186 protein-coding genes, 5 tRNA genes, 3 rRNA genes, 1 other RNA gene, 3 pseudogenes and 2 other annotated features (2 of these 200 cut by a window edge) are annotated in these 230,686 nt (G+C 45.9%); of the genes and pseudogenes, 71 read left to right on the plus strand and 127 right to left on the minus strand.

Translation table 11 applies throughout. The features are described from left to right. Together ppk1 and ppx are read left to right on the plus strand one after the other, a co-directional pair. Positions 1-1,806, plus strand: the 3' portion of a protein-coding gene (gene ppk1, locus KJB05_RS15155; protein WP_187992494.1) for a polyphosphate kinase 1. It extends 285 nt beyond the left edge of the window; 1,806 of the gene's 2,091 nt are visible here — the last part of the coding sequence; the start codon falls outside the window, past its left edge; the stop codon is at positions 1,804-1,806. Beyond that, positions 1,790-3,295, plus strand: a complete 1,506-nt coding sequence (gene ppx, locus KJB05_RS15160; RefSeq protein WP_208445722.1) for an exopolyphosphatase — start codon at positions 1,790-1,792, stop codon at positions 3,293-3,295. Before ppk1 ends, ppx begins: the two co-directional genes overlap by 17 nt. 34 nt (positions 3,296-3,329) lie before the next feature. Here the strand turns inward: ppx and KJB05_RS15165 are convergent, their stop codons facing one another. From KJB05_RS15165 to phoB, 3 genes are read right to left on the minus strand one after another with little or no spacing between them, the layout of a single operon-like run. Further along, positions 3,330-4,295 carry a phosphate ABC transporter substrate-binding protein PstS family protein gene (locus KJB05_RS15165; RefSeq protein ID WP_005445283.1) on the minus strand — a complete coding sequence of 322 codons (966 nt, stop codon included), beginning with the start codon at positions 4,293-4,295 and terminating at the stop codon, positions 3,330-3,332. Further along, positions 4,295-5,593, minus strand: coding sequence for a phosphate regulon sensor histidine kinase PhoR (gene phoR / locus KJB05_RS15170; RefSeq protein WP_005445279.1), 1,299 nt, complete (start codon positions 5,591-5,593; stop codon positions 4,295-4,297). Before phoR ends, KJB05_RS15165 begins: the two co-directional genes overlap by 1 nt. A 40-nt stretch (positions 5,594-5,633) precedes the next feature. After that, positions 5,634-6,323, minus strand: a complete 690-nt coding sequence (gene phoB, locus KJB05_RS15175) for a phosphate regulon transcriptional regulator PhoB (protein WP_005424836.1) — start codon at positions 6,321-6,323, stop codon at positions 5,634-5,636. A 224-nt stretch (positions 6,324-6,547) separates the two neighbouring features. Here phoB and rdgC point away from each other — a divergent pair, with 224 nt between their 5' ends. From rdgC to KJB05_RS15190, 3 genes are all read left to right on the plus strand, one after another. Next, positions 6,548-7,462 carry a recombination-associated protein RdgC gene (gene rdgC / locus KJB05_RS15180; RefSeq protein WP_061065593.1) on the plus strand — a complete coding sequence of 305 codons (915 nt, stop codon included), beginning with the start codon at positions 6,548-6,550 and terminating at the stop codon, positions 7,460-7,462. A gap of 166 nt (positions 7,463-7,628) precedes the next feature. Continuing rightward, positions 7,629-9,029, plus strand: coding sequence for a tRNA 5-hydroxyuridine modification protein YegQ (gene yegQ, locus KJB05_RS15185; RefSeq protein ID WP_005424818.1), 1,401 nt, complete (start codon positions 7,629-7,631; stop codon positions 9,027-9,029). A gap of 2 nt (positions 9,030-9,031) precedes the next feature. Beyond that, entirely contained in the window at positions 9,032-9,286 is a 255-nt protein-coding gene (locus KJB05_RS15190; protein WP_038896025.1) for a YfhL family 4Fe-4S dicluster ferredoxin, read from the plus strand. A 41-nt stretch (positions 9,287-9,327) separates the two neighbouring features. Here KJB05_RS15190 and KJB05_RS15195 read toward each other — a convergent pair whose 3' ends face one another. The 14 genes from KJB05_RS15195 to rluD form a co-directional block, all read right to left on the minus strand. Continuing rightward, positions 9,328-9,636: a hypothetical protein gene (locus KJB05_RS15195; RefSeq protein ID WP_005424765.1), complete on the minus strand. Its 309-nt coding sequence runs from the start codon at positions 9,634-9,636 to the stop codon at positions 9,328-9,330. 337 nt (positions 9,637-9,973) lie between these two features. Continuing rightward, positions 9,974-10,813 carry a penicillin-insensitive murein endopeptidase gene (gene mepA / locus KJB05_RS15200; protein ID WP_208445723.1) on the minus strand — a complete coding sequence of 280 codons (840 nt, stop codon included), beginning with the start codon at positions 10,811-10,813 and terminating at the stop codon, positions 9,974-9,976. A 12-nt stretch (positions 10,814-10,825) separates the two neighbouring features. Further along, on the minus strand, positions 10,826-11,158 hold the full coding sequence (locus KJB05_RS15205) for a DUF1904 domain-containing protein (protein ID WP_208445724.1): 333 nt from the start codon (positions 11,156-11,158) through the stop codon (positions 10,826-10,828). Between the two features lie 454 nt (positions 11,159-11,612). Continuing rightward, a complete protein-coding gene (locus KJB05_RS15210; RefSeq protein ID WP_213053086.1) occupies positions 11,613-12,626 on the minus strand; it encodes an IS110 family transposase in 1,014 nt (337 codons plus the stop codon). A 263-nt stretch (positions 12,627-12,889) separates the two neighbouring features. After that, positions 12,890-12,966, minus strand: a tRNA-Trp gene (locus KJB05_RS15215). 35 nt (positions 12,967-13,001) lie between these two features. Continuing rightward, positions 13,002-13,078: transfer RNA gene (locus KJB05_RS15220), tRNA-Asp, on the minus strand. Between the two features lie 32 nt (positions 13,079-13,110). Further along, a 5S ribosomal RNA gene (rrf, locus tag KJB05_RS15225) occupies positions 13,111-13,227 on the minus strand. Between the two features lie 89 nt (positions 13,228-13,316). Further along, a 23S ribosomal RNA gene (locus KJB05_RS15230) occupies positions 13,317-16,206 on the minus strand. Positions 16,207-16,500: 294 nt separating this feature from the next. Next, positions 16,501-16,576: transfer RNA gene (locus KJB05_RS15235), tRNA-Glu, on the minus strand. Positions 16,577-16,617: 41 nt separating this feature from the next. After that, a tRNA-Ala gene (locus tag KJB05_RS15240) sits at positions 16,618-16,693 on the minus strand. A gap of 134 nt (positions 16,694-16,827) precedes the next feature. After that, positions 16,828-18,380: ribosomal RNA gene (locus KJB05_RS15245) — 16S ribosomal RNA — on the minus strand. Together the 16S, 23S and 5S rRNA genes with 4 tRNA genes alongside form the textbook arrangement of a ribosomal RNA operon. Before the next feature lie 506 nt (positions 18,381-18,886). Then, positions 18,887-21,460 (minus strand): ATP-dependent chaperone ClpB, encoded by a 2,574-nt coding sequence (clpB, locus tag KJB05_RS15250; protein WP_041057786.1) that lies wholly within the window; start codon positions 21,458-21,460, stop codon positions 18,887-18,889. Between the two features lie 146 nt (positions 21,461-21,606). Continuing rightward, the gene (pgeF, locus tag KJB05_RS15255; protein ID WP_122068167.1) at positions 21,607-22,335 is read right to left on the minus strand and encodes a peptidoglycan editing factor PgeF; all 729 of its coding nucleotides are present in this window, start codon (positions 22,333-22,335) and stop codon (positions 21,607-21,609) included. A 1-nt stretch (position 22,336) separates the two neighbouring features. Beyond that, entirely contained in the window at positions 22,337-23,314 is a 978-nt protein-coding gene (gene rluD, locus KJB05_RS15260) for a 23S rRNA pseudouridine(1911/1915/1917) synthase RluD (RefSeq protein ID WP_005440614.1), read from the minus strand. Positions 23,315-23,450: 136 nt separating this feature from the next. On the opposite strand from rluD, the gene KJB05_RS15265 reads away from it, so the two are divergent. The 5 genes from KJB05_RS15265 (at position 23,451) to yjjX (ending at position 28,494) form a co-directional block, all read left to right on the plus strand. Beyond that, a complete protein-coding gene (locus tag KJB05_RS15265; RefSeq protein WP_009707676.1) occupies positions 23,451-24,179 on the plus strand; it encodes an outer membrane protein assembly factor BamD in 729 nt (242 codons plus the stop codon). A gap of 143 nt (positions 24,180-24,322) precedes the next feature. Beyond that, on the plus strand, positions 24,323-25,792 hold the full coding sequence (locus KJB05_RS15270; RefSeq protein ID WP_208445586.1) for a lytic transglycosylase F: 1,470 nt from the start codon (positions 24,323-24,325) through the stop codon (positions 25,790-25,792). A gap of 377 nt (positions 25,793-26,169) precedes the next feature. After that, on the plus strand, positions 26,170-26,496 hold the full coding sequence (raiA, locus tag KJB05_RS15275) for a ribosome-associated translation inhibitor RaiA (RefSeq protein WP_005447957.1): 327 nt from the start codon (positions 26,170-26,172) through the stop codon (positions 26,494-26,496). A gap of 108 nt (positions 26,497-26,604) precedes the next feature. Continuing rightward, positions 26,605-26,726: a sequence feature (Phe leader region), on the plus strand. 13 nt (positions 26,727-26,739) lie between these two features. Continuing rightward, positions 26,740-27,918, plus strand: coding sequence for a prephenate dehydratase (gene pheA, locus KJB05_RS15280; protein WP_009707679.1), 1,179 nt, complete (start codon positions 26,740-26,742; stop codon positions 27,916-27,918). Between the two features lie 42 nt (positions 27,919-27,960). Then, on the plus strand, positions 27,961-28,494 hold the full coding sequence (gene yjjX / locus KJB05_RS15285) for an inosine/xanthosine triphosphatase (RefSeq protein ID WP_009707680.1): 534 nt from the start codon (positions 27,961-27,963) through the stop codon (positions 28,492-28,494). 113 nt (positions 28,495-28,607) lie between these two features. On the opposite strand, the gene trpR is transcribed toward yjjX, so the two are convergent. Both trpR and KJB05_RS15295 read right to left on the minus strand, forming a co-directional pair. Further along, positions 28,608-28,910 (minus strand): trp operon repressor, encoded by a 303-nt coding sequence (gene trpR / locus KJB05_RS15290; RefSeq protein ID WP_005440603.1) that lies wholly within the window; start codon positions 28,908-28,910, stop codon positions 28,608-28,610. A 13-nt stretch (positions 28,911-28,923) separates the two neighbouring features. Continuing rightward, positions 28,924-30,870, minus strand: a complete 1,947-nt coding sequence (locus KJB05_RS15295) for a transglycosylase SLT domain-containing protein (protein WP_208445587.1) — start codon at positions 30,868-30,870, stop codon at positions 28,924-28,926. A 375-nt stretch (positions 30,871-31,245) separates the two neighbouring features. Here KJB05_RS15295 and ettA point away from each other — a divergent pair, with 375 nt between their 5' ends. The 3 genes from ettA (at position 31,246) to KJB05_RS15310 (ending at position 34,564) form a co-directional block, all read left to right on the plus strand. Next, complete coding sequence (gene ettA / locus KJB05_RS15300) at positions 31,246-32,913, plus strand: energy-dependent translational throttle protein EttA (protein WP_005425335.1); 1,668 nt, start codon at positions 31,246-31,248, stop codon at positions 32,911-32,913. A 257-nt stretch (positions 32,914-33,170) separates the two neighbouring features. Continuing rightward, on the plus strand, positions 33,171-33,539 hold the full coding sequence (locus KJB05_RS15305; protein ID WP_009707682.1) for a PilZ domain-containing protein: 369 nt from the start codon (positions 33,171-33,173) through the stop codon (positions 33,537-33,539). Positions 33,540-33,568: 29 nt separating this feature from the next. Then, positions 33,569-34,564 carry a M23 family metallopeptidase gene (locus KJB05_RS15310; RefSeq protein ID WP_009707683.1) on the plus strand — a complete coding sequence of 332 codons (996 nt, stop codon included), beginning with the start codon at positions 33,569-33,571 and terminating at the stop codon, positions 34,562-34,564. 68 nt (positions 34,565-34,632) lie between these two features. Here the strand turns inward: KJB05_RS15310 and tyrA are convergent, their stop codons facing one another. The 3 genes from tyrA to nagZ form a co-directional block, all read right to left on the minus strand. After that, positions 34,633-35,760, minus strand: coding sequence for a bifunctional chorismate mutase/prephenate dehydrogenase (tyrA, locus tag KJB05_RS15315; RefSeq protein ID WP_045482341.1), 1,128 nt, complete (start codon positions 35,758-35,760; stop codon positions 34,633-34,635). 24 nt (positions 35,761-35,784) lie between these two features. Continuing rightward, positions 35,785-36,858 (minus strand): 3-deoxy-7-phosphoheptulonate synthase, encoded by a 1,074-nt coding sequence (locus KJB05_RS15320; RefSeq protein WP_208445588.1) that lies wholly within the window; start codon positions 36,856-36,858, stop codon positions 35,785-35,787. A gap of 239 nt (positions 36,859-37,097) precedes the next feature. Beyond that, a complete protein-coding gene (nagZ, locus tag KJB05_RS15325) occupies positions 37,098-38,081 on the minus strand; it encodes a beta-N-acetylhexosaminidase (RefSeq protein WP_009707685.1) in 984 nt (327 codons plus the stop codon). A 100-nt stretch (positions 38,082-38,181) separates the two neighbouring features. Between nagZ and KJB05_RS15330 the strand changes: the two genes are divergently transcribed. Both KJB05_RS15330 and murQ read left to right on the plus strand, forming a co-directional pair. After that, a complete protein-coding gene (locus tag KJB05_RS15330; RefSeq protein WP_208445589.1) occupies positions 38,182-39,294 on the plus strand; it encodes an anhydro-N-acetylmuramic acid kinase in 1,113 nt (370 codons plus the stop codon). A gap of 64 nt (positions 39,295-39,358) precedes the next feature. Then, on the plus strand, positions 39,359-40,285 hold the full coding sequence (murQ, locus tag KJB05_RS15335; protein WP_208445590.1) for an N-acetylmuramic acid 6-phosphate etherase: 927 nt from the start codon (positions 39,359-39,361) through the stop codon (positions 40,283-40,285). An 87-nt stretch (positions 40,286-40,372) separates the two neighbouring features. On the opposite strand, the gene KJB05_RS15340 is transcribed toward murQ, so the two are convergent. Both KJB05_RS15340 and KJB05_RS15345 read right to left on the minus strand, forming a co-directional pair. Beyond that, on the minus strand, positions 40,373-40,702 hold the full coding sequence (locus tag KJB05_RS15340) for a hypothetical protein (protein ID WP_005440588.1): 330 nt from the start codon (positions 40,700-40,702) through the stop codon (positions 40,373-40,375). Between the two features lie 110 nt (positions 40,703-40,812). Further along, on the minus strand, positions 40,813-41,154 hold the full coding sequence (locus tag KJB05_RS15345) for a DUF2799 domain-containing protein (protein WP_208445591.1): 342 nt from the start codon (positions 41,152-41,154) through the stop codon (positions 40,813-40,815). A gap of 316 nt (positions 41,155-41,470) precedes the next feature. On the opposite strand from KJB05_RS15345, the gene KJB05_RS15350 reads away from it, so the two are divergent. From KJB05_RS15350 to btsR, 3 genes are all read left to right on the plus strand, one after another. Further along, entirely contained in the window at positions 41,471-42,955 is a 1,485-nt protein-coding gene (locus KJB05_RS15350) for a carbon starvation protein A (RefSeq protein ID WP_005425329.1), read from the plus strand. Between the two features lie 138 nt (positions 42,956-43,093). Further along, positions 43,094-44,764, plus strand: a complete 1,671-nt coding sequence (locus KJB05_RS15355) for a sensor histidine kinase (RefSeq protein ID WP_005425302.1) — start codon at positions 43,094-43,096, stop codon at positions 44,762-44,764. A gap of 31 nt (positions 44,765-44,795) precedes the next feature. Continuing rightward, positions 44,796-45,524 (plus strand): two-component system response regulator BtsR, encoded by a 729-nt coding sequence (gene btsR, locus KJB05_RS15360; RefSeq protein ID WP_208445592.1) that lies wholly within the window; start codon positions 44,796-44,798, stop codon positions 45,522-45,524. Positions 45,525-45,605: 81 nt separating this feature from the next. Here the strand turns inward: btsR and ispH are convergent, their stop codons facing one another. The 6 genes from ispH to murJ all read right to left on the minus strand — a co-directional run bounded on the left by ispH (position 45,606) and on the right by murJ (position 53,229). Next, a complete protein-coding gene (gene ispH, locus KJB05_RS15365; RefSeq protein WP_208445593.1) occupies positions 45,606-46,571 on the minus strand; it encodes a 4-hydroxy-3-methylbut-2-enyl diphosphate reductase in 966 nt (321 codons plus the stop codon). A gap of 24 nt (positions 46,572-46,595) precedes the next feature. Next, positions 46,596-47,027 (minus strand): FKBP-type peptidyl-prolyl cis-trans isomerase, encoded by a 432-nt coding sequence (gene fkpB, locus KJB05_RS15370; RefSeq protein WP_208445594.1) that lies wholly within the window; start codon positions 47,025-47,027, stop codon positions 46,596-46,598. Between the two features lie 160 nt (positions 47,028-47,187). After that, positions 47,188-47,694, minus strand: coding sequence for a signal peptidase II (lspA, locus tag KJB05_RS15375; RefSeq protein ID WP_005440576.1), 507 nt, complete (start codon positions 47,692-47,694; stop codon positions 47,188-47,190). A 73-nt stretch (positions 47,695-47,767) separates the two neighbouring features. Beyond that, positions 47,768-50,596, minus strand: a complete 2,829-nt coding sequence (gene ileS / locus KJB05_RS15380; protein WP_208445595.1) for an isoleucine--tRNA ligase — start codon at positions 50,594-50,596, stop codon at positions 47,768-47,770. 64 nt (positions 50,597-50,660) lie between these two features. Then, positions 50,661-51,596, minus strand: coding sequence for a bifunctional riboflavin kinase/FAD synthetase (ribF, locus tag KJB05_RS15385; RefSeq protein ID WP_208445596.1), 936 nt, complete (start codon positions 51,594-51,596; stop codon positions 50,661-50,663). Between the two features lie 70 nt (positions 51,597-51,666). Beyond that, positions 51,667-53,229 carry a murein biosynthesis integral membrane protein MurJ gene (murJ, locus tag KJB05_RS15390; protein ID WP_009707694.1) on the minus strand — a complete coding sequence of 521 codons (1,563 nt, stop codon included), beginning with the start codon at positions 53,227-53,229 and terminating at the stop codon, positions 51,667-51,669. Between the two features lie 294 nt (positions 53,230-53,523). On the opposite strand from murJ, the gene rpsT reads away from it, so the two are divergent. Next, complete coding sequence (rpsT, locus tag KJB05_RS15395; RefSeq protein WP_005440571.1) at positions 53,524-53,784, plus strand: 30S ribosomal protein S20; 261 nt, start codon at positions 53,524-53,526, stop codon at positions 53,782-53,784. A 129-nt stretch (positions 53,785-53,913) separates the two neighbouring features. Here rpsT and KJB05_RS15400 read toward each other — a convergent pair whose 3' ends face one another. Further along, a complete protein-coding gene (locus KJB05_RS15400) occupies positions 53,914-54,216 on the minus strand; it encodes a metalloregulator ArsR/SmtB family transcription factor (RefSeq protein ID WP_005440568.1) in 303 nt (100 codons plus the stop codon). Between the two features lie 126 nt (positions 54,217-54,342). Further along, entirely contained in the window at positions 54,343-55,233 is an 891-nt protein-coding gene (nhaR, locus tag KJB05_RS15405; RefSeq protein ID WP_010646590.1) for a transcriptional activator NhaR, read from the minus strand. Positions 55,234-55,616: 383 nt separating this feature from the next. Here nhaR and KJB05_RS15410 point away from each other — a divergent pair, with 383 nt between their 5' ends. Further along, positions 55,617-56,765 (plus strand): Na/Pi symporter, encoded by a 1,149-nt coding sequence (locus tag KJB05_RS15410; RefSeq protein ID WP_005533254.1) that lies wholly within the window; start codon positions 55,617-55,619, stop codon positions 56,763-56,765. A gap of 581 nt (positions 56,766-57,346) precedes the next feature. Here the strand turns inward: KJB05_RS15410 and KJB05_RS15415 are convergent. Genes KJB05_RS15415 through rppH form a run of 5 tightly spaced genes read right to left on the minus strand, consistent with a single transcriptional unit; the run spans position 57,347 to position 62,641 of the window. Then, on the minus strand, positions 57,347-58,198 hold the full coding sequence (locus KJB05_RS15415; RefSeq protein ID WP_005434888.1) for a thymidylate synthase: 852 nt from the start codon (positions 58,196-58,198) through the stop codon (positions 57,347-57,349). A 9-nt stretch (positions 58,199-58,207) separates the two neighbouring features. Then, on the minus strand, positions 58,208-59,029 hold the full coding sequence (gene lgt / locus KJB05_RS15420; protein WP_005434890.1) for a prolipoprotein diacylglyceryl transferase: 822 nt from the start codon (positions 59,027-59,029) through the stop codon (positions 58,208-58,210). A 39-nt stretch (positions 59,030-59,068) separates the two neighbouring features. Then, positions 59,069-59,860, minus strand: coding sequence for a sulfite exporter TauE/SafE family protein (locus tag KJB05_RS15425; protein WP_208445597.1), 792 nt, complete (start codon positions 59,858-59,860; stop codon positions 59,069-59,071). A gap of 6 nt (positions 59,861-59,866) precedes the next feature. After that, positions 59,867-62,113: a phosphoenolpyruvate--protein phosphotransferase gene (ptsP, locus tag KJB05_RS15430; RefSeq protein ID WP_027726738.1), complete on the minus strand. Its 2,247-nt coding sequence runs from the start codon at positions 62,111-62,113 to the stop codon at positions 59,867-59,869. A gap of 9 nt (positions 62,114-62,122) precedes the next feature. Further along, the gene (gene rppH, locus KJB05_RS15435) at positions 62,123-62,641 is read right to left on the minus strand and encodes an RNA pyrophosphohydrolase (RefSeq protein ID WP_005434895.1); all 519 of its coding nucleotides are present in this window, start codon (positions 62,639-62,641) and stop codon (positions 62,123-62,125) included. A 618-nt stretch (positions 62,642-63,259) separates the two neighbouring features. On the opposite strand from rppH, the gene mutH reads away from it, so the two are divergent. After that, positions 63,260-63,940: a DNA mismatch repair endonuclease MutH gene (gene mutH, locus KJB05_RS15440; RefSeq protein WP_208445598.1), complete on the plus strand. Its 681-nt coding sequence runs from the start codon at positions 63,260-63,262 to the stop codon at positions 63,938-63,940. Here the strand turns inward: mutH and KJB05_RS15445 are convergent, their stop codons facing one another. Continuing rightward, positions 63,941-64,252 (minus strand): DUF6482 family protein, encoded by a 312-nt coding sequence (locus KJB05_RS15445; RefSeq protein ID WP_005434899.1) that lies wholly within the window; start codon positions 64,250-64,252, stop codon positions 63,941-63,943. Between the two features lie 154 nt (positions 64,253-64,406). On the opposite strand from KJB05_RS15445, the gene KJB05_RS15450 reads away from it, so the two are divergent. Further along, positions 64,407-65,441, plus strand: coding sequence for an NADP(H)-dependent aldo-keto reductase (locus tag KJB05_RS15450; RefSeq protein WP_208445599.1), 1,035 nt, complete (start codon positions 64,407-64,409; stop codon positions 65,439-65,441). A gap of 98 nt (positions 65,442-65,539) precedes the next feature. Here KJB05_RS15450 and tnpA (KJB05_RS15455) read toward each other — a convergent pair whose 3' ends face one another. The 8 genes from tnpA (KJB05_RS15455) to xerD all read right to left on the minus strand — a co-directional run bounded on the left by tnpA (KJB05_RS15455) (position 65,540) and on the right by xerD (position 74,911). Further along, the gene (gene tnpA / locus KJB05_RS15455) at positions 65,540-65,974 is read right to left on the minus strand and encodes an IS200/IS605 family transposase (RefSeq protein WP_033007908.1); all 435 of its coding nucleotides are present in this window, start codon (positions 65,972-65,974) and stop codon (positions 65,540-65,542) included. 206 nt (positions 65,975-66,180) lie between these two features. After that, positions 66,181-66,432: a hypothetical protein gene (locus tag KJB05_RS15460; RefSeq protein ID WP_005434903.1), complete on the minus strand. Its 252-nt coding sequence runs from the start codon at positions 66,430-66,432 to the stop codon at positions 66,181-66,183. A gap of 504 nt (positions 66,433-66,936) precedes the next feature. After that, positions 66,937-68,271 (minus strand): sigma-54 dependent transcriptional regulator, encoded by a 1,335-nt coding sequence (vpsR, locus tag KJB05_RS15465; protein WP_208446325.1) that lies wholly within the window; start codon positions 68,269-68,271, stop codon positions 66,937-66,939. Positions 68,272-68,517: 246 nt separating this feature from the next. Further along, on the minus strand, positions 68,518-70,050 hold the full coding sequence (lysS, locus tag KJB05_RS15470; RefSeq protein ID WP_005434906.1) for a lysine--tRNA ligase: 1,533 nt from the start codon (positions 70,048-70,050) through the stop codon (positions 68,518-68,520). Between the two features lie 35 nt (positions 70,051-70,085). Next, positions 70,086-71,184, minus strand: a protein-coding gene (gene prfB, locus KJB05_RS15475; RefSeq protein ID WP_096030938.1) for a peptide chain release factor 2 whose coding sequence is annotated in 2 segments (ribosomal slippage) — positions 70,086-71,108 and positions 71,110-71,184 — 1,098 coding nt in all. Because the reading frame shifts where the segments join, the coding sequence is not laid out codon by codon here. A 173-nt stretch (positions 71,185-71,357) separates the two neighbouring features. Then, positions 71,358-73,097: a single-stranded-DNA-specific exonuclease RecJ gene (recJ, locus tag KJB05_RS15480; protein ID WP_005434908.1), complete on the minus strand. Its 1,740-nt coding sequence runs from the start codon at positions 73,095-73,097 to the stop codon at positions 71,358-71,360. A gap of 46 nt (positions 73,098-73,143) precedes the next feature. After that, positions 73,144-73,932 (minus strand): bifunctional protein-disulfide isomerase/oxidoreductase DsbC, encoded by a 789-nt coding sequence (gene dsbC / locus KJB05_RS15485; protein ID WP_009707701.1) that lies wholly within the window; start codon positions 73,930-73,932, stop codon positions 73,144-73,146. A 61-nt stretch (positions 73,933-73,993) separates the two neighbouring features. After that, positions 73,994-74,911, minus strand: a complete 918-nt coding sequence (gene xerD / locus KJB05_RS15490; RefSeq protein WP_005434910.1) for a site-specific tyrosine recombinase XerD — start codon at positions 74,909-74,911, stop codon at positions 73,994-73,996. A 158-nt stretch (positions 74,912-75,069) separates the two neighbouring features. Here xerD and fldB point away from each other — a divergent pair, with 158 nt between their 5' ends. Beyond that, the gene (gene fldB, locus KJB05_RS15495; RefSeq protein WP_033004989.1) at positions 75,070-75,588 is read left to right on the plus strand and encodes a flavodoxin FldB; all 519 of its coding nucleotides are present in this window, start codon (positions 75,070-75,072) and stop codon (positions 75,586-75,588) included. 85 nt (positions 75,589-75,673) lie between these two features. On the opposite strand, the gene brnQ is transcribed toward fldB, so the two are convergent. Continuing rightward, positions 75,674-76,987, minus strand: a complete 1,314-nt coding sequence (gene brnQ, locus KJB05_RS15500) for a branched-chain amino acid transport system II carrier protein (RefSeq protein ID WP_132698643.1) — start codon at positions 76,985-76,987, stop codon at positions 75,674-75,676. A 328-nt stretch (positions 76,988-77,315) separates the two neighbouring features. Here brnQ and KJB05_RS15505 point away from each other — a divergent pair, with 328 nt between their 5' ends. Together KJB05_RS15505 and srmB are read left to right on the plus strand one after the other, a co-directional pair. After that, positions 77,316-78,035 (plus strand): tRNA1(Val) (adenine(37)-N6)-methyltransferase, encoded by a 720-nt coding sequence (locus KJB05_RS15505; RefSeq protein ID WP_208446326.1) that lies wholly within the window; start codon positions 77,316-77,318, stop codon positions 78,033-78,035. Positions 78,036-78,142: 107 nt separating this feature from the next. Next, complete coding sequence (gene srmB / locus KJB05_RS15510; RefSeq protein ID WP_005434916.1) at positions 78,143-79,366, plus strand: ATP-dependent RNA helicase SrmB; 1,224 nt, start codon at positions 78,143-78,145, stop codon at positions 79,364-79,366. Positions 79,367-79,426: 60 nt separating this feature from the next. Here srmB and KJB05_RS15515 read toward each other — a convergent pair. Next, positions 79,427-80,032, minus strand: a pseudogene (locus KJB05_RS15515) (alternative oxidase); the annotation flags it as partial. 68 nt (positions 80,033-80,100) lie between these two features. Between KJB05_RS15515 and KJB05_RS15520 the strand changes: the two are divergent. Then, positions 80,101-81,114 (plus strand): IS110 family transposase, encoded by a 1,014-nt coding sequence (locus KJB05_RS15520; RefSeq protein ID WP_102778931.1) that lies wholly within the window; start codon positions 80,101-80,103, stop codon positions 81,112-81,114. A gap of 468 nt (positions 81,115-81,582) precedes the next feature. Here the strand turns inward: KJB05_RS15520 and yaaA are convergent, their stop codons facing one another. Further along, entirely contained in the window at positions 81,583-82,359 is a 777-nt protein-coding gene (gene yaaA / locus KJB05_RS15525) for a peroxide stress protein YaaA (RefSeq protein WP_009707704.1), read from the minus strand. Positions 82,360-82,469: 110 nt separating this feature from the next. Beyond that, positions 82,470-83,906 (minus strand): annotated as a pseudogene (locus KJB05_RS15530) (sodium:alanine symporter family protein). A 722-nt stretch (positions 83,907-84,628) separates the two neighbouring features. On the opposite strand from KJB05_RS15530, the gene KJB05_RS15535 reads away from it, so the two are divergent. Beyond that, entirely contained in the window at positions 84,629-84,814 is a 186-nt protein-coding gene (locus KJB05_RS15535; protein ID WP_208444636.1) for a DUF3545 family protein, read from the plus strand. A 229-nt stretch (positions 84,815-85,043) separates the two neighbouring features. Here the strand turns inward: KJB05_RS15535 and KJB05_RS15540 are convergent, their stop codons facing one another. From KJB05_RS15540 to nfo, 3 genes are all read right to left on the minus strand, one after another. Further along, on the minus strand, positions 85,044-85,595 hold the full coding sequence (locus KJB05_RS15540) for a hemerythrin domain-containing protein (protein ID WP_009707707.1): 552 nt from the start codon (positions 85,593-85,595) through the stop codon (positions 85,044-85,046). A 143-nt stretch (positions 85,596-85,738) separates the two neighbouring features. Continuing rightward, positions 85,739-86,419, minus strand: coding sequence for a uracil-DNA glycosylase (ung, locus tag KJB05_RS15545; protein ID WP_009707708.1), 681 nt, complete (start codon positions 86,417-86,419; stop codon positions 85,739-85,741). Between the two features lie 404 nt (positions 86,420-86,823). Next, positions 86,824-87,711, minus strand: a complete 888-nt coding sequence (gene nfo / locus KJB05_RS15550; RefSeq protein ID WP_208444635.1) for a deoxyribonuclease IV — start codon at positions 87,709-87,711, stop codon at positions 86,824-86,826. Positions 87,712-88,037: 326 nt separating this feature from the next. Here nfo and grcA point away from each other — a divergent pair, with 326 nt between their 5' ends. Beyond that, entirely contained in the window at positions 88,038-88,415 is a 378-nt protein-coding gene (gene grcA / locus KJB05_RS15555) for an autonomous glycyl radical cofactor GrcA (RefSeq protein WP_005434930.1), read from the plus strand. A 111-nt stretch (positions 88,416-88,526) separates the two neighbouring features. Here the strand turns inward: grcA and KJB05_RS15560 are convergent, their stop codons facing one another. The 4 genes from KJB05_RS15560 to thrA form a co-directional block, all read right to left on the minus strand. Then, positions 88,527-89,186 (minus strand): NAD(P)H-dependent oxidoreductase, encoded by a 660-nt coding sequence (locus KJB05_RS15560; RefSeq protein ID WP_208444634.1) that lies wholly within the window; start codon positions 89,184-89,186, stop codon positions 88,527-88,529. Between the two features lie 140 nt (positions 89,187-89,326). After that, the gene (thrC, locus tag KJB05_RS15565) at positions 89,327-90,607 is read right to left on the minus strand and encodes a threonine synthase (protein WP_208444633.1); all 1,281 of its coding nucleotides are present in this window, start codon (positions 90,605-90,607) and stop codon (positions 89,327-89,329) included. Further along, a complete protein-coding gene (gene thrB / locus KJB05_RS15570) occupies positions 90,604-91,560 on the minus strand; it encodes a homoserine kinase (RefSeq protein WP_038866340.1) in 957 nt (318 codons plus the stop codon). Before thrB ends, thrC begins: the two co-directional genes overlap by 4 nt. A gap of 20 nt (positions 91,561-91,580) precedes the next feature. Further along, on the minus strand, positions 91,581-94,040 hold the full coding sequence (thrA, locus tag KJB05_RS15575; protein WP_005434938.1) for a bifunctional aspartate kinase/homoserine dehydrogenase I: 2,460 nt from the start codon (positions 94,038-94,040) through the stop codon (positions 91,581-91,583). Between the two features lie 53 nt (positions 94,041-94,093). Continuing rightward, positions 94,094-94,210, minus strand: a sequence feature (Thr leader region). A 442-nt stretch (positions 94,211-94,652) separates the two neighbouring features. Here thrA and KJB05_RS15580 point away from each other — a divergent pair. Beyond that, positions 94,653-95,123 carry a ribonuclease regulator gene (locus tag KJB05_RS15580; protein WP_208444632.1) on the plus strand — a complete coding sequence of 157 codons (471 nt, stop codon included), beginning with the start codon at positions 94,653-94,655 and terminating at the stop codon, positions 95,121-95,123. On the opposite strand, the gene KJB05_RS15585 is transcribed toward KJB05_RS15580, so the two are convergent. Then, complete coding sequence (locus KJB05_RS15585) at positions 95,120-95,602, minus strand: putative 4-hydroxy-4-methyl-2-oxoglutarate aldolase (RefSeq protein ID WP_005436195.1); 483 nt, start codon at positions 95,600-95,602, stop codon at positions 95,120-95,122. The genes KJB05_RS15580 and KJB05_RS15585 overlap by 4 nt on opposite strands. 54 nt (positions 95,603-95,656) lie before the next feature. Further along, a complete protein-coding gene (locus KJB05_RS15590) occupies positions 95,657-96,064 on the minus strand; it encodes a DUF3293 domain-containing protein (RefSeq protein WP_208444631.1) in 408 nt (135 codons plus the stop codon). A 361-nt stretch (positions 96,065-96,425) separates the two neighbouring features. Here KJB05_RS15590 and arcA point away from each other — a divergent pair, with 361 nt between their 5' ends. Then, positions 96,426-97,142, plus strand: a complete 717-nt coding sequence (gene arcA, locus KJB05_RS15595) for a two-component system response regulator ArcA (RefSeq protein WP_005436194.1) — start codon at positions 96,426-96,428, stop codon at positions 97,140-97,142. 70 nt (positions 97,143-97,212) lie between these two features. Here arcA and KJB05_RS15600 read toward each other — a convergent pair whose 3' ends face one another. From KJB05_RS15600 to KJB05_RS15615, 4 genes are all read right to left on the minus strand, one after another. Then, the gene (locus KJB05_RS15600; protein ID WP_009707716.1) at positions 97,213-97,662 is read right to left on the minus strand and encodes a hypothetical protein; all 450 of its coding nucleotides are present in this window, start codon (positions 97,660-97,662) and stop codon (positions 97,213-97,215) included. Between the two features lies 1 nt (position 97,663). After that, positions 97,664-100,024 (minus strand): aerobic respiration two-component sensor histidine kinase ArcB, encoded by a 2,361-nt coding sequence (gene arcB / locus KJB05_RS15605; RefSeq protein ID WP_208444630.1) that lies wholly within the window; start codon positions 100,022-100,024, stop codon positions 97,664-97,666. Between the two features lie 221 nt (positions 100,025-100,245). Further along, on the minus strand, positions 100,246-101,991 hold the full coding sequence (locus KJB05_RS15610; RefSeq protein ID WP_208444629.1) for a diguanylate cyclase: 1,746 nt from the start codon (positions 101,989-101,991) through the stop codon (positions 100,246-100,248). Between the two features lie 50 nt (positions 101,992-102,041). Continuing rightward, the gene (locus KJB05_RS15615; protein WP_208444628.1) at positions 102,042-102,986 is read right to left on the minus strand and encodes a TIGR01212 family radical SAM protein; all 945 of its coding nucleotides are present in this window, start codon (positions 102,984-102,986) and stop codon (positions 102,042-102,044) included. Positions 102,987-103,540: 554 nt separating this feature from the next. On the opposite strand from KJB05_RS15615, the gene gltB (KJB05_RS15620) reads away from it, so the two are divergent. The 10 genes from gltB (KJB05_RS15620) to KJB05_RS15665 all read left to right on the plus strand — a co-directional run bounded on the left by gltB (KJB05_RS15620) (position 103,541) and on the right by KJB05_RS15665 (position 120,671). After that, positions 103,541-108,091, plus strand: coding sequence for a glutamate synthase large subunit (gene gltB / locus KJB05_RS15620; protein ID WP_208444627.1), 4,551 nt, complete (start codon positions 103,541-103,543; stop codon positions 108,089-108,091). Continuing rightward, the gene (locus tag KJB05_RS15625; RefSeq protein ID WP_208444626.1) at positions 108,091-109,560 is read left to right on the plus strand and encodes a glutamate synthase subunit beta; all 1,470 of its coding nucleotides are present in this window, start codon (positions 108,091-108,093) and stop codon (positions 109,558-109,560) included. Before gltB (KJB05_RS15620) ends, KJB05_RS15625 begins: the two co-directional genes overlap by 1 nt. Positions 109,561-110,012: 452 nt before the next feature. After that, a complete protein-coding gene (gltB, locus tag KJB05_RS15630; protein ID WP_208444625.1) occupies positions 110,013-114,476 on the plus strand; it encodes a glutamate synthase large subunit in 4,464 nt (1,487 codons plus the stop codon). A 20-nt stretch (positions 114,477-114,496) separates the two neighbouring features. Beyond that, positions 114,497-115,909 (plus strand): FAD-dependent oxidoreductase, encoded by a 1,413-nt coding sequence (locus tag KJB05_RS15635; RefSeq protein WP_208444624.1) that lies wholly within the window; start codon positions 114,497-114,499, stop codon positions 115,907-115,909. 91 nt (positions 115,910-116,000) lie between these two features. Beyond that, positions 116,001-116,429 (plus strand): DUF1499 domain-containing protein, encoded by a 429-nt coding sequence (locus tag KJB05_RS15640; protein WP_208444623.1) that lies wholly within the window; start codon positions 116,001-116,003, stop codon positions 116,427-116,429. Between the two features lie 65 nt (positions 116,430-116,494). Next, positions 116,495-117,190, plus strand: coding sequence for a 5'-methylthioadenosine/S-adenosylhomocysteine nucleosidase (gene mtnN, locus KJB05_RS15645; protein WP_005436177.1), 696 nt, complete (start codon positions 116,495-116,497; stop codon positions 117,188-117,190). Positions 117,191-117,204: 14 nt separating this feature from the next. Further along, entirely contained in the window at positions 117,205-118,158 is a 954-nt protein-coding gene (locus KJB05_RS15650) for a cobalamin biosynthesis family protein (protein ID WP_208444622.1), read from the plus strand. Beyond that, positions 118,158-118,982 carry a vitamin B12 ABC transporter substrate-binding protein BtuF gene (gene btuF, locus KJB05_RS15655; RefSeq protein WP_208444638.1) on the plus strand — a complete coding sequence of 275 codons (825 nt, stop codon included), beginning with the start codon at positions 118,158-118,160 and terminating at the stop codon, positions 118,980-118,982. The genes KJB05_RS15650 and btuF overlap by 1 nt, the downstream gene beginning before the upstream one ends. Before the next feature lie 77 nt (positions 118,983-119,059). Continuing rightward, positions 119,060-119,680 (plus strand): TRIC cation channel family protein, encoded by a 621-nt coding sequence (locus KJB05_RS15660; RefSeq protein WP_005436171.1) that lies wholly within the window; start codon positions 119,060-119,062, stop codon positions 119,678-119,680. A gap of 130 nt (positions 119,681-119,810) precedes the next feature. Next, the gene (locus tag KJB05_RS15665; protein WP_005436169.1) at positions 119,811-120,671 is read left to right on the plus strand and encodes a LysR family transcriptional regulator; all 861 of its coding nucleotides are present in this window, start codon (positions 119,811-119,813) and stop codon (positions 120,669-120,671) included. On the opposite strand, the gene KJB05_RS15670 is transcribed toward KJB05_RS15665, so the two are convergent. Next, positions 120,607-121,386, minus strand: a complete 780-nt coding sequence (locus tag KJB05_RS15670) for a TSUP family transporter (protein WP_005436167.1) — start codon at positions 121,384-121,386, stop codon at positions 120,607-120,609. The genes KJB05_RS15665 and KJB05_RS15670 overlap by 65 nt on opposite strands. A 270-nt stretch (positions 121,387-121,656) precedes the next feature. On the opposite strand from KJB05_RS15670, the gene KJB05_RS15675 reads away from it, so the two are divergent. The 3 genes from KJB05_RS15675 (at position 121,657) to KJB05_RS15685 (ending at position 123,477) form a co-directional block, all read left to right on the plus strand. Continuing rightward, complete coding sequence (locus KJB05_RS15675) at positions 121,657-122,535, plus strand: hypothetical protein (protein WP_244142903.1); 879 nt, start codon at positions 121,657-121,659, stop codon at positions 122,533-122,535. Then, complete coding sequence (locus tag KJB05_RS15680) at positions 122,535-122,960, plus strand: hypothetical protein (RefSeq protein ID WP_208444621.1); 426 nt, start codon at positions 122,535-122,537, stop codon at positions 122,958-122,960. Before KJB05_RS15675 ends, KJB05_RS15680 begins: the two co-directional genes overlap by 1 nt. Positions 122,961-123,084: 124 nt before the next feature. After that, on the plus strand, positions 123,085-123,477 hold the full coding sequence (locus KJB05_RS15685; RefSeq protein WP_208444620.1) for a hypothetical protein: 393 nt from the start codon (positions 123,085-123,087) through the stop codon (positions 123,475-123,477). Between the two features lie 81 nt (positions 123,478-123,558). Here KJB05_RS15685 and carB read toward each other — a convergent pair whose 3' ends face one another. From carB to secA, 5 genes are all read right to left on the minus strand, one after another. Beyond that, positions 123,559-126,792, minus strand: coding sequence for a carbamoyl-phosphate synthase large subunit (gene carB / locus KJB05_RS15690; protein WP_005436162.1), 3,234 nt, complete (start codon positions 126,790-126,792; stop codon positions 123,559-123,561). A gap of 16 nt (positions 126,793-126,808) precedes the next feature. Then, positions 126,809-127,948, minus strand: coding sequence for a glutamine-hydrolyzing carbamoyl-phosphate synthase small subunit (gene carA, locus KJB05_RS15695; RefSeq protein WP_009707730.1), 1,140 nt, complete (start codon positions 127,946-127,948; stop codon positions 126,809-126,811). 481 nt (positions 127,949-128,429) lie between these two features. Continuing rightward, the gene (dapB, locus tag KJB05_RS15700) at positions 128,430-129,239 is read right to left on the minus strand and encodes a 4-hydroxy-tetrahydrodipicolinate reductase (RefSeq protein WP_208444619.1); all 810 of its coding nucleotides are present in this window, start codon (positions 129,237-129,239) and stop codon (positions 128,430-128,432) included. 113 nt (positions 129,240-129,352) lie between these two features. Next, positions 129,353-129,751, minus strand: a complete 399-nt coding sequence (gene mutT / locus KJB05_RS15705; RefSeq protein WP_208444618.1) for an 8-oxo-dGTP diphosphatase MutT — start codon at positions 129,749-129,751, stop codon at positions 129,353-129,355. Positions 129,752-129,824: 73 nt separating this feature from the next. Further along, positions 129,825-132,554: a preprotein translocase subunit SecA gene (gene secA / locus KJB05_RS15710; RefSeq protein WP_208444617.1), complete on the minus strand. Its 2,730-nt coding sequence runs from the start codon at positions 132,552-132,554 to the stop codon at positions 129,825-129,827. Positions 132,555-132,974: 420 nt separating this feature from the next. Between secA and KJB05_RS15715 the strand changes: the two genes are divergently transcribed. Then, on the plus strand, positions 132,975-133,433 hold the full coding sequence (locus KJB05_RS15715; RefSeq protein ID WP_045482257.1) for a DciA family protein: 459 nt from the start codon (positions 132,975-132,977) through the stop codon (positions 133,431-133,433). A gap of 69 nt (positions 133,434-133,502) precedes the next feature. Here the strand turns inward: KJB05_RS15715 and lpxC are convergent, their stop codons facing one another. The 16 genes from lpxC to rsmI all read right to left on the minus strand — a co-directional run bounded on the left by lpxC (position 133,503) and on the right by rsmI (position 152,016). Next, positions 133,503-134,420: a UDP-3-O-acyl-N-acetylglucosamine deacetylase gene (lpxC, locus tag KJB05_RS15720; RefSeq protein ID WP_005436150.1), complete on the minus strand. Its 918-nt coding sequence runs from the start codon at positions 134,418-134,420 to the stop codon at positions 133,503-133,505. A 101-nt stretch (positions 134,421-134,521) separates the two neighbouring features. Beyond that, positions 134,522-135,766, minus strand: a complete 1,245-nt coding sequence (ftsZ, locus tag KJB05_RS15725; protein ID WP_041057687.1) for a cell division protein FtsZ — start codon at positions 135,764-135,766, stop codon at positions 134,522-134,524. A 30-nt stretch (positions 135,767-135,796) separates the two neighbouring features. Next, positions 135,797-137,059: a cell division protein FtsA gene (ftsA, locus tag KJB05_RS15730; protein WP_005436133.1), complete on the minus strand. Its 1,263-nt coding sequence runs from the start codon at positions 137,057-137,059 to the stop codon at positions 135,797-135,799. Further along, complete coding sequence (locus tag KJB05_RS15735) at positions 137,052-137,837, minus strand: cell division protein FtsQ/DivIB (RefSeq protein ID WP_005436132.1); 786 nt, start codon at positions 137,835-137,837, stop codon at positions 137,052-137,054. Before KJB05_RS15735 ends, ftsA begins: the two co-directional genes overlap by 8 nt. 191 nt (positions 137,838-138,028) lie before the next feature. Next, positions 138,029-139,486 carry a UDP-N-acetylmuramate--L-alanine ligase gene (gene murC, locus KJB05_RS15740; RefSeq protein ID WP_038893967.1) on the minus strand — a complete coding sequence of 486 codons (1,458 nt, stop codon included), beginning with the start codon at positions 139,484-139,486 and terminating at the stop codon, positions 138,029-138,031. A 22-nt stretch (positions 139,487-139,508) separates the two neighbouring features. Continuing rightward, complete coding sequence (gene murG / locus KJB05_RS15745) at positions 139,509-140,576, minus strand: undecaprenyldiphospho-muramoylpentapeptide beta-N-acetylglucosaminyltransferase (RefSeq protein WP_208444616.1); 1,068 nt, start codon at positions 140,574-140,576, stop codon at positions 139,509-139,511. Then, complete coding sequence (gene ftsW, locus KJB05_RS15750; RefSeq protein WP_208444615.1) at positions 140,563-141,759, minus strand: cell division protein FtsW; 1,197 nt, start codon at positions 141,757-141,759, stop codon at positions 140,563-140,565. The genes murG and ftsW overlap by 14 nt, the downstream gene beginning before the upstream one ends. 18 nt (positions 141,760-141,777) lie before the next feature. Then, positions 141,778-143,091, minus strand: coding sequence for a UDP-N-acetylmuramoyl-L-alanine--D-glutamate ligase (murD, locus tag KJB05_RS15755; protein ID WP_078607848.1), 1,314 nt, complete (start codon positions 143,089-143,091; stop codon positions 141,778-141,780). Positions 143,092-143,130: 39 nt separating this feature from the next. Further along, complete coding sequence (gene mraY, locus KJB05_RS15760) at positions 143,131-144,213, minus strand: phospho-N-acetylmuramoyl-pentapeptide-transferase (RefSeq protein ID WP_005428568.1); 1,083 nt, start codon at positions 144,211-144,213, stop codon at positions 143,131-143,133. Further along, positions 144,213-145,577: a UDP-N-acetylmuramoyl-tripeptide--D-alanyl-D-alanine ligase gene (murF, locus tag KJB05_RS15765; protein ID WP_208444614.1), complete on the minus strand. Its 1,365-nt coding sequence runs from the start codon at positions 145,575-145,577 to the stop codon at positions 144,213-144,215. The genes mraY and murF overlap by 1 nt, the downstream gene beginning before the upstream one ends. Next, positions 145,574-147,055, minus strand: a complete 1,482-nt coding sequence (gene murE, locus KJB05_RS15770; RefSeq protein WP_208444613.1) for a UDP-N-acetylmuramoyl-L-alanyl-D-glutamate--2,6-diaminopimelate ligase — start codon at positions 147,053-147,055, stop codon at positions 145,574-145,576. Before murE ends, murF begins: the two co-directional genes overlap by 4 nt. 60 nt (positions 147,056-147,115) lie before the next feature. Beyond that, positions 147,116-148,921 (minus strand): penicillin-binding transpeptidase domain-containing protein, encoded by a 1,806-nt coding sequence (locus tag KJB05_RS15775; RefSeq protein ID WP_208444612.1) that lies wholly within the window; start codon positions 148,919-148,921, stop codon positions 147,116-147,118. Then, a complete protein-coding gene (gene ftsL / locus KJB05_RS15780) occupies positions 148,918-149,235 on the minus strand; it encodes a cell division protein FtsL (RefSeq protein WP_005428577.1) in 318 nt (105 codons plus the stop codon). Before ftsL ends, KJB05_RS15775 begins: the two co-directional genes overlap by 4 nt. A gap of 5 nt (positions 149,236-149,240) precedes the next feature. After that, positions 149,241-150,191, minus strand: coding sequence for a 16S rRNA (cytosine(1402)-N(4))-methyltransferase RsmH (gene rsmH / locus KJB05_RS15785; protein WP_005447784.1), 951 nt, complete (start codon positions 150,189-150,191; stop codon positions 149,241-149,243). Positions 150,192-150,367: 176 nt separating this feature from the next. Then, an RNA gene (gene rnpB, locus KJB05_RS15790) (RNase P RNA component class A) lies at positions 150,368-150,796 on the minus strand. A gap of 356 nt (positions 150,797-151,152) precedes the next feature. Continuing rightward, positions 151,153-152,016 carry a 16S rRNA (cytidine(1402)-2'-O)-methyltransferase gene (gene rsmI / locus KJB05_RS15795; protein WP_208444611.1) on the minus strand — a complete coding sequence of 288 codons (864 nt, stop codon included), beginning with the start codon at positions 152,014-152,016 and terminating at the stop codon, positions 151,153-151,155. A 68-nt stretch (positions 152,017-152,084) separates the two neighbouring features. Between rsmI and KJB05_RS15800 the strand changes: the two genes are divergently transcribed. The 4 genes from KJB05_RS15800 to KJB05_RS15815 are packed head-to-tail and all read left to right on the plus strand — an operon-like array spanning position 152,085 to position 155,508. Then, the gene (locus tag KJB05_RS15800) at positions 152,085-153,896 is read left to right on the plus strand and encodes a penicillin-binding protein activator (RefSeq protein ID WP_009697603.1); all 1,812 of its coding nucleotides are present in this window, start codon (positions 152,085-152,087) and stop codon (positions 153,894-153,896) included. After that, on the plus strand, positions 153,883-154,251 hold the full coding sequence (locus tag KJB05_RS15805; RefSeq protein WP_208444610.1) for a YraN family protein: 369 nt from the start codon (positions 153,883-153,885) through the stop codon (positions 154,249-154,251). Before KJB05_RS15800 ends, KJB05_RS15805 begins: the two co-directional genes overlap by 14 nt. 3 nt (positions 154,252-154,254) lie before the next feature. Further along, positions 154,255-154,845 carry a phosphoheptose isomerase gene (locus tag KJB05_RS15810; protein WP_005436112.1) on the plus strand — a complete coding sequence of 197 codons (591 nt, stop codon included), beginning with the start codon at positions 154,255-154,257 and terminating at the stop codon, positions 154,843-154,845. Positions 154,846-154,866: 21 nt separating this feature from the next. Next, entirely contained in the window at positions 154,867-155,508 is a 642-nt protein-coding gene (locus KJB05_RS15815) for a BON domain-containing protein (RefSeq protein ID WP_208444609.1), read from the plus strand. A 61-nt stretch (positions 155,509-155,569) separates the two neighbouring features. Here the strand turns inward: KJB05_RS15815 and sspB are convergent, their stop codons facing one another. From sspB to zapE, 8 genes are all read right to left on the minus strand, one after another. Then, positions 155,570-156,049: a ClpXP protease specificity-enhancing factor gene (gene sspB / locus KJB05_RS15820; RefSeq protein WP_039842398.1), complete on the minus strand. Its 480-nt coding sequence runs from the start codon at positions 156,047-156,049 to the stop codon at positions 155,570-155,572. A gap of 19 nt (positions 156,050-156,068) precedes the next feature. After that, positions 156,069-156,704, minus strand: coding sequence for a stringent starvation protein SspA (gene sspA / locus KJB05_RS15825; protein ID WP_005436105.1), 636 nt, complete (start codon positions 156,702-156,704; stop codon positions 156,069-156,071). A gap of 96 nt (positions 156,705-156,800) precedes the next feature. Then, positions 156,801-157,538 carry a cytochrome c1 gene (locus tag KJB05_RS15830; protein ID WP_005436103.1) on the minus strand — a complete coding sequence of 246 codons (738 nt, stop codon included), beginning with the start codon at positions 157,536-157,538 and terminating at the stop codon, positions 156,801-156,803. After that, positions 157,535-158,800: a cytochrome bc complex cytochrome b subunit gene (locus KJB05_RS15835; protein ID WP_005436097.1), complete on the minus strand. Its 1,266-nt coding sequence runs from the start codon at positions 158,798-158,800 to the stop codon at positions 157,535-157,537. The genes KJB05_RS15830 and KJB05_RS15835 overlap by 4 nt, the downstream gene beginning before the upstream one ends. Next, positions 158,800-159,390 carry a ubiquinol-cytochrome c reductase iron-sulfur subunit gene (petA, locus tag KJB05_RS15840; RefSeq protein WP_005436095.1) on the minus strand — a complete coding sequence of 197 codons (591 nt, stop codon included), beginning with the start codon at positions 159,388-159,390 and terminating at the stop codon, positions 158,800-158,802. Before petA ends, KJB05_RS15835 begins: the two co-directional genes overlap by 1 nt. 548 nt (positions 159,391-159,938) lie before the next feature. Next, on the minus strand, positions 159,939-160,331 hold the full coding sequence (rpsI, locus tag KJB05_RS15845; protein WP_005436094.1) for a 30S ribosomal protein S9: 393 nt from the start codon (positions 160,329-160,331) through the stop codon (positions 159,939-159,941). Between the two features lie 15 nt (positions 160,332-160,346). After that, positions 160,347-160,775 (minus strand): 50S ribosomal protein L13, encoded by a 429-nt coding sequence (gene rplM, locus KJB05_RS15850; protein WP_005436093.1) that lies wholly within the window; start codon positions 160,773-160,775, stop codon positions 160,347-160,349. A 254-nt stretch (positions 160,776-161,029) separates the two neighbouring features. Continuing rightward, positions 161,030-162,133, minus strand: coding sequence for a cell division protein ZapE (zapE, locus tag KJB05_RS15855; protein WP_208444608.1), 1,104 nt, complete (start codon positions 162,131-162,133; stop codon positions 161,030-161,032). Between the two features lie 196 nt (positions 162,134-162,329). Between zapE and zapG the strand changes: the two genes are divergently transcribed. The 3 genes from zapG to degS all read left to right on the plus strand — a co-directional run bounded on the left by zapG (position 162,330) and on the right by degS (position 165,632). Then, complete coding sequence (zapG, locus tag KJB05_RS15860; protein ID WP_039984585.1) at positions 162,330-162,773, plus strand: Z-ring associated protein ZapG; 444 nt, start codon at positions 162,330-162,332, stop codon at positions 162,771-162,773. 220 nt (positions 162,774-162,993) lie between these two features. Continuing rightward, complete coding sequence (locus tag KJB05_RS15865; RefSeq protein WP_009707746.1) at positions 162,994-164,361, plus strand: Do family serine endopeptidase; 1,368 nt, start codon at positions 162,994-162,996, stop codon at positions 164,359-164,361. Between the two features lie 203 nt (positions 164,362-164,564). Next, positions 164,565-165,632, plus strand: a complete 1,068-nt coding sequence (gene degS, locus KJB05_RS15870; protein ID WP_005436089.1) for an outer membrane-stress sensor serine endopeptidase DegS — start codon at positions 164,565-164,567, stop codon at positions 165,630-165,632. Positions 165,633-165,670: 38 nt separating this feature from the next. Here the strand turns inward: degS and parC are convergent, their stop codons facing one another. The 6 genes from parC to nudF all read right to left on the minus strand — a co-directional run bounded on the left by parC (position 165,671) and on the right by nudF (position 172,695). Further along, positions 165,671-167,959, minus strand: coding sequence for a DNA topoisomerase IV subunit A (gene parC, locus KJB05_RS15875; protein ID WP_208444607.1), 2,289 nt, complete (start codon positions 167,957-167,959; stop codon positions 165,671-165,673). Positions 167,960-167,962: 3 nt separating this feature from the next. Beyond that, a complete protein-coding gene (gene parE, locus KJB05_RS15880) occupies positions 167,963-169,843 on the minus strand; it encodes a DNA topoisomerase IV subunit B (RefSeq protein ID WP_005436086.1) in 1,881 nt (626 codons plus the stop codon). Positions 169,844-170,093: 250 nt separating this feature from the next. Beyond that, positions 170,094-170,678 carry an esterase YqiA gene (gene yqiA, locus KJB05_RS15885; protein WP_033005255.1) on the minus strand — a complete coding sequence of 195 codons (585 nt, stop codon included), beginning with the start codon at positions 170,676-170,678 and terminating at the stop codon, positions 170,094-170,096. Positions 170,679-170,733: 55 nt separating this feature from the next. Further along, a complete protein-coding gene (cpdA, locus tag KJB05_RS15890; protein ID WP_005436082.1) occupies positions 170,734-171,540 on the minus strand; it encodes a 3',5'-cyclic-AMP phosphodiesterase in 807 nt (268 codons plus the stop codon). Between the two features lie 61 nt (positions 171,541-171,601). Further along, complete coding sequence (locus KJB05_RS15895) at positions 171,602-172,045, minus strand: DUF1249 family protein (RefSeq protein ID WP_009707750.1); 444 nt, start codon at positions 172,043-172,045, stop codon at positions 171,602-171,604. A 2-nt stretch (positions 172,046-172,047) separates the two neighbouring features. Next, entirely contained in the window at positions 172,048-172,695 is a 648-nt protein-coding gene (gene nudF / locus KJB05_RS15900; protein ID WP_005436080.1) for an ADP-ribose diphosphatase, read from the minus strand. A gap of 229 nt (positions 172,696-172,924) precedes the next feature. On the opposite strand from nudF, the gene tolC reads away from it, so the two are divergent. Then, entirely contained in the window at positions 172,925-174,259 is a 1,335-nt protein-coding gene (gene tolC / locus KJB05_RS15905) for an outer membrane channel protein TolC (protein ID WP_005436079.1), read from the plus strand. 280 nt (positions 174,260-174,539) lie between these two features. Here tolC and KJB05_RS15910 read toward each other — a convergent pair whose 3' ends face one another. From KJB05_RS15910 to KJB05_RS15925, 4 genes are all read right to left on the minus strand, one after another. Then, positions 174,540-175,919 (minus strand): IS4 family transposase, encoded by a 1,380-nt coding sequence (locus KJB05_RS15910; protein ID WP_213053078.1) that lies wholly within the window; start codon positions 175,917-175,919, stop codon positions 174,540-174,542. A 163-nt stretch (positions 175,920-176,082) separates the two neighbouring features. Then, positions 176,083-177,513 carry a bifunctional D-glycero-beta-D-manno-heptose-7-phosphate kinase/D-glycero-beta-D-manno-heptose 1-phosphate adenylyltransferase HldE gene (gene hldE, locus KJB05_RS15915; RefSeq protein WP_005436078.1) on the minus strand — a complete coding sequence of 477 codons (1,431 nt, stop codon included), beginning with the start codon at positions 177,511-177,513 and terminating at the stop codon, positions 176,083-176,085. Positions 177,514-177,590: 77 nt separating this feature from the next. Further along, entirely contained in the window at positions 177,591-180,434 is a 2,844-nt protein-coding gene (gene glnE, locus KJB05_RS15920) for a bifunctional [glutamate--ammonia ligase]-adenylyl-L-tyrosine phosphorylase/[glutamate--ammonia-ligase] adenylyltransferase (protein ID WP_208446101.1), read from the minus strand. A gap of 120 nt (positions 180,435-180,554) precedes the next feature. Next, the gene (locus tag KJB05_RS15925; protein ID WP_009707755.1) at positions 180,555-181,811 is read right to left on the minus strand and encodes a methyl-accepting chemotaxis protein; all 1,257 of its coding nucleotides are present in this window, start codon (positions 181,809-181,811) and stop codon (positions 180,555-180,557) included. Positions 181,812-181,859: 48 nt separating this feature from the next. Here KJB05_RS15925 and KJB05_RS15930 point away from each other — a divergent pair, with 48 nt between their 5' ends. Further along, positions 181,860-182,678 carry a potassium channel family protein gene (locus KJB05_RS15930; protein ID WP_041057661.1) on the plus strand — a complete coding sequence of 273 codons (819 nt, stop codon included), beginning with the start codon at positions 181,860-181,862 and terminating at the stop codon, positions 182,676-182,678. Between the two features lie 31 nt (positions 182,679-182,709). Here the strand turns inward: KJB05_RS15930 and KJB05_RS15935 are convergent, their stop codons facing one another. Further along, positions 182,710-184,242, minus strand: a complete 1,533-nt coding sequence (locus tag KJB05_RS15935; protein ID WP_009707757.1) for an inorganic triphosphatase — start codon at positions 184,240-184,242, stop codon at positions 182,710-182,712. A 205-nt stretch (positions 184,243-184,447) separates the two neighbouring features. Between KJB05_RS15935 and KJB05_RS15940 the strand changes: the two genes are divergently transcribed. The 3 genes from KJB05_RS15940 to KJB05_RS15950 all read left to right on the plus strand — a co-directional run bounded on the left by KJB05_RS15940 (position 184,448) and on the right by KJB05_RS15950 (position 187,308). Next, a complete protein-coding gene (locus tag KJB05_RS15940; RefSeq protein ID WP_005431974.1) occupies positions 184,448-185,128 on the plus strand; it encodes a TIGR00153 family protein in 681 nt (226 codons plus the stop codon). Positions 185,129-185,258: 130 nt separating this feature from the next. Continuing rightward, positions 185,259-186,518: an inorganic phosphate transporter gene (locus KJB05_RS15945; RefSeq protein ID WP_208446102.1), complete on the plus strand. Its 1,260-nt coding sequence runs from the start codon at positions 185,259-185,261 to the stop codon at positions 186,516-186,518. A 178-nt stretch (positions 186,519-186,696) separates the two neighbouring features. After that, the gene (locus KJB05_RS15950; RefSeq protein WP_005436055.1) at positions 186,697-187,308 is read left to right on the plus strand and encodes a TIGR04211 family SH3 domain-containing protein; all 612 of its coding nucleotides are present in this window, start codon (positions 186,697-186,699) and stop codon (positions 187,306-187,308) included. A 79-nt stretch (positions 187,309-187,387) separates the two neighbouring features. Here the strand turns inward: KJB05_RS15950 and ggt are convergent, their stop codons facing one another. From ggt to KJB05_RS15965, 3 genes are all read right to left on the minus strand, one after another. Beyond that, entirely contained in the window at positions 187,388-189,118 is a 1,731-nt protein-coding gene (gene ggt / locus KJB05_RS15955) for a gamma-glutamyltransferase (protein WP_208446103.1), read from the minus strand. A gap of 308 nt (positions 189,119-189,426) precedes the next feature. Further along, positions 189,427-190,149 (minus strand): general secretion pathway protein GspB, encoded by a 723-nt coding sequence (locus tag KJB05_RS15960; RefSeq protein ID WP_199482542.1) that lies wholly within the window; start codon positions 190,147-190,149, stop codon positions 189,427-189,429. Continuing rightward, on the minus strand, positions 190,149-191,774 hold the full coding sequence (locus KJB05_RS15965; protein ID WP_199453186.1) for an ExeA family protein: 1,626 nt from the start codon (positions 191,772-191,774) through the stop codon (positions 190,149-190,151). Before KJB05_RS15965 ends, KJB05_RS15960 begins: the two co-directional genes overlap by 1 nt. Before the next feature lie 148 nt (positions 191,775-191,922). On the opposite strand from KJB05_RS15965, the gene KJB05_RS15970 reads away from it, so the two are divergent. Next, entirely contained in the window at positions 191,923-193,143 is a 1,221-nt protein-coding gene (locus KJB05_RS15970) for a multifunctional CCA addition/repair protein (RefSeq protein ID WP_208446104.1), read from the plus strand. 66 nt (positions 193,144-193,209) lie between these two features. On the opposite strand, the gene KJB05_RS15975 is transcribed toward KJB05_RS15970, so the two are convergent. The 3 genes from KJB05_RS15975 to folB are packed head-to-tail and all read right to left on the minus strand — an operon-like array spanning position 193,210 to position 194,866. Further along, positions 193,210-194,013: an undecaprenyl-diphosphate phosphatase gene (locus KJB05_RS15975; RefSeq protein WP_005436046.1), complete on the minus strand. Its 804-nt coding sequence runs from the start codon at positions 194,011-194,013 to the stop codon at positions 193,210-193,212. A gap of 14 nt (positions 194,014-194,027) precedes the next feature. Next, positions 194,028-194,510, minus strand: a complete 483-nt coding sequence (folK, locus tag KJB05_RS15980) for a 2-amino-4-hydroxy-6-hydroxymethyldihydropteridine diphosphokinase (protein WP_208446105.1) — start codon at positions 194,508-194,510, stop codon at positions 194,028-194,030. Then, a complete protein-coding gene (folB, locus tag KJB05_RS15985; protein WP_005436044.1) occupies positions 194,507-194,866 on the minus strand; it encodes a bifunctional dihydroneopterin aldolase/7,8-dihydroneopterin epimerase in 360 nt (119 codons plus the stop codon). Before folB ends, folK begins: the two co-directional genes overlap by 4 nt. 266 nt (positions 194,867-195,132) lie before the next feature. Between folB and plsY the strand changes: the two genes are divergently transcribed. Then, positions 195,133-195,744 (plus strand): glycerol-3-phosphate 1-O-acyltransferase PlsY, encoded by a 612-nt coding sequence (plsY, locus tag KJB05_RS15990; protein WP_009707765.1) that lies wholly within the window; start codon positions 195,133-195,135, stop codon positions 195,742-195,744. A gap of 39 nt (positions 195,745-195,783) precedes the next feature. Here the strand turns inward: plsY and KJB05_RS15995 are convergent, their stop codons facing one another. Further along, a complete protein-coding gene (locus tag KJB05_RS15995; protein ID WP_054823017.1) occupies positions 195,784-196,599 on the minus strand; it encodes an alpha/beta fold hydrolase in 816 nt (271 codons plus the stop codon). A 186-nt stretch (positions 196,600-196,785) separates the two neighbouring features. Continuing rightward, positions 196,786-197,802: a tRNA (adenosine(37)-N6)-threonylcarbamoyltransferase complex transferase subunit TsaD gene (gene tsaD / locus KJB05_RS16000; RefSeq protein WP_208446106.1), complete on the minus strand. Its 1,017-nt coding sequence runs from the start codon at positions 197,800-197,802 to the stop codon at positions 196,786-196,788. 230 nt (positions 197,803-198,032) lie between these two features. Here tsaD and rpsU point away from each other — a divergent pair, with 230 nt between their 5' ends. The 4 genes from rpsU (at position 198,033) to rpoD (ending at position 202,591) form a co-directional block, all read left to right on the plus strand. Then, on the plus strand, positions 198,033-198,248 hold the full coding sequence (rpsU, locus tag KJB05_RS16005) for a 30S ribosomal protein S21 (protein ID WP_001145625.1): 216 nt from the start codon (positions 198,033-198,035) through the stop codon (positions 198,246-198,248). Between the two features lie 28 nt (positions 198,249-198,276). Beyond that, complete coding sequence (locus tag KJB05_RS16010; RefSeq protein ID WP_005436031.1) at positions 198,277-198,720, plus strand: GatB/YqeY domain-containing protein; 444 nt, start codon at positions 198,277-198,279, stop codon at positions 198,718-198,720. Between the two features lie 148 nt (positions 198,721-198,868). Beyond that, entirely contained in the window at positions 198,869-200,629 is a 1,761-nt protein-coding gene (dnaG, locus tag KJB05_RS16015; RefSeq protein ID WP_208446107.1) for a DNA primase, read from the plus strand. A gap of 99 nt (positions 200,630-200,728) precedes the next feature. Further along, positions 200,729-202,591: an RNA polymerase sigma factor RpoD gene (rpoD, locus tag KJB05_RS16020; RefSeq protein WP_208446108.1), complete on the plus strand. Its 1,863-nt coding sequence runs from the start codon at positions 200,729-200,731 to the stop codon at positions 202,589-202,591. A gap of 84 nt (positions 202,592-202,675) precedes the next feature. Here rpoD and KJB05_RS16025 read toward each other — a convergent pair. Both KJB05_RS16025 and tnpA (KJB05_RS16030) read right to left on the minus strand, forming a co-directional pair. After that, positions 202,676-204,054 (minus strand): annotated as a pseudogene (locus tag KJB05_RS16025) (IS4 family transposase). Between the two features lie 123 nt (positions 204,055-204,177). Then, positions 204,178-204,612: an IS200/IS605 family transposase gene (gene tnpA, locus KJB05_RS16030; protein WP_033007908.1), complete on the minus strand. Its 435-nt coding sequence runs from the start codon at positions 204,610-204,612 to the stop codon at positions 204,178-204,180. Between the two features lie 248 nt (positions 204,613-204,860). Here tnpA (KJB05_RS16030) and KJB05_RS16035 point away from each other — a divergent pair. Beyond that, positions 204,861-204,936, plus strand: a tRNA-Ile gene (locus KJB05_RS16035). Between the two features lie 123 nt (positions 204,937-205,059). Here KJB05_RS16035 and KJB05_RS16040 read toward each other — a convergent pair. Next, complete coding sequence (locus KJB05_RS16040; RefSeq protein WP_005436028.1) at positions 205,060-205,332, minus strand: hypothetical protein; 273 nt, start codon at positions 205,330-205,332, stop codon at positions 205,060-205,062. Between the two features lie 229 nt (positions 205,333-205,561). Beyond that, complete coding sequence (locus tag KJB05_RS16045) at positions 205,562-206,281, minus strand: SIMPL domain-containing protein (protein WP_009707771.1); 720 nt, start codon at positions 206,279-206,281, stop codon at positions 205,562-205,564. Between the two features lie 164 nt (positions 206,282-206,445). Between KJB05_RS16045 and KJB05_RS16050 the strand changes: the two genes are divergently transcribed. The 6 genes from KJB05_RS16050 to KJB05_RS16075 all read left to right on the plus strand — a co-directional run bounded on the left by KJB05_RS16050 (position 206,446) and on the right by KJB05_RS16075 (position 213,814). After that, positions 206,446-206,736, plus strand: a complete 291-nt coding sequence (locus KJB05_RS16050; RefSeq protein ID WP_054823020.1) for a hypothetical protein — start codon at positions 206,446-206,448, stop codon at positions 206,734-206,736. 141 nt (positions 206,737-206,877) lie between these two features. Beyond that, complete coding sequence (locus KJB05_RS16055) at positions 206,878-208,641, plus strand: GNAT family N-acyltransferase (RefSeq protein ID WP_208444318.1); 1,764 nt, start codon at positions 206,878-206,880, stop codon at positions 208,639-208,641. 590 nt (positions 208,642-209,231) lie between these two features. After that, positions 209,232-211,184 (plus strand): PTS mannitol transporter subunit IICBA, encoded by a 1,953-nt coding sequence (locus KJB05_RS16060; RefSeq protein ID WP_038893931.1) that lies wholly within the window; start codon positions 209,232-209,234, stop codon positions 211,182-211,184. A gap of 113 nt (positions 211,185-211,297) precedes the next feature. Further along, entirely contained in the window at positions 211,298-212,446 is a 1,149-nt protein-coding gene (locus tag KJB05_RS16065) for a mannitol-1-phosphate 5-dehydrogenase (protein WP_208444319.1), read from the plus strand. A gap of 84 nt (positions 212,447-212,530) precedes the next feature. After that, entirely contained in the window at positions 212,531-213,061 is a 531-nt protein-coding gene (locus KJB05_RS16070; RefSeq protein WP_005437418.1) for an MltR family transcriptional regulator, read from the plus strand. Between the two features lie 108 nt (positions 213,062-213,169). Beyond that, the gene (locus KJB05_RS16075) at positions 213,170-213,814 is read left to right on the plus strand and encodes an HAD family phosphatase (protein WP_208444320.1); all 645 of its coding nucleotides are present in this window, start codon (positions 213,170-213,172) and stop codon (positions 213,812-213,814) included. Here KJB05_RS16075 and KJB05_RS16080 read toward each other — a convergent pair. The 6 genes from KJB05_RS16080 to KJB05_RS16105 form a co-directional block, all read right to left on the minus strand. Further along, on the minus strand, positions 213,768-215,162 hold the full coding sequence (locus tag KJB05_RS16080; RefSeq protein WP_208444321.1) for a heavy metal sensor histidine kinase: 1,395 nt from the start codon (positions 215,160-215,162) through the stop codon (positions 213,768-213,770). The two genes, KJB05_RS16075 and KJB05_RS16080, sit on opposite strands and share 47 nt — an antisense overlap. Then, entirely contained in the window at positions 215,155-215,844 is a 690-nt protein-coding gene (locus tag KJB05_RS16085; RefSeq protein ID WP_054823025.1) for a heavy metal response regulator transcription factor, read from the minus strand. The genes KJB05_RS16080 and KJB05_RS16085 overlap by 8 nt, the downstream gene beginning before the upstream one ends. Positions 215,845-215,938: 94 nt before the next feature. Then, positions 215,939-216,316, minus strand: a complete 378-nt coding sequence (locus KJB05_RS16090; RefSeq protein ID WP_009707777.1) for a DUF3316 domain-containing protein — start codon at positions 216,314-216,316, stop codon at positions 215,939-215,941. Between the two features lie 131 nt (positions 216,317-216,447). Next, positions 216,448-217,563 carry a DUF481 domain-containing protein gene (locus KJB05_RS16095; RefSeq protein ID WP_208444322.1) on the minus strand — a complete coding sequence of 372 codons (1,116 nt, stop codon included), beginning with the start codon at positions 217,561-217,563 and terminating at the stop codon, positions 216,448-216,450. A 222-nt stretch (positions 217,564-217,785) separates the two neighbouring features. Next, complete coding sequence (glmS, locus tag KJB05_RS16100; RefSeq protein ID WP_208444323.1) at positions 217,786-219,618, minus strand: glutamine--fructose-6-phosphate transaminase (isomerizing); 1,833 nt, start codon at positions 219,616-219,618, stop codon at positions 217,786-217,788. Between the two features lie 115 nt (positions 219,619-219,733). Next, positions 219,734-220,495, minus strand: coding sequence for a DeoR family transcriptional regulator (locus tag KJB05_RS16105; RefSeq protein ID WP_208444324.1), 762 nt, complete (start codon positions 220,493-220,495; stop codon positions 219,734-219,736). Between the two features lie 432 nt (positions 220,496-220,927). Between KJB05_RS16105 and pykF the strand changes: the two genes are divergently transcribed. Continuing rightward, positions 220,928-222,340, plus strand: coding sequence for a pyruvate kinase PykF (pykF, locus tag KJB05_RS16110; protein ID WP_033005533.1), 1,413 nt, complete (start codon positions 220,928-220,930; stop codon positions 222,338-222,340). A gap of 151 nt (positions 222,341-222,491) precedes the next feature. Further along, positions 222,492-223,169 carry a GntR family transcriptional regulator gene (locus KJB05_RS16115; RefSeq protein ID WP_027726531.1) on the plus strand — a complete coding sequence of 226 codons (678 nt, stop codon included), beginning with the start codon at positions 222,492-222,494 and terminating at the stop codon, positions 223,167-223,169. A gap of 92 nt (positions 223,170-223,261) precedes the next feature. Here KJB05_RS16115 and KJB05_RS16120 read toward each other — a convergent pair whose 3' ends face one another. The 5 genes from KJB05_RS16120 to calR form a co-directional block, all read right to left on the minus strand. Next, positions 223,262-225,142, minus strand: a complete 1,881-nt coding sequence (locus KJB05_RS16120) for a diguanylate cyclase (RefSeq protein ID WP_208444325.1) — start codon at positions 225,140-225,142, stop codon at positions 223,262-223,264. 112 nt (positions 225,143-225,254) lie between these two features. After that, entirely contained in the window at positions 225,255-225,749 is a 495-nt protein-coding gene (ilvN, locus tag KJB05_RS16125) for an acetolactate synthase small subunit (RefSeq protein ID WP_009707783.1), read from the minus strand. Between the two features lies 1 nt (position 225,750). Beyond that, positions 225,751-227,475 (minus strand): acetolactate synthase 3 large subunit, encoded by a 1,725-nt coding sequence (locus tag KJB05_RS16130; protein WP_005437398.1) that lies wholly within the window; start codon positions 227,473-227,475, stop codon positions 225,751-225,753. 448 nt (positions 227,476-227,923) lie between these two features. Further along, positions 227,924-229,732, minus strand: coding sequence for a long-chain fatty acid--CoA ligase (locus KJB05_RS16135; protein ID WP_005437397.1), 1,809 nt, complete (start codon positions 229,730-229,732; stop codon positions 227,924-227,926). Between the two features lie 299 nt (positions 229,733-230,031). Then, positions 230,032-230,686: the 3' portion of a LysR family transcriptional regulator CalR gene (gene calR, locus KJB05_RS16140; protein ID WP_005437396.1), read on the minus strand. Its footprint extends 305 nt past the window's final position; 655 of the gene's 960 nt are visible here — the last part of the coding sequence; the start codon falls outside the window, past its right edge; its stop codon occupies positions 230,032-230,034.

A 230,686-nucleotide genomic window follows, 5' to 3' on the forward strand; every position in this document is an offset into this window, starting at 1 on the left:
GGTGATTTGATCCGAGAAATGGCACGACGCCGCATTTTCTTGGTTAACGAAAACCAACTGGACGACACACAAAAACGCTGGATCACCAAGTACTTTCGCAAAGAAGTCATGCCACACATCACTCCGCTTTTGATTAAAGATGACATCGATGTGTTGCAGTTTCTTAAAGACGAATACGCCTACATTACCGTCGATCTGCGCAAAGACGATCATTCCCAATACGCTTTACTCGAAATCCCAACTGACCACCTACCCCGCTTCGTTATGGTTCCGGAGCAAAAAGGCAAACGTCGCAAGACCATCATTCTGCTCGACAACATCATCCGTTACTGTCTGGATGAGCTGTTTAAAGGCTTCTTCGATTATGACGAGCTAAATGGCTACGCGATGAAGATGACCCGCGATGCCGAATACGATTTACGCCTAGAGATCGAATACAGCTTGCTTGAACAGATGTCTGAAGGGGTGAACCAACGCTTGACTGCCATGCCAGTGCGCTTTGTTTACGAGCGTGAAATGCCGCAAGAGATGCTCGATTTCTTGTGCAGCAAACTGCAAATCTCCAACTACGACAGTTTGATTCCCGGTGGTCGTTACCACAACTTTAAAGACTTCATTGGCTTCCCAAATGTTGGTCGTGAGTACCTAGAAAACAAACCCATGCCACCGATGAAATGTGCCGACTTCGAAGGCTATGCCAACAGTTTCGATGCGATCAAAGCCAAAGACATTTTGCTTTACTACCCTTATCACACCTTTGATCACATATCTGAACTGGTTCGCCAAGCTTCCTTCGATCCTAAAGTATTGGCAATTAAAATTAATATCTACCGCGTTGCCAAAGATTCGCGCTTGATGAACTCACTGATCGATGCAGTGCACAATGGCAAAAGCGTGACAGTGGTGGTGGAGCTGCAAGCCCGATTCGATGAAGAAGCCAATATCGAGTGGTCAAAGGTTCTCACCGATGCAGGCGTGCACGTTATCTTTGGTGCGCCGGGTCTAAAAATTCACTCCAAACTGCTCCTGATCAGCCGCCGCGAAGAAGGTGAAATCGTGCGTTACGCGCATATCGGTACAGGTAACTTCCATGAGAAAACCGCACGCATCTACACCGACTTCGCGCTGCTAACTGCAGATCAAGAAATTACCAATGAGGTTCGTAACGTCTTTGGCTATATCGAGAACCCATACCGTCCAGTAAGGTTTAATCACCTCATCGTTTCACCACGCAATTCGCGTAAACAACTCTACCGTTTGATTGATGGGGAGATTGCCAACGCAAAAGCCGGCAAGAAAGCAGCACTGACGATCAAAGTGAATAACTTGGTCGACAAAGGCATCGTCAATAAACTTTATGGTGCGAGCAATGCCGGGGTGAAAATCAATATGATTATCCGCGGTATGTGTTCACTCGTACCGGGTATTGAAGGTGTGAGCGAAAACATTCGCATCATCAGTATTGTTGACCGCTTCCTTGAGCACCCTCGCGTCGTCATCACTCACAATGATGGTGACCCACAAGTTTACATCTCATCGGCGGACTGGATGACACGAAATATCGATCATCGTATTGAAGTTGCCGCTCCGGTTCGTGACCCACGTTTGAAACAACGCATTATTGATATAACTAACATTCACTTTACCGATACAGTAAAGGCTCGTTTGATAGATAAAGAGATGAGCAACAGCTACGTACCGCGAGGTAATCGTAAAAAAGTTCGATCACAAGTTGCCATCTACGACTATCTTAAAAATATAGAGAAACAAACAAGAAAACAAAAAGCAGATGCCTCAGATACTTGAACAAGATGTACGCCACATTGCAGCCATTGACCTTGGGTCGAACAGCTTCCATATGGTGGTGGCGAAAGTTGTTGGAAGTGACCTGCAATTAGTCAGCCGCCATAAACAGCGAGTGCGCTTAGCTGCCGGGCTCGATTCAGAATTAAACCTCAGTCACGCCGCGATGGAGCGAGGCCTTGAGTGCCTCGCGATGTTCGCCGAGCGCCTGCAAGGCTTTGAAACGTCAAACGTAAGAATTGCAGCGACCCATACCTTAAGGCGTGCCAACAACGCTCATCTGTTTATCAAACGAGCAAAAAAGGTGCTGCCTTTCCCAATTGAAATCATTCCGGGCGAAGAAGAAGCTCGCCTCATCTATCTCGGCGTCGCGCACACCCAAGCGGAGTCTAACTCCAAGTTAGTTGTCGATATCGGTGGCGGCAGTACCGAGATGATCATTGGTCAAGAGTTTGAGCCAGAGCTTCTCAACAGTAAACAAATGGGTTGTGTGAGTTTTACCGAACAGTTCTTCAATAATGGCAAACTGTCACGGAAGAACTTCAGCAAAGCAATTCTCGCCGCAGAGCAGCGTATTGAATCCATTGCTGTAAAATACCGCAAGAAAGGTTGGGATATTGCCCTAGGCTCTTCTGGTACGATTAAAGCGATTCGCGAAGTCTTGATTGGTTTAGGTCATGAAGATGGACTGATCACCAACAAGCGTTTGGGTAAGCTAATCGACACATTGTGCGAGTTTGAGTCCATTGATGATATCGAGCTTATTGGTTTGACCGATGAACGCAAGCCAGTCTTTGCAGCAGGTGTAGCCATTTTGGCTGCCATCTTCCAATCACTAAAAATCAGCCAGATGTTCTTCTCGGATGGCGCATTGCGAGAAGGGCTGCTCTACGAGATGGAAGAACGTTTCGCTCGTTCTGATATTCGTATGCGCACCACAGAAAACCTCGCAAAACAACATCGCGTTGATATCGAACACGCAGCACGCGTAAAAGGTCATGCAAGAGAGATGCTGTGCAATGTTCGTTCTGAACTAGGTATCAAGAAGAAAAGTGAGTTGTTCGATTTATTGGAATGGGCGGCTTTGCTACATGAAGTCGGCTTGAGCATCAGTCTGCGCGGTTTCCATCGTCACTCATTCTACATTCTGCTGCACTCAAACTTGCCCGGCTTTAACCGCGAGCAGCAATTGGTATTGGCGACTTTAGCTCGCTTCCAACGTAAATCCCTCAAGTTGAATGAGTTCCCAGAGTTTAACCTCTACAGAGAGAGTGACATCATCAACTTAATTAAGATTCTGCGTCTAGCGATTGTGGTCAACGGTCAACGCAATGATGACCCGCTACCAGAGCTGACATTATCGATAGAAGAAGATAAGTGGGTACTTACCTGCGCAGAGGAAGATTGGTTGGAGAATAACAAACTGCTCGATGCAGATTTGCAGGAAGAACAACAACGCTGGGAAAGCGCAGGATGGACATTGAACTTCTAACTACGAACTCAATGAGATAAAGAAAAAGGTCGGCTTATAAACCGACCTTTTTTAATTCCTCTGCAGCGAAATCGGCAGTAATGGGAACATAACCGTCTTTCGCGACCAGCGCTTGCCCTTGAGCTGAGAACATAAAGCGAATGAACTCAGCTTCAATTGGGCTTAACGGATAGTCCGGATGTTTATTCACGTATACATAGAGGTAGCGCGATAGTGGGTACTTACCTGAAATGATATTTTCACGCACAGGGCTAACGTAATCTGTGCCTGTTTTCGCAATTGGGACTAAACGAACACCCGCCACGCGATAGCCTACGCCTGAATAACCTACACCACTGATCGTTGATGCCACAGACTGCACCACTGACGCCGATCCCGGTTGCTCGTTCACACGAGTTTTAAAATCACCGCCACACAAGGCATTACTTTTAAAATAACCGTACGTACCCGATACCGAGTTACGACCAAACAGCTGCAAATTACGTTTCGCCCACTCAGCTTTGATGCCTAACTCACGCCAGTTGGTGATGAACTCACTTTCGCCACAACGTAAAGTCGCGGAAAACATCGCATCCAACTGATGGAAATTAAGCCCTTTGATTGGATTATCTTGGTGCACAAAAATACCAATCGCATCAATCGCAACACGAAGCGCCGTTGGTTTGTAACCATGCACCCGCTCAAATGCTTCGATCTCACGCATACGCATTGAGCGACTCATTGGGCCGAATTGTGCAGTTTGTTCCGTTAACGCCGGTGGCGCAGTCGATGAACCAGACGCCTGAACCTGAGCATTAATATTCGGGTAGATAGATTTAAACTCTTCCACCCAAAGCGTGGTCATGCCCGCTAGCGTATCCGAACCGACTGACAATAAGTTGCCCGCAATACCCGTTGTCTTTTGATAATTCGGCAGCGGTTTATCTTGTGCAACAGCCACGCTGGAAAGCATCAACGTGGCTAGAGTGATCTTCTTAATAGCTTTGGATACAACACTCATTACTTCACCACCAAACGACTTGGTAGGATGAAGGAGAACTTACTGCCGACACCAACTTCACTGTAAATTTCGAGATGAGAGTCATGGTGGCTCAACGCGTGCTTAACGATGGCTAAGCCAAGACCACTGCCGCCGGTATCTCGTGAGCGGGCTTTATCGACGCGATAGAAACGCTCGGTCAATCGGTGTAAGTGTTGTGGTTCAATACCATCACCGCTGTCTTCAACCTCTAGACAAGCGCCTTGCGCGGTTTGATACCAACGAACGTTGATGTGTGCACCAGGTGGTGTGTATTTCACTGCGTTGTACACCAAGTTAGAGATCGCACTACGCAGTTGGTCATCATCGCCGAGCACGCGCAGACTAGAATCCACGTCGAACTTCAACTGATGTTGATCATCACCACTTAGGCTTACCGCTTCCTTCTCTAGCACTTCTAACATGCTAGGGACATTGACCACATCTTCCAACTCATGCATTGGTGCCGCTTCAATCTTAGACAGCGTCAGAAGCTGATTAACCAAGCTGTTCATGCGGTTGAGCTGCTCTGTCATCACCCCATGCGCTTTCGTCCACATTGGACCAACAATCATATCTGGATCTTCTGTCATCTCAAGATAGCCTTGCAGTACCGTCATCGGTGTACGAAGCTCATGAGATACGTTGGCGAAGAAGTTACGACGCATACCTTCAAGCTGTTTAAGTTGGCTCACATCACGCACCACCATCAGGTGTTCCCCTTCGGTGTAAGGTACGATACGCAGTTCCAACATTCGCTCGACATTCAATGGTGAGCGCATTTCTAGCGGCTCTGAGAAGTCTTGTTTATTGATGTACTTAATAAAGTCTGGAGTACGGATGAGGTTAGAAATAGGTTGCCCAGAATCTTCCGGCCAGTGGAAACCCAAAAGGTGTTGCGCGAGCTTGTTACACCATACGATGTTACCTTCAGCACGAAACACCACCACCGCATCCGGCAGCGATTCAGCACCATTACGGAAACGGCGAATCAAATTGGTAAGCTCTTTACGCTTACGACGCTGACGTTGTTGCAATCGGTATAAACCGTTGAATAACGATTCCCAGTTGCCACTACCTGACGGTGGCGTAAGACGCTTTTCATCCCACAGCCAAGCCGACAAGCGCACCTGATTATGCAAATGCCATACAAGCTGCAAAGCCGTGGCCGCCAAAAGCAACCACGGCATATAACCGAATATCCAACCTATTATCACCCAAGGGGTGTAAAAAAAAGCCAGCTCCCAGGCCAGCTTTTTCCAAGTCAATCTTTCAACCACTCATTACTCCAGAAATGGTATTGATAAGCTGCGAGCGATGTTATGCCTTCGTCGAGAAACGGTATCCTGCGCCACGAACAGTTTGGATGAGTTTGTCGTGACCTGCCGCCTCAAGCGCTTTACGCAAACGACGAATATGTACATCAACGGTACGGTCTTCTACATACACGTTGGTGCCCCAAACATTGTTTAGTAGTTGTTCACGACTGTAAACACGCTCTTGGTGCGTCATGAAGAAGTGCAACATTTTGAACTCTGTTGGTCCCATATCAACCGCTTCATCATTTGCGGTCACACGGTGAGAAACAGGATCCAACTTCAGACCTTGTACATCAATCACATCTTCGAGCGCAGTCGGTGTTACGCGGCGAATAACGGCTTTAAGGCGAGCAACCAACTCTTTTGGTGAGAAAGGTTTGGTGATGTAGTCATCCGCGCCAACTTCTAAGCCGCGCACTTTGTCTTCTTCTTCACCACGAGCTGTCAGCATCACAACGGGAATGTTGCGAGTTAACTCTTCGCGCTTCATGTGTTTGATGAAGTTAATACCACTGCCACCTGGTAGCATCCAGTCTAGTAGCACTAAATCCGGGAAGGGTTCAGCCAGTTTGGTTACCGCAGAGTCGTAATCTTCTGCTTCTACTGCTTGATAACCTTTTTGTTCAAGCACGAAGCATAGCATTTCGCGAATCGGAGCTTCGTCTTCAACAACCAGAATCCTTCTAGACATAATTGAATAACCTTATGTTAGTTGAGCTAATGAATTTAAAGGACAAAGCGCCCCTCTATGCATAAGCATTATTACTACCAATTATGACACTTTTGTGACCTTTGAAAACAAATTTTCATATAACTTTCTTTTGAGATTCATCATGATCTTTTTCAATTCAATTAGGACAACGCCGGGAAAATTCCCTATGATTAGTCCCTTGTCATCAAGCCTAGAGAAGATTTATGTGGTTTAAAAACTGTCTGGTATACCGCGTTAACCGCGAGGTTAACTTCAACGCCGATCAACTGGAAACTCAACTAGCCGAGTTCCGATTCACCCCTTGTGGAAGCCAAGATAAGCAAAAGTCTGGCTGGGTTAGCGCGATGGGTAGAAATGGCGACATGATGACGCACGTTTCTGAAAACCGCATTCTGATTTGCGCTAAGAAAGAAGAAAAAATGCTGCCTGCTTCAGTGATCAAAGACTCACTAAATGCAAAAGTAGAAGCAATGGAAGCACAGGAAGGTCGTCCTCTTAAAAAGAAAGAGAAAGACAACCTGAAAGATGACATCGTAATGGACCTCCTGCCACGTGCGTTCAGCCGTAGCAGCCACACTTACGTGCTGATTATGCCAAAAGAAGGCTTCATCCTTGTTGATGCAAGCAGCTACAAAAAAGCAGAAGACGTATTGGCACTACTACGTAAGACAATGGGTAGCCTGCCTGTTGTACCAGCAATCCCAGAAGTTGCGATCGAAACAACTCTAACTGAATGGGTAAAAACTGGTGATACACCACAAGGCATCACAATGATGGACGAAGCAGAGCTTAAGTCTGTGCTAGAAGAAGGCGGCGTGATTCGTTGTAAGAAGCAAGAGCTTACAACCGATGAAATCCGCAACCACATCGCTGCAGATAAAGTGGTGACTAAGCTAGCACTGAACTGGCAAGATCGTATCGAATTCATCATGGCAGAAGATTCTGGCATCAAACGTCTGAAGTTCTCTGATGAACTAAAAGACCAAAACGATGATATCCCACGCGAAGATCAGGCTGCTCGCTTCGACGCAGACTTCTCTCTAATGTGTGGCGAGTTCAGCGCTTTCCTACCAAATCTATACGAAGCATTGGGCGGTCTGCCAAACCCTAACGCTTGATTTCGTACAAAGATTAACCATAACGCCCTCACTTTTTTTGAGGGCGTTTGTTTATCTAAAACATAATTCTCCTAGTCACAGGTCACATTTTGACGTAAAATTTGCGCCCCATTTCCATGAGGTGGAATTGGCCTGACTTGTGATCAGATATTAAGAGAATTGAGCAATGACAACAGAGAAAGCATTCGTACCAGAGCTACTATCTCCAGCAGGTAGCCTTAAAAACATGCGTTACGCATTCGCCTACGGCGCAGATGCAGTATACGCTGGTCAACCTCGCTACAGCCTTCGCGTACGTAACAACGAGTTCAACCACGAAAACCTACAAATCGGTATCAACGAAGCGCATGCCCTAGGCAAAAAGCTTTACGTGGTATGCAACATCCAACCGCACAACTCTAAGCTTAAAACTTTCATCCGTGACCTTAAACCAGTGGTAGAAATGGGTCCAGACGCACTTATCATGTCTGATCCAGGTCTAATCATGATGGTTCGCGAAGCGTTCCCAGAAATGCCAATTCACCTGTCTGTACAGGCGAACGCAGTAAACTGGGCAACAGTGAAATTCTGGGCTGCTAACGGTGTTGAGCGCGTGATCGTTTCTCGTGAGCTTTCTCTAGAAGAAATCGAAGAAATTCGCGAGCATTGTCCTGAAACTGAATTAGAAGTTTTCGTTCACGGTGCTCTATGCATGGCTTACTCTGGCCGTTGCCTACTTTCTGGTTACATCAACAAACGTGACCCTAACCAAGGTACATGTACTAACGCATGTCGTTGGGAGTACAAAGTTGAAGAAGGCAAAGAAAACGACACTGGCGATATCGTAGAAAAATTTGACCCAACGGAAGCGCAAGCAATTGAAGTTGCTGACGAGCGTCCTGAGACAACCATCGGTCGCGGCAAACCAACCGATGAAGTCGTTCTGCTTTCTGAAGCACATCGTCCAGAAGAGAAGATGGCAGCTTACGAAGATGAGCACGGCACTTACATCATGAACTCGAAAGACCTACGTGCAATCCAACACGTAGAACGTCTAACTAAGATGGGTGTTCACTCATTGAAGATCGAAGGTCGTACTAAGTCATTCTACTACTGTGCTCGTACTGCTCAGGTATACCGCAAAGCGATTGATGACGCAGTTGCTGGTCGTCCATTTGATGAAAGCCTAATGGGTACGCTAGAAAGCCTAGCTCACCGTGGCTACACAGAAGGTTTCCTGCGTCGCCATACTCACGACAGCTACCAAAACTACGATTACGGTTACTCTGTATCTGATGCTCAGCAATTCGTTGGTGAATTCACTGGCAAACGTCGTGGTGACATGGCGGAAGTTGAGGTGAAGAACAAATTCATCGTTGGTGACAGCCTTGAGCTAATGACACCAAAAGGCAACGTAATCTTCACGCTAGAAGCGATGGAAAACCGTAAGTCAGAATCAATTGAAGACGCAAAAGGTAACGGACACTTCGTATTCATCCCAGTTCCAGAAGACATGGATCTAGAATACGGTCTGTTGATGCGTAACTTAAATGCAGGTCAGGATACCCGTAACCCAACTGGTAAGTAATCATGGCACTACTTATTACCGATAAGTGCATCAACTGTGATATGTGTGACCCAGAGTGCCCTAACGGTGCTATTACTATGGGTGACAGCATTTTCGAGATTGACCCAACGCTCTGTACTGAGTGCAAAGGCCACTACGAGAAGCCAACATGCCAGTCAGTGTGTCCTATTACAAAATGCATTATTACCGATCCTAATCATGTTGAAACTGAAGAGCAATTGCTAGAGAAGTTTGTGATTATTCAAGGGTTAGCGTAATCAAAAGGGGTTCAACTTTGCAGCCAAAGTTGAACCTTTTTTTAACCCGATTTTTCGATAGGAATGATGTTGCAAAACAGTTCTTTTTCGAAATGATACTCTAACTTTTCGCGCCAGTTTTCAGCTTGAGATACAGGTATCAAATAAAAATTTTCACGGCTCGTATCAGTAACGAAAGCTATTCCGTATTGCATCAGTTCGTAATGCACATCATTAACAAAACCTGGATCAAGGCGCTGACGCCCTGTCAGGTGATTAACATCCTCTCGAGTCAAATAGACCCCTTTAGTATCACTGCTAAATCTGTGTCTTAACCACTCTGCAAATTCTTTTGCACAAATCATAGTCATGGTTTTGTCCTTGATTAACTCTTTGGTGGGGAGACCGCCTCCTTTCCCACCTTAATACAGTAGTCTGCGTTGCCGTTTGTCCTTCACCAACCAACAGACATATTGCTAAGAAATCAGAGAATCGCGACGAAAAGATCTTTCTTGAAATTAAAATTGCGAGTAACGAAAGCGAACGCAACCTTTTGTTTATGTTAGATTTCTATAATATGCCACCAAAACTAATCAGGTTAGTTTTTGTACTGGTATTATTCACTGTAGACAAAAGAATGATCTTTCTCCAGTTTCATAAAAAGAACTGGAAAAGGCATATGGATAGATTAATGAGGGACAAAGGTCTTTAGTTCTTAGTGATCAACGATTGACACTGTGCTGGTATCACCTTTTGTTTTTTCGGCTTTGGTGTCACCTTAGGCTTGTTCTTCGCCACTGGAGGCGGCGTCGCTTTAGGTTTCCAACTAGCCAATTCAGCACCACAGCCATCACCCACAGGAGGAGGTGCTTGGTTTACACAATTAGAGCTCGACTCAGGGCAAGTTAATCTCACGTGGAAGTGGTAATGATGTCCCCACCAAGGGCGAACCTTACGTAACCAATTTCGGTCTTTCTCACCTTCTTGCTTACATAATTGCTCTTTAATCACTGGATGAACAAAGATACGAGCAACATCCTGACTCTTCGCTGCACTCCGAATCAGTTCAAAGTGCCTATCTTCCCAACGGTGTTCTAGAATCTTGTATTTTTTAAGATCGACGACACTGATGGGTTTTGGAAGTTGAAGCTCATTGTAAGAAAGCGGTTCATCAGCCAAGCGCAGCCAAATATCAATATCCAAGCCGGTTTGATGACTAGAGTGGCCAGTAGAAAAACGTCCACCGCGAGCTAGGGATAAGTCCCCAATAAGTAACGTTGTGTTGAGATCTTGATTGGCTTTTTTCGCTAACTCTTCAACAAAGCTAATCGTGTGAGGGTGCCCATAGTAACGCTTCGTTTTACTGCGTAAAACCTGATAACCAATACCATCAAGCGGGAGAGGAGAAGCTCCATCTAAACAGCCATTAGCATAACTGCCGATAGAAGAGGATGTGTTATTTGTGGGACCAGAGACCTGCTCCCACGGAGTAGCATAAAGAGAAGCTGAGAATAGAAAACTTAAACAAAAAGAAAGACTCAGCTTCATCACGCTCATTCCTTAATAGTGCTCACCATTATCATAGTAGCCTTTAGGAGAGAGTGCAGAGAAAATTACCGCAACATCGATATCTTCACCGACAATACCACGAACTTGCTCAGTAATCGCTTTAGCCACTTTATTCTGAGTCTCTTGCCCACGGTCAAACCACAACACCTCAACAAAAGGATAAGCAGCACTTACTTCACCTTCGCTAAAAAATGTACTGTAGATGTATTCGAAAGTGAAATCTTCACGAGGACAATCCATTAATGGTTGCAGTTCATCGGTAAGAGGTTTTGATAGCGCTTGAACCGCTTGAGGCTCAACAGCTCTAAATCGAAGATGTGGCATAGACTTGCTTCCTAATTATTAGAATTCAGCGCCGATAATAACAGGAACTCGCTCTCTTATCACGCTGAGAGCTTGCAGGCATGCATAAGCCTAAATACCTTAAAGCAAACAACTGTTGCTAGGTTACTTGAGAAGAGATGACTCATAGGCCTACGGAGCAGCCTGCACTTTAAATACCTTCTCTCAGAGAGAAATTTGAAAAGGCAGCAGAAACGAAAATGTATGGTCCGCCCCGTTATTGCAACTACAATTTAGTAATAACGGAGTTGGTTTGCGCTAATGTATTCGGAGTCCACGTTGGGAACATTAACTTCCCGCTCCACGATGATATCCGCGCCAGATTATCCTTAAAAGCCCCAAAGCAACTAGGTGCTATTTTTTGTATCAGGTTACTAATCTGGCCGATCGACCGTTTTTGTCATCACGTTCATTGGCGTTGCAAACTTGGTTATGGCTATACAGCCTTAAAAGCTTGGCGGTGGTACAACACCGCCCAAGCTATTCTTGCTAGCTTATTGGCAAGTGCGACTACCACTACATTAAACGGCTTTGTTGCTCGTAAATTGACTAACCAATCTCCAAACACTTTTCCTGTTGTTTCTATCCTAGATAGCACGGACCTCGCTCCATGTATAAATAGAGCGCGAAGGTGTTTGTTCCCTCGTTTACTCATGCCTAATAACTTTGATTTGCCACCCGTTGAATACTGCCTTGGAACGAGTCCTAGCCATGCGGCCATCTCGCGACCTCCACCAAAGTTTGAAGGAGAACTGATATTAGCCACACACAGCGTTGCTGTTAAATCACCAATACCAGGAATACTCTTCAAAAGCTCGGCATTTTCATTATTTTCAGTAATTGCTTTCAGTTTTCTATCTTGAGTAGATACTTGCTCATTTAGGTATTTATAGTGCTCATGAATCGAGAGCAACTCAGCGACCAGACTCGGTGGTAGTTTTATATCTTGCTCGGCCAACCACTGAAATAGCGCTTTCATCTTGGCATGGCCTTTAGGAAAACTCAGCCCAAACTCAAGTAGTATTGCTCCAATTCGGCTCATACAAGCCGTTCGTTCTTTGATATAACCATCCCTCACTCGATGGATAGCTGCGATTACCTGAGCTTCCTCTGACTTGGCAGAGACAAATCTCATGCTTGGTCGACTCGCTGCTTCTGCTATCGCAGCTGCATCAATAAAGTCGTTCTTGTTACCTTTGACGTAAGGTTTTACATATTGAGGCGGGATAAGTCGAACTCGATGCCCATAGGCTTCACACTTTCTCGCAAGCCAGTGAGCACCACCACAGGCTTCAAAAGCGATGATGGTAGGTTCAAGTACAGATAAGAAACGAAGTAGTTGGATTCGACTAAACTTACGGCGAATAACGTCTTTGCCAGTGTGATTGTTACCAACCGCATGAAAGCAGTGCTTGCCTAAATCGATACCTAAGATGTGAATGGTAGACATATGGTTCACCTCGTTCTGAGAGCCTACTCTAAGCGTAGGGCTTGAGAGTGAGGCGGACCATATAATTAGCCCCAGCATTGCTGCCGGGACGCGTAGTCTGAGGCGTAATATATGACAGGGGTGGACCTGACTATCCAGAGGTTCGACTGAGCTGGCACCCCAGATCCCAACACGCGCTGTTTTGAGTATCAGGGGATCCGTTGCTTTGATCTTGAGATACAAATACGAAAAAGGCTCTAGTCTTTCGACTAGAGCCTTGAATATGGCAGGGGTGGAGAGATTCGAACTCCCAACACGCGGATTTGGAATCCGCTGCTCTGCCAATTGGAGCTACACCCCTGTAGTTCGTGTTTAATGAGACGACTCTCGAATAAGTGGCGGAGCGGACGGGACTCGAACCCGCGACCCCCGGCGTGACAGGCCGGTATTCTAACCAACTGAACTACCGCTCCGCACTGGTTAGACATTTAAGTCTAAATTTAAAGCCTGGCGATGTTCTACTCTCACATGGGGAAGCCCCACACTACCATCGACGCTAATTCGTTTCACTTCTGAGTTCGGAATGGAAGTCAGGTGGGTCCAAATCGCTATGGTCGCCAAGCAAATTCTTTAATTCGGAAAGCTGTTTTAAGTTCTATTTACACATTCAATGTTCTTACATCGAGTCCATCAAAACCCCTTGGGTGTTGTATGGTTAAGCCTCACGGGCAATTAGTACAGGTTAGCTCAACGCCTCACAACGCTTACACACCCTGCCTATCAACGTTCTAGTCTCGAACAACCCTTTAGGATACTTAAAGTATCAGGGAAGACTCATCTCAGGGCTCGCTTCCCGCTTAGATGCTTTCAGCGGTTATCGATTCCGAACTTAGCTACCGGGCAATGCGTCTGGCGACACAACCCGAACACCAGAGGTTCGTCCACTCCGGTCCTCTCGTACTAGGAGCAGCCCCCTTCAATCTTCCAACGCCCACGGCAGATAGGGACCGAACTGTCTCACGACGTTCTAAACCCAGCTCGCGTACCACTTTAAATGGCGAACAGCCATACCCTTGGGACCGACTTCAGCCCCAGGATGTGATGAGCCGACATCGAGGTGCCAAACACCGCCGTCGATATGAACTCTTGGGCGGTATCAGCCTGTTATCCCCGGAGTACCTTTTATCCGTTGAGCGATGGCCCTTCCATTCAGAACCACCGGATCACTATGACCTGCTTTCGCACCTGCTCGAATTGTCATTCTCGCAGTCAAGCGGGCTTATGCCATTGCACTAACCTCACGATGTCCAACCGTGATTAGCCCACCTTCGTGCTCCTCCGTTACTCTTTGGGAGGAGACCGCCCCAGTCAAACTACCCACCAGGCACTGTCCGCAACCCCGATTAGGGGTCAACGTTAGAACATCAACACTACAAGGGTGGTATTTCAAGGACGGCTCCACAAATACTGGCGTACTTGCTTCAAAGCCTCCCACCTATCCTACACATGTAGGGTCAATGTTCAGTGCCAAGCTGTAGTAAAGGTTCACGGGGTCTTTCCGTCTAGCCGCGGGTACACTGCATCTTCACAGCGATTTCAATTTCACTGAGTCTCGGGTGGAGACAGCGTGGCCATCATTACGCCATTCGTGCAGGTCGGAACTTACCCGACAAGGAATTTCGCTACCTTAGGACCGTTATAGTTACGGCCGCCGTTTACCGGGGCTTCGATCAAGAGCTTCGACCGAAGTCTAACCCCATCAATTAACCTTCCGGCACCGGGCAGGCGTCACACCGTATACGTCATCTTACGATTTTGCACAGTGCTGTGTTTTTAATAAACAGTTGCAGCCACCTGGTATCTGCGACTCTCGTCAGCTCCATCCGCAAGGGACTTCACCATCAAGAGCGTACCTTCTCCCGAAGTTACGGTACCATTTTGCCTAGTTCCTTCACCCGAGTTCTCTCAAGCGCCTTGGTATTCTCTACCCGACCACCTGTGTCGGTTTGGGGTACGATTCCTTACAATCTGAAGCTTAGAGGCTTTTCCTGGAAGCATGGCATCAATGACTTCACTACCGTAGTAGCTCGACGTCGTGTCTCAGCCTTAAGAGAAACCGGATTTACCTAATTTCTCAGCCTACGCACTTGAACCTGGACAACCGTCGCCAGGCCCACCTAGCCTTCTCCGTCCCCCCATCGCAATTGTAAGAAGTACGGGAATATTAACCCGTTTCCCATCGACTACGCCTTTCGGCCTCGCCTTAGGGGTCGACTTACCCTGCCCCGATTAACGTTGGACAGGAACCCTTGGTCTTCCGGCGAGGAGGTTTTTCACCCCCTTTATCGTTACTCATGTCAGCATTCGCACTTCTGATACGTCCAGCATGCGTTACCACACACCTTCAACCGCTTACAGAACGCTCCCCTACCCAATGCACAAAGTGCATTGCCGCAGCTTCGGTTTACTACTTAGCCCCGTTACATCTTCCGCGCAGGCCGACTCGACCAGTGAGCTATTACGCTTTCTTTAAATGATGGCTGCTTCTAAGCCAACATCCTGGCTGTCTGAGCCTTCCCACATCGTTTCCCACTTAGTAGTAATTTGGGACCTTAGCTGGCGGTCTGGGTTGTTTCCCTCTCCACGACGGACGTTAGCACCCGCCGTGTGTCTCCCGGATAGTACTTACTGGTATTCGGAGTTTGCAAAGGGTTGGTAAGTCGGGATGACCCCCTAGCCTTAACAGTGCTCTACCCCCAGTAGTATTCGTCCGAGGCGCTACCTAAATAGCTTTCGGGGAGAACCAGCTATCTCCAGGTTTGATTGGCCTTTCACCCCTAGCCACAAGTCATCCGCTAATTTTTCAACATTAGTCGGTTCGGTCCTCCAATTGATGTTACTCAATCTTCAACCTGCCCATGGCTAGATCACCTGGTTTCGGGTCTATATCCAGCGACTGAGTCGCGCAGTTAACACTCGCTTTCGCTACGGCTCCCCTAGATGGTTAACCTTGCCACTGAATATAAGTCGCTGACCCATTATACAAAAGGTACGCAGTCACACCACGAAGGTGCTCCTACTGCTTGTACGTACACGGTTTCAGGTTCTATTTCACTCCCCTCACAGGGGTTCTTTTCGCCTTTCCCTCACGGTACTGGTTCACTATCGGTCAGTCAGTAGTATTTAGCCTTGGAGGATGGTCCCCCCATATTCAGACAGGATATCACGTGTCCCGCCCTACTCGATTTCACTTTATATGCGTTGCCGGTTACGGGGCTATCACCCTGTATCGCACAACTTTCCAGAAGTTTCACCTGACGCATAAAAAGCTTAAGGGCTAGTCCAATTTCGCTCGCCGCTACTTTCGGAATCTCGGTTGATTTCTTTTCCTCGGGGTACTTAGATGTTTCAGTTCCCCCGGTTCGCCTCGCTGCGCTATGTATTCACGCAGCGATACTTACTTATGTAAGTGGGTTTCCCCATTCGGAAATCCCAGACTCAAATGGTTTTTACTACCTAATCTGGGCTTATCGCAAGTTAATACGTCCTTCATCGCCTCTGACTGCCAAGGCATCCACCGTGTACGCTTAGTCACTTAACCATACAACCCGAAGGAGTTTCGAGTTGATGTTCAAATCACCAAAGTTGTCTCTCATTATTTGAATGAGCGAGAGACATTTCGATTTTGCCGGACTCAATTTCGAATAATCACTGTAAAAGTGATATTCCCAAGAACACTTGAATGTGTTTTTTGGTGTTTGTCATAAAGACAAACATTGAGAACTTTACAAACAATCTTAAAGATTGTTTTGTCAGCTTTCCAAATTGTTAAAGAGCTAATCACTTCTTATGAAGTAACCATTTTTAAAAACTCTCAAGAGAGAATGTTTAAAGATGGTATCCCGTAGGGGAGTCGAACCCCTGTTACCGCCGTGAAAGGGCGGTGTCCTAGGCCTCTAGACGAACGGGACACTATAGGTTGTTTTGCTAAAAGCAGAAACAATGTGGCTAGTGGTGGAGCTAATCGGGATCGAACCGATGACCTCTTCGCTGCCAGCGAAGCGCTCTCCCAGCTGAGCTATAGCCCCACATAAATCGCTTCAGCATTTTATGCAGAACCAATCTTTGCTCTGAAATCTAAACCATATCAATCTGTGTGGACACTCATCGTGATTCATTTGTCTTCACTTTTTAAAAGTGAAAGCAAACTATCCGTATCGTTTAAGGAGGTGATCCAGCTCCAGGTTCCCCTAGCGCTACCTTGTTACGACTTCACCCCAGTCATGAACCACAAAGTGGTAAGCGTCCTCCCGAAGGTTAAACTACCTACTTCTTTTGCAGCCCACTCCCATGGTGTGACGGGCGGTGTGTACAAGGCCCGGGAACGTATTCACCGTGGCATTCTGATCCACGATTACTAGCGATTCCGACTTCATGGAGTCGAGTTGCAGACTCCAATCCGGACTACGACGCACTTTTTGGGATTCGCTCACTATCGCTAGCTTGCTGCCCTCTGTATGCGCCATTGTAGCACGTGTGTAGCCCTACTCGTAAGGGCCATGATGACTTGACGTCGTCCCCACCTTCCTCCGGTTTATCACCGGCAGTCTCCCTGGAGTTCCCGACATTACTCGCTGGCAAACAAGGATAAGGGTTGCGCTCGTTGCGGGACTTAACCCAACATTTCACAACACGAGCTGACGACAGCCATGCAGCACCTGTCTCAGAGTTCCCGAAGGCACCAATCCATCTCTGGAAAGTTCTCTGGATGTCAAGAGTAGGTAAGGTTCTTCGCGTTGCATCGAATTAAACCACATGCTCCACCGCTTGTGCGGGCCCCCGTCAATTCATTTGAGTTTTAATCTTGCGACCGTACTCCCCAGGCGGTCTACTTAACGCGTTAGCTCCGAAAGCCACGGCTCAAGGCCACAACCTCCAAGTAGACATCGTTTACGGCGTGGACTACCAGGGTATCTAATCCTGTTTGCTCCCCACGCTTTCGCATCTGAGTGTCAGTATCTGTCCAGGGGGCCGCCTTCGCCACCGGTATTCCTTCAGATCTCTACGCATTTCACCGCTACACCTGAAATTCTACCCCCCTCTACAGTACTCTAGTCTGCCAGTTTCAAATGCTATTCCGAGGTTGAGCCCCGGGCTTTCACATCTGACTTAACAAACCACCTGCATGCGCTTTACGCCCAGTAATTCCGATTAACGCTCGCACCCTCCGTATTACCGCGGCTGCTGGCACGGAGTTAGCCGGTGCTTCTTCTGTCGCTAACGTCAAATAATGCAGCTATTAACTACACTACCTTCCTCACGACTGAAAGTGCTTTACAACCCGAAGGCCTTCTTCACACACGCGGCATGGCTGCATCAGGCTTGCGCCCATTGTGCAATATTCCCCACTGCTGCCTCCCGTAGGAGTCTGGACCGTGTCTCAGTTCCAGTGTGGCTGATCATCCTCTCAGACCAGCTAGGGATCGTCGCCTTGGTGAGCCATTACCTCACCAACTAGCTAATCCCACCTAGGCATATCCTGACGCGAGAGGCCCGAAGGTCCCCCTCTTTGGCCCGTAGGCATTATGCGGTATTAGCCATCGTTTCCAATGGTTATCCCCCACATCAGGGCAATTTCCTAGGCATTACTCACCCGTCCGCCGCTCGACGCCGTTATCGTTCCCCGAAGGTTCAGATAACTCGTTTCCGCTCGACTTGCATGTGTTAGGCCTGCCGCCAGCGTTCAATCTGAGCCATGATCAAACTCTTCAATTTAAGATTTTGTTCGGCTCAATGAATACTGAACATTACATAAGTAATGTTTGAATTGACTGTGCTGAATCTTTCGATTCAATGGTCACTTCGTTTCATTGAAACCTAATTTGAAACCGAAGTTTCTAATTGGATTATCATCAACGAGTGCCCACACAGATTGATAGGTTCTTATTTTTAAAGAGCACACTCTGAAGTTCTCTTCAAAGTGGACGGCCATTTTAGCGAGATAACTTATCGTGTCAAACACTTTTTTAAGTTATTTCTCTGTGAGTTACTTTCTAACTCACTGACCTCGTTATCTCGGCTTCGCTTTGTTTGCTTTCCCGTGACAACGGAGGCGCATTATAGGGAGTTCGTTTAGGAACACAACCCTATTTTTCAAAAAAACTTATCCTTTTGGTTCGTTCGTATAGAAAACAATCAAAAACCGATAAAAGTGCATCAAAAAGGGGACTACTGCCCCCTAAAACTTGAACTTCGTCTCACTTTTCACTGCATTAGTGAAATTACTGGTGAGCGATAATTTGGTCATTGTTCACAATCAGCTGTACTTTCTTATCTGGCAATATTTGGCCGGCTAAGATTGATTTCGCTAGTGGGTTTTCGACATTTTGTTGAATGGCACGTTTTAAAGGACGCGCACCATAGACAGGATCGAAACCAACTTGAGCAATTAAATCGAGTGCTTTCTCGGACACCTCTAACTGATAACCTTTTTCTTCTAGGCGTTTCGCTAGACGCGCTAGCTGAATAGAAGCAATCGACTTAATGTGCTCTTGACCAAGAGGATGGAAGACCACGCTTTCATCAACACGGTTTAAAAATTCTGGGCGGAAGTGTTTACTGACCACATCCATCACTTCATTCTTAATACCTTGGTAATCCAGAGTAGCAAAGTTCTCTTGGATGCGAGCTGAACCTAAGTTCGATGTCATGATCACTACAGTATTACGGAAATCAACCGTTCTGCCCTGACCATCTGTTAGCCGGCCATCATCCAATACTTGCAGCAGAATATTGAACACATCTGGATGTGCCTTCTCTACTTCATCTAATAGGATGACAGAATAAGGTTTACGACGAACTGCTTCTGTTAGATAACCGCCCTCTTCATAACCAACGTAACCCGGAGGCGCGCCAACTAGTCTTGCCACAGAATGTTTCTCCATGAACTCTGACATGTCAATGCGTACCATTGCGTCTTCGCTATCGAACATAAAGCTCGCGAGCGTCTTACACAATTCCGTTTTACCCACACCTGTTGGACCTAAGAATAAGAAGGAACCAATCGGTTTGTTTGGATCGGATAATCCTGCTCGGCTACGACGGATTGCATTTGATACCACTTCAACCGCTTCCGCCTGACCAATCACGCGTTTGTGCAGAACCTCTTCCATGCGAAGCAGTTTTTCTTTTTCGGCTTCGAGCATTTTAGAAACGGGGATACCCGTTTGCTTAGAGAGTACCTCTGCGATCTCATTGTCCGTCACCTTGTTACGCAGCAGCGTCATCTCTTGCATTTCAGCTTGAGTAGCAAGATCGAGCTGTTTTTCAAGCTCAGGAATACGGCCATATTGCAGCTCCGACATGCGGTTTAGATCACCGGCTCGGCGTGCAAAATCCATATCCATTCGGGCTTGCTCTAACTCACTTTTAATATGTTGAGTGCCAGATAGTGCTGCTTTTTCTGCATTCCACACTTCTTCTAGCTCTGCATATTCACGTTCTTTCTCGTTCAACTCGTCGTTAAGCACATCCAAGCGTTTTTCACTTGCTTCATCATGCTCGTTACTCAGTGCTTGCTGTTCGATCTTAAGCTGGATGATTTTACGTTCGAGTTTATCGAGCGATTCTGGCTTAGAGTCGATCTGTAGACGAATGCTAGAAGCGGCTTCATCAATAAGGTCGATCGCTTTATCAGGCAACTGACGATCCGAAACATAGCGATGCGACAAACTTGCGGCTGCCACAATCGCTGGGTCGGTAATCTCTACATGGTGGTGAAGCTCATAACGCTCTTTCAAACCACGAAGAATAGCAATCGTGTCTTCAACTGTTGGTTCATCCACCAGCACTTTTTGGAAACGACGCTCAAGTGCCGCATCTTTCTCTATATATTGGCGGTATTCATCCAATGTAGTGGCGCCTACACAGTGGAGCTCACCACGAGCCAATGCTGGTTTTAGCATGTTGCCGGCATCCATTGAGCCTTCGCCCTTACCTGCGCCAACCATGGTATGAAGCTCATCAATAAACAGAATGACGTTGCCTTCTTCTTTGGCTAGTTCATTCAATACCGACTTCAAACGCTCTTCAAATTCACCACGGTATTTTGCACCAGCAACAAGTGCGCCCATATCTAACGAAAGCACGCGGCGGCCACGTAGCCCCTCTGGTACTTCATTATTGATGATGCGCTGAGCCAAACCTTCTACGATAGCGGTTTTACCCACACCTGGTTCACCAATGATCACAGGGTTGTTTTTAGTACGGCGCTGCAATACTTGGATGGTGCGGCGGATTTCATCATCACGGCCGATAACCGGATCCAACTTACCCTGCTCTGCACGTTCGGTAAGGTCTATGGTGAACTTTTCCAATGCTTGGCGTAGCTCTTCCGCGTTCGGGTCATTAACCTTTTGACCACCTCTGATCTTTTCGATCGCTTGGCTAACTTTTTGCTCGGTCAAGCCCATCTCTTTTAGTAGCTGACCAAGTGGGCCACGGTCTTCTAATGCTGCAAGCAAAAAGACTTCGGAAGAGATGTAGGAGTCCTGACGCTTTTGAGCCACTTTATCGCACAAATTGAAAAGTGTCCCCATAGAGCTAGACAGCTGAACATCACCGCCGATGCCACTGACTTTAGGCAGTCGGTCTAACATTTCGCTCAATTTAGAGCGTAGATGAGTTACGTCGACATCTAACATGGTTAGTAGTGGACGAATTGGGCTACCGTTCTGATCAAGCAATGCCACCATTAGGTGCACTGGTTCGATATATTGATGATCGCGCCCTAACGCTAGTGACTGAGCATCAGAGATAGCGATTTGAAACTTACTTGTGAATCTATCAAGACGCATATCTTTCTTCCTAACCTCAACTTAAGGAAATTCTTTTGACAGTTAGAAAGATGGATACGCAGAGAGGGAATTTCAAGGGAGTGAATTAATAAAGATAGCTTTGCAAAAATGAAGCTATGCATCTCAACACTTTTGCGCAGTAGTGATCAGTCCTCAATCCAAATAAAAGTAGCTTGTCGACCTGTCACACCATCACGGCGGTAGGAATAAAAGTCATTTTTATCTTGGAAAGTACACAGGCCGGAGTCAAATACTTGAGTGACACCAAGTTTGTTGAGACGTTGAGTTGCAAGCTTAGACATATCCGCCAGCCACTTCCCTTCAATATCACGAGGAGTAAAGGCTTGATGAGCTTGTGAATCAAAATCCACAAAGGCTTGCAGAACATCTTCACCGACTTCAAATGCTTGGGGGCCAATTGCAGGACCAAGCCACGCCATTACTTCACCAGAAAACAACTCTAGTGCATTTTCAACGATACCATTTGCCAAGCCGCGCCAACCAGCATGAACAGCTGCTACTTGGGTACCTTGCGTGTTGGTTAGTAGAACAGGCAAACAATCCGCTGTCATGGCCGAACAAACAACCTGACTTGAAGAGGTAAACACACCATCCGCATCCAGTACTTGCTTTGTAGGAGCGCTTGCTTGAGCTACCACTGTAGAATGGGTTTGGTTCAACCAGATTGGCGCACTAGGCATCTTTGCTTGTTGCGCCAACCAGTCACGGTTCTTTTCTACGATAGACAAGTCATCCCCAACATGCGCACCCAAATTTAGCCCTTGGTAAGGCGTCGTCGAAAAGCCATCGACTCTGGTAGAGGCGAAGGCTTTTACGTTTTTTGGTGCTGGCCAGTTAGGAATAATTGTCTTCATATTAGAACTCGTCAGGTAGACCGAACTCTTCTGTATCTTTACGCAGCGCTTCTGTCATTTCTACCATGTCGTCAGGTACAGGAGCGTGGAACTCTAGCTCTTCACCAGTAACAGGGTGTTCAAAACGAAGCATTACCGCGTGCAGAGCTTGGCGGTCAAAGCCACGGATCATTTCCGTTAGCTCTTGTGATGCGCCAGTTGGGATACGAGCACGACCACCGTAAGCAGTATCACCTAATAGTGGATGCTGTAGGTAAGACATGTGTACACGGATTTGGTGTGTACGGCCCGTTTCTAGACGCAAGCGAATACGTGTATGCTCACGGAAATGTTCTGCCACACGGTAGTGAGTAACAGCATGTTTACCCATTGGGGCAACCGCCATTAGCGTACGTTTAGTAGAGTGACGACCAATTGGTTTATCTACTTTACCGCCCGCCGTCATACGACCGATTGCAATCGCTTCATACTCACGAGTGATGTTACGTTTTTGCAGAGCGCGTACTAGACGAGTTTGTGCTGGTACGGTTTTCGCTACCACCATTAGACCTGTTGTATCTTTATCTAGACGATGCACAATACCTGCGCGAGGTACTTCGGCGATGTCTGGGTAATGATGCAACAGTGCATTTAGTACAGTGCCATCTGGCGTACCCGCACCTGGGTGTACTACAAAATCACGAGGCTTGTTGATTACGATGATGTCTTCATCTTCGTAGACGATATCGAGAGGGATATCTTGTGCTTCCCAGCGTTCTTCATCTTCCAGCTCGGCTTGCAAGGTAATTTCCTCGCCACCCATTACTTTGGTGCGAGGTTTAGTGACAACTTCACCATTCACTTGTACTTTCCCTGCAAGCAACCACTCTTTCAAGCGAGAGCGAGAGAAGTCCGCGAATAATTCGGCGATAGCTTGGTCTAAACGTTGACCTAATTGGCTATCTTTTACGGTGTTGGTTAAAACAATCTGCTGAGCCATATCGAACTTTTTTAAAAACTGTGAGACTAATGCTCACGACTGTGGAAAAATAGACTATTACGTCATTGTATCTGTTACTGGAAAGAAAGTAACGGCAGCTTAAGAAATATTTAGATTCAAGGAACAGACTCCTGATATGAAACATCAGACTTTAACAGGCCTTTTAGCGGTATCCCTTCTGTTTGGCTGTGCAAGCAAAGAAGAAATCGTTCCTGATGTGCCACCTTCTGAACTGTATGCAGACGCTCAAACTTCTCTGCAAAGCGGTAACTGGCTTTCTGCCATCGAGAAATTAGAAGCTTTGGATTCGCGTTACCCGTTTGGTGCCTACTCTGAGCAGGTACAACTTGACCTTATCTACGCGTACTACAAAAACGATGATCTAGCATTAGGTCTGGCAACGATCTCTCGCTTTATGCGTTTGAACCCAACTCACGAAAAAATGGACTGGGTTTTATACATGCGTGGTTTGAGCCACATGGCACAAGACCGTAACTTCATGCATGACCTGTTCAACGTAGACCGTAGTGACCGTGACCCAGAGCCAGTGAAGAAAGCATTTGATGATTTCAAAAAGCTGCTCGATCGTTACCCGAATAGCCCTTATGCGGAAGACTCGCAAAAACGCATGGTGGCATTGAAGAACCGTCTTGCTGACTACGATCTTGCAACCGCAGACTTCTACTTACGTCGTGAAGCATGGATTGCAGCAATCAACCGTGCACAAGAACTGCAAAAAGCATTTCCTGATACAGAAGCCGCTCGTAAGTCACTTGAGATTCAGCTAGAAGCTTACAAGCAGTTGAAACTGGATGATTCAGTTGCCAGAACTGAAGAGCTGATAAAGCTCAACCCAGTTAACTAATCTTAAGCCGTCACAGTCCCAAGCTGTGGCGGTTTTGTTTTATTCCGCATTAATTTTTGTTTTATCCTTTCTCGTTATCACATTCACTTCCTTGATGATTTTTTAAGCGACACATATGCTTAAAGTTCTCCTTCACCATCAACATGGATGTGAACGTGACACTATCAAAGTTATGGACGGGACTGTTGATCCTACTCTCCGCGTCGAGTTTTGCTCTCGAGCTATCTCCTCTTAGACAGCCGCCTTACACGGGCGATCTCGATGTCATCAAAGAGAAAAACGTCTTGCGCGTATTGGTATCTGCCGATTTGGGTTTCTATTACATAGAGGGAGGAGAACCAAAAGGGATTGGCGCCGAGTTGCTTGCGCATTTTGAGAGAGATTTACGCAAACTCAAACCTAAGATCAATATTCAAATCATTCCTGTATCTCGTGATGAGCTGCTTCCCTCCCTTGAGCAAGGGTTAGGAGATTTGGTTGTTGCGAATCTCACCATTACCGACGCACGTAAGAAGTTGGTTGATTTTAGTGATCCTGCCATCACTGGCATTGAAGAATGGGTAATCACCAATAAGAAAACACCAGTGATGACCAAGCTTGATCAGCTAAGCGGCAAGGAAATATGGGTACGTGCCAGTTCAAGTTACTTCGAGAGCATTCAAGCCTTAAACAAACAACTTAATAAGAAAGGCTTACCACCTGTTGTTGTGCATTTCATAGAAGAAACACTACAAGACTACGAACTGGTAGGAATGCTCAACAATGGCTATGTCAAAGCCATCGTTCTTGATAGCCACAAAGCCAAGTTGTGGATGAGATTTATGGACGATATCCGTGCTCATACCAAAATCCCAATCCGCAAAGGTGGTGAGATCGCCTGGGCAATGCGTCACGACAGCCCTGAGCTAATGAAAGTGGTGAACAAATTCATTCGCACAGCCAAATCTGGCACCTTACTTGGGAACGTCATTTACGGGAAATACATCGACAACACCAATTGGTTGAACAAGGCATTGAACCCGAAAAAGATTGCTCAGCTTGAAAAGCTCTCTGCTCTGTTTTCTAAATATGGGGAGAAATACGACTTTGATTATCTGCTGATCGCTGCAGTGGCTTATCAAGAGTCGGGGTTCGATAACAACTTAGCGTCTAGCCGTGGCGCTGTCGGTATCATGCAAATCTTACCAAGTACTGCGAGTGACCCGAACGTAAACATAAAAAACATTCGTAACTTGGAAAACAATGTTCATGCAGGCGTGAAATACATGGCGTTCCTGCGCCGCTACTACTTCAGTGATGAGGCAATCAGCAAAGAGAACAAACTCTACCTAACACTTGCGGCATATAATGCCGGGCCAGGAAACGTTGAAAGAATGCGTAAGCGCGCGGCTCAGCAAGGCTACGATCCCAATGTTTGGTTTAACAACGTTGAAGTGGTGACGCGCAGGAGTTTGGGGGAAACCGTAAGATATGTGACCAATGTGAATCGCTACTACGTGATCTACAAGCAGCTAGAGAGCCTTGATCTCGCGAAAACGCTGGATAACGTTTTACTTGTTCCAGACGATCCCGTTTTTATGACGCCGCTGAGAAGAGTCAGTCAAACCCCATAAGCATAGAAACTCTAAATAGAAAACCAAAAACGCCGCTCAACGAATTAAGCGGCGTTTTTGAATCTAACTTACTGTGCACTTTAAGAGTGATCTGATTCACATCTTTGTTCTGGTTAATTTTTAACTAACTAGAATTACAGGCCGTATAACTCCCCTAAAAACGGGTTAGTTTTCAGCTCAGTACTCTATCCAATCTAATGATTTCGAATCCGATAACAAGCAATTTTCACATAAATCTCAGCAGTTCTTGAGTGAGATCACATTCATTTTCCATCTCCAAAAAGCCGCTCAAAATAGTGATCAAGATCACATTCTTTTATCCTCAAAGCGGTAATCTGAATTCAACCCATGAGGGATGAAACAGAGGAAAAACATTTATGACAATGAACATCACTGGTAAAAACATCGAAATCACCTCTGCAATCCGTGCTCATATTGAGAGCAAATTTAAAAAGCTGGAGAAATGGCAAGTAGACATCATTGGATGCCAAGCAACTTTCAGTGAGGAACCAAACAAACAGAAGAAATTCGAAGCCGTTATTAAAGTTCCTAAAGGCCAGCTAATCGCCTCAGCAACTCACGAAGATCTTTACGCAGCTATCAATGAAGTGGAGCAAAAACTAGAACGACAACTGAATAAGCTGACCCACAAACCTGAAGCTCGACGTGCGAATAAGCCTGAGCTAGTGGAAGAAGAAGAGTAAACCGTCCAGATTGAGGAAGTAGCGCCGAAAGGCGCTATTTTTTTGCTTGACGCTCCCCGCCTGCTTGCTTATTGTGTTTAAACACTCACAAATTAAGCACTATTTATGCATTCAACAAACCTGTTTCTTTTTGACTTCTTTTTCCTTCCATAGTTGGAGGGGCTAACTCGTTTGTGAAAGAAAAGTCAAAAACAAACAGAAAGCCTCCCAAATCGGGGGGCTTTTTTTATAAGGAAAGAATTGATGACTGACCAACCTATTTCCCTGGAAGAAATTCGTTTACGTTTGAATGAGCTGGATGACGAGCTGCTAAGCCTGTTGTCAGAACGCCGCAAGCTCAGTATTGAAGTCGCTAAAAGCAAAGTTCAAACGTCGAAACCTGTTCGTGATGCAGTCCGTGAACAACAACTTCTAGTAAAACTGATCACCAACGGCCGTGATAAATACGAACTCGACGCTCAGTACATCACCAAACTTTTCCATACCATCATTGAAGATTCTGTTCTTCTTCAACAAAGCTACTTGCAGAACCTGGTTAATCCACAGCAAAGTCGCAAGCCTCTTGCTCGCGTTGCTTTCCTTGGTGCAAAAGGCTCGTACTCTCATCTTGCGAGTCGTGAATACTTCAGCCGTAAGAATACAGAACTGATTGAACTCAACTGCGAACACTTCAAAGAAGTGACTCAGACGGTGGAATCTGGCCATGCAGACTACGGCGTACTTCCAATTGAAAACACTAGCTCTGGCTCGATCAACGAAGTTTACGACCTACTGCAACACACAACGCTGTATATTGTTGGTGAACTGACTCAACCAATTGAGCACTGCCTCGTCGCAACCAAAGACATTCGTCTTGAGAACATCAAAACACTTTACTCACATCCGCAACCACACCAGCAATGCAGCGAGTTCTTAAGCCGTATGAAAGGCGTGAAGCTAGAGTCCTGCGCAAGTACTGCAGATGCAATGCAAAAGGTACAAGAGCTTAACCGTGATGACGTTGCGGCAATTGGTAATGCTTCAAGCGGTAAACTTTACGGCTTACAAGCCATTCAAGGCAACATCGCAAACCAAACAGAAAACCACACTCGCTTTATCGTTGTCGCACGTAAACCTGTAGAAGTATCGACGCAGATTCCTGCGAAGACCACATTGATCATGTCAACGTCGCAACAAGCTGGCTCTCTGGTTCAGACACTCTTGGTGCTTCAGCGTTACGACATCAACATGACCAAGCTAGAATCGCGTCCAATTATGGGTAACCCATGGGAAGAGATGTTCTACGTAGACCTTGAATCTCACCTAGGTTCTAGCGAGATGCAGCAAGCGATTGATGAGCTAACCAAAATCACTAAGCACTTGAAAGTGTTAGGTTGTTACCCAAGCGAGAATGTAAAACCCACTCAAGTAAAACTGAGCTAAGGGGCTATTTTAAGTAAAAAGAACATGGTAGGTAAAAAGATCATGGCAACCCAAAAAGTCGTTATCGCGTCCCTGAACCCAGCAAAAATTAAAGCTGTAGAGAGCGCCTTTCAAAGCGCTTTCTCAGAGCAAAGTTTTGAGTTTGTTGGCGTCAGTGTTCCAAGTGAAGTGGCAGACCAACCGATGTCTAACGATGAAACGCATCTTGGCGCATTGAACCGAGTTCGTAACGCCAAAGCAGAAATGCCAAATGCGGATTTCTATGTTGGCTTAGAGGCAGGAATTGAAGGCAAAGTAACATTTGCTTGGATGGTGATCGAGTCTGACACGCATCGTGGGGAGTCTCGCTCTGCCAGCTTGATGCTACCACCAGAAGTACTACAAAAACTTGAACATGCCAATGAGCTTGGCGATGTGATGGATGAGGTATTTGGTACCGACAACATCAAACAGAAAGGTGGCGCAATTGGTCTACTGACTCAAAACCAACTGACGCGCAGTTCGGTCTATCATCAAGCATTGATTCTGGCGTTGATTCCTTTTACCAACCCAGAACATTTCCCAGCTAATCTATAGCTGCACGGAGCTTATTACGAGCTTTAAATCTCATAGCAGCGATAGCACACATTAAAAAGGGCGGAGATTCCGCCCTTTTTGCTGCCTGTAACTCAGAGAGTTCAACTCAAAGATTATTGAGCCCCCTGCTCTAGCAATGTCTTGAGTTTGTCTTTGTCCGCATCAGATTTCGACTTTAACTCATTCGAACCACGAGTGATGGTAGCAATACCCACTCCAAGCATTTGACTGATTTGACGCTGCGACAGCTCACCTTTGAGCAACTCATTTAGAATGTTGACGCGTGCGGTGAGCGATTCTCTTTCATCCGGCGTCATTAACATGGTCAACAACATCTCGTGTTGCTGGTTATCCACGCTAGAACGGATCAGTTCGACAATCTGTTGCCAGTCTTTGTACTCAGGTTCGTGTGACATCAAGTTACCTCACTCAATACTTGGTATTGATCTCATTTGGGGTCAAGAACGAACCATCTACACCTAAAAGGTCGCGGTAGTAAGTTTCAAACATCAAAATGTTCTGTACATAACCACGCGTCTCTTTAAATGAAATTGCTTCAATAAAGGAATAAGCGTCGACTTTTCCTTGTGTTCGATCTCGCCACATTTTTACTCGGTTAGGTCCTGCATTATAAGCAGCGAGCGCGAAAATACGATTATTATCGTAATCCTCCATCAAACCTTGTAAGTAGTGGCTACCAATCTCGATGTTCTTACCCACGTTGTACAGGTCTTGCGTACCTTGATACTTGAGCTTGTACTTGTTCGCCGTGTACTTAGCCGTCGCAGGCATAATTTGCATTAAGCCACGAGCACCTACAGGCGAACGCGCCTCCGAATCCAACGCACTTTCTTGTCGAGCTAGGGACATCATCGTAATCGGGTCGATGTTGTGTTTCTCAGCGTAGAAGTTAAACCACCAGCGATGCGCCACCGGGAAACGCAATGGGATGTTATCCCACATTTCCGCCTGAATACTCGCAATCACGGTGAGGTTGTGCCAACGCTTAGAAGCGGCATAAGCGGCAAGTTGCGTTTTCTCTTCTTTACTCACACGACGAAGCAAATGGGTCCATTCACTCTTCGCTGCGGCAATTTTGTCGGTCGCGATAAGCTCTTCAATACGTGCCAAAGATTTCTGATATGGCTGAACTGCTTTCTTGTCTAACTTAACCGAACTTGATGGGTACTTAATTGACTGACCAATCGCATTGGCCGCAGCAACGCTGTAAAAGTTACGTTGACCGACCAATTTCGACAAACGTTGCTTGCCCGCAGTAGCATCACCTAAAGCGATTTCACTACGACCTAGCCAGTATTGCCACCGAAGCGTTGCCTGTTCCTTGTCATTTAAAACCGCAATCCACTTCTGTACGCCTTTCCAATCGCCGTTTTGGATCGACAAACGAATGCGGCTTTCAATCAAGGGTAAATTCTTACTCGACTTCGTTTTATCATCACGCCAATTTGCTAATGAGTCCGACTCAGTACGAATCAAACGGATCGCAATGTAGTCAGCCAGAGCTTGCGCTTTCTCAGGGGAGAACTTTTGACCTTTCACAACTGCAGCATACGCATCTTGCGCTTGCTTGGTATTTTTACGAGCCAACTTCTCTAACGCATACTCACTCTGCGCGCGATTGAAGTCATTAGCAGGTTGTTTCTTAGCAAATGAAGCGACCGTTTCTGGTTTATCAAACAGCGCTTTCATTGCTTTAGCTTGCTGCTTCGCTTTGGCTGATTCTGGCAGTTTTTGCAGGTAACTCATTAAGCCACCATTACGAGCATCAAACGCCAGCAGCATACGCTGAAGAATCAGCTCATCGGTGCGCTCACCCGCTTTGTCCCACGCAGAGAACAATGGGTCACACTCGTCGGCGATGCTTTTGCCGCGCAGCCACATGTGCTCTGCGCCTTTAAAGGCTGCAACTTGTTTACCCTGCTCTAATTGAGCGACATAAAAAATACACTGGTAACGCTCACCACTTGGCTCCACTTTTTGGAACTCGGTAATGGTTTTCCAATCTTTCTGACGATAAAGGTTATCTAAGTAAGGGGCGCGAATTCGACGTGAGAATGGAAAAGCCTCGTGGTCATTAATAAATTCGTCTACCTGTTGTGGAGACTTACTCGATAATTGCCTCAGAAACACCCGGTAATCCACATAAGGTGTCAGTGGATAGTCGGCGATTTTAGAACGGATAGATAAGTAACCATCAATGTCGTTCTTATCTAATAAATCCTGAGCTTGCTCATAGACTTGGCGCTGTTTTTCAAGGCTCAGCGCAGCGTTTGCTGACACGCTTACCGCACATAAAGCGGCTGCGTAGCATACTCTTTTAGCCAATTCAGATACGTTGAATCTCATGTGCGTCATTTTCCCCAGACGTTTATCGCTTCACTTCTTACCACTGGTGAATACAAGGCGCGGTAAGTCATAAAGCATATGCATCTATTTACACCGTATTAAGTTCTTATTGTAAAGCGACTTGATGTAATAAATGTTGTACTCGTAAAACTTTAGAACCCTTCAAAGCAAATAGATTCCCGACAATTCATCCATCCCGATGAAGAGTGGGTATTTGAATTAAAGGTGAACAAGAAAAGTGTATACCCTAAAGTTGGGAGTTTCCGGTCAGCGATGAAGAAGAAATCACACAAGATGCTAATTTCTTGCAATCCGGTAACAAAACTCAAGGAGTTGGTATAAAATAGAGCCTTTGAATGACAGTTAATTTAGGAACGATCGGCAATGGCTGAATACGTATATACCATGTCGCGGGTGAGCAAAATTGTGCCACCTAAGCGTCAAATTCTTAAAGACATCTCTCTAAGCTTCTTCCCAGGTGCAAAAATCGGTGTTCTAGGTCTGAACGGTGCAGGTAAATCTACGCTGCTACGTATCATGGCGGGTATCGATACTGATATCGATGGTGAAGCACGCCCACAACCGGGACTAAACGTAGGTTACCTACCACAGGAACCTGTTCTGGACGAGTCTAAGACCGTTCGTGAAATCGTTGAAGAAGCCGTTGCAGATGTTGCTGGCGCACTTAAGCGCTTGGATGCGGTATACGCTGCGTATGCAGAACCAGATGCCGATTTTGATGCACTAGCAAAAGAACAGGGTGAACTAGAAGCGCTAATCCAAGCGAAAGATGGTCACAACCTAGACAACGCGCTAGAGCGTGCGGCAGATGCACTTCGTCTTCCTGAATGGGATCAAAAAATCCAACATCTATCAGGTGGTGAGCGTCGCCGTGTGGCTATCTGTCGTCTTCTTCTTGAAAAGCCAGACATGCTGCTACTCGACGAACCAACCAACCACTTGGATGCTGAGTCTGTTGCATGGCTAGAACGCTTCCTAGTTGATTACACTGGTACTGTAGTTGCGATTACCCACGACCGTTACTTCCTAGATAACGCAGCGGGTTGGATTCTAGAACTTGACCGTGGTGAAGGTATTCCATGGGAAGGTAACTACACGTCTTGGCTAGAGCAAAAAGATGCGCGTCTACAACAAGAAGCGTCGCAAGAAAAAGCTCGTCAAAAGACCATCGAGAAAGAACTTGAGTGGGTTCGCCAAAACCCTAAAGGTCGTCAGGCGAAATCTAAAGCACGTATGGCGCGCTTTGAAGAGCTACAAAACACTGACCACCAAAAACGTAACGAAACCAACGAGCTGTTCATCCCGCCTGGTGAGCGTCTAGGTGATAAAGTTATCGAAGTGAACAACCTGACTAAGTCATTCGACGGTCGTGTTCTTATCGATGACCTATCGTTCAGCATGCCTAAGGGTGCAATCGTGGGTATCATCGGTGCTAACGGTGCAGGTAAATCGACTCTATTCAAGATGCTGAGCGGCACTGAGCAACCAGACTCAGGTACGATTGAGCTAGGTGAGACAGTGAAATTGGCGTCTGTTGAGCAGTTCCGTGACTCAATGAACGACAAGAACACGGTATTCCAAGAGATTTCTGAAGGCGCTGACATCATCAAGATCAACAACTTCGAAATCCCAGCTCGTGCTTACTGTTCTCGCTTTAACTTTAAAGGCTCTGATCAACAGAAAGTTATCGGCGAGCTTTCTGGTGGTGAGCGTAACCGTGTGCACCTTGCTAAGCTGCTTAAAGCTGGCGGTAACGTACTGCTACTCGATGAGCCAACCAACGACCTTGACGTTGAAACACTACGTGCACTAGAAGAAGCACTACTAGAGTTCCCTGGCTGTGCAATGGTTATCTCGCACGACCGTTGGTTCCTAGACCGTATTGCAACGCACATCATCGACTACCGCGATGAAGGCCAAGTTAACTTCTACGAAGGTAACTACAACGAGTACATGGAATGGCTGAAGAAGACCCTTGGTCCTGAAGCAGCTGAACCACACCGCATCAAATACAAGCGCGTATCGAAGTAATTTCGGTTATAAGGTGAGTGTGCGGTATATCACCTTACGCTCACCTTTGCTTGTAATTCGTACAAAGGTCGCTATCATAGCGGCCTTTGTTGTATGTGTTGCATAAATGGCTCAAATTGGCATTTTTTCAATTAAGAGCTTGACCTTTAGCAATCGTAACTCTGTGCTAGCTCGATATTTTAAGAACAAAAATTGAACAGTTTTTGTTCTGTTTGATATAGTCTTCGACTGATTTGACGACTTAATGAGAAAGCTCTATGACGGAGAGACGACGCTTTTCACGCATTATCTATCAAGTTTCAGCTTTATTGGAACAAGGTGACTTGGCATTACAAGCCACGATTCAAGATCTCTCATTACATGGCTTGTTGTTAAAAGCTGAAAATGCAAGTTCACTTGAACCGTCACGTAAAGTAGATGTTGCGTTCTCGTTTGCTCAATCTGAGCAAGTGATGCAGCTAACCGCCAACATCATATCGATTATAGATAACGAGATTAGGCTAAAGATCAACAACATAGACATCGATAGTATTAGCCAACTAAAACGATTTATAGAATTGAATGTAGGCAATAATGAGCTTCTGAATCGAGAGTTAGAGCATCTTTCAGATTTAGGGGAAGAATAAATTGAACGCCTACTTTAGTAACAATAACCATGTCTAAAAAAATCATCATGCAGATCCCGACTAAAGACGGGAATCAGCAATTTCATTTGGGTCGCCTTTCGATCCTAGCTATCTGTGCGTCAGTCGTTGCACTACCCGCTGTTGTTGGTGGTGCTTGGTACCTGCATCAAAAGCAGATTCATGACACACAAGCACTCAATCAAACCATCGCAAAGCTAGAGAGCGAGAAAGCTGAAATCTCCGTGTTGTACGAAGAGCAGTTAGATACCAACCACTCTCTTTCTCAGTCCTTAACCGATAAAAACAACCAGATTCAATTGCTAGGCAAGCGTGTATTTGATGTTGAGTCTGTGTTGGGTTTAGCAGATGAAGAGCTGAGCACCGATGAACACGCACTAGAGGAACGTATTGATGCTGCGGCAATCGATTCTGCAGTTCGTGCGACCATGTTCCGTTTGATTCCAAACGACAGCCCAATGACTTATCAACGTATCTCCTCTCCTTTTGGCAGTCGTGTCAATCCAATCACGGGCAAACGTCATGTTCATACAGGGATAGACCTAACGTGTAAGCGTGGAGAACAGATCCTTGCGCCGGCAGACGGTGTGGTAGAAACGGTACGTCCGGGTAACCGTGGGTATGGTAACTACCTCACGCTGCGTCACTCATTTGGTTTTTCTAGCTCCTTTGCTCACTTGAGCAAGTTTAGCGTGAAGAGCGGAGAGTTCGTCAGCAAAGGCGATGTGATTGCGAAATGTGGTAACTCTGGTAACTCAACTGGTCCGCACCTGCACTATGAAGTGCGCTTCTTAGGCCGAGCCTTGAACCCACAATACTTGATGGATTGGACGCCAGAGAACTTTAACTACGCGTTCGAGAAAGAGAAGAAGGTAAAGTGGGGTCCGTTGGTTCAGTTGATTGATAACGTGGTTCGCCTGCAAATCAACCTTACTAACTCACCTTATCGTGATACCAGCATCAGCACAGTATCGAGTGAAGATAACAGTGCCACATCAACCAACTGATCATCACGAAACATACGAATAAAAAAGAGCAGCGAATAAGCTGCTCTTTTTACATTCAAAATCTGTTCTTATCCACGATGGATATTGTCATTAGCCTGTTTAAGCAAGTTCTGACTTTCGTTCATGAATTGCTGCGAGTAATCACCAAACCAGTCACTCACTTGTTCGAAGCTTTCGACAAATTCAGCCTTGTCTTTACTGTCTAAAACAGACAAAGCTTCACCAAAGCGTTGGTGGAAACGCTTAATCATGTCGATGTTTTCTTGTGATGAAAGAATGATGTCACCGTATAGATTTGGGTCTTGACCAAACAGACGCCCTACCATCGCTAGCTCCAAACGGTAAATCGGCGAGCTCAGCTTTAATAGTTGTTCAATGTTCGGGTTCTCTTTGCTTAGGTGCATACCGTAAGCGAAAGAAGTGAAGTGGCGCAGCGCCTGAATCAAAGTCATGCCATGATCGTGCTCTTGCGCATCGATTTGGCACAAGCTTGCGCCCCAAATTCCAAACTGTTGCAATAGCCATTGGTATTGCTCATTACCACGACCGTCACAGTAGACAATCACCTGCTTCGCTAGGCTCGGAACATCTGGACCAAACATTGGGTGCAAACCAACAACCGGACCTTGGTGCACATTCAACATAGCTTGCAGCGGCTTAGACTTAATAGAAGTCAGGTCACAAAGAATGCAATCTTGTGGCAGGTTCCCGAGCTTTTCAATCACACCTTCTGTTAGGTGAATCGGCACTGTAACTACCACTAACCCCGCATCTTTTAGGATGTCATCGGCATGATCCCAGTCTTTGCTGCCCAGTACTTTAACTTGGTAACCAGATAGTTTGAACATTCGACCAAACAGGCCACCTAATTGACCATTACCACCAATAATGACCACTGAGCGCAGTTCTGGGTTCAAACACTTAAATCCGGAATCTTTCTCGCTGGCATAAGACTCACGCATTGTTCGACGAAGAATGTCTTCAATCAGCTGTGGAGGAATCCCCATTTTTTCAGCTTCAGCTCGTCGTGATGCCAGCATTGCGGCTTCACGATCTGGGGCATAAATTGGCAAACCGTGTTCGCTTTTTACTTCACCCACTTTCTCTACTAGCGCTAAACGCTGAGCAAGTAGCTCTAGCATTTGCTTGTCGACTGCATCAATCTGATCGCGTAATGCGTTAAGTTCAACTGCCATTGATGTTCCTTAAATCCCGTGTTGTTAGCCTTTTAGACGATTCTCTAAGAAAGGCACCAGCTCTTCGTGTGCATGACGTAATAGTGCCTCAGTTGAATCCCAATTGATACATGCGTCAGTGATAGATACGCCGTATTTCATCTCTTCAAGAGCTAGGTCAGAAGATTGGTTACCTTCATTGATATGGCTCTCAATCATCAAGCCTATAATCGACTTATTGCCTTCACGGATTTGATGAATCACGTCTTCGGCAACCAATGGCTGACGACGGTAATCTTTACGTGAGTTTGCATGGCTACAATCCACCATAAGTGAAGCGTCAAGACCAGACTTCGCCATCTCTTGCTCACACTCGTTAACAGACACTGAATCGTAGTTAGTTTGCTTGCCGCCACGCAGAATCACGTGACCATTCGGGTTACCTTGCGTAGTCAGAAGCGCTACTTGGCCTTCACGGTTAATACCCATGAAACGGTGGCTAGAAGAAGCCGCTTGCATCGCGTTAACAGCAGTAGCCAAGCTACCATCCGTACCATTCTTAAAGCCGATTGGCATAGAAAGACCACTTGCCATCTCACGGTGTGTTTGTGACTCAGTCGTACGAGCACCGATCGCTGCCCAGCTAAAGGTATCCGCAAGGTATTGCGGGCTGATTGGGTCAAGAGCTTCTGTTGCCAGTGGGATTTCCATCTCTGCCAATTCAACCAGCAATTCACGACCAACATGCAGACCATGTTCAATGTCGAAGCTGCCGTCTAGGTGTGGGTCATTGATTAGGCCTTTCCAACCAACTGTGGTTCGAGGCTTCTCAAAGTAAACACGCATTACAATATACAGTTGGTCGCTTAGTTGTTCAGAAAGCGCTTTGAGACACTTAGCGTAATCCTTCGCGGCTTCTACGTCATGGATAGAACATGGTCCACATACAACGAGTAGACGATGATCTTTTTTGTGAATGATGTCAGCGATGGTTTGACGAGACTCTTGAATAAAACGACGTGCTTTTTCACTTAGAGGAAGCTTCACTTTTAGCTCCTCTGGCGTGATCAGAACTTGTTCTTCGCTGATGTTGATGTTGCTCAATTCACTTCTTTGCATAACTTTGACCTGTATATTTATGTTTACACCCAACCAATTCCTTGGTGAGACAACTAAGCTTTATCGACAAGATAACAGGCTAAAAAAGAATTACAACCGTACACAATAAAAAACATTTGGTGTAAATTTATATTTACACCTAAAGAAAAAGCCGAAATGCAGAGCACTTCGGCTTTAAATGGATGTTTTAGAAAGTTTACGTCTCCCCCTGAACGAACCATTATTCAGGGGTGAGATGGCTACCCGACCAATCGCTTCATAGCTTCAGAGGCGTCTTTCCACTCTTGCGAAAGTTTTAGCTCGCTTAGAGAAAAGCTTTGCTTCTTCAACAAGGCATCAGCTCGAGGAACAGAAGTGATTGGTAGATTATCAAGCACCTCAACTTGCGCATCGCGCTTGTTGCAAACCAGCAACATATCGCAGCCAGCGTTTAGTGCTTGTGCGCCACGCTGAGCAGGGCCACCCATGATCGCAGCTCCCTCCATGGTCAAATCATCAGAGAAGATCAAACCGTTAAAACCAAGTTGCTGGCGCAGGATTTGTTTAAGCCAATACTCAGAGCCACTAGCAGGCTGATCATCATAATTTGGGAAAATGACGTGAGCAGGCATCATCGCGTCTAAGATGCCTGCATCGATTTGCGCTTTGAAGATAGCCATGTCTTGCTCAAAGATATCGCTACGCTCATCGTACGGTGTCTCTAAGTGTGAATCAGCAATCACACCACCATGACCCGGGAAGTGCTTACCTGTTGTTGCCATACCGACACTCTTCATGCCCTGCATATACGCGGTGCTGTGACGTAAAATGGTGTCCAGATCCTCACCAAAGGCACGGCTGCCAATCGCTTTACACTGGTGGCCTTTATCCAGAACTGGTGCGAAGCTTAGGTCGATGTCATGAGCAATCAACTCAGCAGCCATCAACCAACCGCCCAAGCGAGCCAGCTCTTCACTGTTTTGGTGTTTGGCGTATTCGTCTGCCGCAGGAATCAGAGAAAAGCCTTCACGGAAACGCTGAACGCGCCCGCCTTCTTGGTCAACACCAATCAAAATCGGACGTTTCGCCGCTTTGCGGATAGATTGGGTAAGAGCTTGAAGCTGCTTGCTATCGTGGTAGTTACGCGTAAATAAAATCAAACCACCAACCGTTGGATGCTCCAAAATTTCTCTGTCTTCTGCAGTCAGTTCATAGCCTGCAACATCAACCCATAACGGTCCCATTTTTTCTCCTCAAAATCGGCTGAATATCTCGTATTCGATGAGGTTATTCGCTTCAGAATTGCTTTACAATAAGTGAATCGAAGAATTGACGGAATTGGCTGTGAATCTTAACAAACTGTATGTCGGTGTGATGTCTGGAACCAGTATGGACGGTGTCGATACCGCACTGGTTGAAATTGAAGATAACCGTGTTCGCTTACTAGCACACGATGATTACCCAATGCCCGCTCATATTAAGCAGACGCTTTTGTCGGTTTGCACTGGGCAAGACACGAATCTAAAAGCCATTGGTGAGATCGACCATCAACTTGGCCATCTGTTTGCCGATGCGGTTTTACAGCTACTGGATAAATCCGGCTATTCCGCTGAGCAAATCCGAGCCATTGGCAATCATGGTCAAACCGTGTTCCACCAGCCAACAGGCGATCTGCCCTTCACCACCCAACTGGGTGATGCCAACATCATTGCAGTCAAAACTGGCATTGATACCGTGGCAGATTTTCGTCGTAAAGACATGGCGTTAGGTGGCCAAGGTGCACCGCTCGTCCCGGCTTTCCATAAGAGTATTTTTGCCATGCAAGATTCCACCACCGTGGTGCTTAACATCGGTGGAATTGCCAATATCTCGGTACTGCATCCTGAGCAAGCAGTGATCGGCTACGATACGGGCCCGGGCAACATGTTGATGGATGCATGGTGTGAACAACACACCGGACAAGGCTTCGACAAAAACGCGCGATTTGCTCTGCAAGGTAACACCGATGCAGCACTACTAACTCAACTCTTAGCAGAACCTTACCTCGCGATGTCGTCGCCTAAGAGCACTGGCCGAGAGCTGTTCAATATCGATTGGCTGCATCATCAGTTAGCTGACCACAATATCTCAGCACAAGATGTACAACGCACGCTGTGTGAATACTCGGCGAAGACCATTGCAAACGAAGTGGAGAAATTCACGTATGGCCAGCAGCCACAGCTGTTGGTGTGTGGAGGTGGGGCGAGAAACCCCCTACTGATGCAACGTTTAGCGGAACTTCTGCCGCAGTGGCAAGTCGCAACAACGGATGATAAAGGTGTCGATGGCGATTATATGGAAGCCATGGCGTTTGCTTGGCTTGCTCAGCGACATATTGACGGGCTGCCAAGCAACTTACCTGAAGTGACCGGTGCGAGCCGTCTTGCTTCGCTGGGTGTGCTCTATCCTAAAAACTAAATACGTTGTGCAAGCCACAGCAAAAAAATAAATCGAAATCAGTATTCAAAAGGCTTAAACCACTATGACAAATGACGCGCTTATTGCTGCTCTTGCCCACCTAGTATCGGAAGGTCGTAACCCAGATACGATGGACATCGATTTACTGCCCTCTCTGGACATTGTTCAGCGACTTAATCAGCAAGATAAGCTCGTACCACTTGCGGTTGAGAAGGTTTTACCCGAAATCGCACTCGCGGTGGATAAGATCACCGACGCGTTTAAAGTCGGCGGTCGTCTGGTTTACATGGGCGCAGGCACCAGTGGCCGTTTAGGTGTGCTTGATGCATCGGAATGTCCGCCAACATTTGGCGTATCAGACAAGATGGTGGTTGGTCTGATTGCGGGTGGCCCAGAGGCGATTCTAAAAGCGAAAGAAGGTGCGGAAGATTCGCCGGTTTTGGGTGAGCAAGACTTAAAGGATATCAAGTTCACAAATCTCGATGTGGTCGTGGGCATCGCTGCAAGTGGCCGAACACCTTATGTCATTGGTGGTTTGGAGTACGCCAACGAGATCGGTGCAACCACGATTGCGCTATCTTGTAATCCAGATTCTCCAATCGCCGACATTGCCGACGTCGCAATTAGCCCTGTTGTAGGCCCTGAAGCATTGACTGGCTCAACACGTTTGAAATCAGGTACCGCGCAGAAACTGGTGCTAAACATGCTAACAACCGCAAGCATGATCCGTTTGGGCAAGAGCTATCAAAACCTGATGGTTGATGTGAAAGCAACCAACAACAAGCTCGTCGCACGCGCTGCGCGAATTGTGATGCAAGCGACCGATTGCAGCAAAGAACAAGCAACCGCAGTGCTTAAGCAGACGGATTATGAGGTTAAACTGGCGATCTTAATGATCCTGACCGATCTTGACATTGAATCGGCTCGTGCTCACCTGCACCACCAAGACGGCTTCTTACGCAAAGCAGTGGAAAACCACCAGCCGAAATAAATCTTGAGTCCGGCAACTCAAACCTGTAGATACAAGACAAACAAAAAGGAGACCTCGTGGTCTCTTTTTTGTTTTAGATATCAAGATTTAGTCTTCATACAACCATTCATCAAACTCTTGGTTAAGCTTGTCATTTGCTTTACGTTTGATGTGATCAGGATTCGTTATGTTCTTAACGTTCTCTACTTTATTGGTGTACTTGCGAGTGGTTTGGTTTACTTCTCGCTTCACTTGGTTCTCGACATAAGTACCGTCAGTGACTTCTTTAATATTACGCTTGGTATTGTTGATGGTATTGGTAATACGATGCTTATCGTGATCGTATTTACGCTTCATCTTAATCGACTCTTTCAACACGTTGGTCGCACCGACCGTTAAGGGCAACAATGCTAATGCGACCAAAAAATACTTCTTCATGTTTTCATTTCACTTCTGATTGAATCTCAAGCCATAAGTACAGCAAAGCAATAAAATTCAAATGTCAGAAGATCAACAAGCAAAACCACAGTCTTGATTATGAAACAGATCTAGTTGCTGTATTCGTTCCAGCCACGTTGCCATTCCATACGGAATTTTTGTGCCCCAGGCGTTCCCTCACATACACCTTCATAATACTGACCAGACAAGCCCATTTGGTAAGCAAAATCAGGATTACAATATTCCGTTACCCCTTCAAGGTAACCTTGGTCATAATCGCCTTGCTTTACATTTCCTAACGAGCGAAGTTCTTTCATGGTACGCGAGGTATGCCCAGCGACACCATCTTGATAACCGATCTGGTACCAACCTCCGGACTGCGCCAGTTCTTCCGTTGTTGCCGCACACCCTGCTAGTAAAGCCAGCGCCAAGCCTAACGTTGCCTTTTTCATCATTCTTCCTTAACTAATTGTTTTCAAAACAAGCTTACCACTAAAGCCTGTGCTTTGCCGCTTATCTGTTGATTTCACCACTTAACTCTTGAGCTCGCCGCTCACCCTTAATAACCACCGCTTAATAGTTAATAGAACCACTCAGCCCTAAGTACGACCACTAGGCAAACGATAAAACCACTTAACCGTTATATCGACCACTCGCTTCTCTATTCGACCACTCATCCTTAGAGCGAATGCACTTAACAAAAGAGATGAATACCATACATCCTGAGCTTAAAAAATTACCCTACCTAACAAACCAAGGACAATTGCTATGATGTGGTTTCTAACCTGTGTCGCAGCCCTCATCGGCGGATACTTCATCTACGGTGCTTTCGTTGAGAAAGTTTTCGGTATCAATGAGAATCGCCAAACGCCTGCCCATACTAAAACGGACGGTGTTGACTACGTTCCAATGTCAACCAAACGTGTTTACCTTGTTCAGCTACTTAACATCGCTGGTGTTGGCCCAATCTTCGGTCCAATCATGGGTGCGCTATATGGCCCTGCTGCAATGCTGTGGATTGTTGTAGGTTGTATCTTCGCAGGTGCGGTACACGATTACTTCTCAGGCATGCTTTCTGTTCGTAACGGTGGTGCATCAGTACCAACAATTACGGGTCGCTACCTAGGTAATGGCGCAAAACACTTTATGAACATCTTTGCCATTGTCCTATTGCTTCTCGTTGGTGTGGTATTCGTATCAGCACCAGCAGGTATGATCACAAACCTAATCAACGACCAAACCAGCTTTAGCGTTAGCATGACAACCATGGTTGTGTTGATTTTCGCTTACTACATCATCGCGACAATTGTTCCTGTAGATAAAATCATCGGTCGTTTCTACCCATTGTTCGGCGCACTACTGATCTTCATGTCTGTGGGTCTAATGACTGCAGTTGCGTTCTCTAGCGAGCACACAGTAATGGGCGACTTCCAAGTAAGCGATATGTTCACTAACTTGAACCCGAACGATATGCCTCTATGGCCTGCACTATTTATCACTATCGCATGTGGTGCTATCTCTGGCTTCCACGCAACTCAGTCGCCACTGATGGCGCGTTGTATGGAAAACGAGAAGAACGGTCGCTTCGTATTCTACGGTGCAATGATTGGTGAAGGCGTTATCGCGCTTATCTGGTGTGCTATTGCTCTGTCTTTCTTCGGTACACTTGACGGTCTTGCAGAAGCTGTGAAAAACGGTGGTCCTGGTAACGTGGTATACAGCGCATCATTTGGTCTGCTAGGTGTATTCGGTGGTGTGATTGCTTTCCTTGGTGTTGTTATTCTGCCAATCACATCAGGTGACACCGCATTCCGCTCAAGCCGCCTGATTCTTGCTGAATACTTCGGTATGGAACAGAAAACACTGCGTAACCGTCTTCTAATGGCTGTACCACTATTCGTTATCGGCGGCATCCTGACTCAAGTAGACTTCGGTATCATCTGGCGCTACTTCGGCTTCGCAAACCAAACAACAGCAGTAATGATGCTTTGGACTGCGTCGGCTTACCTACTACGCCACAACAAGCTGCACTGGATTACGACAGTACCAGCCGTATTCATGACAACCGTATGTGTGACTTTCATTCTAAACAACAGCACACTAGGTTTCGGTCTGCCAATGCAAATCTCGACTATCGCGGGCGTTCTATTCGCACTAGCGGCAGCAGGTTACGTTATCAAGATTTCTAAAGGCAAAGGCGAGACAGAACTGGCTGACGAAGAGAAACCGCAAACAGCATCAGAAACTGCATAATGAATACCTTCGCTTGCTAACCGATTCATTATCAATGTCTGGATAAACCAAGAGCCTGCCCAACGCAGGCTCTTTTTGTTTCTCTTCGAAGATTTAATTCACTTACAATAAAAACATCATTTTTAGGTTAGGTTCGCTATGGAACTGGTCATCTCCCTTTTACAACAAATGTGTGTTTACTTAGTGTTGGCTTACATGCTGAGTAAAACGCCGATCATTTTGCCTCTGCTGAGCATCTCTTCGCGCTTCAGCCATCGGCTCATTTGTTATGTGCTCTTCTCTGGCTTTTGTATTCTTGGCACCTACTTCGGATTACAGATTAACGACGCCATCGCTAATACACGCGCTATCGGAGCAGTAATGGGTGGCCTGTTTGGTGGCCCTGTCGTTGGTTTCGCGGTGGGACTAACGGGCGGTATTCACCGTTACACCCTTGGTGGTTTTACAGATTTAGCCTGCGCTATTTCGACTACAGCAGAAGGCTTGATTGGTGGCTTGCTGCATGTTTACCTCATCAAGCGCAACAAAGGTGCAATGCTGTTTAATCCAAGCGTGGTGTTCAGTGTGACTTTTGTAGCGGAAATCGTACAGATGATTCTGTTGCTCGCCGTTGCCAAGCCTTTCGACCAAGCCTATGAGCTGGTTTCAGCGATTGCGGCTCCGATGATCATTGCTAACTCCGTTGGTGCCGCTCTGTTTATGAGCATTTTGCAAGATCGTAAAACCATTTTTGAAAAGTATTCAGCAACCTTTTCCCGCCGTGCATTAAGCATTGCCGATCGCTCGGTCGGTATTCTGAGTACTGGCTTTAACAGCGAAAACGCCGATAAGATTGCCCGTATTATTTATGAAGAAACAAAGGTCGGCGCGGTCGCTATTACCGACCAAGAGAAGATTCTGGCTTTCGTTGGTATCGGTGATGATCATCATAGGCCAAATACTCCTATTTCATCGCAAAGCACACTCGATTCAATGGAGAAGAATGACATCATCTACCTTGATGGTAGCGAGCGACCATATCAATGTTCATTGGCGCAAGACTGCAAATTGGGATCTGCGTTGATCATTCCTCTGCGTGCAGGTAAAGAAGTGGTAGGCACCATTAAGCTTTACGAACCAAAACGCAAACTGTTCTCTACTGCGAACATGTCAATGGCAGAAGGCATTGCTCAGCTTCTTTCCAGTCAGATCTTATATGGTGATTATCAGCAACAACAAACCCTGCTGGCTCAGGCAGAAATCAAACTGCTGCACGCACAGGTGAACCCACACTTCTTGTTTAATGCGCTAAACACCATCAGCGCCATTACTCGTCGAGATCCAGATAAGGCGCGAGAACTGATCCAAAACCTATCGCACTTCTTCCGCAGTAACTTAAAGCAGAACATCAACACCGTGACGCTAAAGGAAGAGTTGGCACACGTGAATTCCTACTTATCTATAGAAAAGGCGCGCTTTACTGATCGCTTAGAAGTTGAAATTGATATTGAACCAGAGCTTTTGGATATCAAACTGCCGAGCTTTACTCTTCAACCGCTCGTTGAGAACGCCATCAAGCATGGTATTTCCAATATGTTAGAAGGCGGCAAAGTGAAGATTTACAGCCAAGCTCACCCACAAGGCGCACTGATTACCGTAGAGGACAACGCAGGAAGCTATGAGCCACCAAAAGAGAATCATTCTGGTTTGGGGATGGAAATTGTCGATAAGCGCTTATCGAATCAATTTGGGCGTGATTCAGCGCTAAAAATTACCTCTCAGCAGCACCAATTTACTAAAATGAGTTTTATCATTCCCCACTCGCGATAAGTACAGTGAAAACGCACAAAGGTAGTCTTGGATGTTAACCGCACTCGTCATTGATGATGAACAATTTGCTCGTGAAGAGTTAGCAGAGCTATTGGATGAAACAGGCCAGATTGAGGTGATTGGCGACGCGTCAAACGCCATCATGGGGCTAAAGAAGATCAATGAGCTCAAACCTGATGTGGTGTTTCTCGACATCCAAATGCCACAGGTGACGGGCATAGAGCTGTTGGGCATGTTAGACCCAGAGACCATGCCTTACGTGGTGTTTGTGACCGCCTACGATCAATACGCTATCCAAGCCTTTGAAGACAACGCGTTCGACTACTTACTCAAGCCCGTAGACCCATGTCGTTTGACAAAAACCGTCAAGCGCCTGAACAAAGTAATAAGTCAATCCGCGCTCACTCAGCAACTGTCAGCCATCGCGCCCGAGAGCCTAGACCAGATACCTTGCATTGGACACAACCGCATTGTGATCATGGCAACCGAAACGGTTGAGTGCGCTTACAGTGACATCAGCGGAGTACATGTACGCTCCACCAGCCAAACCGCCAGCACACAGCTCACGCTAAAAACCTTGGAAGAGAAAACCCCATTGGTGCGTTGCCATCGACAGTATCTGGTCAGCATTAAAGCCATCAGCGAGATTAAGCTACTCGAAAACGGGCTGGCAGAAATCATCACCAAAACCGGCTTTGAGATCCCGGTGAGCCGTCGCTACCTAAAAGTGCTCAAAGAGCTGTTAGGTATCAGTCACTAAGCTTAAATTCTGGCGAAATCGTGTAGAAATCCCCAATGAAAAAGGCGACCTTGTGGTCGCCTTTTTGGTGTTTGATTGGTTTTAATCGACTTGCTTAATTTGCAGCTCTTTTGGTACTTCGAAGAACATGTTCTCTTCACGACCAAGCACTTCATCTACTGCCTCAGCACCAACCAGTTCTTTGATGCGATCTAGGATTTGGTTTACCAACTCTTCTGGTGCAGATGCCCCCGCCGTCACGCCAACTTTTACTTTACCCTCAAACCACTCAGGCATGATGTCTTCTGGGCAGTCTGTTAGGTAACCTGGTGTGCCTAGCTTTTCAGCCAGTTCTTTTAAACGTGTTGAGTTCGATGAGTTTTTAGAACCCACAACGACCATCACATCAACATCAGCAGAGAGCTCACGCACAGCATCTTGACGGTTTTGCGTCGCGTAGCAGATGTCATCTTTGCGAGGACCTTGAATCTCTGGGAATACGCGGCGTAACTCTTCAATTACGTCTGCGGTTTCATCGACAGACAATGTTGTTTGGCTAACGTAGTGCAGATCCGATGGATCTTTCACGATCGATTTTAGCTTCTCAACATCGGCTGGCGTTTCCACAAGGTACATACCGCCCGTCTCGCTAGAGTACTGACCCATTGTGCCTTCCACTTCTGGGTGACCAGCATGACCGATCAGTACCACTTCCATATTTCGACGGCTCGCGCGCGCTACTTCCATATGTACTTTGGTTACCAGCGGACAGGTCGCATCGAATACCGTTAGGTCACGAGACTTCGCTTCTTGACGAACGGCTTGAGATACACCATGAGCGGAGAAAATCACAATGTTGTTGTCTGGCACTTCATGCAGTTCTTCAACGAAGATAGCACCACGCTGTTTTAGACCTTCAACCACAAAACGGTTATGCACCACTTCATGTCGAACATAGATAGGTGGCTGATACATCTCTAGCGCACGCTCTACGATGCTAATCGCGCGGTCAACACCAGCACAGAAACCACGTGGGTTAGCTAACAGGATTTTCATTTCATTGCTCATGGAAGTTATCTTTTATTTGGTTCGCTATTCTACTGACAAAATTTCGACTTCGAAAGTCACGTCTTGTCCCGCGAGTGGATGGTTGAAGTCCACTGTTACTGAGTCGCCAGCAATCTCAGTAATGATGCCCGGGATCTCCATTCCATCAGGACCGCTAAATGCCATGATCGTGCCGACTTCAACTTCCGCTTCGCCAACAAATTTAGTGCGGTCCATATGGTGGATATGGTCTGGGTTCGGCATGCCAAAAGCGTCCGTCGCTTTTAGTTCAATTGCCTCTTGCTCGCCTACTTGTAAGCCTAGTAGGCATTGCTCAAAGTTCTCACTCAAGCTGCCGTCGCCCATAATGAACTTAGCAGGCTTGCCCATATTATGTGTGCTGTCCGCTACAGAGCCATCTTGCATTTTGATGGTGAAGTGCAGCGTTACTGCTGAATCTTGATTTATTGTTGTCACGTTACTGCTTCCTTGTTCTTGGGTTTCCTACGCTCTATCTGATCACGTACTGTGATTGCTTTTTATTGTACGAAGATGCGCGGATTGGGCTCCAACATAATAAAAAGCGTCGTCCGAATCAACGGACGACGCTTAGGGTTATTCGATATATCGCAAAAGATTACTTGTCAGCGTCCTTTTTGCGGAAGCCATCAAGAATGATCATTGCCGCACCAATACAGATAGTTGTATCTGCAAGGTTGAATGCTGGCCAGTGGTAGTTACCCCAGAAGAAGTCTAGGTAATCAACAACAAAGCCGTGAACAACACGGTCAAACACGTTGCCCACTGCACCACCAATAATCAGTGCGTAAGCGATGTTGTTCCATTTTTCTTTGGCTGGAAGCTTGCTCATCCAGTAGGTCAAAAGACCTGTCACAACAAACGCAATACCGGTGAACAACCAGCGCTGCCAACCCGCTTGATCGCTCAAGAAGCTGAATGCTGCACCGTAGTTATGAACATAAAGTAGGTTGAAGAATGGCAGCACCTCAATTCGGTTTGCCCATCCGTAGCCCATGTTGTCCATCACCACCAATTTGATGCCAATATCTGCAATAAATACCAGAATTGCTAACCAAAGCCAGCGAACTCCAGATTGCTTTAACGTCAGTGCTTTTTCACTCATTACTTTACCTACAAACAGCCCCAGTAAATACTGGGGCTGTTAATTTTAAAAAAAGTTCAGTCGTTCTAGGCAATTACGCGAATTTACGTACTTCACCTTCGCCGTCTACGTTAGACACACAACGACCACAGATCTTCTCGTGACCTTCGATTGTGCCTACGTCTGGCGTGTGGTGCCAACAACGGTCACACTTCTCGCCTTCAGCTGCTGCTACTTCAACAAACAAGCCTTCGATATCTGTCGCTTGTGCTGCATCCGTCTTCTCACCTAGAGGCTTAACTTTCGCAGCAGATGTTAGTAGAACAAAGCGCAGTTCATCTTCAAGCTTGTTGATCTTCGCCGCTAGTGCGTCATCAGCAAATAGCGTCACTTCAGCTTGTAGTGCACCACCGATGGTTTTCTCTTTACGCGCATCTTCTAGAAGTTTGTTTACTGCACCACGAACCGCTTGGATCTCAGTCCAGAATTCGTTGTTCAGCTCTTCACCTTCAGCAAGACCGAATAGGCCGCCGAACCACTCACCAGTGAATACGAACTTGTCGCGCTCGCCTGGCATTTCGTTCCAGATTTCATCTGCTGTGAACGACATGATTGGCGCCATCCAACGAACTAGCGCTTCTACGATGTAGTAAAGTGCAGTCTGGCAGCTACGTTGAGCGTTGCCGCCACGTTTTGCTGTGTACTGACGGTCTTTAATTACGTCTAGGTAGAAAGAGCCCATTTCGATTGAACAGAATTGCATTAGACGCTGAGTTACACCGTGTGTGTTGTAATCTTCGTATGCTTTAACGATCTCTTCTTGTGCTGCTAGTGCACGACCAACCGCCCAGCGATCTAGCGCAACCATCTCTTCAACAGGAACGATGTCTGTTTCAGGGTTGAAGCCGCTTAGGTTAGCAAGGAAGAAACGCGCTGTGTTACGGATACGACGGTACGCATCTGCGCTGCGTTTTAGGATTTCATCAGAAACCGCAACTTCACCAGTGTAGTCTGTTGAAGCAACCCATAAACGAAGAATGTCAGCACCTAGCTTGTTCGTTACGTCTTTTGGCGCAACCACGTTACCGATAGATTTCGACATCTTACGACCGTGACCATCAACCACGAAACCGTGTGTCAGTACTTGTTTGTAAGGCGCTTCGTCTTTCATCGCGATAGATGAAATTAGAGAAGACTGGAACCAACCGCGGTGTTGGTCAGAACCTTCTAGGTATAGGTCTGCACTGTTGCCGTTGTACTCTTCACGAGCATCAACAACAGAGAAGTGAGTCACACCTGAATCGAACCATACGTCTAGCGTATCGAGTACTTTTTCGTATTGGTCAGCGTCAGCACCTAGTAGTTCAGCTGCGTCCACATCCCACCATGCTTGGATGCCTTTTTCTTCAACCAGCTTAGCGACTTTCTCGATCAGCTCTAGCGTGTTTGGATGAAGTTCTGCTGTTTCTTTATGAACAAACAGAGCAATTGGCACACCCCAAGTACGTTGACGAGAGATACACCACTCAGGGCGACCTTCGATCATACCTTCGATGCGGCTTTGACCCCACTCAGGCATCCACTCTACGTTCTTGATTGACTCTAGTGCTTTAGCACGTAGGCCTGCTTGGTCCATAGAAACGAACCATTGAGGCGTAGCACGGAAGATGATTGGAGTCTTATGACGCCAACAGTGTGGGTAGCTGTGCTCGTAAGCGTGGTGGTGTAGTAGTGCACCTTTTTCTTTCAGTACTTCTACTACTGCATCGTTCGCCTTAAATACGTGCTGACCAGCAAATAGCTCTGTATCTGGTAGGTAAACGCCGTTTGAGCCAACTGGGTTTGCTACTTCTAGGTTGTACTTGTTACCAACCGCGAAGTCTTCTTGACCATGACCAGGTGCAGTGTGAACAACACCAGTACCTGAATCAGTTGTAACGTGATCACCAAGGATCGCCGGTACAGTGAAATCGTAGAATGGGTGTTGGAATTGAGAAAGCTCTAGATCCGCACCTTTAGCAAAGCCAAGGTTGTGGAAGTGCTCGATACCCGCACGGTCCATTACGTCTTTCGCCAGCTCAGCAGCAACGATGATACGCTCAGCGTTGTCGCCTTCTGTTTGGATAAGTACGTACTCTAGATCATCACGTAGACATACTGCGCGGTTTGCTGGCAGTGTCCAAGGTGTTGTTGTCCAGATAACGATAGATACGTCACCGTGACCTTCATGACCTTCTGTCAGTTCAAACTTAGATAGCAGCGCCGCTTCGTCAGCCGCTTTAAAACGAACGTCGATAGATGGCGATACTTTATCTTTGTACTCAACTTCAGCTTCAGCCAGTGCTGAGCCACAGTCTGTACACCAGTGAACTGGTTTAAAACCTTTCAGTAGGTGACCTTTGCTTGCGATCTTACCAAGTGCACGGATGATGTTCGCTTCAGTTGCGAAATCCATAGTGCGGTATGGCTTGTCCCACTCACCCATGATGCCAAGACGCTTGAAGCTCTCTTTTTGACCTTCAACCTGACCTGCAGCGTACTCACGACATTTCTCGCGGAACTCGGCTGCTGTCACTTTTTGACCTGGTTTGCCGACTTTCTTCTCTACCATCAATTCGATTGGTAGACCGTGGCAGTCCCAGCCTGGGATGTAAGGTGCGTCAAAACCTGAAAGTGTTTTGGATTTAATAATAATGTCTTTAAGAATCTTGTTTAGTGCGTGACCAATGTGAATGTCACCGTTCGCATAAGGAGGGCCATCGTGCAGTACGAATGACTTTTTGCCTTTTTTAGCTTTACGGATTTCACCGTAAAGATCTTCTTTGTACCAACGCTTAAGCATTTCTGGCTCACGATTAGCCAGGTTGCCGCGCATTGGAAACCCTGTTTCAGGTAAGTTCAGGGTATCTTTATACTCACTCATCGATTCTTAATTCCGTTATATTGGGCGAAAATTAGACATTATGTTGCACGGTGGAATAAACCGCTCAACGCTTAAGCTGACGCAGCCACACCCTTGCTGCTTCAGCATCCAATACGATTTGTTGTTTAAGTGCTTCAAACGACTCAAACTTTTGCTCGTCTCTAAGTTTATGCAAAAGTTTCACTTCTAGCTGTTTACCATATAAATCAGCATGAAAGTCGAATAAGTGTACTTCTAACTGTTGGCGAACACCATTAACTGTCGGTCGTTGACCAATGTTAGCGACGCCACCAATCGGCTCATCTCCTAAGCCAAGCGCTTGAACAACATAGACTCCGGAAACCGGAGAAACACAGCGCTTCAACGGAATATTTGCCGTTGGGAACCCAATGGTTCGACCTAGCTTTCTTCCGTGTGAAACACGACCGCTGATACTGTAATCTCTTCCCAGCATCTCCTGCGCGGAATGCAAATCATCACGAGCCAGCGCTTTGCGAATCGCAGTGCTACTCACTCGTAATTGCTGTAAACAAAAGCTTTGGGTACTTACGACTTCAAAGCCGTACTTTTCCCCTGCTTCTTGTAACATCGCAAAATTACCTGTTCGACCTTTGCCGAAACAGAAATCATCACCAATGACAAGAAACTTAACACCCAATCGACCAACCAACAAGTCACGGATAAACTCTTCCGCCGTTAGGTCAGCAAAATGACGATTGAAGTTAACGCAAAGCAAGCGATCAATGTCGAGCTTACTCAGCTGAACAAATTTATCACGCAGTCGCGTTAACCTCGCAGGTGCCTTATCTCGAGCAAACAGCTCCATCGGCTGAGGTTCAAAGGTCATCACAACCGAAGGCAACGAAAGTTTCTCCGCTTGCTCAGACACTTGCTGCAATACTTGTTGATGGCCTCTATGTACGCCATCGAAATTGCCAACAGTCAGCACGCAACCATGATGGCGCGACTTGATATTGTGAATGCCTCTGATCAGTTCCATTGGATACTGCTTTATGCCTCTGTTTTTACTTTGCACTGTGTGAAACTGACGGATTATATACCAATCAACCTTATTCTGTCCCAGCTTTTAGGTCTTTTAAACGTACGCCGAGTAAAAACACAACGGCTAGGTAAACGACAGCACCAAGTCCAATCAACATTCCTAGCACACCACTACGGTGAGCAAAGCTCCAATCCAACCACACAGACATGTCTTCAAGTTGCCATAGAATAGCCGCAACCATCGCTGCACCAGCTATCACCAAACGTATAATAAAGAAGACAGTTCGCTTAGTGATTTGGTACACACCGGCAATGTGCAAGCCGCGGTATAGCAGCGCCATGTTTACAAAAGCAGAAAGCGCCGTCGCAATAGCAAGACCAACGTAACCGTAGAAGTATGCAAAGATCGCGTTGAAGACCATATTCGTCACCATTGCAATGATGCCGTACTTCACTGGGGTTTTGGTGTCTTGACGCGAGTAGTAACCTGGCGCAAGCACTTTAATCAGCATGAAGTTAAGCAGACCTGATGCATACGCTAATAAAGAGAGAGAGGCTTGATGTACGTCTTGCGGAGAAAACTCACCGCGCATGAATAGCACCATCAACATTGGCTTTGCTAGTACCATCAAACCAAGCATTGCAGGAATACCGAGTAAGGTAACCATACGTACACCCCAATCCATGGTGTGTGCAAAACCTTCACTGTGTGCGTCTACGTGTTTACGTGATAGTGCAGGAAGAATCACCGTGGCAATCGCGATACCAAACAGACCTAATGGGAATTCCAATAAACGATCGGAATAGTACAACCAACTGATCGAACCGGTTTGTAGGAAACTGGCAATAAAGGTATCAAACAGTAAGTTGATTTGGCTTACCGACACACCAAACAGAGCAGGAATCATTAAGGTACGGATCTTCACCACACCCGGATCGCGCCAGCCCCATTTAGGCTTGACCATCACTCCCGCTTTAATAAGGAAGGGAATCTGGAATAGAAACTGAACAAGGCCACCTAGCAATACGCCAATAGCAAGACCGATTTCTGGTTGCGACATCTGAGGCGAAATAAACCACGCCGCCAAAATGATCATCACGTTAAGGAAGACAGGCGTAAAAGAAGAGACCGCAAACTTACCTAAGGTATTGAGGATCGCACCAGAAAGCGCAACAAAAGTGATGAACCATAAATAAGGAAAGGTAATCTTGAGCATGACGCTAGCAAGTTCGAACTTCTCAGCTGCTGGGCCGCCATGCATCCAGTCTAAGAACCAACCAAAACCAAACAGCGCGGTCACCACACCGGAACCCAAAACCCCGAGTATGGTAACAATAGAAACAATCACGCCTAACGTACCGGCCGCACGAGCAATCAACTCACGGGTTTTATCCATATCCCCTTGTGCGTGACTTTCAGTTAGTACTGGCACAAAGGCTTGAGAAAACGCGCCTTCAGCAAACAGACGGCGTAAAAAGTTAGGGATTTTATTGGCAAAGAAGAAGACGTCGGCACTCGCGCCTGCACCCATCAAGTTTGCTACTACCACATCACGAACTAAACCTAGGACGCGCGAAATTAATGTCATGGCACTGACGATCATGCCAGACTTGAGCAGTCGTTTACTCACTGTAACCTCGGAATATCACCAAAAGATAGCCAACCCTATTCCTCTAAGCCTTTGAAAGCTACAAATGGGCGTTAAAAATATATCCGTTTATTGTTAGATCTAGGCGGATAATTATTAGCAATGGTCTAAAAATGCTGTTAGAATCCCCGCCATCTTAACCGCGATGACCTTTGTTACCAAAATTTGTTTTGGTTTCGATTGGTTTTTGCACAAATCATTTGACATTTAGGCGCAAATGAGGGATAGTCCTCGCCCTTAAATTGTCATAGAAATAAGTTTTTGGGAGTTAGACCCTTGGCAAATAGTAAATCTGCTAAGAAGCGCGCTATCCAAGCTGAGAAACGTCGTCAGCACAATGCTAGCCGTCGCTCAATGATGCGTACTTACATGAAGAAAACTGTTGCTGCTATCGAAGCAGGCGACAAAGAAGCTGCAACTGCTGCATTCGCTGCAGTTACACCTATCCTAGACCGTATGGCGACTAAAGGCCTTGTTCATAAGAACAAAGCAGCACGTCATAAGTCTCGTTTCGCTGCACAAATCAAAGCTCTTTAATAGAAACTTGATTTTACAGTGAAGAAAAAACCGGCTCTTGCCGGTTTTTTTATACTAAAATTCGTGTAGCTCGAATTCAAGACAATAAAAAAGCTGGCAATGCCAGCTTTTCTTGTATGTGACCTGTCATCACATGGCTTCTGCACAATAAAGACCATGAAGTGTTTGGATTAATGCCTTCACTTCATCACTCTTTAATGTGTAGTACACCGTTTGTGCTTCTTTTCGTGTCGCAACCAATTCATCGCGTCGAAGCCAAGCTAAGTGTTGAGACAATGCCGACTGGCTCAACTCTAGTTTTGCGCAAAGCTCTCCAACCGAAAGCTCTTGGTTATGCAGCATGCACAGGATTTGTAGGCGTCTTTCATTTGCCATTGCTTTGAGCAACACGACAGCTTTAGCGGAGTTTTTCTCCATTTCTTGTAGATTCATCTGCAGGACCTCTAGCTACAACTTACTTTCCCCAACCCTGGCCAGTTTGTTGTGTTACAAAGATTTTATAATTTCGAGTTATAATTTTGTCGATAGTAATCTATTTATTTGCGCAACGGAACGTGTTCATTCAAACATTTGGCTAAAATCTGCATCGCAAACGTTCTTTACTGCTGGGTGTTGTATCATTCGCTCAGCAAAGATGACGTAATACTCTTCCTTCAAATCGTCAACATGCCCAATTAATTGCAAATTGCGATCGTCCTCAATCTCGGACATGTACACCGTCGGTGCTAAGAAAATGACATCATCGCGATATCGAGCAAAGGCCTTCATTAACGCCACATCATCAAATTCACCCAATACATCTGGTTGCAATCCTTGACGATCAAACCACTGCAGTACTTTTCGCCCCATTGCTGTTCGGCTTGCTGGGATAAGTAGCTTCTTCTTCTCTAGGATTTCGGGGAACTTGACGTCTGGAGTTTCTGACGAAGCAAAAAAGCTCATGCTGCTTTCACCAAGCTTTTTACTATATAGGCCAGGGCTTTGCGTCGAATCTACTGGACAGTCAGAAAGGATCATATCCAACTTGTGTTGTGATAAACGCTCTAGCAACAGTTCGTGAGTCGATTCATAACAACGTAAGTGAATACTATTGTCCTCTGGAACCGTGGTCATCAGCACTTTACTGACGAGACGTTTAGAGAGGGCATCGGCAACGCCGACTTCGAATAGGATATTGGAGTGTTGGCTATAGTTGACGATATCGAGCATTTCGTAGCTCAACCCAAACATACGATCTGCGTACTTAAATACCAGCTGTCCAAGCTCTGTTGGCTCTACCGTACGACCATTACGTTTGGTCAACTTCCCCTTCATACGGTCTTCAAGTGCTTTAATCTGTCCTGTCACAGTTTGTGGCGTCAGGAATAATGCATCGGCAGCTTTTGTTACCGAGCCTTGTTTACACACCATCCAGAAGTAATAAAGGTGGTTATAGTTTAAGTGCGACATAGCCATTCCCTAGAAAGAAGATGACACTTTTTATATCAAATGTGACAACGACAAACAATAATTTCGACAAAACCTACACAAACACAAGAAAACAACAGTTTTACCGAAAATATCATATTCATACTGTCATAAAACTTGAAGCAAAACGCACTTTTTTAATCTGCTCTGAAAACTTATCAACAAAACAAAAGTGAAATTAAATCATATAAAATCAATGACTTATTTTCATGTGAATTTTTCTTCACAGATAACTATCAAAAAGAATAATAAAAATTCTCCATAGAAACTGAACTGTCATATTACTGAAATATTTCATCTCTAACATCGCCCTCAGTTTCAACAACAGACCAAATAAACGAACTGAAAGGTCCACGGAGAAAATTATGATGAACCAAGCTACTTCTACAGCAGCACCAATCTCGAGCACGACTCGCTGGTTACGCTGGGCTAACTTGGCATTCATGTTGTATCTGCTTCTTCTAGCAGTATCTATGGTTGGTAGCGGCTTCAAATGGGCAACTGGCGATCAAGCTAAAGTACTCTTTGAATTTGCGTCTCACCCAGTCGCAGGTCTAATGATCGGTTTGGTAGCTACGGCACTGATCCAGTCTTCAAGTACCGTAACTTCTATTATTGTGGGCTTGGTTGCAGGTGGTCTACCTGTAGAAACCGCTATCCCTATGGTAATGGGTGCTAACATCGGTACAACCGTAACAAATACACTTGTTTCGCTTGGTCACGTTCGTTGTAAAGATGAATTCAAACGTGCATTCGCAAGCGCAACAATCCACGACTTCTTTAACCTACTTGCAGTACTGATCTTCCTACCATTGGAAATGATGTTCGGCATCCTAGAGAAAATCTCTCACTGGTTGGTATCGCCATTGCTAAATACAGGTGATATGAGCATGAAAGGCTTTGATTTCATCAAGCCAATCACTAAACCAGTAGTAAGTGCAATCAAAGAGCCACTAGCAACATTTGGCGACACTATGGGTGGCGTAGCGCTAATCGCTCTAGGTATCGGTACTATCTTCGTAGCTATCACGGTTATGGGTAAGCTAATGAAGAGCCTAATGGTTGGTCGTGCACGTGACATCCTTAAGAACGCAATCGGTCGTGGTCCTATCCACGGTATCGTATCGGGCTCTGTAGTTACTGTTCTTGTTCAGTCTTCTTCTACGACAACAAGTCTAATGGTTCCACTAGTAGGCTCAGGTGTTCTAAAAGTACGTGACATCTACCCATTCACTCTAGGTGCAAACATCGGTACATGTATCACGGCTCTACTAGCAGCAACAGCGGTATCTGGCGAGTTCGCAGTATTCGCACTGCAAATTGCACTAGTACACCTAACGTTCAACATTCTGGCGACATTGTTCATCTTCGGTATCCCGTTCCTACGTGAGATTCCAGTGAAATGTGCAGAAGTGATTTCAGAACTAGCTATTAAGAATAAAGCGGTTGTAGCAGGTTACCTACTGGCAGTATTCATCGTGCTACCAGGCTCTATCCTTGCTCTGACAGCATAATAATAAGATTACCATCGCTTATTTTAGGCTCCACTTCGGTGGGGCCTTTTTTCGTTTTGGGGAAGCGAAAACGGGCTCGCCCTATGGAACGCTACGCTTCGGGATAAGGGATAAGGGATAAGGGATAAGGGATAAGGGATAAGGGATAAGGGATAAGGGATAAGGGATAAGGGATAAGGGATAAGGGATAAGGGATAAGGGATAAGGGATAAGGGATAAGACTCGATTATATCCACCTAGGACGGGAAGTTCTGTCAATACTCTCTAACCTTCACTGAGCTTCCAGCGCCACACTCTCGCTACCTACAGCAAAGTGCTTTCATTTCTTAATCACGCAGTAAACTGTGGTAAAAGAGATTCCCGACGACGCTCCTTCGTCGCTTTCGGGAATGACACCGTTTGATTTGAGAGTGACTGAACGTCATCCTCAAGAGCGAGGCACGAGCGAGTTGGGGATCTTTTATTCCCGCTCAAATCTCGAAGCGCAGCGTTCTGTAGGGCGAGCCTGTTCCCTCCTCCCCCCGCCCTTCGGGCGTAAAAAAGCCGCCCATAAAGGCGGCTTAGAAAACTCAATATACTCGTTAAACTGAGAACGGGTACTGAATTGGATCGTGGTGTTCGTAACCTTCTACCCAGAAGTCATCTAGGGTTACCCATGTTTCCAAATCTTCTAGCGATTTGATTTCTGGGTTGATGTGGAAGGTTGCCGCTTTTAGTGGCTCACGCTTCAACTGGATGTCACGCATTGGTGCAAGCTGATCTTCGTAGATGTGTGCGTTAACAATCTTATGGTAAGCCTGACCAGGTTTCTTACCTGTAATTTGCGCCATGATTGCCAAGAACACATACACTTGAACCATGTTGAAATTCAGACCTAGCGGAACGTCACAAGAGCGCTGCGTGCTGTTTAGGTACAGCGTGTCACCTAACAGTGAGAAGTGGTGGCTGTACATACATGGACGCAAACACCCCATATGGAACTCACCCGGGTTGTAGAAGTTTAGGATTTCACCACGGTCATCAACACCGCGCGTCAAATCATCCACAATCTTACGCAACTGGTCGATATGACCGCCATCTGGCTTCGCCCATGAACGACCTTGAACGCCGTATACGCGTCCCATGTCGTCTTCGCCCTTACGGAATGGGTTGTTCAACCATGCTTCATTTAGGTTTGCGTTCGCATCCCACGTTTTGGTACCCAGCTTACGGAAGTCTTCTGCGTTGTCGTAGCCACGGATGTAACCAAGTAGCTCAGCAACTGCCGCTTTCCAAAAGCTCTTACGTGTCGTCACTAATGGGAATTGATTGTTAGCAACATCGTAGGTCAAGTCTGCGTTGATTACCGTTAGGCAACGTTTGCCTGTACGTTCGTTTTCAACCCAAGTGCCTTGGTCAACGATACGCTGACACAAATCTAAATACTGTTTCACACCAATTCCTTACTTCGTTTCTGCTTGGACTTTGTCTTGGTAAAGACCACGTTTGTACGCCCAAACCATCATTAGAACACCCAGAATGATCATCGGTGAAGATAGGATTTGTCCCATCGAAATGTAACCACCAAATAGACCAAGCTGTGCATCCGGTTCGCGGACAAACTCAACTAGGAAACGGAATGTACCATATCCTGCTAAAAATAGCCCTGATACCGCACCTAAAGGACGAGGCTTTTTGATGAACCAGTTCAGAATGAAGAACAGCACAATGCCCTCTAGGAACATCTCATAAAGCTGAGATGGGTGACGAGGCAATGGACCGCCATTCGGGAAGATGATCGCCCATGGCACGTCTGTTACACGTCCCCAAAGCTCGCTGTTCATGAAGTTCCCCATACGGCCCATGCCAAGGCCAAATGGAACCAATGGCGCCACGAAGTCAGCCACACCAAAGAAAGTGCGACCATTCTTATGTGCATACCAGAACATGGCAGTGATTACACCTAACAGACCGCCGTGGAACGACATACCACCAGTCCAAACTTTGAATAGGTATAACGGGTCAGCCAAGAACAAATCAAAGTTGTAGAAAATCACATAGCCAACACGGCCACCAATCACTACCCCAAGGAAACCCGCAAACAACAAGTCAGAAACTTGCTCACGCGTCCAACCACTACCCGGCTTATCTGCACGACGATTTGCCAACCATAGTGCGAACATGAAGCCGACTAGGTACATCAAACCGTACCAACGAACAGAAACAGGACCAATAGAGACTAAAACCGGATCAATATTGGGAAATTCAAAGTATCCCTGAGACATAAATCATTCTCTTCTTATTACTAATAAAACAGGTGGACTTTACAGCAGCATGGTCGCTGCAACAAACATCAAGAACACAGCAAAAATCTTCTTCAAGACCGCTGTAGGAAGGTTGGTTGCCATCTTCGCGCCGACTTTCGTCGTGAGCATCGACGTCATCGCAATCGCCGCTAAAGCTGGCAGGTAAACATAACCGACACTGTAGTCAGGTAACCCTTCTACCTTGTAGCCATGTAAGATGAATCCAATCATGCCCGAAATAGCAATCACGCAGCCGCACACCGAAGAGGAGCCAACCGCTTTACGCATTTCAATACCATGCTTGTTTAAGAAAGGCACCGACAGCGAACCACCGCCAATACCAGCAAGACTTGATACCACACCAATTCCCGTTCCGTACATAACAGTGACCGGACTACTCGGCATTGGCTTCTCACTTTTGGTTTTAATGGAGCGAAACATCTGTATTGCCAAACACAACACAATCACACCGAACACTTTCGGCAAGTAATGAGTTGGGATCCACTCGGCAATATTGGCACCAACAAAACCGCCAATCACCACGCCAGGCATCAGCCATTTGACAACGTACATATCGACGTTACCAAGCTTGAGGTGATTAAGCGCCGATGAGCCCGAAGTGACGATGATGCTCGCTAATGACGTTGCTAACGCCATGTGCATGCTCATCTCTGGAGAGATACCAGCAAGAGGAAGAAGATAAAGTAGTGCAGGTACAACAATTAGCCCGCCTCCGATACCAAGAAGCCCAGCCATCACGCCTACAAAAGCGCCCAGCGCGAGCAATAATATGAATAAAGAGATGGTCACAATTACCTACTTCTTACCTGCACGAATAAAGCCGGCAAAACCTTGTTGAATAAAGAAATCATGCATCATTTGATGGATTTCTTGCCCGTAAGAGCATGACATGGCTTTTTCGACGAGTTTTTCTAATTCTTTCTTCTGGCTATGGCGAATCAAATATTTCACCTTAGCCACGTTTGAGGTGTTCATACTTAAACTGTTGTAACCTAAGCCCAACAATAAGAGCGCACCAAATGGGTCACCTGCTAGCTCACCACAAATACACACAGGTACTTGATACTGGTGGCAAACATCATGAATTTGTTTTAACGCCAACAACACCGCAGGATGCATGGATTCATAGACATCCGCAACACGGGAATTGTTCCGATCGACAGCCAACAAATATTGCGTTAAGTCGTTGGTACCGACAGAAACGAAGTCCACACGATGCGCAATAGCGGGTAGCAAGTACACCATTGAAGGCACTTCGATCATTACCCCAACTTTTGGCGCTTGAATGCGTTCATCCAACAACACCACTTCACTGTAGGCTTGATTGATAAGTGTAATCGCATCATCGAGTTCTTTAATACCAGACACCATCGGCAACAGAATACTCAGATTGCCACTTTCAGCACTCGCCCTAAGCATCGCACGCAATTGGATCAAAAAGATGTCCGGATGATCCAACGTAAAGCGAATACCACGCCAGCCTAAGAATGGGTTGTCTTCATCAATTGGCAGGTAAGGCAATGGCTTATCGCCGCCAATATCCAAAGTACGCATAACCACGCGCTGATTCGCGTAGCTATTGAGGATGGCTTGATACTGATGATACTGCTCATCTTCTGATGGAAAGTGATGTTGAAGTAAAAAAGCGATTTCAGTTCGGTACAAACCCACACCATCTACGCCAGAGTTAATGGCGATATTGCTATCCGCACTCAAGCCCGCGTTGAGCATGACTTCAATGTGGCAATCATCTTGAGTGATCGCTGGCAATGCCAAATCTTTGTTCACCATGGCGAACAATTCAGACTCTTCACTAACTAAGCTGCGATACTCGCGTAGAAGCTGCCTGTTTGGCTCAAGATAAATCTCGCCAGTGTAGCCATCCACAATCCCCTTCTTGCCATTGACAACGCTGGTATTGATGTTCGCACCCATGATGGCAGGAACACCCAACGCACGAGACAGAATCGCGGCGTGAGAGTTTGCTGCGCCTTCAAGTGAGACAACAGCGAGTAGATGCTGCTTTGGAATCGAAGCGAGTAATGTGGCGGTGAGTTCATTGGCAACCAAGATAACCGGACGGTCAATGGAAGCATGTTCTTGTTCACTGTTGTGCAAGAAGTACAACAGACGTTGCCCGAGTTCACGAATGTCTTGCGCACGTTCACGCAGGTAAACATCAGACATTCGAGCAAAACGGTTGGAATAGGTTTCGACAACCTGACGCAGTGCCCAGTCCGCACGATCACCTTTCTCGATCTGCTTCTTAAGATCACCACGCAACATAGGATCGTTCAGCAAGTGAGTGAAGAGATCGAAGATCGCTAACGCGTCTTTGTTAATTTCACTATCGAATTTCTTCCGCATACGGCGGAAATCACCCAACGCTCGCTCGACGGCAACCGCAAGTAATTCATGTTCACGTTCTTTATCTAATGTCGATGTTGGAAATACGTCGTTTAGGTTTGGCTGCGTATCATCAAACCAAAACTCGCCGATTGCGACGCCAGTCGAAGCTGGAAGCCCCTTGATGACAGTGGGCTTAGAGGCGAGCTGCCAGTGACCTAAATTTTGGGCATGTGCAATCAACACTGCAAGCTGCGCAGACAAGGTCACAAGGAAAGACTCTTCCATCTCACTAAACAAACGTGGGGTTTTCTGCTGGATAACCAAAACGCCAAGCACTTGTTTACGATGAATGATCGGTGTGCCTAGGAAGGAGTGGTACACCTGCTCACCCAACTGAGGGAAGAATTTAAAATCAGGGTGAGTAGAAGCCTCAGCAAGGTTTAATGGCTCTGCACTTCGCTTCACCAAACCGACTAAGCCTTCATTGAAGTTGATATGGATGCTATCGCCTTCAAAAATCAGGCCTTGAGTTGCCATTAACTCAAGGCGCTGCATTTCGTCGTTAGCAAGATAGATAGTACAACATTCAGTGCATAGGGCTGCGCAAGTCTCTTTTACTAATATGTCGAGCGCCAGATGGACGTCATCGACTCTGGAGACTTTCTCAACTATTTCCCTTAGCTGACTGAGCATGTTGATCCTCTATCTACGTTGCTTTTTTCTTTTCCCTTTCGTCTTACGCTCTCGAAAAGGCATGGCTAAAGATGCAAACTCTTTCATTGCGCGACGGTAAACATCTCGCTTGAAAGAAACAACTTGCCTAACTGGATACCAGTAACTTACCCAGCGCCAACCATCAAATTCAGGGGATTTCCCACGCTGCATATTGATGCGGGATTCGTCGCATTCCAATCGCAGCAGAAACCATTTCTGTTTTTGGCCGATACAAACAGGCTTGGAGTCCCAACGCACCAATCGCTTTGGTAGCTTATATCTTAACCAATGACGACTTGTTGCGATGATCTTAACGTCTTTTTTCGTCAGACCGACTTCTTCATATAACTCCCTGAACATGGCTTGTTCAGGTGTTTCACCTTCGTCAATCCCACCTTGTGGAAATTGCCATGAGTGTTGCCCGTATCGTTTAGCCCAGAAGACCTGACCATGGTTATTACATATCACAATACCAACATTGAGTCGGTAACCATCGCCATCTATCACTGGCTAACCTCTATGAATAATTTTTTATTACCGTGATTTTTCCACATATCCCCATTACTAGCAAACTTACTGATGTGATATGAGCAAGATTTATTACCTTTCGGCCAGTTTTGGATATCTTTTGAACAAATATTATTTTATCAACACAAGACTGAGACATAGCCCACATTTATTCACCTTTTCTGTGAATAACTTTGTGAAGAAAACGCTATCAACAAAGAATTTTGTTCAAAACCATTATTGGCAACATTTATAAAGACTCAAATCAAAATACATAAGAATATGATTAATAAAGATTTAAATGTAAAACTGATGATTTATTGATCTTATTTTTTCTGATGATCTTTTCATCAAATACAGATCGGTCAAAGATCGCACAATCGGTTATTTATCCACATTGGACAGGTAAGACTTCATGATATCTTAATAAAATCAAGTCTCAATCACGTCCCAAACCCCTGTTTATTCATCCAGCCCAGCTAGAGATCCTATTGGTCACTTCCTAATCTGTGGATAAGTTATGGATTGATCATTCTTAATCCAGCTCGATGAAATCTTCGACAGAGGATTTTATTCAAATTTGTTAGACTAGATGTTTTCCAACACCACCTTGTCATTATGAAACCAGAACCACAATCCGAAGCAGAACTGATGGAACGCGCGCACGACATTGCGGGCTTAAGCTTTACAGAGCTTGCCGAAGAGGCAGGCATGACTGTTCCTGAAAACTTGAAACGCGATAAAGGCTGGGTTGGGCAATTACTGGAATGGCACTTAGGTGCGCCAGCTGGCAGTAAACCGCAACAAGATTTCGCTAAGCTTGGGATCGAGCTAAAGAGCATTCCGATCAGTTATTCTGGCAAACCATTAGAAACCACCTTTGTCTCTGTTGCGCCACTGACAGGAGTACAAGGCTTAACATGGGAAACCAGTCACGTTCGTAACAAGCTATCTCGTGTACTTTGGGTTCCAGTGGAAGGAGAACGTGAGATTCCATTGGCTGAGCGCCGCGTCGGTAGCCCTCTGATTTGGTCACCGGCTCAAGAAGAAGAGTTAATTCTGAAAAACGACTGGGAAGAATTGATGGAATTGATCGTTTTGGGTAAGTTTGATCAAATTTCCGCCAGACACGGAGAAGCGCTTCATCTGCGCCCTAAAGCCGCGAACGCAAAAGCACTGACGGAAGCTTACAGTTCAAATGGCAAGCCGATAAAAACCCTGCCCCGCGGTTTCTACCTCAGGACACAATTCACCGAACAGATACTATTGAAGCACTACATCAACGCTCAATCAGAGTGATCAATGCGTTACCAGTGACAATTCAATATCGCAGTAAGAGGCTGTACCCTCGCTACCGAACTCATCGTATGCGTTGTGCAGTCTCAAATACGCTTTATCAATCCCCAACCTCAGCAGCTCTTCTTTCACCAAATCTAACGATCCAAAATGAATCGGATCTTCGCCGTCTTTGATTGGCTCTAGTTGGTGTTTGTACTCCACTGCTAACAGATAGTCAGAGACATCAGAACAACCTATCACAAAGACCTTCGGAGTTTTATAGGAGTCTTTGTGGTGGCCATGCAACCACATGTCGAGTTGATGCTTCTGCATAATGCACCTCCTTCACAAGATCCTTTAAGTCTAGTTACCGTATTGATAAGTTTCGAGTTAACTACAAAGCGAAACTTAAATCATTTGCGACAGCAACTAAAAATCCCCTATATTGGAATGACTTATTCAGTCGGTAACTCTTCAAGGATGTGAAATGCAATATACAAAACTACCGCACTCATCACTCGAGATCAGTAAGATCTGCCTTGGCACTATGACGTTTGGTGAGCAAAATACCGAACAAGAAGCTTTTCAACAGCTCGACTTTGCCCTCGATCATGGGGTGAACTTCATCGATACTGCCGAGATGTATCCCGTACCGCCAAAAGCAGAAACACAAGGACTCACCGAGCAGTATATCGGCAATTGGTTAGCGAAAAGCGGTAAACGCGAGAAAGTGGTTTTAGCAACGAAAGTCGCTGGTCCGCGCAACGTCCCATACATTCGTGAAAACATGAGCCTTAACCGTCGCCATATTCACACTGCGATCGACGATAGCTTAAAACGCCTGCAAACCGATTATATTGATCTGTACCAGCTGCACTGGCCACAGCGTCAGACCAACTGCTTTGGCCAGCTCAACTATCCTTACCCAGATAAGCAAGAAGAGGTCACGCTGATCGAGACCCTTGAAGCTCTCACGGAGTTAGTCAACGCAGGTAAAGTGCGTTACATCGGTGTTTCAAACGAAACGCCATGGGGCGTGATGTCACTGCTACGTTTGGCAGAAAAACATGATTTACCGAGAATCGTCTCCATTCAGAACCCATATAACTTATTGAACCGCAGCTTCGAAGTCGGCTTATCTGAAATCAGCCATTACGAAGGCGTTCAACTACTCGCATACTCACCGCTGGCGTTTGGCTGCTTAAGTGGTAAATACCTCAACGGAGCCAAACCAGAAGGTGCGCGTTGCACAATTTGGGAACGCTTTGCTCGCTACTTCACACCACAAGGCGTTAAAGCGACAGAAGCATACGTCAACCTAGCTCGTGACCACGGTTTAGACCCTTCGCAAATGGCGCTTGCCTTCGTGAATCAGCGTCCATTTGTTGGTTCTAACATCATTGGTGCGACTAACCTAGAGCAACTGAAGTCCAATATCGACAGCATCAATATTCATCTAAGTGAAGAATTGCTTAATGACATCCAAGCGATTGGTACGACTTACTCGAACCCTTGCCCATAGTGAGCGCCGAGCAAACAATACAATACCAAACGTAAAAGTAAATTACCACCTTCTAAAGAAGGTGGCTTTGTGTGAGCCCCCTAAAAGGGGGCCTTTGTTTAATCCAACGCCAACTGGTGCTGCTCTACTCGCTCTTGCTTCTCTTGATGTCTTACATATCGGCGTATGATTTCTTCATTGATTCCAACACTATCGACAAAATAGCCTCTTTGCCAAAAGTGATTACCCCAAAGCCTGTTCTTCCTAAGATGAGGGAACTTACTAAATAGCTTTAAGGCTATTTTGCCTTTCAATACCCCCATCAACTTGGATATCGATAGCTTTGGTGGAATCTTTACTACTAAATGCACGTGGTCAACTTGTATGTTTAACTCTACTACTTCACATCCAAGTTGATTACAGTAAACATAAATACATCGATAAACTTCTTTACCTATATTGTTCTTCAAGATCCTAAATCGATACTTTGGAGTCCACACTATATGGTATTGACATCGCCAAAATACGTGGGAAGCTTGATTGTATCTACTCATGTTATTTGTCCTCTTTGACTTCTGGAAAAATCAAAGACGCATTTAGCATGAGTAGTTTTACAGGCAAAGCCGAAACGGATGATAACCACCTACTGAAGTAGGTGGTTTAGGGCTGAAAAACGAAAAAGGCTGACCATGATGGTCAGCCTTTTTTCTTAGCCCAAATTGAATCGAATGTGTGTGGGAGTTTCAACTTGGGCTTTCGATTACGTCAGTATTCGCGAAGTTAACACACGACGAAGGTGACGAACTCGACGTTCAACTTTTACCGCGTCAGGTACGCTAGCTTGTGTTGAACGGCCATCTTTATCCAGGCCAATGTCTTTTAGTAAGTGCTCGTTAGTCCATGGAATATCATGAGAACTACGACGAACCATACGTTGCCATTGCTTTTCTTCACGTTTCAGATCGGCTTTCAAAAGCACCGTGGCCAATTTTAGATAGATAGAGTGACGCATAATTTTTCTCCAAATAGCGATAGATAATCGACTGGGAAAAATAGTGGGATAATTAAACAGAGGGATTCTGTTGAGACTAAGCCGCTACTTTTCCGCAGCCTAGTAAAATAGAAAGGTTACGGATTAATTTAATCTAATGAGCCAGTAAAATCTGGTTTGGTCGCATCAAAGGTTGAGCGAGCATCAGACATACGATCAGCGCAAGCAGTGGTGTTAACAACGTAATGTTTCATCTTGCGCCTCCTAGCTAAAAATTAATCCGTGATTGATGTGGTATAACTCTTTGAGTTACGGCTAAATTGTAAGCAACAGAGGATATTTATCAAACAATTTTTATCCTTTCGATTAAAAACAAACCAATAGGCTAAAATTAGGTTGCATATAGTTTTTTGAATAACATATTCAACTAAGGAATATATAAAATATCAAGTTTTATAAATATCAGGACATTGCGTACAAAAAAGGAGCGCATCAGCACTCCTTTTTTCTCAAGCTTATTATTGATTAAACCGTTTGGTCTGAAATCAAATTGTGTTTATTCAGCAGTCGATACATGGTTGCACGTGATACACCCAGCTCTTTTGCTGCGTTAGAGACTTGACCAGAGTGCGACTCTAACACCACCAGCAACGCATCTCGTTCGCTCTTCTCGCGAATAGACTTCAAGCTACGTTTCGAGTCATTTCGTTGAGGAAGATCTAAATGATGCTCTTCAATCAGTACGCTATCAGACATCAAAACCGCACGTTTCACTTGGTTCATCAACTCTCGTACGTTGCCTGGCCAGAAGTAACGAGTCAGCGATTTCAAAGCGTCTTCAGAAAAGCTCTTAGCTTGCGAGTTGTACTCTTTTGAAAACTCTTGAAGATAGAAACGTGCCAGCATGCCGATGTCGCTTGCTCTCTCTTTTAGGCTCGGTACGTTGATGCGCAGCACATTGATGTAATGGTAAAGCTCTTCGTTAAAGTCACCATCGATCAGCGCCTTTTCAACGTCTGAAGAGTTAGCAGCAAGAACACGAACATTAACGTTCTTCGCACCATCACGAGTTTCAATTGTGCCTTCTTGCAAGAAACGTAGCAGGTTCATCTGCTGTTCTTTTGAAATGGTTAGGATGTCATTGAAAAGAACCGTACCGCCATCCGCTTGCTCAAGCAGGCTTTGGCCCATGTCTTCATCGGCTTGAATGCCAAACACTTCTGCTTGGAAGCGTTGTTCATTAAGCGCACGACCGTTGATTGACAAGAATGGCTTATGCGAACGTGACGACACTTTGTGAATTGCACGAGCGACAGCTTCTTTTCCCGTGCCACTCTCGCCATAGATAAGAATACTCACATCCGTTGGACCGATACGCTTCACTTGGTCACGCAGGCGTTTCATTGGGATAGATTCGCCAATCAGCCCCATATCTAGGCTATTGCCGAAGCTCGGCCATACTTTCTTCTCTAGTTTCAGCATACCCAATTGGTGACCAATGGTGCTGAGTAGTTGCGCATCTGGGATTGGCGCAGTAAAGAAGTCGATACAGAAGTTCACGATGAACTGACAGATGGTATCAGTTCCGAGTTGAGATTCTCGGATGAACGCTAACCAGCGCACGTGTTTATGAGAACTCACTAAATTTGCTAAACCATTAAGGCTGAACTCATCATGGCTGAGGTCAACTATACCGATGCATGGTCCAATATCTTCTAACAATGTGTTGGCTTTACGTAAGTCACCCACTTGGTGACACTTCCATCCCACTTGTTCTAGTACTGATAACCAAGGTTCATAAGTACCGCCAACTACGACTAGCGATCCCGGAATGGAATCCATCTTAAACTGCCCAGCCATTCTCTAACCCTTATTGATTGTTGATAGAAATTTCGCTCCACAAACCCATCTTTGCGAACGGGTAACATTATCGAGACTACGACTGACGAAGTCTGTCTCAATATTAAGACTATGCAACAGATTGAGATTTGGCGAATGCTTATTTACCTTTCCTATCCAAACTTAAATGCAAATAGTTGAATTAGCTCAAATTAAAGATACAAAAAAACCACCCGCAGGTGGTTTTTTCATTACTCAGCGAGGAGATTACGCTTGTGGGCGCATCGCTGGGAATAGGATCACGTCACGGATAGTGTGCGTGTTAGTCAGTAGCATAACTAGGCGGTCGATACCGATACCTTGACCTGCTGTTGGCGGTAGGCCGTGCTCTAGAGCAGTGATGTAGTCTGCATCGTAGAACATTGCTTCGTCGTCACCAGACTCTTTCGCTTCAACCTGTGCTTTAAAGCGTGCATCTTGGTCTTCTGCATCGTTAAGCTCTGAGAAGCCGTTTGCTACTTCACGGCCACCGATGAAGAATTCAAAGCGGTCTGTGAAGAATGGGTTGTCATCGCTACGACGAGCCAGTGGAGAGATATCTGCTGGGTAGCCAGTGATGAACGTTGGCTGCATTAGCTTAGGTTCAGCTGTTTCACCAAAGATCTCTTCAAGAAGCTGACCACATGTCCAGAAAGGTTCGACTTCAACGTGAACAGATTTCGCGATAGAAACCATTAGGTCACGGTTTTGAATGTCTTCTTCTGTTAGCGCTTGGATTTGCGCGTGGTCTGGGTTGTAGTGCTTGATAGCTTCGAACATGCTCATACGAGTGTAAGTGCCACCAAACTCAACCGTGTCTTCACCGTAAGGCATTGACGTTGAACCTAGAACTTCTAGAGCAACAGAGCTTAGTAGTTCTTCAGTTAGGTCCATCAGATCTTTGTAGTCTGCGTACGCCATGTAGAATTCCATCATTGTGAATTCTGGGTTATGACGTGGAGAAAGACCTTCGTTACGGAAGTTACGGTTGATTTCGAATACGCGATCGAAACCACCAACAACTAGACGCTTCAGGTATAGCTCTGGCGCGATACGTAGGTACATTGGCATGTCTAGTGCGTTGTGGTGCGTGATAAATGGACGCGCACTCGCGCCGCCAGGGATAACGTGCATCATTGGCGTTTCAACTTCCATGAACTGCTTAGAGATCATGAAGTTACGGATTGCAGACATTACTTTAGAACGTACTACGAACGCTTGACGAGAATCTTCGTTAACGATTAGGTCAACGTAACGTTGACGGTAACGCATCTCTTGGTCAGTTAGACCGTGGAATTTCTCTGGAAGTGGACGTAGTGCTTTAGTTAGCAACTCGTACTCTTCCATGTTCACGTATAGGTCGCCTTTACCAGACTTGTGAAGTGCACCTTTCACACCGATGATGTCACCGATATCTAGGCCTTGGTATTGGTCTTTCAGTACTTTTTGTACTGCTTTGTCAGCGTAAGCTTGGATACGGCCAGAAGTTTCTTGGATTACCAAGAATGGACCACGTTTAGCCATGATACGGCCAGCGATTGCTACTACGTGGTTAAGCTCTTCTAGCTCTTCCTTCGTCTTTTCACCGAACTCTTTCTGAAGGTCGCCCGCTAGTGCGTCACGACGGAAGTCGTTTGGATGGCCGTTCGCTTTGCAGCTCTTTCGGATTGCATCCAGTTTAGCGCGGCGTTCAGCAATTAGCTTGTTCTCTTCTTGTGCAGAGGCTTCTTGTACAGTTTCGTTTTGAACAGCATCAGTCATTTTCGATGTATCCTGTTTTTTGTCGGTGAAAAGCTTTATAGACCTGATTTCAGGCTAGCTTCAATAAATTTGTCCAGATCGCCATCAAGAACCGCTTGAGTATTGCGGTTTTCAACGCCCGTACGGAGGTCTTTAATGCGTGAGTCATCCAATACGTAAGAACGGATCTGGCTACCCCAGCCAATGTCAGACTTAGCGTCTTCATTAGCTTGTTTTTCCGCGTTTTGCTTTTGCAATTCAAGCTCAAATAGCTTCGCTCGAAGCTGTTTCATTGCCTGATCTTTGTTCTTATGTTGAGAACGGTCGTTCTGACATTGCACTACTGTATTCGTTGGAACGTGCGTAATACGTACCGCAGATTCAGTGGTGTTAACGTGCTGACCACCCGCACCTGACGCACGGTAAACGTCGATACGTAGGTCAGAAGGGTTAATGTCGATAGCGATGTTTTCATCAATCTCTGGGTAGATAAACGCAGAAGCAAATGACGTGTGACGACGGCCGCCTGAATCGAATGGCGATTTACGTACAAGGCGGTGAACGCCTGTTTCTGTACGTAGCCAACCGTAAGCGTACTCACCAGAAATCTTAACTGTCGCGCCTTTAAGGCCAGCGACTTCACCTTCAGATACTTCGATAACCTCTGCCTTGAAGCCTTTTGCTTCAGCCCAACGCAGGTACATACGTAGCATCATGTTGGTCCAGTCTTGTGCCTCAGTACCACCAGAGCCTGCTTGCAAGTCAATGTAGCAATCAGAGCTGTCGTGGTCGCCAGAGAACATACGACGGAATTCAAGCTGTTCTAGCTTCTGTTCCAACTCAGCAAGTTCTGGTTCGATTTCGTCAAACGTTTCTTGATCTTCTTCTTCAACCGCAAGCTCTAGAAGACCATCAACGTCTTCTACACCTTGTTCTAGTTGAACGATAGTTTCAACAACCGCTTCTAGTGATGCACGCTCTTTGCCCAGTGCTTGTGCACGTTCTGGCTCGTTCCATACATCCGGCTGTTCAAGTTCTGCGTTGACTTCTTCTAGACGCTCTTTCTTAGCGTCATAGTCAAAGATACCCCCTCAGGACATTCGTGCGCTCAGACACGTCCTGAAGACGGTTTTTAATTGGATTGATTTCAAACATGTTGGCTCAACATTTTAGAATAGAATTTAACCGAGAAATTCTACTCAAAAATGTGACGGAGATACAGGAAAATTTCGGCTGGGAAATCAGATTGCAATTAGAGAGAGCACGGTCATGAAATTTTTGCCCCACTTAAAGGCGACCGTACTCTATAAGAAGTGATTTTCTCGGTATTACTTGGCTTCAATGTGATCAATCATTAGCTGTAATGATTGATTGCCACGAAATTCATTCACATCCAACTTATACGCGAGACGTACTGTTTTCACCGATGCGTCCGGCCAACGACGCAAATCAACGTTAAATGCAATCCCATCAATCATCACATTGGTTGGATGACCTTTGTAAAGCGGTTCTAACATCAGCTTAAGGTGCTTCTCACCCACGAGCTTTTGATGCAGCACTTTAAATTCGCCATCAAAGATGGGTTCTGGGAACGCTTGACCAAAAGGGCCACCAGAGCGCAATTGCTCCGCAACGTGCATTGAAAACTCTTCAGGCTTAAGCTCACCATCGGACATGATCACGCCTTTGAGCGCTGCTTCATCCAACTCTTTCTTCACGACATCATCAAACAAACGACTGAAACGCTCAAAGTCTTGCTCTTTGATGGTTAAACCTGCCGCCATTGCGTGACCACCAAATTTGATGATCAAACCTGGGTTTTGCGTATCGATAAAGTCCAACGCATCACGCATGTGTAAGCCAGGAATCGAACGACAAGAACCTTTGATCGTCCCTTCTCCACCATCAGCAAAAGCAATAACAGGACGGTGGAACTTCTCTTTAATGCGTGAAGCCAGAATACCAATCACACCTTGGTGCCAATCGCGTTGGAATAAAGCTAAGCCGTAAGGCAGTTCACTGTTTTCACCAAACTGAAGACGCTCACAAAAAGCCATCGCTTCTTGTTTCATGCCTTCCTCAATCTCTTTACGAGTTTGGTTCAAACCGTCTAGCTCACTCGCCATGCGACGCGCCGCATGGATGTTGTTACACATCAGCAGTTCAACACCGAATGACATGTCATCAAGGCGACCTGCGGCGTTAATTCGTGGGCCTAAAGCAAAACCAAAATCTGATGCGACTAAACGACGAGCATCGCGCTTCGCCACTTCGATCAACGCTTGAATCCCCGGACGCGCTTTGCCCGCACGAATCCGCTGCAAGCCTTGGTGTACAAGAATGCGGTTGTTCTCATCGAGTGGAACAACGTCGGCGACCGTACCAAGTGCAACAAGGTCAATCAGCTCCATCAATTTAGGCTCTTGCATGCCTTGCTGCGCGAACCAATTTTGTTTGCGCATGTGCACACACAGCGCCATCATCAGATAGAAAGCAACGCCAACCCCCGCCAACGCTTTCGATGGGAAAGCACAACTGTCGAGGTTCGGGTTCACCATGGCATCCACATCCGGTAGCACTTGGCCCGGTAAGTGGTGGTCAGTCACCAGTACAGTAATGCCGTTTTCTTTGGCGTAGCGGACACCTTCAATCGACGAGACACCGTTGTCTACCGTCATGATCATCTCAGCACCCAGCTCTAATGCTTGATCTACTACTTCCGGGCTCAGTCCATAGCCATCTTCAAAGCGGTTTGGCACTAGGTAATCGACATTATTACTGCCAAGCATACGCAATGCGAGAACAGACAGAGCCGAGCTGGTTGCGCCATCAGCGTCAAAGTCGCCTACGACAATAATGCGTTTTTTCTCATCAATCGCTTGGAATAAGAGCTCGACCGCTTTATCAATACCGCCAAGTTGTTGGTAAGAGTGCAAGCCACGCGCAGAGGTCTCTAGCTGTGCTACATCCGTAATACCACGGTTGATGTAAATACGCTTAAGAATGGCGGGAATAGAATCGGGAAGAAGAGAAAGATCCGGTTCGGGACGTCGTTGAATTTCTATCATGTTTGAAAAGAGCCAGCGAATGTCACTGGCTCTGCTCCTTAAAGGATTATTGTTGCTCTAAACGTTTTAGCAGATCTGCCGGTGGAAGGTAACCACCTACTAGCTCACCGTTTGGTAGGAAGATCGCTGGTGTACCAGAAATGCCAAGCTCACGACCTAGGTTGTAATGCGCTTGGATGGTCTCTTTACACTGCTTAAGATCTTTCGCTGGGTTATCAAACGTGCGATCTACTTTTGCGTTGTGCATTGCTGATTTCGGATCTTCTGCACACCAAATTGTCGCCATCTGTTCAGCAACTGGACCTGTTGCACCTTGGCGAGGGTAAGCCATGTAACGAACCGTAATGCCTAGGTCATTGTAACCTTGCATTTGGCTGTGTAGGCGCACACAGTAACCGCAAGTGATGTCAGTGAATACCGTCACAACGTATTTCTCGTTGTCCGCTTTGTATTCGATCACGCTGTCAGAGAACTTCGCGATTTTTGCTGCATTCAAAGGTGCTTGACGTTCAGCAATCACGTCTTTGTAACCGCCGTTATCATCGATGGCGTAAAGTGTACCGGCAATAAAGTGGTTACCATCGTTTGATGCGAACAGCACACCACCATTGGTTTGAATTTCTAAAAGACCAGCAACGTCTGATGGTTGGATATCAAGAATAGACACACCCAACTTAGAAAACTTCGCTTTTAGCGCTGCTTCATCAAAGTTCTGTTTTGCCGCTGGTGCGACTTGTTGTGCAGGAGTTTCCGTTTTTGCCTGACTTTCTTCAGCACCACAAGCGGCAACGAAAAACGGTAAAGTCAGCAGAGTTAGTCGGCGTAATACGCTCATTAAATTCACCTTAAAATAAAATCCTTTCATCCAATGAGATAATGGATGAACCAAACCATCATTATGCTCTTGGGTGGTGTTGACTGTGGATCTGTTTCAATCGCTCAGTCGCCACGTGAGTATAAATTTGCGTGGTCGATAAGTCACTATGCCCCAACAGCATCTGTACGACCCTGAGATCTGCGCCATAGTTCAATAAGTGCGTTGCAAAAGCATGGCGCAATACGTGCGGTGACAATTGGTCGGTATCAATACCCGCAATCACAGCGTAGTACTTAATACGGTGCCAAAAGGTTTGGCGGGTCATTTGTCTCGCACGCTTGCTTGGGAATACCACGTCCGACGTAGTCTCTCCCAATAGAGCAGACCGACCTTGCTGGATAAAAGTTTCAATCCAATCGACCGCGTTTTCTCCCATAGGAACCAGGCGTTCTTTACCACCTTTACCAGTCACGCGCACTACCCCTTGGCGTAAACTGACGTTTTCCATTGTCAGACTGACCAACTCTGTCACACGCAAACCCGTAGCATAAAGCAGCTCTAACATGGCTTTATCACGCAGTTCGACCGGGTCATTTGGGTCTGGTGCATCGAGCAGTGCATCCACTTGTTCTTCACTGATGTCTTTAGGTAGGCGCTGTGGCAACTTTGGGCTTACCAGCAATGCACTCGGATCATCCGCGCGTACTTTTTCTCGGTGAATGTATTGGAACAAACGGCGAATCGCCGACAGCATGCGCGCGCGGGATGTCTGCTTGTAATCTAAATCGACTAGGTAGCTTTGGTACTCTTGCAAGCCAGACAGGCTGATGAAATCAAGTCGGTAGCTGTGTTGCTCCATCCACGCGAGCAGTTTCATTAAATCATTTCGGTAGGAAGCTAACGTGTTCTCCGATAGACCACGCTCCATCCACATCGCATCTAAGAATTGCTCAACAAGACCAAAATCTTGTTGATTGACAGGCTGTTGTGCCGTCATGAACGCTTCCTTATCTGTTTATATTTACAGTATTGAGAGTAAGGCAAGTGCCCAACCAATACCATAAAAAAATCATCTCCCTCGGGATATTCGCTGCAATCTTCCCCGTTTTATGGTTAGAATCTGCCACAACAGCAACACAAAAAACGACGAATATAATGAAAATCGGACTCTTTTACGGCTCAACAACCTGCTACACAGAAATGGCAGCAGAGAAAATTCGCAATATCATTGGTGAAGACCTTGTCGACATTCACAACGTGAAAGAGACACCGCTGTCACTGATGGCAGACTACGATTTACTGCTGATTGGTATCTCGACTTGGGACTTCGGTGAAATCCAAGAAGACTGGAGTGCCATTTGGGAAAACATTGCAACTACGCCACTAAAAGGCAAAGTGGTTGCCCTGTTTGGCTTGGGTGACCAAGAAGGCTACGGCGAATGGTACCTTGATGCGATGGGCCTACTGCATGACGAGCTAAAAGCAACAGGCGCGCAATTTATCGGTTACTGGCCAAATGAAGGTTATGAGTTCGAAGCATCGAAAGCACTGACGGAAGATGGCAGCCAATTTGTTGGCTTAGCGCTGGATGAAGATTCCCAATACGAACTGAGTGACGAACGCATCGAGAAATGGTGTGAACAAGTGTTGGTTGAGTTTCACGACACACTATAAGTCAGCATCAACTGTCAAAACCACAGACAAACAAAAAGCCCGGTGAATCGCTTCACCGGGCTTTTTTAATCTTGCGAGTCAGCAATTATGCCGCTTCTTCTGTCAACTCAGGTTGAGAAGATTTAGCAACAAAGAACATGCAAACAATCGCTGCAAACGTTGGTAGAACCCAACCCATGCCCACTTCAAACAGTGGCAGCATGTTGAATGCTGAAACGTCTAGACCTGCTACTTTCGCTGCATCAATCAATGCAAACAGCAGTGATACTAGCAATACAGCGCGGTACGCTACACGCGGGTTTGGCAGCTTGCTGCGTACGAATGTTAGCGCAACCAAGGCTACTGCAACTGGGTATAGCGCAAATAGTACAGGAACTGATAGTGAAATTAGCTGAGACAGACCTACGTTTGCAATCAGTGCACAAGCAGCACCGTTGATGATAACCCACTGCTTGTATGTCAGTTTCGTCTTAGAGCTGAAGAAATCTGAACATGCAGAGATAAGGCCGATAGCCGTAGTCAAACATGCAAGCAATACGATGATTGAAAGTACGATCTGACCGTAAGGGCCAAATAGCGCTTGAACGTACTGGCTTAGTACTGCACCACCGTTGTCCGCACCAGCTGCGATAGTTGCACTCGTCGCACCTAGGTAGAACAATGAGATGTAAACGAACGCAAGACCTGCTGCTGCAATACAACCTGCACAGATTAGGTATTTCGTCGTCGCTGCGCGCTCAGTGATGCCTTTGCTACGAAGTGCGTCTACCATTAGCATACCGAACATCAACGATGCGAACGTATCCATGGTGTTGTAGCCTTCAAGGAAGCCTTTGGTCAGCGGTTGAGTTAGGTACTCGCCGTGTGCACCCATCATTTCACCTTGCGGGTCAACGAATACCGCAATTGCTAGAACGATAAGGCCAAGGAAAAGCACAGGCGTTAGCACTTTACCAATCAAGTCAATCAAACGACCTTGGAACCAAGCGAAAGTCATTGCTACCGCGAAGAACAAGATTGAGAATGACGTCAGATGCGCTTGAGAGGCATCTAGGAAGAATGGTTTCACTGCCATCTCGTAAGCCACAAGGCCAGTACGAGGCGCAGCAAATGCAGGACCGATGATGATGAAGATCAACGCCGCCATCAGAACCGCTGCTTTCTTAGGAAGATCTTGAGTCAAGTGATCCCAAGAGCCGCCCGCTACAGCAATAGCAACGATAGTAATAAGAGGTAGACCTACCGCTGTTAGCAAGAAACCGAACATTGCTGGCATCAGATGATCACCCGCTAGCTGACCCGCTAGTGGTGGGAAAATGATGTTGCCGGCACCCAAAAAGAACGCAAATAGCATAAAGCCTACTGCGATAATATCTGTTAGTTTTAACGTCTGCTTCACAGATAACCCTTTTTCTGAATTGATGAATGTTGTGTATGCATCGACCACTTTTTGTATACCCAAAGTTAATGAGTACCTGTGGTTCAATCTATAAATTTCCGCCGCATAATGACGAAGTAACCATCATTTGGCAACCTTTAAGAAAAAAACACCATATTAATTTAGTTCACCAACTTAAAAGCAGTGGAAATCACTACCTTGAGTTTTATGACTAGTTCTTTGTCTCGATCAATTGAGAATACAATTTAATAACCAACAAGATAACAATCTATACAATTAAGAAACAATAGAGCATTTATCTCCATTATTGAGTAAATATAAAACAATCATGAAGAGCGAAAGATTCCAGACTAAGGGCTTCAAGTTCAAGCAATTTTCCATTCACGGTGGCGAGAGCGGCATGCCCGTCAGTACCGATGGCGTGATGCTTGGCGCTTGGGCAAATTGCTCACCACAGAGTAAAATTTTGGACATTGGTACTGGCACAGGGTTACTGGCATTAATGTGCGCTCAGCGGTTTCCTAACGCACAGATCACTGCCCTTGATATTGAAATCTCGGCGATCGAGGCAGCACAGAAAAACTTCGCCCAATCTCCGTGGTCAGACAGACTCTGCGTTCGCCACACCGATGTATTGCAGTTTGAATCGGAGCAGCGCTTTGAACACATCATCTGCAACCCGCCCTACTTCAACAGTGGCGAGCAATCGAAACAAAGCCAACGTGCGACGGCAAGACACACTGATACCTTGCAACACGCCGCATTACTCAAACGCTGTTATGAGTTACTTGAACAAGATGGTAGCGCCAGTTTTGTTCTGCCAATTACCGAGGGCGAACAGTTTATTGCCATGGCGCAGCAACAAGGGTGGCACTTATCGCGTATCTGTCGCGTGCAACCATCACAGAAAAAGCCCGTGCACCGTTTACTGTTTGAATTAGCCAAACAAGCTTGTGATACTCAGGAAACGCATTTGATCATCCATTCAAGCGAGGGTTATAGCGACGACTTTACTCAGCTAACTCGCGAGTTTTATCTTAAGATGTGAAATAACATGTGATCCTTGTCACCAATCACTTTATAATGTGCGACCTTTTTATATTCTATGCTGCTGTGGCGAACCATTAACCAAGCTTTGCTTGTGGAGAACTCATTGTGATCAGAACCTTTGCTGAACTTGATCTAGACCAAAACCTACTAGAAGCCATCGAAGAGATGGGCTACGAACGCCCAACTAAAATTCAGGCAGAAGCGATTCCACAAGCGTTAGATGGTCGTGACATTCTAGCGTCAGCACCAACTGGTACTGGTAAAACGGCAGCGTTCGTCCTGCCAGCACTGCAATACCTGCAAGATTTCCCACGTCGTAAACCTGGGCCTGCACGTATTCTGATCCTAACGCCAACTCGTGAACTTGCGATGCAGGTAGCGGATCAAGCTCGCGCTCTGGCGAAAAACACCAAGCTAAACATCTTCACCATCACTGGTGGCGTTCAATACCAAGAGCACGCAGACATCCTAGCAACCACACAAGATATCGTGGTAGCAACACCAGGTCGTCTACGCGAATACATTGACGCAGAGCGTTTTGACTGTCGTGCGATTGAATGGCTAATCCTTGATGAAGCTGACCGCATGCTAGACATGGGCTTTGCGCCAACGGTTGACCGTCTGTCTAACGAATGTCGCTGGCGTAAACAAACCCTTCTGTTCTCAGCAACACTAGAAGGCAAAGGCGTAGAAGGTTTCACAGCAGACCTACTGAACGAACCAGCAGAGATCGACGCGAAGTCCCCACTGCGTGAGCGTAAAAAGATTGCACAGTGGTACCACCGTGCTGATGACGCTGAGCATAAACTTGCCCTGCTAAAACACATCATCACAGAGCAAGCAGAACGCACTATCGTGTTCTTGAAGACTCGTGAGCGTTTAGCAGAGCTTCGTGCTCAACTAGAAAGCGCACAAATTCCATGTTCTTGGATTCAAGGTGAAATGCCTCAAGATCGTCGTAACAACGCCATTGCTCGTTTCCGTGAAGGCACTGTAAACGTGCTACTAGCGACTGACGTAGCGGCGCGTGGTATCGACCTTCCAGATGTATCACACGTAATCAACTACGACATGCCACGCACGGCAGACGTGTACCTTCACCGTATCGGCCGTACGGCTCGTGCAGGTAAGAAAGGTAATGCTATCTCAATCGTAGAAGCGCACGACCAACCAATGATGGATCGCGTTGCACGTTACGTGAAAGAAGACATCAAAGAGCGTTTCGTGAAAGAAATGCGCCCTAAACACAAAAAACCAGTGTTTAAGAAGAAAAAGAAAAAAGACGACAAGAAGAAAGTAGCGAAAAAGAAAACCGCTAAGAAGAAGTAATCACGTCTGATTAATTCCAAATCTAAAAGAGCCGCAATCGCGGCTCTTTTTGTTTTTCATCTATAGCTGATGAGCTGGAAGGGTTTTGTCTTCATAGGCATCCGCGAAGCCATGGTTGCGATCACGGTGTCCCGCTTCATCTTCTCGAATCCGCAAAATCACATCTCTTAGCATCGCATCGGCAGGCAGTTTGTAGTAATCGATCGCCAGAGTCGGGGCTGGTACGTTCTCCACTTCCCCGCTATCAATTTTCTCTAGGTACTCAGTGTAGCTATTACACGCTTCCTCTTCGAAGTACCCCACAACACGGTGCGCGATTTTAGAAGACAGCAGATAGATGACGCTGTACACGACAATGAAAACCCCTTGTCCCAACAACACCAATAAACGCTCAACCAAACTTGGCTTGGCAATGTCGAGGAAAATCATTAGGTGCATGCGCTCGTTCTCAGCCTCGTCGAGGAGTTCTCGGATCCAACCTTCATCGTCTTTCATTCGACGCAGCGCTTTAAGGTGATTGAACATCCCGGCCACCATCCCCGGCACGGCGGCGATCGTTTCGAGAATCACAGCGCGCTTCGCGTATTTCTTGCCATAAAAGATGTTCAGAGTGAATTTCAGCAACTTGGTAATACGCAGTGCAATGTACTCCGATAACTTAGAGGCTAATTATATGGTCCGCCTCACTCTCAAGCCCTACGCTTAGAGTAGGCTCTCAGAACGAGGTGAACCATATGTCTACCATTCACATCTTAGGTATCGATTTAGGCAAGCACTGCTTTCATGCGGTTGGTAACAATCACACTGGCAAAGACGTTATTCGCCGTAAGTTTAGTCGAAGCCAACTACTCCGTTTCTTATCTGTACTTGAACCTACCATCATCGCTTTTGAAGCCTGTGGTGGTGCTCACTGGCTTGCGAGAAAGTGTGAAGCCTATGGGCATCGAGTTCGACTTATCCCGCCTCAATATGTAAAACCTTACGTCAAAGGTAACAAGAACGACTTTATTGATGCAGCTGCGATAGCAGAAGCAGCGAGTCGACCAAGCATGAGATTTGTCTCTGCCAAGTCAGAGGAAGCTCAGGTAATCGCAGCTATCCATCGAGTGAGGGATGGTTATATAAAAGAACGAACGGCTTGTATGAGCCGAATTGGAGCAATACTACTTGAGTTTGGGCTGAGTTTTCCTAAAGGCCATGCCAAGATGAAAGCGCTATTTCAGTGGTTGGCCGAGCAAGATATAAAACTACCACCGAGTCTGGTCGCTGAGTTGCTCTCGATTCATGAGCACTATAAATACCTAAATGAGCAAGTATCTACTCAAGATAGAAAACTGAAAGCAATTACTGAAAATAATGAAAATGCCGAGCTTTTGAAGAGTATTCCTGGTATTGGTGATTTAACAGCAACGCTGTGTGTGGCTAATATCAGTTCTCCTTCAAACTTTGGTGGAGGTCGCGAGATGGCTGCATGGCTAGGACTCGTTCCAAGGCAGTATTCAACGGGTGGCAAATCAAAGCTATTAGGCATGAGTAAACGAGGGAACAAACACCTTCGCGCTCTATTTATACATGGAGCGAGGTCCGTGCTATCTAGGATAGAAACAACAGGAAAAGTGTTTGGAGATTGGTTAGTCAATTTACGAGCAACAAAGCCGTTTAATGTAGTGGTAGTCGCACTTGCCAATAAGCTAGCAAGAATAGCTTGGGCGGTGTTGTACCACCGCCAAGCTTTTAAGGCTGTATAGCCATAACCAAGTTTGCAACGCCAATGAACGTGATGACAAAAACGGTCGATCGGCCAGATTAGTAACCTGATACAAAAAATAGCACCTAGTTGCTTTGGGGCTTTTAAGGATAATCTGGCGCGGATATCATCGTGGAGCGGGAAGTTAATGTTCCCAACGTGGACTCCGAATACATTAGCGCAAACCAACTCCGTTATTACTAAATTGTAGTTGCAATAACGGGGCGGACCATACATTTTTTGTGTGTGAGCTTGAAGTCTGACATAGGAGAACTCCTTTATTTTTAAAGTTGTATTCAAAATACAACTTTAAACTTTATTACTCAACTATTTTTTAAGATATAAACTTTTCATGTAAAAACTTCGATTAAGATCAGATCGAACAGGCATAAAAAAAGCCGGATAACTATCCGGCTTTTTGGCGTACTTTACTTCGCTGAGTCATCCACTCGCGATTAACTTACTTAAATCAGTTTTGCTCTTCTCGTTTGAACACCAAATCAGTTGGGGTCGACTCTTCTTCAACGAAGTAGTAACCCGCAACATCAAACTTAGTGAGGTCAGCAACGCTTTCGATACGGTTTTCGATGATGTAGCGAGCCATCATGCCGCGCGCTTTCTTCGCGTAGAAGCTGATCACCTTGTATTGACCATTCTTACAATCTTTGAAGATTGGCGTGATCACTTGTGCATCCAAGTTCTTTGGCTTCACCGCTTTGAAGTATTCGTTCGATGCTAGGTTGATCAGTACGTTGTCGCCTTGCGCAGCAATCGCTTCATTCAACTTATCGGTAATGACATTACCCCAGAACTGGTAAAGGTTAGTGCCCTTGTCGTTTGCTAACTTAGTGCCCATCTCAAGACGGTATGGCTGCATCAAATCAAGCGGCTTAAGCAGACCGTAAAGGCCAGATAGCATTCGTAGATGATCTTGCGCGTAATCGAAATCGGCATCAGAAAGAGTTTCCGCTTCAAGACCAGTGTACACATCACCTTTAAACGCAAGAATCGCTTGGCGCGCGTTGTCGGTAGTGAAGGTTTCACTCCACTCTTGGAAACGACCAACGTTCAAATCAGCGATTTTATCGCTCACTTTCATCAGTGATGAAACATCGGCAGGTGTTAATTTACGGCATACCTCGATCAGCTCTTTTGAATAGCTAACCAAGTCTGGTTGAGTAAACTTCTCGGTTGCAAGTGGAGACTCGTAATCAAGCGTTTTAGCTGGAGAAACGACGATAAGCATGACTTTAACTTCCCTAATTTTGTTTTCCATTAGGGTACAAAAAAAGCCATGCATTGTCTGCATGGCTTTTTGAATCGTGTTGATAGCTTTCAACGATGATTAGACATCACTTAGCTATCTTTCTTGTTGTTGTCCCAGATACCTTCCTCTAGCTGAGATTTCAGCTCAGGGAAGTCATTCGGATCAAACGTTGGTACTTTGCCTTCGCTTAGCTGACGGTTGTAATCTTTCGCCAGTTTAATCACGATGCCAGATAGCAAGATGATCGCCACCAAGTTCACAATCGCCATCAGACCCATAGAGACGTCAGCAAGTGACCAAACCACAGGTAGAGAAGCTAGCGCACCAAACATAACCATACCTAGTACAACGATACGGAAGATACCTAGACCCGCTTTGTGGTTGTGCTCTAGGAAGATTAGGTTTGTTTCAGCGTACGAGTAGTTAGCAATGATTGAGGTGAATGCGAAGAAGAAGATCGCAACCGCAACAAAGATGCCGCCCCAGTCACCCACTTGTGAGCTCAATGCACGCTGAGTTAGCTCAATACCCGTCACTTCCGTTGCTTGACCTACGTACTCACCAGACATCAGGATGATAGCAACTGTCGCCGAACAGATAACGATCGTATCCATGAACACGCCTAGCATCTGTACATAACCTTGAGATGCTGGGTGTGGTGGGTAAGGCGTTGCTGATGCTGCCGCGTTTGGCGCAGAACCCATACCCGCTTCGTTCGAGAATAGACCACGTTTGATGCCGTTGATCATCGCCTGTGCGATGGCATAACCAAGACCACCAGCTGCTGCTTCTTGCAGGCCGAATGCGCTCTTGAAGATAAGCATTAGAACATCTGGTAGTTTCTCTAAGTTAGAAAGCATCACGAACATCGCAAGAACGAGGTAAGCCAGAGCCATTACAGGAACAACCAACTCAGCAACTTTCGCGATACGCTTAATACCACCAAAGATAACGACAGCGGACAAAGCAACAACTGCGATACCTACGTAAAGGTCATCCCAACCAAATGCGTTGCTCATTGCATTCGCGATAGAGTTTGCTTGAACGGCGTTAAATACCAAACCAAAAGCGATGATTAGGAAAATTGAGAACAATACGCCCATCCAGCGCATGCCCAAGCCTTTTTCCATGTAGTAAGCAGGACCACCGCGGTAGTTGCCATCATCATCTTTGGTTTTGTATAGCTGCGCCAGTGTACTTTCTGCAAACGACGTCGCCATACCAAGCATCGCAATCAACCACATCCAGAAGATTGCACCAGGGCCACCCGCAGTCAGTGCAACTGCAACACCCGCCATGTTACCCGTACCAACACGTGCAGCAAGACTAGTACAAAGCGCTTGGAAAGAAGAGATACCAGCTTTGTCTGCTTTACGGCTGTTCTTTAGAACAGAGAACATGTGGCCAAAATGGCGGAATTGAATGAATCCCAATCAAACGGTGAAGTAGATTCCTACACCAACAAGAAGATAAACAAGAATCGAGCCCCAAAGGAGGTCGTTCATCAAATTGATTAAGTCTGTCATGTGTACCTCAAAGTGAGTTGCGCCAGTCTTTGCTTCCGAGCCATCCACCAGATTGCATGCTAAGTGTCAAAGTCTGCTTAGCTTTTTGAATAATGTTTATTGCGCAATCTAGAATCGTAAACGTCGCTTCATGCATCCATTTTACGTACCAGCGTATTTTTTGACGGGCGGATAATGCAGCCTCGACAAGCAAAAATCAATATGCAATCAGTAAAATAACCTTGTTATTTTTCACTATAAAGTCACCAAAAGTTAACATAAAAGGAAAACTTAACGCTCACAAACAGCAACATCTTGTTTATCAAAACTCAACATAAAAAGCACCAACACCGTTAACGAAATGACATACCATTTATTTTTGATGAGGCTAGTAATCACAAGGTATCTGATAAAAATTTCCTGTGTTGGTTTGTTACCATTGGATACATTTTCATCAAAGCGATGCTATGCAACCTTAGTATTCAAAAATTGAGTAAAATAAGCCGTTCGAATTAACATACCAAATCTCTTCATTTAATCGTTTTCGTGAGATCGTTCGCTTATTTTTTGTGCATTTTCAACGCATGCAAAATGTGATTCTGTAAGTATTTTTGCACGAAAATGTCATGTTACCGACACAAATGCGAAATATATCATGGTTATCCTCACGCCTATTGTGGTACTAAAAAAGCTCCACAAGGACTGGTTACAACAGTTTAGATAGAAAAAGGTAAAGGTGGCTTATGGAAGGCTTTCAACTCGACGACCTGTTTGGTCTGGATACTACCTCAACAAGCAGATCTCGCGCGAAACCAGTGAAGCGTAAGTGGCGAGAAATTGAAGAAATGAACGATAGACGCAACTTGCTCAAGGAGCTGCGTGAACTGGACGTCTGTCACGACATCACTCTGGATGACATCAAACTATAATTTGCGCAAAAGGCACCTCAATGGTGCCTTTTGTCTTTTATAGATACAGCAAAATTGGGTGACTTTTATGCGAGTTTCATAAGCATGTCACCCATTCTTACCTATTGAGAATTTCCCTCTGTTTTCACTCATATTTGTAACGAAGTAATTTCCAAACAATTCTCACCAAATAAGAAAGCGGCAAAATAAACCACATAAACGCAATCGTTTACTTTGCCATTTTTCTGGTTTAGACGAACTCAACATCGTTTTGATGCACTCGAGCGGCAAGTTGTTTATATCGATCCGCGATGGTGTTACCAAAGACTGGGTCATCTTCATTCTCATGCCACAAGCTTTCAACGTATTGCCAATCTTGGGAAGTAAATAACTCTTCAATCAAAGGTAAAATCTGGCGCTCTTCCAACTCAAGGTGGCGTTTTTGCGTCACAATAAAGTCTTCTAGCTGATTAATGAACATTTCTTGAGGGACAACCGCATCCTGCAAGATCATCTCTATCAACAGTGAGAACTCTTTGGTTTTGCTCGCCAGCACTTGGTGTTCTAACTCCAAGTCTTCCATGGTCTTTTGCTGACCATAGTGTTCGAGGAAATAGTGATAGAGGATATCTTCTTTAGGGTGGTGAATTTTTTCAGAATGGTTAGAGAGGTAATCCACGATCTCACTCACCAACGCATAGTTGATGGCGCGTTCTTGTTTAATCTCATTTAATTTGTGGCGCAATATTGCCAGCAGACGGACCATATAGCCGTGTTCGCGTCGAATTCTTTCGATCATCATAGCGTCTCTCCTTAACACCTACTTTTTATAAGTGTATATGAGAAACCCAATACCTGACTCGACGGTGTTCAAAAAAACAGCGATCGTCTTCCCACGATCGCTGTACTGATTGTTTTCTCTATATATAAGAAGGAAATTGAGATTTACACCGTCATCGGTAAATGCCAATTGATGGCTTCTTTACCTTGCTGAAGCAGAATCTGGTTCGCTTGTGAGAATGGCTTACTACCAAAGAATCCACGATGTGCCGATAACGGCGATGGATGCGGCGCTGCCAAGACATGGTGTTTATTGCGATCGATAAAACGACCTTTCTTCTGCGCATGTGACCCCCACAGCAGGAACACCACTCCTTCTTGATGCTGGTTAATGGCCTCAATAACGCGGTCAGTAAAGGTTTCCCAACCGGTTTTCGAATGTGAGTGTGCTTTGCCCTGCTCTACTGTTAATACGGTATTGAGTAGCAACACCCCTTGTTCAGCCCAGCTTTGTAGAAAGCCATGTTGAGGAATTTGAAAACCCTCAATATCCTGCGCCAGCTCTTTGTACATATTCACCAAAGATGGTGGCGTTTTAATACCAGGCAGCACAGAGAAACACAAACCATGCGCTTGATTAGGACCGTGGTAAGGGTCTTGCCCCAGAATCACTACTTTAACGTCTTTGAACTCGGTAAAACGAAACGCATTAAATACGTCTTTCGCTGGCGGATAAATGGCTTTGCCTGCCGCTCGTTCTGCTTCAACAAAATTCAAAGTATCGACAAAGTAGCTCTGCTCTTTCTCTTCGCCGATCACATCGTGCCAAGTGGGTAACTGATTCATGGAAAGTTCCTGTCCTAATGTTTCCCTCTATTCTAACGAGCGAAACTCAAACAAACAAAAACTTACCATCAGCTTGAGACGGCTTCTCAAAAACTGATGAACAGACAATCCGCATTGACCTTGCTGGTTTGGCTAAAACCAAAGTAACCAATACTAATAATGATGACGCTAATTACGCTGCGGCGTTCGAAAGTGTCCTTGTCCTGATATATGGCGGTTTGGAGTAGGTAAACGTAATACTCGTCGAGAGTGTGTCGCTGGGATAAAAGAAACTGGTCGAGACATATTGTCATCCTCCTAACTAGCTTCGCCTAATTACAACGTTGAGTTCAGGCGTTTAAAACAAGCGCATAACCGCTCAATGGTTTTAGCTAAGAAAGAAGGATGCCAACTTTGCCATCCCGTTAGGAATTAACCATTTCTTCCATGTGGAATTGGCGTAAAGTGTTGATTTCTTGCTGCCAAATATCTGGGTCAATTGTTTCTAAAATCAGAGGGATACCATCAAAACGTGGATCTTTAGCGATGTACTCAAAACAGCTCCAGCCGATCTCGCCTTTGCCTAATGAGTGGTGACGGTCAACCTTGCTAGCGAATTCGACTTTTGAATCATTTAGATGCATTGCTCTTAAATAGTGCATGCCTACGATACGATCGAACTCAGCAAAGGTATGCTCACAATCCTCTTTAGTACGCAGATCGTAACCTGCGGTAAACGTGTGGCAAGTATCAAGACATACACCAACACGTTCTTTATCTTCTACTTGCTCGATGATTTCAGCCAAATGCTCAAACTTCCAACCTAAGTTAGTGCCCTGACCTGCCGTATTCTCAATCACTGCGATCACATTCGGCACTACTTTGTGCGCGAGGTTGATCGACTCGGCTATCGTCGCTAAACACTCTTGTTCCGACACTTTCTTTAGATGACTACCAGGATGGAAATTCAGCAGCGTTAACCCAAGTTGATTACAACGCTCCATCTCATCAATAAATGCCGCGCGGGATTTATTCAGCTTTTCTTCTTCTGGAGCGCCCAAGTTAATCAGATAAGAGTCATGGGGAAGAATGTGTTCGGCGCCGAAACCAAGCATTTTGCAGTTTGCTTTGAACGCACTAATGGTTTTTTCTTCGAGTGGTTTTGCAACCCATTGGCGTTGGTTCTTAGTAAACAGAGCAAACGCATTCGCACCGATTTCACGAGCACGAAGAGGCGCTTGATCAACCCCTCCAGCCGCAGATACGTGAGCACCAATAAATTTGTTTCCAAACTTGTTTTTCATGTTTGTCATTTAATCACTTTAGACTTTCAGTATGGCTACCTAAATACAGGCAGTTGCGTAAACAAGGTTAAGTTTTGAGCTCATTTTGTAGTAAATTTACAACAAAATTAACTTTTAAATATTTTTTATATTATCAAATAAATTGTAAATAGTATGTTTTCAAACGTTTTATTGATTTAACTCAAGAAAATCACCTTCAAAAAATTAAGGTTTTTGGTTGTTTTTTGACTTAAATCAATATTAAAATAATGGATATTGGCTATATAATACTTAGCTCGACAAAAATTCGAAAATTAACACCAATAATCACCACGTAAGTGGTCTAGGAGATAGTGATGATCCAAGGTATCCAAATTACTAAAGCAGCTAACGACGAACTACTAAACTCAATCTGGCTACTAGATAGCGAGAAGAACGAAGCGCGTTGTGTTGCAGCAGCATCAACTTACGAAGCTGACCAAGTTATCGCAATCAGCGACCTAGGTGAATACGAAAGCCGTGAAGTAGCAATCGAAACAGCTCCTCGCATCGAAGGTGGTCAACATCTAAACGTGAACGTTCTTAAGCGTGAAACTCTAGAAGACGCAGTTGCACACCCAGAGAACTACCCACAGCTAACTATCCGTGTTTCTGGTTACGCAGTACGTTTCAACTCGCTAACTCCAGAACAGCAACGTGACGTAATCGCTCGTACTTTTACTGAGTCTCTATAATCTCTCAGTAAACTAGCTTGCTAGAATTTAAAAAGCTTGGTCAGTAATGGCCAAGCTTTTTTTGTTTCTGGATCCTTCGAAACCCTTCCGATAGTAGAAAGCAACTCGCCTTTAAGGTGCATTTCTTTGCGAAGGATCTTTCTGAAACGCTTGTGCTAAGGAGGTTGGATCAAGCCTATCTCTTTGCAGTGACGCCCCTTCTGCCCACCAAATCAATTGATACATAGTGCGATTCATATAGCTGTCCCACTGCGCCTGCTCCGACTCATCCGCAACAACGCCCTGTTCATCAAACACCTCTTGTGCTTTCGGAATGTGGATCATTGCCGACACTGGCAAGCACCCCAACTCGGATAAGAAAGTACGCATCGACACTGCAGCACGAGCGCCACCCCATTGCCCTGCAGAGTAGGTCACGATAGCACTTGGCTTATAGGAAAACAGCGAACTGCCAAAATGGTTAAGCATGTTTGCCAAGGCAGGACTCATCGAATGGTTGTATTCCGGGCTAACCATCACATAGCCATCGGCCTGTTTGATTTTATCTGCCAGTTCACTTAGGTGCTCCGGCACTTTAGAGCGGTGATAAGCAAACTCGGGCTTAAACACATCGCCAAAGTCATAGTCCAATGGGTCAATAATTTCGACAGTATGTTGCGAATGCTGACTCACGATGAGTTTTTCACACGCTCTACTGACTCGCATTCCTAAACGGGCTGGTCGTGGTGGCGTGCTGTCTCTCACTGAGCCAAGAAAAATCAAAAAATGCATGCTTCTCTTTCCATCTCATTTAGTTAAGTTCGTTTCTCAATCATAAAGAGAGTTAAAACTTACCGGCAATAAAAAAGGTGAATGATTGCTCATTCACCTCTCGTTATTTGTGTTTTTGCTACTGACTGTACTTTTGAAGCTTACTGCACGCGGCGCAGTACTTTTTTCAATGCGTCAAAGTCAGCATCGAGATCTTCCGATAGCAGCTCCATCGCTGCGTGCTTCGCTAGTGGTGCAGGAAGGTCGATGTCGGATTCTAGAATATCATCCACTACTTCTTTGAACTTCGCAGGATGAGCAGTACATAGGAATAGACCGGTTTCACCGTCTTGCAATTGTTCTTCAAGAACGCGGTAAGCAATCGCACCGTGCGGTTCACACAGGTAACCCATGGCGTATAGATCTTTTACTGACTGTGCGCTTTGCTCATCAGATACTGCACCTTTACCTAGCGTCTCCAAGCCCCACTCTTTCACGCGGCATAGCTCTTCGATACGAGGCCAGTTGTTTGGTTGGCTCACGTCCATCGCGTTCGATGTTGTTGCGACTGTTGGTTTTGGCTCCCACTTACCTGTTTCTAGGTAGCGCGGAACCGTATCATTAGCATTCGTTGCAGCGATAAAGCGTTTGATAGGCAAACCCAGCGCTTTTGCCAATAGACCAGCAGTTAGGTTACCAAAGTTACCGCTTGGTACAGACACGACTAGGTTTTCACGCTCTTGTTTGCTCATTTGCGCGGCAGCTTCAAAGTAGTAACAGATTTGCGCCATCAAACGGCTGATGTTGATTGAGTTTGCTGAGTTCAGACCGATCTCTTCACGCAGTGCGGAGTCATCAAAAGCTTGCTTAACCAGAGCCTGACACGCATCGAAGTCACCATCGATCGCAACAGTGTGAATGTTTTTACCAAGTGTACAGAATAGCTTCTCTTGCAGTGGGCTGATTTTGCCTTTCGGGTAAAGAATCACAACGTTGATGTCTTCCATACCGTAGAAAGCATGCGCAACGGCTGCGCCAGTATCGCCAGACGTTGCCGTCAGAATGGTGATCTTGCCGCCGTCCGAAACCGCAGCAAGAGATTGCGCCATAAAGCGACCACCAAAGTCTTTAAACGCAAGCGTTGGACCATGGAACAGTTCCAGTGCGTAAACACCGTCTTTTACTTGGTTGATAGGCGCAGGGAATTGGAATGCAGCATCAACAAGAGCATTAACTTGCTCTTCTGCAAGTTCATCGCCAATTAACGCTGATAGAATCTTAGTGCTACGAGAGACAAAGTCTTCTGCAAGCAGCGCATCGATATCTTCAAATTTTGGTAATTCCGATGGGAAAAATAGGCCTTGATTGCGACCTAACCCTTGGCGAACGGCTTGGCCAAAGGAAACTTGTTCATCATTTTCTTTTATATTGTAAAGCTTCATAGCTCACTTCCTGTTACTTTCGAACCCTGCTTATCTAGACGACAAACGTGGACGAATCCTTCTTCGTTTTGTACGTAGTTCTGTTCTAACCAGCGAGCAACTCGCTCAGCGACATCTTTCTCTTTGCAAATACTGAACAGTGTCGGCCCACTGCCAGAAATACCGGTAGCCAATGCACCCGCAGACGCTGCGTATTGACGTGCATTCGCAAAACCCGGAAGCAGTTTCTCACGATACGGTTCTGCGATCACGTCTTTGATCATTTTTGCAGCAAGTTCTGGCTGACCAGAATGACACGCATGGATAAAGCCTGCAAGGTGGCGACCATGAGCAATGATATCTTGTCGACGGTATTGAGATGGTAGGATCTCACGCGCTTCTGCTGTGGATACTTTGATACCCGGATACGCCATCACCCAGTACCAATCATCAAAGCAAGGCACTTCTTGACTGATGATACCCAACTCTTCAAGCATCAATTGCACACCGCCAAGGTAACATGGTGCGACGTTGTCGTAGTGAATACCACCAGAGATCTTGCCTTCCATTTCTCCCATCAGAGCCAGTAACTCTGTCTCGTTAAGTGGCTGTCCATGGAATCGGTTCAATGCATCTAATGCCGCAACGATAGAACACGCACTTGAGCCTAAACCAGAGCCAATTGGCATGTTCTTTTCTAGCGTCATCTCAAGTGGTTTTAGCTCGACGCCTTTTTTGTCTAGCTCACGAGCAAACACCACCCAACAATCGTAAACGATGTTCTCTTTCGGCTCGGTTGGCAGCTTCTCAACAAAATCACCCGACGTCTTTAGACTGAACGGCTCAGCTCCGGACTTAACCAATACTCGGTCGCCCAATAGAGTGCCATCAACTGGGGACACCGCCGCCCCCAGAACGTCAAAACCAACGCTTACATTACCAATTGACGCAGGAGCATAAACCACTACATCCATATCACTTGAACTCATTGTTGTTATACCCCTAGCTTCCAACCTAAAGTACGCATCACATCCGAGAATACGCCAGCAGCCGTAACCTCAGTACCCGCACCGTAACCACGCAATACTAGTGGAATTGGTTGGTAGTAGCGGCTGTAGAATGCCAGTGCGTTTTCACCGTCTTTAATCTTAAACATCGGGTCGTTTTCATCGACTGCAGCAATGCTTACTGTGCATTTACCATCGACAATTTCACCGACGTAGCGCAGTACTTTGCCTTCTTCCGCTGCTTTCGCTGACAACTCTTTAAAGTACGCATCCGCTTCTGGCAGGCGTTCCATAAACTCATCAACGCTGCCTGAATCATCAAAGCCTGGTGGCAGAGCTTGATCAACCACAACGTCTTCTAGTTCTAGCGACATGCCAGCTTCACGAGCAAGGATCAGAAGCTTACGCGCCACATCCATACCCGATAGATCGTCACGAGGATCCGGTTCCGTAAAGCCGTTTTGTTTCGCGATGTTTGTCGCTTCACTCAGGCTCATACCTTCATCTAACTTACCGAAGATGTATGACAGAGAACCAGAAAGAATGCCGCTGAAGCGCTCTAGCTCATCACCCGCTGAGATTAGGTTTTGTAGGTTTTCGATTACTGGTAGACCTGCGCCTACGGTTGTTTCGTACATCAGCTTACGACGAGAGCTGCGTGCTACATCGCGAAGTTGATGGTAGTAAGCCATGCTTGCTGTGTTTGCTTTCTTGTTTGGTGTTACGACGTGGAAGCCTGCTGCTAGGAAGTCAGCGTATTGATTTGCAATGCTTTCACTTGAAGTACAGTCAACTAATACTGGGTTAATGATGTGATTACGTTGCACCAGTGAAATTAGACGCGCTAGGCTGAATTCTTCTGTTGAAGCCGACATACGGTCACGCCAATGCTCTAGTGGCAGACCTTCACTATCAAGCAGAAGACCTTTGCTGTTTGCCAAGCCACACACGCGGATCACGATGCCTTTCTCTGCAAGCTTCGCCTGTTGACGCTCGATCTGATCCACCAGCTCACCACCAACGCCGCCAATACCAACCACGAAGACATCTAGGAAGTGCTTAGAGTTGAATAGGTTCTCGTGACACGCTTTGATTGCTTCAGAGATTTTGTCTTCAGGAATCACAGCTGAGATAGCACGCTCAGATGAGCCCTGTGCAATTGCCACAATGTTTACGTTCACTTCTGCAAGAGATGAGAAGAAGCGAGATGCAACGCCACGAGAGGTACGCATACCATCACCCACTAGCGTCACGATAGAAACATCATCAATAAAATCGACAGGTTCAAGAAGGCCGTCTTTCAATTCCAACTCAAATGCATCCGCTAACACTTGCTGCGCTTTTGCCTTGTCTTGAGCTTCGATACAGAAACTGATGCTGTATTCAGAAGAAGACTGAGTGATAAGTACAATAGACACCCCCGCCGATGACATTGCACCGAATACTCGGCTTGCCATGCCAACCATGCCCTTCATACCAGGGCCAGACACGTTAACCATTGTCAGGTCGTTTAGTGTCGTGATGCCTTTGATGGCTAGGTTATCTTCGCCTGTGTCTTGACCAATCAGCGTGCCTGCGCCTTGTGGGTTAAAGCTGTTTTTGATCAGACATGGGATATGGAATTGTGCGATTGGAGCGATGGTTTTCGGGTGCAAAACGGAAGCACCGAAGTAAGAAAGTTCCATCGCTTCTTGGTAGCTAAGAGATTTAAGCAGGCGAGCATCTTCGACTAAGCGAGGGTCACAGTTGTATACACCATCTACGTCTGTCCAGATCTCACAGCAATCTGCGCGCAGACACGCCGCAAGAACCGCCGCTGAGTAGTCTGAACCATTACGACCTAGTGTAACTAGTTCACCTTTCTCGTTACCGGCAGTAAAACCAGGCATGATGTTCACATGACCTTGAGGAAGAGGATTCTGGCGGAAGTTCTGAGTCGAAACTTCAACATCGACCATGGCTTCTAGGTGATCGCCTTTCGCGTAGAGGTATTCAACTGGGTCGATAAGGTGCGCAGGTTGGCCTTTCGCTTCAAGCACTGCCTTCATCAATTGAATTGAAACACGTTCGCCTTTACTGATGATGCGTGCATTGACGTTATTTGGGCACATGCCAAGAAGGTTGATGCCATGAACGAACTGGCGTAGTTGAGAAAGCGACGTTTTAACTTGGTTGTCAAACGCTGCGCCATCAATATTCGGCAACACTGCTTGAATATCACCAAACAGAGCTTTAAAAGAAGCTTCTAGCTCATTGATTTGCAGCTCAGCTTCACCATTACGGAGTGCGCCTTCAATCACCGCAACCAGCTTATTGGTCGTTTTACCTGGTGCAGAAAGTACGACTGCGACTTCTTCTTGTTGCGCATTATTGGCGATGATATCCGCCGCTCTCAAAAAGCGATCTGCATCTGCTAATGATGAACCGCCAAACTTTAATACTCGCATCCCTTCCTCCGATGTATCTTCTTAGATCTGTCTAAATTCTGTATAAAAAAGCATAAAAAAAGGCCTGTATCTTGTTGGATACAGGCCTTTTTTGTGAATTTCTTTCGCTCAGCAGCCTGCCCCAACATTGGTCGTGTCGGTAATAATAATGGTTGTGGTCATTACTACTTGGCTGTGAGATGTCATAAATAAATATTCAACGATAATTATGTGTTTGCTTAACTCTACGTTTACCGAGTTTCGTAAACAGAGTCAACAAAAAATTGTTTATTTTCCGGCCTTGTAGAGATTTATGCTACGCAATGTCATTGATATTTCAATGTAATTACAATGATTTACCAAGGTGACATTAGAGATGTCTTTTTTCTACAACCAACTCATCTAACTTAAAACCGAGTCTTCTAACCATCTTTCATCTGATCTTGAACGCTGCGCGTAAGATCAAAGTGTCGATCTTTACTGATGCTAATTAACAAACACTTAACTGTGATCAATGTTCCTAGGATCGAATTAAAAGGAAAATAAATGAGCTGGCTTTCATATTCTATGCTTTAATAGTGAGAAGCTTTTAGCACATACTAATAACAAAGTTAGACACAAGGAGTGGTCAACATGAAAAAATGGATTTTTCTGTTACTGTTCGCCGTGCCTAGCGTTTGTCTAGCGACTGATCTTCCGCCTCTTCCGGGCAAAACATCTTCGTCCCCACACAAACTTTTCATCTCTAGTGAAAACTACCAAACCGACAGTTTTGATGTTTGGAACATCGACGGCGGCTACGCATACGAGCTGTTTGACTCCGTTGATCTTTATGTCGGTGCTCGCGTTAATAACTCACCTACTCAAAACCAAAGTGGTCTTCTTAGTGGTATCAGCTACCACTTTAATGATCGTGTAACGGTGAAAAGTACGGTTCGTTCTTATAAAGGCGAAACAACAGAAGGCATCCGAGAAGAAGAAAGCAGCCTTGCTGCAGAAGTCTCTAGCCGCGTAAAAATTACTGAAAATTTAGATCTTCACGCCACACTCGACTATCAAGATTGGCAACAAGGCTTCGAAGTTGGATTAGGCTTCCGCTTCTAGAAATCCAACGCCTCTTTCGAGATCAACACCCCATTCCAATCCGCATACACGTAATGCTTAGGCTGGACGATCTGGTTCTGCATTGTCAGGGTTACATTGACTTCACCCACATCGCGTTTCTCCGTTTTAAACGGACAAGTCCCTAACGCTTGTACACCAATATCCATTTGTGACATTTGCGCCACATCGCGAATTGCCCCGTAAACAATGATGCCTTCCCAGCCATTTTCAATCCCCAGAATTGCCAGTTGGTCGCCAAGCAGCGCTTTTTGGCAAGAGCCGTGGCCATCCACTATCAACACTTTTCCGGTGCCGTCTTCGCTGAGAACTTCGCGCACTTTTGAATTATCGTGGTAGCAGCGCACAGTCACAATTTCGCCATGGAAAGCGGTACGTTGACCGAAGTTCTGCAACGGTAAATTTAGCAAGGTGACTTGGTCTTCAAACTGGTCACAAATGTCTGGTGTTATGTCTCTCATAGTTCCTCCGTGAATTGTCCCACTCAAGCTGTTGCTCAAGTGAGTAATATCCTTTTATACGAGCCGCAGTGTTATCGCTCCTAGCTTGTGCATCACCTCTGGGTTAGAACAAGTAATCAGGTAAAGTTCGTCATCAATAACGTAATAGATGGCATTTTGCTGGTACTGATTCGCCAATGCTATCGCTGCTTTTGGAGTGAGCTCCGCTGCGTAACTCTCCTCAAACCATTCAAAAGCTTGATCGCCTACCGTGACAGGCACGTATTTAACGTGGTTTAATTGTTTTTCGAGCTTATGATTACTTATGCAATTCTCTTCTTTTGACCGTAAATTACTGTAAGGGTTCCAAGCAGTTATCACTGCGTAGCTGGTAACCTTCCATTCAGCATGAAAACGGAAGAAAGATTCTGAATAAGCATTCCATAACGATGCGTCTATGTTCGTATTACTTTTTTCTATCATAACTCTTAAACGATTAATAACAGTTACATTTCATCAATTGATGTAAATCAACAAAGTGAATGGAATTAACATTTGAGCATTGTTAGCATGCTGTTAACAATATAAAATCCGCTCCATATCTTAGGGTGTTTACGTTTCAGGCCCCGTAAATACAGGGAATCGAAAGGTAAACAAGCCCTATAGAATAAACGTCGCCATCGGATACTGGTGAGTTGGCAAAATTCCAAGGAAGGCGGATAACTGAAAGAAGTGTTTTTTTGATCAACTTGATTTATTATCAAAATCACATTACCTGTATGTTATATTTTTGCCTAGAATTTATTCTATTAGCACAATTTTGTCACAAATTTAGGTACCGCCAATGCAAACCCCGCAGATTCTTATCGTAGAAGATGAGCAAGTAACTCGTAACACTCTTAAGAGTATTTTTGAAGCAGAGGGATACGCTGTTTTTGAAGCCAGTGACGGTGAAGAGATGCACCAAGTGTTGTCTGAAAATTCAATCAACTTGGTAATTATGGACATTAATCTTCCAGGCAAGAATGGTCTTCTTCTAGCACGTGAACTTCGCGAACAGGCGAACATCGCTCTGATGTTCCTAACTGGTCGTGACAATGAAGTAGACAAGATCCTAGGTCTTGAAATCGGTGCTGATGACTACATCACTAAACCATTCAACCCACGTGAATTGACTATCCGTGCTCGTAACCTGCTAAGCCGCTCTATGAGCACTAACGCAGTACAAGAAGAGAAACGCTCGGTAGAAAAATACGAATTCAACGGTTGGGTTCTAGACATCAACAGCCGCTCTCTAGTGAGCCCAGCTGGTGATAGCTACAAACTGCCTCGCTCTGAGTTCCGTGCACTACTGCACTTCTGTGAGAACCCAGGCAAGATTCAAACTCGTGCTGATCTTCTTAAGAAGATGACTGGCCGTGAGCTTAAGCCACACGACCGTACTGTAGACGTAACGATTCGTCGTATTCGTAAGCACTTTGAATCTGTATCAGGTACACCTGAAATCATCGCGACAATTCACGGTGAAGGTTACCGCTTCTGTGGCGATCTAGAAGACTAATCCGCCTCAGCATAAACAATAAGGGCTTGCTCTATGAGCAAGCCCTTTTTCTATCTGCCGTTTAGCGGTGTTAGTAAACTTTGTCGATCTTAATGCCTTTCTCGACTAACCAACCTTTCTTGCCTGCATCATCGAGCAGCAGTGCTAAATCAACGCGCTTTTCCATATCAGCTTCAATTTGCCATACGAATGCCACTTCCCACTGATTCTCACTGTGCGTGCGCAGCTCTAGCAAGTCTCCATCGATTTCCCATTCAGAGTCACCCTGCTTAACGATAAGCGAATCAACGGTCAAGTTTGCTGGAAGTTCTTTATCGGCCTTCAAGTACAATGCGCCATGCACATTCTGCTCTTGAACTTCACCGATAGTTGGCATCAGATTTACCCATAAGTTGCTTTTCAACTCAACATTCATCTTGTTCATGGTGATTTGACTGTCTTCTTGCCAATCCACTTGAGGAGCAGAACTACAACCTGCCAGTAGTGCAATTGCCAATGCTGCCGATGCAAATTTCTTCATGTTATTTCCTCTGTTCCAACCAACTTTTTAATACTTGTATATCGTTTTGATACTCGTTTTTAATTTCTTCTACCCAATCTGATATGTTCTCCCACCATGCGGGCATATCTGGAGACTGCGCTTTCTGTGCAACGCTCTGAATGTGTTTAAGACCAATTGAGCCTGCGGCACCTTTGATTTTGTGCGCTTCAGAGGCAATGCCATCTTGGTCTTTGGCCGTCATATTTGAATCAAGCACTTCAATGTAATCTGGCATCATGTCTTCAAACATCTTGATGCTATCGTAAACAGGCTTCACTCCAACGATATCCACGTAAGATTCGAGCATATCTAAATCGAGCAAATGCGTATTGAGCACTGGTGATGGCGTTGGGGCAACTTCTTCAATCACCTCAGGTTCAGCAACCACTTCCTGCTCACTCTCAATACGTTCAACAAAGAACTTATCAATCACGGCTTGCATTGCTTGAACCGCAAGTGGCTTGCTGATGGCATCGTCCATGCCGTTATCTAGGTACTCACGGCGATCTTTCATCACATTCGCAGTGAGTGCCACCAGCGGCGGTAAGTTGTCGTAGTGTTCGCGGTAGTACTTAGCTACATCGAAGCCCGTCATGTCTGGCAATTGGATGTCTAGCAGTGCTAAGTCATATTCATCCGGCACAAAGTTCACGAGTGCTTCTTCACCGGTCATTGCTACGGTAACGGTGTGACCTAAGCTCTCAAGTAAGGACTTAGCAACAGTCACGTTAAGTTCGATGTCTTCGACCATGAAGATGTTGAGGCGCACTTTATCGCGCTTAGCATCGATAATTGGCGCTTCTAACTCAACGATAGGTACATGAATCGATACGGTAAAGGTACTACCAAAGCCTTCTTCACTTGCTACCGTGATGTCGCCATCCATCATATTGATCAGTTGCTTAGATACCGCCAAGCCAATGCCTGTACCAACCGCATGTAAGTTGTCTTTGCCTGATTTCACTTGGTAGTACATCGCAAAGATCTTATCGAGCTCTTCGTCTGGAATACCAATACCGGTGTCTTCCACTTCCATAATGATGGTTGCGTAATCTTCTTCAACATCGGCGCTCACCGTCATCACCACACCACCTTCTTTGGTGAACTTCATGGCGTTGCTGACAAGGTTCCAAATAACCTGACGCAGACGTGTGGCATCCACTTCAATCGCTTTAGGCAATGAACTTAAACGCTCTAGGTCAAAGCGCAGGCCTTTTTGCTCTGCCATCAGTGCTGAGATGCTTTCGATTTCAGCGACGAAGTCTTCAAAGTTCAATGGCGCAGGCAGCAGTTCCAATTTACGACGGTCGAATTTGTCCATGTCGATGATGTCGTTGAAGATGTTGCCCAAAGTAATGGCACTGACATTGATGGTTTGCATGTGCTTGCGCTGCTCGTCCGTCAGTTGGCTATCAAGCAACATACGGCTCAGACCAACGATGCCGTTTAATGGCGTACGAAGCTCATGACTGATTGTAGAAATAAATGTGGTTTTATCTCGGCTGGCTTTTTCTAGAGACTCTTCATGGCGTTTACGCTCAGTGATATCACGACCGAAGCCCACTAGACCAAGGTGGCGGCCATCTTTGCTGTAAAACGGCACCTTACGCAGTTCAAAGTAATGCTTACGTCCATCTGGGTATTCGAGCCATTGCTCGTAAGTAATCGCTTGATTGTCGGCAAAGACTTTTTGGTCGGTATCGACGATGTGTTCAGCCACTTCTTTGCTATAGACATCCCACGGGCTTAATCCCACCAATTGATGTTCTTTTTTACCGGTTAGCTCTTCCATCGCACGGTTACAGCCAGAGAAAACACCATCGGCATTGCGGTAGTAAATAAGGTCTGGAGAGGCATCAATAAAAGAACGTAATAGTGCGGTACGCTCGGCAAGCTCTAGCTGAGTGCGTTCACGTTGGAACACCTCATTCTCGAGATCTTGCATCGCTTCTTCGCGAGCTTCTTCTGCTTTAATACGCTCTTCAATCTCTTGGTTGAGCTTTTCAATGTTCTGCTGCAGTTGGAAATTAAGTTCTTGGTCACGCGAACGCATGTCTTTCAGTTTGGAAACTAGCTTCGTCAACCTTTGACGTGACTCTTCCAGTTGATCGACCACGACTGATAAGAAGTAAACCGCCCACGGCGTGATGAGAAGACCAAAGAATACCGAACGAACGATATCGATGTCATCGACATTGCCTTTGAGCGCGAGGGTAATACCCACTTGCACCACGACAGCTAAGGCGACCAGCGCAAGCGCCAGTAATATCGAGAAACGGACAATCCCCAGCTTAACCAAAAGGTCAACGTAATACTGGGCGAGATTTTTCATGGGCTTCATTCGCTACTCCATGGAACAAGCTAGATACCGAGCCCTGATGATTGGAAAAGTAAAGCCGCAAAGAAATGGTCTCTACGGTTTAAATGTTTGAAATACACACAGATGAAATAGCGATGCTTCAGGGCTCTTCAACGCCTCATACTATGTAGTTGCAGTTTAGCGTGTTTAATACGGTGATTTAAACCGCCTGCTCTCAACTTAGAGCAAGCGGTCACAAAGCGTTAGTAAGAACTTGGGTGAAGATGGGTTCGATCTCGACCATCAGCCTTCGCTTGGTAAAGCGCGCTGTCAGCCATGGCAACACCCATTTCAGGTTCATCACCGTGATGAGGGACGTAAGAAACGAAGCCAATACTGACCGTCAGTCGATTTGAAACATTCGAACAGCCATGCTCAATTGCCAACTCGTGAATTTGCTCGTGAATACGTTGAGCGACTTTATGAGCCCCCTCAGTGGTTGTATTTGGCAGGATAAAAGCAAACTCTTCTCCGCCGTATCGAGCCACACAATCGGAAGAGCGACTCACCACTTGTTGGAATACCGCGGCCACTTTGACGAGGGCTTCATCACCTTGTTGGTGACCATAACAGTCGTTGTAATCTTTGAAGAAATCGATATCACATAACATGATTGTCAGTGGTAACTTCTCACGAATGTGGTGATACCAAAGGGTATGAAGCTGCTCATCAAAACGACGACGGTTGGCCACTTTGGTAAGACTGTCAGAGAAGCTCAGTTTCTCTAGCTCAAGGTTCGCCTCTTCGAGCTTCTGCTCAGCAAGATAACGCTCAGAGATATCACGAGCCATGATCAACACGCCATTAGTGCCGGACGCTTTATCTTTGAACGGCGATTTCACCACATCAAACCATGTGTAGTAGCCATCGCTGCTGCTCACTTTATCGATGTAGCGTATAGGCTGAGTTTGCTTCAAAGCTTGCAAATCACTCGCTTCTAAGCGGATGTAGATATCTTCAGGAATAACGTCTTGTAGGCGCTTACCAATAAGGTCGCTCACATCAGGAATCCCGAGTGCATTAACGAATGGTTTATTACAAGCTTGATAAACCATGTTTTCGTTGAAGATACCGATTGAATCTGGACTCGCGTCTAGAATCGTTTGTAAGATCGTATCACGCTGAGCCAACGCTACTTCGGTGTCTTTGCGACGCTCCATTTCATCACGAAGGTTTTGTTGCATCTTGTGCCATTCCGTCACGTCATGGCTGATGGATAGCGTGCCGATCATCTCGCCAGCTTGCGAAACCAACGAGCTTTGGTTCACTTCAAGCAAACAACTTCGGCCCTGAGGATCGGTTGTCCAACGGCGTTCACTTTTACGAGTCGCGATTGAGCGCGCTTTAGACGTACACGCCTCTTCTCTGCGTCCTTCCCAAAACAGATCAAATGCGCGGTTGGTCGTTAATACTTTACCTTGTTGATCTTGCAAACAGATCAGTTCAGACAGAGAGTCGATAGCTGAACGAGCGATGCCCAGTTGTTCAAGCTCTTGCTGTTGCTCTGTATGAGTTACTTGGTGTGGCTGAGCGTACACAATCCAAACTCGGTGGCCGCGAAGCAAACTCTTTCGCCCCGACAACTCAACTTTGATGCTCTCTGTCTCGGACAATCGCCAGCCAAACAATTGTTGACGGAAGTGTCGACTAGAAAAGCTATCAAGTAGTGTTACCAGTTCTTCAGTATGAAAGGAAGCAGGATAAAGAAAGCCAGAACCTAATGAGCGAATGCCAAGTAATTGCATGGCTGAGTCATTAGAAAGCAATAACTGTCCGTGACTAGCATCGATCACTAGTACGGGATAAGGAGAGTCAGTAACCAGCTGTTTCAAGCCGGACTGGAAGCGTATATAGATCAGCGTGACGGCGATTACGCATACCACAGAGAGCAGGACCACAAATCCGTAGTCGCCCTGCCCATCCCAGAGCCAATTGAGTAACTGATCCATTTTTCCGACCTTTAAAGCAAATCGGAAGAAATATAACAGTTCTTAATCGATCATTCCGCTTTTAATTCTGGTTTGCTATAGATGAAAGCATCGCCGGTTAAGCTACCTTGTGCGCCATCTTTATCTAATGCACGACCAATTTCAGTCATCGCCAACCAACGGTTCTCACACCATAATGGCGATAACAAGGTTGGACGACGCGCAGCAGAAGAAACACGGTGGTAGATCACCTCTCTTGGTGTCATGCGGATCAATTCACTGGCAGTTGCGACGTAAGTTTCTAACTCTGGCGCTTCTAACCTTCCGGCACGCCATGCTTTTGCCATGGTGCTACCTTCGACAATGTGCAAACCGTGCAGCTTAATGCCATCAGTGCCAACTTCGAGTACTTTACGCATCGTTTCAATGTTGTCATCGCGACTTTCTTTCGGTAAACCAACGATCAGATGGGTACACACTTTAATGCCCAGAGCACGAGCGCGTTTGGTGATTTCTGCGTAGCACTCAAAATCATGACCACGGTTGATACGCTTGAGGGTGTCATTGTTGGCAGTTTGAAGACCGAGCTCTAGCCAAATCTCATAACCTTGATTCACATAGTCCGACAACAGATCTAATACTGCATCAGGAACGCAATCTGGACGAGTGCCCACACAAAGGCCAACAATGTCTGCCGCCTTCAGAGCTTCCTCGTACATGTTTTTGAGGACTTGTACTTCTGCATAGGTACTGGTGTACGCCTGAAAATATGCCAGATACTTCTTCGCTCGATGGATCTCTCCCGCGCGGTCTTTCAATTGATCGTGGATGCTTTTGATCTGCACTTCTTCGTCAGCAAACGAAGCCACATTACAGAATGTACAACCACCTCGGCCAATCGTGCCATCTCGGTTTGGGCAGCTAAAGCCACCATGTAAAGTCAGCTTATGGACTTTTTCGCCGTAACGACGCTGAAGGTCTTGGCCTAATGTATTGACCAACTCATGTAACTGCATAGATTCTCACCAATAGTAAACCGTAATAAATCTCACTACGATTCATGTAACTAAATTACATCCCTGCAAGAAAAAACAAATAATTCTAGTCAATTCAAACAAACAGGTAGCGGTGTGAAATCAATAAAACTGCATAAAACCAACTTAAAACCTGCAATGTTGCGCAAATGTTAAACAAAAAGTGAATATTTAAACGAAAAAATTGGGTCACAAAAGCGACTTTTCGTTGCATTCTCAAGTCACAAAATTGTAGGATACTTACACAACCCCGTCGTTTTTGTGACTTTTATTACAACATCAACTGCGGGAATTGTCGGCGATACCCCGCTCCCACCTATATAAGTCACTAAATTGTGGCAATAAATAAAGGGATATCACCAAGGATTGTTTTTCTCGCAAAATTTTTCCTGCGAGATACGGAAAGGAATCAAGACTGGTCAACCTCGGCCAGTGGCGAATCATAAATATAAAGGACAAGACGCAAAGAGCGCACCTAAGGCAGTAGAGATCTGTCCGGGATTCTTGCGTCGACATTGAACTGGAAGGATGTATCTATGGTAGATAGAGAGCAAAATTCACAGGGTCTGTACACTCCGGAGCTGGAGCATGACGCTTGTGGTATCGGTTTTGTTGCTCACCTTAAAAACCGTAAATCTCATGAAGTAGTGACTCAAGCATTGGATATGCTGGCTCGCATGGAACACCGTGGTGGTCAAGGTTGTGACCCATGCAGCGGTGACGGTGCGGGTATCTTGCTACAAAAACCTCATGAATTCCTATTAGAAGAAGCCGTCAAGTTAGGCATTAAATTGCCTTCGTTTGAAAAGTATGGTGTTGGTGTCGTTCTTTTCCCGAAAGACGAATACAAACGCGAACAATGCCGTGACATTCTAGAACGTAACGCACAGCGTCTAGATCTTGAAGTTATCGGCTACCGTGTATTGCCAACCGACAACTCAATGATCGGTGCAGACCCACTAAGCACAGAACCTCAGTTTGAGCATGTGTTTATCTCTGGTGGCCCTGGCATCACACCTGAAGAACTAGAGCGCAAACTGTACGTACTTCGTAACTACACTGTACGTGTTTGCCTAGAAAGCGTTTCGAACATTGGTGACGACTTCTACATTAACTCCATGTCTTACAAGACATTAGTGTACAAAGGTCAGTTAACGACCGAGCAAGTACCTCAGTACTTCCTTGATCTGCAAAACCCGACCATGGTGACTGCACTAGCACTTGTACACTCTCGTTTCTCTACCAATACCTTCCCGAAATGGCGTCTTGCACAGCCTTTCCGTTACATTGCCCACAACGGTGAAATCAATACAGTTCGCGGTAACTTGAACTGGATGAAAGCCCGTGAAGCAATCCTAGAATCAGACCTATTTACTCAGGCTGAAATCGACATGCTTCTTCCAATCTGTCAGGAAGGCAGCTCGGATTCATCTAACTTCGATATGGCACTTGAGCTCCTAGTTCTTTCTGGTCGCAGCCTGCCACACGCATTGATGATGATGATCCCGGAAGCATGGCAAGAAAACAAAAACATGGATCCGAAGCGTCGCGCGTTCTATCAGTACCACGCGAACATCATGGAACCATGGGATGGTCCTGCTTCAGTATGTTTTACTGATGGTGTTCAAGTTGGTGCGACACTAGACCGTAACGGTTTGCGCCCTTCTCGCTACACAGTGACCAAAGATAACTTCCTAGTGATGGCATCTGAATCTGGTGTTGTGGATATTGAACCAGAGAACGTAGAGTTCCGTGGTCGTCTACAGCCAGGTCGTATCTTTGTTGCAGACCTAGAGCAAGGTCGCATCATCTCTGATGAAGAAGTGAAAGACACTATCGCAACGGCCCAGCCTTACGAGAAGTGGGTAGAAGAAAACCTACTGAGCTTGAAGAAGCTGCCAGATGCGAGCAACCAGTTCAGCCAACCTTCTCCAGAACGTTTACTACACCGTCAACAAGCTTTCGGTGTGAGCACTGAAGAAGTGAACGAAATCATCGTTCCAATGGCGAATGATGCGAAAGAGCCATTATCAGCAATGGGTGCCGACTGGCCGCTTGCGGTTCTCTCTCATCAATCTCAGCATCTTTCAAACTACTTCAAGCAGCTGTTTGCACAGGTAACTAACCCACCGATCGACCCGATCCGTGAGCGTATGGTTATGTCGCTGAACACTTACTTGGGTAAAGACCAAAACCTTCTGACTGAAACACCACTTCACTGTCAGAAAGTTGAATTGGAATCGCCTGTTCTAGCGAACTCTGAGCTTGAGAAATTGCGTGCGATCGATAACGAGCACCTACAAGCGAAGACGCTGGATATCGTGTTCCAAGCTAATGAAGATCAAGGCAAGCTTGAGCGCGCACTAAAACGTATTTGCCAATACGCAGAAGACGCGGTTATCGATGGTTACTCAATCATCCTACTAACTGACCGTGCAGTGAACTCAAACCACGCGGCGATTCCAGCAATGCTGGCAGTTGGCGCAGTACACCACCACTTGATCCGTAAAGGTCTACGTGCGAAGTGTGACATCGTGGTTGAAACCGGTGATGCGCGTGAAACGCACCACTTTGCAACACTACTTGGTTACGGTGCGAATGCGGTTAACCCATACCTAGTGATTGAAACCATTATTGAGCTTCAACGTACTAAGAAGTTGGATCCAGAAGCGAACCCACGCGATCTGTTCAACAACTACCGTAAAGCGATCAATGGCGGTCTTCTGAAGATCTTCTCGAAGATGGGTATCTCCACGCTACAGTCATACCACGGCGCACAAATCTTCGAAGCGTTGGGCATCCACAAGTCAGTGGTCGACAAATACTTCACAGGTACAGTTTCTCGTATCCAAGGTCTCACCCTTGATGATATCGCCAAAGAAGTGCTGATCCGTCACCGCATCGGTTACCCACAACGCGAAATCCCAATTCAAATGCTGGATGTTGGTGGTGTTTACCAATGGAAACAGCGTGGTGAGAAGCACCTATTCAACCCAGAAACCATTTCTCTATTGCAAGAGTCTACACGCAACAAGAACTACGATCAGTTCAAGCAGTACGCGACAGCAGTAGATAAACAAGGTGACAACGCGGTAACTCTGCGTAGCCAGCTAGAATTCATTAAGAACCCAGCAGGTTCTATCTCTATCGACGAAGTCGAACCAATTGAGAGCATCGTGAAACGCTTCGCGACAGGCGCTATGTCATTCGGTTCTATTTCTTACGAAGCACACTCCACACTGGCTGTTGCGATGAACCGCCTTGGCGCGAAATCAAACTCTGGTGAAGGTGGTGAAGACCCAATGCGTTTCGAGCGCAAGGAGAACGGCGATTGGGAACGCTCGGCAATCAAGCAGGTGGCTTCTGGTCGTTTTGGCGTAACCTCTTACTACCTAACTAACGCTGAAGAGCTGCAAATCAAAATGGCTCAAGGTGCGAAGCCAGGTGAAGGTGGTCAGCTACCAGGCGATAAAGTAGATGACTGGATCGGTGCAACACGTCACTCAACTCCGGGCGTCGGCCTTATCTCGCCACCGCCACACCACGATATCTACTCAATCGAAGATTTGGCTCAGCTGATCTACGACTTGAAGAATGCGAACCGCGCGGGCCGTGTAAACGTGAAGCTGGTATCGGAAGCAGGCGTGGGTACGATCGCTTCTGGTGTTGCTAAAGCGAAAGCAGACGTTGTACTTATTGCAGGTTTCGATGGCGGTACTGGTGCATCACCAATGTCTTCAATCCGTCATACTGGTCTTCCTTGGGAACTTGGTTTGGCAGAAACACACCAAACGCTACTGAAGAACGGTCTACGTAACCGTATCGTGGTTCAAGCGGATGGTCAGATGAAGACCCCTCGCGACCTTGCAGTGGCAACACTACTTGGTGCAGAAGAATGGGGCGTGGCAACCGCAGCCTTGGTGGTTGAAGGTTGTATCATGATGCGTAAGTGTCATAAGAACACCTGTCCTGTCGGTATCGCAACTCAGAACAAGACGCTTCGTGAGCGCTTTGATGGTCGCGTAGAAGACGTCGTAACCTTCTTCCAATACATGGCACAAGGTCTACGTGAAATCATGGCTGAACTTGGTTTCCACACTATCGATGAGATGGTTGGCCAAGGACAGAAACTGAAGATTCGCCAAGACGTTTCTCACTGGAAATACAAGAACCTAGATCTGTCTCCTGTTCTCCACGTTGAGCAACCACGTGAAGCTGATGGTGTATTCAACCAAGCTCAGCAGAACCACAATCTAGAAGGAGTACTAGACCGTAAGCTGATTCAAGCAGCGATTCCTGCACTCGAGAAAGGCGAAGCGGTGAATGCCGAGTTCCCTATCGTTAACACGGACCGCTCTGCAGGTACCATGTTGTCGAACGAAATCTCGAAAGTGTACAAAGATGCGGGTCTACCTCAGCCAATGAACGTGAAGTTCAAAGGTTCTGCGGGTCAGTCATTCGGTGCATTCCTAGCTAAGGGCGTGAAGTTCGAAGTAGAAGGCGACGCGAACGACTACTGGGGTAAAGGCTTATCTGGCGGTACCTTAGTACTTTATCCAGATGCGAAATCAAGCATTGTCGCGGAAGACAACATCGTGGTTGGTAACGTGTGTTTCTACGGTGCCACTTCGGGTGAGTCTTTCATTCGCGGTATGGCTGGTGAACGTTTCTGTGTTCGTAACTCAGGCGCGAAAGTAGTAGTAGAAGGCGTTGGTGACCACGGTTGTGAATACATGACGGGCGGTGCAGCCATCATCCTTGGTTCAACAGGTCGTAACTTTGCCGCAGGTATGAGTGGCGGCGTGGCTTACGTATGGGATAAATCAGGTGACTTTGAGTCAAAACTGAACCCAGAGCTAGTAGACCTAGATCCAATCGAGCAAGAAGACAGAGATCTATTACTCGACATGCTAACTAAGCATGTTCAATTCACAGGAAGTGAAGTCGCTCAGTCTTTCCTAGACAACTTTGAAGCAAGCCTAGCCTCTATGGTTAAGGTAATGCCGCGTGACTACAAAGCGGTTCTTCAAAAGCGTAAAGCTGAAGCACAGTCTCAAGGAAACGAAACTCAAGTGGAGGCCGTATAATGGGTAAGCCTACTGGATTTTTAGAGCATGGTCGTGAACTACCACAGAAGATCGACCCAGCTGAACGCATCAAGAACAACAAAGAGTTCGTTCTGAACGAGGAGTTTGGTGACAAGATCAATACTCAGGCTTCTCGTTGTATGGATTGTGGTGTGCCGTTTTGTCATAACGGCTGCCCTATCGGTAACATCATCCCAGAGTTTAACGATGCGGTTTATCGTGATAGCTGGGAAGAAGCATGGAACATTCTAAGCTCAACCAATAACTTCCCAGAGTTTACTGGTCGTGTTTGCCCGGCTCCATGTGAAAGTGCTTGTGTACTTGGCATCAACCAAGATCCAATCACTATCTGTAATATCGAGAAAACCATCGTGGAAACAGCGTATCGTGAAGGTTACGCCAAACCAAAAACACCACGTTCTCGCACAAGCAAAACCGTTGCGATCATCGGTTCGGGCCCTGCTGGCCTTGCGGCTGCTGAGCAGTTAAACAGCGCTGGTCATACTGTGACAGTATTCGAGCGAGACGAGAAAGTAGGCGGTCTGCTGCGTTTTGGTATCCCAGATTTCAAACTGGGTATGGACGTGATAGATCGTAAGATCAACCTAATGGCAGAAGCGGGTATTGAATTCAAAGTTAACCAACATGTTGGTGTTGATGTGAATGCTCAGCAGCTGCGTCAAGAGTTCGATGTGGTTCTACTGACTGGTGGTTCAACCGTTCCTCGTGATTTGCCAGTTCCGGGTCGTGAACTAAAAGGCGTTCACTTCGCAATGGAATTCCTAGGTCAAAACAACCGCCGTGCCAACGACATGGATCTTAAGGGTGAAGAACTTCACGCCGCGGGTAAACATGTTGTCGTTATCGGTGGTGGTGATACGGGTTCTGACTGTGTAGGTACATCAAACCGCCACGGTGCAGCAAGCATCACTCAGGTTGAAATCATGCCGATTCCACCAGAGAAACGTCCTGCCAATATGCCATGGCCACAGTACCCGATGATCCTACGTACTTCGACGTCTCATGAAGAAGGTGTTGATCGTCACTGGAACATCCTAACCAAAGAGTTCATCGGCAATGACAAAGGTGAAGTTACAGGCCTTCGTTTAGCTGATATCGTTTGGCAAGATGCGAAACCAGGCGAGCGTCCAAGTTTCAAAGAAGTAGAAGGCAGCGAGCGTGTGATTCCATGTGATATGGCATTTCTAGCGATGGGCTTCCTACACCCAGAACCAACAGGTGTGCTTGCTCAACTGGATATCGCGCTAGATGATCGCGGTAACGTAGCAACTCAAGATTTTGCTACTAACCAAGAAGGCGTATTTGCTGCTGGTGATATGCGAACAGGCCAATCTCTGGTGGTTCGTTGTATCAACGAAGGTCGTGAATGTGCCCGTGCTATCGATGATTACCTAATGGGTGGCACAAACCTAGAAGCAAAAGCAGATTCACTGATGCTTTCTGCTTAAAGGGAGTGCGCTCACTTCCTCTTTTCGAGGCATAAACCCAGCCATCAGTACTATCGATGGCTGGTCGTCAGGAAAGAAAACAGTTCCTTCCAATCTTTTTATTTTGACCAGCATTTTGTGCTGGTCTTTTTTATTCCTGCCAGAATCAAATGTTACTTTTTTGTAACAACCACTTTTCTATCTCACTGTTTTTCTTGAACTATTTCAGCCAATTAAATGGTAAATCGCATATTCACGCGATGATTCACTAATAACTTGACCTTTTTTACAATAAGCTATAGCTTGTGAAGTTGGTGAAAATAAAACACACAATTTTTGTTAAGATATTTGACGAATTTTATTGAATAGATATACATAAAACCTAGAAAGTGACGCATAGTTAGTCATCATTATCAACTTGAGCAGTGTTGATATATCTGTCGGGATGACAGATAAGCAAAGGGAGAATTGCAATGGCTCTTTATGATCCAAGTCTTGAGAAAGACAACTGTGGATTTGGCTTAATCGCGCACATGGAAGGCGAGCAAAGTCACAAGCTGGTACGTACAGCAATTTCTGCACTTGATCGAATGACCCACCGTGGTGGTATCGCCGCCGATGGTAAAACCGGTGATGGTTGTGGTCTTCTTCTACAAAAGCCCGATTCCTATTTACGCCTTATCGCTGAAGAAAATGGCTTCAACCTTGGCAAGCAATACGCCATAGGGATGATTTTCTTCAACCAAGACCCGGTGAAAGCTCAACTCGCCAAAGACATCATCAACAAAGAGCTCGCACAAGAGACTTTGACGGTAGCAGGGTGGCGTGAAGTACCAACCAATTCAGAAGTACTCGGCCCAATCGCCGCCGATTCACTTCCAGACATTCAACAAGTCTTTATCTCTGCTCCGGCAGGTTGGCGCGAGCGTGACATTGAGCGTCGCCTCTACATCGCACGCCGTCGCATCGAGAAACAAATCACCGAAGATCCTGATTTCTACATCTGTAGCTTGTCGACACAAGTTTTGGTGTACAAAGGCTTGTGCATGCCTGCGGACTTACCGCGCTTCTATCTTGATCTTGCAGATCTACGCATGGAATCTGCTATCTGCCTGTTCCATCAGCGTTTTTCTACCAATACTCAACCGCGTTGGCCACTAGCTCAGCCGTTCCGTTACCTTGCTCATAATGGTGAGATCAACACCATTGAAGGTAACCGCCAATGGGCACGAGCGCGAGCTTACAAGTTCTCGTCACCACTGCTGCCAGACCTACAAACCGCAGCACCGTTTGTGAACGAGACAGGTTCAGACTCTTCCAGTTTAGATAATATGTTGGATCTATTCCTTTCTGGCGGTATGGATATCTTCCGTGCCATGCGCATGCTTGTGCCACCAGCATGGCAAAACCACCCAGACATGGACCCGGATCTGCGAGCGTTTTACGACTTCAACTCCAAGCACATGGAGCCATGGGATGGTCCGGCAGGTATCGTATTGTCCGACGGCCGTTACGCTGCCTGTAACCTAGACCGTAATGGTTTGCGCCCAGCACGTTATGTGATTACTAAAGACAAATTTATCACCCTGGCATCAGAGGTAGGGATTTGGGATTACGCTCCCGATGAAGTTGCCGAGAAAGGCCGTGTTGGTCCGGGTGAACTGCTGGTTGTCGATACTCGCAAAGGGAAGCTTTGGCAGTCTAGCGAGATCGATAACGATCTGAAATCTCGCCACCCTTACCGCGAATGGATGGAAAACAACGTTCGCAAACTCACTCCTTTTGCTCAGCTACCTGAAGATCAAGTGGGTGAGCGCAGTTTTGATGAAGACTTACTCAAGACTTATCAAAAGCAATTTGCCATGAGCAATGAAGAGGTCGATCAAGTACTGCGTGTTCTTGGTGATATGGGCCAAGAAGCGGTCGGTTCCATGGGTGATGACACCCCAATGGCCGTTCTCTCGTCGAAAGAGCGCTTGGTGACTGATTACTTCCGTCAGAAGTTCGCTCAGGTAACCAACCCGCCAATCGATCCATTGCGTGAGAAACACGTAATGTCACTGGCGACCAGTATCGGTCAGGAGATGAACGTCTTCTGTGAAACCGATGGCCACGCCTACCGAGTGACCTTCGATTCACCAGTATTACTTTACTCAGACATGCAGCAATTGCTTGAGCTTGGTGACGATCACTACCGTAATACCATTCTCGATATCAACTACGATCCACAACAGAAAAATCTCAAACAAGCCATTGATGATCTGTGTGAACAAGCAGAACAGGTCGTACGTGAAGGCACGGTTCTAGTCGTGCTTTCAGATCGCGCTTTAGTAAAAGGTAAACTGCCAATTCCTGCAGCAATGGCAGTCGGTGCGGTTCAAACTCGCTTGATCGATGCCAACTTACGTTGTGATGCCAACATTGTTGTTGAGACCGCAACAGCTCGTGACCCACACCAATTTGCTGTCTTGCTTGGCTTTGGTGCTACTGCGGTTTATCCATACCTTGCTTATGAAGCACTAGGTAAGCTGATTGATGATAAAGCGCTAGAAAAAGACTATCGCGATGTGATGCAAAACTACCAATACGGCATCAACAAGGGTCTGTACAAGATCATGTCGAAAATGGGGATTTCTACCATCGCCTCTTACCGTTGCTCGCAACTGTTTGAAGCAGTTGGCCTGAGCCAAGAAGTGGTTGGTTTGTGCTTTAAAGGTGTCACAACTCGTATTGAAGGCGCGAGCTTCGACGACTTCCAACAAGATTTGTACAACCTTTCTCGTAAAGCTTGGGCGAAACGTAAAGCTATCGAGCATGGCGGCTTATTGAAATACGTCCACGGTGGTGAATATCACGCCTACAACCCAGACGTGGTTGGCACACTGCAAACTGCGGTGAAATCAGGCGAAAGTAACGATTATCAGAGCTTTGCTAAGCAGGTAAACCAACGTCCTGTTGCCATGCTGCGTGACTTAATGGCGCTGAAAAAATCAGACTCCCCACTACCACTTGAGCAAATCGAGCCAAGCACAGAGCTATTCAAGCGTTTTGACTCGGCGGCGATGTCCATTGGTGCACTTAGCCCAGAAGCGCACGAAGCACTTGCAACAGCGATGAACCGTCTCGGTGGTTACTCCAACTCGGGTGAAGGAGGTGAAGATCCACGTCGCTTCGGTACCGAGCGTAACTCGCGTATCAAACAGATTGCTTCTGGGCGATTTGGTGTCACGCCTCACTACCTAACCAATGCAGACGTACTGCAGATCAAGGTCGCACAGGGTGCGAAGCCGGGCGAAGGTGGTCAGTTACCGGGACACAAAGTCACCGCAGAAATCGCAAAACTGCGTTATTCGGTACAGGGTGTGACTCTGATCTCCCCTCCTCCGCACCACGATATTTATTCGATTGAAGATTTGGCCCAGCTGATCTTCGACCTAAAACAAGTCAATCCAAACGCGTTGGTTTCGGTGAAATTAGTATCTGAACCAGGCGTCGGCACCATCGCTACAGGTGTCGCGAAGGCCTACGCTGATCTTATTACCATCTCGGGTTACGACGGCGGTACTGCAGCAAGCCCATTAACTTCAGTGAAATACGCTGGTAGCCCATGGGAATTGGGACTGGCAGAAACCCAACAAGCACTGGTTGCTAATGGTCTACGTCATAAGATTCGTCTACAGGTAGATGGTGGTCTAAAAACGGGCCTAGACGTGGTGAAAGCGGCGATTCTCGGTGCGGAAAGCTTCGGTTTTGGTACTGCGCCAATGGTGGCAATGGGTTGTAAGTTCCTACGCATTTGTCACCTCAACAACTGTGCTACTGGTGTTGCAACTCAAGACGAGACATTGCGTAAAGAGTACTTCAAAGGCCTACCGGAAATGGTGATGAACTATTTCATTGGTCTGGCGGACGAAGTGCGCGGATTACTCGCTGAACTTGGTGTTGAAAAACTGACAGACTTGATTGGTCGCACGGATTTGTTGGAAACCGTTGAAGGTCTGACGGCGAAACAAACCAAGCTAGATCTGTCGAATATCCTTGAGGCGCCAGTCTCTCCAGAGGAACACCCTCTTTACTGGACACAGCCAAATACACCATTTGATAAAGCCGAGCTAAACAACAAGATCATCGAAGACGCATTGCAAGCGGTTGAGAAACGTCAATCTGCTAGCTTCTTCTACAACGTGATCAACACCGACCGCTCTGTGGGTGCTCGCCTATCCGGTGAAATCGCTCAGCGTTACGGCAACCAAGGCATGGCGGCGACGCCAATCAAACTGCACTTGGATGGCACTGCAGGCCAGTCATTTGGCGTTTGGAACGCGGGTGGCGTGGAGCTTTACCTGACCGGGGATGCCAACGACTACGTAGGTAAAGGCATGGCTGGCGGTAAGGTGGTTATCAAACCTCACCTTGGCACTGCATTTAAGTGTAATGAAGCGACCATCATTGGTAACACCTGTCTGTACGGTGCGACCGGCGGTAAGCTGTTTGCGGCGGGTAAAGCAGGTGAGCGTTTCGGCGTACGTAACTCAGGTACGATTGCTGTCATTGAAGGCGCTGGCGATAACGCTTGTGAGTACATGACTGGCGGTATTGTTGCCATTCTTGGCGCGACAGGCGTGAACTTCGGCGCAGGCATGACTGGCGGTTTTGCTTACGTATTGGATGAGAACCAAGACTTCCAAGGTCGCGTGAACAACGAATCGGTTGAAGCGATTTCTCTGTCGGATCTCTACATCCATCAAGAGCACTTACGTGGTCTGATTGCCGAACATCTTGAAGAAACCGGCTCCAGCCACGCAGAAGATATCTTGGCGAACTTTGATGAATGGATTCCAAAGTTCTACTTGGTGAAACCACAAGCGGCGGACTTACGCACGCTACTTGGTCACCAGAGTCGCAGTGCCGCAGAACTGCGCGTTCAAGCCCAGTAATCATGGAGGATGTTTGAATCATGAGTCAGAACGTTTATCAATTTATCGATGTTCAACGCGTAGATCCTGCGAAGAAGCCTATCAAAGTTCGTAAGATCGAGTTCGTTGAAATCTATGAACCGTTTACCAAACAACAAGCGACTGCGCAGGCGGATCGCTGCTTAGATTGTGGTAACCCATATTGTGAATGGAAGTGCCCAGTCCACAACTACATCCCGCAATGGCTAAAGTTAGCCAATGAAGGTCGTATCCTTGAAGCTGTTGAATTGTCGCACCAAACTAACAGCTTGCCTGAAGTTTGTGGCCGAGTATGTCCACAAGATCGTCTGTGTGAAGGCTCTTGTACTCTCAATGAGGACTTTGGCGCTGTCACCATAGGTAACGTTGAAAAATACATTACCGACAAAGCCTTTGAAATGGGCTGGAAGCCTGACATGTCTAAGGTGGAATGGACCGATAAAAAGGTTGCTATCATTGGTGCAGGCCCAGCTGGCTTAGCAGCCGCTGATATCCTAGTGCGAAATGGCGTGAAGCCTGTCGTATTTGACCGCTACCCTGAAATTGGAGGCCTACTGACCTTCGGTATCCCTTCGTTCAAGCTTGAAAAAGGCGTGATGGAAAACCGCCGTCGCGTCTTTACCGAGATGGGCGTAGAGTTCCAGATGAACGTCGAAGTAGGTAAAGATGTTCAGATGCAAGAGCTACTTGATGAGTACGATGCCGTCTTTTTGGGGGTTGGTACTTACAAGTACATGCGTGCAGGACTAGAAAATGAAGGTGCGCCGGATGTCTACGATGCTCTGCCATTCTTGATTTCAAATACTTACAAGGTCATGGGCTTGGAGCACGACAAACCTTTTATCGACATGGCAAAACAACGCGTCGTTGTACTCGGTGGTGGTGATACCGCAATGGACTGTGTTCGTACCTCAATCCGCCAAGGCGCATCAAACGTGGTATGTGCTTACCGTCGTGATGAAGCCAATATGCCTGGCTCTCGACGCGAGGTGAAAAACGCTAAGGAAGAAGGCGTGAAGTTCATGTTCAACCTTCAGCCTTTAGGAATTGAAGTGGATGCGTCAGGCAAAGTCTCAGGGGTCAAAGTGGTGAAAACTGCCCTTGGTGAGCCTGATGAAGCGGGTCGTCGCCGTCCAGAACCAGTAGAAGGCAGCGAGCACGTTCTACCAGCAGACGTCGTTATCATGGCGTTTGGTTTCCAGCCACACAAAATGGACTGGCTAGCTCCGTTTGATGTCGAGTTGGACCAATGGGGCCGTATCAAAGCTCCTGCGAAACAAGAGTTCCAATTCCAGACCAGCAACAAAAAGATCTTCGCTGGTGGCGATGCGGTACGAGGCTCAGATCTGGTTGTGACCGCGATTGATGAAGGTCGAAAAGCCGCAGAAGGTATTCTCGATTACCTTGAAGTTTAATCACTGTTAACGTCTCAAAAAGGATCCTACTATTGGATCCTTTTTTCTTTTATTACATATAATTAAATTCCTAAGATAAGGGATAAAACCAATGAAAAAAGCCGCTCTCCTTTCTATTACTTTGCTCGGCTTAACCGCTTGTAGCCAAGGAGTCACAACCATGACTGATCGTTCTCAATCACCTTGTGGTGACAAACCAAACTGTGTCTCCACCCAAGACACGCGTGAAGAATACAACCTAACACCATTCACCCTAACCGAATCCACCAACATCGATGTAATTGAGCAAGTGACGCTTGAACTGCCGGGGGCGAAAACAGCGGTGAAAGAAGGTAATTACCTACGTATCGAATGCACATCCAAAATAATGCGCTTTGTGGACGATTTAGAGCTTAAGATCGAAGGCGACCAGCTTATTGTTCGTTCTGAATCTCGCGTTGGCTATTCAGACTTTGGCGTGAACCGTAAGCGTGCTGAACAATTACGTTCACTGTTGGCGAATGCTGAGTTAATCAAATAACGACCACATATTGGTGCAGAGTGGTATACTCTCGCCAACTTAAATTTTTATCGAAAGAGAGTGTTATGAAAGTTGGTATCATCGGTGCGATGGAACAAGAAGTCACCATCCTGAAAGAAGCAATGACAAACTGCCAAACAGTAAGCAAAGCAGGTTGTACGTTTTTCTCTGGTCAGATTAACGACGTTGATGTGGTACTGCTTCAATCTGGCATCGGTAAAGTAGCGGCTGCAGTAGGCACAACTATTCTGCTAGACGAGTACCAACCAGATGTGGTTATCAACACTGGTTCTGCGGGCGGCTTCGATTCAAGCCTAAACCTAGGCGACGTTGTAATCTCAACAGAAGTTCGTCACCACGATGCAGACGTAACTGCATTTGGCTACGAAATGGGTCAAATGGCAGGCCAACCAGCGGCATTCAAAGCGGATGAGAAGTTAATGGACCTTGCTGAAAAAGCACTGGCTCAGATGGAAAACACTCACGCCGTTCGCGGCCTGATCTGTACTGGTGATGCTTTTGTTTGCACAGCAGAACGCCAAGAGTTTATCCGTAAACACTTCCCTTCAGTTATCGCTGTAGAAATGGAAGCATCTGCTATCGCTCAAACTTGTCACCAATTCAACACACCGTTTGTTGTTGTTCGTGCTATCTCTGACGTAGCAGACAAAGAATCACCAATGAGCTTCGAAGAGTTCCTACCGCTAGCAGCGAAAAGCTCTTCAGAAATGGTATGCAAAATGTTGGAACTGACTAAGTAAGTCCCCAGAATTTCATGGAAGAAATATTTCAACAGCTCTATGCCAATGGTGCGCTCCTCGTCATGTGGGGCGCATTACTATTCCATTTATTAATCCCCATTCCTCACGCTGCTCATCCTGTGACTTTATGGCATAAATTCGCAGAACAACTGGCGAATAAAGTTAATAACAACCACAACTACTCACAAAGCATTCTCTCTGGCGGGCTCGCACTTCTTCTTATGCTTGTACCTTGCTTGATATTACTGCTCGCGATGAAACCTTTAGTTTGGCAAGCGCCCTTATTTGAGCTGGCATTACTGCTTATTGCTCTTGACTGGCGAAACAACGAGTCACTTGCGAAACAACTCGTTACTGCGATGTCGAATGAGAACAAAGCACAGTGCCGAGCACTACTAAAACCTTACCTTAATCGAGATACCGAGAGCTTATCACTGCTTGGTATTGGTAAAGCAGGTGCAGAGACCATCATCATGGGCTACGGACGTAACGTTGTGTGCGTGTTATTCTGGTATGGATTGACTGGTGGAATTGGCGCATTAATGTATCGCCTAACGGCAGAACTTGCTCGTGCTTGGTCCCCAAGTCGCCGTCAGTATTCACCTTTTGGTAAGCCTGCTATTCAGCTAACGGCTGCATTGGAGATTGTTCCTTTACGCTTGTTTGCCGTGTTCATTAGCATGGGTAAAAACCTATCGAGTGTTTCGACTGCCATGCGTCAACAAGCGAAGTCTTGGCCACTTCCAGGGCCAGCTTGGTTGTTGTGCTCGATTGGTAACAAGCTTCAATTGTCACTTGGCGGCCCAGCGCTGTACCAAGGTCAACGAGCCGAACGAGCGAAAATTGGTGGTCGTATAGCACCATCTGCTATCCATTTGGCACAAATCCAAACCCTCATTGTATGGCGTATTTTTGCTTGGATCGTTATCCAAAGCCTGATTCTCGGACTCATTTATCAAGGACTATGATGAACAAACTTTGCTTTGCTCTTCCTCTTATCTTCTCTGCCGCTTCTTTTGCCAATGAACCAGTTCAACGCGTCATCAGCCTGGCTCCACACTCAACAGAAATCGCCTATGCGGCAGGTCTTGGCGACAAACTCGTAGCCGTCAGCGAGATGAGTGACTACCCAGAGCAAGCTAAAGATCTAGAGAAAGTATCAAACTATCAAGGCATCAAGTTAGAGCGCATCATTGCCCTTCAACCCGATTTGGTTATCGCTTGGCCAGCAGGTAATCCAGCCAAAGAACTTGAAAAGCTCAAGCAGTTTGGCATCCCTATCTACTACTCAACGACTGGAACGTTAGAAGACATCGCTACGAACATTGAACAACTTAGCCAGTACAGCGAGAAGCCGGAAGTTGGGCAAAAAGCCGCTGCAGAATTCCGCGCGCAGTTAGAAGCATTAAAAGAAAAATACAATACCGAGGATAAAGTCAATTACTTCTATCAATTAAGCGAGAAGCCGATCATCACCGTTGCGGGTAAGAACTGGCCAAGTGAAGTCTTTACCTTCTGTGGTGGCGAGAACATCTTTGCTAAAGGCAGTACCCCTTACCCACAAGTCAGCATCGAGCAAGTGATTACTCGCCAACCCGAAGTCCTGTTTACCTCTCGCCATGCCATGAGTAATGATGGCATGTGGGCTGAATGGAAAAACGACATCCCTGCGTTAAAGAACAACCACGTTTGGTCACTCAATTCAGATTGGATCAACCGCCCAACCCCAAGAACCTTAAACGCGATCACAGAGGTGTGTGAACACTTTGAAACCGTTCGGCAAAAACGCTAACGTTTTCGTTGGAAATCCCGTACAATTTCCGTCCCATTTCTGTTCCCCCACAATTTGTTTAAAAGGTACCAAGTAACATGGACTCCATGCTGCTTTATATGATCGATTTATTCGGTACTGCTGTCTTTGCGGTTTCTGGCGTTTTACTCGCAGGCCGATTAAAGATGGATCCCTTCGGTGTGATCGTACTCGGTAGTGTGACAGCTATTGGCGGCGGCACTATTCGTGATATGGCGCTTGGCGCAACCCCGGTCTTCTGGATCACTGACACCACTTATCTTTGGGTAATTTTCATCACTTGTTTGCTCACTATGATTGTCATTCGTCGCCCTAAGCGCTTGCCTTGGTGGGTTCTACCTGTCTGTGACGCAATTGGTTTAGCGGTATTCGTCGGTATCGGTGTTGAGAAAGCTCTCGCCTACAATGCTTCTGGCATGGTTGCGGTGATCATGGGCGTTATCACTGGCTGCGGTGGCGGCATTATCCGTGATGTGCTGGCTCGCGAGGTACCCATGGTACTGCGAAGTGAAGTCTATGCGACCGCATGTATCATTGGCGGAATTTTCCATACAACGGCACTGAGTATGGGACACGACCATTCAGTCGCCCTACTCGCAGGTGTCATCTCAACTTTGATTATTCGCCTTGGTGCGATTCGCTGGCACTTGTCACTGCCAACCTTTGCTATCAATCGTTGATCGATACGAATCAATTTACGCAAAAGAGCTGACGGAAACGTCGGCTCTTTTTGTTTGTAAAATCACCTGTCGCTTCTCATCTCAAGCTTGGCTATATTAGACCTATTATTCCCAACATTCATGGATAGACATGTTACTGGAAGGCATCGAAACACTATTAGTTTTAAGTAAAGCGAAAACGATGAGTCGCACTGGGAGTTTGCTGTATATCAGCCAATCTGCGGTGAGTAAACGTATCGCGAACCTAGAGAAAAAACTGGGAAAGAAGCTAGTAGAACCGTCAGGGAGAACCATTAAACTCACACCTGATGGCATGGCTTTGATCGAGAATATTGGCCCATCTTTTAACGAGTTACGTGGCCTTATTTATGAACAGCAAGAGCTAGAAGACACATCATTAATCACCCTCGATAGTTCAAAGTCTCTTATTGCAGGTTATCTTGGAAAAACCATTGGTGATTACCTCAAGCAAGATCAGTACTTAACAATAACCACCAACCACAGCCCTAGAATCGTTGAGCGAGTTCAATCCGGTAAAGCAACCATTGGGCTTTGTGCTGGTTTGCTTCCACCACATCACGGCTTAATGGCTTTCCACTTATGTGATGAACCTTTCTTCCTCGTTAGTGATAAGCCACTGAATGAGCTTCCAAAAAAAGTCATTACAAATGATTTAACCAATCCTTCCAATAGCTACCAACTGCCAGCATTAGAGAAAATAGGTATCAAACCATTGATGGAAATGGATGCCTACACAGCGGCAGCACAACTTGCACTGGGAGGAGCAGCACCTGCATTAATCCCATTATCAATCGTTAGAGCGTTAAAGATCCCTGACCATAACTGCTTTATGTTCGAACAACTGACATCTTTAATTCGACCGATTCATATCTGCGTTAGGCAAAACGTGTACCAGTCACCAAGAGTTAAAACAGTGATAGAAACCATTGGTGATGTTGTTGCCAAAGAAGTTTTGTCGCCATCAGCATAGACATGGTAATCACTAAAGGTCGAATCCATTTTTGACCTTTAGTAACAACAACTTTGGCACCAAGTTGAGCACCAATAAAGCCACCTACAGCCATGGTCAGACCGATTTCCCACACAGGCAAACCAGCAAGAATAAAGAACAGCAGAGCCGCGATATTTGAGGTGAAGTTGAGAATCTTAGTACGAGCGGTCGCATCAACCAAAGAGAAGTGACCAAGTGCGACAAAGCAAAGCGCAAAGATAGAGCCAGTACCTGGACCAAAAAAGCCATCGTAAAAGCCCACGCCACCACCAACACATAAAGCAAACATCGCTTCAGAGAGCTTTGGTTCTCCTTCAGCTGTTTTATTAGTTGAAGAGAGCAAAAAATAGAGTGAAATCGCGATAAGCAATACAGGGATAAGACTGGTGAGTACACCGGCATCGATAAACTGTACAGCCTCAGCACCAATGGCAGAACCAATAAAAGTACAGAGAATCGCTAGGCGCATCTCTTTGAGACTAACAATGCCGTTACGAACAAAGTACCAACTGGCAGAAAAGCTTCCGAAAGAGCTTTGGAGTTTGTTGGTCGCTAATGCTTGAGTCGGGCTTAGTCCCGCAGCCAACAAAGCAGGTAGAGTCAAGAGACCACCGCCACCAGCCATCGCATCAATAAATCCCGCAGCGGATGCGACAAAAAACAATGCAATTAAGATTTCGAACGTAACTTCCACTTGTGCGTCCTTGTAAATATTTGTAACCAAGATGGAGTTACGATAGCACTGCCACGCAAACGCACAAAAGGAAACTCAAGACACCAACCTATTCCATATTTTCATCAATAAGAGCGCGGTTAGCAAAAGCAACTCAAAAACACGAATGAAAAAATGAAGTTTAGAGTATCGTCGCAAAAACAATCCCAAACTTGAGAAGATGAACCGAAGCAAAGGTATAAAACTAGATGCTTAACATTGTTCTATATCATCATTCTTTAGAAACAACGGATGCAGGATGCAAACCAACTAATGAGTAGTTACCCACTAAAACACAGCAACAGTCGAAGTACAGCTTCATACAATAGCGCTTATCCTCTAAGTGAGAGAAAAAGAAGTGACAAAGAAGTCGTTATTTTTTCTTTAGATAGTTTCGATGTCATAGTTAAACATTACATCAAAGACAAAATAAGGCTAACTCGTTGGGAAAACATTAAATCAACGTTTGAAAACTCAGCTGGATATTTTGCTACAGGACAAGACCTAGTATTCATATCTACCCTAGCAAATTACTTGTACGGGAATAATAGTACGATAGTTGTCAAGAACTACTCTGGAGCACCGCATATTATAGTCACAGGCTCGCCAGCTATCAAAATAAAGATAAAAGGAGTTGCTAAAGTATTACCTACACCAACAGTTGCAAAATTTGCAGTTGGGCCTGAAGCTGCTCTTAACTCGATAAAAAGTGGTGGTGTTATCACGATAATCCTTTTGAGCTCATACAGAGTTGTTGATTACTTATTAGGTGATAAGCAGACTCTTTCGAAGCTATTAGGAACTATAGCGAGCGATATTATTAAGGTTGGACTTTCATCAGCTGCAGCTGCCATATTTGTTAATTTTGCAGCTTCTGTTGCTGGTGTAACTGTGACTTTAAGTGCTGGACCTATTCTTGCGGCCATTGTAATAAGTAGCGCCGTTGGCCTTTATCTAAATAAGGAAGATCAGGATAAAGGCTTAACTCAAAAGCTAATTCGTTCTATTGACAGCTATATAGAGAGCATAAATAGAAGCATAAAGAGCGACATAGAAGAAGAACACAACGAAACTATTAGAAGAGCTCATTCAATGGTATTTTCTCAGAACATGAGCAAAGGACTACTGTGATGACGCATGGTAGCTACGATAGAAAACAAGCATTATTCTACTTGATATTCTTACTCATATCATCAACCTCTCTATTTATATACTCACTAAAAGGCATAACTGGCTTCTATGACAATATAACCACTAAAAGTGAAGTAACAACTTTTGATCAAGTCTATGTATATACGCTTGGAGCGAGTTTCATTCTTTTTGAATGCTTGAGAATACTTGTCATCTCAATTATATCAAATGACTTTGTAACTAAGAGCCAATTCAAAAAATCAAGTAAGATTTTTTTAGCACTCTCCATAACTACTTTTTTATCATTATACCCTGCAACTATCTTAGCTGATGTATTTGCTAAGTCTAATAACTATACATTTAGCAAAGAAGAATCGACTTACAATATTTTACTGGAAAAGAGAGCATACAAAATAAATAAGTAAGTAGAGTTTATTTTATAACTACCACACTGATAGAACTCAGCAGGTGGCGCACTGATCTAATTATGAATCACTTTGTAATGTCGGACACATACCAAATTTCAGTTTAAAAATTAAAGAGGGTCGCATGACTAAAATGGTTCTCCCTATAGCTTTATATCTATGCTTGACCATTGGTCTAGTAATAAGCCTAAGCATCTGGAATGAGTGTTTTTCTATCACTCAACAAATAGAACTCGATACTTATTTCATTCTCTCCGGTACCATAACTGCAACAATAATATGTGTGCCACACATTCTGACTATAAGCAAGGGCTTGAGTATTGCAGCGAAAGTAAACTTGCTCACCATTGCATTTATTCTTGTTACTTGCAGCGCTAATTTTGTTATTACAAATGGCAGTACTATTGCTTCATCTTTAGGGACGTTGCTTTCAGTTATCAGCTTGATGCTATACAAAAGTCCGCTCTACCAAGCTTTCTTAGCGCACTTCAATTCTCTCCATTTTAAGAAACCTTAAAGACAAAAAAGCCCGCTCAAATGAGCGGGCAATGAGGTTGTCATATAAGCCCTATTTTTCAGGCTTACAGATTTTTATCTATTACGCTTCTAGGCTAGCTTTCACTTTTGCGTGTAGCTCTTGAACCGAAGTTACCGTGCTCTTCGCGTCTGCAGTGTGTGCCATACAAGTTGCGAATGCAGCGTTTAGCGTTGTCGTGTAGTTCACTTTCTCAGCCAGTGCACCGCGACGAAGAACTTTTGAGTCTTCAATCGCTTGACGGCCAGCTGCAGTGTTCACGATGTAGGTGTACTCGTTGTTCTTGATACGGTCAAGAATGTGAGGACGACCTTCGTGTACTTTGTTTACTAGACGTGGGTTAATACCCGCTTCGCCAAGAATCACTGCTGTACCGTGTGTTGCATCTAACTGGTAACCAAGTTTTGTCAACTTAGACGCTAGGTCCACAACACGCTCTTTGTCACCTGCACGAACAGACAGTAGTGCACGACCACCTTCTGGGTAAATGTTGCCACAACCCAATTCTGCTTTCGCGTAAGCTTCTGCAAACGTAGCACCAACACCCATAACCTCACCAGTAGAGCGCATTTCTGGGCCTAACAGTGGGTCAACACCAGGGAACTTGTTGAATGGAAGTACAACTTCTTTCACTGAGTAGTAAGGTGGGATGATTTCTTTCGTAAAGCCTTGAGCTTCAAGCGATTGACCCGCCATTACACGCGCAGCAATCTTAGCGATTGGTGCACCTGTTGCTTTAGATACGAACGGTACTGTACGCGCTGCACGAGGGTTCACCTCGATTAGGTATACTTGGTTGTTCTTAACCGCAAACTGCGTGTTCATCAGACCACGAACACCCAACTCGAACGCTAGCTTTTCAACTTGCTCGCGCATTACGTCTTGGATTTCTTGGCTTAGCGTGTATGCAGGAAGAGAACATGCTGAGTCACCAGAGTGAACACCCGCTTGCTCGATGTGCTCCATGATACCGCCGATAACCACGCGCTCACCGTCACAGATAGCATCGATATCGACTTCAACTGCGTCGTCTAGGAAGCTATCAAGAAGAACTGGAGATTCGTTCGATACGCTTACCGCTTCGTTGAAGTAGCGACGTAGATCTTGCTCGTCGTATACGATTTCCATCGCACGACCACCAAGTACGTAAGAAGGACGTACAACCAGTGGGTAACCGATTTCACGAGATTTCTCTACCGCTTGCTCCATCGTCGTTACTGTCGCGTTTTCTGGCTGTAGAAGACCTAGACGGTCAACTGCAACTTGGAAACGCTCACGGTCTTCTGCACGGTCGATTGCATCTGGGCTAGTACCGATGATTGGCACGCCAGCTGCTTCAAGTGCACGAGCCAGTTTCAGTGGTGTTTGACCACCGTACTGAACGATAACGCCTTTTGGCTTCTCAACGCGAGCGATTGCTAGTACGTCCTCCAGTGTTACTGGTTCGAAGTACAGACGGTCAGACGTATCGTAGTCCGTAGAAACAGTCTCAGGGTTACAGTTAACCATGATAGTTTCGTAGCCATCTTCACGTAGTGCTAGCGATGCGTGTACACAACAGTAATCAAATTCAATACCTTGACCGATACGGTTTGGACCACCGCCTAGAATCATGATCTTGTCTTTGTCTGTTGGGTTAGCTTCACACTCGTCATCGTAAGATGAGTACATGTAAGCTGTATCAGATGAGAACTCAGCCGCACACGTATCAACGCGCTTGTACACTGGGTGAATGTCGTACTGGTCACGTAGACGACGGATTTCGCTTTCCGCAACACCTAGAATCTTAGATAGGCGCGCATCAGCAAAACCTTTGCGCTTCAGCTTATTTAGTTCTTCTTTGTTTAGACCAGCGAAGCCTTTTGCTTTTAGCTCTTGCTCAAGCTTCACGATGTCTTCGATTTGAACTAGGAACCAGCGGTCGATTTGCGTTAGGTTGAATACGCCATCTACTGACATACCCGCACGGAATGCATCCGCGATGTACCAAATACGCTCTGCGCCTGCTTCTTTCAGCTCATGACGGATTTTCGTCAGTGCGTCTGGTGCATCTAGGTCAACCATCTCGTCAAAGCCTGTCGCGCCAACTTCTAGACCGCGAAGTGCTTTTTGTAGTGACTCTTGTTGGTTACGACCAATTGCCATAACCTCACCAACTGACTTCATTTGCGTCGTTAGACGGTCGTTAGCACCTGCAAATTTCTCGAAGTTAAAGCGAGGAATCTTAGTTACTACGTAGTCGATGGTTGGTTCGAATGATGCTGGTGTAGCGCCGCCAGTGATATCGTTCATCAGTTCGTCTAGCGTGAAGCCAACTGCCAGTTTCGCTGCAATCTTAGCGATTGGGAAACCTGTTGCTTTTGAAGCTAGAGCAGAAGAGCGAGATACACGTGGGTTCATCTCGATGATAACCATACGGCCATCTTTCGGGTTGATACCAAACTGTACGTTTGAACCACCAGTTTCAACGCCGATCTCACGCAGTACTGCTAGAGATGCGTTACGCATTAGCTGGTATTCTTTGTCTGTTAGTGTTTGCGCTGGTGCAACCGTGATTGAGTCACCCGTGTGGATGCCCATTGGGTCAAAGTTTTCAATCGCACATACGATGATACAGTTGTCCGCTTTGTCACGAACCACTTCCATCTCGTACTCTTTCCAACCGATAAGAGATTCATCGATAAGAAGTTCGTTGGTTGGAGATAGATCCAAACCACGACGACAGATTTCTTCGAACTCTTCTTTGTTGTATGCGATGCCGCCACCAGTACCACCCATAGTAAATGATGGACGGATGATACAAGGGAAGCCAACCATATCGAGTACAGCGTAAGCTTCTTCCATCGTTTTTGCAGTATCTGCACGTGGACACTCAAGGCCGATAGACTTCATCGCTTTATCGAAACGCGAACGGTCTTCTGCTTTGTCGATTGCGTCAGCAGTCGCACCAATCATCTCAACGCCGAACTCTTCAAGAACACCGTGCTTCTCTAGGTCTAGTGCACAGTTCAATGCAGTTTGACCACCCATTGTAGGTAGTACTGCATCCGGCTTTTCTTTCGCGATGATGTTGCGAACCACTTCCCATTGGATTGGTTCGATGTAAGTTGCATCCGCCATGTCTGGGTCAGTCATGATGGTTGCAGGGTTAGAGTTTACTAGGATAACTCGGTAACCCTCTTCACGCAGTGCTTTACACGCTTGTGCGCCAGAGTAGTCAAACTCACATGCCTGACCGATAACAATCGGACCAGCACCAAGAATAAGAATACTTTGAATGTCAGTACGTTTTGGCATTATCTACTACTCCGAATTAAGCGCTGTGTTTTTTGATTAGTTCGATAAAGTGGTCAAATAGCGGTGCCGCGTCGTGTGGACCTGGGCTCGCTTCAGGGTGACCTTGGAAGCTAAATGCTGGCTTGTCTGTGCGGTGAATACCTTGTAGAGAGCCATCAAATAGCGATACGTGAGTAGCACGTAGATTTTCAGGTAGTGTTGCTTCGTCTGCTGCAAAACCGTGGTTCTGCGACGTAATCATCACAACATTACGCTCCAAATCTTTTACTGGGTGGTTTGCGCCGTGGTGACCAAACTTCATTTTCACTGTTTGTGCACCCGATGCTAGCGCAAGGATTTGGTGGCCTAGACAGATACCAAAGATTGGTAGGCCTTTTTCTAGGAATACTTTTGTCGCTTCAATCGCGTAAGTACATGGTTCAGGGTCACCAGGGCCGTTTGATAGGAAAACGCCATCTGGGTTTAGAGCCAGAACGTCTTCTGCTGAAGTTTCAGCAGGAACAACCGTTAGGCGGCAGCCTCGGTCAACCAACATGCGCAGGATGTTACGTTTTGCGCCGAAGTCGTAGGCAACAACGTGATATGGCAATTCGCTGTCGTCTTTCGCTTCTGGAAGTCCACCCTCAAGCGTCCACGAACCTTGTTTCCATTGATACGCTTCTTTTGTTGTAACCTCTTTCGCAAGATCCATTCCTTTCAAACCAGGGAATTCTTTTGCTTTCGCTAGTGCCAAAGCTTCGTCTAGATTGTTACCAGCTACGATACAACCGTTTTGAGCACCTTTTTCACGCAGGATACGAGTTAGCTTACGCGTGTCGATGTCTGCAATGCCGACGATGTTTTGCGACTTGAGGTAATCAGAAAGGGATTGTTCATTACGGAAGTTAGAAGCGATAAGAGGGAGATCGCGAATCACAAGGCCTTGTGCGTGGATTGAAGAAGATTCTTCGTCTTCGGAATTGGTTCCGGTATTGCCAATGTGAGGATAAGTAAGAGTAACGATTTGTTGAGAATAGGAAGGATCAGTGAGAATTTCTTGGTACCCCGTCATCGAGGTATTAAAAACAACTTCACCAACGGAAATACCATCTGCTCCAATGGAAACACCGCGGAACACTGTCCCATCTTCTAGGACTAACAGTGCTAATTTACCCAAGACAACCTCCAGAATAAAAATGCATAAAAAATAAATTAAGCTGCAAATTTGCCTTCCTTTACCTTGATTATTTACATAAACAGGTATTTTTGACAAATTGGAGGCATTCTAAAGACGGACTTGGAAACTGTCAACACACATTGAAAAATAAATTATTACTTTCTAGCGAGTAAGGGCGTTTCAACAGAAAAAGCCCTAAAAAAGTAAGTTTTACCTATCTACATGCCACTTACCATGACTTTTTTGTGAATTTTACAAATTTGAACTTATTGCAGATCACAAAATTTTGCGAGATTTTTGCGCAAACGTTCACCCGACAAACTCAACCGTAACTTTTGAGCATTACAAAAAAATAAACACACCAAACACCCAAAACAACAAGCAAAGTGTCGATATTAACTCCCTATGACATGCTCATTTTATTTACATAATTTCCTTCAAATACAAAAAAGCCGGCTTACGCCGGCGAATAATTATGTATTTAAAGCTCATTTAGCCCGAGGACATCGGTCATGGTGTAGAAGCCAGCTGGTTTAGAATGTAACCAAACTGCAGCCTTTACTGCACCATTAGCAAAGGTCATACGATCCGTTGCTTTGTGGGTAATTTCGACACGCTCACCGATATCAGCAAACATTGCAGTATGCTCACCGACGATATCACCAGCGCGAATAGTCGCAAAACCGATCTCATCTTTCGTACGTTCGCCCGTGATACCTTCACGTGCATATACCGCAACGTCACTCAATTTGTTACCCATCGCGCCAGCAATGGCTTCACCCATACCAATAGCGGTACCAGACGGAGCATCAACTTTATGACGGTGATGCGCTTCTACGATTTCTATATCACAGTAATCGCCCATCACTTTGGCTGCTTTTTCAAGAAGCTTAAAGACTAGGTTCACACCTACAGAGTAGTTCGGAGCCATAACAACAGGAATTTGCTTTGCTGCTTCATCAATCAGGTCACGTTCTTCTTCACTAAAGCCCGTAGTACCGATGACAACGCTCTTACCATGTTGTTTACACAGCTCTAGATTCGCCAACGTGCTCACTGGAGCAGTAAAATCGATTACAACGTCAAAGTTGTCGACTTCCTTGGCTAAATCATCCGTCAGAAAGACATCAAACTTACCTTCACCACACAGTTCACCTACATCAACACCAACTAGAGACGATTCTAGACGTTCAGAACCAGCAGTAACGGATGCTTCTGGATTGATATGTGATGCTTTAAGTAGGTTGCGACCCATACGGCCGGCAGCTCCTGCGATTGCAATACGAACCATTGCGCTTTCTCTCCTTCTCTGGATAAACGAGGCTTACCTCGCCTTCTCTCGTTTCGCTGTATCTTTTTAAACTAACAATATCCCGTGTTAACCACAAGATAGTTCGCGGTGAGTTAGGAAAACTCTTTTACCACTCGTTCAAGGATCGGCACATTTGCTTCAGGGAAGGTGTAATCAGGCAGAGCATTGATATCGACCCAGCGTCCTTCTTGGCCTTCGCGACCATAAGGTTGATTCTCGAATTGTGAAACGGTCATAAAATCAAACTTCAAAGACTTGTCTGGATAGTCGTATTCCAAGTGCTCAAACAAAGCCTGTTCAGTGACGGTAATACCAATCTCTTCCTCAAGCTCACGAATCATCGCTTGCTCAACACTTTCACCTTGCTCAACTTTGCCGCCAGGGAACTCCCAAAAGCCACCTTTGTGTTTGTCGCTTGGGCGTTTGGTGATGAAGATTTGCGACTTGTCTTGGTTAAAGATGATCGCCGCAACAATGTGAATTCTTTTCATTAGATTCGTTCCTAGATCTATCGATACAAAAAGAGCCGCCTAAGCGACTCTTTATTTATGTTTTCAGACTGTATTAGTCAATTTTACCGTGGCATTGTTTGTACTTTTTGCCGCTACCACATGGGCAAGGCTCATTACGACCCACTTTACGCTCTTCACGAACCATTGGTTGGTTAGAGCCTTCTTCCGATTCTTCACCTTCCGAAAGTGGGTTCTGTGCTGCCGCGTGTTGAGCTTGTGCACGACGAGCTGCTTCTTCAGCTTGTGTACGACGTTGCTCTTCCATACGCTCAACTTCTTCTTGTTGTTGAACTCGAACACGAGATAGAACAGTGATGACGTCTGTTTTCAGCGCTTCTAGTAAACCTTCAAACAGTTCAAACGATTCACGCTTGTACTCTTGTTTCGGGTTCTTCTGCGCGTAACCACGTAGGTGGATACCTTGACGTAGGTGATCCATTGCCGCTAGGTGCTCTTTCCAAAGCGTGTCTAGCGTTTGAAGCATAACTGACTTCTCAAAGTTACGAAGCACTTGTGCACCCACAACTTCTTCTTTCGCTTTGTAGACTTCAACTGCTAGGTTGATGATCTTTTCACGTAACGCTTCTTCGTATAGCTTGTCGTCTTCCTCAAGCCATTGCTTGATAGGCGCATCTAGATCGAAGTCTGCTTTCAAGCGCTCTTGAAGACCTTCTACATCCCACATATCTTCTAGAGATTGTGGTGGAATGTATTCGTCGATGATCGCAGTAACAACATCTTCACGGTTTTGCTCGATCATGTCGCTAATGTCGTCAACACTCATTAGCTCATCACGCAATTCGTAAACCACTTTACGTTGATCGTTCGCTACGTCATCGTATTCAAGAAGCTGTTTACGGATATCGAAGTTACGACCTTCCACTTTACGTTGTGCTTTTTCGATTGAACGAGACAGCATCTTAGATTCGATCGCTTCACCTTCTTCCATACCGCTTTGGATAAGGCTAGCCATACGGTCCGAAGTAAAGATACGCAGTAGTGAATCTTCCATTGATAGGTAGAAACGAGATGAACCAGCGTCACCTTGACGACCAGAACGACCACGTAGCTGGTTATCGATACGGCGAGATTCGTGACGCTCAGTACCGATGATGTGTAGACCACCAGCTTCTAGTACTTGATCGTGAACTTGTTTCCACTCAGCTTTAATAGCATCGATCTGTTCTTTGGTTGGATCTTGAAGCGCTTCTACTTTCGCTTGCCAGCTACCACCCAGCACGATATCGGTACCACGACCAGCCATGTTCGTTGCGATGGTTACCGCACCTGGCGTACCAGCTTCTGCAACGATCTCAGCTTCGCGTTCGTGGAACTTAGCGTTTAGTACGTTGTGTTTAATCTTCGCTTTCTTAAGTGCATTAGAAAGAAGCTCTGATTTCTCGATAGAAACCGTACCCACTAGAGATGGTTGACCTTTCTCTACGCGCTCTTTGATGTCTTCGATGATTGCAGCAAATTTCTCAGCTTCAGTACGGTAAACCACGTCTGGCATATCGTTACGGATCATAGGTTTGTTGGTTGGGATAACCACTGTCTCTAGACCGTAAATCGATTGGAATTCGAATGCTTCTGTATCCGCTGTACCTGTCATGCCTGACAGTTTTTCGTATAGACGGAAGTAGTTCTGGAAAGTAATCGAAGCCAGCGTTTGGTTTTCGTTTTGAATCCTAACGCCTTCTTTCGCTTCAACCGCTTGGTGAAGACCTTCAGACCAACGACGACCAGCCATTGTACGACCGGTATGTTCATCAACGATAACCACTTCACCGTCATCATTGACGATGTAATCAACGTTGCGCTCGAACAATACGTGTGCACGAAGTGCTGCGTTCACGTGGTGCAGCAGGCTGATGTTAGTTGGAGAGTAAAGTGTATCACCCTCTTCCATCAGACCATTTTTCACCATGAGTTCTTCAACGAATTCTTGACCCGTTTCTGTTAAGTGAACTTGCTTAGATTTCTCGTCAACTGTGTAGTGACCGTCGCCGCGGTACTCTTCAGAGTCTTCTTTATCTTGCTTCTGCAGATGTGGAATAAGTAGGTTGATACGAGTATATAGTTCTGAACTGTCTTCAGCAGGACCAGAGATAATCAGTGGAGTACGAGCTTCATCGATAAGGATTGAGTCCACCTCATCGACTACAGCGAAGAAACGCTCACGTTGAACACGGTCTTCATTGCGGAAAGCCATGTTGTCACGCAAGTAGTCAAAGCCAAACTCGTTGTTTGTTCCGTATAGGATATCAGCTTGGTACGCTTCTTTTTTCGCTTGAGGAGGCATGTTTGGCACGTTCACGCCAACGGTCATACCTAAGAATTCAAATAGTGGACGGTTTGTCTCAGCATCACGTGTTGCTAGGTAATCGTTCACCGTTACTACGTGTACACCTTTACCTGGAAGTGCGTTTAGGTAAGCTGGAAGGGTTGCAGTTAGAGTTTTACCTTCACCAGTACGCATTTCCGCGATTTGGCCGCCGTTCAGTACCATACCACCGATAAGCTGAACGTCGAAGTGACGCATACCGTAAACACGCTTAGATGCTTCACGAACAGTAGCAAAAGCTTCTGGAAGTAGCTTATCAAGAGTTTCGCCTTGCTCTAGGCGTTCACGGAACTCAACAGTTTTAGCTTTTAGCTCTTCATCTGAAAGTGCTTCGAACGTTGGTTCGTAGTTATTGATCTCTTTTACAATTTTTCTAAGGCGGCGCAGTGTTCGGTCGTTGCGACTGCCAATTACTTTTGTCAGTAGCTTAGCTATCATTTTTCGTGAATCTCTCTTTAATCAGACCGTTCCCGATCTACTCGTAATGCCTTCAGTCTCTGCCAGTTTGGAACTAAGAATACTGAGATAAATCATTTATCAAAGATATTGAGTTCAAACATCCATATTTCAAGGCTAAATTTTGAATCAATGTGGCTTAGTGTAAGGATTTTTCATCGATACAACCATAAATAGACGTATTTGTTTGAAGCACTCGTAAGTTTTTAGACAAACTGATGGCGGATTAGCCAGTATTGCATAAGGCTCAAGACGTAAAGTCAGCATTTTCAAAACAATCCGCTTTAACTTGCTAAACCCAAATTGTCAGACTGAACTGAAAATAAAGGCCATAATGTAAACTATACCTAAGCAGAAAGCTGCTCTAGAATACCAATATCTCAACAAAATTAGATTTTACCTATGCGTGATCATCGCCCAACCTCAACAGACGATCTTATTGCTGAATCTCAATTTAAACAGATTCAAGAGCATGCTGGAGAGATCCTACAGCTGAACCAAGCCGTTCAAGAGATCTTACCAAAAGGCACGGCAGATCATTGCCGAGTAGCGAATGTGCGTAATGGTCATTTATTGATTGATGTATCGAGTGCTGCGATCAAAATGAAGATCGACTATGATCGCCTAATGATCCTAAATAAATTGCGAACGCAAGGTTTTGCCAAATTGATGAGTGTGGAAGTTCGGATTAATCCGTCTTTATATCGCAATCGATTTGAGCAAGAGAACAAACCTAAACGTCCACCATTAACTGAGTCGGCGGCAAACTCGCTGTTGATCATTGCTGATATGGCGCCACCGAAGATCCAAGAACGTTTGAAGCGCCTTGCCGATATGGCAGAGAAGAAAAGCGAAAAATAGCAACGAAACTTCAGATACTAAAAAGCCAAGCATTGCCTGGCTTTTTTAATTTGTTTGCGTTTGCGTATTTTACGCTAGAACCATATTTGGTTGTGCAAATGCGACTGGCGAACCTTCTTCTTCTTCGAACGTTGTCCATTCCCATGCTTCTTGATCTGCAAGAACAGCACGTAGAAGTTGGTTGTTTAGACCATGGCCTGATTTGAACGCACGAAATTCACCAATAATTGCGTGACCACACATGTAAAGGTCACCAATCGCGTCCAATACTTTGTGAGTAACAAACTCATTATCAAAGCGTAGACCTTCTTCATTAAGAATACGGTAATCATCCAGTACGATTGCGTTATCAAAGCTACCACCAAGAACTAGGTTCTGAGATTGTAGATATTCGATATCACGCATGAAACCAAACGTACGTGCACGAGAGATCTCGCGGACGAAACCTTGAGATGAGAAGTCAAACAGAAGACGTTGCTCGTCTGATTCGATCGCTGGGTGGTTGAATTCAATTTCGAAGTCCATACGGAAGCCGTTAAATGGAACAAACTCTGCCCACTTATCGCCATCTTCAAAACGAACTGGTTTCTTAATACGGATAAAACGCTTAGGTGCATTTTGCGTTTCGATACCTGCTTGTTGTAGCAAGTATACGAATGGGCTAGCGCTACCATCCATGATTGGAATTTCAGGTGCGTCAACTTCAACAATAATGTTGTCGATGCCCATACCAGCAAGTGCCGCGTTCAAGTGTTCAACAGTTGAAATACGCACGCCTTCGTCATTCACTAGTGCTGTACATAGCATAGTGTCACGAACAGACGCAGGATCAGCTGGGAAATCTACAGGTGGGTTTACATCTGTACGACGGTAAATGATACCTGTATTAGCAGCAGCTGGGCGCAGAGTAAGCGTGACTTTACGACCAGAGTGGAGACCCACACCAGTTGTTTTCACTATTTCTTTCAGAGTACGTTGTCTGATCATCTGCTTGCCTCTCTAAAATATGCTACAAAACACGGCCGTCTGTAACGTCGACCGTGAATGCTACCATAATTTTGAGCTATGTCAAATTTATGGGTTAAAGATTAATCAGCCTGACGACGCAAAAATGCCGGTATATCTAAATAACCGCTTTCTTTCTCTTGCTTTGGTGCTGCAGAGCTTTGGCTTGCAGAAGAAGCAGGAGATGAAACTGTGTTTGTCGGCTGAGGAGTTACCTGTGGCTTCTCTTGCACTGGAGTAGTTTGCAAGGTCTGTGCCGGTTTCTCTTCAGCTTGTGGCGCTACAGCTTGTTGTTGTGGTTGAGTTTGCGGAGCAGCTGTTGGAGCTACTTTCGCTTTGCCACCCGCAACTAGCGTGATGTCTGGTTTTTTCTCGTTGCCGATACCCGTAGCAACAACTGTTACACGGATTTCGTCAGTCATATCTGGGTCTAGAGAAGTACCGATAACCACTGTCGCATTGTCAGAAGCAAATGCTTTCACTGTGTTACCCACTGTCTCAAACTCGTCCAGACGCATGTCCAAACCAGCAGTGATGTTAACAAGAACACCACGAGCGCCTGCTAGATCGATATCTTCTAGAAGCGGGCTAGAAATTGCCATTTCTGCTGCTTCTTCCGCACGATCTTCGCCTTTCGCGATGCCGCTACCCATCATTGCATGACCCATCTCAGACATCACAGTACGTACGTCTGCGAAGTCGACGTTGATCATGCCAGGACGAGTGATTAGCTCTGCAATACCTTGAACCGCGTTCTTAAGAACGTCGTTCGCGCTTGCAAATGCTTCTAGCAGTGTTACACCACGACCAAGTACTTTAAGCAGCTTCTCGTTTGGAATCGTGATCAAAGAGTCAACGTGCTTAGACAGCTCATCGATACCTTGCTCAGCAAATGCCAAACGTTTTTTGCCTTCAAAGCTGAACGGTTTTGTTACTACCGCAACAGTAAGAATGCCAAGCTCTTTAGCTACTTCAGCAATAACAGGTGCTGCACCAGTACCTGTACCGCCACCCATACCAGCTGCGATAAACACCATATCGGCACCAGTTAGGGAATCTTTAATTCGATCTCTGTCTTCGAGAGCTGCCTCACGGCCGACCTGTGGATTCGCACCTGCACCCAGACCTTTAGTGATATCACCACCAATCTGAATGACATTGCCAACGCTTGTCTTACGAAGTGCTTGCGCATCAGTGTTGACGCTGATGAATTCCACACCTTCGATGGATTCACGCACCATGTGTTCAACAGCGTTACCACCGCCGCCACCAACTCCAACGACCTTGATTACTGCATCGTCAGACATTTCCATCATCGGTTCAAACATGTGTTGTCTCCGTTTATCCTGCAACTCAGGTTAAAACTCTTTTTGTATCCAATTACGCAATTTACCGAAAAAGCCAGTAACAGATGAGCGCTTAGGTTCATTATAATCGCTATCGTCGCTAGACTGCATGTCTCTTGCGTAATGAAGTAATCCAACTGCCGTAGAATGGTACGGCTCTTTTACATAGTCAGTTAAGCCGCTGACTTCGAGCGGTTTGCCGACCCTTACTTGGTTGCGGAATACGCGTTCCGCACATTCTACCACTCCTTCGATTTGCGCAGCACCGCCGGTGAGAACTACACCCGCGGCGAGATGGTGCTTGATGCCCTCTTCGCGCAATTTCGCTTGTACAGAGTCGATAGTTTGGTTAACCAGTCCCATAAGCTCTGAGTATCGCGGCTCAATCACTTCTGACAAAGTCTGACGTTGCAGACTACGTGAAGGTCGGCCACCCACGCTTGGAACGTTAACCGTGTCATCCTTACTGACTAGTTCACTCAAGGCACAGCCATATTTGACTTTTATTTCTTCAGCATCGCTCACTGGCGTACCAAAAGCAAAGGCAATATCGCTAGTTACCGCATTTCCTGCGTAAGAAAATACTTCAGTGTGACGTAACGCACCACCGGTCCAGATAGAAACATCCATCGTACCAGCGCCGATATCGACCACACAAACCCCAAGCTCTCTTTCGTCCTCGGTAATTACCGCATTACTTGCAGCAAGCCCAGAAAACACCAGTTGCTCTACTTTAAGGCCGCAGCGTTCTACTGCCTTAATAATATTGCGTGCCATATCATTATGGCATGAGATCAAATGGACACTCACTTCCATTCTCACTCCTGATAAACCAAGCGGGTTTTTAATGCCCTCTTGGTAGTCGATGGTGAACTCTTGCGGAATCACATGAAGGATTCGCTGTTCATCACCGATTTTAATCGATTTTGCAGTATGGATAGCGCGATCCATATCTTCTTGAGAAACTTCCTCGTCCGATATAGTGCCCATGCCTTTTTCAATTCGGCTTGCGATATGCTTACCAGACAACGAAATGAATACTCGGCTGATTTGGCATTCCGCCATTAACTCAGCTTGATCAACTGCGCGTTGTACTGATTTTACAACCGACTCCAAATCATTCACGCCGCCTTTATCCATGCCACGTGAAGGGCTGCTACCCGCACCAATAATATTTATTTGGCCATCCGGTAGAATCTCACCCACTAGAGCTGATACGGTTGCAGTGCCTATATCAAGACCAACAATAATGTTGTCATCAGCGGCCTTAGTCATTCGTACTCTCTTGTTCTAACTCATGTTCAGGAAACCACCCAACGGCGGCTCCAGTATCGTACCTAAGATCGATATAACTGATTCTTTGAGTGTCACTGCCAAGCTTGTTATAAAGCGAGAAAAAACGCTCTATACGCTCATCCAGAGACTCTTTACCGAGCTCTAGTCGAATACCGTTATCAAGGATGATTTGCCAAGCTCGTCGCTCGTTTAATACCAGAGACGATATAGCTAGACCCAATGTTTGGAACTTAGGTCGGAGTTCGCGATAGGTTTGCAAGACTTCCGGCCCGGTTTCATTGGGTCCATATAACTTAACTTTCTCTTCCTTTAGCAGGCCGACATCGCCTTCGAATACCAAACCATTATTGTCTAACAGTTCGTTGCCATTCCAGATGGCTACAGGGCGATGTTCTGTCAAAAATACTTTTACCGTGTCCGGCCACTGCTTGCGAATTGCGGCATGCGCAACCCAAGGAATGGCTTCTACACTATGCTGCAGCACATCAATGTCTTGCGACATAAAAGTGCCGATATGATCAATCTGGCTAAACGCCGCTTGAACATCGTCTGCAGTGACGTACTCCAATTTACCTTGAAGCACAATTTTGGAGAGAGGTAACCTTTGGTCATCCCACATCCAACTGATCGCTGAGTACAAAACAGAACTAATTAAGGTCACCACGACAACGAAAAATAGTGCACCTAAAATTTTATCTTGGCGACCACGATTGTTATCCGTGTTAAGTCGCTCTTCATTCAGTGCAATATTCAACAACGTCTTCGTTTCCTGACTTTTGTCCTGTACTTTTCACCGATTTAGCTAACATCGGCAAAAGTATTGACTTTAACCTTGGGATTATACTGAGCTCTTGTAAACTATCAAACACTGATAGCGATAAATCACAACGCTCTTGACGCAAAATCGAGATCTAGGTCTTTCTCTGTGCTTTGCGTCAATCGTCGCTGTTAGCCGAGCATCTTGTTAATGTTTAATTCAAGTGCTGCAAGTTGCTTCGCTACTTTACCGACATCACCCGCGCCTTGCGTCAAAATCAGGTCGCCGTCTTGTATAACGTTAGCTAAAACTGAAGGCAATTGCTCTATTTCAGGAACAAAAATTGGATCCACCTTCCCACGACTGCGAATCGTACGGCATAAAGCACGACCATCCGCCCCTGCAATTGGCTTTTCGCCCGCAGCGTAAACATCCAACATGATTAACACATCAACTTGTTCAAGTACGTTTGCAAAGTCATCGTACAAATCACGCGTACGGCTATAACGGTGCGGTTGGAAAATCATCACCAAACGCTTGTCTTGCCATCCACTGCGCGCAGCATTAATTGTTACGTCCACTTCTGTTGGGTGGTGACCGTAGTCATCAACAAGCATTGCATTGCCGTTGCCAGTATCAAACTCGCCTAAATGATCAAAACGACGACCTGTACCTTGAGTACCAGCCATTGCTTTTAAGATTGCTTCATCACTGATGTCGTCTTCTGTCGCTACGGCAATCGCTGCAGATGCATTGAGTGCATTGTGACGACCAGGGATGTTTAGTGTGATATCCAGATTCGCACGGCCTTCGCGTACCACAGTGAATTTGCCTTGCTGGCCTTCTTGATGGTAATTCTCGATACGTACGTCGGCATCCTCAGAGAAGCCGTAAGTAATCACTTGACGGCTAATACGCGGAATCAGCTCACGAATCACAGGATCGTCGATGCACACAATCGCTTGACCATAAAACGGTAGGTTGTGAAGGAAATCGATGAAGGTTTGCTTCAAGGTTTCAAAGTCACCACCGTACGTATCCATATGGTCAGCTTCGATGTTTGTCACGATGCTCACCATAGGTTGAAGGTGCAAGAATGAAGCATCACTTTCGTCTGCTTCTGCAATCAAAATTCGGCTAGAACCTAGACGCGCGTTTGTACCAGCGCTCTTTACCAGACCACCGTTTACAAACGTTGGATCAAGGCCTGCTTCAGAATAGATTTGAGTGACAAGAGCAGTCGTCGTGGTTTTACCGTGTGTACCTGCGACAGCAATACCGTGACGGAATCGCATCAATTCAGCCAACATCTCTGCGCGGCGTACGATAGGGATACGTAATTCACGTGCCGCCATCACTTCTGGGTTTTCTTCGTTGATCGCCGTTGACACAACAACCACACTGGCTTTTTCTACATTGCTCGCTTGGTGGCCGATAAATACGGTTGCACCTTTTGATACCAAACGCTCTGTCACTGGGTTCTCTGATAGGTCAGAACCTGTGATTTGGTAGCCTTCGTTCAACAGCACTTCTGCAATGCCGCTCATGCCCGCACCACCAATACCGATGAAGTGGATGGATTTCACGCGGCGCATCTCTGGCACCATTGCGCGAATCTGAGCTAAGTCTTGTGTATGTTGGATTGTCATCAATTCTATTCTCAATAATTCGTTAACGCTTTTCGGTCAAAGCGACAATGGCTTGTGCGACAACTCGGTCAGCATTCAATTTTGCAGCGCCACGCGCTTGCTCTGCCATTGTAAGTAAAGCTTGTCGATCCAATTGTTGGATCTGCTGAGTCAGTGACTCAACGGTTAAATCTGGTTGTTCAATCATTTTCGCCGCGCCGCAATCCACCAAGTGGTCAGCATTCAGTGCCTGCTGGCGGTCTTTATGCATAAACGGAACAAAAATAGCGCCTACACCTGCCGCTGATACTTCAGAAACGGTTAACGCTCCAGAGCGACAAACTAAAAGGTCAGCCCATGCGTAAGCTTCTGCAACGTCATCAATGAACTCCGTTACTTCTGCATTTACCACACCATTAGCTTGGTATGCTGCGTTCACCTCTTCGGCGGAGCCTTTGCCCGCTTGATGACGAATACAGTAATCTTTGCCCAATTTCGCCATCACTTCTGGCAGAGTTTGGTTAAGAATACGTGCGCCTTGGCTGCCACCCATCACCAAAATGCGAATTGGACCTTGGCGTTCTTGCATGCGCTCGATTGGCGCAGTTAATTGAGTCACGTCTTCACGAACTGGGTTACCAACCACTTCAGCATTTGGAAAAGCGCCCGGGAAAGCCTGAAAAACCTTCTTAGCGATTTTTGATAACCATTGGTTCGTTAAACCTGCTACTGCATTTTGCTCATGCAGAACAACAGGAATGCCACTCATCCAAGCGGCAATACCACCAGGGCCACTCACATAACCGCCCATGCCAAGCACTGCGTCTGGCTGCCAGCGTTTCATGTGCGCACGAGCCTGCATGATGGCATTGATAATTTGAAATGGTGCCGCAAGAAGACGCTTAACGCCTTGACCTCGTAGACCTTTTACTTTGATAAAGTCGATTTCAATGCCGTGTTTTGGCACTAAATCCGCTTCCATTCTATCCGCGGTGCCTAACCAGCGAATCTCCCAACCTTGCTCTTGTAACTGCTTCGCTACCGCAAGACCTGGGAACACGTGACCGCCAGTACCACCAGCCATCACCATCAAACGTTTATTTTTCTTCATCGATTTGTTGTTCTGATTCTTTCTGACCGCACTTTAAGCGGCACTCGTGATCGATTCGCAGCAAGATAGATACTGCCACGGACATGATAATAAGACTCGAACCACCGTAACTGATCAGCGGTAGAGTAAGACCTTTGGTCGGAACGATACCGGCAGCTGCGCCGACGTTAACCAAAGTCTGAAAAGCAAACCAAATACCGATACCAAATGCGAGGTAACCACCAAACATTTCGCCCTCATCAAAAGCGCGCTTGCCGATGTAAACGGCTTTAAGTACCAAGCTGAAGATCAGCATCAACACCAATACTACGCCTACAAAGCCAAGCTCTTCTGCTAGCACCGCAAATACGAAGTCAGTGTGTGCTTCTGGTAGATATTCGAGTTTTTGAATTGAGTTACCGAGACCTTGACCAAACCATTCACCACGACCAAACGCCATGAGTGACTGAGTGAGCTGATAACCGCTGCCGAATGGGTCTTCCCAAGGGTCTAAGAATGACGTCACACGGCGAATACGATATGGCTCGACCAAAATGAGGCCAACTACGGCACCGATACCGGCAATCATCAGAGCTAAGAATTGCGTCAGTTTAGCGCCGGCAATGAATAGCATACCGAACAAGGTCACCAACATTACGACTACGGTACCTAAATCGGGCTGCCCTAGAAGCAACACGGCGAAGAAGGCGAACACCATAATCGGCTTCATGAAACCGCCGAAGAAGGTTTGACGCACTTCATCTTGCTTACGCACCAGATAACCGGACATAAAGACAAACAAGGAGAGCTTCGCCACCTCGGCAGGCTGCAAGTTGAAAAGGCCAAGCGGTATCCAGCGGGATGCTCCGTTTACCGATTTACCTGCCACCAATACGATGATGAGCAATCCAAAGGCTATCCATAGAAGGTAGTGACTTTTCTTAAACCACTCCTCCAAAGGCACTTGGAGAATAACCGAGGAAACACCAATCGCGAGAACTAGAAACGTGGCATGACGGAACATGAAGTGAAATGGCTGATCCGTCAAACGTGAGCTGATAGGAAATGATGCTGATGTCACCATCACCAAGCCAGTTAACATCAAACCCAGCGCAATCCAGACAAGTTGACGATCAAAGAGCGCCTCTGGTGCAGGATGCTTAAGCCAAGTGCCAATGCTGCGTTTAACGTTACCTAAACCCACGAAGTGTGTGACCTTTAATTATGCGTATTTCTCAGCAAGAGCTGCAAATGCGTCACCTCTTGCCATAAAGTTGTCGAATTGATCAAAGCTAGCACATGCCGGAGACAGCATCACCATATCGCCCGTTTTTAACTGCGAAGATATCTGTTGAATCACATCTTCCATGGTGTCGAAACGAGTTGCTGATTCATGCAGTGGCATAAATTCATCGCCATCTGCACCGAAGCAGCACAATTGTAGGTTCAGCGTTGCAAAGATCGGTTTTAATGGAGTGAAGTCCGCACCTTTTCCGACACCACCAACGAGTAAGTAAAGTTTACCCGTTGATTCAAGGCCAGAGAGTGCAGCCATAGTGCTCGCAATATTGGTTGCTTTTGAGTCATTCACCCATTTTACGCCACGATTATCCGCAACCACTTGGCATCGATGTGTCAAACCCGTGTAAGTTTTCAGTGCATTCAATGATTTGTGATAATCCACACCCGCCGCTTTAAGCAAAGCAAGCACCACAAGTGCGTTAGCAAGGTTGTGCTTACCAACCAACTTCAATTCATCACTGGCAATCACACGCTGGCCATGATCAAGCAGCCAAGTACGGTTACCGTCAACTTCAAGGCCGTATGCTTGTTCATCACTACCAAACGTCACCAACGGTGTTTCAGTCTCAGGGAAGGTTTCTCGATCATCACGATTAACCACTGCCAGTTCTGCATTATCAAAAATGCGCAGCTTAGCTTGTCGGTAGTCCGCCATACCCTCATAACGGTCCATGTGGTCTTCCGAAAGGTTTAGAAACGCCGCGGCTTTAAGCTTCAAGCTTGATGTGGTTTCTAGTTGGAAGCTAGACAGTTCAAGTACATACAAATCTGCGTCTTGCTCTAGCAAATCGAGAGCAGGAACCCCGATGTTGCCACCAACACCGACCGTTAACCCAGCAGCTTTTGCTAGCACGCCGGTTAGGTCTGTTACTGTGCTTTTACCATTAGATCCGGTAATCGCAATAACTGGCTTATCGACGGCCCACGCGAAAAGTTCGATATCACCAACGACGGGTGTACCTTTAGCAATAATGGTTTGAATCTCTGGCGTTGCCAGTGCGATGCCAGGGTTAGTCACCACTAGGTCAGCATCTGCCAACCACTGTGTATTCCAACTGCCGCTGTGCAACTCTACCTGCTCAGGTAAACGCTCCGCACCCGGTGGATTCGCACGTGTATCGATGACTTTAACCGCCAGTTGCGGCTGATTTTTTGCAAGGTGTTTAACGACAGAGAGCCCGGTAATACCGAGCCCTACAACGACGACCTTATGTATGTTTTGCCAACGTTCCATATTTGATCACGCAATTTGTCTTGTTCTTGGAAAGTGCGATTAACGCACTTTCAGTGTCGCTAGACCAATCAGAACAAGAACCATAGAAATAATCCAGAAGCGCACGATTACGCGAGGCTCTGGCCAACCTTTTAATTCGTAGTGGTGGTGAATCGGAGCCATGCGGAAAATACGCTGACCGCGCAGTTTGTAAGAACCTACCTGTAGAATTACCGATAGTGTCTCCATTACAAATACACCGCCCATGATCACGAGTACTAGCTCTTGACGAACCAATACTGCGATTGTGCCAAGCGCACCGCCAAGTGCTAGTGAGCCCACATCGCCCATGAAAACTTGTGCTGGGTAAGTGTTAAACCACAAGAAACCAAGACCTGCACCAACAATTGCCGTACATACCACAACCAATTCAGAAGCGTGCGGTAGGTAAGGAATGTGAAGGTATTCAGAGAAGTTAACGTTACCCGTCGCCCATGCAATCACCGCAAAGCCAGCCGCAACGAGAACCGTTGGCATGATAGCCAAACCATCTAGACCATCGGTTAGGTTTACCGCGTTACTGGTACCCACGATTACAAAGTAAGTCAGGATAATGTACATCAAACCAAGTTGCGGCATGATGTCTTTAAAGAACGGCACGACAAGTTGAGTTGCTGCAGTGTCTTTGCCGTAAGCGTACAACGCAAACGCCACTACAAACGCAATTAATGATTGCCAAAAATACTTCCAACGAGCAATCAGACCGTCAGTGTTCTTACGCACGACCTTACGATAATCATCGACAAAGCCGATTGCACCATAGCCAAGCAGAACCGTCAGTACCGCCCATACGTATGGGTTCGATAGGTCAGTCCATAAAAGAATAGTGATAGAGATAGCAGCCAAAATCATGATACCGCCCATTGTTGGGGTACCACGTTTGCTAAAGTGGGATTCTGGACCTTCGTTACGAACAACCTGACCAATTTGGAGCATCTGTAGACGCTTGATCATGATAGGTCCCATCCATAGAGAGAGACCTAGAGCGGTAAGTACGCTGAGGATTGCTCGAAAAGACAGGTATTCAAACAATCGGAAAAAAGATAGGTATGGCTGTAGCAGCTCGGCAAGCCAAATAATCATTAATAATACTCCTTCAAAGCAGCAGCGACTTCAAACATACGTGCACCGTTCGCGCCTTTCACCAGCATTGTGTGGTGTTCAGGACCCGCTTGGTCTAGATGCTGCTTGATGTAGTCAATCATCTCTTGATGTGTTTCGAAATGGATGCCATCGCAAAGCTCGCTAATGACCTTCGCATCTGCACCATACGTGAGAACATGTTCAAATTTTTGTGGGGCAGCATGTTCCCCGACTTGACGATGAAGTGCAAGACTTTCCTCACCCAACTCCGCCATATTGCCTAAAATCAACCAACGTTGTCCCTGAAAAGCCGACAATAGATCTACCGCCGCTTTCATTGCGGGAACGCTCGCGTTGTAGCTATCATCAATCAATTTGACTTTATCGCTAAGCTCTTCCACTTCAACACGGCCCTTGACCTTGTTTAAGTGCTTCAGACCTGTTCGAACCTCTTCCAAGGTTGCGCCAAATTGCAACGCGATGATAGAAGCAGCAATCGCATTCGCCACGTTGTGTTGACCAATAATACCCAGAGACAGTTCAATTTCTTGTGAAGTTGCTGCGATATGTAGGTCAAAGCTTGCTTCGCCTGCAGCGTTCAACACGATGTTAGAAGCGTAGAAATCTGCGCCAGTATTATTTTGTGAAAAAGTAATGACTTTCTTATCTGCTAACACTCGGTCCCACTTGGCTTCACCATTGCTGTCTAAGTTAACAATCGCAATGCCACCAGCAGCTAGCCCTTGGTAGATTTCACCTTTAGCTTGTTTAACGCCATCAATAGAACCAAACCCTTCTAGGTGCGCTGCCGCCACGTTGTTTACCATCGCGATGTCAGGCTTAACCAGTTGAGTCGTGTATTCAATTTCACCAATATGGTTCGCACCCAGCTCAATCACTGCGTAGTCATCGTCTTGTTGAGAGCACAGCAACGTCAGTGGCACGCCAATGTCATTGTTGAAGTTACCTGCAGTAAATAGCACTTTGCCTTTTAGCTGCAAAATACTGGCAACCATCTCTTTCACGGTGGTTTTACCGCAGCTACCTGTGATCGCGACCGTCGGCGTTTGGCATGCTTGGTGAATCCAAGCTGCCACTTGACCTAATGCTACCTTACTATCGGCAACAACGACTTGAGGCACATTCACATTAAGCGTTTTTTGTACCAATAAAGCACCCGCGCCCGATTCAACCGCTTGTTGGCAGAAATCGTGAGCATCAAAACGCTCTCCAACCAAAGCAACAAACAAAGCACCTTGTTCGATAGCTCGAGTGTCGGTCGAAACAGATTCAATGGAGAGGTCGTTGCCAACCAGTTCACCGCCAGTGATGTCGGCAATTTGAGAAAGCGTTACTGTGATCATGATGAAAGCCCCAATAGTGTCATGGCTGACTCGCGGTCAGAGTAATGGATGGTTCCAGAATTTAGAATTTGGTAGTCCTCATGACCTTTACCGGCCAGAAGGATAATGTCTTGCGAAGAAGCATGCTCAAGTGCGTAAGACAGCGCTTTAAAACGGTCATGTTGCACAATCGCCTCAGCTGGTTTCGTTAAACCTGCCAACATGTCTTTCATGATCAGCGCTGGATCTTCGCTACGAGGGTTGTCATCGGTAAGTACCACTTTGTCACCCAAACGCTCGGCAATTTCCGCCATCATTGGGCGCTTACCAGCATCACGGTCACCACCACAGCCGAAGATAGCCCAAAGCTCACCTTGGCAATGCACACGCAATGCTTGCAGGGCTTTTTCTAGTGCGTCAGGCGTGTGAGCGTAATCCACCACTACTTTGGCATTGTCGTCAGCTTGGAACAGTTCCATGCGGCCAAGAACGGGCTGCAATTGGCCTGCCGTTACCAGTAAATCTTGCTTGCTGAAACCGAGACTAAGTAACGTTGTGAATGCCAACATCAGGTTCGCTGCATTGAACTCACCGATAAGTGGTGCATGCAAAGTACCTTCACCGAATTTGCCATCAAACTCAATCGTGATACCAGATTCAGCATAAGCGATGTGGTTTGCATATACGCTTTGAGAAAATTCATTGTTTGGCTTGAGAGATACAGCAAGCGCGTTAGTCAGTTGTTTTGCCCACGACGCTCCCACCATGTCATCGACATTGATGATCGCATGCTCGCATTGATGGGCGGTAAACAACGTCAGCTTGGCATTGGCATACTCTTCCATCGTGCCATGGTAATCAAGATGATCACGGCTCAGGTTAGTGAACACGCCTGCGGCAAAAGACAGCGCTTTAACGCGACCTTGAATTAAACCGTGGGAAGAAACTTCAAGCGCCGTGTATTGTGCTTTTTGTTCAGCGAGCGAAGACAGTGTTTTTTGGATTTCAACGGCGTTGCCCGTAGTATTCGCAGCTTCTTGTAGGTTGTCGAGAAAGCCATTTCCCGTGGTTCCCATTACCGCCGCTTTTGAACCGACCAAATCAATCCATTGAGCAATCAGCTGAGTGATGGTGGTTTTGCCGTTGGTGCCAGTGACACCAATCAAATCCATCGTTGGGTAGGTATACAAATGACCTGCAATTTCAGATAGGCACTTATCCAGCGCATCAAGGTAAATCACTGGAACATCATCAACAATCTCAATCGTGCCATGCGCTTTTTGCTCACAAGCTTGAGCAATCACCGCATTCGCACCTTGCTGAATTGCGGTTGGGATAAATTTACGCCCATCCACAACATGGCCAATGATAGCTACAAAGGTTGTTCCAGATTGAACTCGTCGACTGTCGAGTTCCAATTCAGAAACAAGAATGGACGACAAACTCGGGCAATCGACCCAAGTGGAAAGCAGCGTGTCCATACTGATGGCTTTAGTCATATTTATTCTCCGAGCATTAGCTCAGCTTTCTTCATTTTGTTTCTCAGTACGCTAATAAGCCTACTGTTGGAATTTATTTTCGTCAGGGGCAACGTTCAGAATTTGCAGTGCGCCTTTCATGATTTCAGAGAAAACCGGCGAGGCTACCGAACCACCGTAGTAGTCGTCACCTTGTGGTTCATTAACCACAACCACAAGCGCTAAACGTGGGTCACTTACTGGCGCAACACCTGCTGTATAGTTGATGTACTCATCACTATAGCCACCTGCACTTGCCTTACGCGCAGTACCTGTTTTGGCACCGACTCGGTAACCAGGAACCGCAGCACGACGAGCAGAGCCGCCTTTTTGCGTTACCGTTTCAAGCATGTCTAAGACGAGACGAGCATTCTCTTTGCTCACGACTTGGCGTGCCATATCATTGTCGTTACTTTCGATGATATGAATCGGCTCATATTTACCCAAGTTACCCAACGTCGCATAGGCATGCGCTAACTGGATTGGCGTAACTGACAGACCATAACCAAACGAGATGGTTGCGCGCTCAATTGGAGACCAACGCGAGCGGCTCGGGAAAATACCCACCACTTCACCAACCAAGTTCAAACCTGACAACTCGCCAAGACCAACAGAACTGTACAATCCAAGTAAAGCTTCAACCGGCATTTGCATCGCCAGCTTGGTCACACCGATGTTACTCGATTTCTTTAGAATGGTAGTTAGGCTCGCTTTGCCGACTTTTGGCGCATCACGAACGCGGCTACCACCGAGTTGAAGAATACCGTTACCCGTATCAACGATCGTATCTTTGTCTGCTACCCCATTTTCTAATGCGGCCAAAACAACAAAAGGCTTAATGGTTGAGCCAGGTTCCAATGAGTCAGTAATCACACGGTTACGCATTTTGTAACTTTGCCAATCACTGCGGTTATTCGGGTTGTAAGAAGGTGCATTCACCATCGCGAGAACCGCACCCGTTTTAACGTCAAGAATCACAACCGATCCAGATGTTGCACGGTGATCGGCTACAGCCTGCTTGATAGCACGATACGCCACCGCTTGAATGCGCTGATCAATTGTCAGTTGCAGTGGTTTACCTTCTTGTTTCTCTTTAAGAGCAATGTTTTCTACCACGCGCCCATAACGGTCTTTACGGATGGTTTTCTTGCCCGCTGCGCCCGTTAACCATTCGTCGTAGCTTCGTTCCACGCCTTCTAGGCCGTGGCCATCAATGCCAGTTACACCAACTAAGTGAGCACTAACCTCACCGGCCGGGTAATAACGACGAGATTCCGACTTCAAGCCAACACCAGGTAGTTTGAGTTCACGAATGTAGTTCGCCATCGCTGGGCTAACTTGGCGTTGTAGATAGATAAAGCGGCGCTTTTCGTTTTTCTTGATTTTGTTGATCAGGCCTTGACGATCCAAACCAAGTACATCAGCGAGTGCGTACCAGCTCTTAGTTTGCTGCAAAGCGCCTTCTTTGAAGATGGTCTTAGGATCAGCCCAAACAGCCTCAACAGGAACACTCACCGCGAGAGGCTCGCCGTTACGATCAGAGATAATACCGCGCGCCGAAGGAATAGCTTTAACGCGGACAGAACGAAGGTCACCTTGCTTGATCAGGTTATCAGGCTCGATAATTTGAATATAGGCCACTCGCCCAACGAGAAGAGCAAAGGCACAGAAGACAAAAAACAGCAGTAACTGAAAGCGCCAGCGAATCAAAAACGACTCGGGCTCTTCAACGACTTCTGCTTCTTTAGGTTCTTTGGTGGGTTGCGGTTTTGCCGCAGCTACTTTTTTTTCTTTCGCAGCAGGCTTGCGCGTATTTCCTTGTTTAGATTTGGCTTTTTTTCCAATCATTTTAACGTGATAACCACTTCTTTATCGCCATCTGGTCGTTTCATTTCAAGATCCTTCTTTGCCAAGTCTTGAACGCGACTGTGTTCTGCGAGAGCTGTTTCTTCCAACATTAGGTTGCGCCATTCGCTGTCCAATCGCTCCCGCTCAACCAATGTATGATCTTTTTCAGTGATCGCTTGACGCGCATGGTGGGTTGCAAACACCACTCCCATTGCGGTTGCGAAGATCAAAATCATCAACAACAACGACCAGCGACCGACGGTAATCAAATCCGTCGCTATCAACTTAGCAAGGTTAGGAGTGGTTTTCGTCATAATAATTAAAGCTTTTCTGCAATTCTTAGCACTGAGCTTCGAGAACGCGGGTTCATGTCAATTTCTTGCTTAGTTGGTTTGATAGCTTTACCAACAGGCTTCATGTTTGCACTACCCAGAGCACGAATCTGCTCTTCTGTCATTGGGATACCGTGTGGCACTTCTGGACCTTTACTCTCTTTACGAATAAAGCGTTTCACCATGCGATCTTCCAATGAGTGGAAACTGATCACAGACAAACGTCCTTCAGGAGCCAAAATGCTTGCCGCGCCTTTTAGTGCTGTATCAATTTCTTCTAATTCACTGTTGATGTAAATGCGAAAAGCCTGAAAAGCACGGGTTGCTGGGTGTTTTTTCTCTTTAAAGCTTTTTGGTGCCGCATCTGAGATCAGTTTTGCTAGCTGACCAGTACGAACCATCGGCTCATTTTCTTCATCTTCGCGGTATGCCACAATCGCTTTCGCTATGCGACGTGCGTGTTTGTCTTCACCGAACTCGCGAATGACCCAAGTAATGTCATCCAAATCCGCTTCCATCAACCATTGAGAAACGGGGATACCTGATGTTGGGTCCATACGCATATCTAGTGGACCATCTTTCATAAAGCTAAAGCCACGCTCAGCATCATCTAACTGTGGAGAAGACACGCCAAGATCAAGCAGGACACCGTCAACTTTACCAACTAAACCGTATTCTTCTGCGTACTTCGCCATACCAGAAAATGGACCATGAATGATGGTAAAACGAGGGTCGTCGATTTTGCTCGCTTCTGCGATAGCCTGTGGATCACGGTCGATACTGTATAGACGACCATTCTCCCCGAGCTTCGACAAGATAGTTCTGCTGTGACCGCCACGGCCAAATGTTCCATCGATATAGATACCATCGGGTTTGATAGCCAAGCCATCAATGGATTCATTTAATAACACTGAGATATGTTGAAATGTTTCGGTCATAGCTTTCTCGTTGAATGATCTTGAAGCGATTCTTTAGTGTACTGATTTCCCACATCATCGCCACCTCAAGTCTAAAGTTAGACGTGATTCAGCGCCAAGTTTATTGGTAATGACATAGTTTGCGTCAATAAAATGCAAAAAACCCATCACTACCGAAGTAGGGATGGGTCTCGAATAGGTGGAGCCGACACATAAGCCGGGTTCTGTTCCGCTTGCGCGGCGGTAGCCATTCGTCTAGGCCAGCAATCACTCACTGGCTCGAGCAACCTACCCGCCTCCTTACGCGAGCAACGCAATGTGGAGGCCTATTTGGTCTTGCTTCAGGTGGAGTTTACCCTGCTACGAACTATTACTAGTCGTCCGGTGCGCTCTTACCGCACCCTTTCACCCTTACCTGTGCCCTAAGGCCATCGGCGGTCTTCTCTCTGCTGCACTTGTCGTAGGCTTGCGCCCCCCAGGCGTTACCTGGCACCTTGCTCTATGAAGCCCGGACTTTCCTCCCCTTTGTCAGTCTCCCGAAGGACGTCAACGTCAGTCTCCCAAAGGGACTTCGACGTCAGTCTCCCGAAGGACATCAACAAAGCAGCGACTACCCAGTCAGCTCCGATGGCGGATTGTATAGAGTTATCCCTTCTGAGTCTAGTGAGATCACAGATATGATGAAATGAGGATGTTAATTGCTCAGAAAACAAACAAGAATACTTAAATTTGGGGAACATTGCATTGCCGGATTAGAGAACCGGGAGCACGATACCCCGAAGAGAGAACGTTGTAGGTAAGCTTAAAAAATAAAAAGGAGAACCGAGTTGATGGTTCTCCTTTCAAACAGAAATTCCCTTAAGATAAATGAACGTCTTGGGATATATTGATAGCTGAGCGCAGGATTGAGACCGCTATATTCTCGAGTCTCACCTCCAGAAGCGAAGCGTTTCCAAAGTGCCGGCGTTCGTTCTAGAAGCTTTTACCCCAAATTCTCCAAGCCCCACTTGTATAAAGCATTCTTCTTCAAACTGTAGATTTCAGCGGCAAGCGCAGCGGCTTTCTTCAATGGTAACTCTTTAGTCAAGATGCCCAATGTACGCGTCGCTTCATCAGGTAGGCTCTCTTCCGTTGAATCTCGGTGACCATGAATCAGTAATACCATCTCGCCACGTTGTTGGTTATCGTCACTCTTCACCCACTCAATCAACTCACCAAGAGGCATTCCTTGAATAGTTTCAAAGGTTTTGGTTAGTTCACGAGCCAATACCACTTCACGTTCTGTACCAAGAACGTCTAACATATCTTGTAGAGAGTCTAAAATACGATGCGGAGATTCGTAGAAGATACAAGTACGTTCAACAGAAGCAATCTCCAAGAACTTGTCTTTACGACCTTTACTTTTCGGTGGTAAGAAGCCTTCGAAACTGAATCGGTCAGATGGTAGACCTGAAGCACTTAACGCAGTGATGACCGCACACGCACCAGGAAGAGGCACAACTCTTACGCCCGCTTGACGACATTTTGTCACCAAATGGTATCCTGGATCGCTTATTAGCGGCGTACCAGCGTCAGAAACCAATGCGATAGACTGACCTGACAGTAGCTTTTCAACTAGAACTTGTGCTTTTTGTTGCTCGTTGTGATCATGCAGCGCAAAAGTTTTGGTTTGGATATTGAAGTGAGACAGTAATTTGCCTGTATGTCGAGTATCCTCAGCGGCAATGATGTCCACATTCGACAGAACTTCGATAGCACGTTGAGTGATATCCGCTAAATTTCCGATTGGAGTCGGTACGATGTATAGAGTTGGCCCCTCATTCGGCAACTTATTTTTATCTGTCATTTGTTTACCATCACTTCAACGATTAATATAGAGACAATTTTGTACAAAATTATAGAGAACTCACGGCAATGATGAACCATAAGAGACTCAGTGTACCACGCTTACTCACTCCTGTTGCACTGGCAATTACGCTCGCCGCCTGTTCTTCAGGTCCGCGACAACCAGATAGCGTAGATATTACACTTGAGCCGACACAGTCTGTTCAGAACTACATGATTCAAGCTGATAGCACCGAAGGTAGCCTACAAAACGACTGGTTGATCATGGCAACCAAAGCGGCAATCCAAGCAAATGAGTTAGACCAAGCTGAGCTGTTAATCAAACGTCTTTCTCGTCAGCAACTGAGCGAAGTTCAACAGGCTGAGTGGCAATTGGCTCGTGCGACCTTACAGCAAAAGCAAGGTAAATACTCACAATTGCTGCAAGGGCTGAACTTTAAACCTTGGTGGAAACTGCCAAGCGAACAGTGGAAAGACTACTACGAGTTGCGCGCGGACGCTTACCAAAGCTTAAACCAACCGTTTGAAGCAAACCGCCAATTGGTAGCCGAAGGTCAATACGCGTCATCAGCAGAGCAACGTGAGATCTCTAGCCGTATTTGGATGAACTTCGGCAGTTACTCTGAAAATGAACTGACGGCATTGCAAACTGAACCAAGCGAAGACGTACTAGATGGTTGGCTACAATTAGCGATCTATGCAAAAACGTTATCGAGCAATATTCCTCAGCTTAAAAACACGCTTGAGCACTGGTTAAGTGAAAACCCTTCACATCCAGCAGCGGTTTATACTCCTGCAGAAATTCAAAACATCCTCTCGTTAGAGATTGTGAAACCAAACAACACAGCGCTTCTGTTACCGCTAACGGGTAAATTTGCTCCGCAAGCACAACTGATCCGCGATGGTTTCATCTTTGCGATGATGAACGACCAAGCACGAGATCCAAGTGCGACGCTGACGGTGATTGATACACACGCTTACAGCGCCGATCAAATCAAACAGCGCTTAATCAATGAGAACATCGATTTTGTCGTTGGTCCTCTACAAAAAGAAAACGTAGAGAAGCTACAAGCGACATTAGACGGTTCCGAAACAGGCGTGAAAATTCCAACATTGGCACTTAACATTCCGGAAGAAGTGCAAGCTGGCACAGACATGTGTTACCTAGCACTTTCTCCAGAGCAAGAAGTTGCACAGGCAGCCAAGTACCTATTCAGCCAAGGCTACCAATTCCCAATGATCTTAGCGCCAAACGGAGCTTATGGTCAGCGTGTTGTTGAAGCGTTTAATGAAGAGTGGAGCAAATACAGCTCAAACAAAGTTGCGACTAGTTACTTTGGTGATAAACGCCAACTGCAAAAGAACATTAATGGTGTATTTGGCTTACAAGAGAGTCAGCAACGCATCGCACAAATGCAGTCTCTGATGCGCATCTCTTTAGAGAGCCAACCTCGTAGTCGTCGTGATGTGGATGCGGTATATATTGTCGCACGCAGTTCCGAACTGACGTTGATCAAGCCATTTATCGAAGTCGCGATTAACCCTGATGCAAAACCACCTAAGTTGTTCTCTAACTCTCGCAGTAACAGTGGTGGCGCAACTTACGAAGATCTATCAGGCGTGGCGTACAGCGACATTCCGATGTTAATCAATCCAGATCCAACCATCGCGACACAAATGAATGAGCTATGGCCAGATCAATCCAATATGGAAAAACGCTTAGAAGCATTAGGTATGGACGCATACAAACTGCTTGGTGAGTTACCGCAAATGAAGTTACTACCGGGCTACTCAGTTGATGGTCAAACAGGTGTATTAAGTATCAACAACAACTGTGTAGTACAACGTGAGTTAGACTGGGCCGAGCGTGGGGCTCTTTAGTAAGCGACAAATCGGCAATCAATACGAAACCCTGGCGAAGCGATATTTGCAGCGCCAGGGTTTGCGCTTTTTAGATCAAAATTTTCTGACTAAAGTCGGTGAAATTGATTTAATCTTCCAACAAGGTGAAACTATCGTCTTTGTTGAGGTCAAATATCGTAAGAATGATAGCTTTGGCTCAGCAGCAGAAATGGTCACCCGCGCAAAAATGCGTAAACTAGTCAAAACAGCCCAAATTTGGCTAAGCCAGCAAAAACGCTCGGCGTACAATATCGATTATCGGTTTGATGTGGTCGCTATTCACGACAATGGTCGAGACATCAACTGGATACAAAATGCAATCTCTGAAGGATAAACGATGCTAGACAGCATTAAAGACAGTTTTACAGAAAGTATTCAAATTCAAATTGCGGCAGCAGAAGCGTTGCCAGATGCCATTACTCACGCCGCTCAAGCTATGGTGTCGAGCCTACTTAATGGCAACAAAATCCTATGCTGTGGCAACGGTGGCAGTGCATCGAACTCGCAACAGTTTGTCTCTTGCCTTTTGAACCGATTCGAAACTGAGCGCCCTAGCCTTCCAGCAATGGCTTTAACAGCAGATAACACAACATTGACTGCTGTAGCGAACGATTACCACTACCAAGAGATCTTCTCTAAGCAAGTACGCGCCTTTGGTCAGCCTGGCGACATTTTATTAGCCATTTCGACCAGTGGTAACAGCAAAAACGTACTTAAAGCGATGGAAGCAGCTGTAACACGCGATATGACCATCATCGCCCTAACGGGTAAAGACGGTGGTGAAATGGCTGGCCTGCTTGGTGAGAATGATGTTGAAATCCGCATCCCATCACATCGTACAGCGCGCATTCATGAAGTACACATGGTGACACTTCATTGTCTGTGTGATCTAATCGACCAAGTACTTTTCCCAGCTCACGAAGAATAACCGAATTGAGAGTTTAGAATTATGATACGTAGTCTTGTCATTTTGTGTGCAGCGCTGAGCATGAGCGGCTGTGCAGGTTTGTTTATTGCAGGGGCAGCAACCACTGCCAATCTCGTTACAGATACGCGCACGACCAAAGAAATTTGGCAAGACAACAACATCGAATTCGAAGTCGCTGCAATTGGCAATAAAGCCCCTTTCAAAGGCAAAGCACGCGTAGTTGCAAGCTCATACAACGGTACTGTCGTATTAATGGGCCAAGCCCCAACTCAAGACCTCATCAACGAGTTTGAAAGCAAAGCTCGTGAAGTAAATGGTGTGAAGAACATCCATAACCAAATTAAGCAAAAAGAGCCTTTGAGCGTGACACAAATCAGTAACGACAGCTGGATCACGACTAAAGTGAAATCAGCACTGCTTACCGACAGTGAGCTTAATGGCGTGAAAGTGAAAGTCATCACTGAAGACAGTGATGTATTCTTATTTGGTTATGTAACGCCAGAACAAAGTGAGAGAGCAACAGAGGTTACACGCAATATCTCAGGCGTAAAACAAGTAATCAAAGGCTTCCAATATGGTGATAAAAAACCTCTAGAAGTTGAAGAGCCAGAAGCAGCAAACACAGTCCCAGAAGAAACAGAAAAAGCGAGCTGGGATAAGTGACTAGGCCTGTGATAAAGGCTTGATTAGATAAGAAAAAAGCAGCGTATCGACGCTGCTTTTTTTATTTGATAACTCGTAAGCTTGGTCTGCCTTTCGGGCGAGGTGTTTCTTCCTCTTCAGACTCAGAGTCCACGATTTCAGGTTCTTCATTCACCGTGGTGAAGGTTGGAGACTGCTCTTCTTCGACAATCCCTTCCTCTTCAATATGGGTGTATGCTTCTTCTGGTTCAAACATAGTGCCAGCACCATTCTCACGTGCGTAAATCGCTTGTACAGCGTAAACAGGCACGATAACCGAATGCGGACGACCACTAAAACGAGCGTGGAAGGTAATCGCATCATTACCCAACTCAAGTTGACCAACAGCACGTGGAGCAATGTTCAAGATGATTTGACCATCTTGAACAAACTCAACTGGTACACGCACACCTGGCATGGTTGCATCAACCACCAAGTGTGGAGTTAAGTCATTGTCTACTAGCCACTCGTAGAATGCGCGAAGCATGTACGGACGGCGAGCAGTCATTTTTGCAATATCCATAACGTGTTATCTAAATCGCTTAGCGAACTAGACGCATTTCACGTTCAGCTTCAGTTAGAGAAGCAAGGAATGAATCACGTTCAAATACACGGTTCATGTAAACTTTGATCTCTTTAGAACCAGGGCCTACAAGGTCGATACCTAGTTGAGGTAGACGCCACAATAGTGGAGCTAGGTAACAATCGATTAGGCTGAACTCTTCACTCATGAAGTATTCGTATTCTGCAAAGATTGGTGCAAGAGTCAGAAGATCGTTACGTAGTTTAGTACGTGCTTTTTCTGATTCTTCCGCGTTACCTTTAACAACCTTTTCAGCTAGTGAGTACCAGTTGCGTTCAATACGGTACATCATCAGACGGCTGTTACCACGAGCAACTGGGTAAACAGGCATTAGAGGTGGATGAGGGAAACGCTCGTCCAAGTACTCCATGATGATTTTTGAATCGTAAAGAGCTAGCTCACGGTCCACAAGAGTTGGTACTGACTTGTATGGGTTCAGTTCCACAAGCTCAGCAGGAAGGTTAGCTTCATCAACAAGCTCAACTTCAACACTTACGCCTTTTTCAGCTAATACGATGCGAACCTGATGGCTATACAAATCTGATGCACTTGAGAAAAGAGTCATCACAGAACGTTTATTGGCAGCTACAGCCATGGAGCCCTCCAGCACACTTACAAATAAAAATAATGGAGGCTAAGCCTCCATTATTCGTCAATTAAAATTGGGAATTAGCACGGTATGATAGCACAATTAATGCACATCACGCCAATACTCTTTCTTGAGCATCACGACAACAATTGTTAGTAGAACTAGGAAGCCCATTACCCACCAACCAAGCGCATGACGCTCTAGCTGAACTGGGTCACCGGAGTAAACTAGGAAGTTCACTAGGTCGCCAACTGCTTTATCATACTCGCCAGAGCTTAGCTCACCCGTGCCGTTAGTTTCAGTACCAACAACCACTTGTACTTCTTCACCATCCACAACTTTTGTACCGTAAACTGGTGTCGGGATGCCTTGAAGTTCTTCAAGAACGTGCGGCATACCGACACTTGGGAAAACAATGTTGTTCACGCCGAATGGGCGAGATGGGTCAACATAGAAAGAGCGCAGGTAAGTGTATAGCCAGTCTGCACCACGAACTCGGGCAACAAGTGTTAGATCCGGTGGCGGCGCACCAAACCAATCACCCGCTTGCTTCGCAGGCATCGCATTTACCATTAGGTCACCGATTTTCGCTTCAGGATCAAAAATCAGGTTTTCCTTCATTAGGTCAGCAGGAATATCCAAGTCTGTCGCTACTCGCTCGTAACGCTGGTATTGCGTTGAGTGACAAGCAAAACAGTAGTTCATGAATAGCTTCGCGCCGTTTTGTAGCGAAGCTTTATCCGATAGGTCCACGTTCGCCTTGTCTAGAGGTACGTTGGCACCCGCTGCCATCGCGAGAGATGGCAACATAGCAAATAGAATTACAATCCACTTCTTCATTTGAATGTCACCCTCTCTGGTAATGGTTTGGTTGCTTCATTTTTGCTGTAGAAGAACAGCAGTACAAAGAACATGAAGTAACACAAGCTAAAGATCTGAGACAGAATTGTGTACAGCGGCGTTGCCGGCAGTGCACCCAAAATACCCAGAGCGATAAAGGCGATAGTGAACTGAACAATATTCAACAGGTGCAGTTTGCTACGGTAACGGTATGAACGAACTTTACAACGGTCCAACCAAGGTAGAACAAACAGTACTGCAATTGACGCACCCATTAGGATTACACCCAATAGTTTGTCTGGAACCGCACGCAAGATTGCGTAGAACGGAGTGAAGTACCATACAGGAGCGATGTGCTCAGGTGTCTTCAGTGGGTTTGCAGCTTCAAAGTTAGGCGGCTCAAGGAAGTATCCACCCATCTCTGGGTTGAAGAACAGCACGTAACAGAAGAAGAACAAGAAACCAGCGACACCAACCAAGTCCTTAACCGTACCGTACGGGTGGAAAGGAATCGAATCGATGATGTCGTATTTCTTCGTGTAGTAATCGTGGAACTTGAATTGCGTTTCGTAATCGTCGCCCATTGAACCTTTTGGTAGCTTAGTCTCGATACCATCCGGGTTGTTAGAGCCAACTTCGTGAAGTGCCAATACGTGCAACACAACAAGAAGAAGTAGAACGATAGGTAGTGCAATGACGTGTAGTGCGAAGAAACGGTTCAGCGTTGCACCAGAGATGATGTAGTCACCACGGATCCAAAGTGTTAAGTCGTCACCGATGACAGGAATCGCACCAAACAGAGAAATGATTACCTGAGCACCCCAGTATGACATCTGACCCCATGGTAATAGGTAACCCATGAAGGCTTCTGCCATTAGAACCAAGAAGATCAACATACCGAAGATCCAAAGTAGCTCACGAGGCTTTTGGTATGAACCGTAAATCAGACCACGGAACATGTGCAGGTAAACAACAACGAAAAACGCTGATGCGCCAGTTGAGTGCATGTAACGCAACAACCAGCCGTAATCAACGTCACGCATGATATATTCGATAGAAGCAAACGCACCATCACCAGATGGAACGTAGTTCATTGTTAACCAGATACCCGTTAGGATTTGGTTAACCAGTACCAACATTGCCAGAGAACCGAAAAGGTACCAAAAGTTGAAGTTCTTAGGCATTGGGTATTCAGACAAATGCTTTTTATAAGCATTCATCGCGGGAATTCGTTTTTCAACCCAGTCTAGTAGTGCTTGCATTATGCGTCTCCCTCATCAACACCGATCATGAGCTTCGTATCACTCAAATACATGTGCTTAGGAACCACAAGGTTCAGAGGTGCAGGAACACCTTGGAACACTCGACCAGCCATATCGAATTTAGAACCATGACATGGACAGAAGAAGCCAGACTTAACGCCTTGGACTTGCTCTGAGAACGTGTCAGGTAGATAGGTCGGTGAACAACCTAAGTGAGTACAGAAGCCAACTGCCACGAAATACTCAGGCTTGATCGAACGATGCGCATTCTGAGCATAAACTGGCTGTTGTTCCATTTCTGATTGTGGGTCACGAAGCTGTCCGTCGATGTTCTTTAGGTTATCCACCACTTCTTGAGTACGACGTACAACCCATACAGGCTTACCTTGCCACTCAACACGAACCATCTGACCGGCTTCGATTTTACTGATATCCACTTCCACCGGTGCACCCGCAGCTTTTGCTTTGGCGCTCGGATTCCATGATTTGATAAAAGGCACGGCGACGGCAGCTGCCCCTAATCCACCAACAACTGCCGTTGTAGCGGTTAGAAAACGCCTGCGACCGTTATTTAAAGGCGCGTTGCTCATCCAAACATTCTCCCATTTGCTCCCTTTGGATCGTTATTATTCCGCTTATAAGAGCATGGCTAACAAATAATGAATTTAGTTCTATTTATTGGGGTGAAATGATAAAGAAAACCCTACTTTTTGACAAGATAAAGCTACCTTTTTGTAACAATTGTGAGGCAAATCGCTCACGCCGTCACAAAAGCGGCAAAATTATAAAAAATAGATGTGATTTGTAACAAGAAAGCGAAACGAAGAATGGCTAGAAACGAGATAAAAAGCCTTGTATTTCGGCTGTTTTCAGCCAATTAGATAGAAAGATCTTTCAAGAATGTGAAGGAGTCCTCCACTTTTGTTATCTCAGCTTTGTAGCACGAAGAAAACCAAAAAACTTGCAGATAAAACGATCAAATGTTGCGAGGATATTAAGCAAGAATGTGAAAACAAATGCGAAAGGAAAAACGGACTTTTTCAGACTTCAGAAAACAAAAAGCTCGGCATATAGCCGAGCTTTGATGCACAGTTTCCAAAGTAACTCTGGAACAGCATAAATTTCCGATAAGAGGAAATTAACGCTTAGAGAACTGTGGACGACGACGTGCTTTACGTAGACCAACTTTCTTACGTTCAACGCAACGAGCGTCACGAGTAACGTAACCAGCTGCACGTAGAGTAGGACGTAGAGACTCATCGTACTCCATAAGAGCGCGAGTGATACCGTGACGGATAGCACCAGCTTGACCAGAAATACCGCCACCTTTAACAGTAACGTATAGGTCTAGCTTCTCAGTTAGTTCAACTAGCTCAAGAGGTTGTTTAACAACCATGCGAGAAGTTGGACGACCGAAGTACTCATCAAGGCTACGCTTGTTGATTACGATGTTGCCGCTGCCTGGTTTGATGAAAACACGCGCAGCTGAGCTTTTGCGACGGCCAGTGCCGTAGTATTGATTCTCTGCCATTTTCGAAATCCCCAATTAGATGTCTAGTACTTGTGGTTGTTGAGCAACATGGTTGTGCTCAGCGCCCGCGTAAACTTTAAGCTTACGGTACATAGCACGGCCTAGAGGACCACGTGGAAGCATGCCTTTAACTGCTAGCTCAAGAACCATCTCAGGTTTACGATCGATCAACTTTTCAAAAGTGATAGATTTTAGACCACCTGGGAATTCAGAGTGACGGTAGTACACTTTGCCTTTAGCTTTGTTGCCAGTTACAGCAACTTTCTCAGCGTTGATAACGATGATGTAATCACCAGTGTCAACGTGAGGAGTGTATTCAGCTTTATGTTTGCCACGTAGGCGAGATGCAATTTCACTTGCTAGACGGCCAAGAGTTTTACCCTCTGCGTCTACAACATACCAGTCGCGTTTTACAGTTTCTGGTTTAGCAACGAAAGTTTTCATGCTAATAATAACCCGTTAATTAAATTTTAAACTTTAAAGGAACACAGTATTGTGTTCCCACACTGTCTAAGAGCCCAGTCATCACCCCTTCGAGTCGTTGGTACTCTCGACCTTCTATGCCGAAATAACTTCGATATTCAGGTCTGCAGTAACGGTGGGTCGCAGGATTATAGAGAAGAGCGAAGAAAAAATCACCTTTTTTTGCGCCAAATCACTAATTTTTTCTTCACTTTTTTAAGATGAGTTGCTGTTTTTTACGCCAGATGCTCTCTAGCAAGGTATTCGTGACTCTGCATTTCTATCAGTCGAGACAAGCAACGTTTAAATTCGAACTCTAACTGTCCTTGTGTATAAAGGAACTCCATTGCAACTTCAGCAGAAATAATCAACTTAACGTTACGTTCGTAGAATTCATCGACCAATGCAATAAAGCGTCTTGCAGCATCATCTATCTTGCTATCCATTTGCTTCACGTCCGCCAGCAAGACGGTATGGTAAATACGCGATAATTCAATGTAATCGTTTTGACTACGTGGGGTTTGACACAGTTGTTCAAAAGAAGCATGTAGCACGCCATCGCTGGCCTCTATTACCGCCACTTCTCGATGGTTGATTTCGATGCTGTATGCAGCAACTTTTCTTTCACCAATCAACTGTTGGTAATACGTATTAAGATTAATAGATGCCTGCTCGTCCAACGGATAATGATAGATTTCGGCTTGTTGCAGCGTTCTTAGGCGGTAATCCACGCCACTGTCGACATTAAGCACATCACAGCGCTGAATGATCATGGCTATCGCTGGTAAAAAGCGCGCCCGTTGTAAGCCATTACGATACAAGTTTTCTGGTTCAATGTTCGACGTCGCGACCAAAATCATTTGTCGCTTAAACATCTCTTGCAGCAAGGTCGCTAAAATCATCGCATCTGTGATATCGGAAACGAAGAACTCATCAAAACAGACCACATCCGCTTCTTTCTTGAATAAATCGGCCACTTTTGACAGCGGGTTTTCCACTTCACCTAAACGCTTGAGCTCATCATGCACACGATACATAAAACGGTGAAAATGCACGCGCATCTTTCTTTCTGTCGGCAAGGCGTCAAAAAACGCATCCATGAGGTAAGTTTTACCCCGCCCTACCCCTCCCCAAAAGTACAGACCTTTTGGTGGTTCTGGCATTTCAGGCTTTTTACCCAGTAATTTCTGCCAAGTGCTAAGCTGAGGAATAGGCGCAGACTGGAATTCTGCAATCGCATGGTAAAGGTTGTCTAAAGCAACGACAGCATTATGTTGTGCTTCGTCACGCTGGAATCCATGCTCTGCTATGTCTTGTTGGTATCGTTGTAATGGTGTCATGGCGTTGAGTCGTATCAGAGGTACAGAAAAAATTGTCACCTCGGGGTCAGCTTTGAGAATAGAGAGATGTGGATATCAGTCCCCGAAGACTTACCGCTATTTTTCTTTATCGGCTGTTCAAGCCATAGTAACATGGACTAGCACCGCGTGTAACTAAGTAGTAAAAGGCTTGTTAAAACAACTATAAGGAGCAGTTATGCCTTGGATTTATGCCATTGTGGGTTTGCTGGTCGGTACAATCGTAGGCGTAGTCATTAGTAGACTAACCACCCCCGAATACAAAAAACAAAAGTCTGTGCAAAAAGAGCTGGAAGCAGCCAAGTTTGAGCTAGAGCAACAACGTCAAGAGCTCGTCGATCACTTTGCACAAACTGCAGAAATGTTGGATACCTTAGGTAAAGACTATACCAAGCTGTACCAACACATGGCGAAGACGTCTTCAGAACTTCTGCCTAACTTGCCTGAGCAAGACAATCCGTTCGATAAGAAGACTGCTATGTCGACTGAACAGATTGAAGAAGACCAATCCGACGTCAACGAACAACCAAAAGACTACGCCAACGGCGCAACAGGTCTTTTAAAGGATCAGGAAAAAGAAATCATCGACGCACCAGAAGCTGTCACTGCTAAAGCGTCATAATCCTCCCCCTTTCCTACCTAACTGGGTCAATACATACACATTTTTTATCAATTTGTATTGACCCTTTTTGAACTTTTCTTAAGCAACTCATCTCTAACAACCTGTGTGCTGTCGCCACCTTTTGATTATCCGAATTAATCCCTATATAACTAAATAACCGTATAGAACTAACGGTTCGGATATTTCTTTTTGACAGACCTGTTTCAAGAGGAGTTATTGGATGAAAAAACCATTGCTTGCGCTAACCGTTCTATCTTTAAGCTTGGGTTCAATCATCACCCCAATTACTGCGACTGCGGCGCTGCCGTTAAGTGTGGATGGGGAGCAGTTACCTAGCCTTGCCCCGATGCTCGAAAAAGTGACCCCTGCGGTTGTGAGTATTGCGGTTGAAGGTAAACAAGTTCAAACCAGCCGTATCCCAGAGCAGTTTCAGTTCTTTTTTGGGCCTGAGTTTCCAACAGAGCAAACTCGTGAGCGTCCATTCCGAGGCTTGGGCTCTGGCGTTATTATTAACGCGGACAAAGGGCAAATCGTCACAAACTACCATGTAATTAAAGGCGCTGATGACATCCGTGTCCGTTTGTACGATGGTCGAGAGTACGATGCAGAATTAGTGGGTGGAGATGAAATGTCAGATATTGCTCTACTCAAACTTGAGAAAGCAAAAGATCTGACTCAGATTAAAGTCGCTGATTCAGACAAGCTACGCGTTGGTGATTTCACGGTTGCGATTGGTAACCCGTTTGGCCTTGGTCAAACCGTCACTTCGGGTATCGTCTCAGCACTCGGTCGAAGCGGCTTGAATGTGGAGAACTTCGAGAACTTCATCCAAACAGATGCGGCCATCAACAGCGGTAACTCAGGCGGTGCTTTAGTTAACCTCAATGGTGAACTGATCGGTATCAATACAGCGATTCTTGGTCCGAATGGCGGTAATGTTGGTATCGGTTTTGCGATTCCATCTAACATGATGAAAAACTTAACAGACCAAATTCTAGAGTTTGGCGAAGTGAAACGCGGCATGCTAGGCGTACAAGGTGGTGAAGTCACTTCAGAGCTGGCAGAAGCATTAGGTTATGAATCGAGTAAAGGTGCGTTTGTTAGCCAAGTAGTGCCTGATAGCGCTGCAGATAAAGCAGGCCTGAAAGCTGGTGATGTGATTACTTCCGTAAACGGTAAGTCGATTGATACCTTCTCCGAGTTACGCGCAAAAGTCGCAACGCTCGGTGCGGGCAAAGAGATCACATTGGGTGTGATTCGTGATGGTAAGAAAAAATCCTTCGATGTGACGTTAGGTGAGTCTACCAATGTGAAAGCGAAGGCGGAAACGCTTCACGAAGGCCTTAAAGGTGCAGAACTCAGCAACACGACACCAAGCGATAAAATCCAAGGTGTTAAGGTGACCAGTGTGGCTGAAAACTCTCCAGCGGCACAATACCAACTTGAGCAAGACGATATCATTATTGGTGTTAACCGTAAGCGTGTGAAGAATTTAGCAGAACTGCGCGCGATTGTTGAAAAACACAAAGGTGTGCTCGCGATAAACGTTCAACGTGGTGATCGGACGGTTTACTTAGTTATCCGTTAATTGACATCATTCAACAATCACATAGCAGAAAGCAAACGAGCGCTAGCAACATATTTATCAGTGATAGCGCTCGAATACTTTCCTTCTTTTGTCATGGTTTTTTAAAAGGGCAAGACGATCGCGTCTTGCCCTTTTGTTATTTTTCAATGTAATGCTATCCTTCAGTTTTCTATGCCAATTGGGCGCTCAATCATGGAGAGGTTATGCTTAGCTTTTTGTTACGTTCTGTCTTTTTAGGCTTAGCAACTGCCGTTATCGTATTACTCGCCGTTCCATCTTTGCGCAGCAATGTTATCCCAACCGCCCTTGTTGACCCGCAACCGAGCAATATCGCATCGCTAGAAGTGTCTTTTAACCAAGCGGTAAGAAAGGCAGCACCTGCGGTGGTGAATATCTACAGCCGCAAATATGTGGAAAATGATCGCAGCAAGCTATCGACTCAAGGACTAGGTTCTGGGGTTATCGTGAGCGAAAAAGGTTACATCATTACCAACTATCACGTTGTCGCTCAAGCTGACCAAATCGTCGTAGCTTTGCAAGATGGCCGTGTTGCTGCTGCTCAATTGGTAGGTACAGACAAGCGTACAGACATTGCGATCTTACGTGTTGAAGGCTCTAATCTGCCTGTTATCCCATTAAATGCTGACTACAAACCTCAAGTGGGTGATGTGGTGCTTGCCATTGGTAACCCATACAACTTGGGCCAGACGACTACCTTCGGCATTATCTCTGCGACAGGCCGCTCGTCCATCAGTGATGGTCGCCAAGCCTTTATCCAAACCGATGCCGCTATTAATGAGGGCAACTCCGGTGGCGCATTGGTGAATACTCAAGGTGAACTGGTCGGTATCAATACCGCGTCATTCCAACAGGCGACAGACCTTGAGACCTACGGTATCTCATTTGCCATTCCAGCGCCGCTAGCAAACAAAATTATGCAGAAGATCATCGCTGATGGCCGCGTGATCCGTGGTTATATCGGTATTGATGGGCAAGATATTAATGCGGTAACTGCTCGCTTGTTAGGTAACGAGCACATTGGCGGTATTGTGGTTCTTGGTATAGATCCAAATGGTCCCGCAAGTGCGGCTGGTTTTGAGAAGCAAGACATCATCATCAGCATCAACGGCACAAAGGTCCAAGGACGTCAGAGCGTCATGGACATCGTTACTGACTTACGCCCAGGTACCTCTGTGGATGTAGGAATTATCCGCAAGGGTAAAGAAATGAATTTAAAAGTCACCATCGCCGAAGACAAACAAGAAGCATAAAAAAATCCCAGCCATTGGCTGGGATTTTTGTTTGTGCGTTATTCGCTGTCGCTTGGTTCTTCTAAAACTTCTGAGCTTCCGCCCATCTCGATTTCAATTCGCGTTACGCGCTGTAGACCTCGTGGTAGTAAGCTACCTCGACGTCCACGTTCACCACGGAAGTTCTCAAGATCAGCAGGTTTCAAACCTAGCTTACGCTTACCCGCATAAAGCGTTAGAGAAGCACCTTGTGGTAGAGCCATCAAGTGAGAAAGCACCTCTTCACGCTCTTTCGCTTTCGCGGCAGGAATGTTGATGATCTTGTTACCCTTACCTTTCGCCAACTGCGGCAGGTCTTTAATTGGGAACAGCAACATGCGGCCTTGGTTGGTAATTGCGAGAATTTCATCCGAATCCAAATCAGCAATCGTCTTCGGTGTCATTACCTCAGAGTTGGCCGGTAGCGTCACCAAGGCTTTACCGCTTCGGTTCTTAGACAGTAGCTCAGAGCCTTTACATACAAAGCCGTAACCCGCGTCAGAGCCAACTAGCCATAGTTGCTCATCTTCACCCATGATCACTTGGCGAATGCTGCTACCCGCAGTGATATTCAAGCGACCTGTAATCGGTTCGCCTTGGCTTCGAGCGGATGGCAATGAATGCGACTCTAATGAGTAGCTTCGACCGTCGCTACCGAAGAACACCGCTTGCTGGTTACTCTTACCACGCGCATGCGCTAGGTAGTTATCACCAGATTTATAGCTTAAGCCTTCTGCGTCTACATCGTGACCTTTCGCGTGACGAATCCAGCCTTTCTCTGAAAGTACCACTGTGATTGGCTCACTTGGTACTAGGTCACGTTCTGTTAGCGCTTTTGCTTCTGCACGCTCAACCAATGGAGAACGACGGTCATCGCCGTATTTCTCTGCATCTGCTTTGATTTCTTTCTTCAGTAGTGTGTTTAGACGACGCTCAGAACCTAATAGCTGCTCTAGCTTCTCACGCTCTTTTTCTAGCTCGTCTTGTTCACCACGAATCTTCATCTCTTCTAGTTTTGCTAGATGACGAAGTTTGGTATCTAGAATTGCATCCGCTTGAATGTCAGTAATACCAAAACGCTCCATCAGCACAGCTTTTGGATCGTCTTCAGTACGAATGATCTCAATCACTTCATCTAGGTTTAGGTAAGCAACTAACAAACCTTCCAAGATGTGCAAACGAGCCATCACTTTGTCTAGGCGGTGTTGTAGACGACGGCGGACAGTCGTACGACGGAATTCAATCCACTCAGACAGAATTTGTACCAGACCTTTAACTTGAGGACGGTTATCCAAACCAATCATGTTCAAGTTAACACGGTAGCTACGCTCAAGATCGGTTGAAGCGAACAAGTGATTCATCAACAAGTCACAGTCAACGCGGTTTGACTTAGGCACCACTACGATACGTGTTGGGTTTTCGTGATCCGATTCGTCACGAAGGTCGTCTACCATTGGTAGTTTCTTCGCGCGCATTTGGTTCGCGATTTGTTCTAGTAACTTCGCACCCGATACTTGGTGTGGCAAAGACGTAATGACGATGTCAGAACCTTCTTTGTGCCATACCGCACGCATCTTGATGCTACCGCGACCGTTACGGTAAATCTTTTCGATATCCGCTTGTGGTGAAGTAATTTCCGCTTCTGTTGGGTAATCTGGACCTTTCACAAACTGCATCACATCAGGCAGTTCTGCTTTCGGGTTGTCGATTAAGTGGATGGTTGCATCCGCCACTTCACGAACGTTGTGAGGTGGAATGTCCGTCGCCATACCAACCGCGATACCAGTAACACCGTTTAGCAGGATGTGAGGCAGACGTGCAGGCAACATTTGTGGCTCTTTCATCGTGCCATCAAAGTTAGGTTGCCATTCAACCGTGCCTTGACCCAGTTCGCCTAGCAGTACTTCAGCAAACTTAGACAGTTTCGCTTCGGTATAACGCATTGCTGCGAACGATTTCGGATCATCTGGCGCACCCCAGTTACCTTGACCATCTACCAATGGGTAGCGGTAAGAGAATGGCTGAGCCATAAGCACCATCGCTTCGTAACACGCAGAGTCACCATGCGGGTGGTATTTACCCAGTACGTCACCAACGGTACGTGCTGATTTTTTGTATTTCGCTGATGCCGAAAGACCAAGCTCCGACATTGCGTAAATGATGCGTCGTTGAACCGGCTTCAAACCATCGCCAATGTATGGCAATGCGCGGTCCATGATTACGTACATCGAGTAGTTCAGATAAGCGTCTTCAGTGAACTTGCGCATTGGCAACTGTTCAACGCCATCATAAGTAATTTCTGTAGACATCCGTTAAACCTCTGCCATATCGCCGTTGCTTTGTAGCCAAGAACGACGGTCATCTGCTCGTTTCTTACCAAGCAGCATGTCCATCATTTCCATGGTCGCCGCTGAGTCATCAATAGTTAACTGAACCAGACGACGCGTATTTGGATCCATGGTTGTTTCGCGCAACTGAAGTGGGTTCATCTCACCCAGACCTTTGAATCGTTGCACATTGATTTTGGCTTTCTTCTTCGACAAGCGCTCTAATACGCCATCTTTTTCGTCATCGTCTAGGGCATAGAATACTTCTTTGCCACAGTCGATACGGTACAGAGGCGGCATCGCTACGTAGATATGGCCAGCTTCAACAAGCGCACGGAAGTGACGAGTGAACAGTGCACACAATAGCGTTGCGATGTGCAGACCATCCGAGTCCGCATCGGCAAGGATACAGATCTTACCGTAACGAAGGCTATCTAGGTTGTCGCTGTCTGGGTCGATACCCAAAGCAACTGAGATATCGTGTACCTCTTGAGAAGCCAGAACTTGGTCTGCAGAGACTTCCCAAGTGTTTAGGATCTTACCGCGCAGTGGCATTACCGCTTGGAACTCACGATCACGTGCTTGTTTAGCTGAACCGCCCGCCGAGTCACCCTCTACGAAGAAGATTTCGGTGCGGTTAAGGTCTTGCACAGAACAGTCTGTCAGCTTACCTGGCAGTGCTGGGCCCGAGGCTACCTTCTTACGCACAACCTTTTTGCTCGCACGCATACGGCGATGGGCGTTCGCGATACAGACTTCGGCAAGTTGCTCTGCAAGTTGTGGTTTTTCGTTCAACCAAAGGCTGAATGAGTCTTTCACAACACCTGATACAAACGCAGCGGTTTGACGAGAAGATAGACGCTCTTTGGTCTGACCCGCAAACTGAGGATCTTGAATCTTAACCGATAGCACGTATGAACAACGGTCAAATACGTCATCACCGGTTAGCTTCACGCCACGAGGTAGCAAGTTGCGGAATTCACAGAACTCACGCATTGCATCAAGCAAACCTTGGCGCAAACCATTAACGTGCGTACCACCTTGTGCGGTTGGGATAAGGTTCACGTAACTTTCCGTGATCATCTCACCGCCTTCTGGCTGCCAGATCACCGCCCAGTTTGCCGCTTCGGTTTCCGCTGAGAATTCACCAGTAAATGGTTCTTCTGGTAGAACGGTATAACCTTTCACACCTTCCGCTAGATAGTCTTTCAAACCATCTTCGTAGAACCACTTGTAGTCTTTGTTGTTTACTTTATCTGTGAAAGTAATTTCTAGGCCGGGACAAAGTACTGCTTTCGCCCGTAGGTTATTCACCAGACGAGTTACTGAGAAGTTCGCAGAATCAAAGTACTTCGCGTCTGGCCAGAAGTGCACACTGGTACCACGGTTACGACGACCACATGTGCCGACAACCGTTAGGTCAGAAACTTTATCACCGTGTTCAAAAGCAATCTCATACACTTGACCATCACGACGGACGGTCACTTCAACACGCTTAGACAGCGCGTTTACAACGGAGATACCTACACCGTGCAGACCACCAGAGAATTGGTAGTTCTTATTAGAGAATTTACCACCTGCGTGAAGCTTACATAGGATCAGTTCAACACCTGATACCTTTTCTTCTGGGTGGATATCAACAGGCATGCCTCGACCATCATCGATCACTTCTAGTGATTGGTCAGCATGTAGGATGACTTGTACTTTTGAGGCATGTCCGGCTAGCGCTTCATCGACACTGTTATCGATAACTTCTTGGCCCAAGTGGTTTGGGCGCGCTGTATCCGTATACATCCCTGGTCGGCGACGTACTGGCTCTAAGCCATTCAGTACTTCAATGGCACCAGCATTATATTGTTCAGTCATAATACGGAATTGTTCTCAAAGTTTACTTGTAACCCGAGCCTCGCAATTGTGCGAGCCATACTCGAGAAACGAAAAAGCTACCTCGTCTGCATGCTTATCAAAGATAAGGTCACGCATAACAAAGTAGTCAGGGCTTCATACCCTTAAGATCTTTTTGGCAAAACATAGTCGGAAAGCCTGCCAACTATGTCAAGAAACGGTTGGATATAGCAATGAAAACTATGAGCCTATTCCAATCGTCTCGTTAGTATTACAGTTTTAGGAATTCAATGATTTGAGCAGGATAACGCTCAAAGCCTACAAAACTGTGATCACCGCCTTCTTCTACCGTTTGTTTCGCGTTTGCGAACTTTTCTACGGCTTGGCGGTAGTCTAAAACCTCGTCTTCCGTTTGCTGTAAAAGCCAGAAGCTCTCAGGCGACGCGATGCTTTGTACATCAAGTGCTTTTAGCTCGTCAATATGACAGGCCTCAAGTGTATAGGTTTCGTGCGTATATGGGTTAGTTTGTTCACCGAGGTAATCCACCAGCAATTCATAAGGCTTCACTGCTGGGTTAACAACGACGGCAGGAAAGCCAAACTTTGCATTAAGCCAAGTCGACATGTAGCCCCCCAAAGAACTCCCCACTAAACCAATGTTGTAGTCGTCTTTGTATTGCTCAACGATATCCAATAGGCATTGAGCAGCCAGTTGAGGGAAACACGGCAATTGAGGCACGATAACCTTGATGTCCGGTCGTTGCTGCTCACAGAACGCTTTCATTAAATTCGCCTTCATCGAAAGCGGCGAACTGTTAAAGCCATGGATATAAAGCAACAAAGAAGGTTTACTCATGATCACCTCAAGTTAAAAAAGTAAGCCCGAACATAAGGTTCGGGCGTGATAATGATTAGTATCCGTTTGAGGTAAAGTCTGGCTGGAATTGGCCATCTGGTAAACGGTTGACCTCAGTCGTAATGTCGCCATTACTGTGCAACTCAAGTTCTCGCCAACCTGGAGATTCAGTATCCAAGGCGAAGTCATCGGAATTCGGTTTGAACTGCACACAAGTTGACGGCGTTGCCATCACGCGGATGCCATTATAAAGAACATTCATGTCTTGGTGCACATGACCACATAAAATGCCTTTTACGTTCTCAAAACGGTCCACGACTTGCCAAAATGCTTCTGCATCTTTCAGCGTGTGTTGGTCAAGCCACGCACTACCAACTAAAAGCGGGTGGTGGTGTAAAAGCACCAAGGTGTGTCTTTGCGGGTTTTCCGCTAACTTTTCTTCCAACAGAGACAATTGCTGATCACTTAAGCGCCCGTGTGGTACGCCCACTACTTGTGAATCCAATAGAATCAACTGCCAATGCTCGCCAAGCATTAGATGCTCAACGGCTTGAATTTGAGGAGATGGTAGTACACTGCCCATGTTTGGCTTGTAGTCGTGGTTTCCCGGAAGCCAGAAACAATCTTTTTTCAGCGGCGCGATGCCTTCAGCAAAACGCTGATAAGACTCTGCACTGTGATCCTGTGAAATATCGCCAGTTGCCAAAACGTATTCAAACTGCACCTGACGATGAAGAACCTCTTGTATCACAGCAGCAAAGCTGTCGGCGGTTCTTACGCTCAGCAAGCTGCCCTCATCTGCGTCAAACAGATGAGTATCCGTGATTTGTAATAGCTTTATGCTGTCACTAGATGATTGCAAAATGAAAACCTGATTCGTCCACTATATTGTTTTTTGTTATTTTCCCTTAGCGACGTGACAATCAATTGAAGGCAAGTGGCGTTCTACTAATGCCACTTCGTAAACAGAACGTCAGCCATTCACCAAGGAACGTATTGAGCTGATGCTTTTCATCTTTCTGCATCAACTGGTCGTTGGGATAATCATATTTAGCTTTGATGCGAGAAAACTCTCCGCTTGAGCATACTTCGGCGACTCTCGCATCATGATAAAGCCTGACAGACATCGTAGGTAAAGGAAACACTGGTGTTTCATCACTCTGACATATCTCAACAACTGTGGTGTATTTTGTGATTTCATTCACGGTCAGTTGGTAAACCATGTTCGCCGCTTGGTAGCAACGAACATCACCAACTTCGGCAGAGACAGGCAGCAAAGCGTTCAGCTTGGCGTAGTTGGTCTCATAAGTTCTCATCAGACCCGCTAAGTCAACATGGTATCGCTGCTTTTCAGCTACTTGCGCCATCATTATTTCTCCACCTTTGAGGTTTGTCCCCATTGCGATGTCAATTCTTGGTGATTCAATTGTAACCATTGAAGTGCAATGATTGACGCACCATTTTCGAATTTTCCATCCTTCACCCATTGATACGCAGTTTCACGGCTGATCACATGAACTCGAATATCTTCATTTTCATAGTCTAAACCATGAATGCCATGCGCTTTAGTGGCATCGACTTCGCCGATGAACACATCAAGCTTTTCAGAACAGCCACCAGAAGAAGGGTAATAAGAGGTAACCGAAGCCACACGTCCGACTTGGATACCCGCTTCTTCTTCCGCTTCTCGACGAATCACTTCTTCTGATGATTCGTCACGATCAATCATGCCAGCGACAATTTCTAGCTGCCAAGGATGCGAATGTTCTAATGCGCCAACGCGGATCTGTTCAATGATCACTACCTGATCAGTCACAGGATCATACGGGAGCATGGCAGCAGCGTGACCACGTTCGAACATTTCTCGTTCGACAATCCCACTCCATCCGCCTGCGAATAATCTATGCTTAAAACGGTATTTCACCATTTTAAAGAAGCCTTTAAACACGGTTTCTTTTGAGATTATTTCCACATCTTGGGGAGTAAAATCATTTTGTTGCTTGTCACACTGTTGCATTCAACACCTCTCTGAGTGAATCTTGTAGTTTACTCATTGTTATTCGCTTGCTCAAAGGACTTGGCTCAACTTTTTGTACAATAGTTATAAATTATTTTAAGCGTTTCCCAATTATTTATTGCACAAGTGGATAATTACGTGTAAAAAAGTGCAAAGTTTCGAGTAAATATCGTCCAAATTGAGTTAAACTACTGAGAATTAACCAATCTATATACCGCGGGAATGGAAAATGAAAAAACTGCTTCCACTATTTATCAGTGCAGCGCTAGGCAGTATGAGCACATCTGCATGGGCAGACTCTCTTGCTGAAATCTATGACTTAGCAAAACAAAACGACCCTCAATTGCTCAGTGTAGCAGCGCAGCGTGATCAAGCTTTTGAAGCAATCAACTCTAGCCGCAGTGCCCTACTACCACAAATCAACCTAACAGCGGGTTACGATATCGCTCGTGGTGATACTGACTACGACAACAACAATGTCGCGTTGCAAGATCGCAGCAACGACCAAAACGTGTTGTCTGCAGGTGTTGGCTTCTCGCAAGAGTTGTACAACCGTGCATCATGGATCACGCTAGACACGGCTGAGAAAACGGCTCGTCGTGCAGACGCAACGTACGCAGCGACACAACAAGGTTTGATCCTTCGTGTTTCTCAAGCTTACTTTGAAGTACTGCGTGCGCAAGACAACCTTGTGTTCGTTCGTGCAGAAAAAGCAGCCGTTGGCCGTCAGCTAGAACAAACTAAACAACGTTTTGAAGTAGGTCTATCGGCAATCACTGACGTACATGATGCACAAGCACAGTACGATGCAGTACTAGCCGATGAAGTATTGGCAGAAAACGATCTGATCAACAGCTACGAATCACTACGTGAAATCACAGGCCAAGAGCACAAGAACCTGAACGTTCTAGACACTGCTCGTTTCTCTGCAAGCCGCTCTTCTGAGCCTGCAGAAGCTCTGATCGAAGAAGCGAAAACAACCAACCTGAGCCTACTGTCTGCGCGTATCGCACAAGACATCGCTCGCGACAACATCTCGCTAGCAAGCTCTGGTCACCTACCAACGCTATCTCTTGACGGTGGTTACAACTACTCTGACACAGCAGAAAGCACAGCGGATAACACAACGGATGGTTTCAATGTTGGTGTGAACCTAGCAGTGCCTCTATACACTGGTGGACGTACAACGTCTGAAGTGAAACAAGCGGAATTCGGTTACGTATCTGCGAGTGAAGATCTAGAAGCAGAATACCGTAGTGTTGTGAAAGAAGTGCGTGCACAGAACAACAACATCAACGCTTCTATCGGCGCACTAAAAGCGTACGAGCAATCTGTAGTGTCAGCACAGTCTGCACTTGAAGCAACAGAAGCTGGTTTCGATGTAGGTACTCGTACTATCGTTGACGTACTAGACGCAACTCGTCGTCTATACGATGCGAACAAGAACCTATCAGACGCTCGTTACAACTACATTCTTGCTGGCCTTCAGCTACGTCAAGCGGTAGGTACACTGAGCGAGCAAGATATCCTAGATGTTGATGCAGGCCTTAAGCCAGTAAAATAAACATCGATAGATAAGTCACACGCAAGACGCCAGCTGATTTTTCAGCTGGCGTTTTTATTGGGGTCAATAACCAAGCAAAGTGCGCTTTAGATCCCTTCACCTTTCTATGGGGAGGCGTTGCTTCTCGAGCTAATTGACTACACTGGTTTTCAATTAGACCGAGCATTAACCCCCTCTAACTCCCCCTTGAAAAGGGGGAGGACAGGAATGAGTTTGTGGTTAGATTCACTCGTCCAAAAACAACAAAGGCCGCTCAAAAGCCTGTCTCTTGATCACAAGTCTAGTGATCAAGAGACATTGCGAGCTCGTAGCCTTCAAGGATGGTTTGCAGTTTAAACCATCCTTCCCATAGTGCCTTTATTGAAGCTCTGCCCGTCCTCTTGGTATCTTTCCAACCGCCTAATTTAGCAAGATTTCTGTACGCCCAGCTCATATCGGGTACTTCTTTAGGTAATGTCTTGCTTTCTAGTTTCAACCACAGCAGCTTCCAAGCTTTTGTGCCCAAGGCCTTTTCACAACTTTCTGTTGATAGCTCATCAACTTCTTTAATGAAACGTAACGCCAATAAACGAGTCGCAACAAAGGCATAGATGACACTTAACCTCTCTAAGTTACCTTTACTTTGGAGTCTTAGTGACTCCACATCCGTACCTTCACTTTTCCAGACTTTATGGAAGTCTTCAATCAGCCATCGACGCTCGTAATAACCGATAATTCTCATGGCGTCTTCAACGTTGTTTATTGGCTCCGACGTCAAGAGGTGCCATGCTAACTTGTCTTTTGATGCCCCTTGCTCAAGGCAACCAACATAATAAACAGGTATGCCTGCGTGCTCTTTTTTGTTTGCCGGAGCCTTTAATGTCACCTGACCATATTTAACGTCAAGCTTTACATCTCTCGCTTTTCTCCCTCCTTTTTGGGGGATGGTAAGCTCCTTTGTCTCGACACTTGGTAACGCTTGCGCATAGTCGTAAAGCTTTTGAGCGTGTTCTTCTAGACAACGACTTTGCATTGAGCGAACGACAAAGCGCTGCTGATGTTGACGTTTATAAGTTAAGTATTCGAATAGGTCTGCTTCTCGGTCACAGACCGAGATAACATCTAACATCTTATCCCCTAGGCGCTCAACGACACGGCGAGAAGCTTGCTCCCATTTGTAACTCTCTTTCTCCTCGTAAGGACGAGTCGCGTGTTGGTGCTTTTGCCCACGCTTAGTAATATCTCGGCTCCATCGTTGTTGCTCTATAAGACCAACAATGGTCTGACTTTGTGGTGCAAAAAGTAACGTCGAATGTACATGGAGAGCTCGAATTCTGTCGCCTTGATTCGTGTGCCCGAGTTCATCTTTTATACTTCGATGAGGAAAACAGAGCGTTGTTGTATCTTCAAGCGCGAGTAATTCCTCATGCTCGTTAGCTCGAGATACCGTTGATTGAAAACCTGCTTCAGCGATGTCTTTTGCATCGATGTTTTCATTGCGGATAAAGCGATATGCCCCTTCCATATCGGCGGGAGAAAAAGGAAGTTTAGCCACGGAGACTCCTGGTTGATTAGCAATGGAAGTCGCTAAACTGATGAGGCGTTGTGTTCTTCGAGGATCTTTAAGTTGTGCTTGTCCAAATTGTTCTTGCGCCCAAAGTTTAGCGTCTGAGTGTGTCATCTTAGTGTTTCAGTAAGGATTCTTAAGTGATCAGATCGCACACACTTGAAAGAGTTCAAAAAAAAATCCCTAAGCTACAAGCTTAGGGATTTGTGTATAAGAGACAGGCTCAAAAGCGGCCTTTAATAATTACTTTGTCGTAATCAGTTTGGTGAGAAAGGAATTAGCCCTTGCCACCTTTAATTGCGTTGATGATTTCGCTGGTTGAACAACCGTCTTCAAAGTTCAGTACGCGAACTTCACCGCCTGCAGCAATCACTTCTTTACCACCAGCGATCTCTTCTGGTTTGTAGTCACCACCTTTTACTAGCAAGCTTGGCAACACTTCAGAGATCAAACGCTGCGGAGTGTCTTCGCTAAATGGAACTACCCAATCAACCGCACCAAGACCTGCCAATACCGCCATACGACGATCGGTTGGGTTTACTGGACGACCTGGGCCTTTTAGGCGCTTAACGGAATCATCGGTATTTACTGCAACGATTAGGCGATCGCCTAGCTCAGCAGCGTGGTTTAAGTAAGACACATGGCCTGCGTGTAGAATGTCAAAACAGCCATTAGTCATCACAACCTTCTCGCCTTTCGCACGTGCTTTCTTCACTGCTTCAATCAGTGCTTGTTCTGAAATCACACCGTAGTCTGTATCTTGGCTACCGTGAATCGCTTCTGCTAGCTCAATCTCAGAAAGCGTTGATGTACCCAGTTTACCAACCACAACACCTGCGGCTGCGTTTGCCAGTGCACACGCTTCTTCAAATGATTTACCCGCAGCAACAGATGCCGCAAGAACAGAGATAACCGTGTCGCCAGCGCCTGTCACGTCGTACACTTCTTTCGCTTGGGTCGGCAAATGGAACGGCTCTTGGCCACGGCGAATCAAGGTCATACCGTTTTCGCTGCGTGTTACCAACAACGCTTCAAATTCGAACTCTTCAACCAAAGCCAGCGCTTTCTCGACTAGCTCTTGGTCAGATTTCACTTTGCCCACTACGTCTTCAAACTCTTTCATGTTTGGAGTAAGCAGTGTTGCGCCGCGGTAGCGCTCAAAATCCGCACCTTTCGGGTCAATGAAGACAGGGATGTTTGCTGCGCGCGCTTTTTGGATGTAAGCCTGAACGTGCTCTAGAGAACCTTTCGCGTAGTCAGACATGATCACCGCTTTCACACTTGGTAGTGCGGTTTCCATGCGAGACAGCACTGGTTCTGCGTCTGTGTTCTCGAACTTGTCTTCGAAGTCCAGACGAATCAATTGCTGACCACGGCTCATCACGCGTAGTTTAGTGATGGTCGGATATTCTGGCAGCGCGACGAAATCGCATTTCACTTTTAGCGAGTTCAGCGTTTCCGTCAGTACTTTCGCTGGCTCATCCATACCCGTTAGACCAACAATGTGAGCATGACCGCCAAGTGAAGCAATGTTCATTGCCACGTTCGCAGCACCACCCGGACGCTCTTCATTGTTTTCTACTTTCACAACAGGTACTGGCGCTTCAGGAGAGATACGTCCAGTCGGGCCATACCAGTAACGATCTAGCATGACATCACCGATGATTAGCACACCAGCGCTGTTGTAATCAGGTAGAATTGGTTTCATTATTGGTCTCCAAAAATTAAATCGTGGTGAGTTTAACACAGCCTTTTTCTAGGCTGAACCTTGTGCACTACTTCTGCTTAGGCAAACCATTGATTCCATGCTTGCTTCACCCACTCTCGCTCTGCAACAAATTTCTCTTCTGCCACATCGGCATCCAAGTTGAGCAAGTTTCGACGATGAATCTCATCACGCATTGATGTGTATGCGCGCGTCAGTTGCATCGCTTGATCTTCTTCCATGACACCTTGTGCAATCAGGGTTTCAAAAATACGCACGTTATCGCACCAGCGAATCAGCTTCGGCTTACTGTGACTGTAGTTGAGCACAAGGTATTGAGCGAGAAATTCAATATCGGTAATACCGCCGTTGTCTTGCTTCAGCATAAAACGACCGGATTTTTTCCCACCCAAGTGGTCACGCATTTTCTCACGCATATCGACCACGTCTTTCTTCAGCGTGTCTTGGTCACGCTGTTTACACAACACATCATGGCGGGTGTTGTGGAAGGCGATAGCCAAAGGCTCATCACCATAAATCATACGCGCACGAACAAGAGCTTGATGCTCCCATGTCCATGCATCTTTGTGTTGATAGTCATCAAAAGCATCGGTTGGGCTAACCAATAACCCCGAAGCACCAGATGGACGTAAGCGAGTATCCACTTCGTACAGAATACCTGATGCAGTGCGGGTCGAGAAAATATGGATGATGCGCTGTGCTAAACGAAGGTAGAACTGGCGACCATCGATTTCTTTCTTACCATCGGTGTAGACGTTCACTGGGCAATCGTGCATGAACACGATATCGAGGTCTGAGTTATAACCCAGCTCCCAACCGCCAACTTTTCCGTAACCAATCACGGCGAAACCTTTACCTTCACGATCTTTCACATGCGTTGGTTCGCCATATTTTTCCGACACTTGTAACCAAGCTTGGTTCACTACCGCTTCCACAATTGCCTCAGCCAAGTAGGTTAAGTGGTCACTCACTTTCATCACGGGAAGCACACCGGCAATGTCAGCGGCAGCAATACGCAAGATGCAGATCTGCTTGAACTGGCGCAGCGCTTCCATCTGTTGCTCCATATCATCCTCTGGGATGCGGGCAAGGAAATCACGTAACTCTGTTCGGTAGCTATCAAGTGGAATTGGGTTGTACAGATGCTGAGGGTCGATCAACTCATCAAGCAAAATTGGATAACGCGATAGCTGCTCAGAAATCATTGGGCTAGCGGTACACAGGCGAACCAATTGCACTAACGCCGCCGGATGCTCATCCAACAGCTCAAGGTACGTTGTTCGTGTACAGATGTTATGTAGTAAATGTAAAACTCGCGGCAAGCCAAACTGCGCATCCGGATGAGCGAATACTGCATCAAACACTTTTGGCATTAGCTTGGTCAGCACTTCTCGCCCACGAGGTCCAAGCGTCTTCTTCGCCAGATCCGCTTTGAACTGCATAATAGTTTTCGCAAGCTGCTCTGGGTTCTCGGCTTTGATGTCCTCTTGTAGAACATGTTCAAGCACATCTTGCTTGGTCGCCATGTCCCACAACTCATGGAAATGACGAGCGACGGCTTCCACTTCGTCCTCTTCCTCATCACCAATCAAGCTTTCAAACACCTTGTGCACGTTTGCCATGTGCTGTTGGGTTTGAGCAATCAGTGCATCCCAACTATCAAAGCGCATCGCAGTAGCAAGTTTTAGCTGCTCGTCTTCACAATCGGGCAAGGTTTGCGTTTGCTTGTCTGCCATCGCTTGCAACAGGTTTTCTAACTGGCGCAGGTACTTATAAGCAGCTTCAAGGTTATCGACCTCTGGCTGAGTAAGCTGACCTAGCTCACCGATGGCATTCAAAGTTTCTAACAGACCACGACCACGTAAAGATGGCTCGCGACCACCACGAATTAACTGGAACACTTGAGCGATAAATTCAATCTCACGAATGCCGCCCGCCCCCAATTTGATGTTATTGCTCAAACCACGACGGCGCACTTCGCTGCTGATCATGGATTTCATGCGGCGCAGAGATTGGATTGCACTGAAGTCGATATAGCGGCGGAAAACAAACGGACGCAGCATCTGGCGCAACTCTTGATATTGCGGATACATTTCACTGCCCATCACGCGTGCTTTGATCATCGCGTAACGTTCCCAATCCCTTCCTTGTTCTTGGTAGTAATCCTCAAGCGCGGCATAGCTCATCACCAACGGACCACTTTCACCGAATGGACGTAAACGCATATCCACGCGGTAACAGAAGCCATCAAAGGTTTGTTGGTCGAGAGCCTTAATGATGCGCTGACCCAAACGAGTAAAGAATTGCGCGTTAACAATACTGCGGCGTGCACCTTGCGTCTCACCGTTTTCTGGGTACGTGAAAATCAAGTCGATGTCAGAAGAGAAGTTAAGTTCACCACCGCCAAGCTTACCCATTCCGATGATCAGCATAGGTTGCGCTTCACCTTCGGCATTGGTTGGCGTGCCCCACTCATTACAGCAAATCTTGTATTGCCATTGATAAGTTTCGAAGATCATCGCCTCAGCCAATTGAGACAAATGACTGAGCGACTCTTCTAGTGTCCAAGTGTGGGTAAAGTCTTTCCACGCAATGTAGACCATTTCGCGGTTACGGAACTGACGCAGCACACGGTGGCCTGCCATTTCATCTTGGCATTCAGCCAAGAGATCGGCGAGGCGTGTACGATAAGCTTGTTGTCGACTGCTTTCTGCCAGCATGCTTGGCAAGTTTTGTGCGAGTATCTCATCACGATGAATCGCTTCGGTTATGAACTTACTTAACCCAGACACAAAACGAAATTGCTCAGCAATCTCGGTTGGCCATTGTTGAAAGTATCCCGCTTGCTCGGCGTTTTGAACCGCAGAATCCGCGACAGAAATCAGTGACGAAGGCAGCTGCATTTTTCTTCCTTGTGTGAAAAGCACTGTGGTTTGAGAGGTATACATTCTTTTATACCAGAGTTGGCACAAATAAAAACGCCCACAAAAGGTTTGTGGGCGTTTTATCAAAGCTTGCTGAAACTAGACTTCGAAAGATTTAATCTTCTTGTCGAGCTCTTCTGCGTTGTTTTGCATCATCTCTGAGGTCTCTAGCAACTCGCTGACCACCACAACCGACGCTTCCACAAGCTCACGAACATTGGTTAAGTTCTGGCTCATTTCTTCTGCGACGCTGCTTTGCTGACCTGATGCCGTTGCAATCTGGAAGTTCATGTCGTTAATTTGCGTCACTTGGCCAACAATGCCGTCAAGCTCAGTGCCAGCATTTGAAACCAGCTCAACACCTTCGGCCGCCTCAACCACACTCTTCTCCATCAACTCTACCGCTGAGGTTGCGCTCGCTTGAAGCTGAGTGATCATCTCTTGGATTTCTACCGTTGCTTGCTGCGTGCGTTGAGCAAGGTTGCGAACTTCATCAGCTACAACTGCAAAGCCACGGCCCGCCTCACCCGCACGTGCAGCTTCAATTGCAGCGTTCAGTGCAAGCAAGTTGGTTTGTTCTGAAATACCTTGAATGGTGCCAACTACGCTGCCGATGGCATCAACACGCTCTTCCACTTGGTTAACCGCGCTTGCTGAAGAAGCGATATCAGAAGACAGTTCGCTCATCTTCGACACGGTTTTCTGTAAGAACTGCTGACCAGTCACAGCTTGTGTCGACGCTTGCTCGGTAAGAGACGATGCCGTTTGTGCATGCTCTGCCACCGTTTGAACCGTAGATGACATCTCGCTCATTGCGGTAGCTAGCTGATCGATCTCGTTGAACTCTTCTTGTGCTGATTCTTTGGTTTCTGACATGCTGAGCGTCATCACTTCCGTCAGCGTAGAAAGCTCATCAGAAGCATTGATCTGCATTTGAATCACATCATGCAGCTGACGACGCGTTTTCTCTAGCTCACGCGCGACATCACCATATTCATCTTTACAATCCATACCAAATGGCACTGACAGATTTTTGCTTGCCATCAACTTGATTGCATCATTCAAGTACTGTGTTTGACGCAGCATGACACGCGCAGCGGCGAGCAAAAGCACCACAAACACTGCGATAAGTATTGCGGTTTGCCACGCCACTTGCGTTAGGTAAGCTTCGTAATGTTGTTGGGCAACTTGCTCGTTCTGTGTTGCCGCTAATAATGAGTTATAGAACGTGCTCGCGTCCCATAATTGTTTTGCCACAATCAGGATGGTACTGAATACCATCAACATGACCATTTTCGGAACGAGCTTGATGTCGGATATCACCCTTTCCCACGGCTTAAATGCCAGCTTTTCCATTGTCAGTTCTCCACCGAGTCTTATATAGTCTTTATCTTACTTATAGTTATGCTCGCGCTTGATTCTGGTTGCGCGATTTATTTCGAGCTTCGTATGAAAAACTATGATATCAAAGACAGCACTAAACCGATGGGGTTGCTATCACTAATCTTGTCCTTCATGGCGCTATTTGTGATCTCTGGCCTGTTGTTTTTCCCGCTTGATCACGAAACCCGTCAAGTCTTTATCGGTCTGGATTTTATAATCTGTAGTATTTTTATACTGCAGCTCACTATAGATTTGATCCGAGCCACAGATCGTAAGTTGTTTCTCAAGCACCACTGGATCGATTTTGTGGCGAGCATCCCAATGATTGAGCCTTTGCGCTTCGCTCGCTTATTCCACATCTTGCGCGTCATTCTGGTACTGCGCTCTTCTAAATTCATTCTTTTCCAGCTCAAGCAAAACCGTCGTGAAACCACATTAGCATCCATTCTGTTGTTAATGGTGGTACTGATTACTTTAGGTTCTAGTGCGATGCTGTTTATTGAAGGGCAAAACCCTGATGCCAACATTCAGACAGGAACAGACGCATTGTGGTGGGCCTTTGTTACTATTTCGACCGTTGGTTATGGTGACCATTATCCAGTGACGACGGGAGGGAAGCTGCTTGCCGTGCTGATCATCATATGCGGTGTTGGTATCTTCGGTATGATTTCAGGTTTAATCACCTCGTTCCTGACCGCTCCCACTCGTCAGCAAGATAACCGTTCGAAGAATAAAGAGAAGCTGTTGGAACAAGTATTGGATAGGCAGGAGCAGATCCTAGATAGACTCCAATCCATCGAAGACGAACTCAATAAACAGAAACAACAGACAAAAAAATAGGACCTTCAAGGTCCTATTTTTTGTAGTCATCTTATTCTTGCCAGTAGGGCTCAACTTCCACGCTGATAGCGCGAGTCTGATCCATCGCGTGCAAGATGGAGCGCTCTTGGCGATGTAGCCAACGCTCTAACTGTTCTTGCTCTTCCCCTTCTAGCATGCCAACTAATGGCAGCAAATGGTTGAGCATGAGCAGGTCGTCAATACCATGTACCAAGTCCGCCCATGGTAGACGGAAGCTGGTGCGCTCTTCTGCATCGTACAAACTCGCGAAGCCAATACCAGTGTAAAGATTACGCAGCAGACGGTAACGTTGATCGACATATTCTTGTGCTGACAAATCACGCTCAGCCGGAAAAGCTTCCATCAACTCAGCCCAAGTGCGATCCAGTTGCTTCACTGAGAACGGTTGGATGTTACTCGACATCTTTTCACGCGCTTTGTCATCAAGGAATGGCTGCCAGCCACGCGTTAAGATCCAACGGCTCAAATCCAATAGCAAACCAGTGTAGCGAGCAGAACTTAGCAGCTCTAGCACTTCTTCACGGCTTGGTAGCTCGCCCAGTTGTTGAGTTAACTCAGAAACAAGGAACTTACGTGCATCCAGCTTACGCAGCACGTTGCCTTTATCGTCCAGTAGCTCTTCTAAGTGTGCGTGCTCATCGAGCCATTCAAGCTCTTCTTCCAACCATTTCATTTCTTGGCGCAGAATCGCACTTGCTCGGCGCGGTACCATGCTGCCAAAGATAGTGAACGTTTGGCGGATAAAGCGAATGGCGTTGACGATTTCTCTTAGTGATTCGACACAATCACGCTCTGCGTAGATTTGCTCATGGTAATGCCAGTGTGCTAATGCATGCTCTAATGAGTTAATTAGGCAGTATTCCACGGTGTCGTTTTTGCTGCTGTCGACCAATGCCAGCGGCTTCACTTCATCGCCCGTATAGCCACTTGCCAAACGGTAGCCTTTGGCCGCTTTACTTAAGTTGCCTAGACGCATACCACCCGCTTCACATAGGCTGCGAGCAAGGGTAAATAGCGCATCTGTTTGACCAGACTTGAGTTCAAGTTCCACTTCACAGATAGGGTCTTGCTTTTCTTCTCCGTCTTCACCTTGGGCAATCACGGCACCTTGGTCGAACGCAACTTCGATTTGGCTGCCATCAGGCATACCAATCAGCCACTGCTCACGAGTGAAGTTAGTAGAGAATAGAGGCGTCAGCTCCGCTTGCAGTGTTGCAATATCTTTACCTGTTGGCCAGATATCAGAAGGATGAAGCGTGAGGTCCGGCTCATTACTGGTGTGCTCGGCATTGTATTCTGGTCTTTGATGAAGGCCAGCAACAACGCGTCCTGCTGTTTTTACAGTCTGGACAAAAACGTCATCAAAACGGCGAATTCTTAAACCAATGTCGTGCTTTCTTAACCATTTATCAGCGGTATCAAAGTAGGTGTTACCTAAGTCACGACTACTGTGCTGAAGTACTTTTGTTTCGGAAATTTTAGCTCTTAAAGTTTCTGAAAATTCAGGAGAAACAAAAAACTTCAGTTCTATCTCGGTTTCCATAGCTATACCTTTCAAAGCAGATAGAAACAGGATATTGCCTAATTTCTCACACGGCAAGAAAGAAATATCACCCGAATGATGATCTAAAACAGTTTTAATGAGCGATTTAATGCGTTAACATGCGCGCCTTTATAGCCATCGTTCAACATTTCGCCAAGAAATGGTGTATGTTTTTTTAAGGTTATAGTTATTAGGTTGAATGACCATGCCAGTAAATACAATTATGGGGTTATTTGCAAAGTCCCCAATTAAGCCTTTGCAGCGCCACGTTGTGTGTGTCAACGAATGTTGTTCACACCTGGTTAAGTTCTTTGAAGTTTCTTCAAAGGGTGACTGGGAAAAAGCAGCTGAAATCCGTGCTCAGATTTCTCACCTAGAGAAAGAAGCGGACGTGCTGAAACGTGAAATCCGTCTAAAACTGCCTCGCGGTTTGTTTATGCCAGTCGATCGTACTGACATGCTTGAGCTTCTAACTCAACAAGACAAACTTGCTAACCTGGCAAAAGACATTGCTGGCCGTGTATATGGTCGACAACTTGTCATTCCTGAGGCTCTCCAACCAAACTTCCTCGCATACGTTCAACGTTGTCTTGATGCGGCTGATCAGGCGCAAAAAGTGATCAACGAACTTGATGAACTTCTAGAGACCGGCTTCAAAGGCCGTGAAGTAACGCTCGTTGCTGAAATGATTCATCAGTTGGACGTTATTGAAGATGATACCGATGCAATGCAGATTGAACTTCGCCAACAACTAATGGCGATTGAAGCTGACATGAACCCTATCGATGTCATGTTCTTGTACAAGATTCTTGAATGGGTAGGTGGTATTGCCGACCAAGCGCAGCGCGTAGGTGCTCGTTTGGAAGTCATGCTATCTCGATCTTAAAACATAAGTTAACGACATAACGAAGAGCATTATTAACGCGTGTCAGATGGGCGATGACTATTTTCACCGTCTTATGGGCTGACGCGCGCAAAATTTTGCTCCGCTTGTTATAAAACAACTAGGTATTACGATGGATATCCTCGCTAACTACGGCACTGTCCTGATTATTGTTGCAGCAGCTTTCGGTTTCTTGATGGCTATTGGTATTGGTGCAAATGACGTTGCGAACGCAATGGGCACCTCAGTCGGCTCGAAAGCGCTAACCGTTAAACAAGCGATCATTATCGCAATGATCTTTGAATTTGCGGGTGCATACCTTGCAGGTGGTGAAGTTACCGATACGATCCGTAAAGGTGTTATCGAAACGTCTCTATTCGCTCATCAACCTGATGTCCTTGTATTTGGCATGATGTCTGCGCTTCTAGCGGCAGGTACATGGCTACTGCTTGCGTCATACATGGGTTGGCCAGTTTCTACGACTCACTCTATTATCGGTGCAATCATCGGTTTCGCATGTGTGTCTGTGGGTACTGAAGCAGTGGACTGGGGCAGCGTTCAAGGCATCGTTGGTAGCTGGATTATTACTCCGGTTATCTCTGGCTTCTTTGCTTACGTTATCTTTGTCAGTGCACAACGCCTGATTTTCGATACAGAGAACCCACTATTTAACGCGAAACGTTTTGTACCTGTTTACATGTTCATCACGACAATGGTGATCGCGCTTGTAACCATCAAAAAAGGTCTGAAACACGTGGGTCTTCACCTAAGTAACGGTGAAGCATGGATGTGGGCAGCAGTAATCTCAGCAGCAGTAATGGCTGGCGGTTACTTCTACATTCAAAAGAAATTTGCTAACCGCGAAGAAGACCGCAGCTTTGCTGGCGTAGAAGGTATCTTCAGCGTACTAATGGTTATCACTGCGTGTGCGATGGCATTTGCTCACGGTTCAAACGACGTTGCTAACGCGATTGGTCCACTTTCTGCTGTTGTATCAACCGTTGAACACATGGGTGAAATCACAGGTAAGAGCACCATCGCATGGTGGATTCTTCCGCTAGGTGGTTTTGGTATCGTAGTTGGTCTAGCAACACTAGGTCACAAAGTAATGGCTACCGTTGGTACTGGCATTACTGAACTAACACCAAGCCGCGGCTTTGCAGCTCAGCTTGCAACAGCATGTACAGTAGTTCTAGCGTCGGGTACTGGTCTACCTATCTCTACTACTCAAACTCTAGTGGGTGCGGTTCTAGGTGTAGGTTTTGCTCGCGGTATCGCAGCACTTAACCTAGGTGTGGTTCGTAACATCGTTGCATCTTGGATTGTTACGCTACCAGCAGGCGCGCTATTGGCAGTGGTATTCTTCTACGGCATCCAAGCGATGTTCTCGTAAGACAGACCGTCAATAGATTGTAAGCGCTTTGTCATTATTGACTCAAACGCACAGAAAGGGAGGCTTTGCCTCCCTTCTTTGTTGCACCGAAGTTTGAAACTGCATAATATTCGTCTATTTCCGGCTCCAATCATTCGGTGCCAAAGCTGTATCCAAGAAAATCGTTAAGGGATTTATTGTGAAAAAACTATTCATCACGGTTTTGTTTACTTTGCTAGCAGCGCCAGCGGCACTAGCGGCAGACCGTTATATTTCTGATGACCTATTCACTTTTATGCACTCTGGTCCAAACAACACTTACCGTATTATGGGTAGTGTTAACGCAGGCTCTAAAGTACAACTGCTGCAAGCAAACAAAGACACAGGTTACACACAGATTCGTGACTCACGCGGCCGTACTGGTTGGGTGCAAAGCAAATTCGTAACAAACCAAGAGAGCATGGCTATTCGTATGCCTCGCATTGAGAAAGAGCTGAAAGAAGTGAAATCTCAACTTGCAAACGCACGCCAAAACTCAGACACAGAAAAAGCGGGTCTAGTGACATCACTAGAAACACGCAACCAACAGATTTCTGATCTAGAGAAGAAATACTCTGAAATCAGCGACCAGCTTACTTCTGTTGAAACAGAAAACCGCGAACTTCGCGCTAAGCTAGATACGCAAAAAGACGACATGCTACTGAAGTACTTCACTTACGGTGGTGGCGTTGCAGGTCTTGGTCTGCTATTTGGTCTGGTATTGCCACACCTGATTCCTCGCAGAAAGAAATCGCCAGCAGGTTGGGCATAATTGCCTTCAGCTGAACGGATAAAGAAAAGCCAGTCGTACTCGACTGGCTTTTTTGTTGGCTTGTTAAGTAGGACTCTTGTTACTCACCCATTGAACTGGATGCTCGGCGTCTGTCCGTTGCCCCGTAAATCTTGCCATCTTTTAGCTCAATGGCGTTCAAGCCGCTCACAACTGGAATCACGTGTACTGGGTAGCCAAGTTCCATAAACTCCGGCACCAGCATTTCTGCGAACGTTTTCTTCTCCACCAGCAAGCCCGTCGGGTCATAAGGCTTAGTGCGGTCTATTTTGGTGCCGTACTGAATGTTCGGCAAATCGATGGCCTCTTGCGCTGATAAGTTCCAATCCAGCACCCCAACGACGGTTTTCAACACATAACCCGGGATTTGTGAACTGCCCGGAGAACCAACCACCAAACGCAGGTTGTCGTCACTGTCCATCACCATTAATGGCGTAATGGCAGAACGTGGACGTTTACCCGCTTCAATCGAATTCTGAGTTGGTTTACCGTTGACCGTTGGCTGAGGTGAGAAGTTTGCCATCTGCGCATTCAAAATCACGCCATCAACCATCACGCCAGAACCCATACCGGTGCCTACTGTGCTCGTCATGGCAATGGCATTCCCTTCTTTATCGACGATAGAGATGTGTCCGGTATCTTTGCTCTCAAAACCTTGGTACTGCGCGTACTGTGTTGCGGTAACTTGCCCTGCTTTTGGATTTTCTTTTGCTACCCCTTCATTTGGAATAAGTCCACGACGCTCATCTAAGTACTCTCTGGACAGCAATTCAGCCGTTGGCGCTTCGACAAAATCTGGATCGCCGGCATACGCGATACGGTCAGCCTTAGCAATGCGCATCGCCTCAGTCATTAAGCGCCAAGGCTCAACATCCGTCCTCGCCATTTGTGAGAGTTCGTAAGGCTCAAGTAACTCAAGGCTTTGAGAGACCATCAGACCACCGGATGCTGGGTAACCGAACGAAACGATTTTATTCCCACGGTAATCGCTCTCAATAACCTCACGTTGCTTTACTTGATAGTTTTTGAAGTCGTCTAGTGACAACTTCTCATGTTGGTCATCAATGCGGCTATTGACCGTATCTACGATGTGCTTACCAAACTCACCGCCATACAAATAGCTATCACCTTGTTGAGCAATGTTTCTCAACGTCTCAGCCATCTTCGGGTTCTTCATCAAGGTGCCCGTCGGCTTGATTTCATCTCCTTGCCAATACAAGGCTTTGACTTCTGGGTCTTGCTCAAGTCGGCTTTGCTCTCGTACGACAATGTCATAGGTGTAGCTGTTCATCGCGTATCCTTCGCTCGCCAGTTCAATAGCAGGCTTGATGAGCTCTGACCATGGCAGCTTTCCGTATTGCTCGTGAGTGGTGTAAAGCAAGCGCAGCGTTCCCGGCACGGCAATAGAGCGAGGGCCAAGTATCTCATTACGGCTAAGCACTTCTCCGTTTTCCACAAACATCTCTGGGTTTGCGCTAGACGGTGCTTCATCTCGTCCATCCAAGGCGAGAAACTTTTGTTTATCGTGCTGGTAGAGCAGGGCGAACGTACCGCCACCGATGCCCGTCATGTCTGGTTCTACAACGGACATCACCATCTGCATCGCAACCATGGCATCTACCGCGTTGCCGCCTTGCTTCAATACGGAATAGCCAGTACTACTGACATAAGGGTTGGTTGCACTCACCATAAAATGTTCACCAGTATTATCTGGCGTAATTGGGAAAGGTTCTGGCTTTGCGGCATGGCTCACCGCGGCAATCAAGCTCAAAGAAAAAGTAAGAATACGCATACGTTCCAGATAGACTCCTGTATTTATAAGGTGTCTAACGTTGACTCAATGCTTATTGCGAAGTTCGTCAATATGGCGTTTTTTTACACAACACTGACTGAGGAACACTTATCAATAAGTACGCCGTATTGGAGTCATTTAAACGACAGGCATAAGGTATATTTTGTTTCTTTGAACCCTGAGTTGGCATCACTAAAATGGATAAACCAACCGCTCTACAGAGGTAAAAAGCCAGAAGTAAAAAAGCCAGCGGCAAAAGCTCACTGGCTAGATTTGATTTGGAAGAGAAGACCGCTTTAGCTTGAAGCTTAGCCTTTCCATTCATAGAGAGCTGGGATACGGATTTTCTCGCCTTGGAACTCGACGATCACCGCTTGTGGTTGGATCTCTTTCAAAGTGATCTGCCCATCAACCACATCGCCTTGATGGTACTCAACGTTGTTGATCTTCACCCAACGACGATTCACGTCACTCGAATACATGTGCGTTTGCAAGTTCATAGCAGGTAAACGTCCATGCCATTGTCGAGCATCACGCTCAAGATCATCAGCCGATGATGCATTATCCGCTGATGGTTGATCATTATTTGCTAACGCGTTCTCTACTTTCAATGCTAAATCTGGAGATAAAGAAGACAAGTCAAGATCGTCGAGCGACAAGCCGAGATCATCATGGCTTTGCATTTTCGGACTGGTAGGCGCGGTTTTCTGAGGCACTTCTAACAAGTCTTGCTCACCCGGAACCGAATCATTATTGGCATACCCTTGATCAACGAACGTCCCAAACTCTTGTGAGAGTTCGGCAGTCGGCCAATCTCGTTGCAACTGCGCCAGTTGTGGCTCCTCGGGGTAACTCAAGCTTTCGAACTTAGGCTTAACCACTGGTTTTACTGGCTCAACGATCAGCTGCGCTTTTTCGACCACAACAGGCTCTGGGGAATCTTGGGCAAAGAGGTCCAAATACCAAGCTGCGCCAACCGCCGTAATGCTCACTGGCAATAGAAAGAGTCCAACATGCTTCATGACTGACATTATGCGTCCTCCTCATCAATTTGCTTTAGCTGTGGTGCATCCATTTGCACGCTCTGCTGCAATCGCTCCAATGTACGTTGTCCTGCGATACCATCAACACCAATGCCTTGCCAACGTTGGAACAACTCAACACGCTCTTTTAGTGCGCCGTCATAGATATCAGAACCTAGCGGTTGCTCATTCACTGCCTGTGCCAACAGTTGGTCAAGAACATCAATCGCTGGCCCTTCCATATCTAAGCGCAACGTATCTTTGAGCGGCGCTTGCCACAACTCAATGATGTTGCCTTGCCACAATGGTTTAAGCCAAGAAACGGGAAGTCGCAAACGCTGACTGCCGTTGAGCACTTCGACCTTGTCATCACCAATGGCATACAAAACAACATAACCGACTTGGCCTTGATAGTTGAGCTCTAAGATAACCGGGCGATTTTGCTGCACCAACAACGGCCATGTTGCCATTTTACGCTCGCATCGCATGGTGGATTGAGGCTCTGATAAACATAAATTGTCACGTACCGAAGCACGATAACCCCAAAGCTTGTACAGTTCATTCACCGCTAGATTCGATTGTTTTTGTTCTAGCAACATGTTGCGCTGCTCATTGGTCAATTGCTCATTCACTACAGGCGCAGCGATTTGAGGTACTGTGGTTTGAACGACTTGAACAGGCGCAGTGCTCACCGTCGACTTTAAAGGCATTTGCTGCATCACAGCCCAACCAATACCGACAGCAGCGCAAACACCGATGGCAGCCGAGCCCCATGTCGGCCACTCGAAACTGCGGCGAATGGGTTTGTCTTGCTGATAAATCTCTGCTTGGAACTGCATTACCTCTTCACACGCTTGATGAACAGTTTGCTTATCCACGACCACATTGCCTTTGTAATAGCTCATGTTCAGGGATTTATCGCAAATCAGGTTAATCAGACGTGGAATGCCGTGACTGTATTTGGCAATCAGTTTGGTAGAGCTACGGTCAAACAACTGCTTATCACCACCAGCGGTATGCAAACGGAACGTGATGTAATCTGCGGTTTCTTTCTCATCCAGTGGCAGTAAGTGATAACGGCCAGTAATGCGCTGAGCAAGTTGGCGCAGTTGCGTAGTTTGCAACAAGCGCTGTAATTCTGGTTGCCCCACCAAAAGCACTTTAAGCAGTTTACGCGTATCCGTTTCTAAGTTGGTTAACAGGCGTAATTGCTCAAGCACATCGGCTGCCAAGTGCTGAGCCTCATCAATAACCAACAAGGTTGTCCAACCTGACTTGTGATTATTCAATAAGTATTCATGAATCACTTGGTTAAGCTGCTTTAACGTCGCATCTTGCGGATAGGTGACTTTGAATTCATCACAAACTGCTTCGAGCAAATCTCGACTTGAGAACGTTGGATTGAGGATCAACCCCGCTTTGGTGTTCTCGTCTAAGTTTGCCAACATGGCTTTTGCGACCGTGGTTTTACCTGTCCCTACCTCGCCCGTCAGCATGGCAAAACCACCACCATCGCCTAACCCCGCCTGAAGATGCGTAATCGCCTCTTTATGACGTTGGCTCAGATACAGATAACGCGAGTTTGGAACAATCGAAAATGGCAGTTCAACAAACCCGAAAAAGTCCTTATACATTAGGATCTCCAGCTAAAACCCACCCGCAATCAAATCGGGATATTCCTTATTAGACTTAAACAAAGCGCTAAGTTCTTTTAGATGTGAAGAAAAGTACCATTGCTTGCTACAATGTCCAACGTCATATCCATAAATTAAGAGGTAATCCGTGCAAGTTTATTTAGTTGGTGGTGCAGTTCGAGATCATTTGCTCGGAATCGACAGTTATGACAAAGATTGGGTGGTCGTCGGCTCGACACCAGAAATGATGCAAAACCAAGGCTACACGGCTGTCGGGAAAGACTTTCCTGTGTTTCTTCATCCCAAGACTAAAGAAGAGCACGCCCTTGCACGAACCGAAAGAAAATCTGGCGCGGGTTACACTGGCTTTGAATGTTTCTTTGATCAAAGCGTCACACTAGAAGAAGACCTCATCCGTCGCGATCTCACTATCAACGCTATGGCGATGGATGAAGATGGCAACTTGTATGACCCATATGGCGGCCAAAAAGATATCGATGCAAAAGCACTTCGCCATGTCTCGCAAGCTTTTGTTGAAGACCCTCTGCGTGTTTTACGTGTTGCTCGTTTCGCGGCTAAGTTAGCGCACTTGGGTTTTAGTGTCGCAGAGGAAACCATGCTGCTGATGCGCGATATGGCCGAATCCGGCGAGCTAAGCACGCTAACGCCAGAACGCGTTTGGCAAGAATGGCATAAGTCGCTTTCTACCTCCCGACCAGACGTGTTTTTATCCGTTTTAAGAGATTGCGGTGCATTAGCCGTTGTCTTGCCAGAAATTGATGCGCTGTTTGGCGTACCTCAACCAGAAAAATGGCATCCGGAAATCGACACGGGCATTCACACTTTAATGGTGGCACAACAGGCAGCGAAGCTAAGTGATTCCCTGCCAGTTCGATTTGCTGCGCAAGTACATGATTTAGGCAAAGGCATCACACCAGAAAACGAGTGGCCAAGCCACAAAATGCATTGCCATACAGGATTAAAACTGATAAAAAAACTGTGCAACCGTGTACGTGTACCCAATGAGTTTCGTGACTTAGCATTAATGGTGTGCGAGCAGCACTCTAACATCCATCGAGCAGCTGAGCTTAAGCCTCAAACCATCATCAAGATCCTCAACAAGTTTGATGTGTGGCGTAAATCAGAACGTTTACAAGATATTTTAATCTGTTGCCAAGCCGATCATGCTGGTCGAAAGGGGCTAGAAGACCAACCTTACCCGCAAGCAGAACTGTTTATGCAAGCTTACCAAGCGGCGGCATCTGTCGATGTACAAGCAATCATTAAAGACGGCTTCAAAGGCCCAGCAATTCGCGATGAACAAGAGAAGCGTCGCGTCGAAGCGGTAAGAGTTACGCTAGGAAAATAAACCGGTAGATACATAACAAACAAAAACGCCCGCTTAATCAAGCGGGCGTTTTCATTCGGATTGAGTTTAAGCAGTCAGCAAGAAAGCAAACAAACCAAAACCTAGAATCAGGCGGTAGATAACGAATGGTGTCATGCCCATGCGTGAAATCATCTTCAAGAAGAAGTGAATACAGATGTACGCACTGATAAACGAAGTCACAATACCCGTTAGTAGGAAACCAACGTGTACTGGTTCACCGCTTGTCACCAACTTCATACCTAGGTAGCCACCCGCCAAAGTAATGATTGGGATAGACATTAGGAATGAGAAACGTGCCGCCGCTTCACGAGTGAAGCCAAGGTAAAGTGCCGCCGTGATTGTCGCACCAGAACGTGAAGTGCCAGGAATCATCGCGAGTGCTTGAGCGATACCGATAAACAGAGCCTTCTTCCAGCCCGTTTGGTATTCATCTGCCACTAACTCTGCATTTTTATCTACCCACCAAAGCAGCAAGCCGAAAATGATAGTCGTGGTTGCAATCACGTAGGCACTACGTAGGTAAACCTCGATGATGTCTTTCATCAACAAGCCAAACACACAGGCTGGGATCGTTGCAATCACGATCATCCATGCCAGTTTGGCCTCTTTGCTGCGATCACCTTTAAAGATCGAAGCAAACAGTGCTTGGAAAAGCGTGATCACTTCTTGACGGAAGTAGATCACCACCGCCATCAACGTACCAACGTGAACGGCAACATCAAAGGCCAAACCTTGGTCTTCCCAACCAAGAATGGCAGAAGGCAGGATCAAGTGCGCAGAGCTGGAAATTGGTAAAAACTCTGTCAGACCCTGAATCAGAGCCAAAATAAAGGCTTCAAAGTAACTCATGTAAACAACTCAGATTAAAGTGAAAAAGAAACTGGTTTGAGTGAATCGACAGGCTGCATCACCTGCCAAATATCTGCGATTGTTCTTCCATCGCCGGGGATCACCAATTGAGGTTCGAGATCATACAGGGGCTTTGTTACAAAAGGATATTTGTAGATATCACTGCGAGGTAGCTCAGGTTTTTGCTGCGAAATGCACTCACCAAACAAGACTATATCGAGATCTAAAGTTCGATCCTGATACTTCTGCGCGTTTTCTTCACGCCCCCACTGAAATTCAATCTCGCGTAAGCGGTGACTCAACTCTTCGAGTGATAACTCCGTGGAAAAACTAATCACGAAGTTGTAGAAGTTTTGGCTGCTAAAGCCGATTGGCTCGCATTCGTATATCGGCGAAACACTCAGATCACATCCAAGCTTTTGCAGCTCTTGATAAGCCACAAGTGCGTGATGTTCTTGGTCAATATTGGTCCCTACACCGATATACGTTTTGATCATGCCTGACCTCGCTCAATCACAACGCCAACAGCGCGTGCTTGAGGAACAGCACCAGGTTTCGCTAAACGGATCTTCACCCAAGGAACAGAGAAACGTTGCATGATAAGCTCTGCGACTTCTTCTGCCACGCGTTCGACCAACAAAAAGCGACCATTTTCGATGTGGTTTAACACCGCTTCGCTCACTTGTGAGTAATCCAACGCATCTTGAACATCATCACTCTTGCCCGCAGGCTTGTTGTCGTGCGCCATTTCGATGTCCAGAACCAGCTTCTGCTTGATTTGCTGTTCCCAATCGTAAACGCCGATGGTGGTGATCACTTCTAACTGTTCAATAAAAACTTTATCCAGAGCCATCTTATGTCCTTCTATTACAGAGGTCGGATACCCGATTTGGGCATTTTGATCGTACTATTCTATACCCAAGCAACCTGCTACGGCCTTTAACCACGTCAATTGGTGGCAAAAAGTCGCTTGGGTATAAACTGCGAAGACTCTTTATATACAAGAAATCCCATAATGCAAGCTCTATCGCAGAGAGTATTTTTGCTCAAAGCCGAATCGCGGTATGATAGCAATTACTCAGGAGCTGAGCATTAAATTCCAATCCATCAAGGACTTCTATGGACGCACTGGCACTAATAATGACAATGGCCGCCTATTTGCTGGGTTCGATCTCCAGTGCGGTTCTAATTTGTCGTTTGCTGAGACTGCCAGATCCACGCAAAGTTGGCTCGAATAACCCTGGCGCCACCAACGTATTACGTATTGGTGGTAAAGGGGCAGCAATTGCCGTATTACTTTGCGACATGCTCAAAGGCACCATTCCAGTTTGGGGTGGCTACTTCCTTGGTATCGACCCAATCATCCTTGGTGTTATCGCCATCGCGGCCTGTCTTGGCCATATGTATCCGATCTTCTTTCACTTTAAAGGTGGCAAAGGCGTTGCAACGGCACTGGGTGCAATTGCGCCGATTGGTTTGGATTTAACTGGGCTGGTGATGCTCACTTGGCTCTCTGTGGCGGCTTTATTCCGTTACTCCTCCTTGGCTGCCTTGGTGACGGTTCTGGTTACTCCTTTTTATACTTGGATGTTCAAACCCCAATACACTCTGCCTGTGGCCATGTTGTGTTGTTTAATCGTCTTTAAGCACCATCAAAACATCCGCCGCTTACTGTCCGGTGAAGAGCCCAAGATTGGCGAGAAGAAACTGATAGAAAAAAACTCGGCTTAATGCCGAGTTTTTTGTATTTGAATCATGCTGTACAAGATTTTATGCATGTACTTTATTGAGGAAATTCAACAGCATTTGGTTAACGAACTCTGGCTGTTCTAAAGAGCTGATATGTCCCGCTTCCGGAATCTCCACTAACTCGCTGCCCGTAATGCAATCATTCATTAAGTAAGATTCAAAGACTGGGCGTGGCTTATCCTCACGACCAACCGCAATCAACGTTGGCAATGCAAACATCTCAGAATCTTCAATCACATCACGACGGCCAAACACCATACGTCCAATGCGAGCAACTTCGACTGCACGCTCACCTTGCAGAGCTTCCAGACTTTGTTTGAATGAAGCGACTAACTCAGGGTTCACTTGCTCGGCATTATTGGCAAAAAACAGCGGAGTGACGGCCTCAATAATTGGCGCAGGTACTGCTTGCACTTGGCTAATCGTATCTAACATCGCAAAGTACTTCTTATGCGTCACTTCAGGCTCAAGCCCAATGAAGGTATCCATCAACACCAATGACTTCACACGCTGTGGCGCTTGAGAAGTCAGCTCTGCACCCCACATGCCACCGACAGACAAACCAACAATAGAGAACTGTTCGATCTCCAAATGATCCATCAATGCCAGCATGTGCTGAGCGTAATCCACCAAAGAACGGGTTGAAGCTGGCGCAGCATCTGACTCACCATGTCCCCAAAGGTCTGGCACAATACAACGGTACGATTGGCTCAATACTTCAATTTGTGGAGCCCACATTTGGCAATCCCAAAGGTAGCTGTGACCAAACAGAAGCACAGGACCTTCGCCCTTATCTAAGTAAGCAAGTTCTTGGCCTTCAATTTCAAACTTATTCATTGTTATATCCATTTCTTATTCTTGCGCACCATCCTATCACCAAAACAATATAGAACTGCTCGCATCAGTCAGACTTTCACATTAATTACACGAAGCCTTTCAATTCGTTAGCTAAAAATAAAGGCCTCTGATGAGCAGAGACCTTTATTATCGTGAATCTATTTCAAACCTTCAGCAGAAGTTTGCTTACGCGATTGGCGTCAGTTGGTCGATTGGCCAACGTGGGCGCGCTTCCACGGCCATGTCTGACACTTCGCCATTCTTCAGGCGCTGCATACCAGCGTAAGCGATCATCGCACCGTTGTCGGTACAGAATTCCGTGCGTGGGTAGTAAACTTCACCACCTACTTTCTTCGCCAGCTTCTCAAGCTCAGCACGCAAACGATGGTTAGCACTTACACCGCCAGCAATAACGATGCGCTTCATGCCTGTTTGCTCTAGTGCACGCTTACATTTGATTGCGAGTGTTGCACACACGGCTTCTTCGAATGCTAAAGCGATGTCCGCGCGTGTTTGCTCGTCATCACCGTTTGCCGCAATAGTATTAGCAGTAAAAGTCTTTAGACCAGAGAAGCTCATGTCCAAACCTGGCACATTGGTCATTGGACGTGGGAACTTAAAGCGACCCGGTGTGCCTTTCTCTGCCAGTTTAGATAGCAGTGGACCACCTGGGTAATCCAAGCCCATTAGCTTGGCGGTTTTATCGAACGCTTCACCCGCTGCGTCATCAATCGATTCGCCTAGGATTTTGTATTCGCCGATGCCTTTCACTTCCACCATCATTGAGTGACCACCTGATACCAATACCGCAACAAACGGGAACGGTGGTGGGTTATCTTCTAACATAGGTGCAAGAAGGTGACCTTCCATATGGTGAACAGGTACCGCAGGTACGCCCCAAGCGTAAGCGATACTGCGACCAATCGTTGCACCAACAAGCAAAGCACCAACAAGACCAGGGCCTGCCGTGTACGCCACACCATCGATGTCTTTCGGGGTTAGGTTTGCTTCCTTTAGCGCCTCTTTAATAAGAGGAATGGTTTTCTTAACGTGGTCACGTGAAGCCAACTCAGGCACCACGCCACCGTAATCCGCGTGAAGTTTTACTTGGCTGTAAAGCTGGTGTGATAGCAGACCTTTTTCATCGTCGTAAATCGCGATGCCAGTCTCGTCACATGAGGTTTCAATACCGATAATGCGCATGGTTTTCTCAGTGGGCTTTCTATATAGAGGAAATTTGGGCGTCATATTACCTTGCCTTGGTGCTTCAAACAAATTTTGTACAGACAATAAGCGATAAAAGGCTTTACAAAGCTTATGTGATCGGATTAAAATTCCGCACCATTTTTGATCAAGCTGGTAATAGACCAAACAATTGTGATTTGGTTTACTGAAATCCAGCGTTAACGAATAACCCCTGAGGTGAAAGGCATATGCCAGTAGTTAAAGTACGTGAAAACGAACCGTTCGACGTTGCTCTACGTCGTTTCAAGCGCTCTTGCGAAAAAGCAGGTATCCTTTCTGAAGTGCGTCGTCGTGAGCACTACGAAAAACCAACTACAGTTCGCAAACGCGCTAAAGCAGCAGCTCAAAAGCGTCACGCTAAGAAGCTTGCTCGCGAAAACGCTCGTCGCGTTCGCCTGTACTAATAACTGAGCTCCGGAAAGGAATTTAGTTATGGCTCTGATTGATAAACTCAAAGAAGAGCAAAAATTAGCGATGAAAGCCAAGGACAAATTGCGCCTTGGTACTATTCGTTTAGCTCTATCAGCAATTAAGCAACGTGAAGTTGACGAACAGATTACTCTGGGCGACGACGACATTCTTGCTGTATTGACTAAGATGGTTAAACAACGTCGCGACTCTGTAACGCAATTTGAAGCAGCGGGTCGTCAAGATCTAGCTGATGCGGAACAAGCTGAAATTACGGTTCTTGAGGACTTTATGCCTCAACCACTGACAGACGAAGAAGTTGCTACTCTTATCGAGAATGCAATTGCGGAATCTGGTGCAGCTGGCATGCAAGACATGGGCAAAGTAATGGGCGTTCTGAAACCGCAAATTCAAGGGCGTGCAGATATGGGTAAAGTAAGCGGTCTAGTTCGCGCTAAATTGGCTTAATACCCCACCCAATTGCAGCAAGCCGTGCTATCCTTTGGAACGCACGGCTTGTTTGTATCTGGCAGAATGGAATAACAAAAAGCCGTACACATGCTTTTCTCTGTAACCCATTCACACCAATCATGATTTTCTTTTTTTGTTAGGTTTTATGGCTGGACACATCCCTCGCAGTTTTATTGATGACCTCCTAGCTCGACTCGATATTGTCGATATCATCGACGCGCGCGTAAAACTTAAGAAAAAAGGCAAAAACTACGGTGCTTGCTGCCCTTTCCATAACGAAAAGACCCCTTCTTTCAGTGTCAGCCAAGAGAAACAGTTTTATCACTGCTTTGGTTGTGGCGCGCACGGCAATGCCATCGACTTCATTATGGAGTTCGAACGTTTAGAGTTTGTCGAAGCGATTGAAGAACTGGCGTCTTACCTTGGTTTGGACGTACCACGCGAACAGCGCAGTGGTGGCGGTGGTCAGTTTAAATCTGGCCCTCAAGCAAGTAGCAGTGAAAAACGCAGTCTTTACGATTTGATGGGCAGCATTGCTCAGTTCTATCGTAACCAACTCAAGCAGCCAGCAAGCAAAGTGGCGATTGAGTACCTGAAAGAACGCGGTCTATCTGGCGAAATCGTACAGAAGTTTGGCATCGGCTATGTGGCTGATGAATGGGATTTAGTCCGTAAAAACTTCGGCCAGAACAAAGACAACCAAGACATGCTGGTAACTGGTGGCATGTTGATCGAGAACGACAAAGGTAACCGTTATGACCGCTTCCGTGGTCGTATCATGTTTCCGATTCGTGATCGTCGTGGTCGGGTGATTGGGTTTGGTGGTCGCGTTCTTGGCGACGGCACTCCGAAATACTTAAACTCACCAGAAACGCCTATCTTCCATAAAGGTAAAGAGCTTTACGGCCTTTATGAAGTTTTACAAGCATATCGTGAACCACCACGAATTTTAGTGGTTGAAGGTTACATGGATGTGGTGGCTTTGGCGCAATATGGCGTAGATTACTCTGTCGCTTCATTGGGCACGTCAACGACCGGTGACCACATTCAAATGCTGTTCCGACAAACCAACACCGTTGTGTGTTGTTATGACGGTGACCGAGCAGGTAAAGAGGCCGCATGGCGCGCATTAGAGAACGCACTTCAATACCTAAAAACAGGTAACACATTGAAGTTCTTGTTCTTGCCTGATGGTGAAGACCCGGACAGCTACGTTCGCAAATACGGCAAACAAGCCTTCGAACAACAAATTGAACAAGCGACACCGCTTTCGAGCTATCTTTTCGATAACCTGATTGAACTGCACCAAATCAACTTGGGCAACAATGAAGGTAAATCCGCACTGCGTGCCTACGCAAGTGCCTTAATCGACAAGATACCTGATCCCTACTTTCAGGAGTTACTCGAAAAGCTGCTTGATGAACGCACGGGCTTTGATAACCGCTTACGCCAGCCGCGTAAGAAGACGAGCGAAACTCGACCTCAGCCGCACAAAGAGATCAAACGAACTCCAATGCGCGAGGTAATCGCTCTACTTATTCAAAATCCGAGCTATGCTCAAATGGTACCTGATTTGTCTTCGGTAAGAGATTTATCAATACCAGGACTAAGTTTATTTGTTGATGTACTTGATAAATGTCAGGCACATCCCCATATCAACACAGGCCAATTATTAGAGCATTGGCGAAATAGCCAAAATGAGACCCTTCTGTCTCGTCTAGCGAGCTGGGATATACCCCTCGTAGAAGACAACCTAGAAGAAATATTTTTAGACTCACTGGATAAAATTATTGCCCAGTGCGTAGAAAAGCAAATTGAAAACCTGCAGGCCAAAGCAAGAAGTGTCGGTTTATCAGCCGAAGAGAAAAGGGAGCTGCTAGCTTTAATGCTAGATTTAAAAGCGTAACCCTGATTAATTAGTCAGCAACAATTAAATTTGCTATAGTAAGTGGTTTGCATTTCGCATACTAATTCCTTCACCAGATTACGAAGTTGGATACCGTCTATGGATCAAAATCCGCAGTCACAGCTAAAGTTACTTGTTATCAAAGGCAAGGAACAAGGCTATCTGACCTACGCCGAAGTAAATGACCACCTGCCTGCTGAAATCGTAGATTCAGAACAGGTAGAAGACATCATTCAGATGATCAACGATATGGGTATCAAGGTAGTAGAAACTGCCCCTGATGCCGATGATCTAGCACTGAACGATGACACAAACATTACCGATGAAGATGCAGCAGAAGCTGCAGCAGCAGCACTTTCTAGCGTAGAAAGTGAAATTGGTCGTACAACAGACCCAGTACGTATGTACATGCGTGAAATGGGTACTGTAGAGCTGCTGACTCGCGAAGGCGAAATCGACATCGCAAAACGTATTGAAGAAGGTATTAACCAAGTTCAATCGTCTGTTGCTGAATACCCTGGCACTATCCCATACATTCTTGAGCAATTTGACAAAGTTCAAGCAGAAGAACTTCGTCTAACAGACCTAATCTCTGGATTTGTTGACCCTGATGCAGACGACACAGCTGCACCAACAGCAACGCACATCGGTTCTGAACTGACTGAATCTCAGCTAGAAGAAGAAGACGAAGAAGACGTTGATGAAGACGAAGAAAGCGATGACGATTCAGATGATTCTGAAGAAGATGTTGGTATCGACCCAGAGCTAGCGCTTGAGAAATTCAACCAGCTACGCAGCTCATACCAAAACCTTCAGCTTGCAATCAACGAGCACGGTTACGAGAGCCCGAAAGCAACAGTAGCTAACGAGTTGATGCTAGACGTATTCAAAGAATTCCGTCTAACGCCAAAACAGTTTGATCACCTAGTGAATGAACTGCGCACGGCGATGGATCGCGTTCGTACTCAAGAACGTTTGATCATGAAGGCTGCTGTTGAATACGGCAAAATGCCGAAGAAATCGTTCATTGCACTGTTCACAGGCAACGAATCTAGCGAAGCATGGTTGGATGAAATCCTATCATCTGACAAGCCATACGCTGAAAAAATCAAACGTAGCGAAGAAGAAATCCGTCGTTCAATCACTAAACTAAAAATGATTGAAGAAGAGACTTCTCTAAACGTTCAAAACATTAAAGACATCAGCCGTCGCATGTCTATCGGTGAAGCAAAAGCTCGCCGTGCGAAGAAAGAGATGGTTGAAGCGAACTTACGTCTAGTAATTTCTATCGCGAAGAAATACACCAACCGTGGTCTACAGTTCTTGGATCTAATCCAAGAAGGTAACATCGGTCTGATGAAAGCGGTAGATAAGTTCGAATACCGTCGTGGTTACAAGTTCTCGACTTACGCAACGTGGTGGATCCGTCAGGCAATCACTCGTTCAATCGCGGACCAAGCACGTACAATTCGTATTCCGGTACACATGATCGAAACGATCAACAAGCTAAACCGTATCTCTCGCCAAATGCTGCAAGAGATGGGTCGTGAGCCGCTACCGGAAGAACTGGCAGAACGCATGCAGATGCCAGAAGACAAGATTCGTAAAGTACTGAAAATCGCTAAAGAGCCAATCTCTATGGAGACACCAATCGGTGACGACGAAGATTCGCATCTAGGTGATTTCATCGAAGATACTACGCTAGAACTACCGCTAGATTCTGCAACTGCGACAAGCCTGAAAATGGCAACAAAAGACGTACTTGCAGGCCTAACGCCACGTGAAGCAAAAGTTCTTCGTATGCGCTTTGGTATCGACATGAACACTGACCACACTCTAGAAGAAGTTGGTAAGCAGTTCGACGTTACTCGTGAACGTATCCGTCAGATCGAAGCGAAAGCACTACGTAAACTACGTCACCCAAGCCGCTCAGAAACACTGCGCAGCTTCCTAGACGAGTAATCGAAGCGATTAAAGTAAATTACCACCTTCTAAAGAAGGTGGCTTTGTGTGAGCCCCCTAAAAGGCTGTCTCTTGATCACAAGTCTAGTGATCAAGAGACATTGCGAGCTCGTAGCCTTCAAGGATGGTTTGCAGTTTAAACCATCCTTCCCATAGTGCCTTTATTGAAGCTCTGCCCGTCCTCTTGGTATCTTTCCAACCGCCTAATTTAGCAAGATTTCTGTACGCCCAGCTCATATCGGGTACTTCTTTAGGTAATGTCTTGCTTTCTAGTTTCAACCACAGCAGCTTCCAAGCTTTTGTGCCCAAGGCCTTTTCACAACTTTCTGTTGATAGCTCATCAACTTCTTTAATGAAACGTAACGCCAATAAACGAGTCGCAACAAAGGCATAGATGACACTTAACCTCTCTAAGTTACCTTTACTTTGGAGTCTTAGTGACTCCACATCCGTACCTTCACTTTTCCAGACTTTATGGAAGTCTTCAATCAGCCATCGACGCTCGTAATAACCGATAATTCTCATGGCGTCTTCAACGTTGTTTATTGGCTCCGACGTCAAGAGGTGCCATGCTAACTTGTCTTTTGATGTCCCTTGCTCAAGGCAACCAACATAATAAACAGGTATGCCTGCGTGCTCTTTTTGTTTGCCGGAGCCTTTAATGTCACCTGACCATATTTAACGTCAAGCTTTACATCTCTCGCTTTTCTCCCTCCTTTTTGGGGGATGGTAAGCTCCTTTGTCTCGACACTTGGTAACGCTTGCGCATAGTCGTAAAGCTTTTGAGCGTGTTCTTCTAGACAACGACTTTGCATTGAGCGAACGACAAAGCGCTGCTGATGTTGACGTTTATAAGTTAAGTATTCGAATAGGTCTGCTTCTCGGTCACAGACCGAGATAACATCTAACATCTTATCCCCTAGGCGCTCAACGACACGGCGAGAAGCTTGCTCCCATTTGTAACTCTCTTTCTCCTCGTAAGGACGAGTCGCGTGTTGGTGCTTTTGCCCACGCTTAGTAATATCTCGGCTCCATCGTTGTTGCTCGATAAGACCAACAATGGTCTGACTTTGTGGTGCAAAAAGTAACGTCGAATGTACATGGAGAGCTCGGGTTCTATTGCCTTGATTCGTGTGCCCGAGCTCTTCTTTTATACTTCGATGAGGAAAACTGAGCGTTGTTGTATCTTCAAGCGCAAGTAATTCTTCATGCTCTTTAGCTCGGGATACGGTTGATTGAAAGCCAGCTTCAGCGATGTCTTTTGCATCGATGTTTTCATTACGGATAAAGCGATATGCCCCTTCCATATCGGCGGGAGAAAAAGGAAGTTTAGCCACGGAGACTCCTGGTTGATTAGCAATGGAAGTCGCTAAACTGATGAGGCGTTGTGTTCTTCGAGGATCTTTAAGTTGTGCTTGTCCAAATTGTTCTTGCGCCCAAAGTTTAGCGTCTGAGTGTGTCATCTTAGTGTTTCAGTAAGGATTCTTAAGTGATCAGATCGCACACACTTGAAAGAGTTCAAAAAATCCCTAAGCTACAAGCTTAGGGATTTGTGTATAAGAGACAGCCTAAAAGGGGGCCTTTGTTTAATCCAACGCCAACTGGTGCTGCTCTACTCGCTCTTGCTTCTCTTGATGTCTTACATATCGGCGTATGATTTCTTCATTGATTCCAACACTATCGACAAAATAGCCTCTTTGCCAAAAGTGATTACCCCAAAGCCTGTTCTTCCTAAGATGAGGAAACTTACTAAATAGCTTTAAGGCTATTTTGCCTTTCAATACCCCCATCAACTTGGATATCGATAGCTTTGGTGGAATCTTTACTACTAAATGCACGTGGTCAACTTGTATGTTTAACTCTACTACTTCACATCCAAGTTGATTACAGTAAACATAAATACATCGATAAACTTCTTTACCTATATTGTTCTTCAAGATCCTAAATCGATACTTTGGAGTCCACACTATATGGTATTGACATCGCCAAAATACGTGGGAAGCTTGATTGTATCTACTCATGTTATTTGTCCTCTTTGACTTCTGGAAAAATCAAAGACGCATTTAGCATGAGTAGTTTTACAGGCAAAGCCGAAACGGATGATAACCACCTACTGAAGTAGGTGGTTTAGGGCTGAAAATCAAAAAAGGTGACCGAGTGTCACCTTTTTTATTATCCGTGAAGCTAAGTGAATAAAAACTAAGCGCAATTGCCCTACCTAGTGGCTAGACACCTAGCAACGCTTCCCCTATAATCGTTGACCTATTAAGGCCCCTTAGCTCAGTGGTTAGAGCAGTCGACTCATAATCGATTGGTCCCCAGTTCAAGTCTGGGAGGGGCCACCAAATTCAGAAGGCTCGTAGAGAAATCTACGGGCCTTTGTTGTATCTGGAAGACAGGGATTCCATCCAATACCAATGACTCAACACTAACTTTAGAGGTAGTTTAGAACAGAGGTTTGCTTAGAATTAAGGGCGCTCTAACTCTAGCTTGCTAACTTGGTAATCCTCTGTCGCTGCAACTAAGTCAGGACGATTAATGACTTTCCACAAGAAATAAGGCGGGATCAGAAACGCGACGAAGTAAAACGATTCGTGGAAGAAGATATGTGCGATATTTTCTTGATGCTCGCACAGTGCCGCAAGGGCGCAGAAATCCAATAAGATACTCAAAACCCCGAACACCACAGAGACCACGATGGTTAAACCCAGTAACTCTCTGAGGTAATGTTTAAATGCCATTCTAGTAATTCCTTCTAGCTAATCAGTGCGGTCAAAATTACGCCTCTAACTCCTTCTCTGAATTGACTTTTATCAACTTCATCGCCAAACAAATAAGAACTTAGTTTTATAAAAGATCACTTGCACACATCAGAAAAAGAGCGGCAATTAAAATGCAATTAATTGAACATTAAAAAAGCCAATCAAATGACTGGCTTCTACTGTTATTCAGAGTTAGCAAGAAATAGAGTTAATCCGACAAGTAATATTGAACGGTTGAAACAACACGTACTTTCTTAATATACGGCGTGTTGCTATCACGATCGTAAATAGAGAACTGGCCTTGCGTCGCACGCTTGATTTTACCAAGCGAGCTTTGCGAATCTTTGGCGAACTTCTCTGCCACTTCACGAGCGTTCTTGGTCGCTTCCTCAATCATATCTGGCTTGATGTCATTGAGTTTAGTAAAGCTGTACTCAACACGATTTGCATAAGGGTCTTGGTTAAGCAAAACGCCCTGTTTACCTAGCTCACCGATTTCATTGATTGCAGCTCTGACGACATCAATATTCTGGCTATAAACCGTCACCGTTCGATTGGCTAAGTAACGATACTCAATGTCCTGCTCATTGCCATATTGCTGCGCTTTGCGGTCTGTTACTGCAGGAGAGGAAAGAGAAAAGTTTGATTCATCCAACCCCTTAGCTGCCAGAAAATCGAGTACCAGCTTGGTTTGCTGATCAATCTCATCAAACATCGTCGGCATATCATTACTCGCAACAGTAAACTGAATTGGCCAAATCACCGTATCCGCTGGGTACTCACGCTCAGATAAGCCCTTTACCGTCACGACGCGTTCATAGGCTTTGTATTTTACCGCGGTCTGTTGAATGAAAAAGCCCAACACTCCTAACCCGATGATTAAACACAGCCCTAGCCACAGTGATGACTTATTGGAAATCCGCTCCATTCATCCTCCTAATTTCGTTAAACCAATCAATTTGTTATCAAGATAACATAGCCCAGATACCGCAGGAAAATAGCGACTGAAAGCTAAGTTTTTGTCATATCGCTCGAAATGATAAGCGCAATAGCATAAAATCGAACAGTGTTTTATTTTCGAGTTTCATTACTATGTTAAAAACAAAGTTGATGGTGTTGCTCAGTGGCCTACTCGTCTCTGCGTCTTGTTTGAGTGCTGACGAGATTGCCTCTGAAGAGATGAGTGAAGAACAAGTTGTCGAAAACTCAGTTCTAGACGAGTCAGCGGTTGCTTGTACTGAGGAACATTGCGAAGGCAAGGGCTTTGATGGGCGTATTCTATTAGACAACGAACCAACCAAACAGGTATTGAGCTCTCTCGAAAGCCTGGGTGAAACACTGAACTCGTTGAGTTTCTTAATGTTCGCTGGGGATAAAACCTAACGCTGTCATTGGTAACTCTTGCCTAAATGCCTTTGGTCAATAAAGCTTCATTGGTTTGTCACCAAAGGCTCATGCTTTTGCCTCTTAACTGTCATCTGTAATTTCTACTATCCAATCAGCAACTTGTACGCTGAGGTAAATATGGATAGTTCGACCCCTTTTCGTCTCCCACGTAGAACGCCGTTTGGCATTGGTGAAAACGTTGCTGAATGGGCAACCGGTTTAAACCAACTTGATAAGTTCTACGCCCAACGCCCCGTTAATGCCGATACCAAAACTTTTCTTCGCTTCACGCTGGATATCTTAGGTATAGACTATCGCATTGCTCATGGTTCACTTGACTCAGTTCCCAAACAAGGTGCTACCGTCATTGTGGCGAACCACCCGCTTGGGTGTGTAGAAGGCGTGATCTTGGCTGAATTACTGTTGATGGTCAGAAACGATATCCAAATCCTAGCCAATCAATACCTTAAAACCGTGCCGGAGTTAGATCAGCTCTTTATTGGTGTCGATGTGTTTGAAGGCAAAGACGCCGTCAAATCGAATATGAAAGCGCTCAGAGCGGCCAATAAACACCTCGCAAGTGGCGGCTTATTGCTTGTCTTTCCTGCCGGTGAAGTATCCCAGTTAGTCGATGCCAAACAACAACGCTTGGAAGACAAAGCGTGGAGCCGAAGCGTAAGCAGCCTGATCCGCAAAAACAAAGCAACGACAGTTCCAGTATTCATCAGTGGTCAGAACTCGAAACGCTTCTATATGGCAGGGAAAATCCATCCACTTCTGCGCACCCTAATGCTCGGGCGAGAACTACTGAACAAACAAGCGCAAACCATCGACTTATCTTTTGGCCAAGCTATCAAATTCAAAGAGCTCAACACACTTAACGATGATCAAGTGGTGAACTATTTGCGGCTCAACACATACTTGCTCAATCGTGAAACCCAATCGGTAAAACCCTCTGCTTCATCAGAACAACTCTCTCCAATAGCGGCAGGGTTACCCGTAGGCGAATTGCTTGAAGAGCTGAACAGCTTACCAAAAGAGTCCAAGCTGCTAACAAGTGGTGAGTTCGATGTCTACTGCACGAAGTCGCAGAATATCCCTTCCCTATTACATGAAATTGGTCGCCTACGTGAGCTCAATTTTCGACAGGTTGGCGAAGGGACGGGACTAGCAATAGACATTGACCATTTCGATCATGATTACCTGCATCTGTTTGTGTGGGACAGAGAAAACCAATGCTTGGTGGGCGCGTATCGTTTAGGTCTGGTTGATCAACTGATTGAAAAGCGCGGCGTAGCAGGTCTGTATTCACGAACGTTGTTTAACTATGACCAACGCTTTATCGACCAAATGGGTAAATCCATCGAAATGGGGCGCTCAGTGATTGCGCAGCAATATCAAAAGAGCATGAGCGCGCTGCTGCTGCTGTGGAAAGGCATCGCAACCTTCGTGCATCAAAACCCAGATTACACTCACCTATTTGGTCCGGTAAGCATTAGCAACGACTATAGCGATACTGCACGCCAACTGCTCGCTCAATCAATGACGCTGCACCACTACGATAGCAACTGCGCAGAGTACGTCACGCCTTCTAACCCACTTCCCGAGCACCACCGTGACTGGAACACCAGCATGCTTACTGCTCTGGGAGATTTACAGTTACTATCACGCGTAATTGCCAGAATCGATGAAGGGAAAGGTGTGCCCGTGTTACTGCGTCAGTACTTAAGCCTCAATGGCAAACTGGTGTGCTTCAATGTTGACCCTGCATTCAATAACGCGCTAGATGGATTGATTACGGTGGATTTGCGCGATGTTCAAGAAAAGACGTTGGCAAGGTATATGGGACGCGAGCAAACTCATGAATACCTCACCTACCATGCTAATAGCAACCATAAGTAAGAGCAGTGAGTAAGAAGGGAGTTGTGAGTCAATAAAAACAGTGTAGCGACTCTCTTTTACTTTTCTATCAATTAGATAAGAGCACTTCGTGAAGTACGCCGAAAAGACTTTTATAAATACATTCTATCGAAGAGTCGCAATGACATTGATCACACCAATCCCGTCACAAACTTTCACAAAACACCAAAGGCGAATCAGATCACATTTTATATCCAGACCAAATCAACACAAAATGTGATATTGATCGTTACTGGTATTTAATTTGAATTTCAAAAGAAATCAAAGGTGATCAAAATCACAAAGTATTTTGATTTTAAATTTGTCAGAAGATCGAATTGATCACTAAGATTTTTATTGACAGATTTGAAAGTGGCTTTTTGTTATTAAGTTACAAGTTAATAAGTTGAACTTGGTCACTTAAAAACCGTTTCTCAGCCTAAGAAATGCGGGCGTAGATCACGAAAAACCCGTTGTCAGTTCCAATTGGAAAATGTGTGGTAAATTGATTGGGTACTAAGCAATCAAACAAACGGTTTTGGCGAACCGTTTACTACAACAAGATTCATCAGAACATCGAACGGGGAATTGTTATGATATCACCAGATGCCAAGATCAAGATACAAAATTTTGGTCGTTTTCTGTCAAACATGGTAATGCCAAACATCGGCGCGTTTATCGCGTGGGGCTTTATCACTGCTCTATTTATCCCAACTGGATGGCTACCAAACGAAACGTTAGCCTCTATGGTTGGCCCAATGATTACCTACTTGCTGCCACTACTTATCGGTTACACCGGTGGTAAATTAGTTGGTGGCGATCGTGGTGCGGTAGTCGGTGCAATCACAACAATGGGTGTGATTGTCGGCACAGACATCCCAATGTTTATGGGTGCAATGATGGTCGGCCCAATGGGCGGCTGGGCTATCAAGAAATTCGATAACTACATCGATGGTAAAGTAAAAAGTGGCTTCGAGATGTTGGTTAACAACTTCTCTGCGGGCATCATCGGCATGCTATGTGCGATCCTTGCTTTCATCTTTATCGGTCCATTCGTAAAAATTCTTTCTGGTGGCTTGGCGGCAGGCGTTAACTTCCTAGTTTCTGCTCACCTACTACCACTAACTTCAATCTTCGTTGAACCTGCGAAGATCCTGTTCCTAAACAACGCGATCAACCACGGTATCTTCTCTCCACTGGGTATCCAACAAGCGTCTGAGACAGGTCAATCGATCTTCTTCCTAATCGAAGCAAACCCAGGTCCTGGTCTAGGTATCCTGCTAGCTTACATGGTGTTTGGTAAAGGTACGGCTCGTCAAACGGCAGGTGGTGCATCAATCATCCACTTCTTCGGCGGTATCCACGAGATTTACTTCCCATACATCCTAATGAACCCTCGCCTAATCCTTGCGGCTATCGCAGGTGGTATGACTGGCGTATTCGTTCTAACTATCTTTAACGCAGGTATCGTTTCTCCAGCATCGCCAGGTTCAATCTTTGCAATCTTGTTGATGACTCAGAAAGGCTCAATCGTTGGTGTTCTAGCGTCTATCGCAGCAGCAACAGGTGTGTCATTCGCCGTAGCAGCACTGCTAATGAAGACACAAACGTCAACAGAAGAAGACGGTGATGAAGCAGCACTAGAGAAAGCAACATCACAAATGAAAGACATGAAATCTGCATCTAAAAACGATGCGGTGGTAAACAGCCAAAGCAAAGGTGACGTAGACCTAGCGACAGTACAAAGCATCATTGTCGCTTGTGATGCGGGCATGGGCTCGAGTGCAATGGGCGCGAGCATGCTACGCAAAAAGGTTCAAGACGCAGGTCTGAACATCCACGTAACCAACCTTGCCATTAACAGCTTACCAGAGAGTGCAGATATCGTGATTACTCATAAAGACTTAACGGATCGTGCACGTAAGCATGCTCCAAACGCACACCACATTTCATTGACTAACTTCCTAGACAGCGAAATGTACAACCAGCTAGTCACCAAACTACTAGCAGCACAAAACCAATCCGCAGCTAATGACGACCAAATGGTAAAGGTCTCCGTCATGGCGGCGAACGACGACAGCTTTGAGCCACAACAACCATCGGTGTTCCAAATCCAGCGTGAGAACATTCACCTAGGTTTGAAAGCAGCCAACAAAGAAGAAGCCATTCGCTTTGCAGGCAACAAATTGGTTGAACTTGGCTACGCAGAACCAGAATACGTAGACGCGATGTTTGAGCGTGAAGCGCTGGTTTCAACGTACCTAGGCGAATCTATCGCAGTACCTCACGGTACGGTAGAAGCGAAAGACCGCGTGAAGAAAACTGGCATTGTAATCTGCCAATACCCATCGGGTATCCAATTTACTGAAGACGACGATGATGTAGCGAAACTGGTTATCGGCATTGCCGCTAAGAACGATGAGCACATCCAGGTGATTACCACCATTACAAACGCGCTCGATGAGCCGGAGGCAATTGAGAAGCTAACTAGCACCAACGATGTGGAAGAGATTCTGAACATCCTTGGCGGCCAGCAAGCGGCTTAATCACTCCCTTTAATTTGCTCCTGAGCAAACCGAGGTCAGCTGTCACCCCCTATGCGGTTGGCCTCACCCTAAATTCGTTTAGTCAACATTTCAGACATTGGTAGGTAAGAATTATGAAAAACGCAGTTCATTTTGGCGCAGGCAACATTGGTCGTGGCTTCATCGGTAAACTATTAGCAGACGCAGAAGTCGAGGTGACATTTGCAGACGTTGATGCACCACTCGTCGATCAACTGAGTCACAAGCAAGAATACAAAGTAAAAGTGGTCGGTACTGAGTGCCAAATCGACACAGTAACTCACGTTACCGCGGTTAACTCAGCCAGTGAAGATGTCATCGACCGCATTGTAAAAACCGACTTGGTAACAACAGCAGTGGGCCCTAACGTACTGGACATCATTGCAAAAACCATCGCTACCGGCATTGCTAAACGCTTTGCAGCAGGTAACGATAAACCATTGAACATCATCGCGTGTGAAAACATGGTTCGTGGCACCACACACCTAAAAGGTGAGGTGTACAAACACTTAGATGAATCATTGCATTCAAAAGCAGACGAGTTGGTTGGCTTTGTCGATTCAGCGGTAGACCGCATCGTGCCACCAGCAGAAGCTGCGAACGATGACCCACTAGAAGTGACGGTAGAAAGCTTTAGCGAATGGATTGTGGATGAACAGCAATTCAAGGGCGAAATCCCTGATATCGCAGGCATGGAAAAAACCAACAACCTAATGGCATTTGTAGAACGCAAGCTGTTCACTCTCAATACAGGTCACTGCATTACCGCTTACCTAGGTTGCTTGAAAGGCCATCGCACCATTCGTGAAGCGATTGAAGACCCAAGTATTCATGCTGAAGTAAAACAGGCGATGCAAGAGAGTGGTGAAGTGCTGATCAAACGTTACGGTTTCGACCGTGACATGCACAATGCTTACATCGAGAAGATTCTAGGACGCTTTGCCAACCCATACTTAGTGGATGAGGTTGATCGCGTAGGTCGTCAACCAATTCGTAAATTAGGTGCAAACGATAGATTAGTGAAGCCTTTACTCGGTACAATTGAGTATGGCACTGAAAATAAAACACTTTTGAAAGGCATTGCCGCTGCGTTTAAGTACACTAACGACACTGACCCACAAGCCGTAGAGCTACAAAACTCATTAAAAGAAGTGGGAGTGAAGAAGACGCTAGCGACATACACAGGTCTTGCAGAAAACAGTGCTGAAGTGACTCAAATCGAGACACTTTACAACCAACTTTGATTTACCTAGGGGAGCTTGGCTCCCCTTCTATATCCATCTCCATGAAGAGTTGGGATAGCTAATAATTAGAAATGTATTCAGTATATGGCAGATAACATCAACGAAACCGAGATCATTGAGCGATTAAACAGCGCACCATCGGTACGAGGCTTTTTCATTGCAGCAGTCGACGTTTTTAACGATTCGATCGACGGGTTAGTGCAAAGAATTTTTCGTAAAGATAACTTCGCTGTTCAATCGGTTGTCGGTCCGCTGTTACAAGACTCGGGACCGCTGGGCGATCTGTCTGTTCGTTTGAAGTTATTGTTTGGCTTGGGTGTGCTTCCCGATGATATTTACCACGACATCGAAGACATCATTAAGCTCAAAAACCATCTCAATAGCGACGCTTCTGACTACGAGTTCACGGACCCTAATATTCTAGATCCAATCAAAAAGCTGCATTTGGTGAAGAAGATGGGCATGGTTCAACTGGAAGTCAACGAACCAGATGACGACATCGACCTTGAGTTTTATCAGCTACAACTGCAACGTCAACAACAAATCATTAAGTCAGGGCTCTCGCTTGCGATTGTCGAGATCTGCAATGAACTCGGCAAAGAGAGCCCATTCTAACGCCACACTTTATACCCAAGCCACCTTCAAAAGGATTCGAGGTTGCTTAGGTATAACAAGATAACAATGTCAGCCGCTCTACACCCAAAAACGTAGGAGCCCTACCCAATGTTAAAAGCTGTACTTTTTGATATGGATGGACTGATTTTCGATACCGAATCCATCTACAAGCAAAGTTGGCAATACGCCGCGACCGAGCAAGGCTTAACCATCACCGATGATTTCTACCAACAGTTTATCGGTGTCCAAGACCCTGAATGTGAAAGAATACTCTCTGAGCATTTTCAAGACGCCATCGATATGCCGCGCTATAAAGCCGTGCGAGATGAACACTTCCATAATCTAAGAAATCAAGGCATTGCGCTCAAACCCGGATTCGACGCACTGTTTTCTGCCATCAAACAACATGGCTTATTAACCGCGATTGTCACCTCTTCTCACCTTCCAGAGGTAAAACACAATTTCTCAGGCAGCAAGTACCTTGCGCAGTTCGATTTAGTGATTACCGCCGAAGATGTAGAACGCGGCAAACCAAACCCTGATTGCTATCAGATGGCTTATCGCCACTTAGGTGTGGACGCCAAACAGTGCTTAGTATTGGAAGATTCGAACAACGGCATCAAAGCCGCACTCGCTGCAAAATGCCAAGCTGTCATGATTCCGGATTTACTTCCACCTCTGCCGGAGCTCGAAGACAAAGTCATCATTAAAGCGTCTCTTGAGGAAGTGATTCCACTGCTGAGTCAGCTTTAGCCGCTGGCAGTATCAAACAAAACTGGGTTTGGCCCCCTTCTGAAGTGACGCTGATGCTTCCATCGTAGGCGTGAACAATCGACTGAGTGATCGACAAACCCAGCCCGGCTCCCACGCTACCTGAATGTTGGCGAGACTTGTCGACCCGATAAAAGCGGTCAAACAGATACGGCAGGTTTTGCTTGGGAATCGCCTCACCAACGTTGCTGACGGTTATCTTCACAAGTTCACCAACCTGCTCAATATCAACCGAAATCGTCGTCTCGTCATACGCATGACGAATCGCGTTGGACAATAAGTTACTGATAGCGCGCTCAAACATGTTTCGGTCCATATACAGCATCGCCTCACCTGAAGTGGTAATGGCCAGCGCTGAATCTTCCGCCAGTATTTCGAAGTACTCGATCAAATGAGCCACTTGTTCATGAGCTGCGAAGCGCTCGTTGTGTCGATGGATCAGTTTGTTTTCTGCTTTGGCGATATACAGTAAGTCATTGATGGTTTTAGTTATCCGTTCAAGCTCTTCCAAAGTAGAAGCAATCGCTTCTTGATACTCCTCAGAACTGCGGGCAGCACCAAGGATTACTTGGTTTTGAGTGGTGATGTTAGTCAGCGGCGTTTTAAGCTCATGAGCAATATCAGAGGAGAACTCACTCAAACGATGAAAGCCGGTTTGTAATCGATCCAACATCGCATTGTGCTTTATCGCTAATTCTCTTAGCTCGATCGGCAACGTCTCAGGGTCAATACGAATATCTAACTGTTCAGGGGTAATATGTTGGATGTGTTTGTTTAAGGTAAGGATCGGCCTCAAACCTCGATTTACAATGGTTCGGCTATACAGAGCAGAAGCTAAAAACGCGAAGCCTAACGACCAGAATAGAATCCACCCCAGTTTATTGAGGAACAATATATGGTGGTTAATGCTGGTGCCTATCACCACAGTGACATCTTTAGCTTTAAAGGCGAAGGCTCGAATATCCAAAGAATCTTCATGCCATTCAATCGCATTGTTTTGATTCAAAATCTGCGGCGAACTCAGCGTGAGAGACAGTTTGTCAGGAATAGAAAGCGTTGAGTTTTTGTAGGTCTGCTCTCCCTCCTCAAACGCCCACATGTAAGCGGAGCTGTTATCGATAAGCAGATAAGCCGACTCAGGAGAAACCATCATGGTCTTCTCTATCGCATTATATTTGCTGACCATTTCGTTATAGTCTTGAGTAAAGAAATGGCGCTCTATGGTGTAATAGAGAATAAAGGCTAAAGCGAGGTACACCACCAGCGTCGTGCCGACAAACATCAGCACGAGTTTGTTTTGCATAGACAGGTTGGCTGGGCGTTTAAACATCTGGTGCTTCCAGCTTATACCCCATCCCTCTAATGGTATGAATCAGAGGCGTTTCAAATGGCTTGTCGACTTTATTGCGCAGTCGTTTGATGGCGACATCAATCACGTTTGTATCACTATCAAAGTTCATGTCCCACACCAATGACGCAATGGTTGTCCGTGATAACACCTGGCCTTCTTTACGCATCAAAAGCTCAAGCAGCGCGTACTCCTTTGCCGTCAGCGTAATACTTTGCCCGCCTCGCATTGCCACTCGCTTCATCATATCGAGCTCTAAATCGGCAATTTGCAGTGTCTGAGAAGAAGTCTGTACACGAGAAGAAGTATGATGACGAAAGACATTCTGAATGCGCGCCAGCAGCTCAGCAAACGCATAAGGTTTTACCACGTAGTCGTTGGCCCCTAACTCAAAGCCACGCACGCGATCTTCTATCTGCTCTTTGGCAGTGAGCATGATAACTGGGGTGTGAATGTCACTACTGCGCAGCGTGTTGAGCACTTGCCAACCGTCGAGTTTGGGCAACATGATATCGAGAAGAATAAGATCATAAGGTTCACTGGTTGCGTGATATAAGCCATCGACACCGTCGCGAACCCAATCAACAACGTAGCCCGACTCCACCAGCCCTTTTTGCAAGTATTCCCCTGCTTTTACTTCATCTTCTACAATCAGTAGTTTCAATTTCAGCCCTCTATCTCAACGGGATATGCTCAGCATGGACGATCGCAAAAAGAGTACGACACAAATTGCATCATACTCTTTTCATTCAATGTTTTTATCGATTACTGTCGCGCTGTGCGTAGTTCACTTTCACGTTCACAGTGCCCAGATATTCCAACTGTCCCTGCTCGTTCATGCGCTCTTGTACCGTAACAAAACCACCGTCCTGCAGGTGCGTGCTGTTTCTCGCGACATCGAAAGTCACGATGTTCAACTCTTTATTAAGCTCATGAGACGACATGTCTTTTAAAGAGTTTAGTTCAGCTAACGCTTGTTGATAAGCCGCATCCGAGGTTGCCGTTGGCTCAACTGAAATGGTCTTCATTTCTTCACGGCTAATGTATTTTCCACCAGTGAAAGTCGGCTGAGCGAATGCTGATGCGCTAGTGATTGCCATTGTTGTTACAAGGAGAGCGGTTTTCAGTACTTTCATGTTGATGACCTTTGAGTGTGTTTGTTTTCAATGGCTTCATTATTCAACAACACACCTGACACCAACCTATCTCGAAGATGACATTTTTGTCATAAACTAAAATCGCGATTGATTACCGATAACCACCCAAACTACAGCTCGTAAGTCAGACCAAAATGGAACTTATAGTCGTCTTTCTCTGGCACCACACCTTCCGCATCGGCTTTGGTATCCGAAACATGATCCCAAATCGCTTTAATGCTCAGTTCAAGATCATCAACAAGGTCGATATCGAAACCAAGCTCGTTGGTATGCCTAGTACCACCAGCATCGTTGCTCGCCCAGTTGAGGTTATAGGTATGACTGAAATCGATGTCATCGGTCAGTTCATACTCAAAGTTAGATTCGAAGGTTAAAGTGTTACTGGTCGCATCGCCAGACTCCCCTTCTTCTACCGTTTTAAAATCGGTGTACTGGTAACCCGGACCGATGGAGACATCCCATTCTGTCTGTGAATTAGCAATGATGAAGTAACCCATCTGCATTGAGGCATTAACTTGATAATCAATGTTTTGGAACTCATCTCTGAGCAGCGAGAGCTTAAGTGGCCTAAAGAAGAGTCGGTTACTTAAGTAAATATCGTAGGAGCCATCAAACGAACTGTTATTCGCTGTAGTCTCATCATTGGTCTTGGAGTTTTCGTGTTTGGCTTTCAGTTTAGTCCGCGAGCCAACGGTGTTCCTTTCCGCTTCTACCTCACCAAGGAGTGAGAACTCATCAGTGTTGCCTTTGCTGATGTCCAAGCCCAAAAAGATCTCAGTCGTCCAGTGGTCTGAATCTGTCTCTGAACCACGATAGATCGACACGACTTCTGTCACAGGGAATGCGATCTCTTCACCATCATTGTTGAGGTATAACTTGTCTTCGCGGATCGACAAATAGCCATCGTAGATATCACCACTGGAAGTTCGGATGGTAAAGAAACTTGCCGTCTCTAACACCGCAATGTCTTCCAGTTCGATCTCTTGATCACCAAGATCATCACTATCGAATTCAACTTCTTGATCGAACGAGTTGGTTTCTTCCTTGATCGTGCCAGTCAGCTCCCCTTTGATCACTTCACCAGATTTGAGTTGTAACCAGTCATCGCTTTCATCGATGAATACTGTTTGGCTTTTGCGCTCTTCTGTTTGTGTTTCTTCCTCTGCCATCACTGATGGATGGTAAAGCGAGGACGCGATACATAAAGCCAAGAGTTTGATTTTCATAGTGACCTTTTCAGTTCAATGGAAACCACATCCGTTGGGCTTACGATAGTGATGCTCACCGCTCGGCGTGTCAGAAAGTAAACAATTGAATGTCAACGTATTGCGCATCATAACCATGTCTACAGACATAAAAAAAGCGAAGTCATGTGACTTCGCTTTAGGTTCTCGCTACTTACATAGCGCAACATAAACAAGTGTAATCTTAATCACACCTTGCGTTGCTTACTCTACCGTTACTGCTTTCGCTAGGTTACGAGGTTGGTCTACGTCCGTACCTTTGATCAACGCTACGTAGTAAGACAGTAGCTGCATTGGGATGGTGTAGTAGATCGCCGCCGTGATTTCACTAACGTGTGGCATAGTGATGATCTTCATGGTCTCATCGCCTTCGAAGCCTGCATCAGCATCTGCGAATACGTAAAGCAGGCCACCACGAGCACGTACTTCTTCAACGTTTGATTTCAGTTTCTCTAGAAGATCGTTGCTTGGTGCAACAACCACAACTGGCATATCTGCATCGATCAACGCTAGAGGACCGTGTTTCAGTTCACCCGCTGCGTACGCTTCTGCGTGAATGTAAGAGATCTCTTTCAGTTTTAGAGACGCTTCCATCGCGATTGGGTAGAACTCACCACGACCTAGGAATAAAGTGTGGTGCTTATCTGCAAAGTCTGGTGCTAGTGCTTCGATTTCTTTTTCGAAAGATAGCGCTGCATTGATTTGTTTTGGCAGAGCGTGAAGCGCTTCTACGATCTCTTTTTCTTTCTCTTTGCTGATGCGGTTTTGTTGCTTACCAAGAGCAGTTACCAGCATCAGTAGTGCTGAAAGCTGAGTCGTGAACGCTTTAGTTGATGCCACACCGATTTCCACGCCTGCACGAGTCATGAATGCGAAGTCAGACTCACGAACCAGAGAAGAACCCGCTACGTTACAGATGGTCATTGCCGCCATGTAACCTTTCTCTTTTGCTAGGCGAAGGGCTGCTAGCGTATCGGCAGTTTCACCAGATTGAGAAAGCGTGATCAATAGGCTGTTTGGACGCGTCACAAACTTGCGGTAACGGAATTCAGAAGCGATTTCTACGTCACAGCTTACGCCTGCAATGTCTTCGAACCAGTAACGTGCTGTCATACCTGCGTTGTAAGACGTACCACATGCAACGATCTGTACGTGCTCAACTTTGCTTAGGATTTCTGCCGCGTTTACACCGATTGCTTCAGTGACAACAGAATCAGCCGTGATACGACCTTCCATTGTGTTGATCAGCGCAGTTGGCTGCTCGTAAATTTCTTTCTGCATGAAGTGACGGTATTGGCCTTTATCGCCTGCGTCATGTTCCGCGTTTGATTCTGTGATTTCGCGTTCTACGCGCTCACCTGTTGCATCAAATACAGTCACGTCACGACGAGTGATTTCTGCCACGTCACCTTCTTCTAGGTACATGAAACGGCGTGTTACGTTAAGTAGCGCAAGTTGGTCAGAAGCAAGGAAGTTTTCACCTACACCAAAACCAATGACGATTGGGCTGCCTGAGCGTGCTACTACGATGCGTGAAGAATCTTTACGATCCAACGCTACTGTGCCGTATGCGCCATCCAGTTGTTTTGCTGTCTTCTGTACCGCTTCTAGTAGCGTTTCTGAAGTGCGAAGTTCCCACTCAACCATGTGAGCGATAACTTCAGTATCCGTTTGAGATTCAAATACGTAACCACGAGATTGAAGCAGTTCACGTAGCTCTTCGTGGTTTTCGATGATGCCATTGTGTACCACTGCGATGTCACCAGACATGTGTGGGTGTGCGTTCACTTCTGAAGGTTCACCGTGTGTTGCCCAACGAGTGTGCGCAATACCAGTACCACCGATCACTTTTGCTTCGTCTACTGCGTCTGCCAGCTCTTGTACCTTACCTAGACGACGAATACGCGTTAGGTTTGTCTCACCATCAACAATCGCAACGCCCGCAGAGTCGTAACCGCGGTATTCCAAGCGACGTAGGCCTTCAACTAAAATTTCTGCAACATCTCGTTGTGCTACTGCACCTACGATTCCACACATGTGTTTATCTCCGTTTGTAGTTTTGTTCTTCCCTGACCATGATTTCAAATAGAGGCAGCAAGCAAAGGCCTTTATCCAGAGGGAAGTGAAATATGAAACTGTTTACATTATTAGATTAGGCGCAAATGACTTTAACGCCATGTTGTTCAATCTGTATTTTGTGTTCTGGCTGTAACTCTGCATCAGTAACCAACACATTAATTTGGTCCCAAGCGAGTTCTAAGTTCGGGATCTTGCGTCCTACTTTCTCTGACTCAATCATGACGATGACTTCACGAGACACTTCTGCCATGACCTTGCTTAAGCCAACTAATTCGTTAAACGTGGTGGTACCGCGTTCTAAATCGATACCATCAGCACCAATAAACAACTGGTCAAAGTCGTAAGCTCTTAATACAGATTCGGCTACTTTGCCTTGGAAGGATTCTGAGTGCGTATCCCAAGTTCCGCCTGTCATTAACAGGGTTGGTTCGCTCTCTAATTCGTTAAGTGCATTAGCGACGTGCAACGAGTTGGTCATAACAACCAAGCCTCGTTTGTCGTTTAATTGCTGAATCAGCGCAGCCGTTGTACTGCCACTGTCGATCACAATTCGGTTATGTTCTCGGATCAGTGATGCCGCTGCTTTTGCCAGACTTAACTTTCGACTCGAAACATTCGGACTCATTTCTTCATGGATAACTTCCGTTGGAATCGCAATTGCCCCACCGTAACGGCGCAAAAGTTGTCCGTTTTTCTCTAAAGAAGCTAAATCCTTTCTAATCGTGACCTCTGAGGTTTCAAATTTCTGCGCTAGCTCATCTACGCTAACTTCCCCAAGCTCATTTACTAGGTTAGAAATGGCGTGTCTTCTTAGTTGAGCGTTTCGTTTCGACATTTAAATTTTGATTTTAAGTTTCGGTTTGAAATTTATTATAGTCAAAACGAAACTTTTAAGTCCATTTATTTCGATCCAAAAAATTAATATTTCTCGATAAAACCTTGTCCTAAGACAATTCTTAAACAGTGATATTGGATTCATTCGGTGGTAGAATTCGCCACCGAAAAGAAAAAAAATTACAGAATTGACGGTTATTTTTTTGCAACTTTCTGCATATAAAGTGGGATTAGTCACAAAAAGGTAACCATAATCGCCGATCTTTTAGTCATAAAATGACTAAACTTGGTGAAAGACTTTCAGAATCTGAAGTTCCAATAATGTGGCGGAAAATCGGTGGGTGGCAGGCACTAAATGTCATCAAAGCGCCCTAACTTCAGAGTAAACAACCGACTTTCAAATTGTAACTATACTTACCGGAGAGTATCTTCCATGAAAAAGACCAAAATCGTATGTACGATTGGCCCTAAAACTGAATCTGTAGAGAAGCTAACTGAACTAGTAAACGCTGGCATGAACGTTATGCGTCTTAACTTCTCTCACGGTGACTACGCAGAGCACGGCACTCGTATCGCGAACTTCCGCCAAGTAATGGAAGCTACAGGCAAACAACTTGCAATCCTTCTAGACACTAAAGGTCCAGAAATCCGCACTATCAAACTAGAAGACGGCAACGACGTTGATCTAGTAGCTGGTCAAGAATTCACTTTCACAACTGACATCTCAGTTGTAGGTAACAAAGACAAAGTTGCAGTAACTTACGCTGGTTTTGCTAACGACCTAAACGTTGGTAACACTATCCTAGTAGACGACGGTCTAATCGAAATGGAAGTTCTTGCAACTTCTGAAACTGAAGTTAAGTGTAAAGTTCTTAACAACGGTGCTCTAGGCGAAAACAAAGGTGTTAACCTTCCTGGTGTTTCTGTAAACCTACCTGCACTATCTGAAAAAGATAAGAACGACCTTAAATTCGGTTGTGAGCAAGGCGTTGACTTCGTAGCTGCTTCTTTCATCCGTAAAGCTTCTGACGTTCAAGAAATCCGTGAAGTACTTGCTGCAAACGGCGGCGAGAACATCCACATCATCTCTAAGATCGAAAACCAAGAAGGTGTTGATAACTTCGACGAGATCCTAGAGCTTTCTGACGGCATCATGGTTGCTCGTGGTGACCTAGGTGTTGAAATCCCAGCTGAAGAAGTAATCTTCGCTCAGAAAATGATGATCGAGAAGTGTAACCGTGCACGTAAGATGGTTATCACTGCAACTCAAATGCTTGATTCTATGATCAACAACCCACGTCCTACTCGTGCGGAAGCAGGCGACGTTGCTAACGCGGTAATGGACGGTACTGACGCAGTAATGCTTTCTGGTGAAACTGCTAAAGGTAAGTACCCAGTTGAAGCGGTAACTATCATGGCTCAAATCGCGAACCGCACTGATTCAGCTCTAAAAGCTGAGCTAGGTTCTCGTCTAGACAGCCCACGTCTACGCATCACTGAAGCAGTATGTAAAGGCGCAGTAGACACAGCTGAGAAACTAGCTGCTCCACTTATCGTTGTTGCAACTGAAGGTGGTAAGTCTGCACGTTCAGTACGTAAGTACTTCCCAACTGCAAACATCCTAGCACTAACTACTAACACTAAGACTGCTGCACAGCTAGTTCTAACTAAAGGTGTTACTCCAGTAGTTGTTGACTCTATCTCGAACACAGACGCGTTCTACGTAGCAGGTAAAGAACTTGCTCTAGAATCTGGTCTAGGTAACAAAGGCGACATCGTTGTTATGGTTTCTGGTGCTCTAGTAGCTTCAGGTACAACGAACACTGCTTCTGTACACGTTCTATAAGACTGACGTATTCAATCATCAGTTCAATAAAAAAGAGGGCTTCGGCCCTCTTTTTTTATATATTTTATCTTGCCCTCATAATCAGTACGCTGTATTATCAACCACAACCGAACTACGTACTGTTTAGTTGTCGTCACGATAATAAAATTTCATGAGGTTGCTTGTGTCTAGTCCTACCCTAACCGATAAAGTTGCAAAAATGATCTGCCAGGACATCCTGACAGGTGCTCTAAAACCAGGCCAAAAGCTTGTGGTTGCTGACCTGAAAGAGAAATACAACGTTGGTGCATCACCTATCCGCGAAGCCCTTGTGCAACTGTCTTGGAGCAAGTATGTAAAGCTTGAGCCACAAAAAGGCTGTTGGGTTGCACCCGTGTGCAAAAAAGAATTGAACGATCTATACGAAAGCCTTCGTGTGGTTTCTTCTGTATTGCTTAAGAAAGCAATCTTGGCGGGTGATGAAAGCTGGGAGTTGGATGTACTGACGTCTTACCACAAGCTATCTCGTCTGAACTTTGATGAAACTTTCTGCTGGCAAGAGTGGGAAGAGCGTCATCACCAGTTCCATGTTTCTCTGCTTGAAGGCGCGGATTCAAAGAACATGTTTGAGTTCTTTAGTGACCTGATTAACCAGATCAAGCGTTACCGTTACTTTGCAATGCAAACGTTAAACTCAGAACAAGACGCACTGTTCAACATTGATGAGCATGAGATGATCATGAAGCTTGTTCTTGCGAAGAACAGCGAAGAAGCAATGGACTTACTTGATAAGCACTTGTTGAGCTCAATGCAACGCATCGAAACAGCGTTAGAGCTAGAAACCGCTTAATTCGGTTCAGCAGCAAATAGAAAAAAATCGGGGTTATCCCGATTTTTTGTTTTGTAGAAAAGCTTCTGCCTATCTGTTTACCGCGACAGCCTCTAAGCAATGTCATCGAAACTGTGACAAATCGACACTCGGTTACGCCCTGCACTCTTTGATTCGTACAGGGCGATATCCGCACACTTATAGCTGCGTGTTCGGTCTCCAGTGAGATCACTGTAACCCACACTCACTGTCACTGCTTTTTCACTGTTTAACTCTACGGCAACTCGAAGTCGATTCAATACCACTTCCGCTTCTTGCGTCGTCGTATGTGGCATGATCACGGCAAACTCTTCTCCGCCAACGCGAGCAACAAAGTCGGTATTTCTTACCCCATTCGACAACGTATCTGCCACGCCACAAATCACTTTATCACCTTCATCATGGCCCATTTCGTCATTGATACGTTTGAAATGGTCGATATCAAACAGCGCAAGGCAAGTCGTTGGCGTATCCGGATAACGTTCAACCATGTTGGCATATTGCGCGAGCTGCTCTTCAAACTTACGACGATTCCATAAGCTGGTTAAGCCGTCTTTCTCACTCAAGTTACGCAGTTTCTCTTCTAGCTCTTTACGCTCAGAAATGTCCACCAGCGAGGTAATGTAGTAGCTAACTTTGCCAGACTTCGCCATGATGGCCTGAATGCGCATGATAGCGGTAAATACGTGGTTGAGCTTAGTGCGACAACGCACTTCCCCTTCCCATACTTGCTCGATACCAAGCTTATTCCAAATCGCTAGAATCTCTTCGATGTCTTCAGGAATGAAGATTAGGTTATGTGCATTCCAACCACGCAATCGCGAAGAGCTATAGCCCATCATGTTTTCAAACTCTTGGTTCACCATCATGATTCGATGTGACGTGTCCGAAATCATCACCGCCGTCATACCATCCAATGCAGCACGAGCGAGTTTGGATTCAATGCTATGACGACGATAATGCAGTGCCAGCGAAGTAATAGGTAGAGCAAACACCAACATTAAACTCAGCACGAAGAAGGCTTCTTGGACTAAGTCATCGATATCTCGGTCAGCTCGCTCCAACAATTGCTCTTGAGAGAGGTCAATGAGTAAATGGAGAGGTTCACCCGGCACAAATTCAATCGTGTTGAAAGCAATCAGGTGTTTACCATCATACTTATAGCCCATCTTCTGTGAGCCGATGTTTTGCCAGATATCAGGATGGAGCAAACCAAAGTTAAATCGAGCACGATCTGGGATAATATCGCCGTACAGTTTGTCGCTGTGAGAGCTTGCTGCGTAATAACCCGATTGGTTTATCAGCTCGATGTTGAAATCTCTGACTGGGGAATAATTCAAACGAGAAGAAAGGTATTTTACGTCGATATTGAGGATCAAATAGCCCTCACGAATATCATCCATGGCCACTGGCATCATAATGCGAACAGAAGGGCTGTACGGGTAAACAAGATTGCCGTTCTCTTGCTCGAGCTCAATTCCCCAAGAACCGATTTGATCATTTTTTAAATTCTGAGCATATTGGAAATACTCGCGATCGGATTTGTCTTGCAGAGTACGAGCGGCAGCTGCGCTGCCAGTTTTAAAGTCGTAGTTGATTCTGACATTCTCTTGCCCATTGACGTTAAGGAAGCGAATCTGTCGATACCATTTCTGGTTAACCGCAACAGAACTCCACACCTCTTCTAAAATGGCGAGATTCTTGGGGTTTGGGTGGCGCAGGTAGTCGTAAAGGCTTTGGCTATGACCGAGCAGGTCACTGATAGAAGAAATTTGGTCTTGAACGTTGTTGTATTCACGCTCTGAGTAAGCCAGTTGATGAAGGGCTTCTTTAGCCGTATTTTCTACATTAGCCGCTAACAGAGTCTGGTATTTCTGGTAGTAGTAGATAGAGATGAGCGCGCTAAAAAATAGCGTGGTTGCCAGCAAAGCGCTGACCAACTTCCTTACTTTCACGCGTTCTACTACCCAATTTGTTTACGAAAGCAGCAATTATATCATTAATTGTTATTTTCTAAACAAAAAGCCATCGATGAACGATGGCTTTTCTTAAATGCATTCAGTGTAATTACGGTTTGAGGCAACGCTCTCCTCGTGCAACACCCACTACACCACTTCGGGCTACTTCGACCACTTCGGTAACTTCAGAGATAGCTTGGATAAACGCATCCAGCTTTTCACTCGTGCCTGCAAGTTGAACCGTATACTGAGCAGCCGTGACATCAACAATCTGACCACGGAAGATATCCGCCGTGCGTTTTACTTCTGCACGCGCAAAACCGCTCGCTTTAACCTTCACCATCATCAACTCACGTTCGATGTGGTCAAACTCTGTCACTTCTTGCACTTTCAGTACATCAATCAGTTTGTGGAGTTGCTTTTGGATTTGCTCAAGCTGCATTTCATCCGAGTTCGTCGTGATGTTTAAGCGCGATAGCGTCTCATCATCGGTTGGTGAAACGTTCAGAGACTCGATGTTGTAACCACGCTGAGAAAACAGACCAACAACGCGAGACAACGCACCAGGTTGGTTTTCCATTAACAAAGAAATAATGTGTCTCATATTAAGTACGCTCCGTTTTGCTTAGCCACATCTTGTCCATACCCTCGCCTTTGATCTGCATTGGGTATACGTGTTCGGTTTCGTCTACGTTGATGTCAACAAACACCAAGCGATCTTTCATGTCTAACGCTTTTTGTAGACCCGCTTCAAGCTGATCTGGCGTTTCAATGCGAATACCGACGTGACCATAAGCTTCTGCAATCGCTGCAAAATCAGGAACAGAACTCATGTATGAGTTAGAGTGACGGCCTTGGTAAATAATGTCTTGCCACTGTTTTACCATGCCTAAGAATCGGTTGTTCAAGTTGATGATCTTCACTGGAATGTCGTATTGCATTGCTGTCGACAGTTCTTGGATGTTCATCTGAATACTGCCGTCACCAGTGACAACCACCACTTCTTCTTCTGGCATCGCGAACTTCACGCCCATACCAGCAGGCAGACCGAAGCCCATCGTGCCGAGACCACCAGAGTTAATCCAACGGCGTGGCTTATTAAATGGGTAGTAAAGCGCAGCGAACATTTGATGCTGGCCTACATCCGACGCCACATAAGCATCACCGTTAGTCAGTTTATGCAGTGTCTCAATAACCTGTTGAGGCTTGATACGTTCAGGCGACGTTTCGTATGCAAGACAGTTACGTTCACGCCAAACTTGAATGTCGTCCCACCATTGACCAATTGCTTCTTGGTCATTGTTGCTGCCCTGCTCGTTCAGCAAGCCAACCATGGTCGCTAGCACTTTATCGGCTGAGCCTACAATAGGCAGATCCACTTTCACGTTTTTAGAGATTGAAGATGGATCGATGTCGATGTGCATGACTTTCGCGTTAGGACAGTACTTCTCAAGGTTGTTGGTTGTACGGTCATCAAAACGAACACCAATACCAAAGATAAGGTCAGCTTCATGCATCGCCATATTGGCTTCGTATGTGCCGTGCATCCCGAGCATACCTAGAGAGTTTTTGTGTGTGCCCGGGAATGCCCCCAAGCCCATCAAAGTGCTCACAACGGGTAGATTCAATTCGTCTGACAATGCTTGAATATGCTCATGAGCACCAGAAATGACCGCACCGCCACCGATGTACAAAACAGGCTTCTTCGCCTCAAGCAAGGCTTTAAGTGCTTTCTTGATTTGACCTTTGTGGCCAGACGTCGTTGGCTTGTAGGAACGCATTGAGATGCTTTCCGGATACTCGTAAGGGAGCTTGATTTGCGGATTAAGGATATCTTTTGGCAAATCAATCACAACTGGACCTGGTCGGCCAGTCGTCGAGATATAAAACGCTTTTTTGATCGTCTCTGGAATGTCTTCCGCTTTCTTAACTAAGAAGCTGTGTTTCACCACTGGGCGAGATACACCCACGATGTCACACTCTTGGAATGCATCATTACCGATGAGATTGTTTGGTACGTTACCAGAAATAACGATCATTGGGATTGAGTCCATGTACGCCGTAGCAATACCTGTGATGGTGTTGGTTGCACCTGGACCCGAACATACTAGTACCACACCCGGCTTACCCGTTGCTCGAGCATAACCATCTGCCATATGCGTAGCAGCTTGCTCGTGTCTTACTAATACGTGTTTGATTTGGTCTGTTTTGGCGTGCAGGGCATCGTAGATATCTAAAACGGAACCACCTGGGTAACCAAAGATTTGTTCTACGCTCTCTTCGATCAGAGATTGCACAACCATCTCTGCGCCTGACAACATTGCTGTCATAATTGCTCTCCTTACCAGTTTTCCTCACCGTAAGGCCAACGGTTTGGTCTGGTTTTACATAGTCTAGGTCTTATTCGTAGCCTAATAGAAATACTTCCACTTTTTCAGCTATGTCTTGCGTCTGTCATAACAAAACGCAAGGTAACACAACAAATGTAACGTTTTATTATCAACGGGTCTAATGAGAGTTGAATCAAATTTTAAACAAGATGCTGTAAATCAGAACAAAGGTAGGGTTTGACGCTATCAAGTGCGTTCAATTTGGAATCAATAAAAGAAAGAAGAAGAAAATAAAGTGAATAATTTCACTCAAAATAGCTACTTCGAGTGATTATTTCTCTTTATCGAGGGGAAAGAAGTGTGAAAGACAGTCATAAAAAATCCCCAGCAGCACAATATTAGGCAACTGGGGATAATTTCATCAATCTGAAATCTAAGTCAGCTTAAGTTACTTTTTATCTGACTTTTCGTTGTACATTTCTTCGATTTCATCTTGGTATTTGTCATTAATGACTTTACGACGAAGTTTTTGCGTTGGGGTCAACTCACCATCATCCATCGAGAACGCTTTTGGTAACAGTTTGAATTTCTTAACTTGTTCAAACTTAGCCAGTTCTTTTTGCAGGTCATTAACGCGCTTTTCAAGCATCTCAACGATTTGGTGGTGTTTGATCAATTCCACACGATCGTGATACTTGATGTTCAGCTCTTTCGCGTACTCTTCTAGCGAGTCATAACACGGAACAATAAGCGCTGATACAAACTTACGTGTATCGGCAATAACCGCGATTTGCTCGATGAAGTGGTCTTTACCGATCGCACCTTCGACAACTTGAGGCGCAATGTACTTACCGTTTGAGGTCTTCATCAGCTCTTTAATACGGTCAGTAATGAACAAGTTGCCATTTTCATCAATGTAACCAGCATCGCCCGTCTTCAAGAAGCCGTGCTCGTCGAATGTCTTCTCGGTTTCTTCTGGCATTTTGTAGTAGCCACGCATCACCATTGGGCCACGCACCAAGATCTCGTTGTTTTCGCCGATCTTAACTTGTGCACCTGGCATCGCCATACCGATAGAGCTTGGGTCAAAACACTGGTCATCCCAACAAGAAACCGTTGCCGTGGTCTCCGTCATACCATAACCAAGCTTCACATTGATGCCAATCGCATGGAAGAAACGACCAATGGTCTCATCCAACTTCGCACCACCACATGGCATGAAGTTAATGCGGCCACCCAACAATGCACGCAGCTTGCTCAGAACCAGTTTATCCGCCAGAGCGTATGACTTACGCAGCATCAACGATGGTTTACGACCTTCTTGATGACAAGCCGCCATCTTCGCACCCATGTTTACGGCCCAAGTGAACATAATCTTACGGTGAACAGGTGCTCGTGATACTTTCTCATGAATTGCTGAGAAGATTTTCTCGTAGAAGCGTGGTACCGCACTCATGACTGTAGGGCGTACTTCGCTCAGAGCATCACGCACTTGCATGGTGTCTTGTAGATAGCAGTTCGTTGCGCCTTTGTAGAGCACGTAGAACGTCCAAGCACGCTCAAATACATGTGATAACGGAAGGAAACACAAAGACACGTCATCTTCAGTCAAACTTAAACGCTCATCGTGGCCTTCAAGCTGAGCCGAAATGTTCGCGTAATCCAACATAACGCCTTTTGGCTGCCCTGTTGTACCAGAGGTATAAATCAACGTGAGAAGGTCTTCTTCTTGCGCTTGATCTAAACGAGAAGTTAACTCGATCTGCTGACTATCATCACCTTTGGCAATGAAATCATCCCACGTCATTGCAAACGCGTGTTCGCCAAGTTCAATGTCATCGGACATCGCAACGATCAGTTCTAGCTGCTGGCATTCGTCAAAGATACTGACGGCTGCGTCAAATTGAGGTTGCTCACCGACAAACAGCACTTTTACGTCTGCGTTATCGATGATGTAAGCAGACTGTGCTGCAGTGTTGGTTGGGTAGATCGGAACGGTTACGCCACGTAACTGCAACGCTGCAAAGTCAGCGATAGTCCACTGCGGCATGTTGTTTGAGAAAATACCGATCTTATCTTGAACGCCCAATCCTTGAGCCAAAAGTGCAAGCGACAAAGCATCCACTTGCTGACCAAATTGCTCCCAAGTAATACCTTGCCATGCGTCGCCTACTTTATGTTTGAGCGCAACACGAGTACCACCCTTCGCAATTTGTTCACGAATACGTTTAACGATATGAAAATCTAACTTGGCCATTCTTTACATTACCTTTTGGCTTACAGGCGTAAGCTATTTGAGCGCACAAGTGTAACCTCGACGCTTAAAAACGCAACTGACCATTATCAAACTTATCATTATTAAGAGAGCACTATCACTAATGAGAGCATAGCTCATGTTTAACTGATGAAGGTTTAATCAACTTAAGTCGCTGTTTCAGCTGTTATTTAGCGGATATAAAAAGACCCCGAGAGACGGCAATCTCTCGGGGCCAAGGAATTGTAAAAATTGATGATTACAAATCCAGTCTGACCAGTTAGTCAGGCTAAAAGTTAGGCTTATTTAAGCGCTACAACTTCACCACAAGTGATCATTAGTTGATCACGTAGCCAGATGTGGCCTTTGTCTTTCTCACTTGATTCGTGCCAGCTTAGGTAGCCGCTGATTTCTTTGTTTTCAAATGGGAAATCTAGGATTTGTAGCTGATCGCTGTTTACTGCGTTTTCAGCCATCCAACGTGGTGCGATAGTCACAAGCTCAGACTGGCTTACTACGTATAGTAGGTTGCTTAGGCTTGAACCTTCGTATGCCGCTTGGCAATCAAGCTCACGGTAAGCTTGCTCAGAGAAGCTACGTTGGCCATGTACACGTGATAGTTTCGCGTGTTTCTCGTTGATCAGTTGCTCTGCAGATACACCACCTTGGATGCGAGGGTGTGTCTTAGATGCAATCACAACTAGCTCATCTTTGAAGATTTCAGTGCTTGAGAAACCTTGGTCATCGAAACGAGCGTAGTCGATTACGAAGTCGATTTCTTGGTAGCGCATGCGCTCAGAAAGAAGACGATCAAATTCCGCATCTAGGTGAAGCTGTACGCTTGGCGCTTGCTCATTGACGTTAGCCATGATGCGAGGTGCAAAACGCATGTCACATGGGCTACAAATCGCTAGCTTAAATAGACGAGTTGAAGACTCAGGTTGGAATACTGAGCTT

Origin of the sequence: Vibrio sp. B1ASS3, assembly GCF_905175355.1 — a bacterium.
GTDB classification, from domain to species: Bacteria; Pseudomonadota; Gammaproteobacteria; order Enterobacterales; family Vibrionaceae; genus Vibrio; species Vibrio owensii.

Bases quoted from the DNA above. Each gene is read 5' to 3' on its own strand.
- arcB (WP_208444630.1), bottom strand. From the start codon at position 100,024: ATGAAGCCCATGAAAAATCTCGCCCAGTATTACGTTGACCTTTTGGTT.
- sspB (WP_039842398.1), bottom strand. From the start codon at position 156,049: ATGGATATTGCAAAAATGACTGCTCGCCGTCCGTACATGCTTCGCGCA.
- KJB05_RS15960 (WP_199482542.1), bottom strand. From the start codon at position 190,149: ATGTCAGTCATGAAGCATGTTGGACTCTTTCTATTGCCAGTGAGCATT.
- hldE (WP_005436078.1), bottom strand. From the start codon at position 177,513: ATGAAACCAATTCTACCTGATTACAACAGCGCTGGTGTGCTAATCATC.
- tsaD (WP_208446106.1), bottom strand. From the start codon at position 197,802: ATGCGCATTATCGGTATTGAAACCTCATGTGACGAGACTGGCATCGCG.
- KJB05_RS15945 (WP_208446102.1), top strand. From the start codon at position 185,259: ATGGATATCCTCGCTAACTACGGCACTGTCCTGATTATTGTTGCAGCA.
- KJB05_RS15615 (WP_208444628.1), bottom strand. From the start codon at position 102,986: ATGCAGTTACATGAGTTGGTCAATACATTAGGCCAAGACCTTCAGCGT.
- KJB05_RS16055 (WP_208444318.1), top strand. From the start codon at position 206,878: ATGGATAGTTCGACCCCTTTTCGTCTCCCACGTAGAACGCCGTTTGGC.
- grcA (WP_005434930.1), top strand. From the start codon at position 88,038: ATGATCCAAGGTATCCAAATTACTAAAGCAGCTAACGACGAACTACTA.
- mutT (WP_208444618.1), bottom strand. From the start codon at position 129,751: ATGAAAAGAATTCACATTGTTGCGGCGATCATCTTTAACCAAGACAAG.
- murG (WP_208444616.1), bottom strand. From the start codon at position 140,576: ATGAAGAAAAATAAACGTTTGATGGTGATGGCTGGTGGTACTGGCGGT.
- murQ (WP_208445590.1), top strand. From the start codon at position 39,359: ATGACAAATGACGCGCTTATTGCTGCTCTTGCCCACCTAGTATCGGAA.
- lpxC (WP_005436150.1), bottom strand. From the start codon at position 134,420: ATGATCAGACAACGTACTCTGAAAGAAATAGTGAAAACAACTGGTGTG.
- KJB05_RS16010 (WP_005436031.1), top strand. From the start codon at position 198,277: ATGGCTCTGATTGATAAACTCAAAGAAGAGCAAAAATTAGCGATGAAA.
- dnaG (WP_208446107.1), top strand. From the start codon at position 198,869: ATGGCTGGACACATCCCTCGCAGTTTTATTGATGACCTCCTAGCTCGA.
- pheA (WP_009707679.1), top strand. From the start codon at position 26,740: ATGACTGACCAACCTATTTCCCTGGAAGAAATTCGTTTACGTTTGAAT.
- KJB05_RS16060 (WP_038893931.1), top strand. From the start codon at position 209,232: ATGATATCACCAGATGCCAAGATCAAGATACAAAATTTTGGTCGTTTT.
- KJB05_RS15660 (WP_005436171.1), top strand. From the start codon at position 119,060: ATGGACTCCATGCTGCTTTATATGATCGATTTATTCGGTACTGCTGTC.
- nudF (WP_005436080.1), bottom strand. From the start codon at position 172,695: ATGCAACAGTGTGACAAGCAACAAAATGATTTTACTCCCCAAGATGTG.
- KJB05_RS16090 (WP_009707777.1), bottom strand. From the start codon at position 216,316: ATGAAAGTACTGAAAACCGCTCTCCTTGTAACAACAATGGCAATCACT.
- ispH (WP_208445593.1), bottom strand. From the start codon at position 46,571: ATGAGCAATGAAATGAAAATCCTGTTAGCTAACCCACGTGGTTTCTGT.
- ribF (WP_208445596.1), bottom strand. From the start codon at position 51,596: ATGGAACTGATCAGAGGCATTCACAATATCAAGTCGCGCCATCATGGT.
- KJB05_RS15310 (WP_009707683.1), top strand. From the start codon at position 33,569: ATGTCTAAAAAAATCATCATGCAGATCCCGACTAAAGACGGGAATCAG.
- KJB05_RS15445 (WP_005434899.1), bottom strand. From the start codon at position 64,252: ATGCAGAAGCATCAACTCGACATGTGGTTGCATGGCCACCACAAAGAC.
- KJB05_RS15535 (WP_208444636.1), top strand. From the start codon at position 84,629: ATGGAAGGCTTTCAACTCGACGACCTGTTTGGTCTGGATACTACCTCA.
- mepA (WP_208445723.1), bottom strand. From the start codon at position 10,813: ATGAAGCTGAGTCTTTCTTTTTGTTTAAGTTTTCTATTCTCAGCTTCT.
- KJB05_RS15520 (WP_102778931.1), top strand. From the start codon at position 80,101: ATGTCTACCATTCACATCTTAGGTATCGATTTAGGCAAGCACTGCTTT.
- KJB05_RS16045 (WP_009707771.1), bottom strand. From the start codon at position 206,281: ATGGAGCGGATTTCCAATAAGTCATCACTGTGGCTAGGGCTGTGTTTA.
- KJB05_RS15830 (WP_005436103.1), bottom strand. From the start codon at position 157,538: ATGAAGAAGTGGATTGTAATTCTATTTGCTATGTTGCCATCTCTCGCG.
- KJB05_RS15625 (WP_208444626.1), top strand. From the start codon at position 108,091: ATGGGTAAGCCTACTGGATTTTTAGAGCATGGTCGTGAACTACCACAG.
- recJ (WP_005434908.1), bottom strand. From the start codon at position 73,097: ATGATAGAAATTCAACGACGTCCCGAACCGGATCTTTCTCTTCTTCCC.
- murE (WP_208444613.1), bottom strand. From the start codon at position 147,055: ATGACTAAAGCCATCAGTATGGACACGCTGCTTTCCACTTGGGTCGAT.
- rplM (WP_005436093.1), bottom strand. From the start codon at position 160,775: ATGAAAACTTTCGTTGCTAAACCAGAAACTGTAAAACGCGACTGGTAT.
- KJB05_RS15340 (WP_005440588.1), bottom strand. From the start codon at position 40,702: ATGAAGAAGTATTTTTTGGTCGCATTAGCATTGTTGCCCTTAACGGTC.
- rsmH (WP_005447784.1), bottom strand. From the start codon at position 150,191: ATGACCGAAACATTTCAACATATCTCAGTGTTATTAAATGAATCCATT.
- tnpA (WP_033007908.1), bottom strand. From the start codon at position 204,612: ATGAGTAGATACAATCAAGCTTCCCACGTATTTTGGCGATGTCAATAC.
- KJB05_RS15295 (WP_208445587.1), bottom strand. From the start codon at position 30,870: ATGACGCACATGAGATTCAACGTATCTGAATTGGCTAAAAGAGTATGC.
- KJB05_RS16050 (WP_054823020.1), top strand. From the start codon at position 206,446: ATGTTAAAAACAAAGTTGATGGTGTTGCTCAGTGGCCTACTCGTCTCT.
- KJB05_RS15895 (WP_009707750.1), bottom strand. From the start codon at position 172,045: ATGGCGCAAGTAGCTGAAAAGCAGCGATACCATGTTGACTTAGCGGGT.
- vpsR (WP_208446325.1), bottom strand. From the start codon at position 68,271: ATGGCTGGGCAGTTTAAGATGGATTCCATTCCGGGATCGCTAGTCGTA.
- KJB05_RS15540 (WP_009707707.1), bottom strand. From the start codon at position 85,595: ATGATGATCGAAAGAATTCGACGCGAACACGGCTATATGGTCCGTCTG.
- rpsI (WP_005436094.1), bottom strand. From the start codon at position 160,331: ATGGCAGAGAATCAATACTACGGCACTGGCCGTCGCAAAAGCTCAGCT.
- KJB05_RS15925 (WP_009707755.1), bottom strand. From the start codon at position 181,811: ATGGAAAAGCTGGCATTTAAGCCGTGGGAAAGGGTGATATCCGACATC.
- KJB05_RS15675 (WP_244142903.1), top strand. From the start codon at position 121,657: ATGCAGGATGCAAACCAACTAATGAGTAGTTACCCACTAAAACACAGC.
- ettA (WP_005425335.1), top strand. From the start codon at position 31,246: ATGGCTGAATACGTATATACCATGTCGCGGGTGAGCAAAATTGTGCCA.
- KJB05_RS16070 (WP_005437418.1), top strand. From the start codon at position 212,531: ATGGCAGATAACATCAACGAAACCGAGATCATTGAGCGATTAAACAGC.
- raiA (WP_005447957.1), top strand. From the start codon at position 26,170: ATGACAATGAACATCACTGGTAAAAACATCGAAATCACCTCTGCAATC.
- ppx (WP_208445722.1), top strand. From the start codon at position 1,790: ATGCCTCAGATACTTGAACAAGATGTACGCCACATTGCAGCCATTGAC.
- btuF (WP_208444638.1), top strand. From the start codon at position 118,158: ATGAACAAACTTTGCTTTGCTCTTCCTCTTATCTTCTCTGCCGCTTCT.
- tnpA (WP_033007908.1), bottom strand. From the start codon at position 65,974: ATGAGTAGATACAATCAAGCTTCCCACGTATTTTGGCGATGTCAATAC.
- nhaR (WP_010646590.1), bottom strand. From the start codon at position 55,233: ATGTCGCACTTAAACTATAACCACCTTTATTACTTCTGGATGGTGTGT.
- dsbC (WP_009707701.1), bottom strand. From the start codon at position 73,932: ATGAGCGTATTACGCCGACTAACTCTGCTGACTTTACCGTTTTTCGTT.
- arcA (WP_005436194.1), top strand. From the start codon at position 96,426: ATGCAAACCCCGCAGATTCTTATCGTAGAAGATGAGCAAGTAACTCGT.
- KJB05_RS15775 (WP_208444612.1), bottom strand. From the start codon at position 148,921: ATGATTGGAAAAAAAGCCAAATCTAAACAAGGAAATACGCGCAAGCCT.
- gltB (WP_208444625.1), top strand. From the start codon at position 110,013: ATGGCTCTTTATGATCCAAGTCTTGAGAAAGACAACTGTGGATTTGGC.
- KJB05_RS15680 (WP_208444621.1), top strand. From the start codon at position 122,535: ATGACGCATGGTAGCTACGATAGAAAACAAGCATTATTCTACTTGATA.
- phoB (WP_005424836.1), bottom strand. From the start codon at position 6,323: ATGTCTAGAAGGATTCTGGTTGTTGAAGACGAAGCTCCGATTCGCGAA.
- rpoD (WP_208446108.1), top strand. From the start codon at position 200,729: ATGGATCAAAATCCGCAGTCACAGCTAAAGTTACTTGTTATCAAAGGC.
- KJB05_RS15635 (WP_208444624.1), top strand. From the start codon at position 114,497: ATGAGTCAGAACGTTTATCAATTTATCGATGTTCAACGCGTAGATCCT.
- KJB05_RS15450 (WP_208445599.1), top strand. From the start codon at position 64,407: ATGCAATATACAAAACTACCGCACTCATCACTCGAGATCAGTAAGATC.
- KJB05_RS15930 (WP_041057661.1), top strand. From the start codon at position 181,860: ATGCTCGCGCTTGATTCTGGTTGCGCGATTTATTTCGAGCTTCGTATG.
- KJB05_RS15995 (WP_054823017.1), bottom strand. From the start codon at position 196,599: ATGAATAAGTTTGAAATTGAAGGCCAAGAACTTGCTTACTTAGATAAG.
- ftsZ (WP_041057687.1), bottom strand. From the start codon at position 135,766: ATGTTTGAACCGATGATGGAAATGTCTGACGATGCAGTAATCAAGGTC.
- ggt (WP_208446103.1), bottom strand. From the start codon at position 189,118: ATGCGTATTCTTACTTTTTCTTTGAGCTTGATTGCCGCGGTGAGCCAT.
- rsmI (WP_208444611.1), bottom strand. From the start codon at position 152,016: ATGACAGATAAAAATAAGTTGCCGAATGAGGGGCCAACTCTATACATC.
- nfo (WP_208444635.1), bottom strand. From the start codon at position 87,711: ATGACAAACATGAAAAACAAGTTTGGAAACAAATTTATTGGTGCTCAC.
- ung (WP_009707708.1), bottom strand. From the start codon at position 86,419: ATGAATCAGTTACCCACTTGGCACGATGTGATCGGCGAAGAGAAAGAG.
- sspA (WP_005436105.1), bottom strand. From the start codon at position 156,704: ATGGCTGTAGCTGCCAATAAACGTTCTGTGATGACTCTTTTCTCAAGT.
- KJB05_RS15610 (WP_208444629.1), bottom strand. From the start codon at position 101,991: ATGGATCAGTTACTCAATTGGCTCTGGGATGGGCAGGGCGACTACGGA.
- mtnN (WP_005436177.1), top strand. From the start codon at position 116,495: ATGAAAGTTGGTATCATCGGTGCGATGGAACAAGAAGTCACCATCCTG.
- KJB05_RS16080 (WP_208444321.1), bottom strand. From the start codon at position 215,162: ATGTTTAAACGCCCAGCCAACCTGTCTATGCAAAACAAACTCGTGCTG.
- KJB05_RS15810 (WP_005436112.1), top strand. From the start codon at position 154,255: ATGCTAGACAGCATTAAAGACAGTTTTACAGAAAGTATTCAAATTCAA.
- mutH (WP_208445598.1), top strand. From the start codon at position 63,260: ATGAAACCAGAACCACAATCCGAAGCAGAACTGATGGAACGCGCGCAC.
- rpsU (WP_001145625.1), top strand. From the start codon at position 198,033: ATGCCAGTAGTTAAAGTACGTGAAAACGAACCGTTCGACGTTGCTCTA.
- ftsL (WP_005428577.1), bottom strand. From the start codon at position 149,235: ATGACGAAAACCACTCCTAACCTTGCTAAGTTGATAGCGACGGATTTG.
- KJB05_RS15665 (WP_005436169.1), top strand. From the start codon at position 119,811: ATGTTACTGGAAGGCATCGAAACACTATTAGTTTTAAGTAAAGCGAAA.
- KJB05_RS15640 (WP_208444623.1), top strand. From the start codon at position 116,001: ATGAAAAAAGCCGCTCTCCTTTCTATTACTTTGCTCGGCTTAACCGCT.
- murD (WP_078607848.1), bottom strand. From the start codon at position 143,091: ATGGAACGTTGGCAAAACATACATAAGGTCGTCGTTGTAGGGCTCGGT.
- glmS (WP_208444323.1), bottom strand. From the start codon at position 219,618: ATGTGTGGAATCGTAGGTGCAGTAGCACAACGAGATGTTGCAGAAATT.
- lgt (WP_005434890.1), bottom strand. From the start codon at position 59,029: ATGTCTCAGGGATACTTTGAATTTCCCAATATTGATCCGGTTTTAGTC.
- thrC (WP_208444633.1), bottom strand. From the start codon at position 90,607: ATGAAGCTTTACAATATAAAAGAAAATGATGAACAAGTTTCCTTTGGC.
- KJB05_RS15270 (WP_208445586.1), top strand. From the start codon at position 24,323: ATGGATGTGAACGTGACACTATCAAAGTTATGGACGGGACTGTTGATC.
- KJB05_RS15505 (WP_208446326.1), top strand. From the start codon at position 77,316: ATGAAGAGCGAAAGATTCCAGACTAAGGGCTTCAAGTTCAAGCAATTT.
- ptsP (WP_027726738.1), bottom strand. From the start codon at position 62,113: ATGCTCAGTCAGCTAAGGGAAATAGTTGAGAAAGTCTCCAGAGTCGAT.
- KJB05_RS15650 (WP_208444622.1), top strand. From the start codon at position 117,205: ATGGAAGAAATATTTCAACAGCTCTATGCCAATGGTGCGCTCCTCGTC.
- ftsA (WP_005436133.1), bottom strand. From the start codon at position 137,059: ATGACTAAGGCCGCTGATGACAACATTATTGTTGGTCTTGATATAGGC.
- KJB05_RS16075 (WP_208444320.1), top strand. From the start codon at position 213,170: ATGTTAAAAGCTGTACTTTTTGATATGGATGGACTGATTTTCGATACC.
- tyrA (WP_045482341.1), bottom strand. From the start codon at position 35,760: ATGGCAGTTGAACTTAACGCATTACGCGATCAGATTGATGCAGTCGAC.
- lysS (WP_005434906.1), bottom strand. From the start codon at position 70,050: ATGACTGATGCTGTTCAAAACGAAACTGTACAAGAAGCCTCTGCACAA.
- KJB05_RS15865 (WP_009707746.1), top strand. From the start codon at position 162,994: ATGAAAAAACCATTGCTTGCGCTAACCGTTCTATCTTTAAGCTTGGGT.
- KJB05_RS15580 (WP_208444632.1), top strand. From the start codon at position 94,653: ATGAAAAAATGGATTTTTCTGTTACTGTTCGCCGTGCCTAGCGTTTGT.
- KJB05_RS15305 (WP_009707682.1), top strand. From the start codon at position 33,171: ATGACGGAGAGACGACGCTTTTCACGCATTATCTATCAAGTTTCAGCT.
- KJB05_RS15350 (WP_005425329.1), top strand. From the start codon at position 41,471: ATGATGTGGTTTCTAACCTGTGTCGCAGCCCTCATCGGCGGATACTTC.
- petA (WP_005436095.1), bottom strand. From the start codon at position 159,390: ATGAGCAACGCGCCTTTAAATAACGGTCGCAGGCGTTTTCTAACCGCT.
- lspA (WP_005440576.1), bottom strand. From the start codon at position 47,694: ATGAGTGAAAAAGCACTGACGTTAAAGCAATCTGGAGTTCGCTGGCTT.
- KJB05_RS15400 (WP_005440568.1), bottom strand. From the start codon at position 54,216: ATGAATCTACAAGAAATGGAGAAAAACTCCGCTAAAGCTGTCGTGTTG.
- thrA (WP_005434938.1), bottom strand. From the start codon at position 94,040: ATGCGAGTATTAAAGTTTGGCGGTTCATCATTAGCAGATGCAGATCGC.
- KJB05_RS16105 (WP_208444324.1), bottom strand. From the start codon at position 220,495: ATGTCGAAACGAAACGCTCAACTAAGAAGACACGCCATTTCTAACCTA.
- KJB05_RS15975 (WP_005436046.1), bottom strand. From the start codon at position 194,013: ATGAGTTACTTTGAAGCCTTTATTTTGGCTCTGATTCAGGGTCTGACA.
- gltB (WP_208444627.1), top strand. From the start codon at position 103,541: ATGGTAGATAGAGAGCAAAATTCACAGGGTCTGTACACTCCGGAGCTG.
- pykF (WP_033005533.1), top strand. From the start codon at position 220,928: ATGAAAAAGACCAAAATCGTATGTACGATTGGCCCTAAAACTGAATCT.
- KJB05_RS15935 (WP_009707757.1), bottom strand. From the start codon at position 184,242: ATGGAAACCGAGATAGAACTGAAGTTTTTTGTTTCTCCTGAATTTTCA.
- KJB05_RS15460 (WP_005434903.1), bottom strand. From the start codon at position 66,432: ATGCGTCACTCTATCTATCTAAAATTGGCCACGGTGCTTTTGAAAGCC.
- thrB (WP_038866340.1), bottom strand. From the start codon at position 91,560: ATGGATGTAGTGGTTTATGCTCCTGCGTCAATTGGTAATGTAAGCGTT.
- KJB05_RS15165 (WP_005445283.1), bottom strand. From the start codon at position 4,295: ATGAGTGTTGTATCCAAAGCTATTAAGAAGATCACTCTAGCCACGTTG.
- KJB05_RS15410 (WP_005533254.1), top strand. From the start codon at position 55,617: ATGATGAACCAAGCTACTTCTACAGCAGCACCAATCTCGAGCACGACT.
- yaaA (WP_009707704.1), bottom strand. From the start codon at position 82,359: ATGCTTATCGTCGTTTCTCCAGCTAAAACGCTTGATTACGAGTCTCCA.
- folB (WP_005436044.1), bottom strand. From the start codon at position 194,866: ATGGCTCTGGATAAAGTTTTTATTGAACAGTTAGAAGTGATCACCACC.
- KJB05_RS15715 (WP_045482257.1), top strand. From the start codon at position 132,975: ATGCGTGATCATCGCCCAACCTCAACAGACGATCTTATTGCTGAATCT.
- KJB05_RS16065 (WP_208444319.1), top strand. From the start codon at position 211,298: ATGAAAAACGCAGTTCATTTTGGCGCAGGCAACATTGGTCGTGGCTTC.
- trpR (WP_005440603.1), bottom strand. From the start codon at position 28,910: ATGTCACACGAACCTGAGTACAAAGACTGGCAACAGATTGTCGAACTG.
- KJB05_RS15345 (WP_208445591.1), bottom strand. From the start codon at position 41,154: ATGAAAAAGGCAACGTTAGGCTTGGCGCTGGCTTTACTAGCAGGGTGT.
- KJB05_RS15940 (WP_005431974.1), top strand. From the start codon at position 184,448: ATGCCAGTAAATACAATTATGGGGTTATTTGCAAAGTCCCCAATTAAG.
- murC (WP_038893967.1), bottom strand. From the start codon at position 139,486: ATGACAATCCAACATACACAAGACTTAGCTCAGATTCGCGCAATGGTG.
- btsR (WP_208445592.1), top strand. From the start codon at position 44,796: ATGTTAACCGCACTCGTCATTGATGATGAACAATTTGCTCGTGAAGAG.
- secA (WP_208444617.1), bottom strand. From the start codon at position 132,554: ATGATAGCTAAGCTACTGACAAAAGTAATTGGCAGTCGCAACGACCGA.
- KJB05_RS15210 (WP_213053086.1), bottom strand. From the start codon at position 12,626: ATGTCTACCATTCACATCTTAGGTATCGATTTAGGCAAGCACTGCTTT.
- zapE (WP_208444608.1), bottom strand. From the start codon at position 162,133: ATGACACCATTACAACGATACCAACAAGACATAGCAGAGCATGGATTC.
- KJB05_RS15600 (WP_009707716.1), bottom strand. From the start codon at position 97,662: ATGAAGAAATTTGCATCGGCAGCATTGGCAATTGCACTACTGGCAGGT.
- KJB05_RS15685 (WP_208444620.1), top strand. From the start codon at position 123,085: ATGACTAAAATGGTTCTCCCTATAGCTTTATATCTATGCTTGACCATT.
- murF (WP_208444614.1), bottom strand. From the start codon at position 145,577: ATGATCACAGTAACGCTTTCTCAAATTGCCGACATCACTGGCGGTGAA.
- zapG (WP_039984585.1), top strand. From the start codon at position 162,330: ATGCCTTGGATTTATGCCATTGTGGGTTTGCTGGTCGGTACAATCGTA.
- KJB05_RS15195 (WP_005424765.1), bottom strand. From the start codon at position 9,636: ATGACTATGATTTGTGCAAAAGAATTTGCAGAGTGGTTAAGACACAGA.
- degS (WP_005436089.1), top strand. From the start codon at position 164,565: ATGCTTAGCTTTTTGTTACGTTCTGTCTTTTTAGGCTTAGCAACTGCC.
- KJB05_RS15205 (WP_208445724.1), bottom strand. From the start codon at position 11,158: ATGCCACATCTTCGATTTAGAGCTGTTGAGCCTCAAGCGGTTCAAGCG.
- KJB05_RS15190 (WP_038896025.1), top strand. From the start codon at position 9,032: ATGGCACTACTTATTACCGATAAGTGCATCAACTGTGATATGTGTGAC.
- KJB05_RS15910 (WP_213053078.1), bottom strand. From the start codon at position 175,919: ATGACACACTCAGACGCTAAACTTTGGGCGCAAGAACAATTTGGACAA.
- KJB05_RS15835 (WP_005436097.1), bottom strand. From the start codon at position 158,800: ATGCAAGCACTACTAGACTGGGTTGAAAAACGAATTCCCGCGATGAAT.
- parE (WP_005436086.1), bottom strand. From the start codon at position 169,843: ATGACTGAACAATATAATGCTGGTGCCATTGAAGTACTGAATGGCTTA.
- KJB05_RS15590 (WP_208444631.1), bottom strand. From the start codon at position 96,064: ATGATAGAAAAAAGTAATACGAACATAGACGCATCGTTATGGAATGCT.
- ilvN (WP_009707783.1), bottom strand. From the start codon at position 225,749: ATGAGACACATTATTTCTTTGTTAATGGAAAACCAACCTGGTGCGTTG.
- KJB05_RS15355 (WP_005425302.1), top strand. From the start codon at position 43,094: ATGGAACTGGTCATCTCCCTTTTACAACAAATGTGTGTTTACTTAGTG.
- KJB05_RS15800 (WP_009697603.1), top strand. From the start codon at position 152,085: ATGATGAACCATAAGAGACTCAGTGTACCACGCTTACTCACTCCTGTT.
- carB (WP_005436162.1), bottom strand. From the start codon at position 126,792: ATGCCAAAACGTACTGACATTCAAAGTATTCTTATTCTTGGTGCTGGT.
- KJB05_RS15560 (WP_208444634.1), bottom strand. From the start codon at position 89,186: ATGCATTTTTTGATTTTTCTTGGCTCAGTGAGAGACAGCACGCCACCA.
- mraY (WP_005428568.1), bottom strand. From the start codon at position 144,213: ATGATTATTTGGCTTGCCGAGCTGCTACAGCCATACCTATCTTTTTTC.
- KJB05_RS16040 (WP_005436028.1), bottom strand. From the start codon at position 205,332: ATGGCATTTAAACATTACCTCAGAGAGTTACTGGGTTTAACCATCGTG.
- xerD (WP_005434910.1), bottom strand. From the start codon at position 74,911: ATGACGGCACAACAGCCTGTCAATCAACAAGATTTTGGTCTTGTTGAG.
- KJB05_RS16095 (WP_208444322.1), bottom strand. From the start codon at position 217,563: ATGAAAATCAAACTCTTGGCTTTATGTATCGCGTCCTCGCTTTACCAT.
- KJB05_RS16135 (WP_005437397.1), bottom strand. From the start codon at position 229,732: ATGGCCAAGTTAGATTTTCATATCGTTAAACGTATTCGTGAACAAATT.
- parC (WP_208444607.1), bottom strand. From the start codon at position 167,959: ATGTCTACAGAAATTACTTATGATGGCGTTGAACAGTTGCCAATGCGC.
- dapB (WP_208444619.1), bottom strand. From the start codon at position 129,239: ATGGTTCGTATTGCAATCGCAGGAGCTGCCGGCCGTATGGGTCGCAAC.
- KJB05_RS15265 (WP_009707676.1), top strand. From the start codon at position 23,451: ATGAAACATCAGACTTTAACAGGCCTTTTAGCGGTATCCCTTCTGTTT.
- plsY (WP_009707765.1), top strand. From the start codon at position 195,133: ATGGACGCACTGGCACTAATAATGACAATGGCCGCCTATTTGCTGGGT.
- rluD (WP_005440614.1), bottom strand. From the start codon at position 23,314: ATGGCTCAGCAGATTGTTTTAACCAACACCGTAAAAGATAGCCAATTA.
- KJB05_RS16130 (WP_005437398.1), bottom strand. From the start codon at position 227,475: ATGACAGCAATGTTGTCAGGCGCAGAGATGGTTGTGCAATCTCTGATC.
- glnE (WP_208446101.1), bottom strand. From the start codon at position 180,434: ATGCAGCTGCCTTCGTCACTGATTTCTGTCGCGGATTCTGCGGTTCAA.
- KJB05_RS15585 (WP_005436195.1), bottom strand. From the start codon at position 95,602: ATGAGAGACATAACACCAGACATTTGTGACCAGTTTGAAGACCAAGTC.
- ileS (WP_208445595.1), bottom strand. From the start codon at position 50,596: ATGAGTGAGTATAAAGATACCCTGAACTTACCTGAAACAGGGTTTCCA.
- fldB (WP_033004989.1), top strand. From the start codon at position 75,070: ATGAAAATCGGACTCTTTTACGGCTCAACAACCTGCTACACAGAAATG.
- folK (WP_208446105.1), bottom strand. From the start codon at position 194,510: ATGATCAAAACGTATATCGGTGTAGGGACCAATATTGACCAAGAACAT.
- KJB05_RS15815 (WP_208444609.1), top strand. From the start codon at position 154,867: ATGATACGTAGTCTTGTCATTTTGTGTGCAGCGCTGAGCATGAGCGGC.
- nagZ (WP_009707685.1), bottom strand. From the start codon at position 38,081: ATGGGACCGTTATGGGTTGATGTTGCAGGCTATGAACTGACTGCAGAA.
- clpB (WP_041057786.1), bottom strand. From the start codon at position 21,460: ATGCGTCTTGATAGATTCACAAGTAAGTTTCAAATCGCTATCTCTGAT.
- yqiA (WP_033005255.1), bottom strand. From the start codon at position 170,678: ATGAGTAAACCTTCTTTGTTGCTTTATATCCATGGCTTTAACAGTTCG.
- pgeF (WP_122068167.1), bottom strand. From the start codon at position 22,335: ATGAAGACAATTATTCCTAACTGGCCAGCACCAAAAAACGTAAAAGCC.
- tolC (WP_005436079.1), top strand. From the start codon at position 172,925: ATGAAAAAACTGCTTCCACTATTTATCAGTGCAGCGCTAGGCAGTATG.
- rdgC (WP_061065593.1), top strand. From the start codon at position 6,548: ATGTGGTTTAAAAACTGTCTGGTATACCGCGTTAACCGCGAGGTTAAC.
- KJB05_RS15965 (WP_199453186.1), bottom strand. From the start codon at position 191,774: ATGTATAAGGACTTTTTCGGGTTTGTTGAACTGCCATTTTCGATTGTT.
- yegQ (WP_005424818.1), top strand. From the start codon at position 7,629: ATGACAACAGAGAAAGCATTCGTACCAGAGCTACTATCTCCAGCAGGT.
- yjjX (WP_009707680.1), top strand. From the start codon at position 27,961: ATGGCAACCCAAAAAGTCGTTATCGCGTCCCTGAACCCAGCAAAAATT.
- KJB05_RS16115 (WP_027726531.1), top strand. From the start codon at position 222,492: ATGAGGTTGCTTGTGTCTAGTCCTACCCTAACCGATAAAGTTGCAAAA.
- KJB05_RS15320 (WP_208445588.1), bottom strand. From the start codon at position 36,858: ATGCAAAGAAGTGAATTGAGCAACATCAACATCAGCGAAGAACAAGTT.